Origin of the sequence: Rhodococcus sp. MSC1_016 (assembly GCF_023667485.2) — a bacterium.
GTDB classification, from domain to species: domain Bacteria; phylum Actinomycetota; class Actinomycetes; order Mycobacteriales; family Mycobacteriaceae; genus Rhodococcus_F; species Rhodococcus_F oxybenzonivorans.
In genome coordinates this window covers 3505257-3735942 of record NZ_JAMOZI020000001.1, presented here as the reverse complement: position 1 = coordinate 3735942, position 230686 = coordinate 3505257, and the positions used below count along the sequence as shown (strand labels likewise).

The 230686-nt window shown below is 64.1% G+C and carries 207 protein-coding genes and 6 pseudogenes (2 of these 213 only partly in view); 126 read left to right on the top strand and 87 right to left on the bottom strand.

Going from position 1 to position 230686, the window contains the following annotated elements; genetic code table 11:
- Window positions 1-51: the 3' portion of a helix-turn-helix transcriptional regulator gene (locus L1080_RS17230; RefSeq protein ID WP_159920397.1), read on the top strand. The gene continues 786 nt to the left of window position 1, outside the view; only the last 51 of its 837 coding nucleotides appear in the window; the start codon falls outside the window, past its left edge; the stop codon is at window positions 49-51.
- On the opposite strand, the gene L1080_RS17225 is transcribed toward L1080_RS17230, so the two are convergent.
- Window positions 52-831, bottom strand: a complete 780-nt coding sequence (locus L1080_RS17225; protein WP_159920399.1) for an acyl-[acyl-carrier-protein] thioesterase — start codon at window positions 829-831, stop codon at window positions 52-54.
- A 152-nt stretch (window positions 832-983) separates the two neighbouring features.
- Between L1080_RS17225 and L1080_RS17220 the strand changes: the two genes are divergently transcribed.
- The 6 genes from L1080_RS17220 to L1080_RS17195 all read left to right on the top strand — a co-directional run bounded on the left by L1080_RS17220 (window position 984) and on the right by L1080_RS17195 (window position 8055).
- Window positions 984-2645 (top strand): FAD-dependent oxidoreductase, encoded by a 1662-nt coding sequence (locus tag L1080_RS17220; RefSeq protein ID WP_250772635.1) that lies wholly within the window; start codon window positions 984-986, stop codon window positions 2643-2645.
- Between the two features lie 36 nt (window positions 2646-2681).
- Entirely contained in the window at window positions 2682-3656 is a 975-nt protein-coding gene (locus L1080_RS17215; RefSeq protein ID WP_159920403.1) for an NADPH:quinone oxidoreductase family protein, read from the top strand.
- Between the two features lie 81 nt (window positions 3657-3737).
- The gene (locus L1080_RS17210; protein ID WP_250772633.1) at window positions 3738-4208 is read left to right on the top strand and encodes a MarR family winged helix-turn-helix transcriptional regulator; all 471 of its coding nucleotides are present in this window, start codon (window positions 3738-3740) and stop codon (window positions 4206-4208) included.
- Complete coding sequence (locus tag L1080_RS17205; RefSeq protein WP_250772631.1) at window positions 4205-5734, top strand: DHA2 family efflux MFS transporter permease subunit; 1530 nt, start codon at window positions 4205-4207, stop codon at window positions 5732-5734. Before L1080_RS17210 ends, L1080_RS17205 begins: the two co-directional genes overlap by 4 nt.
- A gap of 158 nt (window positions 5735-5892) precedes the next feature.
- Window positions 5893-6990 carry an LLM class flavin-dependent oxidoreductase gene (locus tag L1080_RS17200; RefSeq protein WP_159920409.1) on the top strand — a complete coding sequence of 366 codons (1098 nt, stop codon included), beginning with the start codon at window positions 5893-5895 and terminating at the stop codon, window positions 6988-6990.
- An 87-nt stretch (window positions 6991-7077) separates the two neighbouring features.
- On the top strand, window positions 7078-8055 hold the full coding sequence (locus L1080_RS17195) for a pirin family protein (protein WP_250772628.1): 978 nt from the start codon (window positions 7078-7080) through the stop codon (window positions 8053-8055).
- 11 nt (window positions 8056-8066) lie between these two features.
- On the opposite strand, the gene L1080_RS17190 is transcribed toward L1080_RS17195, so the two are convergent.
- From L1080_RS17190 to L1080_RS17180, 3 genes are read right to left on the bottom strand one after another with little or no spacing between them, the layout of a single operon-like run.
- Window positions 8067-9011: a serine/threonine dehydratase gene (locus L1080_RS17190; protein WP_250772603.1), complete on the bottom strand. Its 945-nt coding sequence runs from the start codon at window positions 9009-9011 to the stop codon at window positions 8067-8069.
- Between the two features lie 32 nt (window positions 9012-9043).
- Window positions 9044-9472: a PaaI family thioesterase gene (locus L1080_RS17185; protein ID WP_250772595.1), complete on the bottom strand. Its 429-nt coding sequence runs from the start codon at window positions 9470-9472 to the stop codon at window positions 9044-9046.
- A 3-nt stretch (window positions 9473-9475) separates the two neighbouring features.
- A complete protein-coding gene (locus L1080_RS17180; RefSeq protein WP_159920417.1) occupies window positions 9476-10039 on the bottom strand; it encodes a TetR/AcrR family transcriptional regulator in 564 nt (187 codons plus the stop codon).
- Between the two features lie 164 nt (window positions 10040-10203).
- Here L1080_RS17180 and L1080_RS17175 point away from each other — a divergent pair, with 164 nt between their 5' ends.
- Window positions 10204-11355: an adenylate/guanylate cyclase domain-containing protein gene (locus tag L1080_RS17175; RefSeq protein ID WP_159926985.1), complete on the top strand. Its 1152-nt coding sequence runs from the start codon at window positions 10204-10206 to the stop codon at window positions 11353-11355.
- A 12-nt stretch (window positions 11356-11367) separates the two neighbouring features.
- On the opposite strand, the gene L1080_RS17170 is transcribed toward L1080_RS17175, so the two are convergent.
- Window positions 11368-11565, bottom strand: coding sequence for a hypothetical protein (locus L1080_RS17170; RefSeq protein ID WP_159920419.1), 198 nt, complete (start codon window positions 11563-11565; stop codon window positions 11368-11370).
- A 73-nt stretch (window positions 11566-11638) separates the two neighbouring features.
- Window positions 11639-14158, bottom strand: coding sequence for an aminopeptidase N (gene pepN / locus L1080_RS17165; protein WP_250772593.1), 2520 nt, complete (start codon window positions 14156-14158; stop codon window positions 11639-11641).
- Window positions 14159-14248: 90 nt separating this feature from the next.
- Between pepN and L1080_RS17160 the strand changes: the two genes are divergently transcribed.
- Window positions 14249-14800 carry a TetR/AcrR family transcriptional regulator gene (locus L1080_RS17160; protein ID WP_159920423.1) on the top strand — a complete coding sequence of 184 codons (552 nt, stop codon included), beginning with the start codon at window positions 14249-14251 and terminating at the stop codon, window positions 14798-14800.
- A 219-nt stretch (window positions 14801-15019) separates the two neighbouring features.
- Window positions 15020-16615 (top strand): GMC oxidoreductase, encoded by a 1596-nt coding sequence (locus L1080_RS17155; protein ID WP_250772591.1) that lies wholly within the window; start codon window positions 15020-15022, stop codon window positions 16613-16615.
- Window positions 16616-16633: 18 nt separating this feature from the next.
- Here the strand turns inward: L1080_RS17155 and L1080_RS17150 are convergent, their stop codons facing one another.
- From L1080_RS17150 to L1080_RS17140, 3 genes are all read right to left on the bottom strand, one after another.
- Complete coding sequence (locus L1080_RS17150; RefSeq protein WP_250772588.1) at window positions 16634-17485, bottom strand: EamA family transporter; 852 nt, start codon at window positions 17483-17485, stop codon at window positions 16634-16636.
- 61 nt (window positions 17486-17546) lie between these two features.
- Window positions 17547-18347, bottom strand: a complete 801-nt coding sequence (locus L1080_RS17145; RefSeq protein ID WP_159920429.1) for a crotonase/enoyl-CoA hydratase family protein — start codon at window positions 18345-18347, stop codon at window positions 17547-17549.
- A gap of 58 nt (window positions 18348-18405) precedes the next feature.
- The gene (locus L1080_RS17140) at window positions 18406-19248 is read right to left on the bottom strand and encodes an SDR family oxidoreductase (RefSeq protein WP_250772818.1); all 843 of its coding nucleotides are present in this window, start codon (window positions 19246-19248) and stop codon (window positions 18406-18408) included.
- Window positions 19249-19367: 119 nt separating this feature from the next.
- On the opposite strand from L1080_RS17140, the gene L1080_RS17135 reads away from it, so the two are divergent.
- The 14 genes from L1080_RS17135 to tuf all read left to right on the top strand — a co-directional run bounded on the left by L1080_RS17135 (window position 19368) and on the right by tuf (window position 35191).
- Entirely contained in the window at window positions 19368-20159 is a 792-nt protein-coding gene (locus L1080_RS17135) for a TIGR03084 family metal-binding protein (RefSeq protein ID WP_159920431.1), read from the top strand.
- Entirely contained in the window at window positions 20156-21862 is a 1707-nt protein-coding gene (locus tag L1080_RS17130; protein ID WP_250772586.1) for an acyclic terpene utilization AtuA family protein, read from the top strand. The genes L1080_RS17135 and L1080_RS17130 overlap by 4 nt, the downstream gene beginning before the upstream one ends.
- A complete protein-coding gene (locus tag L1080_RS17125) occupies window positions 21859-23007 on the top strand; it encodes an acyl-CoA dehydrogenase family protein (protein WP_250772584.1) in 1149 nt (382 codons plus the stop codon). Before L1080_RS17130 ends, L1080_RS17125 begins: the two co-directional genes overlap by 4 nt.
- Complete coding sequence (locus L1080_RS17120) at window positions 23004-24602, top strand: acyl-CoA carboxylase subunit beta (RefSeq protein WP_250772581.1); 1599 nt, start codon at window positions 23004-23006, stop codon at window positions 24600-24602. Before L1080_RS17125 ends, L1080_RS17120 begins: the two co-directional genes overlap by 4 nt.
- Window positions 24603-24610: 8 nt before the next feature.
- The gene (locus tag L1080_RS17115; protein WP_250772578.1) at window positions 24611-26614 is read left to right on the top strand and encodes an ATP-binding protein; all 2004 of its coding nucleotides are present in this window, start codon (window positions 24611-24613) and stop codon (window positions 26612-26614) included.
- Entirely contained in the window at window positions 26611-27801 is a 1191-nt protein-coding gene (locus tag L1080_RS17110) for an acyl-CoA dehydrogenase family protein (RefSeq protein ID WP_250772575.1), read from the top strand. The genes L1080_RS17115 and L1080_RS17110 overlap by 4 nt, the downstream gene beginning before the upstream one ends.
- On the top strand, window positions 27801-28601 hold the full coding sequence (locus L1080_RS17105; protein ID WP_250772573.1) for an enoyl-CoA hydratase family protein: 801 nt from the start codon (window positions 27801-27803) through the stop codon (window positions 28599-28601). The genes L1080_RS17110 and L1080_RS17105 overlap by 1 nt, the downstream gene beginning before the upstream one ends.
- Before the next feature lie 60 nt (window positions 28602-28661).
- A complete protein-coding gene (locus tag L1080_RS17100; RefSeq protein WP_159920443.1) occupies window positions 28662-29300 on the top strand; it encodes a TetR/AcrR family transcriptional regulator in 639 nt (212 codons plus the stop codon).
- A 39-nt stretch (window positions 29301-29339) separates the two neighbouring features.
- Window positions 29340-29864, top strand: a complete 525-nt coding sequence (locus L1080_RS17095) for a DUF3558 domain-containing protein (protein WP_250772570.1) — start codon at window positions 29340-29342, stop codon at window positions 29862-29864.
- A 29-nt stretch (window positions 29865-29893) separates the two neighbouring features.
- Window positions 29894-30436, top strand: coding sequence for a DUF3558 domain-containing protein (locus tag L1080_RS17090; RefSeq protein ID WP_159920445.1), 543 nt, complete (start codon window positions 29894-29896; stop codon window positions 30434-30436).
- A 365-nt stretch (window positions 30437-30801) separates the two neighbouring features.
- On the top strand, window positions 30802-31176 hold the full coding sequence (gene rpsL / locus L1080_RS17085; RefSeq protein WP_005252198.1) for a 30S ribosomal protein S12: 375 nt from the start codon (window positions 30802-30804) through the stop codon (window positions 31174-31176).
- Window positions 31176-31646 (top strand): 30S ribosomal protein S7, encoded by a 471-nt coding sequence (gene rpsG, locus L1080_RS17080; RefSeq protein ID WP_072738343.1) that lies wholly within the window; start codon window positions 31176-31178, stop codon window positions 31644-31646. The genes rpsL and rpsG overlap by 1 nt, the downstream gene beginning before the upstream one ends.
- Window positions 31647-31808: 162 nt before the next feature.
- Complete coding sequence (fusA, locus tag L1080_RS17075; protein WP_109328039.1) at window positions 31809-33911, top strand: elongation factor G; 2103 nt, start codon at window positions 31809-31811, stop codon at window positions 33909-33911.
- A gap of 89 nt (window positions 33912-34000) precedes the next feature.
- Window positions 34001-35191 carry an elongation factor Tu gene (gene tuf / locus L1080_RS17070; RefSeq protein WP_109328041.1) on the top strand — a complete coding sequence of 397 codons (1191 nt, stop codon included), beginning with the start codon at window positions 34001-34003 and terminating at the stop codon, window positions 35189-35191.
- 106 nt (window positions 35192-35297) lie between these two features.
- On the opposite strand, the gene L1080_RS17065 is transcribed toward tuf, so the two are convergent.
- From L1080_RS17065 to L1080_RS17040, 6 genes are read right to left on the bottom strand one after another with little or no spacing between them, the layout of a single operon-like run.
- Window positions 35298-35570 carry a YciI family protein gene (locus tag L1080_RS17065; RefSeq protein WP_250772568.1) on the bottom strand — a complete coding sequence of 91 codons (273 nt, stop codon included), beginning with the start codon at window positions 35568-35570 and terminating at the stop codon, window positions 35298-35300.
- Between the two features lie 36 nt (window positions 35571-35606).
- Window positions 35607-36185, bottom strand: coding sequence for an Asp23/Gls24 family envelope stress response protein (locus L1080_RS17060; protein WP_159920449.1), 579 nt, complete (start codon window positions 36183-36185; stop codon window positions 35607-35609).
- Entirely contained in the window at window positions 36182-37165 is a 984-nt protein-coding gene (locus L1080_RS17055; RefSeq protein ID WP_374434341.1) for a DUF6286 domain-containing protein, read from the bottom strand. Before L1080_RS17055 ends, L1080_RS17060 begins: the two co-directional genes overlap by 4 nt.
- Entirely contained in the window at window positions 37158-37337 is a 180-nt protein-coding gene (locus tag L1080_RS17050) for a DUF2273 domain-containing protein (RefSeq protein ID WP_109328047.1), read from the bottom strand. Before L1080_RS17050 ends, L1080_RS17055 begins: the two co-directional genes overlap by 8 nt.
- Window positions 37334-37648 (bottom strand): Asp23/Gls24 family envelope stress response protein, encoded by a 315-nt coding sequence (locus L1080_RS17045; RefSeq protein ID WP_250772564.1) that lies wholly within the window; start codon window positions 37646-37648, stop codon window positions 37334-37336. The genes L1080_RS17050 and L1080_RS17045 overlap by 4 nt, the downstream gene beginning before the upstream one ends.
- Window positions 37645-38103, bottom strand: a complete 459-nt coding sequence (locus tag L1080_RS17040; RefSeq protein WP_109328051.1) for an Asp23/Gls24 family envelope stress response protein — start codon at window positions 38101-38103, stop codon at window positions 37645-37647. The genes L1080_RS17045 and L1080_RS17040 overlap by 4 nt, the downstream gene beginning before the upstream one ends.
- Window positions 38104-38287: 184 nt before the next feature.
- On the opposite strand from L1080_RS17040, the gene L1080_RS17035 reads away from it, so the two are divergent.
- Genes L1080_RS17035 through L1080_RS17025 form a run of 3 tightly spaced genes read left to right on the top strand, consistent with a single transcriptional unit; the run spans window position 38288 to window position 39864 of the window.
- Complete coding sequence (locus L1080_RS17035) at window positions 38288-38881, top strand: hypothetical protein (RefSeq protein ID WP_250772562.1); 594 nt, start codon at window positions 38288-38290, stop codon at window positions 38879-38881.
- A complete protein-coding gene (locus L1080_RS17030; RefSeq protein WP_250772559.1) occupies window positions 38878-39396 on the top strand; it encodes a twin-arginine translocation pathway signal in 519 nt (172 codons plus the stop codon). Before L1080_RS17035 ends, L1080_RS17030 begins: the two co-directional genes overlap by 4 nt.
- A gap of 24 nt (window positions 39397-39420) precedes the next feature.
- Window positions 39421-39864 carry a hypothetical protein gene (locus L1080_RS17025; protein ID WP_201453529.1) on the top strand — a complete coding sequence of 148 codons (444 nt, stop codon included), beginning with the start codon at window positions 39421-39423 and terminating at the stop codon, window positions 39862-39864.
- Window positions 39865-39949: 85 nt separating this feature from the next.
- Here the strand turns inward: L1080_RS17025 and L1080_RS17020 are convergent, their stop codons facing one another.
- Complete coding sequence (locus L1080_RS17020) at window positions 39950-41149, bottom strand: DDE-type integrase/transposase/recombinase (RefSeq protein ID WP_459031198.1); 1200 nt, start codon at window positions 41147-41149, stop codon at window positions 39950-39952.
- Between the two features lie 204 nt (window positions 41150-41353).
- Between L1080_RS17020 and L1080_RS17015 the strand changes: the two genes are divergently transcribed.
- The 3 genes from L1080_RS17015 (at window position 41354) to L1080_RS17005 (ending at window position 44059) form a co-directional block, all read left to right on the top strand.
- Window positions 41354-42529, top strand: a complete 1176-nt coding sequence (locus tag L1080_RS17015) for an acyl-CoA dehydrogenase family protein (protein WP_159920455.1) — start codon at window positions 41354-41356, stop codon at window positions 42527-42529.
- A 10-nt stretch (window positions 42530-42539) separates the two neighbouring features.
- On the top strand, window positions 42540-43667 hold the full coding sequence (locus L1080_RS17010; protein ID WP_159920457.1) for an acyl-CoA dehydrogenase family protein: 1128 nt from the start codon (window positions 42540-42542) through the stop codon (window positions 43665-43667).
- Between the two features lie 188 nt (window positions 43668-43855).
- Window positions 43856-44059, top strand: a complete 204-nt coding sequence (locus tag L1080_RS17005; protein ID WP_109328063.1) for a hypothetical protein — start codon at window positions 43856-43858, stop codon at window positions 44057-44059.
- A 7-nt stretch (window positions 44060-44066) separates the two neighbouring features.
- On the opposite strand, the gene L1080_RS17000 is transcribed toward L1080_RS17005, so the two are convergent.
- The 7 genes from L1080_RS17000 to L1080_RS16970 all read right to left on the bottom strand — a co-directional run bounded on the left by L1080_RS17000 (window position 44067) and on the right by L1080_RS16970 (window position 52336).
- Window positions 44067-45227 (bottom strand): VWA domain-containing protein, encoded by a 1161-nt coding sequence (locus L1080_RS17000; RefSeq protein ID WP_250776257.1) that lies wholly within the window; start codon window positions 45225-45227, stop codon window positions 44067-44069.
- Entirely contained in the window at window positions 45224-47392 is a 2169-nt protein-coding gene (locus tag L1080_RS16995) for a DUF5682 family protein (RefSeq protein ID WP_250776255.1), read from the bottom strand. The genes L1080_RS17000 and L1080_RS16995 overlap by 4 nt, the downstream gene beginning before the upstream one ends.
- Window positions 47389-48492 carry an ATP-binding protein gene (locus L1080_RS16990; RefSeq protein ID WP_250776253.1) on the bottom strand — a complete coding sequence of 368 codons (1104 nt, stop codon included), beginning with the start codon at window positions 48490-48492 and terminating at the stop codon, window positions 47389-47391. Before L1080_RS16990 ends, L1080_RS16995 begins: the two co-directional genes overlap by 4 nt.
- On the bottom strand, window positions 48489-49964 hold the full coding sequence (locus tag L1080_RS16985; RefSeq protein WP_250776251.1) for a DUF5691 domain-containing protein: 1476 nt from the start codon (window positions 49962-49964) through the stop codon (window positions 48489-48491). The genes L1080_RS16990 and L1080_RS16985 overlap by 4 nt, the downstream gene beginning before the upstream one ends.
- Window positions 49961-51301, bottom strand: a complete 1341-nt coding sequence (locus L1080_RS16980) for an SWIM zinc finger family protein (protein WP_250776249.1) — start codon at window positions 51299-51301, stop codon at window positions 49961-49963. The genes L1080_RS16985 and L1080_RS16980 overlap by 4 nt, the downstream gene beginning before the upstream one ends.
- 61 nt (window positions 51302-51362) lie before the next feature.
- Window positions 51363-51758 (bottom strand): antibiotic biosynthesis monooxygenase, encoded by a 396-nt coding sequence (locus L1080_RS16975; RefSeq protein WP_159920467.1) that lies wholly within the window; start codon window positions 51756-51758, stop codon window positions 51363-51365.
- 74 nt (window positions 51759-51832) lie between these two features.
- Entirely contained in the window at window positions 51833-52336 is a 504-nt protein-coding gene (locus L1080_RS16970; RefSeq protein ID WP_159920469.1) for a GNAT family N-acetyltransferase, read from the bottom strand.
- Between the two features lie 282 nt (window positions 52337-52618).
- Between L1080_RS16970 and L1080_RS16965 the strand changes: the two genes are divergently transcribed.
- From L1080_RS16965 to L1080_RS16950, 4 genes are all read left to right on the top strand, one after another.
- Window positions 52619-53161, top strand: coding sequence for a MarR family winged helix-turn-helix transcriptional regulator (locus L1080_RS16965; protein WP_250776247.1), 543 nt, complete (start codon window positions 52619-52621; stop codon window positions 53159-53161).
- A complete protein-coding gene (locus L1080_RS16960) occupies window positions 53154-54953 on the top strand; it encodes an AMP-dependent synthetase/ligase (RefSeq protein ID WP_250776245.1) in 1800 nt (599 codons plus the stop codon). The genes L1080_RS16965 and L1080_RS16960 overlap by 8 nt, the downstream gene beginning before the upstream one ends.
- A 17-nt stretch (window positions 54954-54970) precedes the next feature.
- Complete coding sequence (locus tag L1080_RS16955) at window positions 54971-55819, top strand: patatin-like phospholipase family protein (RefSeq protein WP_250776243.1); 849 nt, start codon at window positions 54971-54973, stop codon at window positions 55817-55819.
- Between the two features lie 104 nt (window positions 55820-55923).
- Window positions 55924-56418: a GNAT family N-acetyltransferase gene (locus L1080_RS16950; RefSeq protein WP_250776241.1), complete on the top strand. Its 495-nt coding sequence runs from the start codon at window positions 55924-55926 to the stop codon at window positions 56416-56418.
- Window positions 56419-56421: 3 nt separating this feature from the next.
- Here the strand turns inward: L1080_RS16950 and L1080_RS16945 are convergent, their stop codons facing one another.
- The 9 genes from L1080_RS16945 to L1080_RS16905 all read right to left on the bottom strand — a co-directional run bounded on the left by L1080_RS16945 (window position 56422) and on the right by L1080_RS16905 (window position 65979).
- Entirely contained in the window at window positions 56422-57186 is a 765-nt protein-coding gene (locus L1080_RS16945) for an amino acid ABC transporter ATP-binding protein (RefSeq protein ID WP_284708731.1), read from the bottom strand.
- Complete coding sequence (locus L1080_RS16940; RefSeq protein WP_159920481.1) at window positions 57183-57851, bottom strand: amino acid ABC transporter permease; 669 nt, start codon at window positions 57849-57851, stop codon at window positions 57183-57185. Before L1080_RS16940 ends, L1080_RS16945 begins: the two co-directional genes overlap by 4 nt.
- Window positions 57852-57876: 25 nt before the next feature.
- A complete protein-coding gene (locus L1080_RS16935; RefSeq protein ID WP_250776239.1) occupies window positions 57877-58665 on the bottom strand; it encodes an amino acid ABC transporter substrate-binding protein in 789 nt (262 codons plus the stop codon).
- A gap of 245 nt (window positions 58666-58910) precedes the next feature.
- Window positions 58911-59672, bottom strand: coding sequence for an SDR family NAD(P)-dependent oxidoreductase (locus tag L1080_RS16930; RefSeq protein ID WP_250776237.1), 762 nt, complete (start codon window positions 59670-59672; stop codon window positions 58911-58913).
- Between the two features lie 148 nt (window positions 59673-59820).
- Window positions 59821-61014, bottom strand: coding sequence for a thiolase family protein (locus tag L1080_RS16925; protein WP_250776235.1), 1194 nt, complete (start codon window positions 61012-61014; stop codon window positions 59821-59823).
- Window positions 61015-61239: 225 nt separating this feature from the next.
- Window positions 61240-62355 carry an NDMA-dependent alcohol dehydrogenase gene (locus L1080_RS16920; protein WP_250776263.1) on the bottom strand — a complete coding sequence of 372 codons (1116 nt, stop codon included), beginning with the start codon at window positions 62353-62355 and terminating at the stop codon, window positions 61240-61242.
- A 302-nt stretch (window positions 62356-62657) separates the two neighbouring features.
- Window positions 62658-63779, bottom strand: coding sequence for an LLM class flavin-dependent oxidoreductase (locus L1080_RS16915; RefSeq protein ID WP_250776233.1), 1122 nt, complete (start codon window positions 63777-63779; stop codon window positions 62658-62660).
- 76 nt (window positions 63780-63855) lie between these two features.
- The gene (locus L1080_RS16910; RefSeq protein ID WP_250776231.1) at window positions 63856-64257 is read right to left on the bottom strand and encodes a nuclear transport factor 2 family protein; all 402 of its coding nucleotides are present in this window, start codon (window positions 64255-64257) and stop codon (window positions 63856-63858) included.
- 60 nt (window positions 64258-64317) lie between these two features.
- Window positions 64318-65979: a class I adenylate-forming enzyme family protein gene (locus L1080_RS16905; protein WP_250776229.1), complete on the bottom strand. Its 1662-nt coding sequence runs from the start codon at window positions 65977-65979 to the stop codon at window positions 64318-64320.
- Window positions 65980-66359: 380 nt separating this feature from the next.
- Between L1080_RS16905 and L1080_RS16900 the strand changes: the two genes are divergently transcribed.
- A complete protein-coding gene (locus tag L1080_RS16900; protein ID WP_250776227.1) occupies window positions 66360-69002 on the top strand; it encodes a LuxR C-terminal-related transcriptional regulator in 2643 nt (880 codons plus the stop codon).
- Window positions 69003-69194: 192 nt separating this feature from the next.
- Window positions 69195-69941 (top strand): glucose 1-dehydrogenase, encoded by a 747-nt coding sequence (locus L1080_RS16895; protein WP_250776225.1) that lies wholly within the window; start codon window positions 69195-69197, stop codon window positions 69939-69941.
- Window positions 69942-70045: 104 nt separating this feature from the next.
- Here L1080_RS16895 and L1080_RS16890 read toward each other — a convergent pair.
- Both L1080_RS16890 and L1080_RS16885 read right to left on the bottom strand, forming a co-directional pair.
- Window positions 70046-70316 (bottom strand): annotated as a pseudogene (locus tag L1080_RS16890) (transposase); the annotation flags it as partial.
- 537 nt (window positions 70317-70853) lie between these two features.
- Complete coding sequence (locus L1080_RS16885) at window positions 70854-71165, bottom strand: hypothetical protein (RefSeq protein WP_308202200.1); 312 nt, start codon at window positions 71163-71165, stop codon at window positions 70854-70856.
- Between L1080_RS16885 and L1080_RS16880 the strand changes: the two are divergent.
- Window positions 71061-71273, top strand: a pseudogene (locus tag L1080_RS16880) (protein kinase); the annotation flags it as partial. The gene L1080_RS16885 and the pseudogene L1080_RS16880 overlap by 105 nt on opposite strands.
- A gap of 14 nt (window positions 71274-71287) precedes the next feature.
- A complete protein-coding gene (locus L1080_RS16875) occupies window positions 71288-73993 on the top strand; it encodes a protein kinase domain-containing protein (protein ID WP_308202199.1) in 2706 nt (901 codons plus the stop codon).
- 167 nt (window positions 73994-74160) lie between these two features.
- Here L1080_RS16875 and L1080_RS16870 read toward each other — a convergent pair whose 3' ends face one another.
- Window positions 74161-76119, bottom strand: a complete 1959-nt coding sequence (locus L1080_RS16870; RefSeq protein WP_250776218.1) for an NAD(P)/FAD-dependent oxidoreductase — start codon at window positions 76117-76119, stop codon at window positions 74161-74163.
- Between the two features lie 304 nt (window positions 76120-76423).
- Between L1080_RS16870 and L1080_RS16865 the strand changes: the two genes are divergently transcribed.
- Window positions 76424-77755 (top strand): MFS transporter, encoded by a 1332-nt coding sequence (locus tag L1080_RS16865; RefSeq protein WP_250776216.1) that lies wholly within the window; start codon window positions 76424-76426, stop codon window positions 77753-77755.
- 51 nt (window positions 77756-77806) lie between these two features.
- Here L1080_RS16865 and L1080_RS16860 read toward each other — a convergent pair whose 3' ends face one another.
- Complete coding sequence (locus L1080_RS16860) at window positions 77807-81022, bottom strand: carboxyl transferase domain-containing protein (protein WP_250776213.1); 3216 nt, start codon at window positions 81020-81022, stop codon at window positions 77807-77809.
- 57 nt (window positions 81023-81079) lie between these two features.
- Window positions 81080-82273, bottom strand: coding sequence for a flavin reductase (locus L1080_RS16855; RefSeq protein WP_250776211.1), 1194 nt, complete (start codon window positions 82271-82273; stop codon window positions 81080-81082).
- 510 nt (window positions 82274-82783) lie between these two features.
- Between L1080_RS16855 and L1080_RS16850 the strand changes: the two genes are divergently transcribed.
- The 3 genes from L1080_RS16850 to L1080_RS16840 are packed head-to-tail and all read left to right on the top strand — an operon-like array spanning window position 82784 to window position 84920.
- Window positions 82784-83269, top strand: a complete 486-nt coding sequence (locus L1080_RS16850; protein ID WP_213573008.1) for a nuclear transport factor 2 family protein — start codon at window positions 82784-82786, stop codon at window positions 83267-83269.
- Entirely contained in the window at window positions 83266-84147 is an 882-nt protein-coding gene (locus L1080_RS16845) for an enoyl-CoA hydratase-related protein (RefSeq protein ID WP_250776209.1), read from the top strand. Before L1080_RS16850 ends, L1080_RS16845 begins: the two co-directional genes overlap by 4 nt.
- Entirely contained in the window at window positions 84144-84920 is a 777-nt protein-coding gene (locus tag L1080_RS16840; protein ID WP_250776207.1) for an enoyl-CoA hydratase-related protein, read from the top strand. The genes L1080_RS16845 and L1080_RS16840 overlap by 4 nt, the downstream gene beginning before the upstream one ends.
- A gap of 94 nt (window positions 84921-85014) precedes the next feature.
- Here L1080_RS16840 and L1080_RS16835 read toward each other — a convergent pair whose 3' ends face one another.
- Window positions 85015-85698, bottom strand: a complete 684-nt coding sequence (locus L1080_RS16835; protein WP_244373524.1) for a TetR/AcrR family transcriptional regulator — start codon at window positions 85696-85698, stop codon at window positions 85015-85017.
- Window positions 85699-85993: 295 nt separating this feature from the next.
- Between L1080_RS16835 and L1080_RS16830 the strand changes: the two genes are divergently transcribed.
- The gene (locus tag L1080_RS16830; protein ID WP_250776205.1) at window positions 85994-86707 is read left to right on the top strand and encodes a carboxymuconolactone decarboxylase family protein; all 714 of its coding nucleotides are present in this window, start codon (window positions 85994-85996) and stop codon (window positions 86705-86707) included.
- Between the two features lie 59 nt (window positions 86708-86766).
- Here the strand turns inward: L1080_RS16830 and L1080_RS16825 are convergent, their stop codons facing one another.
- The 9 genes from L1080_RS16825 to L1080_RS16785 form a co-directional block, all read right to left on the bottom strand.
- Window positions 86767-88299 carry a 3,4-dihydroxy-2-butanone-4-phosphate synthase gene (locus L1080_RS16825; protein WP_250776203.1) on the bottom strand — a complete coding sequence of 511 codons (1533 nt, stop codon included), beginning with the start codon at window positions 88297-88299 and terminating at the stop codon, window positions 86767-86769.
- Between the two features lie 374 nt (window positions 88300-88673).
- Complete coding sequence (locus tag L1080_RS16820; RefSeq protein ID WP_317765416.1) at window positions 88674-89837, bottom strand: cytochrome P450; 1164 nt, start codon at window positions 89835-89837, stop codon at window positions 88674-88676.
- A gap of 149 nt (window positions 89838-89986) precedes the next feature.
- Window positions 89987-90727: an SDR family oxidoreductase gene (locus L1080_RS16815; RefSeq protein ID WP_250776199.1), complete on the bottom strand. Its 741-nt coding sequence runs from the start codon at window positions 90725-90727 to the stop codon at window positions 89987-89989.
- Between the two features lie 83 nt (window positions 90728-90810).
- Window positions 90811-91134, bottom strand: a complete 324-nt coding sequence (locus tag L1080_RS16810; RefSeq protein ID WP_250776197.1) for a 2Fe-2S iron-sulfur cluster-binding protein — start codon at window positions 91132-91134, stop codon at window positions 90811-90813.
- Window positions 91135-91148: 14 nt separating this feature from the next.
- Window positions 91149-92615, bottom strand: a complete 1467-nt coding sequence (locus L1080_RS16805) for an NAD(P)/FAD-dependent oxidoreductase (protein WP_250776195.1) — start codon at window positions 92613-92615, stop codon at window positions 91149-91151.
- A 384-nt stretch (window positions 92616-92999) separates the two neighbouring features.
- Window positions 93000-94433 carry a PucR family transcriptional regulator gene (locus L1080_RS16800; protein ID WP_250776193.1) on the bottom strand — a complete coding sequence of 478 codons (1434 nt, stop codon included), beginning with the start codon at window positions 94431-94433 and terminating at the stop codon, window positions 93000-93002.
- Between the two features lie 296 nt (window positions 94434-94729).
- On the bottom strand, window positions 94730-95503 hold the full coding sequence (locus tag L1080_RS16795) for a deoxyribonuclease IV (RefSeq protein ID WP_250776191.1): 774 nt from the start codon (window positions 95501-95503) through the stop codon (window positions 94730-94732).
- 533 nt (window positions 95504-96036) lie between these two features.
- On the bottom strand, window positions 96037-96516 hold the full coding sequence (locus L1080_RS16790; protein WP_250776189.1) for a nucleoside deaminase: 480 nt from the start codon (window positions 96514-96516) through the stop codon (window positions 96037-96039).
- 3 nt (window positions 96517-96519) lie between these two features.
- The gene (locus L1080_RS16785; RefSeq protein ID WP_250776181.1) at window positions 96520-97179 is read right to left on the bottom strand and encodes a TetR/AcrR family transcriptional regulator; all 660 of its coding nucleotides are present in this window, start codon (window positions 97177-97179) and stop codon (window positions 96520-96522) included.
- A gap of 148 nt (window positions 97180-97327) precedes the next feature.
- On the opposite strand from L1080_RS16785, the gene L1080_RS16780 reads away from it, so the two are divergent.
- Both L1080_RS16780 and L1080_RS16775 read left to right on the top strand, forming a co-directional pair.
- Window positions 97328-98851 (top strand): LVIVD repeat-containing protein, encoded by a 1524-nt coding sequence (locus L1080_RS16780; protein ID WP_250776179.1) that lies wholly within the window; start codon window positions 97328-97330, stop codon window positions 98849-98851.
- A complete protein-coding gene (locus L1080_RS16775; protein ID WP_250776177.1) occupies window positions 98848-99462 on the top strand; it encodes a DUF305 domain-containing protein in 615 nt (204 codons plus the stop codon). Before L1080_RS16780 ends, L1080_RS16775 begins: the two co-directional genes overlap by 4 nt.
- Window positions 99463-99524: 62 nt before the next feature.
- Here L1080_RS16775 and L1080_RS16770 read toward each other — a convergent pair whose 3' ends face one another.
- Both L1080_RS16770 and L1080_RS16765 read right to left on the bottom strand, forming a co-directional pair.
- Complete coding sequence (locus tag L1080_RS16770; protein WP_250776174.1) at window positions 99525-100013, bottom strand: FBP domain-containing protein; 489 nt, start codon at window positions 100011-100013, stop codon at window positions 99525-99527.
- Window positions 100014-100170: 157 nt separating this feature from the next.
- Window positions 100171-100812, bottom strand: a complete 642-nt coding sequence (locus L1080_RS16765; RefSeq protein WP_250776172.1) for a hypothetical protein — start codon at window positions 100810-100812, stop codon at window positions 100171-100173.
- Between the two features lie 110 nt (window positions 100813-100922).
- On the opposite strand from L1080_RS16765, the gene L1080_RS16760 reads away from it, so the two are divergent.
- The gene (locus tag L1080_RS16760) at window positions 100923-102140 is read left to right on the top strand and encodes a hypothetical protein (RefSeq protein WP_250776170.1); all 1218 of its coding nucleotides are present in this window, start codon (window positions 100923-100925) and stop codon (window positions 102138-102140) included.
- A 28-nt stretch (window positions 102141-102168) separates the two neighbouring features.
- Here the strand turns inward: L1080_RS16760 and L1080_RS16755 are convergent, their stop codons facing one another.
- Window positions 102169-102462 carry a WhiB family transcriptional regulator gene (locus tag L1080_RS16755; RefSeq protein WP_109328148.1) on the bottom strand — a complete coding sequence of 98 codons (294 nt, stop codon included), beginning with the start codon at window positions 102460-102462 and terminating at the stop codon, window positions 102169-102171.
- Between the two features lie 383 nt (window positions 102463-102845).
- On the opposite strand from L1080_RS16755, the gene L1080_RS16750 reads away from it, so the two are divergent.
- The 3 genes from L1080_RS16750 (at window position 102846) to L1080_RS16740 (ending at window position 105701) form a co-directional block, all read left to right on the top strand.
- Entirely contained in the window at window positions 102846-104093 is a 1248-nt protein-coding gene (locus L1080_RS16750) for an alpha/beta fold hydrolase (protein WP_250776168.1), read from the top strand.
- Window positions 104094-104366: 273 nt separating this feature from the next.
- A complete protein-coding gene (locus tag L1080_RS16745; protein ID WP_250776166.1) occupies window positions 104367-105032 on the top strand; it encodes a helix-turn-helix domain-containing protein in 666 nt (221 codons plus the stop codon).
- A 72-nt stretch (window positions 105033-105104) separates the two neighbouring features.
- Window positions 105105-105701 (top strand): cupin domain-containing protein, encoded by a 597-nt coding sequence (locus tag L1080_RS16740; RefSeq protein WP_308202198.1) that lies wholly within the window; start codon window positions 105105-105107, stop codon window positions 105699-105701.
- A 67-nt stretch (window positions 105702-105768) separates the two neighbouring features.
- On the opposite strand, the gene L1080_RS16735 is transcribed toward L1080_RS16740, so the two are convergent.
- Window positions 105769-107121 (bottom strand): ammonium transporter, encoded by a 1353-nt coding sequence (locus L1080_RS16735; RefSeq protein WP_250776162.1) that lies wholly within the window; start codon window positions 107119-107121, stop codon window positions 105769-105771.
- Window positions 107122-107313: 192 nt separating this feature from the next.
- On the opposite strand from L1080_RS16735, the gene L1080_RS16730 reads away from it, so the two are divergent.
- A complete protein-coding gene (locus tag L1080_RS16730) occupies window positions 107314-107865 on the top strand; it encodes a HutD/Ves family protein (protein WP_250776160.1) in 552 nt (183 codons plus the stop codon).
- 45 nt (window positions 107866-107910) lie between these two features.
- Here the strand turns inward: L1080_RS16730 and L1080_RS16725 are convergent, their stop codons facing one another.
- The 5 genes from L1080_RS16725 to L1080_RS16705 are packed head-to-tail and all read right to left on the bottom strand — an operon-like array spanning window position 107911 to window position 111375.
- Window positions 107911-108486 carry a TetR/AcrR family transcriptional regulator gene (locus L1080_RS16725; protein ID WP_250776152.1) on the bottom strand — a complete coding sequence of 192 codons (576 nt, stop codon included), beginning with the start codon at window positions 108484-108486 and terminating at the stop codon, window positions 107911-107913.
- Window positions 108483-109478: a heme-dependent oxidative N-demethylase family protein gene (locus L1080_RS16720; RefSeq protein WP_250776150.1), complete on the bottom strand. Its 996-nt coding sequence runs from the start codon at window positions 109476-109478 to the stop codon at window positions 108483-108485. The genes L1080_RS16725 and L1080_RS16720 overlap by 4 nt, the downstream gene beginning before the upstream one ends.
- Window positions 109475-110452 (bottom strand): PDR/VanB family oxidoreductase, encoded by a 978-nt coding sequence (locus L1080_RS16715; RefSeq protein ID WP_250776148.1) that lies wholly within the window; start codon window positions 110450-110452, stop codon window positions 109475-109477. Before L1080_RS16715 ends, L1080_RS16720 begins: the two co-directional genes overlap by 4 nt.
- Window positions 110449-110985, bottom strand: coding sequence for a dimethylamine monooxygenase subunit DmmA family protein (locus tag L1080_RS16710; protein ID WP_308202197.1), 537 nt, complete (start codon window positions 110983-110985; stop codon window positions 110449-110451). Before L1080_RS16710 ends, L1080_RS16715 begins: the two co-directional genes overlap by 4 nt.
- A gap of 6 nt (window positions 110986-110991) precedes the next feature.
- Window positions 110992-111375: a cupin domain-containing protein gene (locus L1080_RS16705; RefSeq protein WP_009475598.1), complete on the bottom strand. Its 384-nt coding sequence runs from the start codon at window positions 111373-111375 to the stop codon at window positions 110992-110994.
- A gap of 313 nt (window positions 111376-111688) precedes the next feature.
- Here L1080_RS16705 and L1080_RS16700 point away from each other — a divergent pair, with 313 nt between their 5' ends.
- The 6 genes from L1080_RS16700 (at window position 111689) to L1080_RS16675 (ending at window position 118589) form a co-directional block, all read left to right on the top strand.
- Entirely contained in the window at window positions 111689-112882 is a 1194-nt protein-coding gene (locus tag L1080_RS16700) for an NAD(P)/FAD-dependent oxidoreductase (protein ID WP_250776144.1), read from the top strand.
- A gap of 45 nt (window positions 112883-112927) precedes the next feature.
- Entirely contained in the window at window positions 112928-114289 is a 1362-nt protein-coding gene (gene glnT, locus L1080_RS16695) for a type III glutamate--ammonia ligase (protein ID WP_250776141.1), read from the top strand.
- 24 nt (window positions 114290-114313) lie between these two features.
- A complete protein-coding gene (locus L1080_RS16690; protein WP_250776139.1) occupies window positions 114314-115210 on the top strand; it encodes a class II glutamine amidotransferase in 897 nt (298 codons plus the stop codon).
- The gene (locus L1080_RS16685) at window positions 115198-115896 is read left to right on the top strand and encodes a GltB/FmdC/FwdC-like GXGXG domain-containing protein (protein ID WP_159920543.1); all 699 of its coding nucleotides are present in this window, start codon (window positions 115198-115200) and stop codon (window positions 115894-115896) included. Before L1080_RS16690 ends, L1080_RS16685 begins: the two co-directional genes overlap by 13 nt.
- A 10-nt stretch (window positions 115897-115906) precedes the next feature.
- Window positions 115907-117253 carry an FMN-binding glutamate synthase family protein gene (locus L1080_RS16680; protein ID WP_250776136.1) on the top strand — a complete coding sequence of 449 codons (1347 nt, stop codon included), beginning with the start codon at window positions 115907-115909 and terminating at the stop codon, window positions 117251-117253.
- 103 nt (window positions 117254-117356) lie between these two features.
- Window positions 117357-118589 carry an allantoate amidohydrolase gene (locus tag L1080_RS16675; RefSeq protein WP_250776134.1) on the top strand — a complete coding sequence of 411 codons (1233 nt, stop codon included), beginning with the start codon at window positions 117357-117359 and terminating at the stop codon, window positions 118587-118589.
- A 343-nt stretch (window positions 118590-118932) separates the two neighbouring features.
- Here the strand turns inward: L1080_RS16675 and L1080_RS16670 are convergent, their stop codons facing one another.
- The gene (locus L1080_RS16670; RefSeq protein ID WP_250776132.1) at window positions 118933-119394 is read right to left on the bottom strand and encodes a hypothetical protein; all 462 of its coding nucleotides are present in this window, start codon (window positions 119392-119394) and stop codon (window positions 118933-118935) included.
- A gap of 209 nt (window positions 119395-119603) precedes the next feature.
- Between L1080_RS16670 and L1080_RS16665 the strand changes: the two genes are divergently transcribed.
- From L1080_RS16665 to L1080_RS16655, 3 genes are all read left to right on the top strand, one after another.
- Entirely contained in the window at window positions 119604-120062 is a 459-nt protein-coding gene (locus tag L1080_RS16665; RefSeq protein WP_159920589.1) for a helix-turn-helix domain-containing protein, read from the top strand.
- Window positions 120063-120068: 6 nt separating this feature from the next.
- Window positions 120069-121259: a PIN domain-containing protein gene (locus L1080_RS16660; RefSeq protein WP_250776130.1), complete on the top strand. Its 1191-nt coding sequence runs from the start codon at window positions 120069-120071 to the stop codon at window positions 121257-121259.
- Between the two features lie 346 nt (window positions 121260-121605).
- Window positions 121606-121953: a hypothetical protein gene (locus L1080_RS16655; protein WP_250776261.1), complete on the top strand. Its 348-nt coding sequence runs from the start codon at window positions 121606-121608 to the stop codon at window positions 121951-121953.
- Between the two features lie 190 nt (window positions 121954-122143).
- On the opposite strand, the gene L1080_RS16650 is transcribed toward L1080_RS16655, so the two are convergent.
- Window positions 122144-123235 (bottom strand): anti-sigma-D factor RsdA, encoded by a 1092-nt coding sequence (locus tag L1080_RS16650; RefSeq protein ID WP_250776128.1) that lies wholly within the window; start codon window positions 123233-123235, stop codon window positions 122144-122146.
- 637 nt (window positions 123236-123872) lie between these two features.
- Window positions 123873-124145: a hypothetical protein gene (locus L1080_RS16645; protein WP_250776126.1), complete on the bottom strand. Its 273-nt coding sequence runs from the start codon at window positions 124143-124145 to the stop codon at window positions 123873-123875.
- Window positions 124146-125699: 1554 nt separating this feature from the next.
- Here L1080_RS16645 and L1080_RS16640 point away from each other — a divergent pair.
- Together L1080_RS16640 and L1080_RS16635 are read left to right on the top strand one after the other, a co-directional pair.
- The gene (locus tag L1080_RS16640) at window positions 125700-126383 is read left to right on the top strand and encodes an MspA family porin (RefSeq protein WP_159927006.1); all 684 of its coding nucleotides are present in this window, start codon (window positions 125700-125702) and stop codon (window positions 126381-126383) included.
- A gap of 59 nt (window positions 126384-126442) precedes the next feature.
- Window positions 126443-127126 carry an MspA family porin gene (locus L1080_RS16635; protein ID WP_250776124.1) on the top strand — a complete coding sequence of 228 codons (684 nt, stop codon included), beginning with the start codon at window positions 126443-126445 and terminating at the stop codon, window positions 127124-127126.
- 278 nt (window positions 127127-127404) lie between these two features.
- Here L1080_RS16635 and L1080_RS16630 read toward each other — a convergent pair.
- A pseudogene (locus L1080_RS16630) lies at window positions 127405-127485 on the bottom strand (CoA-transferase); the annotation flags it as partial.
- On the opposite strand from L1080_RS16630, the pseudogene L1080_RS16625 reads away from it, so the two are divergent.
- Window positions 127485-127638: pseudogene (locus tag L1080_RS16625) on the top strand (SDR family NAD(P)-dependent oxidoreductase); the annotation flags it as partial. The pseudogenes L1080_RS16630 and L1080_RS16625 overlap by 1 nt on opposite strands.
- Window positions 127639-127799: 161 nt before the next feature.
- On the opposite strand, the gene L1080_RS16620 reads toward L1080_RS16625, so the two are convergent.
- Both L1080_RS16620 and fgd read right to left on the bottom strand, forming a co-directional pair.
- Window positions 127800-129029 (bottom strand): cytochrome P450, encoded by a 1230-nt coding sequence (locus tag L1080_RS16620; RefSeq protein WP_159920601.1) that lies wholly within the window; start codon window positions 129027-129029, stop codon window positions 127800-127802.
- A gap of 31 nt (window positions 129030-129060) precedes the next feature.
- Window positions 129061-130068: a glucose-6-phosphate dehydrogenase (coenzyme-F420) gene (fgd, locus tag L1080_RS16615; protein ID WP_250776112.1), complete on the bottom strand. Its 1008-nt coding sequence runs from the start codon at window positions 130066-130068 to the stop codon at window positions 129061-129063.
- A gap of 851 nt (window positions 130069-130919) precedes the next feature.
- On the opposite strand from fgd, the gene L1080_RS16610 reads away from it, so the two are divergent.
- The 6 genes from L1080_RS16610 (at window position 130920) to L1080_RS16585 (ending at window position 137697) form a co-directional block, all read left to right on the top strand.
- Window positions 130920-131750 (top strand): mycofactocin-coupled SDR family oxidoreductase, encoded by an 831-nt coding sequence (locus L1080_RS16610; RefSeq protein WP_250776109.1) that lies wholly within the window; start codon window positions 130920-130922, stop codon window positions 131748-131750.
- A 270-nt stretch (window positions 131751-132020) separates the two neighbouring features.
- Window positions 132021-133610, top strand: a complete 1590-nt coding sequence (locus L1080_RS16605) for an ABC transporter substrate-binding protein (protein WP_250776094.1) — start codon at window positions 132021-132023, stop codon at window positions 133608-133610.
- A 27-nt stretch (window positions 133611-133637) separates the two neighbouring features.
- The gene (locus L1080_RS16600; RefSeq protein ID WP_284708725.1) at window positions 133638-134762 is read left to right on the top strand and encodes an ABC transporter permease; all 1125 of its coding nucleotides are present in this window, start codon (window positions 133638-133640) and stop codon (window positions 134760-134762) included.
- Window positions 134763-134883: 121 nt separating this feature from the next.
- Window positions 134884-135687: an ABC transporter permease gene (locus L1080_RS16595; protein WP_250776088.1), complete on the top strand. Its 804-nt coding sequence runs from the start codon at window positions 134884-134886 to the stop codon at window positions 135685-135687.
- 28 nt (window positions 135688-135715) lie between these two features.
- Window positions 135716-136723, top strand: coding sequence for an ABC transporter ATP-binding protein (locus L1080_RS16590; RefSeq protein ID WP_250776075.1), 1008 nt, complete (start codon window positions 135716-135718; stop codon window positions 136721-136723).
- Window positions 136720-137697 carry an ABC transporter ATP-binding protein gene (locus L1080_RS16585; protein ID WP_250776073.1) on the top strand — a complete coding sequence of 326 codons (978 nt, stop codon included), beginning with the start codon at window positions 136720-136722 and terminating at the stop codon, window positions 137695-137697. Before L1080_RS16590 ends, L1080_RS16585 begins: the two co-directional genes overlap by 4 nt.
- 25 nt (window positions 137698-137722) lie before the next feature.
- On the opposite strand, the gene L1080_RS16580 is transcribed toward L1080_RS16585, so the two are convergent.
- The 6 genes from L1080_RS16580 to L1080_RS16555 all read right to left on the bottom strand — a co-directional run bounded on the left by L1080_RS16580 (window position 137723) and on the right by L1080_RS16555 (window position 143236).
- Window positions 137723-138580, bottom strand: a complete 858-nt coding sequence (locus tag L1080_RS16580; protein WP_250776061.1) for an LLM class F420-dependent oxidoreductase — start codon at window positions 138578-138580, stop codon at window positions 137723-137725.
- Between the two features lie 17 nt (window positions 138581-138597).
- Window positions 138598-139080: a nuclear transport factor 2 family protein gene (locus L1080_RS16575; protein ID WP_250776058.1), complete on the bottom strand. Its 483-nt coding sequence runs from the start codon at window positions 139078-139080 to the stop codon at window positions 138598-138600.
- A 50-nt stretch (window positions 139081-139130) separates the two neighbouring features.
- Window positions 139131-140753 (bottom strand): AMP-binding protein, encoded by a 1623-nt coding sequence (locus L1080_RS16570; RefSeq protein ID WP_250776056.1) that lies wholly within the window; start codon window positions 140751-140753, stop codon window positions 139131-139133.
- A gap of 182 nt (window positions 140754-140935) precedes the next feature.
- Window positions 140936-141640 (bottom strand): TetR/AcrR family transcriptional regulator, encoded by a 705-nt coding sequence (locus tag L1080_RS16565; RefSeq protein WP_201453535.1) that lies wholly within the window; start codon window positions 141638-141640, stop codon window positions 140936-140938.
- Between the two features lie 31 nt (window positions 141641-141671).
- A complete protein-coding gene (locus L1080_RS16560) occupies window positions 141672-142088 on the bottom strand; it encodes a Zn-ribbon domain-containing OB-fold protein (RefSeq protein ID WP_250776054.1) in 417 nt (138 codons plus the stop codon).
- Window positions 142085-143236 carry a thiolase C-terminal domain-containing protein gene (locus L1080_RS16555; RefSeq protein ID WP_159920625.1) on the bottom strand — a complete coding sequence of 384 codons (1152 nt, stop codon included), beginning with the start codon at window positions 143234-143236 and terminating at the stop codon, window positions 142085-142087. The genes L1080_RS16560 and L1080_RS16555 overlap by 4 nt, the downstream gene beginning before the upstream one ends.
- A gap of 210 nt (window positions 143237-143446) precedes the next feature.
- Here L1080_RS16555 and L1080_RS16550 point away from each other — a divergent pair, with 210 nt between their 5' ends.
- The 13 genes from L1080_RS16550 to L1080_RS16490 all read left to right on the top strand — a co-directional run bounded on the left by L1080_RS16550 (window position 143447) and on the right by L1080_RS16490 (window position 157432).
- Window positions 143447-144211: a hypothetical protein gene (locus L1080_RS16550; protein ID WP_005260868.1), complete on the top strand. Its 765-nt coding sequence runs from the start codon at window positions 143447-143449 to the stop codon at window positions 144209-144211.
- Window positions 144212-144248: 37 nt separating this feature from the next.
- Window positions 144249-145163 (top strand): LLM class F420-dependent oxidoreductase, encoded by a 915-nt coding sequence (locus L1080_RS16545; RefSeq protein WP_250776051.1) that lies wholly within the window; start codon window positions 144249-144251, stop codon window positions 145161-145163.
- A gap of 87 nt (window positions 145164-145250) precedes the next feature.
- On the top strand, window positions 145251-146336 hold the full coding sequence (locus L1080_RS16540) for an LLM class flavin-dependent oxidoreductase (RefSeq protein ID WP_159920628.1): 1086 nt from the start codon (window positions 145251-145253) through the stop codon (window positions 146334-146336).
- A gap of 38 nt (window positions 146337-146374) precedes the next feature.
- On the top strand, window positions 146375-147937 hold the full coding sequence (locus tag L1080_RS16535; protein WP_250776049.1) for an AMP-binding protein: 1563 nt from the start codon (window positions 146375-146377) through the stop codon (window positions 147935-147937).
- A 5-nt stretch (window positions 147938-147942) separates the two neighbouring features.
- Window positions 147943-149523: a class I adenylate-forming enzyme family protein gene (locus L1080_RS16530; RefSeq protein ID WP_250776047.1), complete on the top strand. Its 1581-nt coding sequence runs from the start codon at window positions 147943-147945 to the stop codon at window positions 149521-149523.
- Window positions 149524-149525: 2 nt separating this feature from the next.
- Window positions 149526-150362 (top strand): SDR family NAD(P)-dependent oxidoreductase, encoded by an 837-nt coding sequence (locus L1080_RS16525; protein WP_250776045.1) that lies wholly within the window; start codon window positions 149526-149528, stop codon window positions 150360-150362.
- 50 nt (window positions 150363-150412) lie between these two features.
- The gene (locus L1080_RS16520) at window positions 150413-151888 is read left to right on the top strand and encodes an aldehyde dehydrogenase family protein (protein ID WP_250776043.1); all 1476 of its coding nucleotides are present in this window, start codon (window positions 150413-150415) and stop codon (window positions 151886-151888) included.
- Window positions 151889-152135: 247 nt separating this feature from the next.
- Window positions 152136-152735 (top strand): TetR/AcrR family transcriptional regulator, encoded by a 600-nt coding sequence (locus tag L1080_RS16515; RefSeq protein ID WP_159920638.1) that lies wholly within the window; start codon window positions 152136-152138, stop codon window positions 152733-152735.
- A gap of 271 nt (window positions 152736-153006) precedes the next feature.
- Window positions 153007-153450 (top strand): hypothetical protein, encoded by a 444-nt coding sequence (locus tag L1080_RS16510; protein WP_250776041.1) that lies wholly within the window; start codon window positions 153007-153009, stop codon window positions 153448-153450.
- A 93-nt stretch (window positions 153451-153543) separates the two neighbouring features.
- Window positions 153544-154725 carry an LLM class flavin-dependent oxidoreductase gene (locus L1080_RS16505; RefSeq protein WP_250776039.1) on the top strand — a complete coding sequence of 394 codons (1182 nt, stop codon included), beginning with the start codon at window positions 153544-153546 and terminating at the stop codon, window positions 154723-154725.
- A complete protein-coding gene (locus L1080_RS16500) occupies window positions 154722-155471 on the top strand; it encodes an SDR family NAD(P)-dependent oxidoreductase (protein ID WP_159920644.1) in 750 nt (249 codons plus the stop codon). The genes L1080_RS16505 and L1080_RS16500 overlap by 4 nt, the downstream gene beginning before the upstream one ends.
- Before the next feature lie 41 nt (window positions 155472-155512).
- Entirely contained in the window at window positions 155513-156496 is a 984-nt protein-coding gene (locus L1080_RS16495) for an alpha/beta hydrolase (RefSeq protein ID WP_250776035.1), read from the top strand.
- Window positions 156497-156502: 6 nt separating this feature from the next.
- Window positions 156503-157432 (top strand): TIGR03621 family F420-dependent LLM class oxidoreductase, encoded by a 930-nt coding sequence (locus tag L1080_RS16490; protein ID WP_159920648.1) that lies wholly within the window; start codon window positions 156503-156505, stop codon window positions 157430-157432.
- 57 nt (window positions 157433-157489) lie between these two features.
- On the opposite strand, the gene L1080_RS16485 is transcribed toward L1080_RS16490, so the two are convergent.
- Window positions 157490-158260, bottom strand: a complete 771-nt coding sequence (locus L1080_RS16485) for an SDR family NAD(P)-dependent oxidoreductase (protein WP_159920650.1) — start codon at window positions 158258-158260, stop codon at window positions 157490-157492.
- 99 nt (window positions 158261-158359) lie between these two features.
- Here L1080_RS16485 and L1080_RS16480 point away from each other — a divergent pair, with 99 nt between their 5' ends.
- From L1080_RS16480 to L1080_RS16470, 3 genes are all read left to right on the top strand, one after another.
- Entirely contained in the window at window positions 158360-159172 is an 813-nt protein-coding gene (locus tag L1080_RS16480) for an SDR family NAD(P)-dependent oxidoreductase (RefSeq protein ID WP_250776032.1), read from the top strand.
- 64 nt (window positions 159173-159236) lie between these two features.
- Window positions 159237-160226: a phosphotriesterase family protein gene (locus tag L1080_RS16475; protein ID WP_159920654.1), complete on the top strand. Its 990-nt coding sequence runs from the start codon at window positions 159237-159239 to the stop codon at window positions 160224-160226.
- A gap of 145 nt (window positions 160227-160371) precedes the next feature.
- The gene (locus L1080_RS16470) at window positions 160372-161871 is read left to right on the top strand and encodes an MFS transporter (protein WP_250776029.1); all 1500 of its coding nucleotides are present in this window, start codon (window positions 160372-160374) and stop codon (window positions 161869-161871) included.
- Between the two features lie 66 nt (window positions 161872-161937).
- Here the strand turns inward: L1080_RS16470 and L1080_RS16465 are convergent, their stop codons facing one another.
- On the bottom strand, window positions 161938-164139 hold the full coding sequence (locus tag L1080_RS16465; RefSeq protein ID WP_250776026.1) for an acetate--CoA ligase family protein: 2202 nt from the start codon (window positions 164137-164139) through the stop codon (window positions 161938-161940).
- 97 nt (window positions 164140-164236) lie between these two features.
- Here L1080_RS16465 and L1080_RS16460 point away from each other — a divergent pair, with 97 nt between their 5' ends.
- A complete protein-coding gene (locus L1080_RS16460) occupies window positions 164237-165184 on the top strand; it encodes a cyclase family protein (RefSeq protein WP_159920660.1) in 948 nt (315 codons plus the stop codon).
- Window positions 165185-165192: 8 nt separating this feature from the next.
- Here L1080_RS16460 and L1080_RS16455 read toward each other — a convergent pair whose 3' ends face one another.
- Window positions 165193-165978 carry an SDR family NAD(P)-dependent oxidoreductase gene (locus L1080_RS16455; RefSeq protein WP_250776024.1) on the bottom strand — a complete coding sequence of 262 codons (786 nt, stop codon included), beginning with the start codon at window positions 165976-165978 and terminating at the stop codon, window positions 165193-165195.
- Between the two features lie 51 nt (window positions 165979-166029).
- Window positions 166030-166773, bottom strand: a complete 744-nt coding sequence (locus L1080_RS16450; RefSeq protein ID WP_159920664.1) for an SDR family NAD(P)-dependent oxidoreductase — start codon at window positions 166771-166773, stop codon at window positions 166030-166032.
- Between L1080_RS16450 and L1080_RS16445 the strand changes: the two genes are divergently transcribed.
- The 10 genes from L1080_RS16445 to L1080_RS16400 all read left to right on the top strand — a co-directional run bounded on the left by L1080_RS16445 (window position 166718) and on the right by L1080_RS16400 (window position 176930).
- Complete coding sequence (locus tag L1080_RS16445) at window positions 166718-167281, top strand: NUDIX domain-containing protein (protein WP_308202196.1); 564 nt, start codon at window positions 166718-166720, stop codon at window positions 167279-167281. The genes L1080_RS16450 and L1080_RS16445 overlap by 56 nt on opposite strands.
- Before the next feature lie 44 nt (window positions 167282-167325).
- Window positions 167326-169464: a hydantoinase/oxoprolinase family protein gene (locus L1080_RS16440; protein WP_250776021.1), complete on the top strand. Its 2139-nt coding sequence runs from the start codon at window positions 167326-167328 to the stop codon at window positions 169462-169464.
- A complete protein-coding gene (locus L1080_RS16435) occupies window positions 169464-171236 on the top strand; it encodes a hydantoinase B/oxoprolinase family protein (RefSeq protein WP_250776017.1) in 1773 nt (590 codons plus the stop codon). The genes L1080_RS16440 and L1080_RS16435 overlap by 1 nt, the downstream gene beginning before the upstream one ends.
- Before the next feature lie 55 nt (window positions 171237-171291).
- Complete coding sequence (locus L1080_RS16430) at window positions 171292-172485, top strand: LLM class flavin-dependent oxidoreductase (RefSeq protein WP_159920672.1); 1194 nt, start codon at window positions 171292-171294, stop codon at window positions 172483-172485.
- Between the two features lie 46 nt (window positions 172486-172531).
- Complete coding sequence (locus L1080_RS16425) at window positions 172532-172888, top strand: VOC family protein (RefSeq protein ID WP_141471424.1); 357 nt, start codon at window positions 172532-172534, stop codon at window positions 172886-172888.
- 105 nt (window positions 172889-172993) lie between these two features.
- The gene (locus L1080_RS16420; protein WP_250776015.1) at window positions 172994-173794 is read left to right on the top strand and encodes an SDR family NAD(P)-dependent oxidoreductase; all 801 of its coding nucleotides are present in this window, start codon (window positions 172994-172996) and stop codon (window positions 173792-173794) included.
- Entirely contained in the window at window positions 173791-174690 is a 900-nt protein-coding gene (locus L1080_RS16415) for an SDR family NAD(P)-dependent oxidoreductase (protein ID WP_250776012.1), read from the top strand. The genes L1080_RS16420 and L1080_RS16415 overlap by 4 nt, the downstream gene beginning before the upstream one ends.
- Window positions 174691-174888: 198 nt before the next feature.
- Window positions 174889-175638: an SDR family NAD(P)-dependent oxidoreductase gene (locus tag L1080_RS16410; RefSeq protein ID WP_250776010.1), complete on the top strand. Its 750-nt coding sequence runs from the start codon at window positions 174889-174891 to the stop codon at window positions 175636-175638.
- A gap of 54 nt (window positions 175639-175692) precedes the next feature.
- Complete coding sequence (locus tag L1080_RS16405; protein ID WP_250776006.1) at window positions 175693-175875, top strand: hypothetical protein; 183 nt, start codon at window positions 175693-175695, stop codon at window positions 175873-175875.
- 2 nt (window positions 175876-175877) lie between these two features.
- Complete coding sequence (locus L1080_RS16400) at window positions 175878-176930, top strand: SDR family NAD(P)-dependent oxidoreductase (RefSeq protein WP_250776003.1); 1053 nt, start codon at window positions 175878-175880, stop codon at window positions 176928-176930.
- Here L1080_RS16400 and fdxA read toward each other — a convergent pair.
- The 3 genes from fdxA to L1080_RS16385 are packed head-to-tail and all read right to left on the bottom strand — an operon-like array spanning window position 176814 to window position 179489.
- The gene (fdxA, locus tag L1080_RS16395; RefSeq protein ID WP_250776001.1) at window positions 176814-177164 is read right to left on the bottom strand and encodes a ferredoxin; all 351 of its coding nucleotides are present in this window, start codon (window positions 177162-177164) and stop codon (window positions 176814-176816) included. The two genes, L1080_RS16400 and fdxA, sit on opposite strands and share 117 nt — an antisense overlap.
- A gap of 16 nt (window positions 177165-177180) precedes the next feature.
- On the bottom strand, window positions 177181-178200 hold the full coding sequence (locus tag L1080_RS16390) for an NAD(P)/FAD-dependent oxidoreductase (protein ID WP_250775999.1): 1020 nt from the start codon (window positions 178198-178200) through the stop codon (window positions 177181-177183).
- Complete coding sequence (locus L1080_RS16385) at window positions 178197-179489, bottom strand: cytochrome P450 (protein ID WP_250775996.1); 1293 nt, start codon at window positions 179487-179489, stop codon at window positions 178197-178199. The genes L1080_RS16390 and L1080_RS16385 overlap by 4 nt, the downstream gene beginning before the upstream one ends.
- A 540-nt stretch (window positions 179490-180029) precedes the next feature.
- Between L1080_RS16385 and L1080_RS16380 the strand changes: the two genes are divergently transcribed.
- Entirely contained in the window at window positions 180030-180299 is a 270-nt protein-coding gene (locus L1080_RS16380; protein WP_236603415.1) for an SDR family NAD(P)-dependent oxidoreductase, read from the top strand.
- Window positions 180300-180663: 364 nt separating this feature from the next.
- Here L1080_RS16380 and L1080_RS16375 read toward each other — a convergent pair whose 3' ends face one another.
- The 4 genes from L1080_RS16375 to L1080_RS16360 all read right to left on the bottom strand — a co-directional run bounded on the left by L1080_RS16375 (window position 180664) and on the right by L1080_RS16360 (window position 184753).
- Window positions 180664-181965, bottom strand: a complete 1302-nt coding sequence (locus tag L1080_RS16375; protein ID WP_159920688.1) for a bifunctional 3,4-dihydroxy-2-butanone-4-phosphate synthase/GTP cyclohydrolase II — start codon at window positions 181963-181965, stop codon at window positions 180664-180666.
- Window positions 181966-182060: 95 nt separating this feature from the next.
- Window positions 182061-182585, bottom strand: a complete 525-nt coding sequence (locus tag L1080_RS16370; RefSeq protein WP_159920690.1) for a flavin reductase family protein — start codon at window positions 182583-182585, stop codon at window positions 182061-182063.
- A 24-nt stretch (window positions 182586-182609) separates the two neighbouring features.
- Window positions 182610-183683, bottom strand: coding sequence for a phenylacetate--CoA ligase family protein (locus L1080_RS16365; RefSeq protein WP_236603416.1), 1074 nt, complete (start codon window positions 183681-183683; stop codon window positions 182610-182612).
- Window positions 183680-184753, bottom strand: coding sequence for an LLM class flavin-dependent oxidoreductase (locus tag L1080_RS16360; protein WP_250775994.1), 1074 nt, complete (start codon window positions 184751-184753; stop codon window positions 183680-183682). The genes L1080_RS16365 and L1080_RS16360 overlap by 4 nt, the downstream gene beginning before the upstream one ends.
- Before the next feature lie 107 nt (window positions 184754-184860).
- Here L1080_RS16360 and L1080_RS16355 point away from each other — a divergent pair, with 107 nt between their 5' ends.
- Entirely contained in the window at window positions 184861-185679 is an 819-nt protein-coding gene (locus L1080_RS16355; RefSeq protein WP_250775992.1) for a MaoC/PaaZ C-terminal domain-containing protein, read from the top strand.
- 39 nt (window positions 185680-185718) lie between these two features.
- On the opposite strand, the gene L1080_RS16350 is transcribed toward L1080_RS16355, so the two are convergent.
- Window positions 185719-186699, bottom strand: a complete 981-nt coding sequence (locus L1080_RS16350) for a thiolase C-terminal domain-containing protein (protein WP_250775989.1) — start codon at window positions 186697-186699, stop codon at window positions 185719-185721.
- Between the two features lie 215 nt (window positions 186700-186914).
- Here L1080_RS16350 and L1080_RS16345 point away from each other — a divergent pair, with 215 nt between their 5' ends.
- The gene (locus tag L1080_RS16345) at window positions 186915-187451 is read left to right on the top strand and encodes a Zn-ribbon domain-containing OB-fold protein (protein ID WP_374435312.1); all 537 of its coding nucleotides are present in this window, start codon (window positions 186915-186917) and stop codon (window positions 187449-187451) included.
- Here the strand turns inward: L1080_RS16345 and L1080_RS16340 are convergent.
- The 4 genes from L1080_RS16340 to L1080_RS16325 form a co-directional block, all read right to left on the bottom strand.
- Window positions 187438-187743, bottom strand: a complete 306-nt coding sequence (locus tag L1080_RS16340) for a WhiB family transcriptional regulator (RefSeq protein ID WP_159927014.1) — start codon at window positions 187741-187743, stop codon at window positions 187438-187440. The two genes, L1080_RS16345 and L1080_RS16340, sit on opposite strands and share 14 nt — an antisense overlap.
- Before the next feature lie 179 nt (window positions 187744-187922).
- Complete coding sequence (lpdA, locus tag L1080_RS16335; RefSeq protein ID WP_159920700.1) at window positions 187923-189326, bottom strand: dihydrolipoyl dehydrogenase; 1404 nt, start codon at window positions 189324-189326, stop codon at window positions 187923-187925.
- Between the two features lie 115 nt (window positions 189327-189441).
- The gene (locus tag L1080_RS16330; RefSeq protein ID WP_250770573.1) at window positions 189442-190929 is read right to left on the bottom strand and encodes an MFS transporter; all 1488 of its coding nucleotides are present in this window, start codon (window positions 190927-190929) and stop codon (window positions 189442-189444) included.
- Window positions 190930-191198: 269 nt separating this feature from the next.
- A complete protein-coding gene (locus L1080_RS16325) occupies window positions 191199-191834 on the bottom strand; it encodes a TetR/AcrR family transcriptional regulator (RefSeq protein ID WP_159920702.1) in 636 nt (211 codons plus the stop codon).
- 260 nt (window positions 191835-192094) lie between these two features.
- Between L1080_RS16325 and L1080_RS16320 the strand changes: the two genes are divergently transcribed.
- The 11 genes and pseudogenes from L1080_RS16320 to L1080_RS16270 all read left to right on the top strand — a co-directional run bounded on the left by L1080_RS16320 (window position 192095) and on the right by L1080_RS16270 (window position 203248).
- On the top strand, window positions 192095-193078 hold the full coding sequence (locus L1080_RS16320; RefSeq protein WP_159920704.1) for a thiamine pyrophosphate-dependent dehydrogenase E1 component subunit alpha: 984 nt from the start codon (window positions 192095-192097) through the stop codon (window positions 193076-193078).
- The gene (locus L1080_RS16315) at window positions 193075-194094 is read left to right on the top strand and encodes an alpha-ketoacid dehydrogenase subunit beta (RefSeq protein ID WP_159920706.1); all 1020 of its coding nucleotides are present in this window, start codon (window positions 193075-193077) and stop codon (window positions 194092-194094) included. The genes L1080_RS16320 and L1080_RS16315 overlap by 4 nt, the downstream gene beginning before the upstream one ends.
- A 27-nt stretch (window positions 194095-194121) precedes the next feature.
- Window positions 194122-195423 (top strand): dihydrolipoamide acetyltransferase family protein, encoded by a 1302-nt coding sequence (locus L1080_RS16310; protein WP_159920708.1) that lies wholly within the window; start codon window positions 194122-194124, stop codon window positions 195421-195423.
- Window positions 195424-195454: 31 nt separating this feature from the next.
- Window positions 195455-196543 (top strand): alcohol dehydrogenase catalytic domain-containing protein, encoded by a 1089-nt coding sequence (locus L1080_RS16305; protein WP_159920710.1) that lies wholly within the window; start codon window positions 195455-195457, stop codon window positions 196541-196543.
- Window positions 196544-196575: 32 nt separating this feature from the next.
- On the top strand, window positions 196576-197613 hold the full coding sequence (locus tag L1080_RS16300; protein WP_250770571.1) for a phosphotransferase family protein: 1038 nt from the start codon (window positions 196576-196578) through the stop codon (window positions 197611-197613).
- Between the two features lie 41 nt (window positions 197614-197654).
- Window positions 197655-198887, top strand: a complete 1233-nt coding sequence (locus tag L1080_RS16295; protein WP_159920714.1) for an acyl-CoA dehydrogenase family protein — start codon at window positions 197655-197657, stop codon at window positions 198885-198887.
- Between the two features lie 17 nt (window positions 198888-198904).
- Window positions 198905-200104: an acetyl-CoA C-acyltransferase gene (locus L1080_RS16290; protein WP_250770568.1), complete on the top strand. Its 1200-nt coding sequence runs from the start codon at window positions 198905-198907 to the stop codon at window positions 200102-200104.
- 55 nt (window positions 200105-200159) lie between these two features.
- Window positions 200160-200928, top strand: a pseudogene (locus tag L1080_RS16285) (SDR family NAD(P)-dependent oxidoreductase).
- A 135-nt stretch (window positions 200929-201063) separates the two neighbouring features.
- Complete coding sequence (locus L1080_RS16280; RefSeq protein WP_374433626.1) at window positions 201064-202011, top strand: phosphotransferase family protein; 948 nt, start codon at window positions 201064-201066, stop codon at window positions 202009-202011.
- 44 nt (window positions 202012-202055) lie between these two features.
- A complete protein-coding gene (gene lipA, locus L1080_RS16275; protein WP_201453538.1) occupies window positions 202056-203018 on the top strand; it encodes a lipoyl synthase in 963 nt (320 codons plus the stop codon).
- Complete coding sequence (locus tag L1080_RS16270) at window positions 203015-203248, top strand: DUF3263 domain-containing protein (protein ID WP_159920722.1); 234 nt, start codon at window positions 203015-203017, stop codon at window positions 203246-203248. The genes lipA and L1080_RS16270 overlap by 4 nt, the downstream gene beginning before the upstream one ends.
- A gap of 186 nt (window positions 203249-203434) precedes the next feature.
- Here L1080_RS16270 and L1080_RS16265 read toward each other — a convergent pair whose 3' ends face one another.
- The gene (locus L1080_RS16265) at window positions 203435-204946 is read right to left on the bottom strand and encodes an MFS transporter (RefSeq protein WP_159920724.1); all 1512 of its coding nucleotides are present in this window, start codon (window positions 204944-204946) and stop codon (window positions 203435-203437) included.
- 105 nt (window positions 204947-205051) lie between these two features.
- Window positions 205052-205645: a TetR/AcrR family transcriptional regulator gene (locus tag L1080_RS16260; protein WP_159920726.1), complete on the bottom strand. Its 594-nt coding sequence runs from the start codon at window positions 205643-205645 to the stop codon at window positions 205052-205054.
- A gap of 173 nt (window positions 205646-205818) precedes the next feature.
- Between L1080_RS16260 and L1080_RS16255 the strand changes: the two genes are divergently transcribed.
- The 9 genes from L1080_RS16255 to L1080_RS16215 all read left to right on the top strand — a co-directional run bounded on the left by L1080_RS16255 (window position 205819) and on the right by L1080_RS16215 (window position 217960).
- Complete coding sequence (locus L1080_RS16255; protein WP_250770565.1) at window positions 205819-206691, top strand: branched-chain amino acid ABC transporter permease; 873 nt, start codon at window positions 205819-205821, stop codon at window positions 206689-206691.
- The gene (locus L1080_RS16250) at window positions 206688-207686 is read left to right on the top strand and encodes a branched-chain amino acid ABC transporter permease (RefSeq protein ID WP_459031149.1); all 999 of its coding nucleotides are present in this window, start codon (window positions 206688-206690) and stop codon (window positions 207684-207686) included. Before L1080_RS16255 ends, L1080_RS16250 begins: the two co-directional genes overlap by 4 nt.
- Window positions 207683-208459 (top strand): ABC transporter ATP-binding protein, encoded by a 777-nt coding sequence (locus tag L1080_RS16245; RefSeq protein ID WP_250770562.1) that lies wholly within the window; start codon window positions 207683-207685, stop codon window positions 208457-208459. Before L1080_RS16250 ends, L1080_RS16245 begins: the two co-directional genes overlap by 4 nt.
- Window positions 208452-209201 (top strand): ABC transporter ATP-binding protein, encoded by a 750-nt coding sequence (locus tag L1080_RS16240; protein WP_250770558.1) that lies wholly within the window; start codon window positions 208452-208454, stop codon window positions 209199-209201. The genes L1080_RS16245 and L1080_RS16240 overlap by 8 nt, the downstream gene beginning before the upstream one ends.
- A 12-nt stretch (window positions 209202-209213) precedes the next feature.
- Window positions 209214-210410: an ABC transporter substrate-binding protein gene (locus L1080_RS16235; protein ID WP_159920732.1), complete on the top strand. Its 1197-nt coding sequence runs from the start codon at window positions 209214-209216 to the stop codon at window positions 210408-210410.
- Between the two features lie 155 nt (window positions 210411-210565).
- Complete coding sequence (locus L1080_RS16230; protein ID WP_250770555.1) at window positions 210566-211783, top strand: acetyl-CoA C-acetyltransferase; 1218 nt, start codon at window positions 210566-210568, stop codon at window positions 211781-211783.
- Window positions 211784-211952: 169 nt separating this feature from the next.
- Window positions 211953-215249 carry a protein kinase domain-containing protein gene (locus L1080_RS16225; protein WP_250770552.1) on the top strand — a complete coding sequence of 1099 codons (3297 nt, stop codon included), beginning with the start codon at window positions 211953-211955 and terminating at the stop codon, window positions 215247-215249.
- Window positions 215250-215618: 369 nt separating this feature from the next.
- A complete protein-coding gene (locus tag L1080_RS16220) occupies window positions 215619-216800 on the top strand; it encodes a thiolase family protein (RefSeq protein WP_250770549.1) in 1182 nt (393 codons plus the stop codon).
- An 11-nt stretch (window positions 216801-216811) separates the two neighbouring features.
- On the top strand, window positions 216812-217960 hold the full coding sequence (locus L1080_RS16215) for an acyl-CoA dehydrogenase family protein (RefSeq protein ID WP_250770546.1): 1149 nt from the start codon (window positions 216812-216814) through the stop codon (window positions 217958-217960).
- Here L1080_RS16215 and L1080_RS16210 read toward each other — a convergent pair.
- Window positions 217941-219419 (bottom strand): flavin-containing monooxygenase, encoded by a 1479-nt coding sequence (locus L1080_RS16210; RefSeq protein WP_250770543.1) that lies wholly within the window; start codon window positions 219417-219419, stop codon window positions 217941-217943. The genes L1080_RS16215 and L1080_RS16210 overlap by 20 nt on opposite strands.
- 165 nt (window positions 219420-219584) lie before the next feature.
- On the opposite strand from L1080_RS16210, the gene L1080_RS16205 reads away from it, so the two are divergent.
- The 8 genes and pseudogenes from L1080_RS16205 to L1080_RS16170 form a co-directional block, all read left to right on the top strand.
- Entirely contained in the window at window positions 219585-220184 is a 600-nt protein-coding gene (locus tag L1080_RS16205; RefSeq protein WP_159920744.1) for a TetR/AcrR family transcriptional regulator, read from the top strand.
- A 152-nt stretch (window positions 220185-220336) separates the two neighbouring features.
- Window positions 220337-221014 (top strand): S1 family peptidase, encoded by a 678-nt coding sequence (locus L1080_RS16200; protein WP_250770540.1) that lies wholly within the window; start codon window positions 220337-220339, stop codon window positions 221012-221014.
- A gap of 27 nt (window positions 221015-221041) precedes the next feature.
- Window positions 221042-221977 (top strand): LysR substrate-binding domain-containing protein, encoded by a 936-nt coding sequence (locus L1080_RS16195; RefSeq protein ID WP_250770537.1) that lies wholly within the window; start codon window positions 221042-221044, stop codon window positions 221975-221977.
- A 131-nt stretch (window positions 221978-222108) separates the two neighbouring features.
- Window positions 222109-223423: pseudogene (locus tag L1080_RS16190) on the top strand (MFS transporter).
- Window position 223424: 1 nt separating this feature from the next.
- A complete protein-coding gene (locus L1080_RS16185; protein ID WP_250770534.1) occupies window positions 223425-225371 on the top strand; it encodes an FAD-dependent monooxygenase in 1947 nt (648 codons plus the stop codon).
- A 188-nt stretch (window positions 225372-225559) separates the two neighbouring features.
- A complete protein-coding gene (locus tag L1080_RS16180; protein ID WP_159920754.1) occupies window positions 225560-226354 on the top strand; it encodes a hypothetical protein in 795 nt (264 codons plus the stop codon).
- A 127-nt stretch (window positions 226355-226481) separates the two neighbouring features.
- Window positions 226482-227255: a TrbL/VirB6 family protein gene (locus L1080_RS16175; protein ID WP_250770531.1), complete on the top strand. Its 774-nt coding sequence runs from the start codon at window positions 226482-226484 to the stop codon at window positions 227253-227255.
- Window positions 227256-227260: 5 nt separating this feature from the next.
- Window positions 227261-230686, top strand: the 5' portion of a protein-coding gene (locus L1080_RS16170) for a cation-translocating P-type ATPase (protein ID WP_250770528.1). 1119 nt of this gene lie beyond the right edge of the window; 3426 of the gene's 4545 nt are visible here — the first part of the coding sequence; the start codon lies at window positions 227261-227263; its stop codon lies off the right edge, out of view.

The window sequence follows — 230686 nt, the reverse complement described above, 5'->3', positions numbered from 1 at the left end:
CGGGCGAAGCTCGATGTGCTGCGGGTGATCGGTATCCAGCAGATGGTCTGATCACACGGAGAGGGGACCAACCTTGGCGACTGCCCGCACGGTGTCGTCGACCAGGAACCACACCGTCAACGACGTGTCGTCGCGGCGCGAGCGAAGAACGATCTTGTCCGTCGACACGATCGGCGACAGGTACTCGAGCACGGCGCGATGCGGGTTGTCGACGAGGCGGCCGCCACCCGGGTGCTCGTGATCGGCCAACAACTCTTCCACCGCTTGCCAGTAGACGGCGTTGTTGACGTGGTCGAACGGGTCGATGTCGGTGCGGCGCAGCCCGAATGGCGTCTCCTCGACGCCTTCCTCGTCGGTCGACGGAGCGTCCTCGACCAACCAGCGCTTCCACTTCAAGCGCGTTTCGTTGGCGGACTCACCGAGTGCATCGATGAACCCGTCCTCGATACGCGTCGGCATCCCGGTTTCGGCGCTGATATGAATCCAGAAACCTTCGGTCTCGATCAGCGCGCCCTTTTCGCCTTCGATCTGCACCCGCATGTTCGTCCATCGGGTGGACAACCCCGAACACCAGCGGCGAAGGTGCACGCGTTCAGGCCACACCGCCGGACGGATGATGTCGATGACCGTCCGGCGGACTATCCACAGGGGGTGGCTCTCGGCGGCGTCGACGGCCTCGAGGTTGTCCAGCCCGGCGTCCTGCAGGTAGCGGGCGATCCCGTCGAGGCGCAGTCGCTTGGCCGCGTCGATGTCCCCGGTGCGTACGGGCCACGAAGTCTCGAAAACTCGGCCGCGATCGGGGAGCACGGCCAGTGGCTGATCGAGTGACAAGGTGCGTTTCCTTCGCTCGTGGACAGTCTCCTGATTCTCGCATTCGGCGGCGAGGGTTGTTCGGAGACGCGTTTCTCAGTACAGTTTCCATAACTGTTACTTCGTGTAACACACACGAACACATGGTCCGAACAGGTGTGAGGAATCCGCAAATGGCATATGTCATCACGCAGGCGTGCTGCAACGACGCGAGCTGTGTCTCCGCTTGCCCCGTGAACTGCATCCATCCGACGCCGGAGGAGCGGGAGTTCGCTCAGACCGAGATGCTCCACATCGACCCCGAGACCTGCATCGACTGCGGGGCGTGCGTCGACGCCTGTCCCGTGGACGCGATCTTCCCGGAAGACAAGCTCCTGGGATCGCTCACCCGCTACAAGGACATCAACGCCGACTACTACACGACCAACCCCATGCCGACGGGGTGGCTTCCGCTCACTCCCGCCACCCCGCCGCGACGGGATCTGGGGAAGCTGCGGGTCGCCGTCGTCGGTGCCGGGCCTGCTGCCTGCTACGCCGCCGGTGAGCTGCTCGAGCGCTCCGACGTCGAGGTCGACATGTTCGAGAAGCTGCCGACGCCGTGGGGCCTCGTCCGCGCCGGGGTCGCGCCGGACCATCCCGGTACCAAGGAGGTGACGCGGATGTTCGAGTGGAGCCTGGACCGCCCGAACTTCGAATTCCACCTCAACGTCGAGGTCGGCAAGCACATCACCCACGACGAGCTCCTCCGGAACCATCACGCGGTCGTCTACGCCGTGGGCGCGTCGAGCGACCGACGGTTGAACATCCCCGGTGAAGACCTGCCCGGAGTGCACGCTGCCACGGAGTTCGTTGCCTGGTACAACGGCCACCCGGACTATGCCGATCGCACGTTCGACCTCTCCGGGAAGCGGGCCGTGATCGTCGGAAACGGCAACGTCGCGCTGGACGTCGCCCGCATCCTCACGATGAACGTGGCGGAGCTGGAACGGACGGACATCGCCGATCACGCACTAGCTGCATTGCGCAACAGCAACATCGAGGAGGTTGTTCTCCTGGGTCGCCGAGGTCCCGCTCAAGCGGCATACAGCAACCCCGAGTTCCTTGCGCTCGGCGATCTCGAGAACGTGGACGTCGTCATCGACGAGGCCGATCTCGATCTCGATGACGGCAGCCGCGCATTGCTCGACGACCCGGCCACTGCGATGAAGGTCCGGCTGGCGCAGGAGTTCGCCGCACGCACTCCGCGGCCCGGACACAAGCGGATCGTGTTCCGGTACCTGACGTCCCCGCTCGACATCACGGGATCCGGTAGGGCCGAGGCGCTGCGCTTCGGTCGCAACGAACTCGTCGTCGACGAGTCCGGCGCCGTCGTCGCCCGGCCCGTCGACGACACCGGCTCGCTCGACACCTCTCTCGTGCTCCGCTCCATCGGCTACCGCGGCAATCCCGTGGGTGGCGTCGCGTTCGACGAGAAACGTGGCGTCATCCCCAACGAACGCGGCCGCGTATCCGACCGCGTGTACGTCACCGGGTGGATCAAGCGCGGTCCCAGCGGTGTCATCGGAACCAACAAGGCGTGCGCCAAGGAGACGGTCGCCGCCCTGCTCGAGGACTTCGAGGCGGGCAAACTTCGCGGCGACGTCGGAACCCGCAAGGACGTCAAGAAGCTCGTCGAGCGCCGGCAGCCGGAGCAGATCGGTTTCACCGGCTGGCGGGCGATCGACAAGGCCGAGACTGCGCGCGCGGAAGGGTCCGGCCGACCCCGGGTGAAGATGACGGACAAGGTCGAAATGGTGGCTGTCGCCCGCAAGCGGAGACGTCTCTTCGCTCGTTGATCACTTCCGGTCCCGGTACGCGTCTAGCATTCGGGAATGCGCGCAGTGGTGGTGACGGAACTGTCCGGGCCGGATGGCATGACGGTGCAGGAGGTGCCCGAACCGCAGGCTGATGGTGCGGTGCTGATCGATGTCCGGGCGAGTGGGGTGTGTTTCCCCGACCTGCTCATCAGCTACGGCAAGTATCAGATTCGGCCCGAGCCGCCGTTCGTTCCCGGGGCGGAAGTGGCCGGGGTTGTCGTGTCGGCGCCGCCGGACTGCGGGCTCGAACCCGGGCGGCGGGTGCTGGCCGTCTCGCACGTCGGCGGATACGCCGAGCGGGTCGCCGTGCCGCCCGCACAGGTGCTGCCGATCCCCGACTCGCTGAGCTTCGAAGCCGCTGCGTCCCTGATCGTCAACTATCAGACGATGGAGTTCGCGCTGCAACGGCGGGCGCAATTACGTTCCGGAGAGACGGTCGTCGTGCTGGGCGCGGCAGGTGGTGTCGGCACGTCGACGATCCAGCTGGCGAAGGCCCACGGCGCGCGGGTGATCGCCGTCGTGCGGCGGGACGGTGCCGGGGACTTCCTGCGGGAATTGGGCGCCGACGAGGTCGTGCAGCTCAGGGAAGGCTGGGGCGAGCATGTTCGCGCCCTGACCGGTGGTGTCGGCGCACAGGTGGTCGTCGATCCGGTCGGTGGTGACGCATTCGACGAAGCGGTGCGCGTGCTGGCCCCGGAAGGGCGGCTGCTGGTCATCGGGTTCGCCGGCGGAGCGATTCCCGAGGTCAAATTGAATCGTGTGCTCTTTCGCAACATCAGCATCGTCGGGGCGGCGTGGGGTGAATTCCTCCGTACCGAACCGGAGGCGCTGGCCGAGGTGCACGCTGCACTCCTCGGGCACATCGAGCGAGGTCTGACGCCGTTGGTGAAGAGCCGATACCGGCTGGCCGACGCCGCCGAGGCGCTGCGCGACCTCGAGGCGGGGCGCGTAATGGGCAAAGCCGTACTCGTGCAGGATCGCGAGCAGTGACGCTGTGATACCCGAGACCGATAATTCGGTTGCGTCATAGTTGCTCTTCGGCAATAGTTGCATGTGCGCTAGCATTTCGGGGTGGCCGACAACTCTCCTGCTCTTCTCTTCGATGCACTCAACGATTTCTTCTCGCAAGTGTTGTGTGTGGGGGAGTCGGAGTCGATGGACGCCCTGATCGAGCTGGACCTCACGTTCTCTCAGGTACGCATGCTTTTCGCGCTTGCGCAGCACGGTGAGCCACTGCCGATCCACGAGGTTGCGGAACGGTTGCGGCTCTCGGTGGCGGCAGCCGGTCGGAACGTCGACCAGCTCGTGAAGCTCGGTCTCGTCGTTCGTCGGGAGGACGACCGTGACCGCCGGGTCAAGCGAGTGTCCTTGTCGGAGGCGGGGCACGAGCTGGCCAACCACCACATCGACTGCAAGCGTGATCAGTTGCGACAGTTCGCATGGCGGATTCCGGAGGCCGAGCGGGCTCGACTGATCGAGGCCCTACAACCGATCCTCGCAGGTAACTTCCTGCGGGAAGACAACCAGGAGACATTCGGATGACATCGCCGAACGCCGCGCCCGCGGTGCCCGACAAGCTCGACGGCACGGTCCTCAAGATCGCGTCGGTGGTGGTGCTCGGCGCCATCATGTCGATCCTCGATGTGACCGTGGTCAGCGTCGCGCTGCCGACATTCGCCACCGAGTTCGACAGCACCTACGCCACCGTTGCGTGGACGATGACCGGGTACACGCTCGCGCTCGCTACCGTCATCCCTCTCACCGGGTGGGCGGCCGACAGGTTCGGCACCAAGCGCCTGTACATGACCGCACTGATCCTGTTCGTGCTCGGCTCGGTGCTGTGTAGTTTCGCCTGGGACATCACGACGCTGATCGGATTCCGCGTGCTTCAAGGTCTCGGCGGCGGCATGTTGATGCCGCTCGGCATGACCATCATGACAAGGGCGGCCGGCCCGGATCGAGTCGGCCGGGTCATGGCGGTGCTCGGTATCCCGATGCTGCTCGGACCCATCGGCGGTCCGATCCTCGGTGGCTGGCTGATCGAGGCGGCCAGCTGGCACTGGATCTTCCTGATCAACCTGCCCATCGGTATCGTCGCGCTCGCGGCGGCGTTCATCATCCTGCCGTCGGACAAGCCTTCGCCGTCGGAGTCCTTCGATTTCCTCGGAATGCTGCTGCTCTCGCCCGGCCTGGCGTTGTTCCTGTTCGGTGTGTCGTCCATTCCCGAGGTCGGCACCGTGGCCTCGGCCCGAGTGCTGGTGTCCGGAGCCATCGGATTGGTGCTCATCATCGCGTTCGTCTTCCATGCGCTTCGCAAGGATCACCCGCTGATCGACCTCCGCCTGTTCAAGAACCGGCAGTTGTCGGTCGCGGTCATCACGACCTCGCTGTTCATTGTCGCGTTCATGGGTGCAGGTCTGCTCTTCCCGAGTTACTTCATCCAGGTCGGGGGACACACCACTCTGGCTGCCGGTCTGCTGATGGCTCCGCAGGGAATCGGCGCGATGCTGACCATGCCGGTCGCCGGTCGGCTCGTCGACAAGATCGGTCCGGGCAAGATCGTGCTCACGGGTCTGCCGCTGATTCTAGTCGGCCTGGGAGTGTTCACCCAGGTCGCAGGGGATTCACCGGCGTGGCTGCTGATGTGTGCGCTGTTCGTGATGGGCCTGGGAATGGGTTGCACCATGATGCCGCTGATGACCGCAGCCATCGTCACCCTGTCCAACGAGCAGGTCGCGCGCGGTTCTTCGCTGATGAACATCGTCCAGCAGACCGCGGGTTCGATCGGTACCGCCGTCATGTCGGTCGTTCTGACGAACCAGCTACTCGATCGGGGTCTCGACAACCAGACCGTGGCGATGCAGCACGTTCCCGAGGTGGCCGCGCAGCAGCCTCCCGGCGCCGTCGACAGCATTCTGAACGCCGCGGCCGACGCCTTCGGTAACACCTTCATGGTGGCGACCGTGCTCATCGCACTGACTCTGATTCCGGCGTTCCTGTTGCCGCGGAAGAAGACGGTGAATCCGGCGCTCGAAGCAGAGGATGTTCCGCAGATCATGATGCACTGACCGGCTGCGCGGAGGATCCGGCGTATCGCGTCGAGGGGCGGCAAGCACTTCTGTGCTTGCCGCCCCTCGCGTTCCCGGCTATCCGGAATACTCCCATGTGGTTGAATGTTGTATCAGATTGATGCACGCGTGACTGTGCGGTTCGGGAGGAACATCTCATGCAGTTCGGAATATTCACCGTCGGCGACGTGACGACCGACCCCACCACCGGCCGCACTCCGTCCGAGCACGAGCGCATCAAGGCGATGACCACCATTGCCACACACGCTGAAGAGGTCGGGCTCGACGTCTTTGCGACCGGCGAGCATCACAATCCGCCTTTCGTCCCGTCGTCCCCGACGACCATGCTGGGGTATCTCGCCGCCAAGACGAAGAAGATCATCCTCTCGACGTCGACAACGCTGATCACGACCAACGACCCGGTGAAGATCGCCGAGGACTACGCCATGCTGTCGCATCTCGCCGACGGACGCGTCGACCTGATGATGGGCCGCGGCAATACGGCTCCGGTCTATCCGTGGTTCGGTCAGGACATCCGCCAGGGAATTCCGCTGGCGCTCGAGCATTACCGGTTGCTGCGTCGACTCTGGGACGAAGAGGTCGTGGACTGGCAGGGACAGTTCCGTACCCCCTTGCAGGGCTTCACCTCGACGCCGCGGCCGCTCGACGGTATTGCGCCGTTCGTGTGGCACGGCTCCATCCGCAGCCCGGAAATCGCGGAGATTGCGGCCTTTCACGGCGACGGATTCTTCGCGAACAACATCTTCTGGCCCAAGGAGCACTACATCGCGCTGATCAATCTGTACCGGGAGCGCTACGAGCATTACGGTCACGGGCGTGCCGATCAGGCGATCGTCGGATTGGGTGGGCAGGTGTTCATGCGAAAGAACGCTCGGGACGCCGTCGACGAGTTCCGACCCTACTTCGACAACGCCCCGGTGTACGGGCACGGCCCCAGCCTCGAAGACTTTACCGAGCAGACGCCGTTGACGGTCGGGACGCCCGAGCAGGTGATCGAGAAGACCCTCACGTTCGCCGACTTCTTCGGCGACTATCAGCGTCAGCTGTTCCTCGTCGATCATGCAGGCCTTCCCCTGAAGACGGTGCTCGAACAGCTGGACCTGCTCGGTGGCGAGGTGGTTCCTGTGCTGCGCAAAGAGTTTGCCGCGCGTCGTCCGGCGCACGTGCCGGAGAATCCACCGACGCACGCGTCGATGAAGGCCGATCGGACGTTGACCGAGGCCACCCCTCTGTAGAACTGATGTGGCGTCTGTCGACGAGACGAGACCCCGAACGTCGTACACGTGGTACCGCGCAGAGCCGACGAAAGGCACGATGGAATCGTGAGCAATGTGGAAGCGAATTCGGTGGAGAAGCGGTGTGAGTCCCGTCCCGGTGGCGAGGGTATCGAGGTGCTGAGCCCGCGCGAGGTTCCGCTGGGCGGCCCTCGCGCCATGCCGGTCCGGCGCACTCTGCCGCAGCGCGAGCGTTCACTGATCGGGGCGTGGTGTTTCGCCGATCACTACGGCCCGGACGATGTCGGACTCACCGGGGGGATGAACGTCCCGCCGCATCCACACACCGGGCTGCAGACAGTGAGCTGGTTGTTCACCGGCGAAATCGAGCACCGCGACAGTATCGGCTCACACGCCATGGTCCGGCCCGGCGAACTGAACCTGATGACGGCCGGGCGGGGCATCGCACACTCGGAGGTGTCGACGCCGGAGACTCGCATTCTGCACGGCGCCCAGCTGTGGGTGGCGTTGCCCGCCTCGGCTCAGGACGCGCCGCCCGCCTTCGACACCTATGCGCCGGAACCGGTGGAGTTGGACGGCGCAACGGTCCGGGTTTTTCTCGGTACCACGGCGGGGTCGACCTCGCCGGTCCACACATTCTCGCCGCTGTTGGGGGCGGAGGTCCTGCTCGATCCGGGTGCCGACGTCACCTTCGACATCGAACCCGGTTTCGAAGTCGGGGTTCTGGTCGACGAAGGTGACGTCCGTCTACGCGGAACCCCGTTGAAGTGGGCGGACCTCGGCTATCAGCCGCCGGGGTCCTCGGTAGTGGCGTTGCGAAATACCGGTGAGACCCGCGCCCGGCTGCTGCTGCTCGGCGGCGAGCCACTCGGCGAGCAGGTGATCATGTGGTGGAACTTCCTCGGTCGCAGCCACGACGACATCGTCGGCTACCGCCGGGACTGGCAGTCGGAAATCCGTGGCGCAGGGTCCGCCGACTACCGGTTCGGAACCGTCGAGGGATACGACGGTTCGGCTTTGCCTGCGCCAGAGCTGCCGAACAGCCGGCTGAAACCCCGCGGCTGATCCCTCGCCCTTCAGTAGCTGGTCAGTGCGGTGTTGGCCCCGCACAGGACGACACACAGCGGTCGATCCGACGGCGGTACGAGTTCGCCGGTGAGGATCGCGGCGAGCGCCGCCGCCGTGCCGTGTTCGACGACGATCCGGAACTCCTCCCACAGGAGCGTTCGCGCGTCGAGCAGTGCGCTGTCGTCCACGACGAGGCTGTCGACGGGCCGCCCAGACACGGTGGCCCACGCGATCGAGCCGATCTGGGTGGCCCCGAGAGAGTCGCCGGCAATGCTGTCGATGTCGATGTCCACGGGACGGCGTGCCGCGACGGCCGTGTGCAGGGTGGCCGCGCCGCGCGGTTCCACACCGATGATGGCGTCGTCGTCGCGGCTACCCGCGACGATGCCCGACAGCAGTCCGCCGCCGCCCACGGCGACCACGTAGGTGACCGGTTCGGGGACGTCGTCCTGGATCTCGAGGGCGATGGTGCCCGCTCCCGCGACGATGTCGGGAAGGTCGTAGGCGTGCAGCGCCAGTGCGTTCGACGACTCGGCGAGCTCTGCGGCGTACGCGGCGGCCTCCGCATAGTGGTCACCCACCGTGCGGACATCCGCCCCCAGCGCCCGCAGTTTCTCGATCTTGATGTCGGGCGCGGTGTTCGGCACCACCACGGTGCATCTCACACCGCGCAGGCGTGACGCCCAGGCTGCGCCGATCGCGGCGTTTCCACCGGAGGCGATGACGACCCCCGCGTCGGCGAGCTGCCCCTCCTCCTCTGCGTGAAGCATGGCGTTGAGACTGCCGCGGACCTTGAACGATCCGCCGTACTGGAGGAATTCGAGCTTGAAGATCACCGGAACGTCACCGTGGGCCGTCGGAACGGTGGCCCGGAAGGTGGGAGTTCGCCGAATCAGCCCGTCGATGCGCTCGCGCGCGTGAACGACGGAAGCATGGTCCACTGTGTCTGCCATGACATCCATCGTGTCATCTCGTGGCGGCGGTGCTACCGCGTCTGCTTGACCGTCGCGGTTCCCTGCGCGGCGGCACAGAGCACCTCTACGCCGTCTTCCTGCACTGCGTAGATGTCGCAGCGGCACAGGGCCTGCCGCCGGGTCGCGGCGTCGGCCCGAGCGTCGGCGCGAAGGATCACTCCCAGCGCCGGACGCAAGTAGGTGATCGTGAATCCGGCGGTCATGATGTTCGCTCCGAGCACGGTGCCGGCCGCGAAGGTGAGCGCATTGTCGGCGGCGTAGGACAGGACGCCGCCGTGCACGAAACCACTCTGCTGCCGTAGATCGTCACGGACGGGAATCTCGAGGGTGGTACGGCCGTCGCCGAACTGCGTCATGCGGGCGCCCATGAGCATGCTGAATGGCTGGGCTTCCAGCACGGCCCGGGCAGAGTCCGGAGTCAAGGCGACATCCACGGTCATGGTTCACTCCTGAGTTCGTAGCGACATCCACGCGGCGCGCGCCAATTCCGGGGCCACGGCGGCGGGTTCGGTGGTCATCGAGCCGGCGAGCCAGTGCCGGGAATACTCCTGCGCAGGTCCGAGCCACAGTGCGTACAGAACATCGAAGCCGAGGCGACGGACCGTGCCGTAATGCTCGTGGACACGCCACCAGTGCGTCACCTGGCGGAAGAATGCGGCGTTCTTGTCGTGCACACGCTGGTCGACGGCAGGGGGACGAGGCGCAGACAGGATCGCAGCCCTGTCCCTGTGTGTGGACACCCACGCGAGGTGGTGTACGACCGCTCCTTCGATTCCGGTCCGGGCGTCCGCGCACTCGGACAGTGCAGTCCAGAACTGATCCTGATAGTCGGTGAGTGCGCGGAGCCAGACCTGTGCGTACAGCTCGGCCTTGTTGGGGAAGTGGTGGTACACCGCACCCACGCTCGCCCCAACCTCCTGCCGGATGTCGGACAGTCGGGTCTCGAGAACTCCGCGGCGTGCGAAGTGTGCTTCCGCCGCATCCAACAACAGACTTTGAATCGGCATGCACCGAATATAGTTCGGTCTCGCCGTCCGTGGGAAGCACTTCCCGTAATCTCCGCGATCAAGGCCGTGATGCCTGCGACGATGAGGACGTGCTCAATTCCGGGGCGAAACGGCGGCTTCCGCGGCGAGTCGGCGTGCGGCTCGTGCCGCGGCCGGGAGGGTTGGTGTCCCCGGCGCCTCGATTACTGCGCCGTCCGGTTCCGCATCGTGTTCAGATCGAGAACTTCGAACGTGCCGGTCTCCTGGAGGGGCTCTCGGGTTCGGACCGTGCTGCCCGGATCGGCGTGCTCGACACGCTGGTCGCGGAGAACGTGACCATCGACGAACTACGGGCTGCGACTCAGGGCAACCGGCTCGCGCACCTGTTGCTCGAGCATGCCTTGTCGCCGAAAGGCACGTACAGCATCGAGGAAATCTCGCAGCTGGCCGGTCTCACCGTCGAGGATGCCCGCCGTTGGTTTCGTGCCATCGGCAGGGGAGCGTCCGAGGACGGGGCGTACTACAACGACGGTGATGTGAGCCTTGCGCGAGGATTGAAGCAGTACCGAGATCTGGGACTCGACGAAGGTGGAATGTTCGCGGCCGCACGCGTCATGGGCCGCAATATCTGGACGTTGGCCGATGCCGCGGAGGCCCTCCTCCAGGACCGTCTCGCGGCAGCGGGTGATCACCCGGAAGTTGCCCTGCAGTATGCGGTGGAGGTGCGCCGCATCGCAGATTTCCAGGCACAGATACTCGCGCACATTCTTGCGACGAGCCTGCGTGAACAACTGCGTTCGGACGCGGTCGGCATCGCCGGTGACTCGAACCTGCACATCCGGGGTTCACAGCAGATCGGGGTGTGTTTCGCCGATCTCGTCGGGTTCACGCTGCTCGGCGAACAGGGCGCGGCGGACGATCTGAGCCGGGTCGCGGAACGGCTCGACCGCCTGGCCACTGACCTGGTGGTCTCGCCTGTGCGATTGGTGAAGACGATCGGGGACGCGGTCATGCTGGTGTCGTGGGATGCCTCCGCGCTCGCGGGCGCCGCACTCGACCTCGTCGATGCCGCCCGTCTGGAAGGATTGCCACCACTTCGGGCCGGCATCGACTGGGGAACCGCAGTGCCGAGCGCGGGCGACTGGTTCGGTCGACCGGTCAACATGGCGTCCCGCGTGGTGGCCGTCGCACCCGCCCACGAGGTGGTGGTCACCGGTGAGTTTTACGACGAACTGGACACCGACGACTTCTGGTGCGAACCGGCCGGCAGCCACAGGCTGAAGGGCATCGATTCGCCTCGGGAACTTTTCGCGATCGGCCGACGATCCGTCGCCTGAGTAACAGTTCTGCTAGAGCTTGTAGGACCCCGCGAAAATCGAGATTCCCGGCTTTCGGCTCTCGACCTTGGTGTCCACGTGCAGGTCGGCGTAACCATCCTTGCCCTCGCGGAGCATCCGGGGACCGACGATTTCCTGCAGGACGTGTTCCTCCGCCGACTCGAACGACGTGTCCGACGGGAGTTCGACCTCGAAACTGTGCTGGTCCACGAGTGTCCTTTCCTGGTACTTCCGCGGGCGAATGCCGGTCCCGTCTCGATGATATGGGCTCCTCGCCCGCGCGTCAGGGTTCGTCCGAGGGCGTGCGCGTCCCGAATCCGGAGTTGAACTCCTGCGCCCGGAGATCGCGCGCGAGATGGTCGCGTTGCTCGACGATCAGTCTTCGTAGAGCGCCCGGTGCGTCGGCGTTCGCTGCGAGCCAGGCGTCGGCCGCGGCGAGGTTCGTGTCCCGGGGGAACAAGCCGGTCACCACCCGGCGTGCCATCTCGATGCTCCGGTCCCGCCAGGTCGGACGCACTGCGGCGAAATAGTCCTCCGCGAACGGTGCGGCGAGGTCACGGCGTGCTCCCGCGAGAAATCCGCTGATGGTGGCGTCGAGGTGATCGTTCGACAGCGAGTGGTCGTGGAAGATGGACGCCCAGGCCTCCGCCTTGACGGCGACTTCCGGACGGGCCGACATCGCACGCAGGTACGCGGTGCGACCGGACCCGGTGTCGTCCCGCTGCCATTCGGCGTGCAGGTCGGTGTCATCGGCATGACCGGTGGCGGCGAGAGCGAGCCACAACGCCCACCGCAGGTCGGGGTCGAGAGACAGTCCGGACGGCGGCGGTGCACTGCCATCGAGAATCGATCGAATATCCGCCGCCCGGCCTCCGTCGGTTGTCGCAACGGCGGCGACAGCGCGCGCCCAGGTGAGCTGGGCACCGGAATCACTGACGAACATTTCGTTCCAGGTGTGCTCGAGCCATCGCCTGCGGGCGTCCGCTCGGGCGGATTCGGGTAGGTAGTGCTCGATCGCGAAGGGCGCATTCGACAGCACCGAGGTCAGGAGAGCCGGGTTGGACTCCGTAGGCGAGAACCGCTGCGCCATGGCAAGATAGCGGGCTGCCTCCAGTTCACTGTCCCGCGTCGCATTCCAGAGGGACGACCAGATCAGCCCGCGTGCCAACGGGTCGCGAACCCGGTCGAGGGAGTTCTCCACCGTGGTCAGCGAGCGAGTGTCGAGGCGCACCTTCGCATACGTCAGATCGGCGTCGTTCGGTAGCACCAGCGGGGCATCTGAGAGGTCGACGGGAGTCCGCGACGTCGTGATGTCGATTTCGGATCGCTCGTTGCACACCAGGTCGCCGGCTTCATCGAAGTCGTACATGCCGATCGCCAGCCGGTGCGGTCGGGGATCGGTCTGCGAAAGAGTCGCGCCGCCCCCGTCATTGCGCTCCAGGGCCAGAGTCGATACTCCGCTGGTCTGCAACCAGGCGGCGGCCCAGCTGGTCAAGTCGCGACCGGATGTGCCGGACAGCTCGGTCAGCAGATCGGCCAAGGTGGTGTTCCCGAAGGCATGGGCGCGGAAGTAGCGGCGAGCGCCCTCGAAGAAGGCGTCCCGACCCACGTAGGCCGCGAGCTGCTTCAGCACACTGGCGCCCTTGGCGTAGGTGATGCCGTCGAAATTGAGCTTCGCGGCTTCGAGGTCGACGATGTCGGCCACGATGGGATGGGTCGTCGGGAGCTGGTCCTGGAGATAAGCCCAGGCCTTGCGCCGGTTGGCGAACGCCACCCACGCCTGTGTCCACCGCGTCGCCTCGGCACTCGCGAGTGACCCCATGTAGTCGGCAAACGACTCCTTGAGCCACAAATCGTCCCACCACACCATGGTGACGAGGTCACCGAACCACATGTGCGCCATCTCGTGGAGGATCGTGTTGGCCCGGCCCTCGTACTGGGCATCGGTCGCCGACCCACGGAACACGTACGCCTCGGTGAAGGTGACGCAGCCCGGATTCTCCATGGCCCCGAGGTTGTACTCGGGCACGAAGACCTGGTCGTACTTACCCCACGGATACGGGAAGTCGAAGGCGTCGGCGAAGAAGTCCAAGCCCTGCTGAGTAATTTCGAAAATGGTGTCGGCGTCCAGATATCGTGCCAGGGATGCCCGGCACAGGACGCTCAGCGGAACTGTGAGGTTTCCTCTCTGCCAGGAGGATTCGACCCTGTGGTACGGACCGGCCACGACCGCGGTGATGTAGGTGGACAGGGGCAAGGTAGCTGCGAAGGTGACGACCTGGCCGTCGCTCACGGTGTCGCGACGGTCGACGTACTGGTTGGAGATCACTTCCCAGCCGCGTGGCGCGGTGACGACGAAGGTGAACGGAGCCTTGAGGTCGGGTTGTTCGAAGCACGGGAAAACCCGGCGGGCGTCGGCCGGCTCGTACTGGGTGTACAGGTACGTCTGTCCGTCGGACGGGTCGACGAACCGGTGCAGACCCTCCCCGCTGCGCGAGTAGTCGCCCTGTGCGACCACGGTCACGACAGAGGATTCCCGTAGTCCGGTCAATGCGATACGTGCACCGTCGTACTGCACATCCACTGCGGTTCCGTCGACGGTCACCGACTCCACCCGGGCACCGATGAAGTCGAGCCAGGTCTCGGGGGAGTGCGAGGTGAATTCCACCGTGGTGGTGGTGCTGAAGGTGTCCACGCCGGGGTCGACGGCGGCGAGTAGGTCGAGCTCCACTCGGTACCGGAGCACCTCGATCGACCGGCTGCGTTCAGCTGTTTCGGCCCGGGACAGGTTCGCGGTACTCACGGCGTCGATACTGCCAGGCGGAGAGGGCTCGCGGAGAGAGACGGTGCGACGGCCGGGCGACCACATGAGGCGGTACCCGATAATGGCCCCATGCGGTCGCGGAGGAAGATCCTGGATGCCACGCTCGAGTTGATCAGAAGTGACGGCTTCGACGGGGTCACCATCGCGGCGGTGGCTCAGGCCGCGGGCGTCACGCGGCAAACCGTCTACTCCATCTTCGGGTCACGCGAGGAACTGGTGTCGCAGGCGATCGCCGGTCTTGCGGTGGAGGTGGTGGGCGGCATCCGTTCCCGCTTGGACGCCACCGACACGCCCTTCGAGCTCGTCGTCGAGCTTGTCGTCGCCAGTCGGGCTGCGGTGCACGCGGACCCGGTCCTCGCGGCACTGCTCCAGGCCGAGCAGGGAAACCCTCTTTTCGACGCGGGAATGATGCGTCGCGCCAAACCCGTTGCACGCGAGTTGCTCTCACCCCTCGTTGATCGCTACCCCGACACGCAGACGTACCTGGACGACATCGTCGAAATTCTGGTCCGCCTGGGACTCTCGGTCATCATGTTCGACGACGAAGCCGTTCACGCCGACGACGACCTGCGCAGGTTTCTCACCCGCTGGCTACTGCCGGCGATGCCCTTCGGCTCGTGACGACCCGGCGCGGTGTGCGCCCCAGGTTCCGCCTCTCGAACAAACGAGTTTCTTGACACATCTTCGATCGAGTGTCTAGTTTTGACCTCGCCTGAGGGATTGCTTCGGGCGCTCTGCCCGCAAAGTGCGTCCGGTTGGCCGGCTCACGCGTGATGTGACCACGTCGACCTGTCTTGTCATCTCGCCGAGTACGTCTTCACCGAGAGCTGGGGGAAAGCTGTGTCTGCACTCAATCGCCGGTCCTTTCTGACGGGCGCGGCCGCCGCGGGAATTGCGTTGGCGAGCCCGCGTGTTGCCCAGGCCGGCGTCGGTCGCGAGGACCGTGGTGCGCGAACCTCGGTCACCCGCGAAAGTCATCGGGTCATCGTCGTCGGATCCGGATTCGGGGGTGGTGTCGCAGCTCTTCGTCTTGCCGGGGCGGGCGTGCCGGTACTCGTGCTCGAACGCGGAATGCGTTGGCCCACAGGGCCCAATGCGGAGACTTTTCCGCGGGCTACAGCTCCGGACAAACGGATCCTCTGGTACGAATCCAGCCCACAGCTCTTCGGCACGCCGGTGGCGATGGAGCCGCACGCAGGTCTCCTCGAGGCGGTGCTCGGTGAGAACATGACCGCACTGTGCGCTGCGGGAGTCGGCGGCGGATCCTTGGTATATCAAGGGATGACGCTGCAGCCGGCCGAGGCCGTCTTCAACACTCATTTCCCGGAGGCGCTCGACTGGGTGAGCATGGACAGGATTCACTATCCGCGGGTCGCTCGCATGCTGAAACTCGCGGTCGCTCCCGACGAACTGGTCGCCAGCCCGAACTACCGAGCTGCAAGGGTATTCGAGCAGAACGTCACGCGTGCCGGTCTTCCCGTGGCGAAAATTCCGATGCCGATCGACTGGAACTACGCGCTCGACGAGGTCCACGGGCGCGTGAAAGCGTCGTATACCAATGGCGACGGCGCTCTCGGCGTGAACAACGGCGGTAAACACTCGGTCGACGTCACGTACATCGCCGCCGCCGAGGCGACCGGGCGCGTGACAGTGGAGATCCTGCACCAGGTCACCGACGTCGAGCGGGCCAAGGATGGCCGATGGATCGTGCACGTCGACCGGATCGACTCGTCCGGCAGAGTCCTCGAGAAGAAGATACTCACGACGACCGCTCTGGTGATGGCCGCCGGCAGTGTGAACACCACCAAGCTGCTGGTGCGGGCGTCGGCGAAGGGACAGATTCCGGACCTACCCGACCAATTGGGCGCCGGTTGGGGTACCAATGCCGACCGAATCTATGTGTGGACAAGCCTCGAAGAGGAATTCGGCGCTCCGCAGGGCGGCCCGGTGGTCTACGGCAGTCTGAACTGGGACGACCCCTCGTCCGCTCACACGGTCATCCAGGCGTCGATACCACCGCTCTCCTTCGACGCCCGCAGCACCATGCTCGTCGGGTACGGCGTCAGTGAGGGCCGTGGCAGCATTGCCTACGACTCGGCGAATGACGGCGCTGTATTGCGTTGGCCGAAGGAAGGTGACGCAGTCATTCAGCAGGGTCATATCGATCCGACCGTGCGAAGAATCGCCGGACCGGGAAGCATACTCACGGATACAAATTCGGGATTCCCCTCCACCTGGCATCCGCTGGGCGGTGCCTGCATGGGCGCGGTGTGCGACCTCGAAGGCCGCGTGCACGGCCAGCGCGGGCTGTACGTGCTCGACGGTGCCCTGATGCCCGGCAACACCGCCGCGTGCAACCCGTCGATGACGATCGCCGCTGTGGCCGAGCGCGCATTGGACCGCATTGTCGCTGCCGACGTCGGGACCCTGATATGAACTGGACGCGGAGAGGAACTACCTGTTACTCAGCACCGACCCGATGCCGGCGGCGACGACGAGCGCGATCGCGGCCAGCGTCTGCAGTCCCAGTACCTGCCCGAGGACGAGAACCCCGGCGAGCGTGGCAGCAGCCGGCTCGAGCGCGATGAGGATGGCGAACACCTTCTTGCTCATCACCTGTAGCGCCCGCAGTTCGAGAGTGTACGGAATGACCGAAGACAGCAGAGCCACCGCGGCGCCCACCGCCAGAGTGCGGGGATCGAACAGTGCTGTCCCGCCTGAAATCACACCGAGAGGCAGCGTGAGCACCGCAGCGACGATGCTGGCACCGGCCAGGCCGTCAGCGCTCGGAACCGTCGCCGCCAAGTGGGAACCGGCGACGATGTAGCCCGCCCACGCCGCCCCCGCAATGAGGGCGAACGCAACACCGACGGCGTCCAGCGCCTCGGTGCCCGTGTCCCGCAATCCGAGGATCACCACTCCCGCGAGAGCCGCCAGCACCCACACGCCGTCGCGGAGTCGCCGCGACAAGACGGCGGCCAGGGTGAGCGGCCCCAGGAACTCGATGGTGACGGTGGTGCCCAACGGTAGCCGCGCCAGCGCCTCGTAGAAGGCCGAATTCATCACTGCGAGAGCAAGTCCCAGGGCGATAATGCCCTCTCGTTGCGGTCGCGTCCACCGATGCCATCGTGGACGGACCAGAATGCCGAGGATCAGTGCGGCGACGGTGAGCCGCAGTGCCACGGCGCCCGACGCGCCCACCGTGTCGAACAAGGTGCTCCCGAAGGCGGCGCCGAACTGGACGGACAACACCGATCCGAGGACCGACAGGACAGGGACGAGCCGGCTGGGGGACGTTCCGGTCACGGGCGCTGTGTCTCCGCCGCAGCGGTGCGGTGAACCTGTCTTACGGCCGGGCGGAACCGATTCACTGCCCCGTGAAGTTCGGTGTCCGGCGATCGAGCATCGCCCCGACCGCTTCGTGGTGGTCGGCGGTGTGGTGCGCGAGCGCTTGCATCGCCGCCGAGAGTTCGAGCAGGCTTTCGAGGCTGTGTTGACGTCCCTCGCGGAGCAACTTCTTGGTCATCCGGAGCACCTGAGGTGGGTTGACCGCCACCCGGTCGGCCAGCGCGCGCGCCGCCGGCAGCAACTGGTCGGGCTCGGTCACCTGGGAGACGAGTCCCCACTCGAGGGCTTTGGCGGCGTCGATCGCGTCACCGGTGAACGCCATCTCGCTGGCGCGCGCCATGCCGATGGCCTGCGGAAGAAACCAGGCGCCCCCGTCGCCGGGAACGAGGCCGACCTTGACGAAACTCTCCGCGAAGACGGCGGCGGTGGAGGCGATCCGCATGTCACACATCAACGAGAGGTCGCAACCGGCACCGATTGCCGGCCCGTTGACGGCGGCGATGGTCGGTACCTCGCAGTGGTACAGGGCGAGCGGGATCCGCTGGATACCGTGGCGGTAGCCCTGCCGGATTTCGGCGGGGGAGCCGCCGAACATTCCTTCGCGGTTCTGCATGTGCTTGACGTTGCCGCCGGAAGAGAACGCCGAACCGGAACCGGTGATGATGGCGGCGCGCACGCTGGGGTCACCGTTGACCTCGGCCACCGCGTTCTCGAGTGCCTCGATCACGTCGGGCTCGGAGATCGGGTTGCGGGCCTCAGGACGATTGAGCGTCCACGTGATGATGTCGCCATCGCGGGTGGTGAGCACAGCGTCGGTCATGTACGGCTCCCTCGGGGTGTGTGCGGCTTTGGGATCAGAGCCAAGTCTTGCATTTTGGCTAGATGCCGGCCCGCCGCACCAACGCGTCGGTGAGGGTCGGCGCGAAGAAGCCCAGAACTCGGAAGAGCTCCCCATATCCCGGAAGCAACTCGACCGGCCGCGTCCGGACGGCGGTGACGAACCATTCGGCCGCCTGCTCCGGGGACAACGCCGCCATCGAGTCGTAGTCCGCGGTCGGGGCGATCATCGGCGTCCGCACCAGAGGCAGGTCGAGGGTGGTCACGGCGATGCCGCGATCGCGAAGTTCGGCACCGAGGCTGCGGCCGAACGCGCCGACCGCCGCCTTCGACGCGTGGTAGGCGGAGAACTTGGGCATCACACCCGCGGGCACGCCCCACGTGGCCACGTTGATGATGTGGCCGTCGCCGCGCTCGAGCATCGACGGAAGCAACGCGAGCGTGAGCCGGGTCGAACCGAAGTAGTTGATCGCCATGGTGCGCTCGTAGTCGTGGAAGCGGTCGAGCGAATCTTCGACCGTCCGCCGTATCGAGCGTCCGGCGTTGTTGACGAGGACGTCGACAGGGCCGATATCGCCGAGCACCCGGGACACCATGTCGTCGATCGAGTCGGGGTCGGTCAGATCGCAGGGAACGGCGTGCGCGTCGCACCCTGCGCGCAGGATGTCGTCGCGGACGGCTTCGAGGGCTTCGGCGCCTCGGGCGACGAGCACGACCTCCGCTCCGAGATGTGCCAGTCGGCGTGCCGCAGCCTCGCCGACACCCGACGAGCCCCCGGTGACCAGGATGCGCTTCCCGGCAACCCGATGTCCCGACTTCGGTACGAGGCGCGTCGCGAGTGTCCGCGGCGAGGGGAGAGGATTCAGTGCCGCCTGGGTGAGCAACTGTCGGATCACGTCCCCAGCGTGGCAGCAGACCGCCCGCAATGCACCCGGCGACACGGCAAGGACAAAAACAATCAATCGTGCTTGCTTTTTTACGGGTCTGGTGTGATGCTGGTCGCATGGCCGAACTGCAGAGGTTCATCGACGACGTGTGTGCCGAGAGCGAAGCGTTGGATGCGCTGGTCGCAGACCTCCCGGACTCCCGATGGGCAGACCCCACACCCGCGGAGGGATGGACGATCGCCCACCAGATCGGGCATCTGCTCTGGACCGATCGAGCCGCTCTGCTGGCGATCACCGACCCCGACGCGTTCACCACGCAGCTGGCGGTCGCCGCGGCAGACCCGGCAGGTTTCGTCGACGCCGGTGCCCGCGAGTTCGCGAGCCTCCCGCCGGCGCAGCTCCTCGAGGACTGGCGGACGACCCGTGCACAGCTCGCCGACGCTCTGGCCGCGGTGCCGCCCGACCAGAAAATCCTGTGGTACGGACCGCCGATGAAGGCGGCGTCCATGGCGACGGCCCGCTTGATGGAGACCTGGGCGCACGGCCAGGACGTGGCCGACGCTCTAGGAGTGACACAGACACCCACGGCGAGGCTGAGAAGCATCGCCCACCTCGGTGTCCGCACCCGCGACTTCGCCTACGCCGTCAACGAGCTTCCTGCGCCGTCCGAGGAATTCCGCGTAGAACTGACCGCGCCCGGTGGTTCGTCTTCGTGGACATGGGGACCCGAGGACGCCGCCCAGAGGGTGACCGGACCGGCAGAAGACTTCTGTCTGCTCGTCACCCAGCGGGCGAATCGGGCAGACCTTGCTCTCGTCGCGACCGGACCGGACGCCGACCAATGGCTCGACATCGCACAGGCTTTCGCGGGTCCCGCCGGCGGGGGACGGGAGGCGGGGTCGCGATGACGGTGCGGATCGGCAACTGTTCCGGCTTTTACGGTGACCGCCTGTCGGCGATGCGCGAGATGCTCGAGGGCGGCGAACTCGACTACCTGACCGGTGACTATCTCGCCGAGCTGACCATGTTGATCCTCGGTCGTGACCGCATGAAGGACCCCGATCGGGGATACGCCAAAACGTTTCTCCGCCAGGCTGAAGACTGCCTCGGACTGGCCCTGGACAAGGGCGTCCGCATCGTCGCCAACGCAGGTGGCCTCAATCCCGCAGGTCTGGCCGCGGCGCTGCGCGCAGTGAACGACACGCTGGGGCTGCAGGCAAAGATCGCTCACGTCGAGGGTGACGACTTGATCGGGCGGGCCGCGGAACTCGGACTGGGCAGTCCGCTGACCGCCAATGCCTACCTCGGAGCGTGGGGGATCGTCGAATGCCTGAACGCCGGGGCCGACGTGGTTGTCACCGGCCGTGTCACCGACGCCTCGGTGATCGTGGGACCGGCGGCTGCGCACTTCGGGTGGCATAGGGGTGATTTCGATCAGCTGGCGGGTGCGGTGGTGGCGGGTCACGTCATCGAGTGCGGCACCCAGGCCACCGGGGGCAACTACGCATTCTTCACCGAGATCGCCGACCTCGACCGGCCCGGGTTTCCGATCGCCGAGATCGACGCGGACGGATCCTCGGTCATCACCAAGCACCCCGGAACGGGTGGGGCGGTGACTGCCGGAACCGTGACCGCGCAGCTGCTGTACGAGATCACGGGCGGCCGGTACGCCGGCCCCGACGTGACGGCCCGGATCGACACCGCCGAGCTGTCCGACGACGGCGCCGATCGTGTCCGCATCAGCGGGGTCACGGGTGAGCCGCCGCCGCCTCAGCTGAAAGTCTCGTTGAACACGCTGGCCGGGTTCCGGAACGAGGCCGTGTTCGTCCTGACCGGCCTCGACATCGAGGCCAAGGCGGCGCTGGTGCGGAGACAACTCGAGAGTGGGCTGACCATCCGTCCGGCCGAACTGGAGTGGTCGCTCGCCCGTACCGACCACCCGGACGCCGATACCGAGGAAGCCGCGAGCGCGCTGCTGCGGTGTGTGGTTCGCGATTCCGACTCCGCCGCGGTGGGTCGCAGCTTCTCCTCGCTCGCAGTCGAACTCGCACTCGCCAGCTATCCCGGCTTCACGCTCACCGCCCCACCCGGGCAGGGGCAGCCCTATGGGGTGTTCACGCCCGGGTACGTGCACGCCAAGGAAGTTCCGCACGTCGCGGTACTGCCGGACGGCGCCCGGGTCGACATCGAGCCGTCTCCCGAGGTGCGTGAACTCGAGGACGTCGACGATCCGGTACTTCCGGGGCCACCGGCCGGTGGCCCGACGACGCGCTGCCCCCTCGGCACCATTGCCGGTGCCCGCAGCGGCGACAAGGGCGGGAACGCCAACGTCGGTGTGTGGGTCCGTACCGACGAACAGTGGCGGTGGCTGGTCCACACCCTGACAGTCGACGAAGTGAAACGACTCCTTCCGGAGGCTGCCGACCTCCCCGTCACGCGGTACGTGCTGCCGAAATTGCGCGCCGTCAACTTCGTCATCGAGGGAATTCTCGGGCAGGGCGTGGCGTCCCAGGCCCGATTCGACCCGCAGGCCAAGGGTCTCGGTGAATGGCTGCGATCGAGGCACGTCGATATTCCGAAAGCACTCCTCCCCGAAGGGACAAGTTCGTGAACGTGTGGGACACACCGGAACGGCAGGAGCTGCGCAAGACCGTGCGCGGTTTCGTCGAGAGACAGATACTTCCGCACCTCGCGGACTGGGAGCGTGACGGTGAGATTCCGCGCGCACTGCACCGTGAGGCAGCCGAACTGGGGCTGATGGGCGCCGGATTCCCGGAGTCCGTCGGCGGCGAGGGCGGGGATCTGGTAGACGCGGTCCTCATCTGCGAGGAGATGCACCAGGCCGGCGCGTCGGGTGGTCTGTTCGCGTCTCTGTTCACCTCGGGCATCGCCCTGCCGCACCTGGTAGCGGCCGGTGACCCGAAGCAGATCGAGAAGTGGGTGCGGCCCACCCTGCGCGGTGACCTCATCGGCTCGCTCGCCATCACGGAACCGGGCGGCGGCTCCGACGTCGGACACCTGCGGACCACCGCGGTGCGCGACGGCGACCACTTCGTCGTCAACGGTTCCAAAACCTTCATCACCTCCGCGTGCCGCGCCGACTTCGTGGTCACCGCGGTACGCACCGGCGGACCCGGTGCCGCCGGTGTGTCCCTCCTCGTGATCGAGAAGGGAACACCCGGTTTCGAGGTGGCCCGCAAGCTCGACAAGATGGGATGGCGCGCCTCCGACACCGCGGAGTTGTCGTTCGTCGACGCGCGTGTGCCGGTCGCGAACCTCGTCGGCGCCGAGAACAGCGGATTCTCACAGATCGCCCAGGCATTTCTCACCGAACGTATCGCGCTTGCAGCCCAAGCGTATTCGAGTGCGCAGCGGTGCCTCGACCTCACGCTGGCGTGGGTCCGCGACCGTGAAACCTTCGGGCGCCCCCTGATCAGCAGGCAGGCAGTGCAGAACACGGTCACGGAAATGGCCCGGAAGATCGATGTGGCCCGGGTGTACACCCGGACTCTGGTCGAGCGGTCGCTCGAGTCGAGCGAGGACTTCATCGCGGAGGTGTGTTTCGCGAAGAACACCGCGGTGGAGTCGGGCGAATGGGTGGCCAACCAGGCTGTTCAGCTGTTCGGCGGGCTCGGTTACATGCGGGAGAGCGAAGTGGAGCGGCAGTACCGCGACATGCGCATCTTGGGAATCGGCGGGGGCACCACGGAGATACTGACCGGCCTTGCCGCCAAGCGATTGGGGTATCAGGCATGACGACGCTGAAGTCGACCCTCGACACCGGCTCGGACGAGTACGCGGCCGCGGCGAAAGCCATGACCGACAAACTCTCCGAGATCGACACCGAACACGCCAGGGCGCTCGCCGGTGGCGGGGAGAAGTACACCGAACGGCACAAGAAACGCGGGAAGCTCCTCGCCCGCGAGCGCATCGAATTGCTGCTGGACCCCGACTCGCCCTTCCTCGAGCTGTGCCCGCTGGCGGCGTGGGGCAGCGAGTTCCCGGTCGGCGCCAGCACCGTGGTCGGGATCGGGGTAGTCGAGGGTGTCGAGTGTCTGATCGTGGCCAACGACCCGACGGTCCGCGGCGGCACGAGCAACCCCTGGACCCTCCGGAAAGTGTTCCGCGCCAACGACATCGCGCGGCAGAACCGGCTCCCGGTAATCTCGCTGGTGGAGTCGGGCGGCGCCGACCTCCCCACCCAGAAGGAAGTGTTCATTCCCGGCGGTCGCATGTTCCGCGACCTCACCCAGCTGTCCGCGGCGGGCATCCCGACCATCGCCCTCGTCTTCGGGAACTCGACCGCCGGTGGCGCGTACATCCCGGGCATGTCCGACCACGTCGTGATGATCAAGGAACGGTCCAAGGTGTTCCTCGCCGGACCGCCCCTCGTGAAGATGGCCACCGGTGAGGAGTCGGACGACGAAACCCTCGGCGGCGCCGAAATGCACGCCCGCAAGTCGGGTCTCGCCGACTACTTCGCCGTCGACGAGCAGGACGCGATCCGGATCGGCCGCAGCATCGTCAAGCGACTGAACTGGACGAAGCAGGGTCCCGCGCCCCGGGCCGACGTCATCGAACCGCTCGCTGACCCCGAGGAACTGCTCGGCATCGTCCCCGCCGACCTCAAGATCCCGTTCGATCCCCGCGAGGTGATCGCCCGCATCGTCGACGGCTCCGACTTCGACGAGTTCAAGCCGATGTACGGATCGTCACTCGTCACCGGCTGGGCCGAACTGCACGGGTATCCGATCGGCATCCTCGCCAACGCGCGCGGTGTTCTCTTCAGCGAGGAGTCGCAGAAGGCCACCCAGTTCATCCAGCTGGCCAACCGCTCGAACACCCCGCTGCTGTTCCTGCACAACACCACCGGATACATGGTGGGTAAGGAGTACGAGGAGGGCGGGATGATCAAGCACGGTTCGATGATGATCAACGCGGTCTCCAACTCCACCGTCCCGCACATCTCGATCCTCCTCGGGGCGTCCTATGGGGCCGGGCACTACGGCATGTGCGGACGCGCATTCGACCCGCGATTCCTGTTCGCCTGGCCCAGTTCCAAGTCGGCCGTCATGGGCGGTGCGCAGTTGGCGGGCGTCATCTCCATTGTCAGCCGGGCGTCGGCCGAAGCGCGCGGCCAGGCCTTCGACGAAGAGGCCGACGCCGGCATGCGGGCCATGATCGAGAACCAGATCGAGGCCGAATCGATCCCGATGTTCCTGTCCGGCCGCCTGTACGACGACGGTGTGATCGATCCCCGCGACACCCGAACCGTGGTGGGAATGTGCCTGTCGGCCATTGCCAACGCCCCGATCGAAGGCGCCGAGAACTTCGGCGTCTTCCGGATGTGAGGCAGCACATGACAACCCTCGACGCCCCACACCTGATCCGGTCCGTCCTCGTCGCCAACCGTGGTGAGATCGCCCGTCGCATCTTCGCCACCTGCCGGCGGGCGGGCATCGGTACCGTCGCCGTGTTTTCCGACGCCGACGCATCGAGCCCGCATGTTGCCGAGGCCGACGCCGCGGTCCGGTTGCCCGGCAACAGCCCCGCCGACACGTACCTGCGCGGCGACCTCGTCGTCGAGGCTGCCCGCCTGGCTGGAGCCGACGCCATTCACCCGGGTTACGGGTTCCTCTCGGAGAATGCCGATTTCGCGCGCGCCGTCCACGACGCGGGACTCACCTGGATCGGGCCACCCTCGCCCGCCATCGAGATGATGGGCTCGAAGGTGGAGTCCAAGAAGCTGATGGCTTCCGCCGGGGTCCCCGTCCTGGCCGAACTCGACCCCGACGCGGTCACCGAGGCCGATCTGCCCGTACTCGTCAAGGCGTCCGCGGGCGGCGGCGGGCGTGGTATGCGCGTCGTACGCGAGCTCGCGGACCTGGCGGAACAATTGGAAGGTGCACGCCGCGAAGCACAGTCGGCCTTCGGTGACCCGACGGTGTTCTGCGAGCGCTACCTGGAAACGGGCAGGCACATCGAAGTGCAGGTGATGGCCGACCGTCATGGAACGGTGTGGGCGGTGGGGGAGCGTGAATGCTCCATCCAGCGTCGTCACCAGAAAGTGATCGAAGAGGCGCCGTCCCCGTTGGTCGAGGCCACACCCGGGATGCGGGAGCGGCTTTTCGAGGCAGCCCGGCTCGCCGCGAAAGCCATCGACTACGAGGGTGCCGGCACGGTCGAATTTCTTGCCGATCAGGTGGGAGAGTTCTTCTTCCTCGAGATGAATACCCGCCTGCAGGTGGAGCATCCGGTCACCGAATGCACCACGGGGCTCGACCTCGTGGAACTGCAACTGCAGGTGGCGTCGGGTGTTCCTCTCGACGCGGAGCATCCCACCGTGTCGGGCCACTCCATCGAGGTTCGGCTGTACGCCGAGGATCCGGCTCTGAACTGGCAACCCCAGAGCGGCACCGTCCACCACTTCGACGTGCCGGGCACGACCACCGAGTTCGACGTTCTGCGCTCGCCCGGCGTCCGCCTCGATTCCGGTGTGGTCGACGGCTCGGTGGTGGGCGTGCACTACGACCCCATGCTCGCGAAGGTGATTTCGTTCGCGGCGACGCGGTCCCAGGCGGCTACCCGGCTGGCGTCGGCCCTCGGCCGTGCGCAGATCCACGGGCTGCGCACCAACCGGGACCTGTTGGTCAATGTCCTCCGGCACCCGGCGTTCCTTGCCGGCGACACGGACACCGCCTTCTTCGCGACCCACGACCTCGAGGTGTTGTCGCGGCCGCTCGCGTCGGCCGACACCCACAGGTTGTCGGCGCTCGCCGCCGCACTGGCGGACGCGGCGCACAACCGCGAGGTCGCGGCGGTGAACGCCACGCTCCCCAGTGGGTGGAGGAACCTGCCGTCCGCTCCGCAAAGCAAGACGTTCACGACAGGTGACCGAGAGATCGAGGTCCGGTACCTGCTCGGCCGGTACGGGCTGAAGGCGGACGGCTTCGACGATGTCACCCTCGTCGCGGCGACCGCACGCAGGGTCGTGCTGGACGTTGCCGGGCTGCGCAGATCGTTCGAGGTGGCGCGCTACGGCGAAGACGTGTTCGTCGACTCCGCGCTCGGGCCGGTGAGCCTGCGCGCAGAGCCGCGATTCACCGATCCGAGCACCGTGGTGGCGGAGGGGTCCCTCCTCGCCCCGATGCCCGGTTCGGTCATCCGCCTCGGCGCCGAGGTCGGCGATTCCGTGACCGTCGGCCAGCCGATCGTGTGGCTCGAGGCGATGAAGATGGAACACACGATCAAGGCACCGGCATCCGGTGTGGTCACCGAACTGTCGGTGACCGTCGGTCAGCAGGTCGACGTGGGAACGGTACTGGCAGTAGTCGAAGCAGCGCAGGCTGAAGGAGAATCATGAGCTTCATCGAGACCGAAGAACAGAAGGAACTCCGTGCCTCCGTGTCGAGGCTCGGGGAGCGCTTCAACTACGTCGATTACGTGCTTCCTCGGGCGCGGCGCGGTGAACCACTGACGGAGTTGTGGAACGAGGCGGGCAAGCTCGGGTTCCTCGGCGTCAACCTCCCCGAGGAATACGGCGGCGGGGGAGCGGGCATCTACGAACTGGCGCTGGTCCAGGAAGAACTTGCCGCGCACGGTGCCGGGCTGCTGCTCGTGGTGGTGTCGCCCGCCATCTGCGGCACCATCATCGGCAAGTACGGCACCGAGGAGCAGAAGCAGAAGTGGCTCCCAGGACTCGCCGACGGGTCGAAGATCATGGCATTCGGCATCACCGAGGCCGATGCGGGTTCGAACTCGCACCAGATCACGACCACCGCGCGGCGGGACCGGTCGAGCGGAGCGAGGGATGATGATCAAGCCGAGGACTGGGTGCTGTCGGGGAACAAGATCTACATTTCCGGGGTCGATCAGGCCGATGCCGTTCTGATCGTCGCGCGGACCGAGGACTCGAAGACCGGCAAGCTGAAGCCTGCGCTGTTCATCGTCCCCACCGACGCCGAGAATTTTGTCAAGACGCCGATGGAGATGGACATCGTCGAGCCCGACCACCAGTTCATGCTGTTCCTCGACAACGTGCGGCTTCCGGCGGACGCACTCGTCGGCGAGGCCGACGCCGCGTTGATGCAATTGTTCGCGGGCCTGAATCCCGAACGCATCCTGGGTGCGGCCATGGCCGTCGGCATGGGACGGTACGCGCTCGACGCGGCCGTGAAGTTTGCGAACGAGCGCACGGTATGGAAGACGCCGATCGGCGCCCACCAGGGGATCTCGCACCCGCTTGCTCAAATAAAGATCGAGCTCGAACTCGCCAAGCTGATGATGCAGAAGGCCGCGGTGCTCTACGACAGCGGCGACGACTTCGGTGCCGCGGAGGCCGCGAATATGGCCAAGTACGCCGCCGCCGAGGCGAGCATCAAAGCCCTCGACCAGGCCATCCAGACGCACGGTGGGGCAGGCCTGACCAAGGAATACGGCCTGGCAGCGATGCTCGGTGCGGCCCGCATCGCCCGGGTGGCGCCGGTCAGCCGGGAAATGGTCCTGAACTTCGTCTCCCAGCACTCGCTCGGGTTGCCGAAGTCGTACTGATGTCGAACGGACAGCACATGACCGAAGTACACGCCGACCGGTACGTCCGCTACGAGGTGAGTCGCGGGTTCGCCACTCTCACCCTGGACTCGCCGCACAACAGGAACGCGATCTCCGGGAGGCTGGTCGAGCAGCTCCTGCAGGGATTGCGGGACGCCGCTGCGGACAACGACGTCCGCGGCGTCGTTCTGACCCACACCGGTGGCACGTTCTGCGCCGGGGCCGATCTCAGTGAGACCGGTGGAGATGTCGGGTCCCGGACCCGTCAGATGGCGGAACTACTGCGCGCCATCGTCGAGCTGCCCAAACCGGTGGTGGCGCGGATCGACGGTCACGTCCGAGCGGGAGGCATGGGTTTGGTAGGTGCCTGCGACATCGCGGTCGCCGGACCTCGGAGCACCTTCGCCCTCACCGAGGTGCGACTGGGGCTCGCCGCCTCGATCATCTCGTTGACCGTCCTTCCCCGCATCGACGCACGCGCGGCAGGCCGGTACTTCCTCACGGGGGAGAAGTTCGGCGCGCACGAGGCCGAGGCGATCGGACTGATCAGTGAGTCGGCGCAGGACCCGGACGACACCGTCGAGGAAATTCTCGATCAGTTACGGCAGGCGTCGCCACAGGGGCTGGCGGAGAGCAAGGCCCTGATCACGAAGGCACTGCTCGCCGATTTCGACCGCTACACCGACGAGCTGACAGCGCAGTCCGCGAGGCTCTTCGAGTCCGAGGAAGCCCGGGAAGGCATGATGGCGTTCCTGCAGAAGCGGCCGCCCACCTGGGCCTCCGGCCCCGTGCGCGGGTGACGAGTCTCAGGACTCGTCAACCGCGCACGGGCGAACAGCGCAACGAGAGGAAGTGACCGCATGACCCGCGAACCGAAGCAGGACCGTAGCCGGGTCACGCGTGAGCATCTGCTCGAGGTCACCATCGACTGCCTCGCCGAACTGGGGTGGGGCGCCACCACCGTCAGCCTGGTAGCGCAACGCGCCGGGGTGTCGCGTGGTGCCACTCAGCACCATTTCCCGACGCGGGAAGATCTGATCACCGCCGCCCTCGAGGTGATGTTCGACGCCCGGATGGAGCAGGCCCGGCGGGAGGCCACCGACCTGCCGTCGGGGGCGGGCCGCACCGAGGCCGTGGTGTCGCGGCTCGTCGACTACTACACGGGCACTCTCTTCAAAGCCGCCCTGCAGGTGTGGACCGCAGCCGCGGCCGACCCAGAGCTGCGGGCGCGGATCGTGCCGCTCGAGGAACGCTTCGGACGGGTCGCCCATCGCACCGCCGTCGAGCATTTCGGCTTTGACGACTCCGACCCGGTGGCACACCGCTTGGTGCAGGCCACTCTCGACCTGGCCCGCGGGCTCGGCCTCGCCGACGTCCTCACCGACGACTCGAAACGCCGCGCCGAGGTGGTACGTCAATGGGCTGCGCAACTCGACGCCGCGCTCCCACGGGGCACTGACGGCGCCGAACGGACACTCGACGCGGTGGCAGTCGACTGAACCGGGCACACCCCGGCCGGATCGGTAGAGTCAGCGTTCATGGGCAGGAAATGGGGAGTGCTCGCCGCGGTCGGTGTCGTGGCTGCCCTGGCCGGCTGCGGGGGCGGCGACGACGCCGGGACCGATACTGCCGCCCCACCCGCCACCGGGCAGGTCACCGAACCGGGACCGTTCTTCGGTCAGTGCGGCTCCGTCACGGATGACGAAGTGTCGACGGCATTCGGTATGCCCTCCTTCACCGGCGTCACCCGCAACTCCGTCGGCTGTGAATGGGAAACCGCGGGAATCGGCGGGCCCAGCGTGACGTTCTCCTGGTACCGCGGCAGTCCGATCGGCCGCGAACGGGCGGGATCGGAACTGATCGGCCGGCCGGCCACCGACATCGACGTCCAGGGAAACCCCGGCTTCATCGCCTCCTCGGAGGGGATCCTGTGCGAACTCGGTGTGGAGTTCGGCGGCGATTTCATTCACTGGTCGGTGATGTATGCCGACGCCCGGCCGGCCGCCGACCCCTGCAAGGTTGCGCGGGACCTCGCCGAACTCAGCGTGTCGAGGGCGAAGTGAGCGGGGGCCAGATGATGAGCGGAGGAGTGATGAGCGGCGGACGTCGCCGCGCGGCAGAGGTTACGGCCGCGATCGTGTCGGTGGCCGGGCTGATCGCGGGATGCGGGTCGTCGATCGACGGTTCGGCCCGACCCGAAGGTGCCTCTGTCACCGGTGACACGGAGAGGTTCACCGCCCTCCTCGAGGAGTGTGACGCAGTCACCGACGAACAGATCGCCGAATCCGTCGCGGCCGACGCCATCGAGCGCGGCTTCTTCGGCGCGATCTGCCGCTGGGATGCCGTCGGCGCCAATGGTCCGGTGAAGATCACCTTCAACTGGTTCGAGACAGGTTCGCTCGACACCGAGAAGGAGACGGGCGAGGAGCTGGGCTACAAGGTGGAGTCGTCGACCATCCAGGGCCGCAGAGCCGTGGTGATGCGGCCACCGAATGATCCCGGAGCCTGCGGGGTGAGCGTGGGATCGCCGTCCTCGGGCGTGGTCGGCTGGTGGGTGCAGTTCACCGCTGCCGCGGCGGATCCGTGTGAGGCGGCGTCCACCCTCGCCGATCTGACGCTCAACCTGAGCAGCTAGTGTGCTGGCACTCGATCCGAAAGCCATTCCTCTCACCTCGCAGCCCTTACCACCGCCCGCCCGCTTTGACCTTCCGGCGCGCCGCCGGGTATCGTTGTGGGTCGTGTCCGGCATGCCCGGGCCGATCTGTGTGCCTAGCGAGGTATTGCCGTGCGCGCGTTCGTGCAGATTTGCTGCATGGAACGAGCATCCGGCTGCCTGTGTGGGGGTATGCGACACACCCGACCGTGGGGTGCGTGCACGTCACGCACCGCCGATCGAGTGCGGGGCAGTAGCTTCCTTGCCCCAACTGCTAGATCCCTAATTTCAGAACAGCCAAGGTTGCTTGTCCAGAGCAGTCTGTTCAACACGAAGAAAGCCGGTAAATGCCAACCATCAATCAGTTGGTCCGCAAGGGCCGCCGCGACAAGACCGCCAAGGTCAAGACGGCAGCTCTGAAGGGCAGCCCGCAGCGTCGTGGCGTGTGCACCCGCGTGTACACCACCACCCCGAAGAAGCCGAACTCGGCGCTCCGTAAGGTCGCGCGTGTGCGCTTGACCAGCTCCGTCGAGGTCACCGCTTACATCCCGGGTGAGGGCCACAACCTGCAGGAGCACTCCATGGTGCTCGTCCGCGGTGGTCGTGTGAAGGACCTCCCCGGTGTGCGCTACAAGATCATCCGCGGCTCCCTCGACACCCAGGGTGTCAAGGGCCGCAAGCAGGCACGCAGCCGCTACGGCGCCAAGAAGGAGAAGAGCTAATGCCACGTAAGGGCCCCGCTCCGAAGCGCCCGCTCATCAACGACCCGGTCTACGGTTCGCCCCTGGTGACGCAGCTCGTCAACAAGATCCTCCTGGACGGCAAGAAGTCCACCGCCGAGCGCATCGTCTACCAGGCGCTCGAGCAGGCACGCGAGAAGACCGGCACCGATCCGGTCGTCACCCTCAAGCGCGCTCTGGACAACGTCAAGCCTGCCCTCGAGGTTCGCAGCCGCCGTGTCGGTGGCGCCACCTACCAGGTGCCGGTCGAGGTCCGTCCGGGCCGTTCCACCACCCTCGCGCTCCGCTGGCTCGTGACCTTCTCGCGGCAGCGCCGTGAGAAGACGATGGTCGAGCGTCTCGCCAATGAGCTCCTCGACGCCAGCAACGGCCTCGGTGCCGCTGTGAAGCGCCGTGAGGACACTCACAAGATGGCTGAAGCCAACAAGGCATTCGCCCACTACCGCTGGTGACGTCACGTCGGAGCAGTCACCTCACCGTGACTGCTCCGGCGTCGTTGCTACGTCGGGCCCTACCCGGGCCCGGCTGATCTACAACTCGAGACAATGGCCCCGCTGGTGGAACACCGGGGAGGCCGACACCCGATACACGAGCTACGAGCGGGGAAGAATCCTGTGGCACAGGAAGTGCTGACCGACCTGAACAAGGTCCGCAACATCGGCATCATGGCGCACATCGATGCCGGCAAGACCACCACCACCGAGCGCATCCTGTTCTACACCGGTGTCAACTACAAGATCGGTGAGACGCACGACGGCGCGTCGACGACGGACTGGATGGAGCAGGAGAAGGAACGCGGCATCACGATCACCTCTGCCGCGGTGACCTGCTTCTGGAACAACAACCAGATCAACATCATCGACACCCCCGGTCACGTCGACTTCACCGTCGAGGTGGAGCGTTCGCTCCGCGTGCTCGACGGCGCTGTGGCCGTGTTCGACGGCAAGGAGGGCGTCGAGCCCCAGTCGGAGCAGGTGTGGCGTCAGGCCGCCAAGTACGACGTTCCGCGCATCTGTTTCGTCAACAAGATGGACAAGATGGGCGCGGACTTCTACTTCACGGTCCAGACCATCATCGACCGTCTCGGTGCCAAGCCCCTCGTCCTGCAGCTGCCGATCGGCGCCGAGGACGACTTCGACGGTGTTGTCGACCTGGTCGAGATGCGGGCCATCACCTGGCGCGGTGTCGTGCCGACCGGTGCCGAGCCCACCATCGAGGAGATCCCCGCGGATCTGGCCGACAAGGCCGCCGAGTACCGCGAGAAGCTGCTCGAGACCGTTGCCGAGTCCGACGAAGCTCTCATGGAGAAGTACTTCGCCGGCGAGGAGCTCTCCGTCGAGGAGATCAAGGCTGCCATCCGCAAGATGACGGTCGCGTCCGAGCTGTACCCGGTGTTGTGTGGTTCCGCGTTCAAGAACAAGGGCGTGCAGCCCATGCTCGACGCGGTCATCGACTACCTGCCGAACCCGCTGGACATCGGTGAGGTTCAGGGCCACGCGCTGGGCAACGAGGAGGAAGTTCTCACTCGTAAGCCGAGCAAGGACGAGCCGTTCTCGGCTCTGGCCTTCAAGATCGCAGCGCACCCGTTCTTCGGCAAGCTGACGTTCGTCCGCGTGTACTCCGGCCGGATCGATCCGGGCGCCCAGGTCATGAACGCGACCAAGGGCAAGAAGGAGCGCATCGGAAAGCTCTTCCAGATGCACGCCAACAAGGAGAACCCGGTCGACGAGGCCGTGGCCGGCCACATCTACGCGATGATCGGTCTGAAGGACACCACCACCGGTGACACCCTCTGCGATCAGAGCAGCCCCATCGTGCTCGAGTCCATGAGCTTCCCGGACCCGGTCATCCAGGTCTCGATCGAGCCCAAGACCAAGTCCGACCAGGAGAAGCTGGGCACCGCGATCCAGAAGCTCGCCGAAGAGGACCCCACGTTCTCCGTCGAGCTCGACGAGGAGACCGGCCAGACCGTCATCGGCGGTATGGGCGAGCTCCACCTCGACATCCTCGTCGACCGTATGCGTCGCGAGTTCAAGGTCGAGGCCAACGTCGGCAAGCCGCAGGTCGCCTACCGCGAGACCATCACCAAGAAGGTCGAGAAGCACGACTACACCCACAAGAAGCAGACGGGTGGATCGGGCCAGTTCGCCAAGGTGATCATCGCGCTGGAACCGTTCGTCGGCGAAGACGGCGCCACCTACGAGTTCGAGAACAAGGTCAGCGGTGGCCGCATCCCGCGCGAGTACATCCCCTCCGTGGATGCAGGCGCGCAGGACGCGATGCAGTACGGCGTCCTGGCCGGTTACCCGCTGGTCAACCTCAAGCTGTCGCTGCTCGACGGTGCATACCACGATGTCGACTCGTCTGAAATGGCCTTCAAGGTTGCCGGTTCGCAGGCACTGAAGGAAGCCGCCCGCAAGGCCGGCCCGGTCATTCTCGAGCCGCTCATGGCTGTCGAGGTCACCACACCCGAGGAATACATGGGTGACGTGATCGGCGACCTGAACTCCCGCCGTGGCCAGATCCAGGCCATGGAGGAACGCAGTGGTGCCCGTGTCGTGAAGGCGCTGGTTCCGCTCTCGGAGATGTTCGGTTACATCGGTGATCTGCGGTCGAAGACCCAGGGCCGGGCGAACTTCTCCATGGTGTTCGATTCCTACGCAGAAGTTCCCGCGAACGTCTCGAAGGAAATCATCGCCAAGGCGACCGGCGAGTAACCTCGGTTAAGCCGGCCGAAAGCACGACCCAGTAATAACAACCGCACTGCTGCATACCGCAAGCATCAATCAGTCCAGGAGGACACACAGTGGCGAAGGCGAAGTTCGAGCGGACGAAGCCGCACGTGAACATCGGCACCATCGGTCACGTCGACCACGGCAAGACCACGCTGACCGCGGCCATCACCAAGGTTCTGCACGACGCGTACCCGGATCTCAACGAGGCCTCGGCCTTCGACGAGATCGACAAGGCTCCTGAGGAGAAGGCTCGCGGTATCACGATCAACATCTCGCATGTTGAGTACCAGACCGAGAAGCGCCACTACGCGCACGTCGACGCTCCCGGTCACGCCGACTACATCAAGAACATGATCACCGGTGCGGCGCAGATGGACGGTGCCATCCTCGTGGTCGCCGCCACCGACGGCCCGATGCCCCAGACGCGTGAGCACGTGCTGCTCGCCCGCCAGGTCGGCGTGCCCTACATCCTCGTCGCTCTCAACAAGGCCGACATGGTCGACGACGAAGAGATCATCGAGCTCGTCGAGATGGAGGTCCGTGAGCTCCTCGCTGCGCAGGAGTTCGACGAGGACGCTCCGGTGGTCAAGGTTTCCGCACTGAAGGCGCTCGAGGGCGACCCGGAGTGGACCAAGAACATCCTCGAGCTCATGGCTGCGGTCGACGAGTCCATCCCGGACCCGGTTCGCGAGACCGAGAAGCCCTTCCTCATGCCCGTCGAGGACGTCTTCACGATCACCGGTCGTGGCACCGTCGTCACCGGTCGTATCGAGCGTGGCGTGATCAACGTCAACGAGGACGTCGAGATCGTCGGCATCAAGGAAACCAAGACCAAGACCACGGTCACGGGTATCGAGATGTTCCGCAAGCTCCTCGACTCGGGCCAGGCCGGTGACAACGTCGGTCTGCTCGTGCGTGGTATCAAGCGCGAAGATGTCGAGCGTGGACAGGTTGTCGTCAAGCCCGGCACCACCACCCCGCACACCGAGTTCGAGGGCCAGGCGTACATCCTGTCCAAGGACGAGGGCGGCCGCCACACGCCGTTCTTCAACAACTACCGTCCGCAGTTCTACTTCCGTACCACGGACGTGACGGGCGTTGTGACGCTGCCCGAGGGCACCGAGATGGTCATGCCCGGTGATAACACCGAGATGTCCGTCAAGCTGATCCAGCCCGTCGCCATGGACGAGGGCCTGCGCTTCGCGATCCGCGAAGGCGGCCGCACCGTCGGCGCCGGCAAGGTCACGAAGATCAACAAGTAGGCACCCGCCTACCTGTGATCGGCTGATCACGCTGCACTACACGCCAGTGGCGCTCATCCTCCGGGATGGGCGCCACTGGCGTTTCTCGTCCGACCTCGTTGGGGTGTCAGCGGAAGCTCAGGGCGTCCCACTCGCGGATTTCTCCCGGCAGCGCGATGCCCTCGAGGACGAAGGGGTCGTTCGCGACGAATTCCTCGGCTCGCGCCCGGCTCGTGAAGATCGCCATCGACCCGTTGGCAACGGGGTCGTCGAACGGACCGATACTCAGCAGACCACCTCGAGCGGAGAACTCGTCGAGGTACGCCAGATGCCGCGGGTACACCTCGGGGATACGCGCTGCACTGTCCGGATCGGTCGCATAGAACACCACATATTCCATGAGCCCGAACGTACCGAGTACGTGCGGGTGCGCGGGTCAGCTCTCGGAATTTTGTGCGGGCTGATCGGCCCGGTCGAGGTGCAGCAGGACCTGGGTGGCCACCTCGTTGTCACCGACCGTCGCCGCAACCCAGGCGGCGATGCGCTCCGATGTGCGGGTGAAGTCGGCGAGGTCGATCGTCGGATCAGCGGTCACGACGACGGACAGGGTGGGTAGTCCACGTTCGTTGACGGCCCGTGCACGGGTCTGCCGCACCCCCGGATACCGCTCGAGCTCACTCGACACCCCGTTGGCGAGAGACCCGAGGTCCACGGTGACGAAGGTTCCGGAGTCTCGATCCGGCACCGCAACGGGCGCAGTGCGTCGCCTGGTGAGATCGAGCGCCAACAGCACCGTTCCGAACAGCACACCCCCGACGACCGCCGCGGCGAGCGCCCACCCCCACCAGTTCTCCTCAGGCAACGAGGTGACACGTGCGCGGTCGTAATGCGACACCCATTCCCGGACGATCGGTACGCCGAGGTCCCAGGCGACGGCGTAGGCGCCCACACCGAAGAGGATGAGGCCGACGACGAGGACGATCAGACGATTGACGGCGGCGGTGCGATGGGTCATGGCTTCACCTGCACTCGGAGTTCGGGGGCGGTACCGAGTAGTGACAGGGTCGGTTCCACCGCTTCGCGGACCGAGATGGCGACGTCACCGGCCGAGAACGCTTCGCTGCGCACCACTCGAACGGTGACGTGCTTGCGGTCGACCGTGGTGTGCGCGGACTGCACGCCGGGAGCGGTGCGTGCGTGGCTGCTGCAATGGCGAGCGAGGTCGGTGGGTCGAAACCAGACGATCGGTGTGTCGCCGACTCGCAGTGGCAGATGTGTGCGTGGTCGGGGTTTGACAGCCGCGACGATGAAGACGACGCCGAGTACTATCGCGCTCACCGCGGCCGGGACTATCCACTCCGACCAGTGCAGTCGTCCCAGCCACTCCACGGTGTTCCGTATCCAGGGTGCATTCGCGAAAGTGCCTCGCATGATGAGCAGTTCGCGCGCCGAGACGAGTGCCAGGCCCAGAGCTGCGACCGCGATGATGATCGCGGCCGGTACCGCGGCCGGTGTGGCCCGCGGTGTGCGCGGTCGGAGCGGGACAATGGGCGCGTCCGGAGCGCGGGAGTCGTCGTCCTGGTAGGCCGTGTCCGGTGAACTGTCCTCGTCCGGCGCTGCCTCTGTTCCGGCGACCACGATGTTCAGTTCACACACCGGCATCCCGGTCAGATCCTCGATGCGGCGGCTCACTTCCGCACGCAGCCGCCGGCTCAGGATGTCGAGACGGCACGGCCAGCGCATCGCGATGTACAGGTTGATGGCGACGGCATCGGCGCCCGTGGACACATCGGCGCGGGGGAGTTCGCGACCGGTGAGCCGGGACAGTCCGCCGGACTGCCTGACCACGCCGGGTACCTGCAGGGCTGTGGCGACGGCGATCTTCACGATGGCGCGCTCTTTGATGACCAACTCGCCGCGCAATCCGGACGCGTCGTAGTCGGCGGCCGCTTCGTCGACACCGGCAGCCGATCCGGAGGGGGAGGGTTCAGCCACGGCCACGGCTTCGGAGGATGGCGCCGAGGTCGAGGTGACCGTCCCGGTGTGCACCGACGGCCATTCCAACCGCGCCGAGAAGTACCGCGAAGACGAATCCGCTGAAGCCGCCGAGGATTCCGGCGATCGCGAGGAGTAACCCGACGACCAACCCTGTGACTGTACTGTTCATTGCGTGTGTCCTGTCTCGGTCAAGAGATCTTCGATGGTCACGTCTACGGGGACGTTCACCAGCGATTCGACGGCGGCCCGTACGTTTTCGGCGGTATCGACGACATTCGCCGGGTAGCGCACGGCTACGTGAACGGCGCACGACGACGGGCCGATGGTCACCCCGGTGACACGACGGCCGGGCAGATAGGTCGCGATTTCCCCGAATTCGCCGCCGTGCAGGGCTGCGACGCCGGGAGTGGCGAGGACGGCGGCGGCGACCCGTTCCGACAAATCTTCGGTGCCGGTGTCCGGCAAGGGCGACCCTGTCACTGCACCCTCGGTTTGAGGTCCGACTCGGCCACGATATCGGGTTCCTCGAGCATGACATCGAAGACGGTGATGTTCACTTCCGTCACCTCGAGCCCGGTCATGCGCTCGACAGCGGCGATGACGTTGCGGCGGATTCCGACGGCGAGTTCGTGTAGTGCGACGCCGTATTCGGCCACGATGCCGATGTCGATGGCGGCCTGCTTTTCCCCGACCTCGACGGCGACCCCTTGGGCGTGATTGACCCGTGCGCCGGGGATCCGGTCACGGAGAGCGCCGACTGCGCGGGCGGTGCCGCCACCCACGTCGTAGACGCCGTTGATCTCGCGAGTGGCGATGCCGGCAATCTTGGCGACCACGGCGTCGGCGATGATGGTCCGCCCCTGGGAGCTGACGAGTTCCGGCGTCGCTCCGGCACCGAACTGCACGCGGCTGCGCGCGCCTGAATCGCTGGTCATCGTGGATCCTTCCGAGTCGCCTGCCTTGTCCTCAACAGTAGTGATACCCGACCGTACGTGTGGCCCGACACAAGCTATGCGTCGACGGGATGTCGCGAGCGCCGGTGGGCGAAAAATATCTGATATTGCCCACGGGTAGCATTCGAGTGATCCAGGTAACAACACGCACTACCGAAGGACATCGATGGCTGACGTGCCCGCCGTGGACAGCGCTTCCCCGGAAAAGCCGACTCCACCGGAGGGGGACACAGCGCAGGCGGCGTCCGGCGGAGAAGCTGTCCGGCCGTCGGCCGGGTGGAGGTCCGGGACGGCAATCGCCGGCGTGCTGTCGGTGGCGGCGCTGTCGCTGGTCGCCCTCAGCGGGTACTTCGGCTACTCGCACTGGCAGGCCGAGCGCGATGCCCGGGAGCAGTCCGAGATTCTGGACGCGGCCCGCCAAGGGGTCGTGAACTTGACAACCATGAACTTCGAGCGCGCCGACGAGGACGTGCAGCGAGTGCTCGACGGCGCGGCGGGAGAGTTCCGCGACGAGTTCGAAGCGCGCTCGAAGGACCTCGTCGCCGTCATGCAGGAAGCGCGGGTCCAGTCCGAAGGTGAGGTGCTGCAGGCCGCGATCGAATCGCAGAGCGGTGATTCCGCCGACGTGATAGTCGCTGTCGCACAGAAGGTCTCGAATGCCGGTGGCGCTGCGGAAGAACCGCGCGGACAGCGGATGCGGGTCACGGTGCAACTCGACGACGGCCGGTACAAGATCGTGAAGGCGGGGTTCGTGCAGTGAAGGCAGAAGAGAAGGTGCGATGGTGGTCGCGGAACCCACGCAGGTTGGTCTCCGTCCTGGCTGCACTCACCGCGGTGGCGGCTGTGCTGGCCGCAATCCTCTACGTGACGACGTATCGACCGGACCAGCGTGTCGATGACGACGTGCGCGCGGCGGTGACCGACACCGCGTCGCAGGGCGCGGTGGCCCTTCTGTCCTACACGCCGGACACCGTGGCGAGCGTCGTCGACACCGCCCGCGGTCGTCTGACAGGAGAGTTCCTCGACTATTACTCGAAGTTCACCACGGAGGTGGTGGTGCCGGCCGCGCAGGAGAGCCAGGTAGCCACCGAGGCGACGGTGGCGGCGGCCGGTCCCGTGGACGTACAGGCCGACACGGCGACAGTGCTCTTGTTCGTGAACCAGACGACGACGAGTGCCGTGGAACCCGAACCGGTCACGACGGCGACGAGTATCAACGTCGAACTCACGCGCTCCGGCGACGACTGGCTGATCTCCGGCTTCGATCCTGTCTAGTCGGCGCGAGTAGCGTGTGCGCGCATGAGCACCCTCCAAGAGGTCGGCGAACGCGCATCGTGGCGCTGCTGGCTGTGTGACGAACCGGTGGATCCCGACATGTCGGTCAACGATCCGCGCGGACCAAGTATCGACAGCGTTGTCACCGCGAAGAAGGCGAAGGCGAAGGGCGGCGCCGAACGCCTGGCGCACCGCGCGTGCAACACCAAGAAGGGCGCGGTCAAGCCGGTCGTGCCGTGGCCGGACCGGTTGTTCGTCGTCGATCCCGCACCGATCATCGGCGTGGTCGAGCAGTTGAGCCGCAAAGGCGGACGTGTCGCGGTGGCGCGCTGCCCGGGAAAGTCGGATGCCGAAGAGGCGTCGGAGTGGCTGCTCGACCGGTTGTCCCGGTTGGCTCCGGACCTGCGGGTGGAGTCGCAGATCGACGCCGCCGGTGGTGCGTATCTGCTGGTCCTTCGCACCGCTTGACCCGTGAGTACTTGTTAACCGTGGCCGGTTTGTGCTGTCTACGTTGATATGAGACACGGGTGTCTACGTAGATGCGAGACAGATTTTAGGCGGGTTGGAGTTGTCCTTGGTAGCGCTTGGTGTGGTCGAGGTGTAGGTGTCCGATCACGTTGCCGTCGGCGGTGTAGGCGGTGACGTGGTCGTCGTCGTGGAGCAGGGTGATGGTATGCCCGGCTCTGCGCCGGCCGACGCTCAGTCGGGTGTGGGAGTCGATGCACACGGTGCCGGCGGAGGAGACGATCAGGGCGTGCACGGTGGCGTCGTGTTGGATCGGAAGTGCTTGTGGCCCACCGAGGAGTGGCGCGTTCTGCCAGGCCTGCAGTGGCGGCATCTTGACCGCACTGTGCGGGCGGTCGGTGTTGTAGAACCGCTGGTAGGTGTCGCAGAGCTGCTGCAGTTCGATCAGAGTGGTCGGTTGGGTGGGGTGAGTGGCCAACCATTGCTTGAAGGTGCGGTGGTGGCGTTCGACCTTCCCGCAGGTCTGTGGGTGGTATGGGGTGGAGTGGATCAGCCGCGCCCCGGCCCGCTTCACGACCCGGGTGAAGCCCGAGGTACCGCCCTTGGTGCGGCGGGAGGTGAACGCGCTGCCGTTGTCGGCGAGTACCAGTGCCGGAACCCCGAAGTCGGTGAACGCGGCGATGATCGCCGCGATCGCCCCGGCGGCGGTCTCGGCGTCCGCGACCCGGGTGGCGACCAGGGTGCGGGTGCAGTCGTCGAGGACCTCGAAGACGGTGGCCTTGGCTCCGGTCGCCAACCGAACTTCGGTGGCGTCGATCTGATAGCAGTCGCGGGGTTTGCGGTAGCAGAACCGGCGGTAGGACGATTTCGGGCGTTTCTTCGGCTCGGGGACGACCAGGTGGTAGCGGGTGAGGATCTTGTTGATCGTGGCCCGGGACGGGATGGTCCAGCCCTGCTCGGACCAGTGTTGTTTCTCGGCGACCGCGTTCAGGTGGTAGGCGATGGTGTCGGCGCCGCGCTCGTGATGGGGCAGGTTGAGGCGAAGCCGCACGATCTCGGCCTCCACCTCCCACGCGGTGGCGTGCGGGCAGGAAGACGGCCGGCGGGACCGGGCGGTCCACCGGCCGTCCTCCTCGATCCGTTTCTTGTGCCGGTAGGCGGTGGCGCGGGAGATCCCGTGGTCGGTGCACCAGCGGGCGAAGTTCCCGTCGAACATGTCGGCGCCGGTGGTCTGCGAGACCACCAGCAGGGCGTGGAGCAGTTCCATGACGGCTTCCGTTCCGGTCATGAACCAAGTCCACGACCAGTCAGGTGCCTCATACCTCAATCGACAGCAGCGTGTCTCACATCTGGGTGGACATCATCTGTCTCACATGTCCCCAGACTCAACAAACCGTGGCCGGTTAACAAGTACTCACGGGCGGGGGAGCCGCACGAGGGAGTAACGTCGGATCCAGAACATGAATCCGACCTCGAGTGCGAAGGAATCCCGATGAATCTGGCTTTGACCGACGAGGAGCTGGCGTTCCGTGACGAGATGCGAACGTTCTTCACCACGCAGATTCCGGCGGAGATCCGTGAGCGGTATGCGCGCGGAGAAGAGGTGGGGAGGGAGGGGTTCGTCGAGTCGCAGCGGATCCTGAATGCCAACGGGCTCGCGACGCCGCATTGGCCGGTGGAGTGGGGCGGCCGGGACTGGACGCCGGTGCAAAAGCACATCTGGTTGGAAGAGTTGCAGTTGGCGTCGGTGCCCGAGCCGCTCGCGTTCAATACCGGCATGGTCGGCCCGGTGATTGCGGCGTTCGGTTCACAGGAGCAGAAGGAAAAGTTCCTGCCGCCGACCGCGAATCTCGACATCTGGTGGTGCCAGGGGTTCTCCGAGCCCGAGGCCGGCTCGGACCTGGCGTCGCTGAAGACCCGCGCAGTCCGTGACGGCGACGAGTATGTGATCAACGGTCAGAAGACGTGGACCACGCTGGCGCAGCACGCGGATTGGATCTTCGTTCTCGCTCGCACCAATCCGGATGCGCCCAAGAAGCAGGCCGGTATCTCGTTCATCCTCGTCGACCTGAGTACGCCTGGGGTGACGGTGCGCCCGATCAAACTCATCGACGGCGGCCACGAAGTCAACGAGGTGTTTTTCGAGGACGTTCGGGTGCCGGCGGAGAATCTCGTGGGCGAAGAGAACCAGGGCTGGAGTTACGCGAAGTTCCTCCTCGGCAACGAGCGCACCGGGGTGACCCGGCTCGGATTTTCCAAGGTGCGTGTGGCGCAGGCGAAGAAACGCGCCGCGGAAATTGCAGTCGGGGACGGCACCTTGCTGGAGGATCCGCTGTTTGCCGCGCGAGTCGCGGAACTCGAGAACGAGATCATCGCGTTGGAGTTGACGCAGTTGCGGGTGGTGGCGAGTTCGGCCGACGGGAAGCCGAATCCGGCGTCGTCGTTGCTGAAGCTGCGGGGGTCCGAGCTGCAACAGGCAACGCTGGAGTTGTTGACCGATGTCGCGGGACCGGACTCGCTGCCCTTCGCGGCCGGTGAGGGGATTGCCTCGCCGCTCTGGGCGCAGCGGACGGCACCGACGTATCTGAACTACCGCAAGGTATCCATCTACAGCGGATCGAGCGAAGTGCAGCGCAGCATCATCGCCTCCTCGATCCTCGGATTGTGAGGGGTGTGTCATGGATTTCGAACTGACCGACGAACAGAAACTGCTGCGTGACACCACCAGGGAACTGCTCGGCCGCAGTTACGACGCGGAGAAGCGTAACGCCGTCACCGACACCGAGCAGGGGTGGAGCCCGCAGGTGTGGAAGCAACTCGCCGAGGTGGGACTACTCGGTTTGAGCTTCGCCGAGGATGACGGCGGAATGGGCGCCGGTCCAGTCGAGGTGGCGTCGGTGATGACCGAGATCGGCCGCCGGCTCGCCCCGGAACCCGTCCTCGACGCGGTGCTCGTTCCGGGCGGGTTGATCGCTGCGGTAGGCAGCACGGAGCAGCGCCGCCGAATCCTGCCGGAGGTGTCGGAGGGCAACCTGTTGCTGGCGTTCGCCGATCGGGAACCGGGGGTGCGGTGGCCCTCCACCCGAGTCTCCACGACCGCGAAGCAGGACGGCGACTCCTGGACGGTGTCGGGGATCAAGAACCCTGTCCTGCACGGGGGAAGCGCGAACACGCTAGTCGTCACGGCGACACTCCCCGGTGGTGGGGTCGGGCTGTTCCTCGTCGACGCCGACGCTCACGGGCTTACCCGCACGGGTTACGCGACTCACGACGGACTGCGCGCCGCGCAGATCGAACTGTCGGATACTCCGGCGGAGCCGCTCGGTGAGGGCGGCGATGCGTCGTCGGCGATCGAGGGCGCGCAGATCCGGGCGCAGGCGGCGTTGTGCGCGGAGGCGGTCGGCGCGATGGAGGAAGCGTTGCGGTTGACGACCGAGTACCTGAAAACCCGCAAGCAGTTCGGTGTCCCGATCGCGAAATTCCAGACCCTGACACACCGGGCGGCGGATATGTATGTGCTGCTGGAACTGGCTCGCAGCATGAGTCTGTACGCGACGATGTCGCTGGCCGACGGAACCGTCGACCCGGTGGTCGCCTCTCGTGCGAAGCTGCAGATCGGGCGTTCGGCCCGCAAGATCGGGCAGGAAGCGATCCAGATGCACGGTGGCATCGGTATGACCGCGGAGTATCCGGTCGGGCACTACGTCAGCAGGCTCACCGCCATCGAACACACCCTCGGCGGCTCCGACGACCATCTCCGCGTCCTCGCGTCGGCGACCACCCAGGGGACCATCAGCATTATTTAAAAGCCCCTGTGAGTACTTATTAACCCGGGCGGTTAATAAGTACTCACAGGGGTTGGTCTCGGCTTGGTATCGAATTACGGCGTTTCCGACGTGTCGCGCGGGTGGTGGTGGTGTGACGCGGATAACGTTCTGCGCGCAACGCCAGAACTCACGGGGGACGTTCGTAATCTCGGTGAAGGAGTATTGCCATGGGGTCCGGTCCAGTCAAAGCGATCATGTGGAGCCTGCTTTTCGTGGGACTCGTCGGTGCGGGAGTCGGGATTTCCGAACTGCACGTTCAGTGGACGGTCGCGTCGCTGATCGTCGCTTCAGTCTCCGGTCTTGTCCTGCTCAGGATTCGCGCCGACGCGCACCCCGAACTGCACAGCGACCGCCGAATGGCCGCCGGCTAGACCCGCGTCACTCCCTTTGAAGACTGTCTGCCCACCTGCGAATGTCGCCGCGTTCCAGTGCGAGCGCCAGCAGTTCCGGGAACTTGTCCGGTGTGCAGGCGAACGCGGGAATCCCGAGAACACTCAGGGCCGCCGCGTTGTCGTGGTCGAACGACGGGGCGCCGTCGTCGGACAGTGCCAGCAGCACGATCACCTGGACCCCGGCAGTCTTCATGGCAGACATCCGCCGCAGCATCTCGCCGCGGATTCCGCCCTCGTACAGGTCCGAGATGAGCACGAACAGCGATTCGGTCGGTCTGTCGATCAGCGACTGGCTGTAGGCGATGGCCCTGTTGATGTCGGTGCCGCCGCCGAGCTGCGTGCCGAAGAGGACGTCCACGGGATCGGACAGTTTGTCTGTCAGATCCACGACCGCAGTGTCGAAGACGACGAGCGAAGTTTTCAATGCGCGCATCGATGCGAGAACGGCGCCGAAGACGGAGGCGTAGACGACGCTCGACGCCATCGACCCCGACTGGTCGATGGCGAGGACGACGTCGCGGTGCACCGACGGTGATCGACGTCCGTACCCGATCATCCGTTCCGGCACTACGGTCTTGTACTCGGGAAGATAGTGGGCGAGGTTGGCGCGGATGGTGCGGTTCCAATCGACGTCGCGGAGCTTCGGATTGGTGGTGCGCGCAGCCCGGTTGATGGCGCCGGTCACCGCGGTCCGTGTTTTCTGCGCGATGCGTTCCTCGATCTGCCGGACCACTGTGTCGACAACCATGCGAGCGGTGGCTTTGCTCGTTTCGGGCATCACCCGATTGAGGCTCAGCAGCGTGCCGACGAGGTGGACGTCGGGTTCGACGGCGTCGAGCAGTTCGGGTTCGAGCAGCAACTCGGTGAGCCCGAGCCGGTCGACGGCGTCCTTCTGCATCACCTGGACGACGGTGCTGGGGAAGTACGTCCGGATGTCGCCGAGCCACCGCGCCACCTTCGGCGCCGAGCTTCCCAGGCCGGCACCTCGTCGACGGCTGCCGGTGTCCTCCTTGTTCGCGTCGTAGAGGGCGGACAGCGCCCCGTCCATCGCGGCATCCGATTTGGAGCCCAGCCCGCCCGTCGACTCCTCGGCGGCGTCACCGAGCAGCAACCGCCACCGTCGTAACCGCTCGACGTCTTCGCTCACGACGGCACTCCCAGAACGTCGGCCACCGTGCGGATCGCGACTGCGGCCCGCCGCGGGTCGATCGGAGCTGCAGCTTCGGTTCGGTTTCCGCCCTGCACTGACTGGCCGATCGCCTGACGTTCCCCGGTGTCGAAGGCGCCGAATGTTCGCCGCAGCAACGGCAGCGTGTCGACGAAGTCCTGATCACCCAGTCCCGATACCCACGTATCGAGCAGGCGGAGCAGTTCCCGATCGTGGACGAGAAGCAGGCCACCGCCGCCGAGGAAGCCGTCCACCCATCCTGCCTTCGCGGACGGTGTGGCGCCGACGGACAGTGCCCGCGACAACCTGGTCGCGGAGTCGGTTTCGCTGATCGCGCCGGCGTCGCGGAGCAGCCGGACCGTCCGGCCGATCACCAGGCCGTTCACATCGCTGCGATCGACGAGCCCGGCGAGAGCGCCCAGCCATCGTTTCGACGCGCGATCCTCGTCGCGGAGCATCACGGCGGCATGGACCCCGTCGATCGCCCGGCGCATTTCGATCGCGCTGTCGTCGTCCAATCCCGACAGCGCCGATCCCAGTCCCGCGCAGATCCGCACCAGGAGGCTGTCGTTGACGCGGGCGAGGGACGAGATGTCGGTGCCGCGGACGTCGCCGTAGCGGAGGGTCCGGGTGAGGGACGGCAGCGCATCCATCAAATGCATCACGTCGTGGTCGAGGGCGGCGGCCGTGTCGAGCGCACGGAGCAGTTCGGGCAGCGCATCGGTGAGGTTCGACAGCAGCGCCTGCTCGAGAAGTGCGGTGAGCTGGGCGAGGGAGACGTCCTCGTCCGACGCTTCGGCCCGCACCTTGGCGGTGGCTGCGGCCTCGACTGTCGTTCCCCAGAGTGATGCCTCGATGATGGCGACGGCGAGTTCCGGCTTCCAGGTCAGTGACCACGTTTCGCGGAACGTCCCGGTGGCGTTGATCTCGCTGTCCGCGGGAACGCCCCACCCGACCCCCAGGAGCTGCAGACGGTGGAGTAATTGGGAGCGCGTGACGTCGATGTCCTTGCGGAGATCGAGGTCGAGTGTCTTCTCCGTGGCCTGTTGCTTGAGGCGGAGCGTTTTTGCCCGTGCACGCAGGTCGGCGTCGAGCGGGACGGTGGGTGTGTCGTCCGGGACGCCGCCGAGTGCCTCACCGACCACGAGTCTCCGGGTGATCAGGTCGAGCAGGACGTCGTTGCCGTCGCACATCACGGCGCGGGTTGCCTCGGTAACCTCGGACAGGCCGGCCAGGGGACGTGAGCGCATGGCGGCCAGGGTGTCTGCCAGGCGTACCGCCTCGATGACGTGCGCGCTCGACACCGGGAGGTCCTCGGCGCGCAGCACGCGGGCCACCTTGGTGAGCCATCGTGGGATCGTTCGGTCGCCGGCGGTGAAGAGGTGGTGGTACCAACCCGGTGAGGTGATGCCCGCTCCGTACCCCGAGGCCGTGGACAGACGCGAATGGGTCCACGGAACCCACGTCAGTGAGGTTTTGATCTTCGGCAGGCCCTTGAGGATTCGCGCATCGGCGGTGGCGGGGCCGAGGGGCCCGGAGAGCGCCGGCGCATGCCAGGCGCCACAGATCACCGCCACGCGCTGAGCGCCGCCCTTGATGGCCTTGCGCAGCGTCTGGCGCATGTAGGCCTCGCGTCTTCTCGTCTCCTCGTCGAGGTCGGTGGCATTGCGCAGAACGGACATCGCTTCGGTGATGGCGTCGAACGAGTCTGCGCCGGTGCCGGATTCGACGACTGCGTCCCACCAGCGTTCAGTGTCATCGTATCCGGCAGCCGCGGCGAGCTGGGCCAACGGGTCTGTGCGATCGGTTTCGGCGGATTCGGCGGCGAGCGTGTGGGCAGCCGGGAGATCACAGAACCGCACGTCGACTCCGTGCTCCGCGGACCACGAGAGTGCCTGCCACTCGGGGGAAAACACTGCGAAAGGCCAGAACGCAGCCGTCCGCGGTTCCCCGGTGGCGTAGGCCAGCAATGCCACCGGCGGTTTCATGGCGTCGGCGGCCGTCAGTGTGATCAGCGGGTCGGCGTCCGCGGGTCCTTCGATCAGGACTGCATCGGGAGTGAACGCTTCGAGTGCGCGTCGCACCGACCGTGCCGATCCGGGCCCGTGATGGCGGATGCCGAAGACACGGACATCGGGACTCACCCGGTGACCTCACGGCAGGCTCGGTAGAAGTCCGACCAGTCCTCGCGTTCACGGACAACCGCTTCGAGATACTCCGTCCACACCACCTTGTCTGCCACCGGATCCTTCAGTACGGATCCGAGGATGCCTGCGGCCACATCGGAGGGCCCCAGCGTGCCGTTGCCGAAGTGCGTGGCGAGCGCCAGTCCGTTGGTCACCACGGAGATGGCCTCCGCGGTCGACAATGTTCCGGACGGCGACTTCAGCTTGGTACGACCGTCCGAGGTGGCGCCGGAGCGTAATTCGCGGAACACGGTGACTACTCGGCGAATCTCGTCGACCGTCGCGGGGATTTTCGGCAGTTCGAGTGAGGCGCCCAATTGCTCGACGCGCCGCGTGACAATGGCGACCTCGTCCTCCTCGCTGGCGGGCAGCGGCAGGACCACCGTGTTGAAGCGCCTGCGGAGTGCGGAGGAGAGGTCGTTCACACCGCGGTCCCGGTCGTTGGCGGTGGCTATCAGGTTGAAACCCTTGGCTGCCTGCACTTCGATGCCCAATTCGGGCACCGGCAGGGTTTTCTCCGAGAGCACGGTGATGAGCGCGTCCTGCACGTCGGCCGGAATCCGGGTGAGCTCCTCGACTCGGACGATCCGGCCGCTCTCCATCGCGGTCATCACCGGGGAGGGGACGAGGGCTCCCGCGGTGGGGCCTTCGGCCAGGAGCCGGGCGTAGTTCCATCCGTACCGGATGGCCTCCTCCGGTGTTCCGGAAGTTCCCTGGATCAGTAGCGTCGACGTTCCGGAAATCGCGGCCGAAAGATGTTCGGACACCCACGTCTTGGCTGTCCCGGGGACACCGAGGAGCAGGAGTGCCCGATCGGTGGCGAGGGTAGCGACTGCGACTTCCATCAACCGGCGGGGGCCGACGTATTTGGGGGTGATCACGGTGCCGTCGTCGAGTTCGCCCCCGAGTAGGTACGTGACGACGGCCCACGGCGACATCTTCCAGGACGGCGGCCGCGGCCGGGTGTCCTGGGCGGCGAGGGTCGCGAGTTCTTCGGCGTAGTCCTGCTCGGCATGGGGACGCAGCAGGTCGGCCTGGCCGGCCACGATCTCGGTCACTCGAGCTCCTTCAGCAGCGTTCGGCGGTGTTCGATGTTGGCGGCGGCCGTCGAGAACGCCTGCTGCCAGCCGGGGTCGCGGGTGCGTTCGGTGGCCGCGTGGAGCAGGGGAACCGCACTGAACGGGAAGTGTGTCTCGGCGCTGCGCAGCGTCGAGTAGTGGCTGTGCCGGGACAATTGTCCGAGCTCCTTGCCTGTCGAGGCGTGCCGCACCGCGATGTCCTCGAATCGGGCGATGATGCGTTGCGCAAGTTCGAGGGGCCACGGGTGCGGGAGATCGTCGAACAGTGCCGCCCCGTCCACGCCCAGCAGGTAGGAGTCGGCGTGGCCGGCGAGTATGTACTCCAGCCGCTCACCGGCGGGAACGAGGGGGACGACGCGCCGCTCGGTTTGCCTGCCCTGTTTGTGCAGGAAGGCGGACGCCCATCGCGGGTTGCGCTGCATCACTGTCGCGTTGACCCAGGCCTCGGTCATCACATCACGCCATTGGTCCTCGATGCGGATGTCCAGGGCCTGGGATGCGGATCCGATCATGTCGTCCCACACCGACAGTGGTGCCGCGGTGACCACTATTCGCAGCCACCAACTCCGAATTCCCTTGTTCTTGAAGTGCACGTTTTCGATGCCGTCACGCCGCGCCGAATCATCGAGCGAACCCGGCATGTTTACCACGAGGCGGGTGCGGAGAGGCTTCTTCTCCACCCGCACCCACGCGCGGGCGCGGGAGGCCATCCGCTGCGCGTACGCCGAGCGGGGAAGTTGGCGCAGCAACTGGACTGCATGCTGGCGAACATCTTTACGCCGGTCGTCGAGTGCGTGCTCGAGGAGGGCGGCGTCCGCGTCGCCGAGCCCGGTGGCCAGTGCTGCGATGAACGCGGCCCGGTGCTCGCCGCGTTCGGTATCCCACGTTCGTCGCAGTTCCGCCGTGGCGGCCGCCGGATTCACCGAGCGCATCGCCGTGAGCCACTGCAGACGTTCCGGATGGGAGCCGCGATGCCACACCTCGAGGCGATCGGCTGTCCGCCGGAGCATCGACCATTCCGGGTTCTGGGCGGCCAGCCACTGTCCGCGTGGTCCGGTGAGTCGGAGAATGTTCTCCCGGTGCGTGTCGTTGCTCCGTGCCGCGGACATCAGGTCGGCGACGAGATGATCCGGCGCCCGGTACCCGCGCTCGACGGCTACGGCGAACCACTCCGTCAGTGTCCACGACTTGGCGGCGAGCAGTTGCATCAGGTGGTCGGCCGCCGCCGGGGGCAGTTGCACTCGGTCGTCCTCGTCGGCGGGCGCAGGCACGACGTGCAGGGAGGCGGTGACCCCGCCGGCTCGATGGGCATTTTCCAGAGCGGCCGCGCCCAGCAGCACTTCGGCAGGATCGCCGGTAATCGATCGCGCCAGTTGCCCCGTGGCGAGGTCCTGCAGTGCGGGAGTGGACCGGGCCGTACCCAGGAGAGCCGTCGACAGAAGCTCGCTCATCGTCTTCTGCCTGCCGTGCGGGTCGAGACGGACGGTGCCGTTGCGGATACGAGCGAGTGGACGACACCGCGGTCGAACACGGACACCGGAGTCAGTGCCTCACTGTTCCAGTCACCGCACACGGTGACCGGGTGGCCGCCGGAGATGCCGAGCAGTGTCCACAGATTTCTCTCGTCACCGGTGACCGGCAACGCTCGCCCTTCGGCGTCGACCAGCAGCCATCCCTCGTCCGTGATCGTCGGCGTGACACCGCCCAGCAACACGGGCCACGAACGAACCCACGGGTCGGCGCCGATGACGTGGGCGAAGGCGTCGAGGGCCGGGTCGATGCCTCCCGCGGGAAGCGTCGTGAACGGCTCTGCCGCACCGTGGCCGGCGCCCCACTGCGCGCGCAACGGCGCGGCGCCGGGATAGAAGTGCAGATCCGCGTCGACGAGGGAACCGAGCGGCGGAACGGCGTTCGCGAAGTTCGGTGTGCCGTGGGCGAAATCGAGCAAGAGTGCCCAACGGCCGTGATCCCGGCCGAGTAACCACACCTTGCGGGTGAAAAGCCGTTTCTCTTCGGTGGTCTGGGAGCCCAGCACCATCCACCGATCACGCACAGCCGGTTCACCACGCACCCTGTCGGTGGAGACCGGGTATCCCACGTGGGCGCGGACCGTCGCCCGCAACGGCTCCGGCAGTTCGGGGAGACGACGATGCGCGACCACGAGTAGATGCAGCTTGGCGTACTCGGCAAGCAATCTCACCGGCCAGTCGGGGCGCAACGCGACAGTGAAGGCGAGCCGACGCAGCGCCGATGCGACGCCGGGAGCCTGTGCGTCGACCATTCGCGCCGCAACGGCATCGAATGCGGCGGGTGACGTGTCCGTGGATCCCAGCCCACCGCGGATCTGATCGGTGAGCCACAGATCGAGTTCGTCGAGGCCCGCGGCCACCCGATCGGCTCGACGTTCGGCAGACTTCCCCTGGGCGGTCGACGGGGGAGCAGGCGGACCGGGCTCGCTTGCCCGCGTGGCCCGTCGTCCCAGCCATTCGCGCGCAAACGGCGGGAAGTCAGCCGCGTCCGGGACCCGCCCCTGCGACCAGAGAAGGAGTAGCCCGAGCGCATGCTTGCAGGGGAATTTCCGGCTCGGACACGAACACGAGAAGGCGGGCCCGTCGAGATCGACCACGGTGCGGTATGGGCTCCTGCCGCTACCCTGGCACAGTCCCCACAGTGCGGTGCCGGTGTGGCCGGTATCCGACCACGACGCCGAGAGCGTGCGTGCGGCAGCGAGAGAGCCGGCATCGGTCGCGACCGATGCGACCTGTCCCTCCGACCAAGGCGACGTCACGTCAGTCACCGTAGGCGAGTAGTCCGACATGCAGGGAAGAGGGTGCGCTCACAGGCACGGTCTAGCTGGGTGTGGGCGTACCGGAGTCGGGCAACCGGTCCGCGGGCCGGGGTGGGTCGAACAATCCCGCGATGCTCGATATCCGGTCGGTGGAATCTTCGACGGCGATGTTCTCGCCGGTCCGCAACCATCCGTTCCGCAGCGAAGACGTCAGCCAATTGTCCAGGGCCGCCTGCGTCTCGAACTTGAGGACGATGACGCACACAGCGGACGTGCTGCTCTCCTTGAGCCATCCGCCGCCGAGGAAACCGGGGAAGAGGCGTGCCAGACCGAGGCCGACCTGAATCCAATCGGCGAATTCTTCTTCGCACCCCTGGCTGACCCGCCGGACGATGGTCGTCGTCACGGACGTGTCGACGACGTCGCCCGTTCGGACGCTGTCGGCGGCGTTCGTCACTGTCGTTACCTCGGATCCTGCTTGTCTATTGGCAAACTACCAGCGGCTCGGGGGCTGCACACTGTCCACTCGCCTCAGAGTTGATAGAACGGCGCGGCGTACCGGAACATTCCCGACAGGGCGGAGTCCCAGGTAGTGAGACGGCGAACCTGGAAATGGGACGACCAGGAAGGCTCGTCCGGTTCGATCCCGAGGGAGGATCCGGCGACGAACCCGAACCGGGGGTAGTACTCGAGGTGGCCCAGCAGTGCTACCAGCGGTTCGTCACGGGAATCAGCGGCGCCGAGGGCGGCATGCATGAGCGCCGAACCGACCCCACCGCGCTGGTGGCCCGGCAGCACACCGAGGGGGCCCAATGCCAGCACCGGCGTCGAAGCAACGGTGGCCCGGGTCAGACACACGTGTCCGATCACCGACTCGTGCCACTCGGCGACGAAGGACAGCGGCGGAATCCACGCCTGGCTCGACCGGAGTCGCTCGACGAGGTCGACCTCGACGGGGGCGTCGCCGTCGAAGGCCTGGCGATGGACCTCGGCGATCGCGGCGACGTCGTGGGCAGTTTCCCGTCGTATGAGCATGTTCGACAGACTGCCGCGAGAATTCTGTCCGTCGCAACGAATTTATGCGGCGGTTTGCTGCTGGCCGATAGCTGGACCCGGAGCCCGTGCACAGAAGGTTCTGAGCGATGCCGGGCAGATACCGCCGCAGCATCGGGAGTCGGCACTGGGCGAAGCGTTCTCCAATTGTGACCCTCGAGGGTTTCCCGCTTTCGGGTTTTTCCGGGTCGGGGATAGCAGTATGAGCACCACGCGTGACTGTGTCGGCCGCCGCGGCGGGTCGAGGAGCGGCAAGGGAAGTGGGTGCGGGTGGCCGAGGCGCGGGAGTCTCGATATAGTTGCAGTGTGCAACACAACGAGGTCGAATCGGGTGAGTCGTCCGCATCGGGCGTCGTGGCTGTCCATGACGAACTCGTCCGGCTCGTCCGCCAGCTCGTCGCCGGCGACGGACCTCCGGCGGGTTCGCCGACATTCGCTCAACATTCGCTGCTCTCGTACATCGCCCGCAATCCCGGGTGCCGGGCCACCCAGATCTCCGAGTCCTTCGGAGTGCACCGCTCCACGGTGTCGCGCCAGCTGCGTGTCTGCATCGACGAGGGGTGGGTGCGGGCCGAGGCCGGACCGCTTCGCAGCGGCCATCCGCTGACCCTCACCGACGCCGGTGTCGCCGTGCTTGCGGGTGCGGATGCCCGACGGGTAGAGGAGGTGCGCGACCGGATGGCGTCCTGGTCGGACCGTGACATCGCCGCGTTCGCCGATCATCTGCGCCGATTCCGCCATGGCGGCGACGACCCTTCGCGGCGCCCCTCGACCTTCGGAAGCAACGGAGACGACACCCGTGCGTGAGTTCACGAGCCCGCCGACCTTCAGCGTCTCCGAGCACGAGAACGCGGTCTTGACGGTGTTCGCACATGCCGAGAGCACGCCCGACCGGGTGATGTACGCCCGACCGGAGGCCAATGGCTGGGTCGACGTGACGGCCAAGGATTTCGCCGCACTCGTCACCGGGGTCGCGAAGGGCCTCATCAGCCATGGTGTCCGACCGGGCGACCGGGTAGCACTGCTGTCGTCCACTCGGTTCGAGTGGTCCTTGCTCGACTACGCCATCTGGGCGACCGGTGCGGCCTCGGTTCCGGTCTACGACTCCTCGTCGCCCGATCAGATCCGGTGGATCATCGAGGACTCCGGGGCGGTGGCTGCCGTGGTGGAGACGCCGGCTCATGCGGCGAGTTTCGAGGGCGACGGCATCCCGTACACGTTGAAGCACATCTTCACCATCGACGAAGATGCGGTGGGCACCCTCATCAAGGACGGACGCTCGGTCGACGACTCCGAGGTGTTCAAGCGAGTCGTCGCGCTGACCGCCGGCGACCTCGCGTCGCTGGTATATACCTCCGGTACCACCGGAAGACCCAAAGGGTGCATTCTCACGCACCGCAACTTCTTGTCGGAGGTGCGGGCCCTCCTCGCTGCGCCGATCGGGGACGTGGCGCGTCCCGGCAACCGTGTCCTCACCTTCCTTCCCCTGGCACACGTCCTCGCCCGGGCGGTGTCCCTGGCGATGTTCGAGGCCGGGGCCACCCAGGCACACTGGTCCGATTTCGGGACGGTCACGGGAGAATTCGAACGTTTTCGCCCGCATACGATCCTCGGTGTTCCACGGGTCTTCGAGAAGGTGCGCGACGGTGCCGCCCGTAAGGCGGCATCCGGTGGTGGCCTGCAGAAGCGGATCTTCGACTTCGCCGAGACGACGGCCGTCGAGTACAGCCGGGCCCAGGACAACGGTGGGCCGGGACCGTTGCTCGCGCTGCGCCGCGCCGTCGCCGACAAGTTGGTCTACGCGAGGCTGCGGGCAGCCTTGGGCGGCGACTGCTGGTGGGCGATCTCGGGAGGCGGAGCGCTCATGCCGAGCCTCGGGCATTTCTTTCGCGGGATGGGCGTACCCGTGTACGAAGGCTACGGACTCACCGAATCCACTGCCGCGCATTGTGTGAACGTTCCCGGGGCGCAGAAGATCGGGACGGTGGGCAGGCCGCTCGGCGGACAGGGTGTGCGCGTCGCCGAGGACGGTGAGATCGAATTGTGCGGTGACGTCGTCTTCGGCGGCTACTGGCGCAACGAGCACGCCACTCGGGAGGCGCTGCACGACGGCTGGTTCCGCACCGGTGATCTGGGCTACCTCGACGACGAAGGCTTTCTCACCATCACCGGACGCAAGAAGGACCTTCTGATCACCGCAGGGGGCAAGAACGTGTCACCGGGGCCCCTCGAGGATCGGCTGCGCTCGCACACACTGGTGTCGCAGGCCGTGGTCGTGGGTGACGGTCGCCCGTTCATCGGTGCGCTGCTCACCGTCGACCCCCAGGAATTCGACAAGTGGAAGGCAGCTCACGGGCGACCTGTCGACGCATCGGTCGCCGATCTGCGCGAAGACGAGGAATTGCGCGCGGAGCTTCAGGATGCCGTCGACGACGCGAATACCACCGTCTCCCACGCCGAGTCGATCAAACGGTTCGTCATCCTCGACCGCGACCTCACCGAGGCGGACGGGGAATTGACGGCCACCTTGAAGATCAAGCGTCCAGTTGTGACCGAACGCTTCGCCGCCGATATCGATGCGCTGTTTCGCCGGACCTGACCGGTTACCGTGGCGACATGACGACCGCATTCGTTCTGTCGGGTGGAGCGAGCCTCGGAGCCATCGAGGTCGGAATGCTGCAAACCCTCATAGGCAGGGGAATTCGCCCCGATCTCATCGTCGGAACTTCTGTGGGAGCGCTCAACGGCGCTTGGCTGGCGGCCGGGTCCTCGGAATCGGATCTACGTGAACTGGCCGATCTGTGGCGCGGGCTGAAGCGGAGCTCGGTGTTCCCGACCGGCCTGTTCACCGGCTTCGTGGGTTTCGTCGGGATCGACAATCATCTGGTCTCCAACCGGGGAATCCGGCGGATCCTCGAAAAGCACCTGCGCTTCGGGCGGATGGAGGACGCTCCGATCCCGCTCCACGTGATCGCCGCCGATGTGCTGACCGGCAAGGACGTTCGGCTGTCGAGCGGTCCCGCTGTCGATGCCGTCCTTGCCAGCGCTGCCATTCCGGGGATTCTCCCGCCGGTAGTCGTCGAGGGTCGCGCGCTGGTGGACGGTGGCGTGGTCAACAACACCCCGATCTCGCATGCCATCGAACTCGGTGCCACGACGGTGTGGGTACTGCCCACCGGATATGCCTGCACGCTGTCCGAGGTTCCCCGCAGCGCACTCGGGATGGCTCTGCTCGGGGTGACGCTCGCGATTAATCAACGCCTCGCACTCGACATCGAACGTTATGAGGGCGCCGCCGACATCAAGGTCGTGCCACCCCTCTGCCCACTGGACACCAGCCCCGCAGATTTCGGCGACGCGGACGAGTTGATACGGCGGGCCCGCGAGCAGACTGCGCAATGGCTCGACGAGGCCCCCGTCGAGGTCGGGCAGGCAGACCTGCTTCTGCCACACATGCACAGATAGAGCTTCAGCGGCTACGCGGACACTGTAATCCCGGTCACATCACCGCAGATCGACACGGGCGCAGCGGTGATTTGATTTCACCGTGGGGTCGCTACTGTGAGTGCATGGCGGTCACGGTGGAGCGGGCAGTGCTGGATCAGGCGGAAGACATCGTCCAGATGCACTGGGACGCAGAGGATTGGCTTGCCGAGCAGCAGATCGACCCGCCGTGCCGCGGTGATGTGTCGCTCGCCGATGTGCGTGAGCAGATCGAGGCCGGAGAATGGCGCGTCGCGCGCTCCGGTGGAATCGTGGCGGGCGCCCTGCGCGTGCTGCGCGCAGATCCCGACATCTGGGTCGACGACGAGGTTCCCGCTACCTACGTCGCGCGGGTGATGACGGATCGCCGCCATGCGAGCCCAGGGTTGGGAGCGCAACTGTTGCGGTGGGTGGACGAGCACGCCCGGAGTGAGGCCGTGTCCGTCGTCCGACTCGAGTGCGTGGAAACCAACAGCCGACTGCGCACGTACTACGAGGAGCAGGGTTTCTTCCTGGTGGGCCGCCGCGACTTCGAGGTCGAATGGCCCAGCGTCGTGCTGTTGGAGAAGGCCGTTCGCTGATGATCAGAGCGGATCGAGGATGCGGTGCAGGAATTGCCGTAGCCGCTGCCCGGTCGGGTTCGTCAGTAGGTCCTTCGCCGTACCGCGTTCGAGAACGACGCCGCCGTCGATGAACAGCACCTGATCGGCCACCTGCTGCGCGAACCGGATTTCGTGAGTCACGATCACCATGGTCCAGCCCTCGGTCGCAAGATCACGGATCACGCGGAGGACCTCGCCGACGAGTTCGGGGTCGAGTGCGGACGTCGGTTCGTCGAACAACATCAGTTTGGGCTTCAGTGCGAGTGCTCGAGCGATGCCGACGCGCTGTTGCTGGCCACCCGAGAGTTGATACGGGTACTGATCCGCCTTGTCCGCCAGCCCCACCTGAGTGAGCAGTGCGAGGGCGTCGGCGCGCGCTTCCTCTCTCGGCCGCTTCTGGACGACCACCGGACCCTCGGTGACGTTCTGAAGCACCGTCTTGTGCGGAAACAGGTTGTGGGCCTGGAACACCATGCCGCTCTGTGCCCGGAACCGAGCCAAGGTGGACCGGTCCACCTGGGCAGCGAAGTCGACCGACACCTCACCGATCGAGATCACGCCGGCGTCCGCGCGGTCCAGCGCATTGAGTGTTCGCAACACCGTGGTCTTTCCCGAACCGGACGGGCCGATGATCACGGTGACGGTGCCGGGCAGAACCTCGAAGCTGATGTCGCGCAGCACTCGATGTTCACCGAACGATTTCTCGACGCCGGAAACGTTGAGCAGTGGGGTGCGAGTGTCGGTCATCTGGCCACATACCTGTCGAGTCGGGCCTCGAGTCGGCCCTGAACGGCCGAGAGGACGATGCAGATCGCCCAGTAGTACAGCGCCGCGACACCGTACAGGGCGAAGAAGTCGAACGTGGGTGCGGCGGCGAGTTGCGCGACGCGGAAAAGTTCGGTGACGAGGATCGTCGAGGCCAGGGAGGTGTCCTTGACCAGCGAGATGAGCGTGTTGGACAGCGGCGGAACGGCGACGCGGGCCGCCTGCGGTAGAACGATCCGCTGCAACGTCGTGGTGTATCCCATGCCGATGGTCTGGGCGGCTTCCCACTGACCTTTCGGGATGGACAGGATCGCCGAACGAATGACTTCCGCGGCGTAACCCCCGACGTTGAGGCTGAACGCGATCACCGCCGCCGGGAACGGTTCGAGCGTCACCCCGAATTGCGGCAACGCGTAGAAGACGATGAACAGCTGCACCAGCAACGGTGTGCCCCGGATGATCGAGATGTAGAAGCGGGCCGCGATCGACAACGGCGTGATCGAGGAAATTCTGGCCAGCGCGACGAGCAGGGCAATGACCAAACCGATGGTGAAGCTGACGAGGGTCAGCGGAATCGTCATGGTGAGTGTGGCCTTCAGCATCGGCCACAGGTTGTCCAGGATCAGTTGGATCGTTGCGTCGTCCACTCCGGCGCTCCTCGTGCGTGCCGGCTCAGTTACTCGGCGCGGACACGTCGGTGCCGAAGTACTTGTCCGAGATCTTCGCCAGTGTGCCGTCGGCGCGCAGGTCGGCGAGTGCCTTGTCGATGTCGGACATCAGACCACTGTCCTTCCGGGCGGCGAAGGCCTGTTCGCTCGTGTCGCCGGTCTCGGCCGCGATCTTCACGCCCGCGTCATTCGTCTGCTTCTGATACTCCGCGACGGCGAGGTTGTCGTTGACGGTGGCGTCCACTCGTCCGTCCTTCAAAAGTGTGATCGCTTGTACGAAGCCCTCCACGGACTCGACGTTTGCCCCGGCGTCCCTTGCGACCTGGGCCCAGTTGCTGGTCGCGGATTGTGCTGCGGTCTTTCCGTTCAGATCGTCGAGTCCGGTGATCGAGTTGTCGTCGGCGCGGGTCACGATCACACCCTCCGACACCGTGTACGGCGTCGACAGGTCGTACTTCTGGGTGCGCTCGTCGTTCACGGTGACCTGGTTGGCGACCAGGTCGTACCGCTTCGCCTCGAGGCCGGCGAAGATGGAGTCCCACGGGGTCTGGGTGAACTCGACGGACACACCGAGTTTGTCACCGACGGCGCGGATGACCTCGACGTCATAGCCGGTGAGCTGGCCGTCGGGGCCCTGATAGCTGAACGGGGTGTAGGTGCCCTCGGTGCCTACCTTGAGGACGCCCGCCTCGCGCACCTGGTCGATGACCGGGCCGGAGTCGGAATTGCTGCATCCTGCCAGGGACAGGGCGGTCACAGCGGCGATCAGGATGGCCGTAAGTGTGCGTCGCACGGTGTTCCTCCTCGTTCGGCGGATCAGCTCACCGTACTGGTCGAGTGCGGTTCGGAGAGGATCTTCCGCGTACGACCTCGGCGAGCAGTTCCGGGTCGCTGGTTCCGTCGGCCCAGGCGTGGCAGGTATGGAGGCAGAAGCCGGCACCGAAGTGCCGATCTCCTCACGGCGGTCCGGCCGTCGGCAGCCAGTTATCACGTTGACCTCGAAGTCCGACTACGCCGCCCAAGCGATAGAGCCGCTGTCTACTTCGGTGCCATGCGGATGGCCCCATCGAGGCGGATGGTTTCACCGTTGAGCATGGCGTTGTCGACGATATGAGCCGCGAGAGCCGCGTACTCGGTGGCTCGGCCGAGGCGAGATGGGTGTGGAACTTGCTTGCCGAGTGAGGTTTGCGCATCCTCGGGAAGTCCGGCCAGCATCGGCGTTTCGAAGATTCCGGGTGCGATGGTGACTACTCGGATGAGATGGCGCGCAAGTTCGCGGGCAATCGGTAAGGTCATTGCCGCGACTCCACCTTTCGATGCCGCGTACGCCGGCTGACCGATCTGACCGTCGAATGCTGCTACGGATGCGGTGTCGATGATGACGCCACGCTCGCCGTCCACCGGCTCGGTCTGCGCAATCCTCTCGGCTGCAAGTCGAAGCACGTTGAAAGTTCCGATCAAGTTTATGCGAATTACCTGCTCAAAATCTGAGAGCGGAAGGGGTCCGCTCTTTCCGAGAACCTTGCCTGGCGTTCCCACGCCGGCGCAATTGACTACCACCCGCAAATCACCGAGGGATGCGGCGAAGTCGATCGCCGACTGGACGTCACCAGACGAGGTGACGTCGGCGGCCACGAAGTAGGCGCGCTTGCCCATCTCTTTCGCAGCGACGTCTCCTCCGGAGGATGGCAGATCCAGCAATACGACGTGTGCTCCACGCTCGTGCAAGGTGCGGGCGGTGGCATTGCCGAGGCCGGATGCTCCACCGGCGACGACGGCAACGGCTTCGGTGATGTTCATTGGTTCTCCTCTGTTCTGGACAACTGACGCATTGCCGACCGTGAATAGTTGTGGCCGTGTATGGCGAAGAATTGGACGGCCAATGCCGCTGCTTGCCTTCTGGATCGAGGGTCTTGGCCACCGGTGGAAACACTGTTGGGTGTCGGGGTCAGATGCGTTCGATGATGGTGGCGTTTGCCAGCCCACCGCCTTCACACATGGTCTGCAGGCCGTAGCGTCCGCCGGTGGTTTCGAGCTGGTTGACCAGTGTGCCGAGGAGGCGGGTGCCCGAGGAGCCGAGCGCGTGGCCGAGGGCGATGGCACCGCCGCGCGGGTTCAGCTTGGCCGGGTCGGCACCGAACTCGTGCGCCCAGGCCAGCGGCACCGGCGCGAAGGCCTCGTTGACCTCGTAGGCGTCGATGTCGTCGATGCTCAGCCCCGACTTCGCGAGGATCTTCTTCGTCGCCGGGATCGGGGCGGTGAGCATGAACACCGGGTCGTCGCCGGCAACGGAGAACGAGTGGAACCGCGCCCGCGGCGTCAGCCCCATCTGCGAGGCCATTTTCTCGCTCATGATCAGCGCCGCGGATGCGCCGTCGGTCAGCGGCGACGAGTTACCCGGGGTGATGTGCCACTGCGCCTCGGGGAACCGGGCCGCGTACTTTTCGGAGTAGAAGGACGACTTCAACCCGGACAGCCCCTCCGCGGTGGTCGAGGCGCGCATGGTCTCGTCGACGAGGTGCGTCACCGTCTCACCGGCCGCGTTGGTCACCTCGATCGGCAGGATTTCCTTGTCGAACAGCCCCTTCGCGGCGGCGTCGGCGGCACGCTGATGCGACTGCGCCGAGAAGGCGTCGAGGGTGTCGCGGTCGAACTTCCACTTCGCGGCGATCAGTTCGGCCGAGATGCCCTGGTTGACCAGGCCCTCGGGGTAACGAACGGCGATACCGGGACCGGAGGTGTCCTGCCCGAGTGTCGTACTGCCCAACGGAATCCGCGACATCGACTCCACCCCGGCGGCGATCACAATGTCGTAGGCGCCGGCGATAACGCCCTGCGCCGCGAAGTGCGCCGCCTGCTGACTCGAACCACACTGCCGGTCGATCGTGGTAGCCGGGACCGAATCCGGGAAGCCGGCCGACAGCACCGCGGTACGCGAAATGTTCACCGCCTGCTCACCGACTTGAGAAACGCAGCCGCCGATCACGTCGTCGACCTGCGCGGGGTCGATGCCGTTGCGCTCGACCAGGGTGCGCAGCACGTGCGCGAGGAGTTCGACCGGGTGGGTGCCGGACAGCGCGCCGCCCGGCTTGCCCTTACCGGAGGCGAGGCGGACGACGTCCACGATGACAGCGTCGGTCATATTGAGCCCTTCGAAAAGTTATGCGAGTTTCCTACGCGGGGGTGCAGTGTCGCAATCAGGAGTCGGCGATCGCATTCGTGCAGAGGGTTTTTGGACATCTTATGAAGTCGTTATTCGACGATGACTGCCGAAACCGACCCGGATACAGTTGTCGACGTGCCCGGGTTGGTTCCGGCATGCATGCCGCTCGAGGTCTGCGTCGCTGTAGCTAGCGGCATCGGAGGATCAGTAGATGATGACGCCGCGGATGTTGAGGCCAGCGTGCATGTCGGCGTACCCCTGATCGAGTTCGTCGAGGGAGTAGGTGCGAGTGATGATTTCGTCGAGTTTGAGTTGGCCGGCCTTATACATGTCCAGCATCTTGGTGACGTCCCACATCGGGGATACTCCGCCGAACATCGATCCCTGAATTCGCTTCTGATAGAGCGTCAGCTCGAAAGGAGAAATCGGCAGTCCGATGTGCGACGAGTCGCCAAGCGCAGTGAGTACGACGGTGCCGCGCTTCGCGACGGAATCGAAGGCTTCGGTGATGTGTTCGGGCTCGAGGGTGCCGACGGTGACGATGGTTGCCGCCGCGCCTTGCCCGTTGGTCAAGTTTCGGGCGATCTCGGTCGCCTCGGTCATGTCGGCGGCGGTGTGTGTTGCGCCGATCTCGAGTGCCTTCGATCGCTTGAATTCCACCGGGTCAACTGCAATGACGTTGGTAGCACCGCCGTGACGGGCTCCTTGCAAGGCGAAGGCGCCGATGCCACCGATGCCCATGACGATCACGGTGTCTCCGGGGACCGGCTGTGCCATGTTGAAACCGGATCCCCACCCGGTGTTGACGCCGCACCCCACTAAGCAGGCCTTGTCGAGGGGGATGGCTTTGTCGATCTTGACTGCGGATACCACGCCTACTGTGGTGTATTCGGAGAACGTAGAAACACCACACCACTGACCGACCGGTTTACCGTCGAGGGACATCCGCCAGCTCTGGGGGTCATCGAATCGGGAGCCGAGCATCAAGTGCTGTGCGAGGTCGCAGAGGTTGCCGTGGCCTGTTGCGCACATCTTGCAGCGTCCGCACTGCGGTAAACAGGAAAGTACGACATGGTCGCCGACCTCCCAGCCGGGAGTATGCGGGCCGACCATCTCCACAACGCCGGCTCCCTCGTGTCCGACACACATCGGAAAGTGGCCGATGCCCATGTGTCCCGCGGCGATGCTGGCCTCGGTGTGGCAGAGACCGGATGCTGCCATCTTGATAAGTAGTTCGCCCTGCCGAGGCTCGTCCAGATCCAGTTCGACGATCTCGAACTTACCTGGCTGTTCGCGCAGGATCGCTCCGCGGGTTTTGATCGTTGCCATGCTGATGCCTGCTCCTATATGTCTCGACGTGTGTTCACGAAATTCGAGTGCGGTGTCAGAGGCGACGCCTGGTAGCCGTCCTAGCGCGAGATGTGAATGCCGTTGATCGAGTAGAAGCGGTTACCGCAACGAGCCGAATTCCTGACTCCCGCATCCTGGCGAACTGGCTATACCGCCACGCTCCGATCGGCCGTTGCGTTCGTGGCTCGAAATCGAGTGAGTGGTCTGGAGACCAGCTTCCGGGGGCCTGATCCGGTGCGCGGAGCAGGCCCCCGGAAGCTGGTTCGACTTTGTTATCCGGCGGAGACGGCGGGCTGCGGAAGGGAAATCCTCGGCGCGACTTCGCTCTGGATCATCGCGAGAGAATTGAACCAGGGGGCGGGATCGTCGGAGTAGTCGTGGGATTCGATCTGCAGCGTGCCCCATCCGCCGCTGGCCTCGAACAACGTATTGATCTTGTCTACCACGGTGTCCGGCGAGCCCACACAGAACACGTTGTCGACAACCCATTCGAGATCGACATCGGCCCTGTCCGCTCCGGCGTCCTTGATGAATCCGTCCATCATGCCGAAGCGCCACCAGATCGGAATGAGGTAGCGCTCGAAGCAGTATCCGATAGGCCCTTCCATCACAAGCCGCTTGGCCTCCTTGTCCGTGTCAGCGACGAACACCGTCTGGGACACGTGATAGCGCGAACGATCAGTGACGTGCCCATTGGCCTCCGCGGCGGTGGAGTAGATGTCCCAGTGCATCTTCAGGGCGTCCAGCCCGGAGAAGATCGACATCGGTCGGAATCCGCGCTCGCCCGCGAACTGCATCGACGGTGACTTGGCGCTGAATCCGGTCACGGCGATTTCCGGTGCACCACCCCACGGACTGAGGTCGGCCAGCTTGTGCTGATCGTCGCCCTCGTCGCCGTGCTTCTCTTCCGGGTAGCCGGCGTTCCAGAAACGTCCTTCATAGAAGAAGGGTTCGCGTTTCCAGATTTTCTCCATGATGTCGAGGGACTCGCGGACCATCTCGTTGGTGAACTGGGTGTCTTGACCGTTCTTGATGCCATGAATGTACGAGGCGTCCGGATAGGCGCCGGCACCCACGCCGAGGAAGTACCGGCCCTCGAGGATCTGCGACAGCCAGCCCACCATGATCGCGAGCTTCGCCGGATTGTGGTGGGGAAGGATGTGAGCCATCGGCGCAAACTTGATCCGCTCGGTCTCGCGTGCGGCTGCTGCGATGATCAACTCTGGGTTGGGGATATTTTCCCAACGCTGTGATGCGTGCTCGGAGAACATGATCGAGTCGAAGCCGATCTTGTCGGTCTCGATGGCCTGCTTTACGCACCAGTCGAACGTCTGGCGCGCGGTCCGCTCGGGGCGCATGTACGGGTGAACGATGAGTCCTGTTTCCATTGCCATTGTTCTGTCCTTTCATCGGGTGAGGGTGTTCCTGGGCGAGGACTTTGTGGCCACGCGCCTCGCCGGGCGGGTCGGTTCAGGAATAGAAGATGTCGTAAGCGTGTTTGGTGTCCATGTACTCCTTGACGTGGATAATTTTTCCGTCAGCGACTTCGAATAAGAAGTGATATTGGTTTTTGTAGACGCGGCCATTGTTGAGTTCTGCATAGGACTCCGCCTCGACGGCAACTCGGTCACCCTGAGCGACGGCACCTGTAGTTGTAATCTGCAGTGCGCCTTCTCTATAGATGCTCGTTACACCGCGGAGGAGTTCACCAAGTCGCTTCTTGTCGTAGTTGCCCGACATTCCCTCGATCTGCCCTGACACCCAGTAAGTCGCATCGGGGTGGAGGCAATCCAGGATGGCATCCACGTCTCCTGTCGAGAACACCTTGGCGAAATTATTCGCAATTTCTATGTTTTGTTCCGGGGTTGTCACGTACTTCTCCAGACATGATTCGGAATGGTCGTACTGTGGATGAATAACTACGGAGCAGGATTAGAGCGCGCCGACGCCGGTTTCTATTTCCGCGAGGCGCTCGACGAGTGCGCGCTTGTTGATCTTGGTCGCGGACATCGGCCAGTCATCGGGTTGGACGACGTGCACCGCGCGGGGGACCTTGTACCGCGCGATCCTGCCTTGGCAGAACTCGATCAGTTCATCGGGCTCGACGGTGTGGCCTGCGCGAATCTCGATGAATGCGACGGGAACCTCGTCGAGACGCTCGTCGGGTCGGCCGATCACGGCCGCGGCCTTGACGGCCGGATGCTCACACAGGAAGGCTTCGACCTCGATGGCCGCAACGTTCTCGCCGCCGACCTTGAGCATGTCCTTCAGCCTGCCGTGGAACACGAGGCAGTCCGTCTCGGTCCGGCTGTACAAATCGCCGGTGTGGAACCACCCATCCGCGTCGATCGCAGCTGCTGTCTTGATCGGATCCTTGTAATAGCCCTCCGTGACGCAGTATCCGCGCACGAGCATTTCGCCCGGGGTGCCCTGAGGTTGTTCGGCGCCGGTGTCGGGATCGACGATGCGCAGCTCGATTCCAGGGGCAGCCTTGCCCTGGGTTCCCGAGCGGTCGGCGATGGTGTCGGATCGCTCGCTGAGCGCGTAGATGCCAGCGGTTTCGGTCATCCCGCACGCGGCCACGAGTTCTGCGGTGGGGAAGGTTTGCTGAACCTGCTCGATCAGCACGCGAGGTCCTATCAAGAATAGATAGCGAAGTGAGTCGAGCGCTGATGCGTCGAACGAGGGGTGGTCGAGCAACGACTGCATCATCGCGGGGAACCACGGCCAACCAGTGGTTGGACGCTCGCGCTCCATCAGCATCAGGGCGCGACCGGGTTCGAAATAGACGTCGGTGACATAAGTGCCTCCGGCACCCATCGCTCCGATCAGTGGCGAGAGTGCGGCGATGTGGAACAGCGGTCCACCTGCCCAGCTGATGTGGCGATCGTTCGTCACGAGCCGTTTGCCGGCGCGCTCGACTGGTCCGCGGGTCAAAGCCTCATGGGTAAGGATGCAGCCTTTGGGGTTCGCAGTTGTGCCTGAGGTGTACAGGATTGCTGCGGCGTCGCGAATTCTGACTCGCCGCCGAATCTGATCGACATCCGAGGGGGGAACGGTCTCCTCCAACCGATCAAGCGTCGAGCGGCCGATGAACCCTCGGTTGTTGCTCTCACCGCGGAGGAGTACCGCCTGCCGCAGCAGGGGTGCCTCCGGAAGGTGCAGGTCCCGGTCCGTGGCGGCCTCGGCCAATGATGGAAGAGCGTCGCGCATGACATCGACGAAGTCGACATAAGCGTCATCCGCGGACACCGTCAACAGTGCGGCCAAGTCCGCGTTTCGGATGATGTACCCGAGCTCACTGGCCTTGTGTCGGGCATTGAGCGGAACGATCACACCGCCGATCAGCGCCGCGCCGAAGAAGCCCTCGATGAACTCGATTCCGTTCGGGGCGAGCAGGCCGACGTGGTCGCCCCGACGTACCCCGAGGGCGATGAGTCCCCGCGCAACGTGTGTAGCCCGTTCGAGCACGTCTGCGTAGGTGTATCGGCTGTCCGGGAAAACGATCAAGTCCCGGTCAGGATGGCTCCGGGCCCCGCGGACCAGGAGATCTGCAACCGGTAGCACCTCGCACCAGTCACCATTGTCAACCATGTCGTTCCTCGCTCGATCGTGAACACCAGGGGAGTTCCATCGGATGCCGGCGGAGTGTCCTCCATCCGCCGGGCGCTGAGCCGCCGACTAACGGAACAGCTCCTCATCGGAACTCCGCGTCGGTGTGGTGCCCATCACTCTGCCGACTCCGCGGCGTGTATGGAACCCGTTCCTCTACGCGATCCACTACGCATCTAGTCGGGCTCGTACGAGAGCTATCTTCGTGCAGGTCAGAGCCGGTTTCGCGGCTGGTCTGCGCGTCATGGCCGGCGTCGTGTCACATGCTGTCAGATCTTGACCCCGTAGTTGCACAGTGTCACGATGGCGCAGTGGACGGGGTTCCCTGACTCCACGCCGCGCGGGGTACCCAGGAAGGCATCGTGAACGCCGACGAATGGCGCGAAATACGCGAACTGCACGCGAAGGGCGCAACGATCAAGGGCATTGCCGAGAGTCTCGGTATGTCGCGGAACACTGTTCGTCGCGCACTTGCTTATGACGAGCCGCCCACAGACCACCGTCCCCGGAAGGGGTCGGTCGCCGACGCCTTCGAACCGGCGATTCGGACTCTGCTGGCCGAAGACCCGGACATCAGCATCGCCGACATTCACCGTGCTATTGGTTGGGACAGATCACGGAACACCCTTGCCAAGTTGGTGCGCCACATTCGGTCGGAATCGTCGAACCAGCCACCAGAAGTCGCTCCGTATCCCCAGTACGGCAGCAGTATTCCGACCTTCTCGACGGGGTTCGTCGGTCGAGACGGGGAATTGTTCGCCCTCCGGCGGCTCCTGGGTACTACACGCCTGATTACGATTACCGGTCCTGGCGGCATCGGAAAGACCCGCCTCGCTGTTCAGACAGCCACCGACTTCCGGAGGGCATTCGCGGACGGCGTGCGCTTCATTGAACTGGCGTCTTTGAAGACATCGGGGCTTCTTGCTCAGGAGGTCCTCGACGGACTGGGGATCGGTCAACCCGACCTGCCTGGGCGTCCGCTCGAGGAGGTCTTGGTTCACTACCTCAGGCACAAGCAGATGTTGATCATTCTCGACAACTGTGAGCACATCGTCGATTCCTGTGCGGACCTTGTCGCCTACCTACTTCGCCACACGACGCAGGTTAGTATCATCGCCACCAGTCGTGAACGTCTCGCTGTCCCAGCCGAGCACGTTTTCACGTTGGCACCACTCTCGACGACACGCTCCGACGATTCCGGATCCGTCGGCGCCGCCCTCCAGCTATTCGAAAGCCGAGCGGCAGCAGTGCTTGCGGGCTTTTCCATCACCGATCGCAATCGCGACACTGTCCGTCGAATATGTAGCCAGCTGGACGGTATTCCGCTGTCGATCGAACTCGCCTGCGCACGATTGAGCGTGCTTTCGGTCCAAGACCTCGAGCAGCGGCTCGATCGACGGCTGGAGCTGCTGACAACCGGAAATCGGTCCGGACCCGAACGGCATCGCACCTTGCAGGCCACGGTCGATTGGAGTTATGAGCTCTGTACATCGGCCCAGCAAAAGCTATGGGCGCGCTTGTCCGTCTTCGTCGACGAGTTCGACCTACCGATGGCCGAACAGGTGTGTAGCGACGACGAGTTACCCGCGCAATTGATCCTCGACGGCATCTCCGCACTCGTGGGGAAATCGCTGTTGCAACGCGAGCAGAGGGGTGATTCGGCCCGATTCCGCATGCTTGAAACGATCCGCGAATACGGAGCCGGGAAGCTCAGTCCGACCGAAGCCGACGCACTACAACTGAGGCACCTCGAGTCGTGCTCAACGCTTGTTAGGTCCTCCGTCGAGTCCTGGGCGAGCTCCGGACAGCAGCGGGCAGGTGAATTGCTGCGAAGCAACCGGGCCAATCTGCGCAAGGCCTTGCACACCGCGCTATCGGCGGGAAGCGACAAGATGCTTTCCACCGCCACCGAACTCGTCTCAACGGCCTGGTTCCTCTGGTCCTCTGGATTTTCGGTGCGTGAGCATCGGATGTGGTTGATGCGTATCGCCGAGAGAGATACCGCTCCCACAGCTCGCCGAGGCCGGCTGCTGGCGACCCTGGGACTGGTCCAGACAATGCAAGGCGATCGGTCGGCGGCGTCAGAGGTTCTCGACGAATCGATCCGACTCGCCTCGGCGTGCGGTGACGACGCGACCATAGCCTTCGCAACGCAGACCAAAGGACTGAAGGACTACCTGGACGGTGACTTCGAGTCGGCCGAACCGCTCTTCAAAGACGCTCTGAACAGGTATGAGGAACTGCCCGAGAACATCGATCTGCTGTGGGCACTCCATATTGAAATGGGGATGTTTTACTGCTCCACCCTGGACACTGTGCGCGCGCTCGAGCATTTCGAGTTTGTACGTGCGCACTCTGAACTCGCGGGGGAGCGATGGATGCTGTCCTATGCCGTTTATGGCCTCGGTCTCGCTGCCTTGGCGGATGAACGATACGATGAGGCACTGCGCCGTGCGATGGAAAGCCTCGCCCTGAAAAGGGAGTTTCTCGACGACGTGGTCGGCACGTCTCTGGTAACTGACCTGCTCAGCTGGGCGGAGGCGGCCGCAGGGTCGAAAGAACGTTCGGCGGTCCTTCTCGGCGCGGCGTCGCGAATGTGGGAGTCGTTCGGCATGCAACTTTATGGATCCCGGCATTGGGTGGAGCGGCGCGCCGAGTTCGAGTCGACCGCCCGCACCGGCCTCGGGGATGAGCGGTTCGCACAATGTCGCCGCCGTGGGGCGGAGATGTCGATACCGGAGATGGTCCGTTTTGCCCTGAAAGAGGAAGTGCCTATCGAGCACAGATCTTCGGGGTCGTCAGCTGCCGCACTGCTGTCACCGCGCGAACTCGAAGTCGCCCGGCTTATTGCGGATGGACTGTCGAACAAAGAGATCGCGGCGCGGATGGTCCTGTCTCCCCGCACGGTCGAGGGCCATGTCGTGAGGATCCTCCGCAAGCTTGGAATGACTGGCCGCCACCAGGTAGCGACAGCCTTCGTCGGCAACGCACATGTAGTCGGCTAACCGCGTTCTAGGCATCTATGGGCGGATGTTTACATTTACGTTGACGTTGACAGGGCGGTTATCTTCTGCGACGCTCGTCACATTCGCATTGCCTGAGCTGACTTCGCCTATCTCCGGTAGTTATCAGCCAGCTCGATTGCAGCCACGAATCGAAGTCCTGAAGTCGCACACTCTCGCAGAAGGAATCAACCTATGGACAGACTGGACGGCAAAGTCGCACTCGTCACCGGGGCGGCTCGCGGAATGGGGGCGTCCCACGCCCGGAGATTCGTCGAGGAGGGCGCCAAGGTCATCTTGACGGACTTGTCTGATGCCGCTGGCAAAGAGTTGGCCGAAGATCTTGGGGAAAATGCCCTTTTCCTTCATCACGATGTCACTGATCCGCAGTCGTGGACCGAGGTGGTCGAACACAGCGTCCGTGCCTTTGGTGACATCACGGTCCTCGTCAACAACGCGGGTATTCTCGGACCCGTTACACAGACCGCAGAACTGAGTGAGGCCGACTATCGGACTGTGTGCGCGATCAATCAAGACGGGGTCTTCTACGGGATGAAGTCGGTCCTACCGTCCATGGAACACGCAGGAATCGGCGCCATCGTCAACATCTCGTCCATCGCCGGAATCGCGGCCAACTACGGATTTCCCAGCCTCGCCTACGTTGCGAGCAAATTCGCGGTACGCGGCATGACGAAGGCAACCGCGATCGAGTATGGGCCGAAGAATATCAGGGTCAATTCCGTCCATCCGGGTTTTATCCAGACACCGATGATGGTGGAAGCTACCGATGAATCGGGCGGTGACGCGCTCGGACTGATCCCTTTGGGAAGAATCGCCGATCCGAACGAGGTGTCCAATCTCGTGCTCTTCCTTGCTTCGGACGAATCCTCGTACATCACCGGTGCCGAACACCTTATCGACGCCGGCATGCTCGCCCAATAGGTTCGGCTCGTCCGCCGGGGGCAAATTGCGTACGCCGGCCAGCCCCTCGAGAGCCGATCGGAAACTGACGCGCAATCGGGGCGGGGAGGCCATGTGGAACGGACGGCGCAGCGGACCGCATCCGGGCAGGACCGGGTCACGAACGACCCGATCCAACCGGCCGCGTCCGAGGTGACGTGGGTGATCCTCGCACCGTTCGGGCCCGCGCAGGTCGAAGAACCCGGACAGGGTGGCCGCCCACACCAGCCGGCCGGAGTCGTGGTCGACGCCGACCGTCAGACACTTGTGGCCCTTCTTGTACGAGATCTCGTCGATCCCGATCGGCCGCAGCCCGGCCAGCGGGTCCCAGGCCGCTGTCCGGGCGCGCCACCGCCGCGGCCGTGTCGTCGAAAGCAATGCCGTCGATCACCGTCTTCTCGAACACCCAACTCCATATCCTGGCCTCGCGCATGCCGTTCCCGCACGCGTAGCCGACTGACCCTGGACTGACCAGAATGACACTGGGACAACGTCGTGCGCCCTCACCCTCGACGAACTCCACCCTCGATTACAGCAGTAGAGCCGCAATCGGCGCAGGGCTACCGCGCCATCGGGGTGACCGCTAGGAGATCACCCTGATGCCATACGGTGGGCGATCAGGGAGCATGCTCCGCCGGAACCCGCTGAACGGGGGGTGGGGACTCTCCCCGGTGCTCGTAATGAGTGTTCGGAATGTACCGGCCGCCGCACTTGGTCCAGGACCGCGGTAGGGCCCGTTGACAGGGGTGAATCCGGGAGCTGAACCTCGTAATCTGGAAGTAGACGTGGGAGGTGATCGCATGGGATGTGTTGCACGATCGTGCAAGGGTGTTCGTACGTCGTGCCCGGTCCCGAAGTCTCTGTCGGTACCCATTGTGATCAGCGTCGACAGCGCTAGATCCTTCGTGACCCGTCGACGCATCCGAAGAGCGCTGAGCGATGAGAGCAATAGGTGCAGGGATGGTCGCGGGCGACCCATTTGCTACGCAACGTGACCTGCCCGTTGATCTCACCACGGAGCTGACTGCGGCCGGGTTCGAACATCCTGTGGAGATCGGTAAGGGTGGCTTCGGTGTCGTGTACAAGTGTGCACAGCCAGACCTGGACCGCGTAGTCGCTGTGAAGGTCCTCACGGCTGACCTGGACGAGATCAATCGTGCCCGTTTCTTCCGTGAACAACGGGCGATGGGCCGTTTGACGGGTCACCCGAATATCGTCAGCATCCTGCATGTCGGAACGACCGGCAGTGGCCGCCCGTATCTGGTGATGCCGTACTACTCGAGGGACTCGCTCGAGATGCGGGTGCGGCGGGAAGGGCCGATGACTCAATCCGAAGCGCTTCGTGTCGGGGTGAAGATCGCGGGTGCGTTGGAAACGCGCACCGCGCGGGCATCCTTCATCGAGATGTCAAGCCCGGGAACATCCTCCTTACCGACTACGGTGAGCCGGTGCTCACCGATTTCGGCATCGCCCATATTGCGGGCGGGTTTCACACCGCTACCGGTACGGTCACCGGATCGCCGGCATATACCGCGCCCGAGGTGCTCGGGGGCGGTACACCGAGCGCTGCCTCGGATATTTACGGCCTCGGAGCCACGCTTTTCTGCGCTGTCACCGGGCACGCCGCGTTCGAGCGCCGCAGCGGAGAGCAGGTGGTGGCTCAGTTCCTCCGGATCACCACACAGGCTGCTCCCGACCCCCGCGAGCATGGTGTCGATTCGGACGTCAGTTCGGTTATCGAGAGCGCTATGGCCGCAAATCCGCGCGATCGTCCGGCCACTGCAGCTGAGTTCGGCGAACAGCTGCGGCAGGTGCAGCTTCGCGAGGGGTTCCCCGTCGACGACATGGCGTTGCCGGGTGAGCCGGACAATGTGCGGCGACCCCAGCCGGGACCTACTTCGCGGATGCCCGCACGGAAAATCCCCCTGGAAACGACTAGTTTCGTGGGTCGGCGGCGCGAACTGGACGAAACGAAGCGGATGCTGTCGGACGCACGACTGGTGACGCTGACGGGTATCGGTGGCGTCGGGAAAACCCGCCTCGCGTTGCGGTTGGCCGCGGACCTGAATGGTCAGTTCCGAGACGGTGCCGTCTTGGTCGAACTGGGCGAGTTGCAAGACCAATCGCTATTGGTGAGCGCGGTGGCCGCCGCGGTGGGGATCCGGGATCATTCCTCCCGGTTCCTTGTGGACGTGATCATCGAGCAGCTCATTCCCAAGAACATGCTGCTTGTGCTCGACAACTGTGAGCATCTCGTCGACGCAGTCGCGGTACTGACTGAGACGCTCATACGCACGTGCGGAGAGCTGAAGATCGTGGCGACGAGTCGCGAGCCGCTGGGTATCGGCGGTGAGGCAGTTCTGCGCGTTCCGCCGCTGACGGTCCCTGATGCAGAGACTGATTCACTCGCGTCGACGCCGAGTGAATACGACGGTGTGATGCTGTTCATGGAGCGGGCCACGGCGGCAGTTCCGGGGTTCGAGTTAACCGATGATAATCGGCCGACCATCACTCGAATCTGTCAACGACTCGAAGGTCTGCCACTGCCGATCGAGTTGGCTGCGGCCCGACTGCGGGCGCTGTCTTTGGATCAAGTCCTCCAACGTCTCACGGACAGATACAGACTGCTGACCGTGGGCAGTCGTGGTGCACCGACACGGCAACAGACACTGCGCCTATCGGTCGACTGGAGTTATGACCTGTGCACCCCCCGCGAACGGCAGGTGTGGGCTCGGGTTTCGGTATTCGCCGGAGTGTTCGAACTGGATGACGCGAATGGGATCTGCGGCCTGGGGATGTCACCGGAAGACCTACTCGATGCGTTGGCATCGTTAGTCGACAAGTCGATCCTGATTCGCGAGGAATGGGGCACCACAGTGTGCTTCAGGATGCTCGAGACGCTCCGTGAATATGGCCGCGAGAAGGCGGAAGAGACAGCCGAATTCGCGGACCTGCGTCGGCGTCACCACGACTGGTATCAGCGGCTGGTAGTCGAAGCCGAGGCAGAGTGGATCAGTGCACACCAACTGGAGTGGATCACTCGTCTCGAACGTGAAAACTCGAATTTGCGAGAGGCGTTGGAATTCAGCTTGGCCAGGGATGACGATGCTGCGATCGAATCCAGCCTGACCATGACGGCGACGCTGCTGCTGTTCTGGCTCACCCGTGGCCGGTTCAACGAAGGACGCAACTGGCTCGGTCGTGCACTCGCGCGCAAGACCCAGGATTCGACGGCCGAACGTGTCAAGGCCTTGTATGCCGCGAGCGTTCTCGCCGAAATACAGGGCGATCTCTCTGTCGCAGCTGACTTCGTCGCGGAGGGAGAAGCACTGGTCGCGCAGATGCCTGGCGACAAGGTGACTCATGCGCGGATTGCCCATGCCGATGGGCTCTACGCGATCTACAGTGGCGATCTTCCTCGCGCATGCTCGCGTTTGGAAGAAGCCCTCAGAGTGTTCAAGGAGGAAAAGAATTCCGCCTTGCACGTCTGGACTCTCATGATGCTCGGATTGGCGTACCAGCTGAACGGTGACGCTCCTCGGGCTATCGCTTGCCATGAGCAAGTACTCACGATCACGAAATCCCGCGGTGAGTCGGTATATCGATCTTACTCATTGTGGGCGAGGGGAGTCGCGGCAGTTCAGCAGGATGACTTCGACGGTGCAGAGCCGCACCTCGAGCAATGTTTGCGGCTGACTCGACGGGTGGACGAGCCGCTCACTGCTGCTGTCTGTTTGGAAGCTTTGTCATGGATCGCATGCCGACGACAGACGTACGAGCGGGCGGCCGTACTCATGGGGGCGGCCGAGGCGATGGGTCGCGCCGTGGGTAGTTCCGCAGTCTTGTTCCACAACCTGACCGTCTACCACGACGAGTACCAGGCGTTGACCCGCGAAGCACTCGGTCCGAATAGGTACCACGAAGCGCATCAGTACGGTGCTTTGCTGGGGTTCGATCCCGCAGTCGCCTACGCCCTCGAGGAGCCGTCCGTTGATCACAGCGCGGATGCTGATCACAGCGAAGACCCGAACTGAGCGGTCAACTGAGGCTGACAATTTCCAGGCGGGCTTCACTGGGATGCCCGGTGGTCGACATCGGTACACCTCAATGCCGGCGCCGGTGTGATTGTTTTCAACACCGGCACCGGCTTCGGGGGTGAGTCGCGCGCGGCGGACTTCAGTCCCTCACTGGTGTTCGACCATCATCTGACTGTGTAGTTCTCCAGGTCGGGCCGTCGCGTCATCTCCCAGTACTCGACGTTGAGGAACGGCATGACGAAGACGACTCGTCCGCGTGAGTTGCGGTAGTAGGTTGACATCCCACGGTGGGTCCAGACGGTGCGGGCATGGGTAGTGTCGACGAGCTCGTTGTACTGTTCGGTTGCATCGGTTCGTGCGTCGATGGCGGCGATGTTCTGTTCGAACATTTCGGTCAGTAGGCCCCGGATGTACCGCATTTGAACTTCCATGAAGAACATGAAGCTGCCGCTACCGGGGAAGGAGTTCGGGCCGCCGAGCATGAAGAAGTTGGGGAACTGGGGAACCGAGACGCCCAGGTACGCCCGTGGGTCGTCATCATTCCATGCTTCTCGCAGGGACAGTCCATCGACTCCGCGCACATCGAGCGAGGAGACGAAGCGGGCAGCCTCGAATCCCGTGGCCCAGACGATGATGTCGGCGTCGATCTCGGCTCCGGATGCGCTGACGAGTCCCGTCTCGGTCACGGCGGCGACCGATTCGTTGACGAGGTCGACGTTGTCCCGACGCAGGGCCTCGTACCAACCGTTGTCGAGCAGGATGCGCTTGCCGAACGGGGGGTAGTCGGGCATCACCTTGTCGAGGAGGTCGGTACGGTCGCCGACCTGCGCAGTGATGTACCGCGTGAAGTACTCACGGTGCGCATCATTCCGAGCGTTGACAGACCGCTCGGGGTGTTCCCACTCGGGATCGACGCGCAGGGACTCGATGACCTTGTCGCCGAACTGCCAGAACAGTCGAATCCAGTACCAGCTGTGATAGAGGGAGCACGACTGCAACAGTCGCCGAAGTTCCGTGGGGATGGGCATCCGGAACTTCTCGAAGGGTGCCACCCATTGTGGTGAGCGCTGAAAGACCGTCAGGTGCTCGACCCGATCCGCGATGGCGGGAGTGATCTGCATCGAGCTGGCGCCGGTGCCGACGATGGCGACCCGCTTGCCTTCGACCTCGAGTCCTTCGGGCCAGTTGGCCGAGTGGAAACTCGTTCCGCGGAAGCTCTCCATGCCGGGGAGATTCGGTGTTACCGGCCGATTGAGAACACCGACAGCACTGATGACGACATTGGAGCGCAGGGTCTCGATCGATCCGTCAGCGTTTCGTACCTCAACGTGCCACCCTCGTGACGTCTCGTCATAGGTCGCGGCGAGAACTTCGGTGCTGTACCGGACTCGTTCGTTGCCGCCGACCTCCTTGAGAACGCGCCCAAAGTACTCCTGAAGTTCGTTGCGTAGTTCGAAGTGGGTGTTCCAGTCGTTCTTGGCGAACGAGAAGGAATACAGGTGGCTGGGGGTGTCGACGCCGGCGCCGGGGTACGTGTTCTGCCACCAGTTGCCGCCGGCTTCCGGTTGCTTTTCGAGAATTATGTAATCGATGCCCATGTCTTCGAGCTGATGAGCTGCTGCGATGCCGGCGACACCCGTGCCGATCACGATGACGTTGAATCCGACGGGTGGTTCGACGGGGGGGAGTGCGAGCTCGGGGGCGTTCGGCGCTGCGCGCCGCGCCAGCTCCAGCGACAACATCGGACCGTACTGGTCTGCGACTGGCTCACCCATGCAGACGCTGATCATCCGGACTGTCTGTTCGGCTGTCGGTGCCTCGATCGCGGGCTTGACTCCAGCCTGGAAGTCCAGGATTGCCTGCACTGCCGCCTGGCGAATTTCCTCCTGGATCTCCTCGGTGAGTCCTCCGGAGTCGTGGTCGCCGAGACCCTTGCCGCGTGTGGGGCGGTAGGGCTGCTCGAGCCACTTCTCGTGTCCGGTCATTTGGTAGACCACCATGAGCAGAGCGGGGACATTCGCGATGGACACCGCAGTCCGTACCTCGGACTCACTGAGGCGGTCCGGGTTGAACTGACTCGACTCGGTCGCGGTTGCGGATGTGACCGGACTGGCTGTCTGCATATCTGACTACCTCTCGCGGGGGCCGAACGTTGTAGCGGCAGAGAATCAAGCGATGACGACTTGTTCAACGTTCGCGTTGATTATTCGTTGTTGCCATGGTCGCAGCCGGTCGCTCACTTTGTCAACGTGTGAGTTGAAAATCGAGGGAATGCAGCGCGGGACACGATCGGGCAATTGATCTACATCGACGTTGACAGGAAACGGTGGATGTGCGAGCCTCATTCCTGGCTGTGCCGTGTATCACACACCAGTGTCAGCCGATCCCACTAGGTGGTTCGCTGGCTCTCACCAGAACGGAATCGCAATGACTCACGCCATTACCTCGGACTCCTCTGCCGAGAGGGTGCTCGATCTGCGTGCCTCCCGGAAGGCGCTGATCGCCGGGTCCCTCGGCAACCTCGTCGAATGGTACGAATTCGCTATCTACGCATATATGGCACCGATTTTCGCGCCACTCTTCTTTCCTTCCGGCAATCCGACGACGGCGATCCTGTCGACGTTCCTCATCTTCGCGCTGGCGTTCTTCCTGCGTCCTGTCGGCGCAGTCGTCTTTGGTCGTTTGACCGATCGAATCGGACGCCGGCCCGTACTGGCGATGATCATCGGGCTGATGGCCGCGGCCACCACGGGTATAGGACTCCTGCCCACGCACGCCCACATCGGGATGCTGGCGCCGATCTTGCTCACTCTCTGCCGTGTCGGCCAAGGCTTGTCGGCCGGCGGTGAGATGGGCGGCGCCGTTTCACTGATGGTGGAGTCCGCACCGTCGAACAAACGCGGCGTGTACGGGTCCTGGTCTTTCGTAGGAACCACATTGGGATTCGTTTTCGGTGGTGGGGTGGCAACAGTGCTGGCGATTGCCCTTTCCGACGCTCAGTTGGCGTCGTGGGGATGGCGAGTCGGCTTCCTGCTCGCCGCCCCAATGGGTGTCGTCATCCTCTATCTGCGGATGCGCGTCGACGAGACACCGCACTTCAAGCACATGACTATCGAACGCGCAGCGCATGACTCGTCGTCGGAGGTTTCGTCGGCACCGCAAGGACGCTCGTTGATCTACTTTCTCGTCACGATGGGTGCCGTCGTCGTCTACAACGCGGTCGGAAACACCTTCATGGTCGGGATGCCGGCGTTCTTGTCGAAAAGCTTCGAGATGTCCTTCGAACGCTCCTACCTGCTCGCGCTGATCACCGGGCTCATCGCGGCAATCTCCATGCCGATCTTCGGTGCCATGTCCGATCGAGTGGGGCGTCGTCCTGTCCTACTGGGGGGTTCAGTGGCCGTTGTGGTGCTTTCCTATCCCCTTTATGCCATGCTCAACTTCGGTTTCGCGGGTGGTCTGACCGCGCTTGCGCTCGCTGGGGTGCTTATCGGTGCAGTGGGGGGACCGATGCCGGCCTTCCTTTCCGAACGCTTCCGCACACGAAACCGAGCCACCGGAATTTCCGTCACCTACGCGCTCTCGGTGGCCTTGTTCGGAGGCACAGCGCCGTACATCATCACCTGGATGGCCTCGGCGACCGGTGATCCGTTGTCCGCGGCATACTACACACTCGGCTGCGCCGTGATCAGCGTGATCGCTCTGCTCACGATTCGCGGTGTCGATCGGGACCAGCATCGCGCGGCGCTCGAAGACTGAGGGTGAGCGGGCGCCCGTCTCCCGCGGGGGGCGGGCGCTTCCGCTGCTGTATCACCATGTATCGAGATGCCACCGAACCCGCTCAACGGGTTTGCTCTTTGCGCGGTCGAAGGTCTCGACGATCCACGCTCTGGTGTCGGCCGGATCGATGACATCGTCGATCTCGAACACCGATGCTGCGTTCGTGGCACGCCCCTGGGCCTCGTAGTCGGCCAATAGAGTCTGGAATGTCTGCTCGCGTTCGTGCGGGTCGTCGATGGCGTCGAGTTCTCGGCGGAACCCGAGCCGCACTGCCCCTTCGGGCCCCATAGCGCCGAGCTCTCCAGTCGGCCAGGCGAGCATCGCGTCCGGGACTCGAAAGTTTCCACCGGCCATGGCCTGCCCTCCGAGTCCGTACGATTTGCGGATTACAATCGCGCACAAAGGAACAGCCAGATTGGGCCCGGTGACAAGCAGCCGGCTGACGTGCCGCACCTTAGCCGTCTCTTCTGCTTCGGGGCCTACCATGAATCCGGGGGTGTCGCAGAGGGACACAATCGGCAGTGCATAGGTATCGCAGAGCCGAAGGAAGCGCGCCATCTTGTCGGCCCCGTCGCTGTCGATCGCGCCGCCGCGGTGACGTCCGTCGTTCGCGACGATGCCCACCGGTCGACCCTCCACCCGAGCCAGGCACGTGACCATTCCTCGCCCGAATTCCTTTCGAAGCTCGAGTACCGACTCCTCATCGGTCAGGGTGTGGATGAGCGCATGAATATCGAACACCCGCGATCGTCGCTCGGGTACGGCGTTGCGCAGTCGACGTTGATCGGCGCAGGACCACTGACGGGCAGAGCCCTGGAAGTAGCCGAGGTATTTCTTGGTCGCGGCCACGGCCGCAACCTCGTCATCGACGAGAATGTCGACGACCCCATTGGCCGCCTGGACCGGGGCGGGACCGATCGCCTCCGGCGCGAACGCCCCCAGCCCACCTCCCTCGATCATGGCCGGTCCACCCATCCCGATGTTCGCGTCGCCCGTTGCGATGATGACGTCACAGGCACCGAGCAGTGCCGCGTTGCCCGCGAAACAACGGCCGGCCGCAATGCCCACCGTCGGAACGTGTCCGTTGAGCCGACCCAACGCGACGAACGTCGCCAAGTCCATCCCGGTTGCCTTGGCCTGGTTGTCGGTGTCCCCGGGACGGCCGCCGCCCCCTTCGGCGAAGATGACCACCGGGGTGCCCCGTCGCCGGGCGAGTTCGAACATCCGCTCGGCCTTTTTGTGGTTCTGCAGTCCCTGGGTTCCCGCCAGCACGGTGTAGTCGTACGCGAGGGCGGCGACCTGGGTGTTCTGTGCGTCGGATTCGGCCGCGCTCACCCGGCCGAATCCGGCGACGAGGCCGTCGGCGGGTGTATTGGCTTCGAGGTCGTCCAGCGTCCGCCTTCGACGTTGCGCCGCGATGACAAGCGGGCCGTATTCACGAAAGGAGCTCGGGTCGAAAAGGTCCGCGAGGTTCTCGCGGGCGGTCCGTTTCCCGGCCAGGTGCCTTTTTGCGCTGGCTTCTGGGCGGGCGGCGTCCCGACCGGCCTCGTGGCGATCTCTGATTTCGGCGACATCGGAACGGAGGTCGTCCAAATCGGGCAGTCCTCGAGTGGCGATTGTGGTGGCCGGGGGCTGGTCGTCGAAGGCGACAGCCGCAAGCGTTGCGACCCGGGCTCCCTCGGCGACAAAGTCGCCGACCTGCACGGTCACCTTCTCCAGCCGTCCGGCGGCCGGGGCGATTATCTCGTGCTCCATTTTCATGGCCTCGAGAATCGCAACCGGTTCCCCTCGCTCTACCCACTGCCCGGATTCGCCGGCGATCGAAACCACCGTTCCGGCCGACGGTGCGAATAGGTCGGTCGCCTGGCTGTCTTCCGCCGGCACCGGTACGCGCGAAGATCTGAGCAGGTAGTCGTCGACGAAGCTCGTCGTCATCGCACCGCCCGGAATCGCAGGGTCGGCCAGCACCGACCGCAGCAGCGGCAAGTTGGTGGGCACCCCCTCGATGACGATATGACGTAGCTGGGTCTCGAGGTGAGCGAGAACCTGCGCCAAGGTCGCGCCCAGTCGGTGAACGATGATCTTGGCCAGGAGCGGATCGTAGTCATTGGTTGCCTGCATACCGGCGTAGCCGTGGCTTTCCACCCGAATGCCGGATCCGGCCGGGAGGTCGAATCGCGTGATCTTCTGTGTGGGGGCGACCGCGGGCTCGAGGGTGACTCGCGCTTCGACAGCGATCCCGCGGGGGTTTCCGATGGCCTCCTGGGAAAGGCCCTGGTCCTTCAACGACACCCCCTCCGCTATGGCAATCTGGGCTGCGACCAGGTCCACGCCCGTGATTTCTTCGGTGACACCGTGCTCGACCTGCAGCCGTGGATTTCCTTCGATGAAGTAGTAGAAGTCGGGGGAGTCGGCATCGACAAGGAATTCGAATGTGCAGACACCTCGGAAGTGTGTGGCCCGCGCGAGATCGAGTGCGGAGCGTAGAAGAGCCGACCGCGTCGCGTCCGGCAAATCCGAAGCAGGCGCGATCTCAATGAGCTTCTGATGGCGGCGCTGAATCGTACAGTCGCGGTCCCAGAGGTGTATCGGGTCGCCGACACCGTCGCCGAGCACCTGAACTTCGATGTGCCGCGCCCGGGGAAGATAGCGCTCGACATAGACTTCTGATTGCCCGAAACCACGCAGCGCCTCGGATCCACAACGAATGAGCGCTTGCCCGATGTCGGCGGAGTCTGTCACGACCCGCATTCCGCGGCCGCCGCCCCCAGCGAGAGCCTTCACCATGACCGGGCCGCCCGAGTGCGCTTCCATGAAGGCCAGCGCTTCCGGAAGACCCGTTGCACCGTTTGTTGCAGGAAGGACAGGAACTCCGATCTCTTCGGCCAGAGCCCTCGTCGCCGACTTGTCACCGAAGAGCCGGAGGGTCTCGGCGTCGGGTCCCACGAAAGTGATACCTGCGCGTGCACAGGCGTCTGCCAGTTCCGGATTTTCGCTCGCGAATCCGTATCCCGGATGGAGCATGGTGCAACCAGACGTGATGGCTGCGTTGACCATTTGATCGATGTCGAGGTAGGCAGCCGAGCCGCAACTCGACAGCGGACGCACCTCGTCGGCCGCTCGGACGTGGGTTGCTTCGGAGTCGTCGACGCTGTGAACCGCGACGGTGCGAAGTCCGGCTCTGCGGGCGGTGCGGATAACTCTCAAAGCGACTTCGCCGCGGTTGGCGATGAGTAAGCCCGGCAATCGCTTTCCCTTCGTTGTCAACTGGGTCGGCCGGAACCGTCCCGTCCTCGGGGATGGTCAGGTCACGGTGGGCGTGCATCCGCCCAGCTTCGCGGTGACCCTGTCGGCCGCCGTCATCAATCGATTCCGATACTGTTCGACCGTCGCGCCGGACAGTTGGCGGGGGAGTTGGTACAGGCTCAGCAGCAGCACCGGTTGGGCGTCTTTGCCAAATACCGGAGCGCTGATGATCCGGACGTCATAGGTGGCAGCAGGGTCGATTTCGGCGGGTTCGTATCCCTCCAAGCTGAGGGCGCGGGCGGCCTCGGTGACGTCAGACGCCAGATCGCCGGTGGCACCGGTAAGCGGCAGACGCGCAACGGCCCCTTCGAACCGCACTTGTGCGTCGCTGCGAAGCACGAGTGACCAGCCGCGGTCGCGGACACGGGATACCGCCTGCGCAAGCAAGGCACGATCGAGAGCCTCGCCGCCGCGTCCGATCCACTTGTCGCGTTCGCGTCCCTCGGACCATGCCATCAGTGGGAGGGCGAGTGGGGGTACGAAGGGCATTCGCTGCCCGAGGCGGGTGTGTGGTGACGTCGGCAGAGTGCTCGCCATGCTGCTGCCGACCAGGACCAGCTGATCCCGAATCGCGACCGAGGCGCAGCATTCGACTCCCAGTTCGCGGGCGACCGCGTCCATTTCCGAACGTGCCTGATCGACGATGCTCAGGGGGCGCAGCAGGTCAGCCTCACCGGGCGCGGTAAGGGAGGTCGACGAGAAGCAGCCGTAGCCACCTTGGAAGAAGATGAGCGGTGAGGCGGCATCATCGACCTCGAGCGATGTAACCCGACCGATCACCAAAAAATGGTCACCGGCGTCGTGGATTGTTTCGATTGTGCAGTCGATCCAGGCGATGCAGTCGTGGATACGCGGATTGTCGCGATTGGTCGGCGTCCAGGAGATCGACGCAAACTTGTCTGATCCCTTCATTGCCAGACTTCGGCAGACGTCCTGTTGGCCGGCGCCGAGCACGTTGACGCAGAAGCGACCGGATTCCCGGATCTTCGGGAAGGTGCTGGAATTTTTGTCGGGGAGGAACGCGACCAGCGCGGGATCCAGCGATACCGATGTGAAGGAGCCGACGGCCATGCCGACTGGACCTCCCGCGGAATCAGTGGAGGTGATCGCCACGACGCCGGTCGGGAAGTGGCCGAGCACAGTCCGGAAATGTCCCGGGTCGATCACTGTGTTGGTGTCGGTGAGTGTCATCGGGTTGTCCTTCTCGGCTCAGGACCCAAAGGCCTGATCGGTATGTGTGCTTGCGTCGAGTCTGGTATCGCGGGTAGGGGTCGGCCGCTGTGCTGCCATGCCCGTCCTCGAGCTCCGAGCGCTTTCGGATCACCCCGGTCTGCTCGAGGTGGAACTGCATGAAGTCTCCGTCTCGGTCGGGTATGTGACGTGCGTCGCTCTGAGGACGATCGTCGCATCGACCTACGTGTCATGTCAACTCTGATGTTGACAAACTTCTACAAGCATGTTGATAGCAGATGGAGCGTGTGCGTGACACCGGAAGCCTCGTGAAGTGCTCAGATATTGATCCTGGGACACGGGATGGGCGATGCATCGGCAGCAAGTGCGTCTACACAAGCGTTGAAAATCGGTGTAGCTTGTTGGTAGTTTCTCGTCCAGAGGCGCCTCAGCGCAGCTTCACCGCCAGTACACGCCTGGCACCGAGGAATCCGCACTCAGCACATCGCCACATCACATCGGAGGAAGATCATGACTACCAGTGCACTGTCGAGTCGAGAACTGACCGAACTCGTCGAGGCCCAGAAAGTCGAACGAGTGTTGTACGACTACGCGTACTACCTCGATATGAACCAGCCCGACGATCTCGCGGCCCTGTTCACGTCGGACTGCTACGTCGCGTATGGACCCGACTTCGGCGCCGAGGGACGCGACGCCTATCGAAAGACCCTCGACGGAATCGGCACCTTCTTCACCGCCACCAGTCATCATGTCTCCAACGTCGTTGTCGACTTCGACGAGGAAATGCGCACTGCGACCGTCCGTTCGGTGCTGTATGCGTGGCATCAGTACACCAAGGAAGGCAAGCCGGACGGCCACTTCTTCGGCCAGTACCACGATGTTCTGGTGCGCGACGACGAGCACGGCTGGCGTTTCACCCGCCGTGAACTGCGCGCGGCGGGCGTCGTCGACTTCCACGTCAAGAAGCAGATCCCGATCGGACGTGCCTCGGCATGACCACGCCGACCACTACCGCCACAGTAGACACCGAGTACCAGTACTTGCGTGTCGAGCACCGCGGGCCGATCAGCTGGATCGTCCTTGACCGCCCGGACAAAGCGAATGCCCTGTCGAATGCGCTCCTCGAAGAGTTCAGCGACGCCCTCGAGCGTCTCGCCACCACCGGCGGTCCCGTCGTCGGGATCCGCGGCGAAGGAAAGGGCTTCTCCGCCGGCTACGACATCGACCAGGTCGGCGAATATACCACCACCAAGGACCCGGTGTCGGATCGAGAACGGCTCGCGCGCAACGTCAATCGCTACCTCGCGATCTGGGATCACCCTAAACCGGTGATCGCGGCGGTCCACGGTTACTGCATCGCGGGCGCTACGCAGATGTGTGTATTCACCGATCTCACGATCGTGGCGCATGATGCGCGCATCGGTGAACCGGCTGTGCCGCTCGGTGGGGGATACATAGCCCCGCTGTGGGCGCCGCTGGTCGGACCCAAGCGGGCGAAGGAACTCGCGTTCATCGCCGGCAACTCGATCGACGGTGACACCGCGGTCGAATGGGGGTGGGCCAACCGAGCCGTTCCGGCAGACACAGTCGTCGAGACTGTCGAACGCCTCGCCGCCCAAATAGCCCGGGTTCCCTCCGACCTCTTGCGCATCAAGAAACTGTCGGTCAACCGCGCTATGGAGGCCATGGGCGTACGCACTGCCGCACAGGGTGGCGCAGAAATGGACGCGCTTTTACATCTATCGCCCTCGGTGGCGCAGGTTCGTGCCTTCATTGCCGAGGTCGGCCTGAAAGCGGCCATTGCCTCGTACCGTGCGCCGGTCGATGCCCCTCTCTCCACTTCGTCAGTACCATCCGGAAAGGCAACCTCATGAGCAGCGGAGTCACGTTCACCCGCGATGGCCACATCGCACGCGTCACACTCGATCGCCCGAAGGCGTTGAACTCGATCAATGCCGAGATGGACCAGGCGTTGTACGAGGCGTGGACCGAAATCAACGCCGACCCGGACCTGTGGGTGGCCGTCCTGTCGGCTTCCGGGGAGAAGGCGTTCTGTGCCGGCGCCGACGTGAGCGGCAGCACGGAAGGCGACGGTCGCAGGATGGCCCTCGGCGGTGGACTCACCGGCGTCGGAGGTCCGTTGCTGAAGCTGCGCAAACCGCTCGTTGCCGCCGTCCAGGGGTACGCCGTCGGTGGCGGATTCGAGCTGGCGATGTGCGCGGATATCATTGTGGCGGCGGACAACGCCCAGTTCGGTATCCCGGAAACGAAGGTCGGAATCATCGGCGAGGCAGGCATCATGCACCGCGCGATTCGGCAACTCCCGCATCACATCGCCATGGCGATGATTCTCACCGGGGACCGCATCACTGCCGTCGACGCCGAACGGTACGGACTCGTCAACGAAGTCGTCGCACCCGAGCAACTCGGTAAGGCCGCCGACCAGTGGGCAGAGCGTATTGCGGCCGCATCCCCGCTCGCCGTGCAGGCGGCCAAGGATGCCGTGCTCTCCCGATTGGACTGGCCCCTGGACATCGCGTTGGCGACCCGCTACGAACCCATCGAAGCGTATGCGGCCAGTGCCGACCGGCTCGAGGGGCGAGCGGCGTTCGCCGAGAAGCGAAAGCCGCAGTGGACCGGCCGGTAGACGAGGAACAGTTGTGGACGTGCCGCGGGCCGCGATGTAGGTCGCGTGCTCACGGCACCCCACACGCTCGGGAACAGCGAAAGGCTGGACGGATTTAAGCAGGCTTGGCCAGTGCGCCCTGGAAGAACAGCGCGCAGAACGCGTCAATGGTCTGTCTTGCGTCAACCCTGTGCGAGCCAGGCTTGAGCCACCGATGGGTCCAGTTGATCATCCCGAACAACGCTTTCGCCATCAGCGCAGTAGGAACATCTTCACGGAAGGTTCCCTCTGCCACCCCCTGCTCGAGGACGCCGGCGACGATTGCCTCGAAACGCTTCGTCTTACGGAGCATGTCCTTGGCCCAAGGAGTCGACTGGAACTCGAGCTTCGCCATGTCCTCCTGGATATAGAGGTAGATATAGGGATAGTTGTTCTCGTACGAGAGCATCAGTAATTCGACGAGTCGACGGAGCTTCTCAGGGGCGTCGGCGTCGATCTCCGCGATCTCTGTTCCAGCAGAAACGTTATCGTCGAGAACGCCGATCACAACGTCCTGAAATAGGGCCTGGAACAATTCCTTCTTGCTGGCGAAGTAGTAGTAGATCGACGCCCGATCGGTTCCGAAACGCTCCGCAATGTCGTTCAACGTGGCGGCGTCGTAGCCCTTTTCCTGGAACACATCAGCTGCCGTCTGGAGGAGTTCACGGCGTTTCGCCTGGTAGCTGGGGCTGCTGTCGTTCTGCGCGCTACGGCGGCGCCGGCTCATTCCGCTGCTTCTCGTCACTGGTGTTCTGGCCACGTAGGGGATGGTACGCGGCGGAAGGCGGGAAATCCATCAACGTTGATGTAAATCTACTTCAACGTTGATTGACACGATGTTCGCGATCGCATAGCGTCGGAAGGCGGAAAAACACGAGTTCTGCGGCCTCACTCGGGAAGCCGCTGTACCGACTCATGAGCGAGGCCGACATGACGAATACCGAGCACGGGGAACGGATCACGTCCGTCGGTGGTTCCGTGGTGTGCGGTACTCGCCGTAGTCCCGATGAAGCCGCCGTTATCGTCCGATTGCTGCACACGGAAGCTGTCCCGCGGTGACCGAGTCCGAGGGTCCGCCCGACTCTGCGCGGCCGTCGGTACCGTCCATCCGCGATGAAGTTTCGCTCGATCACCTGCGCGCCGTCGCCGACGTGTACCTCAACGACGTCGGCGACGGGGAACCGTTGGACCCGCTGACCCGCGCGCTAGTCGAACTCGCGGTCCGCGCGTCCGTCACCACTCTGGACATCGTGGGTGCCGAACGCTACATGCAGGAGGCGCTCGACCTGGGAGCGACCGCGGACCAAGTCCACGAGGTACTCATGCTGGTGTCGGGGCTCGGAGTGCACACCCTCTTCGCAACCGCCGAACACCTCCACGCTCTCACCTCGGAACGGCACAACGAGCAGGCGGATTCAGCGCTCGATGCCGACCAGCGTCACCTCTGGGAGCGATACGTAGGAAGCGACCCCTACCGTCAGCGCCTAGAGGATGAGCTACCCGGTTTCCTTGCTGCGCTGATACGGATCTCTCCCGAAGGATTCGCTGCATTCTGCGAGTATTGCGGTCTCCCATGGAAGACGAAAAACGTGCGCGCCGTCACCAAGGAACTTATCGCCCTGGCGGTGGATGCAACGCCGACCCACCGTTTCCTTCCCGGCATGAAGCTGCACCTGCGCAATGCGATCGAACTCGGCGCCGGCCGCATCGCGATACTGGAGGTCCTCCTGATCGCATCCCATGCGCCACCGCACAGGGGAGTGCGCTGACCGTAACTACGAGGTCTGTCGCTGATCGGTTCTTGGGTCTCCGTCAGGGATGCGCTCAGTTATCCGGCGGTGGGATACGTGTCGGACAGAAGCTCCTTAGTGCGCCGAACATCGTCCTCGAGCGCGGCAATGAGGTCTTCTTTCGAGGCGAAAGTGGCTTGGCCGCGAATCCAGTGTTCGAGATGCACGGTGACTTCGAGGTCATAAAGATTCTCATCGAAATCGAGTAGATGTGCCTCCAGCAATCGCGTCCCCACACGGCCGTAGAATGTCGAACGTCGACCGATCGAGACTGCGGCGGGGATCGACCTGCCATCGGGAAGCGCGCAGTGACCTGCCCACACGCCATCCACCAGGTGAGCCTCGGAAGAGGGACTCCCGGCTTCGGTGTCGAGTTCGAGATTCGCGGTGGGGAAACCCAGTTCACGACCCCGCTGGTCACCATGTCGCACCAGCCCGGCGACGGTGTGTGCGGTGCTTGTCGTGGTGCAGGTCCGTGCCTTCACGGTCGAACCCGCATCAGCGTGGGACAGTACCGACGCCTCGATTCCCATGATCTCCAGGGTCCCGCGAAGATCGGCCGGCGGGTCCAGCAGCTGCAATGACGAAATCCCGAGCTCTCGGATTACCTGTGCGATGTCCGCATTCCGGTCAATGCGTCTGCGGTCCTGCTGCTCTGAGGTGAGGGTGTACGAATCGAGGTCGTTCGTGTTGCGTTCGATCAGTACTACACCGTCACCATGTGCGGCTATCCGCGCGAACATTGCCTGACGGTCAGGGTCTGTGGAGTCGGCATGCGGTGCGAAGTCTGATTCGCGGTGAACGTGGATCCATGGCGCGTCCGCACTCTGGGGTCGACCGATTCGGTAGGCGATGTAGTCGGTGCCGGTCACCTCACTCCGAAATCCGGAGGTGAGCAGCTCGCCGTAAGGGCTTTCCCGAGTGATGGTGAAGGTGCATCGGACGTGCAGTTCGGATACCCGGCGATAGATGACAACGTCGTCCGCAGACAACCATGTCAATTGTTGTGCCTGGGCAAAATCACGGGTTTCGTCCTCGTTCGCGATGCGGGTGGGATCTTTCTCCGAGACGAGCGCAGCAAAGGCCCCGACCGGGCGTAGACCGGCCGCACGAGCGAGGTCCGTTACGACTTCCGCTGGACCGCGGGTCTCGAGTACTCCGTTCTCGCGCGCCCGGGCCGGTACGACATGGCCGGGGCGGGTGAAGTCGCCAGTCGCGCTGTCGGGGTCGGCGAGCATTGCGAGGGTGCGTGCCCGGTCGGCGGCAGAAATCCCCGTACCCACCCCGGCGATCGCATCCACCGAGACGGTGTACCAGTCGCTGGCCTGGTCCGGGATCGTCCCCACCATCGGTGGCAACCCGAGACGTTCGCAGACACGCCGAGTGACGGCCGCACAGACGAAACCGGAGCTATGGCGGACCATCGATGCGAGCGCGGCAGGAGACGCCTTCTCCGCTGCCAGGAGCAGGTAGCCATCGGGATCGCCGCCCGCACTGCCCGCGAGCGCAACGGTCCGGCCAGCGGCGAGGTCGGATAGAGCTTGCTGGACTCGGGTCACCGAATTACTCATGCGTGCATCTCCAATCTTGGGGGCGAACGGACGTCGGAGTCCTGCCTCGGTCACGTTCTCGAGAGGCGGCGTTTCCCCTGTGACCAGAATCGCAGCTGCGCCTCGACTTGTCAACGTCAACGTAGATGTGCGCATCGAGTGGGATTCTCCTCGGTGATCGAGCGGTTCGATGTCGAGTCATGGCGACGGGCAGACACATGCGGAACGACGCGCCCGCGGCGAGGGAGTGGCCTCACGGCGAATATGGGGAGACCCTTGATAGCCGTGAGGACACTCCCTTCGGCGGCATTCGCTACGGATGCCACCTACGGTGCACTGCCCTCGTTCGTCAGAGGCGTTGATCGGCCCGAATGCCGACCGCGGCGTGTCGCCGATTAATCAGTAGTCCACTGCAATGGAACCGATGTCATGGAGCTCACGATTCCTGACTGGAAGCCCACTCGCGATGGGTCGGCAACCTCGAACTCGGGAATCTGCCCCAACCACTCCTCCAAGGTCGTTTGAATCTCGACACGCGCCAAATGAGCGCCCGCACAGTGGTGTACGCCGTGGCCGAAGGTAATGTGGTCGATCTCTTCCCGGCCGAAGTCGACATCCATCGGGCACTTGTTCTTGCGGTCGTCGAGACCGTAGAGCATGGTCGGCAACGCCACCATGTCACCCGCTTTCAGATCCACTCCGTCGATGGTGATGTCCTTCTTGATCAGGCGGGCATCGGATACCAATCCGAAGCGCCGCAACAACTCCTCGGTGGCGGTCGGTATCAGCTGGGGATCAGCGACAAGGGCGCGCCGCTCCTCAGGATGCGTGGCCAGGAAGTGCATCGTGAAGCTCAAGAAGTTCACCACGGTGTCCAGCCCTGCCAGCAGAAGAAGGCCGCAGATTTTCAGTGCCTCGTCCTTGGTGATCGGTCGACCGTTGACCTGGCTTTGCACGACGGTGCTGATCGCGTCATCGCCCGGATTCTCCGTACGAGCGTCGATGAAGGGTGACAGGTACTCGAAGAAGAGATCGATTGCCTCGCTCATACTCATCGAGCCGTCAGGCCTGGTCATTTGATCCCCGATGTACTTCAGCTTCGGGGCATCGCTCAGCGGAAGGTCCACGATCATGAGAAAGATCTTGATCGGGAAGACCTCCGCGTACTCCTTGGTGAAGTCGCAACTGCCGGTGGTGCGGATGTCCCCAATCAGTGCCCGTGCGGTCTCCCTGATGTCGTCGCCGATGCGGTCGATGGTATGGGGTCCGACGCTCGCGTTGAGAATGCGCCGATACGGTCGCTGCTCGGGCGGATCCATCGATGTGGGAATGAAACTGTATTGTTCGCCCGCCTCGCGGGGCAGGAAGGGGCATTCGCTCGAAAAGTGCTCGAAGTCCGTGAACATTTGCTGGATCAGTGAGCCGCGCGTTGCAATCCAGTGCCCACCGTTGTGGGGAGTCCACACGAGATCGCGCGTGCCGGGATCCTGCAGGTGCTTCCATGCCTCCTGGGCGCCTTGGTCGATGTGGGGCGGGTTGAACATGTCGAAATCAACCACCCGTTCCGACGGAACATTCGCCGGCAAGTTACTTGCGGGGGTTGGGACGATCGTTTCAGGTGCTGTTCCCATTATTCGCTCACTTCCGCTATAGCTTGTTGGTGATGTGGGATTGTTCGGTCTCTGTTGCTGTCCACCTTCGGGTGGTGCTATTTCGAGCTGAGCGGCCCCATGCCCGCCAGTTCCCCTCCATCGATGAGGAATTCGGCTCCAGTAACGAAGCTCGATTCGTTGCTGGCGAGGTAGATGATCAGTTGTGAAACCTCCTCGACGTTGCCCATGCGTTTCATCGGGTTGAAGTCCGCCACATCCAAGTCGGCGTTCATCGGCGTCGACACGGTCCCGGGATGGACGGAGTTCGACCGAACGCCGTGCTGGGCCAATTCGAGCGCGACCGATTTGGTCAGACCACGCACGGCGAACTTGGAGGCCGTGTAGCCGTGAAGTTCGGCGATGCCTTGGAAGCCGGCGGTCGACGATATATTGATGATGGACGACGGCGCAGACGAAATCAGCGTCGGCGTGGCGGCTTTGATGCCCAGGAACGGTCCGGTCTGATTCACGGCAATGATGTCGTCCCATTCCTTGATGGAATAGTCGGTCAGCGACCCCATATTGACGATGCCGGCGTTGTTCACAAGGACGTTCAGCTTGCCGAATGTCCTCACAGACAGGTCGACAGCGTTCTGCCAATCGGCGTAATCGGTAACGTCGAGTCGCGTGTAGACCGCCTTGTCCGATCCCAGTTCCTTTGCCAGACTTTCGCCCTCGTCATCAAGAATGTCGCCGATGACGACGTTCCCGCCCTCGGCGACGATCATACGAGCGTGGGAAGCGCCCATACCTCGTGCGCCACCCGAGATGAGTGCGACCTTGTCCTGCATTCTCATGTGAGCTCCTTCGTCTGTCTGTCGACGTGTGCGGCACTAGGTGCCGCTGATCAGTACTGTCTGGTTTGCGTCTGGTAGGTCAACTACCACTGGGTCGGGGCGACTTCGACGGTGATTCCGTCGAGGTGGTCGTGCATCGCGATCTGGCAGCTCAATCGGCTGTTGTCCTGCACGGGGGAGGAGGCGCATTCGAGCATCTCTTGCTCGTTGGAATCCATGGGAGTGAGCTTGTCGAGGAACGTCTGTTCCACGTAGACGTGGCAGGTTGCGCAGGCGCCGCTGCCACCGCAGTCACCCACGATCGAACGGATGCCGTGCCCGACTGCCGCTTGCATGAGAGTGGTTCCGGACGCGACGCTCAGTTCGTCGTAATTCCCGTCAGGGGAGATGAAGGTTGCTTTTGGCATGGTGGGTAAACCTCCTAGGTTCTGGCTGTGGAACTTGCAATTGACGGTTGTGTCGAAGTGACGAGATCCCGGAGCGAAACGTCACTCGCTGCGAGCAGGTCCGCGGTCACAGGAATTCGCTCCGAGATGAGTCTCTTTGAGACGTTGAAATCGGCAGGTCGGTTGATTGTGTCCACCGCAAGCACTCGGTCACCCACTACGTAGAAGGCGCTGAAGGAACGGTCTTCGGGCCTTCCGCGTAACACCAAGCGGTCGTACCCTTCCGACAGGCCGACCATCTTCAGACTGAGGTCGTACTGATCGGACCAGAACCATGGAGCGCCAGTCGGGCGTGTCGGCTTGTCGCACAGTACGGCAGCGGCGTTGCGCGCCTGTTCGAGTGCGTTGGGGACCGACTCGACACGGACAAAGCGGTCGTACAAATGGCTGTACTGGCGAACACAATCTCCTACAGCCATGATGTGGGGATCGGCTGTGCGAAGGTCGTCGTCGACCACGATGCCGTTATCGACCTCGAGGCCTGCTGCTGCGGCCAATTCGCTGTTCGGTATCAGCCCGATACCAACGACGACCAGATCGGCGGCGAGTCGTGTGCCATCCGAGCAGCGAACTGTTTCGATGCGGCCGTCTCCTCGAGTCTCCAGCCCTTCTACCATGCAGTTGGTAAGGATATTGACCCCCGCCTCACGGTGAACGGCTTCGTAATATTCGGAGATCGGCTGTGCAGTAACGCGAGCAAGTACTCGGGACGCAGCCTCCAGCACGGTGACGGTCATGCCGATCCGGACGGCGGCCGCGGCCACCTCCAAGCCGATGTATCCGGCGCCGATGATAACGACGCTCCGTTGGGGGCGAAGTTCATCTCGAAGCGCGTCTGCATCAGTCCTTGTGCGGAGATAGTGGAGATTCGAGAGCTTCTGGGGAAGCGCGTCTGCGACCGGTAGCGTCCGCGGTCGGCCTCCCGTTGCAAGAATCAGTTCGTCGTAGCCGATCTCGGTACCGTCGGACATTGCGACCTTGCGATGCTTGCGGTCGATCGCCTGAGCGCGATGACCTGCGTGCAGGGTGATCGCACTGCGCTCATATGCCACGTCGCCACGCAGGTGCAATGATTCTGCGGTGATTTCACCCTTGAGGTATGTCTTCGAGAGGGGTGGTCGATGGTATGGCTGAAACCTCTCGTCACCCAGCAGGGTGATCGGTCCCTGCCATCCGGAGGTGCGTGCGGCAAATGCCGCTTCGGTACCACCGCAGCCATTGCCTATGACAAGCAGGTGTCGGTTCGACATCTGGAGGTCCCCTTCTCTGTTTTCTTTCGCGAACGAACCGGTCACGCGGGCGTCCGGGCTGTTGCCGGACGGTGAGCTACCCGTGAAGCGTTCTGTGCGCTGCTTTTGCAGCGGTAGCGTTGCTGGCATGTCGAATGAGGAAATCTTTCGTCTCCGAAAGGTCCTGGCCGCCTCCCGGCCCTGCGTCCACACATGTCGTCGCATTTCGCGTCGGCAGGATTGAAGTTGTTACTTAGACGCTAAGAGGGTGCCGGCGGCATATCACCGTGCTGCCCGCACACAGATTTGGTGCAGTTTTGTGCGCCCCATCACATTCGGTAACGGCTGTGTGGGTAGTCATAATCTGGGCTGCGTCCGACACTCACCGGCGTCGGCTGCATCGGTGCGCGACAGACCTCAGTTGCAGACTGGACGTGACCAAGGTGTCCGGCATGAGCGTGCGCGTTCAATCGACGAACCGGCACCGAGCGTGCGCAGGCGATCTCTTCCTCGCATAGCAGTACAGGAACCAGAGACGCCCGTCGCCGGTCGTCCGTCGTGTTCGATTGCCTCTCGGTGCCGGCTATAGGCCAGTAATCAGGATGTCCCGGCTTTGTCCGGGTCCGGAGCGAGCACCGCCCCGCCGAGCCAGAAGCACAACTCTAGAGCGTTCTCGAGTTCCAGCCGTCTTTCGCGCACGTTCCGGCCGAGCTGATCTTCGATTTTGTGGATCCTGTAGACGACGGAGTTCCGGTGCATGTGCAACTCAGTGGCGGTGGCGGCATAACTCCCACCGGCGCGAAGGAATTCACGCAGTGTAGTGCGTAGATCCTCGGCCGCCGGGTCATCAGCGGCCAACGGACCCAAAACGTCGGCGACCCAGGCGCGAGTCGCGCTGAGGTCGCTGCACATCAGCGCGACCGCGCCGATATCGGCAATGGAGATGATTCGTGGGGTCGGGACGCGCGAGGCCTGGGCAACAGTTCGAGCTTGATTGGCCTGCGAGTGAGTGCGGACGAACCCGGCGACGCCCTTCTGAGGTGTACCCACCGCCACCGAAACTGGCTGGTCCCAATTCGCTGTGATCGAAGCAAATTTCTCGAGGTCGAGGTTGTCTTGTTGTCCGAGCGGTAGCCAAGCCCATCCGGTGTGTTCGTCGCGCGGCTCGAACAGCGGGTGGCCAGAGATGCCTAGGTGCCCGGCGAGTGCAATGACCGCTCCTTCATGATGACTCAGTTCGTCATCGGGCCTTTCGCTCCGAACTGTCCACACGATCACCCCGATGTGGTATTGGTTGAGGCGGTAGCCGAGTGCTGCCTCGGCCGAGCCTATATCGATCGCTTGGTTGCCCAGTATGTCCTTGATACGTGCTGAGCGGGAGGCGCTTCGCCGAAGCCGCCATGCATCTCGCTCAGCCTCATACGTCGTCAACAAATTCTGGGCAATCAGGTTGACGTGGGCAGATACCAGTGTGGTGATCTCCAATGCCGCCTGTGCGGTTACGGCCGCGTCGGCACTGCGGACCGCCAGCTCCCGAAGGCACCATCGAACAACACTGTCCTGGTACAGGCGGTAGGCGTGCTCCAGTGCGGTGATCGGAATCTCGCGTTGGGCGAGTAGTCGGGCAAGTTCATTCGCAGGTTCGGACGGATCAACCTGATCGATCTCGATTTCGTGTCGAAGTATTCGCATGGTGATAGCGAAGTTGTGTGCGGCACCAGCGTTCAATTGTTCGACAATGGGCTCGTCGGCGGTGAATTCAGCGATCTCGGAGGTGAGTCGGGCGACGATCTCGTCCGCGATTTCCAAGAGGCTTCTGTCCGCGGCCCTTGTGATGGCGAGGATCACTTCGTGGACACCGATGCCCGAATATGCCACCCACTCGCCGACGCCGTCAGCTCTCTTCATCCGCAAACTCATTTCTCGAACGTGTGACAAGAATACTGACCGCCAGGCACCGAGGTTCGTCGATGGGCACCCACGTCGTGCTGGGGCGCGCCCCAGCGATTGCGATGGCTGCGGCTCGGCCATGATCTCGACCGACACAGTATCTGTTGACCGAGTCGTCCGCCGATGGCTTTGCATCATATGCATACCCGCCGGTTCAACCCGCACGAAGCTGCGACTCACCCAGATACGTTGGGAAGTACCAACCGGTTGACTGTATACGTGGCCAGTTCCGTGTGCAGTGATGCCGAGGTAACCCTGCTGTGGATCCACAGCAGGCGGTGTTGGAAGTCTGACAACTTCGGCCCGAACACGCGAACGTGGGAGAATGGGCCCTTGCGCGCAACCCCCCCGGCTCGTCCCGCGGTTAGCCATACCGTTTAGTGCCCGACCGTCTCCCGGAGAAAAGCCAGATCCTCGGCGAGTCCTTCACCCGGCGTTTCGAGGACCACGGGTGCGCCTGCCGTGCGGACGACCTCGGCGAGCAGTTCCGGGTCGATGGTTCCGTCGGCCAGGTTGGCGTGCCGGTCCCGCGCGGAGTTGAACTCGTCCCGCGAGTTGTTGAGGTGCACGAGGTCGATGCGTCCGGTGATGGCCTTGATGCGCTCGACCACACCCACCAGGTCTTCACCGCCGGCCCAGGCGTGGCAGGTGTCGAGGCAGAAGCCGGCACCGAAGTCGCCGACCTCCTGCCACAACCGGTCGATCGCGTCGAAGCGGCGGGCCATCGCGAAGTCGCCACCTGCCGTGTTCTCGATAAGGATCGGTACCGGGAAACCACCCTTGTCAGCTTGGCGCTCGAAGAGTTTGCGCCAGTTGACGATCCCTTCGTTGACGTCCTCACCGTCGCGGACGTGGCCACCGTGCACCACCAGCCCGAATGCGCCGATGTCTGCGGCGGCCTGAGCCTGCTGCGCCACGGCGTTGCGTGAGGGCATGCGGAGCCGGTTGTTGAGGCTCGCCACGTTGATCACGTAGGAGGAGTGGACGACGACGTCGATGGGACTGTCGCGGATCTCGTCGGTCCGCGGGTGCGTGGGCGGTTTGTTCCACTTCTGGGGGTCGGTGAGGAACATCTGGATGATGTCGGCCCCCAGTCGTTCGCCGTATCCGATCGGATCGTCGTCCTGGCGGACATGTGCTCCTATGCGCATGCACTCAGGGTAGGGGGTGGGTGTCGGGTGTGGGGCGCAACACCTGGCCGGGATGCGGGTCGATTCGGGATGCACGGACCCGGACACGCCGACACCCCTCGCTCCGTGTGCGGGGCGAGGGGCTCTGTGTCGGCTGGTCTTTGTCAGGCGGGCGGCGGTGGTGGCGGCGGCGGTGGAGGGGGTGGCTGCGACGGTCCGCCGGGCGTCGATGTGCAGAATTGGCAGCTGTCTCCGAGGTCCTTGGGTAGTGGCTTCGGATTCGGCTGATGGCAGTTGATCTTGCAGGGAGGCGCGGCGGAAGCCACAGCCGCCGGACCCACCATCCCGATCGACAACGCAGCGGCGGCTCCTACGAGCGCTGCGATCACGCGGGTTCGGGGTGAACGACTCTTCGACATCTGGTGTTCCTTCTCGGAGGCAGCGAGGGTGTCAGCTCGGCGTTTCTGACGTGATTCCATCTTGTGCGAGCGTGCTCGGTACTGATACCGACCCCGGGGTGAGGATCAGGCCACCCTGCGCAGAGCAGGCCTCCCTCAGTCGGCGACCCCGATGTCCTCGTTCCACAGTTCCGGCTGGGTCTCGATGAACTCGGTCATCAAGTCGATGCAGTGCTGATCGCGGAGAACCGTCACATCGACCCCGTGCTCCCGGAGCCATTCGTGCCCTCCGGTGAAGGTGACGCTCTCGCCGATGACGACAGCCCCGATGTTGAACTGGCGGATCAGTCCACTGCAGTACCAGCAGGGCGACAGCGTCGTCACCATGACGGTCGAGCGATAGTCACGCTGACGTCCGGCGGCCCGGAAGGCATCTGTTTCACCGTGCACCGAGGGGTCGTCGTGTTGGACGCGACGGTTGCGGCCACTGCCGAGGAGGTCTCCGTTTCCGGCGAAGAGGGCGGCGCCGATCGGGATGCCGCCTTCCCGGGCGCCCAGTTCCGCTTGGGCAACCGCGGTCGCGAGCAATTTTTCCGGATCGAGGGTGAGCCGGGTGGGCTTCGGCGACGTCGACATCCGTCAGCGCTCCGCTGTTCCGGAACTCTGCAGTATCGCTATCGCCGCCCGCGTCATCATCGGAGCAAGCGACGGAAGACTGTGCCCGTCACGCGCGCGCAGATTCGTGCGCAACAGTTCGTCGAAGCCCCCGACAAGTAGCCGCAGAAGGTCGTCGGGCAGGTGGGGGAGCGTGCGATCTTGCTGACGGGCGAGCTGATGAAGTCCGCGCATTCGATCGAGAAGACTGTCGAACATCGCCTCGCGGGCCTGCCGAAGCTCCGGGGTGGCGAACGTCTGCACAGTGAGGGCATACGCTGCGCCGGGTTGTGCGGCCAGGACTTCGAGGTAGCGCTGAATGTGGGCGCGCAGCTGTAGCTGCCAGGGCAGCGAGGTGTCTGTGGCCGCGTCGAGTTCTTCCGCCATGATCCGGGTCGCGAGCGCGCACACGGCGACGAAGCACTCACCCTTGTTCGCATAGAACTCGTAGAACGTGCGTCGGGACACGCGCGCGGAGGCGATGATGTCTGCCACTGTTGCTGCCGCGTAGCCCTTTTCGGCCAGCACGTCCAGGGCGGCGAAGTCGATGCGGTACCGCTGGGAGGCCGCTACCGCCGTCGGGTCGAGGCGATGGCGGCCTGCGGGAAGTGGCTCAATGGCTGTGGATCCTGCCGACTCGCGCATGATGTCAGGGTAGACGTGCACCGAGCCTGTTCGGCGTCGCCACACGTGCGGCACCGTTTCGGCGCCGGTGCCGGTGCGCGAATCGAAGAATTGAACTGTTTTCCAGAAACGCCGGTGTTTCTGGTGTGAAATACCTAGCATGTCGCGCATGGGTTCACACCGCTCGCACCGAGGTCGCCGGGTTGCCGCGTTAGCTGGAGTCCTCGCTGTCTGGCTCGTTGCCGCGCCCGCGGTCGCAGACCCGGTGACGGATTTCCTTTCCGTCCAACGCACAGCGGTCGATCGCGCCGAGTGCGGACCGGGGTCGGATCAGGAATCGGGGATGCAAGGGCAGGTGCCGCTCGCGGACCGCCGGAGTGGACGCAGCCAGCAACCGTACTCGTGCAACCTCGGACTGGTCGGCCAACTCCAGGGTCAAGGGGCGGGAATCGTCAGCGCCGCGTATGGCAACTGCGTGTATGTGGGATCGAATATTCCCACCCGGCTCGACCGCCCCGGCCCTGGCGTCCAGGTAGTGGATGTATCCGATCCGGCCCGCCCGCGGCACACCGGGACCCTCATCGAACCGCCGATGCAGGCAGGCACCTGGGAGTCGCTCAAGGTCGATCCGGGGCGCGGTCTCCTCGCGGGCACGGGCGTCGGACTACTGACCGGCATCGGTGGATTCTCGATCTACGATGTATCCCAGGACTGCACGCGCCCGCGGCTCCTCAATCCGGGGACGGGAACGCAGCTGTCGCTCCCGCTGCCGATCACGACGCACGAGGGCGGCTTCTCGCCGGACGGCCGAACATATTGGGCTGCAGGCACTGCCGGCGGCCAGTTGTCGGCTATCGACGTCAGTAACCCGGTCGAACCCCGCGTGGTCTGGACGGGCCTGACCGGTGTGTCGAACCACGGCTTCGGGATCACGCCTGATGGAAACCGCATGTATATCTCGACGCTGGCGGGCATCACCGTGCTGGACATCAGCGCCGTCCAGCGCCGCGCTCTCTTTCCCGTGGTGCCGCATGTGGGCCGCAGACTGTGGTCGGACGGTCAGCTGACGCAACACACCATCCCCGTCACTGTGGACGGCGCACCAGTCATCTTCACCGTGGATGAAGGCGGATCCGGTGGCGTGAAGGTGATCGACTCGTCCGATGATGCGAATCTGCGCTTGATCAACACGATCAAACTCGAGGTGAACCTGCCGCAGAACATGGACGTGTGGGCCCAGGACAACGGCGGCAACGGTGCCTTCGGTTACGACGCGCACTACTGCAGTGTGGATCGGCCCGTGGACCCCACCGCGCTGGCTTGCGGCTGGATCCAATCCGGTATTCGCGTCTTCGACGTCCGCGACCTGCAGGACATCAAGGAGATCGCGTACTTCGTCCCGCCGGGGCAACCGGACAAGGCCGGCCGGCTCGAGAACTCGACGCATGCGACCCTGGGATCGATAGTCGGCCTTCCGCTGATCGGATCGATCGCGGTTGCGCGGGCCGCGCTGGAGGGCGATATCAATGGAGCGGGCGCGGTCGGGCCGGGCACCCGGCCGATCGGAATCGACATGTCCAGCGATTGGTGCATGTCGCCTCCGGAGTTTCGCGGCGACCAACTCTGGGTGACGTGCATGGACAACGGCTTCCTGGCGCTGCAGTTCCAGAACGGTGTGTACCCGCTGACATGAAACGTCTTGCTCTCGCGGCCGTAGGCGTCGCGTGTGTCCTTCTCGGCGTGGTCGTCGGGGCGTGGTGGCAGCACCAGCCCGACCCGCCGCGCGCCGCCACTGTGTCGCTCGAACCCCTGGAAGTGGGCTTCGCGCAGGACATGTCGAGTCATCACCTGCAGGCGATCGAACTGTGTCACGCCCTGGCGTCTCCGCGTGAGCCCATGATCGATGCACTGTGCACGCAGATCACCTCCGCCCAGAATCAGGAGATCGGTGTGCTCAGCGGCTGGCTCATGTTGCTCGACCAACCGCAGACTTCCCCGCAACCGATGGCATGGATGGGAACCGGCCATCACCACTCCGGCGCCCACATGCCCGGAATGGCGAGCTGGACCGAGATGGACGAGCTTCGTCGGCTCACGGGACCCCCGGCCGAGACGGCGTTCCTTCAGCTCATGATCCGCCACCATCGTGGTGGCCTCGGCATGGCCTCCCACGCCGCCCAGCACGCCACCACGCGCGCGGTGGCGCAGCTGGCGACATCGATGATCAAAGAGCAGAGCGAGGAGATCGGCGTCATGGAGCCGCTGCTGGCAGCCCGCGGTGGGGAGCAGCTTCCGTACCCGTAGCGCTGGATGAGCCGTGCCCGAGTGGCCCGATGGGACACAGGTTCGGTCCGACTGCGCCGATGTCAGTCGTAGACGCGGGCGATAAAGGCGTTCACGTTGTCGCGGACGCGCACGATTCTCTCTTCTGGGGCGAGATCGTCCCGGTACTGCCTGCCGAGTGCTGGGCTCTTCTTCCTGCGTGCGTATAGCGAACACGCGAGATCAGCACACATATAGGTGCCGATCGAGTTGCCCCGGCGACCGGATTCTCCGGCCTTGTGTGCGGCCATGAGGGAGACGCCACCATTGGCATGTGTGGTCATGCAGATCGTGCACATCTGCGCCCGCCGAGACCCACCGGATTCGTAACGCAGAGCGACACCGACTAGCCGATCCTCCTGTGGCACGACGACATAGCACCGGCCAGGAGACGAGGGGTCACGCCATCCGAGGAAGTCGAGGTCGCCCCAGGGTCTGTCATCCAAATCTCGGGGGACGGGCAGCCGCTTGGCATCACCCTTGGAGCAGTTGATGAACGACAACCTGATGTCGCGTTCAGTGATGGGTTCCATGACGACGAAGCACTCCGTTGGTTGTTTCTGGTGGACAAAGCGAAGCGACCCTACGGACTGCGATCGCATCGAGCAACGGAATTACGAGGCGCGCCGTTGCTGCAGTGGCGACGAGCGCGGCGCTACGTCCACGCAATTCGACGAACCTCCGGAACTCTCACCACATGCGGAACATGCTGTCGGACAGGGTGAATCCGTGCCCGACGTCGCTCGTGCAGGTAACGCCCGTCGTCTCTTCGACGTGGCAGGTCAGATCGTTCACGCGTAGCGACCTGCCGTACGGGAGAACGGTGGCCGGCGAACCGCCCAGCGGGTAGTACCGCGGATCACCCGCACTGATGAACTGACCCGAGCGGGAACCGGTCACTTCGACGGCGTTGGGCGGCACCCGGATGTCGGGGGCGCCGGATCCGGGAACCTTCGGAGCCGACTCCGGCATCTGGCCGTGACAACCCGCCGTCGGGAGGTCGCCGCCGGTCAGGATCGCGCAGTGGAACTTGGTACTGGGCGTCGTGAAGTAGAAGCTCCCCGCCGCGGTACCCGCGTAACGCTGCGGATCGACTTCCCGGGTTCTCGTGGGTGCGCTCGTCCCAGCACTGGGAACCACGCTCGGAGTTGACGGGGCCGCACTCCGCATCGAAGTAGGGGGCGTCGACGTGGTCTTTTTCAGCGGGGTAGTGGCGGAAAAGGTGGTCGACGGGGCGGCCGCGGTATCGGCGGATCCGCTCACCGAGCCTGCGCACCCGGTCATCAGCAACGCCGTGGTGAGCAGCAGCACTGCGCGGACCGAGAGACTCATGCGGAGAGCTTAGGACTGCCCCCCGGCCGAAGCGGTCGCGGCGCGTCCGTCGACTTTCTGGGACAGTAGTGGGGAGCGATCTGCCCAGAAGCCGGTATCCAGGAGGTCCGATGTCGGAGAGCGGCCAGTCCCCGTACGGCGAGATCCCGCCGATGATCGACACCGACGAGGAGCGTAGGGCTCGGATTTCTTTCGAGGTTCGGCGTTGGTGTGAGCGAGCCACTATTTCGAGAACGCACCCGCCGTTGTCCGATCAGGCTGCCGTGCTGATCGCTGCCGGACACCTCGATGCGGCCACCCGGCAGGTGCTCGCGAACCGCCGTCGCACCGGCAGGACGATCCCATCGATCGGTGGGTTCGGTCACTTGCGTCTTCTGACGGACGAATACCACCAGGTCGTCCATCGTTGCGACACCCTGCGCCCCGGGCCGGCGCAACTGCTCTTCAAGTACCGCGCCACTGAACTCGCCAGGAAGTTGCAGGCATATCGGTCGGCAGTGGTGATGTCGACAGCGCATTACGGTAACGGTGTGCGGGCGATGCGCCGTGATCGGCGGGAGGGCGTGCATCTCGACCTCGAGCAACGTGATGCGCTCTTCCGTGCTCTGCAGCGGACGCCGACACCGTTGACCGGAAGCGCCTTCGAGCGGGCTGCGAAAATTGCGCGAGGTACCGCTGCGGAGCGGATCGGCCAGGCGTCGCAGAACACCGTGATGGCGGCGGCCGGAAGAAGGGTGGCCGACGCGCTCGGCCGCGGCGTCGACCTCGACGAAGACACCTTCGCCGACGGTTACGACACGCTCCTCTACCTCGCCGGAATGCTGTACGACAGGATCGACGGGTCCCCGGTGTGGCGCTCCGAGCACTTCGCTGTCCAGCGGCACCAACTCGACCTCGCCGACGAGCTGACGCAAATCGCTGTCGACACCGTGGCGTTGCGCGGCATTCGCTTCGAGCTCGACGACGCACTGCGCGTCACCCACTCCGACAGTGGTCGCCGGCAGATTCAACTCCGGCAGGCTGCACTGACGCCGGTGTGGGACCAGCTGGTGGACCGCGTTGCGGCGCTGGCACGCATCGGCGACCTGCTCTCCCGAGCCGAAGTGCAGTTGCGCTCCGTGCTGGCCGTCAACCGAGCGATGAGCCTGGACAGTCGAATCGACGACCTCATCTCCCGCTCAGGCGACCGGGAACTATCGGCCGTGAACACCCACCACGTGGGGGATCAGTTCGACGGAGTGGAAGAACTGATGCTCACCTACCAGTCGGCGCTGTACGGCGACATCGCTGAACTGACGGCGTGGTCGGGGAGCCCGGAGCGCAAATAGAGCCGCTAACCTAGGGCCGAGGTCGCGATCATATGGCGATGTCGCCTCGCCGGTGTTCGATGGCGGCTTGCCGCTCGGATTCGGACATTCCTCCCCACACTCCGAAGGGCTCCTCGACAGCCAGCGCATGCTCTCGGCACTGGACGATGACCGGGCAGCGGTTGCACAGCTGCTTGGCTCGCAGCTCACGCTGCTTCCGGATGCGCCCGCGCTGTCCGTCCGGGTGGAAGAACAGCGACGAGTCGACGCCACGGCACAAGCCATGCACCTGCCACTCCCACACGTCCGACAGTGGCTTGGGAAGGTCCGTATATGAAGGCATGTGAACTCCTCGATCGTGACGTGACGTAGGTGGCGGCGTTCTCGCCACCCGACGCTCACCCAGCCCGCACTGCTGGAGCGCGGTGAACATGTGAGGAAACCTGTACCCAGAAACGCGATGTGTCACGCACGCGTCAGAAAACTTTCACGGAGCGGCGTCGGGTGTTGCGTCTCGGCCGTCCGTGCCGTCACCGCGTTTCGAGCACGACCATGAGGCCGACGGTGGCCTCGCCCGCCGAGATGAAGAGTGGTCGCACGGTCTCGATATCTCTCGGCACAAGCCGCTACGGAAAGCTCCTCATGTTCAACTTCCGATCAACCGGGTAATCGGCTGCCCACGACGCCGGGGAACACACGCCGCGGCAGTTAAAGAAGGAAGAGCACATGGGCGAAGGGCACCCGATCGATCCAGCCAGCATGCTGGCCACCCACTTTCCGCGCGACCTCACCGATACGGTGATGAGCGACGAGTCGGCCACTGTGGTCCTCGACATCGCTGGTCACGGTCACTGGACCGTGTCGATCGACAGTGGTGTCGCGGACCTGCGCAGTGCAGACGGACCTCGCAAGCCCACGTGCACTATCCGGACCGACGCAGACACGCTCGCCGACGTCCTGATCGGCCGGCGCAGCGGGGTCGACGCGTTTCTGGACGGCGACCTCGTCACACGCGGAAGCCTTGCGACGGTGCTTCAGATCGGCGGGGCGTTCGCGCCGGACGTCGAGTTGTCGACGCGACCGCAGTCGCGGGAAGTCGACGCAGGTGGCGTGCGCACGGCCTACCTGGAGGCGGGCCGAGCCGACGCGCCTCCAGTCGTTCTCCTCCACGGCCTCGGTGCCACCAATGCATCCATGCTTCCGGTGCTGGCCGACCTGGCCGAGGACCACCGCGTCATCGCGCCCGACACCCCCGGGTTCGGTGCGTCGGAAGCACCGTGCTGGACCTACACCGCCCACCAGCTGTACTCCTGGCTTCGCGCTTTCCTCGATGCGGTCGATGCCCGCGGCGCCGTCGTCGTCGGCAACTCTCTCGGTGGCCGCCTCGCACTCGAGTTGGCCATGCACGATCCCGAGGCGGTCGCCAAGCTGGTCCTGCTCTGTCCGTCACCGGCGTTCCGCCGATTCCGGCAGTTGGTACCACTCGTCAAGTTGCTGCCCGTGGATGTGGCGCGCCTACCCGCGGCCCCCGTGCCGCGCCCTGTCGTGATGGCGGGCGTGAAGGCGATGTTCGCCGACCCGAACCGAGTGCCACAGAGCTGGTTCGACGCTGCCGTCGACGAATTCGAGATTGCCATGAGCTCCGGTGCACACCGTCGCGCTGCGCTGTCGGCCTTGTTCAACATCTACACCGAGGAAGCCTTCGGCGATACCGGGTTCTGGGGACGACTCCCCAACCTTCGGACACCGGCGTTGTTCCTGTGGGGAAGCGAGGACCGGCTCGTTCCGGCCAGCTTCGCTCGCCACGTCAGCGAGGCGATGCCTACCGCGGAATCAGTGGTGATTCCTCATTGCGGGCACGTTCCTCAGCTGGAGCTGCCCGCTCTGACGATGCAACTGGTCCGCGAATTCCTGAGCTCGGAACGCACTCCGAGCGCGCAGGCGTCGACCGAGTATGACTTGGCTCTGGGCTGAGCTCGGGAGCACTCCCGCATCAACACCAGTGGCCGGGTGTATCGCGCATCCGCTGACCGATCATGCGGTAGGCATGGCAACCGGCGAGATCGGCAAGTATGAGGGAGCACCTTAAAAACCGCATGCCCCACCACGGCGGGTGACATGCTTGGCCACGCGCTTGTGCCACATGGGTTTCGCCGTCGCCAACGGGTGATCTTGGCGGTCCAGCCGGCGAAGTGCCGGACGTTCCGGCAGTTTCCTGACAGTAAACAACGCTGCTAGGATGCGGAGGTGACGACTCGACCGGAGACCGGGATTCACCGCGACACGGGTGATCCTGCGCCCGTCGAGCGTGAGGTGCCGTCCGATACGCCGACCGGCCCTGATCTCGAGAAGGTGATCGGCAAGCAGGTGCGCGCCCTCCGCAAGGCCAGTGGGCTTTCCGTGGGGGACATGGCGGCAAAAGTCGGAATCTCCAAGGCGATGTTGTCGAAGATCGAGAACTCGCAGACGTCATGCAGTCTGTCGACGTTGGCGCGGCTGGCGGCGGGACTGGACGTACCCGTGACATCACTGTTCCGGGGTGCGGACACTGCCCGCGACGCCGTGTACGTCGAGGCGGGGCACGGTGCGGTCATCGTCGGGCGTGGGACCCGGGTGGGGCATCACTACGAGCTTCTCGGCGCACTGCGCGGGCAGCACAAGCGACTCGAGCCGGTGCTGGTCACGCTCACCGACGCCAGCGAGACGTTTCCGTTGTTCCAGCACGCAGGGACCGAGCTGCTCTACATGCTCGAGGGCGTCATGGTGTATGGGCACGGTGAGGCCGAGTACACGCTGCGGCCGGGGGATTCGCTGCTCCTCGACGGTGAAGGTTTGCACGGCCCCAACGATCTCGTGCGGTTGCCGATCCGATTTCTCGCGGTCACCGCATATCCCGACCACCACGAGGACTGACGGCGGTCATCGGGATTTCTACCTTCCTCCGCCTCCGCGCCGGGCGTAGAGTGGCGGTTGGTTCGAAAGGTCGTGGTTACGGTGTTAGCGACAGTTCAGATAGCGTCCGACGACGGGTCCGCGCTGCCCTTCGATCGTCTGGAGCCGGTTTACCTGGCCACCGCGGGCGCGATCGGGCTCTACTACTTCGACTACGGCACCGATGCGCGGATGAGCTCGGACGAGCTCGGCGACTTCTACCTCGTTCAGATTCCGCTGTCGGGTACAGCCCGAATTACCTCTGGCGCTGAGGAGTTCGATTCGACGATGTCGGTCGCGTCGATTCTGCAGCCGGGGCGCCCGGCGACCATGCAGTGGCATGAAGGGCAATCTCAGCTGATCATCCGTCTGGCGCGCCGAAATCTCGAGGAGCACTTGCAGGAAATCCTGGGGAGCCCACTCGCTGAACCGCTGATATTCGAGACGCAGATGGAACTCGGAAGCCCCGCAATCCGCGGCTGGCGTGAGGCGGTCGAGCTGCTGGAGCGCGAGGTGGCGAATCATGATCCGATTACTGCAGATTCGGCCGCCATGGAGGAATTCGACACGATCTTGCTGAGTCAGTTCCTGTCCGCTCAGCCGAACAACTACAGCGCGATGCTGCGGAGTCTGGCTCAGAGTTTGACCTAGCTGATCACACGGTGGCCTGCCCCGCGGAGTGCCGCGGGGCAGGCCACCGGCTGTGTCGAGACCGGAATCAGGCCTTGGCGGGGTCCGCCGCCCTGGTCGTGATTGCCTCCGCACTGAGCACCGCGTCGGTGCCGTGTTTCGGGGCGCCGGTCAGTCCGACGGCATCGAGGACGTAGGCCGTCTCACCGTGTACGGACACGTCGAGGCCGTCGTATTCGCTGTCCTGGTCGGCGCGGATGCCCATGAACTTCTTCAGCGCCGCGGCGATCACCAGCGTGACGATGAAGCAGTAGCCGACAACGGCTGCCACGGCGACACATTGGCGCCACAGCACGTCGACACCGCCGCCGTAGAAGAGTCCCGCGGCGCCGCTGGGTGCGGCCGGATCTGCGAGGAATCCGATCAAAACGGTGCCGAGGATGCCGCCGACGAGGTGCACGCCGACGACGTCGAGCGCATCGTCGTAGCCGAGCCGGTACTTCCAGGACACCGCGAAGCAGCAGACCGCACCGGCAGCGCCTCCGACGACCAGAGCGCCGAGCGGTGATACAGCGCCACAGGCCGGTGTGATGGCGACCAGTGCTGCGATCAGACCTGACGCGGCGCCCAGCGACGTGGCGTGGCCTTCACGCAGTTTCTCGACGGCCAGCCAGGCGCAGATGCCCGCGCACGCCGCGGCGACGGTGTTGAGAATGACGACGGACGCGCTGTTTCCGGCGGAGAGCGCCGAGCCGCCGTTGAATCCGAACCAGCCGAAGAACAGGATGCCGGCACCGAGCATGGTCAGGGGAAGGCTGTGCGGGCGCGGCGAGACGGGGAACGTCTTGCGGGCCCCGAGGACCAGGACGACGGCGAGAGCAGCCACGCCGGCGTTGATGTGCACGGCGGTGCCGCCGGCGAAGTCGATGGCGCCGAGGGTGTTGGCGATCCATCCGCCGATCACCGATCCGTCGGCGGAGTCGAACGCGAACACCCAGTGGGCGACGGGGAAGTAGACGAACGTTGCCCACAGTCCGGCGAACAGCATCCAGGCGCCGAATCTCATCCGGTCGGCGAGCGCACCCGAGATGAGTGCCACGGTGATGCCGGCGAACAACAGCTGGAAGCCTGAGATCAGCGCGGGCGGCAGTCCGGGTTCGGCCGGCGCCTCCAGCAGCGCGCTGGAGCCGAAGAACTCGAGGGGGTCGCCGAGGAGGCCGAGACCGCCGAGGGAGTTGCCGAGAACGGCGGAGTAGCCGAACACGATCCACAGCACCCCGACGACGGCGAACGCGCCGAACGTCATCATGGCCATGTTGAGCGTGTTGCGCACGCTGACCATTCCGCCGTAGAACATGGCCAGACCCGGCACCATGAGGCTCACTGCCGTGAAGGCCGCCAGAATCCAGGCGGTGTCGGCCGCAGCGACTGCTTCGTTCATAGTCGTCCACCTTGATCGAGGATGGCAGGACAGTCTAGGCGTCCGCCGTTGGGAATCAATGTCTATTGACAGTGAACCAAATCGGAGATTGCGAAAATAGTGCGCCGCGTGACGAATGCGTTAAGGATTGTTGTACCGTGTTGTCTAGAAACAAAGTATCGTGACAGTGGACCATCTCGGTGAGGGGAATCTGTGGCCGCAGTGCGCGAGGCCCGCATCATCCGGCGAGCGGATCACCGGACCACGCCGTGGGCCAACGGCGCGGGCACCACCGCGGAGATCGCCGCCGGTGCCGCGTCCCGGTGGCGGTTCAGTGTCGCGACGCTCGAGGCGAATTCGACGTTCTCATCGTTTCCCGGGGTGGATCGGATCTTCACGGTGATCGGCGACCATCCCGCGTCACTCGACTTCGGCGACGGCCCCACCCTGATTCCGCGCCTCAGTCCGACGGCCTTCGTCGGCGAGCGCAGCCCCGACTGCGTGACGGAAGGGCCGACCGAGGCGTTCAACGTCATGGTCGACAGGTCCACCACGGCGGCCTCCGTGGACATCGTCGACATCGGAGCGGCGCACGACGTCACCGCTGACGGGCGGCTTGCCGTCCTCGTCCTGGTCCTCGATGGGCGGCTGGCGACGGACCTCGGTCCCGTCCAACCGGGCGACTGTCTCCTCGTCGAGCAAGGGTCGGTGCGGCTGTCCGGGCAGGCGTCGGTCGTGGTGGCGGAGGTCCTCGCCTGCACGTGAGTGGCAAAGCGTACCGGGGCACACTTTGCTACTCACGTGCAGGGACTACCTCGCGCTCGAGAGGATTCGGCGCAGGCGCTCGATCGCGCGTTCGGTTGCGGGGCGGTCCTTCGCGATCAGCTGGTGCATGATGAATCCCTCGATCGCCGAGTACACCAGCAGGGTCAGGTCTTCGTCGGCGGTGATGCCCAGGCGGGTCAGCGCCTGCGACGTCGCCTCGATGTACGTGGCGTACAGGAGTTTTACGTGTGGGTCGAGGCGTGGCGTGCGTCGGGACTCGAGCATCAGCTCGTACTGGAAGACCTGGAGGTCGGGGTCCCGGGCGACGAGGTCGGTGAGGTGTTCGACGAAGTGGTCGAGGGACGATCCGGCGGCGATGTCGGCGAAGACGCTTGCACTCTTGTCCAGCGCGTAGCGGAGCGCGGCGTCGAGGAGGGCGTCCGTCGACCCGGCGCTGCGCAGGACGGCGTCGTCCGAGACGCCGGCCTCACGGGCGACGGCCTGCGTCGTCAGCCCGCGCAAGCCGTCGCGGGCGATCACGGAGACCGTCGCGAGAACGAGGTCGAGGGCCACCTGATCGCTGTGGGGCGCCGCCCGTCGCCGCCCGTCGGCCAGCGTCACGGTTCCACATTCCCGTGGTTCAGCAGCCATCTCATGCCGGGTTCCCGGGTGCGACTGATGCCCTTGTATTCGGCCATGTCCACCGGAAGGTCCTCGAGCACCCGGTACAGTCGCTCGCCCCATTCCGGAACGGTCGCGATATCGCGGAAGGGAAGCAGATACGTCCGGATCAGGAACATGACGGCGCCGGAGTGGGCGAGCCGGATCAGATGCTGCACTTCGGTTCTCAGGAACAGGCGGTCCCCGACGTCGTCGAGCGGGCCGTCGGCGAGGGTGCGCCGGTCCTTCCCCCACTCGGGGTAGGTCTCGGTCGACGTGTCGAGTTTGCCGTCGACGGTCAGCGTCCAGTTGGTGCGTCGGTAACTCTGGCCGGGCTCGAGCCGCATCAGGAAGTTGTGTGCGCGGATGATGATCTTCTCGCTGTGGACGCGCGGGACGGGGCCGTGGATCTCGAGGAAGCTCATGCCTACGTCGAATCCGAAGGACCAGTCCGCCGCGAACGTCACCAGTCCGGCGTCGCCCCACAGTTCGCCCTCACGCTGATCGAGCAGCACGACGTCCTCCTGGATCTGGCCGCAGATGTACACCAGCGGCGGCGCCGGCAACGTGTCGAGGTCGCCGAACACGAAGGTGTGCTCGATGCTGAGGAGGTCGTTCTTCCAGTACCACCCGTCCCCGCGCCGTGCGAGTGTCATGGTGTCGGGGTATTCGTCGGCGAGGGTGCGCATCAGCGTGAGCATCGCGTCCCAGGCGGCGGGAACCATGTGGGGCAGGCACTGGTGCCGCGACGGATCCGTGGCCAGAATGCGCTCACGTTCGGCGAGTTCCCGGTGGTAGTGGGCGTCGATGGCGATGCGGGTGTCACCCCAGCTGCCGGCCACGGTGTCGGTGGAGTGTCCGGCGGGCTCGACGTTGGTGCTGTAGCGGTACTGATCGCGGGGAAAGGGGAAGGGAAAGCGCGTGATGTCAGCACGCGAGTCGGTGGTTGTCACAGATCCAGCTCCAATCGGTCTCCTGCGGAACGTGATACGCACGGCATCATTGAATCTCCGGCGGCCTTCTCCTCGTCGGTGAGGAACAGGTCGCGGTGCTCGATCTCGCCGCCGCGAACCGACAGCCGGCATTCGCCGCATACCCCCTGCCGGCAGAGGTTCGGGACGTTGATTCCCTTGTCCAGCAACGCCTCGAGGAGGCTGGTGCCCGAGGGCACGGGAACGATCATTCCGGTGCGCCCGAGCGTGGCGGCGAAGGGCGTCCCGTCGGGCAGCGGACCCGCCCCGAACGCCTCCGAGTGCACGCGCCCCGGCGGCCAGCCGCAGTCGCGGGCCCACTCGGCCACCGCCGCGATCATCGGCGCGGGACCGCACGTGTAGACGTGGGTGCCGAGTGGCTGGTTGGCCAGTGTGGGGATGAGGCGGTCGGCGAGTTCTCCGGGCGTCGAGACGGTGATCATCCGGTCGCCGCACAGCGCCGCCAATTCGTCGGCGTGCGCCCCCGACTGACCGCGGAAGGAGTAGATCACTTCGAACGAGCGACCCCATTCGAGGGCGGCCCGGACGTGCGACAGGATCGGCGTGACGCCGATTCCACCCGCGACCAGCAGGTGGTGCCGCGCAGTGAGTACGGGCGCGAACGCACTCCGCGGACGGCTCGCCCGGATAGTCTGTCCCGGCTGAAGGTCGTGGACCCAGCGCGAACCCCCGTGGCCGTTCTCGTCGAGCCGGACCGAGATCGCATAGTGGTCCGGCTCGATCGAGGGGCCGGTGAGCGAGTAGGAATTGTGCCGACCCTCGGCCCAATTGACGGCGATGTGGCTGCCGGGGGTGAACGACGGCAGGGTGCGGTCCGCCGGGTCCACGAGCACGATGTGCCGGATGCCCGGGCACAGCAACCGTGCCTCGCGCACCGTCAGAGTGAGCCCTCCGGTGATGCTCTCGCCCGCAACTGTTTCGAGGGCCGTGGTCATGGCAGTTCCTCCGAATCGGCTCGATATCCCAAATAGGCGCTGTGGCGCCGGGAGTAGTGGTAGTAGACGGTGAGTTCGGCGGAACAACCCCCGCACCGTGTCCGGCCGCCCACAGGCACCGGCACGGAGGGCGACGTGGTGTGGCAGTGCGCGCAGAACACGTCGCGCACCGAGGCGTCAGGGTGGACGATCGCGGCGATCTCGGCGGGCAGCGCGCCCGCGGAGATCAGCCGAGCACGCACTGCCCCGACCATGTGCTCGGGGCCTGCGACGACGAACCGCCACCCGATGCGCGCCTCGGTCAGCAGTTCGTCGAGCCCGCCGAACCCGGATCCGACCCCGGCGTCGACGATCACCGTGCGAGTGGGAACGGGCGCCACGCGCTCGGACAGCGCGCGGAGGACCTGCGCGCCGACCGTGCGGTCCGAGACCAATACGTAGCGGGTGACGAGAGCGCCCGCTGCGAGGTCGTCGACGGCCGAGTAATCGGATCGCCACCGGGGGACGCTGGTCGACCTCATCGAAACCGCCATCGCGGATCAGGGAGCGAAGGAACGGTGGCCGACGAAGTAGGCCAACGCGCGGTCGGGGGTGGTGAAGCGGATGCGCGAGCCCTTGGGGAAGAAGATCGCGTCCTTCGCCTTCGCCACCTCGACCTGGCCGGTGTCGAGGTTCTCGAGGGTGAACTCCCCTTCGAGGACGACCTTCATCTCGTCGTAGGCATAGTAGTAGTCGAGCGGGGCGTCGGTGCGCTGGAGTTCGAAGTAGCCGGCCGACATCTCCGAGCCGTCCGGGTTGGCGAAGACGTCGTCGATGTATCCCTTGGTGCCCGGGTACTCCGAGACCGGCATCTGAGGCAGGTTCTCGTGGAATCCGGCGGTGACGCGGAACGGGACGGCGGTGGGCTTGTCGGTGGTGGTCATGGGTTCTCCCTGAAGGCGTGGTGATGGGATCGGTAAGCTCCTCGACGTGAAACGAGAAGTAACACTAGGAAACCACAGGACATATTTCGCCGACGTAAATTAAGGCAGGGTCGCTGAAGACATGCACTTCGACGCCGGAATACTTCTTGAAAGAGTTTATTAGCGGGGAGATCTGGTGATCCACCGACAACGTTGCCGTAACGCGATGGACATATTCGACGTGTTTCCTGGTGAACAACACAAATTCCTGCGGTGAAACGATCCGCTACTCGAGCCATAGCGTCCGATAATCCGGCCGAATGAAGGAAGCAACGTGACACAGACAGCAAAGTTCGTGATCGTCGGTGGAGGACTCGAAGGTCTCGCCATCGCCTGGTCGCTCGCGGACCGCGGAGAGACGGATGTGCTGGTCCTCGAGCGTGACACCTTGTGCTCGGGGATGACCGGCAAGTCCAGTGGCGTCGTCCGGTGCCACTACGGGACGCCGTCGCTGGCGGCGATGTCGTGGTACGGCGTCGACATCTTCGCCAGGGCCACCGAGATCTTCGGCGACGACATGGCGTTCCGGCAGTGCGGATACGTCGTCGGCGTCGGCGAAAACAACATCGACCCGCTGAAGGCGAACGTCGCGATGATGCAGGGCCTCGGCATCGACGTCGACTACATCGGCCACGACACGATGGCCGAACTGTGGCCGGGGCTGCACCTCGACGACTTCGCCGCTTTCGCCTACGAGCCTCTCGGTGGCCGTGGTGAGGCGTACATGGCGGGGATGGCGTACGGTGCGTCGGCCCGCAAGCTGGGCGTCACAATCCGGCAGAGCACGCCGGTGGCGTCGCTGCTGCAGAACGCGAGCGGCCGCGTCTACGGGGTTACGCTTGCGAACGGCGACGAGGTGCATGCCGAGCAAGTGATCCTCGCGACCGGCCCGTGGGCACCCGAACTCGGTGCCGGTGTCGGCGTCGACATCCCGGTGAAAGCCCAACGGGCGCAGCTCGTGCTGATCGATCAGGGTGTTCCGACGCCGGAGGTGCCGGTGTTGTCGGACCTCGCCGGACTGCAGTACATCTGCCGGGAGCCGAACGGTGAACTGCTGGTCGGCAACAGCGACCATGCCGCGCCCGAATACATCGACCCCGACAAGTACAGCAACCGCGCGGACGATTCCACCATCGAGAAGAACATCATGAAATTGGGAAACCGGCTGCCGGACATGCCCGACCCGCGGATCACGTCGTCCTACGTCGGCGCGTACGACGTGACGCCCGACTACAACCCGATCATCGGACCCGCACCGGTCGACGGACTGTTCCTCGCCACCGGGTTCTCCGGTCACGGTTTCAAGATCTCACCGGCGGTCGGCCGCCTTGTCGCCGACATGCTCCTCGACGACGGAAAGACGACCCTCCCGAACGTCGAGCCGTCCGACTTCAGGCACTCACGCTTCGAGGAGGGTGACCTCCTGTTCAGCCTGCACCCCTACGAGGGCGCCGGCGAGATGCGCTGAACCACAGACCCCCTCACCCCTAGACCACCAGTTCAGGAGCTACCCATGGCTGTCGACACTGCTGACGCGTTCACCGCGCAGAACATCGTGACAACCCCACCGCAGACCTTGTCCGAGGTGGCCCGGGCCACCGGAACCACCTTCATCCTCGCCCTGTTCGTCACCCTGTCCGGCAAACCGTGCGCCAAACTGGTGCCGATCGAGGCCGTCGAGCAGCTTCAGGACGACGGCGTGGGCTTCGCCGGCTACGCGGCCGGGCACATGGGGCAGGAGCCCAAGGACTCCGATCTCGTTGCCATACCCGATGTCTCGTCGTTCACGCCGATCCCGTTCGTGAAGCCCGGACTGGCGATCGTGCACTGCGACCCGCACGTCGAGGGCAAGCCCTGGCCGTATGCGCCGCGGGTGATCCTGAAGGAGACGCTGAAGAAGGCGTCCGATCTCGGCCTGTCCGTCAACGTCGGCGCGGAGATCGAGTACTTCCTCGTCCACCGCACCGGCGACGGCGCTCTCACCACCGCGGACACCGCCGACGTCAGCCGGCAGCCGTGTTACGACGCCCGCGACGTCACCCGGATGTACGACCATCTGACCGAGGTGTCGCAGGCGATGAACGCGCTCGGGTGGGGCAATTACGCCAACGACCACGAGGACGGCAACGGGCAGTTCGAGCAGAACTTCGACTACGCCGACGCCATGACTACCGCCGACCGGGTGATCACCGCAAGGTATCTGCTGTCGGTGATCGCCGAGAAGCGCGGAATGAAGGCCACATTCATGCCCAAACCCTTCTCCGACCGCACCGGGTCGGGCATGCACCTGCACCTGTCACTGTGGAACGACGCCGGTTCGGTGTTCCCGGACGGCGACGACCCCAAGGGGCTGGGACTGTCGAGGACGGCGTACGCGTTCATCGCGGGGATTCTCGAGCATGCGTGTGCGCTGCAGGGTGTTATCGCGCCGACCGTCAACTCCTACAAGCGCACCGGGGCCACCTCGACGAGCAGCGGCGCCACCTGGTCGCCTCGCTACGCCACCTACGGTGGCAACGACCGCACCCACTACCTCCGGGTTCCGGACAAGAACCGGGTGGAACTGCGCGGCGGCGACGGCTCGGCCAACCCCTACCTGGCCGCGGCCACCGCCATCGCCGCCGGCCTGGACGGCATCGAACGCGAGCTCGACCCCGGCACTCCCGGCTCCGGCGACAGTCCCAGTGACATGCTGCCGATGACACTGCTGCACGCGATGGACGCCCTGGAATCGGATCCGGTGGTGACGGGCGCACTGGACGTCGCCGGTCCCGGGGTCGCCCAATACTTCGCGACACTCAAGCGCGAGGAGTTCTTCGCCTGGCACAACACCGTCTCCCCGTGGGAGCTCGACCACTACCTGACAGCGTTCTGAACGACCTCCCGAAAGGAGACATCCATGTGTGGAATCGTCGGACTTCACCTGCGTGAGCCGTCCCTCTACCCACAACTCGGCACCCTGCTCACCGACATGCTCGGTCAGATGTGTGACCGCGGACCCGATTCCGCAGGCATGGCCATTTACGGGGACCCGGCCTGGTCGCCGGTCGGTGAATCGACGGTCTCACTGCTCGACTGCCCCATTCCCGCAGCGGAACTCGCCGCCACGCTGTCGGCGTCACTCGACACGACCGTCACCGGAATCGACCTGTCCCCGACGACGATCCTGCACGGTGTTGTCGGCGCAGCGGATCTCGCGGCGGCCGTGCGCAGCGTGGCGCCGTCGGCACGGATCATCGGGTTCGGTGACGACCTGACCGTCCTCAAGGGCGTCGGGAACCCCATCGACCTGGCGAACCGGTTCGGGCTGCCGTCGGCGAGCGGCTGGCAGGGTGTTGCGCACACCCGCATGGCCACCGAATCCGCGGTGACCGCCGAGGGTTCGCACCCGTTCTCCGTCGGCCCCGACCAGTGCCTGGTGCACAACGGGTCGTTCTCGAATCACATGAGCATCAAGCACCAGCTCGAACGTGACGGCGTCGCGTTCGACAGCGCCAACGACACCGAGGTCGGGGCGCGGTTCGTCGCCAAGCAACTCGCCGAGGGTGTCGACCTGGAGAAGGCGCTGCTGATGCTCAACGAGACATTCGACGGCTTCTACACCCTCCTCGTCTCGACCGCCGACTCGTTCGCCGTGGTCCGCGACGCCATCTCCTGCAAGCCCGCCGTCATCGCCGAGACCGACCACTGGGTCGCGATGGCCTCCGAATACCGCGCCCTGGCGAACCTGCCCGGCGTCGACAACGCCCGAATCTTCGAGCCCGAACCGGAAGAGGTGTACGTATGGCACCGGTAGCCACCACCGAAGCGACTGTCCTGAACCTCGAGACGTCGAGTACCCGTGCCATCAACGAGCGGCTCACCTCGCCCGAAGCACCGAAGGCGGTGACCGTCACCGGCCCGCAGGGTGCGCACGCGCTGGCCTGCGGCCTCGACTCCGACATCGACGTCACCATCGACGGGCACGTCGGCTACTACTGCGCCGGCATGAACCAGCACGCGACCGTGACGGTCAACGGCAACGCCGGCGTCGGGGTCGGGGAAAACATGATGTCGGGGACCGTGCACGTCAAGGGTGATGCGTCGCAGTCCGCGGGCGCCACCGCCCACGGCGGCCTCCTCGTGATCGACGGCAATGCCGCTGCCCGCTGCGGGATTTCGATGAAGGGCGTCGACATCGTCGTCGGCGGCAACATCGGCCACATGTCCGCGTTCATGGGTCAGGCCGGACGTCTCGTCGTCCTCGGCGACGCCGGCGAAGCGCTCGGCGACTCGCTGTACGAGGCCCGCATCTACGTGCGCGGCACCGTCGCCTCCCTCGGCGCCGACTGCATCAAGAAGGAGATGCGCGAGGAGCACCGGACGGAACTGCGGGAGCTGCTCGATCGGGCAGGTTTCGACGCGGACCCGTCCGAGTTCACCCGCTACGGCTCCGCCCGCAAGCTCTACAACTTCCACGTCGACAACGCCAGCGCCTACTAGGAGAACCCTCATGAACACCCCGAACCCGGCCCTGCGCGAATCGGCGACGTTCGACCGCGGCGTCATCTCCGAGATCCAGCGGGCAGCCGAGACCGGCATCTACGACATCCGCGGCTGGGGCGCCAAGCGCCAGCTGCCGCACTTCGACGACCTGCTGTTCCTCGGCGCCTCGATGTCGCGGTACCCGCTCGAGGGCTACCGCGAGAAGTGCGACACCGACGTCGTGCTCGGCGACCGCAACGCCAAGTTCCCGCTGCACCTCGACATTCCGATCACCATCGCCGGCATGAGCTTCGGCGCACTGTCCGGGCAGGCGAAGGAGGCCCTCGGCCGCGGCGCCAGCGAGGTCGGCACCTCCACCACCACCGGCGACGGCGGCATGACCCCCGAGGAACGGGGGCAGTCGAAGAACCTCGTCTACCAGTACCTGCCGTCGCGGTACGGGATGAACCCGGACGATCTGCGTAAGGCCGACGCCATCGAGATCGTCCTCGGCCAGGGTGCCAAGCCCGGCGGCGGCGGCATGCTGCTGGGGCAGAAGATCACCGAACGCGTCGCCGGGATGCGCACCCTCCCGATGGGCGTCGACCAGCGGTCGGCGTGCAGGCACCCCGACTGGACCGGCCCCGACGACCTCGCCATCAAAATCATCGAACTCCGCGAGATCACCAACTGGGAAAAGCCCATCTACATCAAGGTCGGCGCCACCCGCACCTACTACGACGTGAAACTCGCCGTGAAGGCCGGCGCCGACGTCGTCGTGGTCGACGGCATGCAGGGCGGCACCGCCGCCACCCAGGACGTGTTCATCGAACACGTCGGCATCCCCACCCTCGCCGCGATTCCGCAGGCGGTCCAGGCGCTGCAGGAACTGAGGGTGCACCGGAGCGGGGCGAGCGGAGCGACGGCGGGTAGATCCGTTCAGCTCATTGTGTCGGGCGGAATTCGCAGCGGCGCGGACGTCGCGAAGGCCATGGCGCTCGGGGCGGACGCTGTCGCGATCGGCACCGCCGCCCTGATCGCGCTGGGCGACAACAGCCCCCGCTACGCGAAGCAGTACGAGCAACTCGGCTCCGCTGCCGGGTTCTACGACGACTTCCAGGCCGGCAAGGACCCCGCCGGTATCACCACCCAAGACCCGGAACTGTCGAAGAACCTCGACCCCGTCGAGGGCGGACGGCGGCTCGCGAACTACCTGCGGGTGCTCACCATGGAGGCACAGACCCTCGCCCGTGCCTGCGGCAAATCCCACCTGCGCAACCTCGAACCCGAGGACCTCGTCGCCCTCACCGTCGAGGCGTCGGCGATGGCCCGCGTACCCCTCGCCGGCACCACCTGGATCCCCGGCGCCCTGTAGGCGGCTCCGCCGCCCGTGCGCCTTTTTGGTAGCTGGGACAACCAAAAAGGCGCACGGGCGCGAAGCGCCTGCCCGCTGAAACTATGAGTAGAGGACCGAGAACATGACTTCCTTCGATTCGCTGTGGGCGAGCATCCTCGATGTGGGACAGCACAAGTCGACCAGGGGATACCGAAGATTCGCGTGGAACGACGCCGACATGACGCTGCGCGAATGGTTCGCCGACTGCGCGCAGGCTCGCGGCATGAGCGTCGAGGAAGATCGCAACGGCAACCTCTGGGCGTGGTGGATGCCGAAGGGGTGGGAAGGAGACCCCCGCGATGCGTTCGTCACCGGATCGCACCTCGATTCGGTGCCCGACGGCGGCGCCTACGACGGACCCCTCGGGGTGGTGTCCGCGTTCGCTGCCATCGACATCGTCCGCGACCGGGGCATCGAACCGACCCGACCCATCGCGGTCACTGCCTTCTCCGACGAAGAGGGTGCCCGCTTCGGAGTCGCCTGTGTCGGCTCACAATTGTCCACCGGCGCACTGGCACCCGAACGTGCCCTCGCATTACGCGACAACGACGGCATCAGCCTCGGTGAAGCATTGGTCGGCGTCGGCCGCGACCCCCGCCATCTCGGCGAGGACCCCGACCTCGTCGACCGCGTCGGCGTATACGTCGAGTTGCACGTCGAGCAGGGACGCGCCCTCGACCTGATCGACAGCCCCATCGCCGTGGCCTCGTCGATCTGGCCGCACGGCCGGTGGCAGTTCGTCTTCACGGGGGAGGCCAACCACGCCGGCGCCACCCGCCTCGTTGACCGCCGCGACCCGATGCTCGCCTTCGCCTCCTCCGTCCACACCGCCCGCACTGCCGCGACTCTGCACGAGGCGGTCGCGACGTTCGGGAAGGTGCAAGTACTTCCCAACGGTGCCAACGCCATTCCGTCGGAGGTGCGGGCGTGGCTCGACGCCCGGGCCGCCGACGAGGAAACATTGTCCAAGCTGGTCCAGCAAATCACCGCGGAGGCGCAGGCCTACGCGGCCGCCGACGGTATCGGTCTCGACGTGGACGCCGAATCCGTCACACCGATCGTCGAGTTCCCGCACTCGACCCGGGAACGACTCCGCCACTCACTCGCGCACCTCGGCGACATTCCCGTCCTGCCGACCGCGGCCGGACACGACGCCGGGATCCTGTCCGCAAAGGTGCCCACGGCGATGATGTTCGTCCGCAACCCCACCGGCGTGTCCCACTCGCCCGCCGAGTTCGCCGAACCCGACGACTGCAACCGCGGCGCCCAAGCCCTCGCAGATGTGATGGCGGACTGGGTGAGCGGGCAACAGTAGACATATCAGGGGCAGCGCCGATCCCTTCAGCGCTTCGCCGACCGCGGTGACGGTGGTTGTCGTGGTCTCTATCGCGCTGTCCGGTATCGGCCTGTTTCATGAGGACGCGGGACGGTGAGTTCTTCACCGGACAGGTCGGCGCCGGGCAGTTCGACGGACTTGGCGGTCGGTGTCCTCGACGTCCACGACGGGGTTCGGCGTCGAAAGGAAAACGTGACGTCCCTCGTCCGGGAAGGTTGGTCCCGTCAACCGCATCCGCCGCTGGAAGGCTGTCCGTCTCGGTTCGCGTTCGCCGACGGTTCTGGGCTGCCCTCGGATACGTCTGTGCCGATAACCTGCTGGACTACTTCTCGTTGTGGTGGGTGTCATTCCATGCGCGGAGGAGGTCGTTACAGAGGGTGGTCTTGAGGTTGCGCAGGTGGCCCAGGTCTGATGGTCGCGGGGTCATCGCGGCATGGAGGAGATGGAGGAACCTGTTGCGTTGTACGCCGAATCTGATGAACAGGTTCTCGGCGTCGGCGCCGCCGTAGGGGGCCCATTCGATGGCGAAGGCAACGAGCGCCCGGTCCGTGGGGCTGATGGAGTGCACGCTGGTCAGGAGATCGCAGGCGTGCAGGGATTGTCGTAGCCAGTCGAGCTCGGGAGAGCCGGTGGGAACGCCGCGGGCGGCGCGCCGTCGCCGGGCCGAGCGGTTGCCGGTTGGGCTGCGCTCGGGGCGAGCCAGGCAAGGGGCGCCGGTGTCTGCAGCGGACGGGTTGAGCGTTGCCGGTGATGTCCTTGGCGATGGGGCGGGGTTTTCAAGCATGGGTGCCTCGAGCGTGTGAAGAATTGATCGGGTCTTTCTATAGTTCTTCATTACCGACCGATTCGGACCGGCCGTTCGGCGGGGTGGGGTGCCTGTCCAGGTGCCCCCGTGGAGCTCGGCGGGGGATTGGCCGGGCTCGGTATGGTGCGGGGCCAGTCCTGGCGGTGGCGGTTGATTGCGTGTTCGTTTTTTTCGTTTTATGGTGGGCTATGGCCGCTCTGATGAACCGCACGGTGTTGCCGCCGCCCACCGACGATCGGGATCGTCTCGCCGCGCTGAAGGATGTTCTCGCTGGTTCTGCAGAAGTATCGATCTCGACTCCGGAAGGGTCGGTGCCCCTGCCGGACAGTGTCCGAGGGTTACTCGTCGACGCGGTCACTGCGTTGGGTCGGGGGCAGGCGGTGACGGTGGAGCCGCATCGCACGGTGCTGACGACGCAGGAGGCCGCGGAGCTGTTGGGCGTCACCCGGCCAACGTTGGTGCGGTTGTTGGAGGCGGGGAAGATCCCGTACACCTCACCTGGTCGGCATCGGCGGGTGGAGTTGGCGGATGTGCTGGAGTTCCAGCAGGGTGAACGGGCGCGTCGTGGCCAGGTACTCGAGGAGATGGCCCGCGAAGAAACCGCGGATTCCGGCGATGCCGCTGACGGCTTCATCTCGACCCGCTGATCCGAGATGGCTGCCTTCCGGGTGGTTCTCGACGCGTGCGTCATGCTTCCCCAGACGCTGAATGATCTGCTGCTCACCCTTGCCGATGCCGAGTTGTTCCGTCCGGTCTGGACGCCGGATCTACTCGACGAGGTCGAACGGAATCTGTCCGGCGAGCGGTTCGGGAATTCACCCGAACAGGCGGCGCGGCGAGTGCAGCAGATGCGCAGGGCGTTCTCCTTCGCGGAGGAGGAATCACGCGGATATCGGGAGCTGATTCCCCCGATGGCCAACGAGCCGAAGGACCGGCACGTTCTGGCTGCGGCGGTACGATCCGGCGCGGCATTGATCGTGACCGCCAATCTGAAGGACTTCCCGCGTGCGGTGCTCGACCCGTTCGACGTCGAGGTCGTCCATCCCGACGAATTCCTCTGCGATCAACTCGATTTGGACCCGGAAGCGGTGTTCGAGTGCATACACGTGCTGATCGCCCGCAACACGCTTCCGCCGCGCACGGTGGGGGAGTTCCTCGAGTTACTCGCGCGGCTGACCCCGCGGTTCGTCGACGCCGTCCGGGCACTGCTTGCCGCCCCGGACGAAGCCTCCGCCGCCGGTGCGGAACCGGTGGCGTCGTCTCTTCCAGAGCTGACCGACGAGCAGATCGACTCCCTGCCGCCCGAGGTGCGGCAGACGTACCGGCAGCTTCGTGCGATGGATCCAGCCGAGCGGGTGCGGTTCCTCGGGCATGCCGAGCTGGTGAGTGCGGCGTGGGCGTTCTTGACTCCGGTGTGTGTGGACGGGGATCTGCTGTCGGTGTGGCCGAATGTGGATCCCGAATTCCGGATGGTACTTGCCTGGAACTGGGTGCAGGACAATCGTCGCGATATCGATGCGGACGGTTGGGATGGTGAGGCGGTTGCGGCCGCCCTCGCCGAACCAGAGCCGGATCATCCGTTGTGGGTACACTTCGAGCGCGTACACGTGCGGTCGTTCCGGGCGATGCTGCCGGATCCGGCGACATGGGGAATCGGCACTGGCACAAGGCTGGTCGCCCCGAAAGTCGAAGTGCTCTATGTGCACGACACCTCGACACCGGAGGGTGGCGGGTGGCGGCCGAACGACCCCCGCCTTATGTACCCGGTCCTCATGCATCTTGTCGACGGGCGATGGCTGGTGCGAAACCTGGGGTCTGAGGAGGACCCGGTCACCTGGGGCTGAGTCGACGGTCTCTCCGGCGAATACCCGCACGGGGACAAAGTCCGATTCAGCGCGCACCGGGCCACCGATCACGGTTCGAAGATCCGCACCCACGCCGGAGCGGTGTTCTTCTAGGCACTCGACGAACTTGCCCGCGCTGCGAAGTCCGTGGGCGGGTCGTGTGGGTCGCGGTGAAACGGGTGCGGGGTGTGTCATGGAGAACGCCGGAGCATCACGGCTGCCGCAATCAGGCGGCGATCCGGGCGATAAGCACTCGGCGCGAGCGCTCTGCGAAAGAGATCGGATATCGACAACGGGACTTAAGGCCCTAGCCACAAAGTATTTCGTCGTGCTTACGATTCCGAGTGTGACACTCAGCTCCCTGTCCTTGGCCCTTCTGCGTGTGAACTATCGACTGGCGCGGCTTCCGCTTCAGTTGGTTGAAGACGTGGCGGTGGCTCGGCTCGACGAACAGGCGCCGATACGGCTTGCGTACGAGCAGATCCTGATCGAGTGTGACCGTGCTGCGGCGTACTTGCTCAGCGATCGGAAAGCGGCCAACCGGGCGACCGAGCTGACGCGGCGGACCGCGTCGGTGCGCCTGTTGATTGCCCGTGAACATCACCGCGTTCAGCACCGTGGTGTGGTGTTGCTCGATGAGCAGCGCGAGCGGTTTCATCAACGTCGTCAGCAGGGCGTGGGTTCGTTGACATGACGTGTGTCGTTTCGCCGTTCCGGTGGGTCGGCGATATCGACCGGTGAGCCGACGGCCGCCCAGGTGGGTCGTAGGGAAGTTGCGCGCATCATCGGCTCGCGCCGGCCGCGCGGACCTTCCCCCTTTCGTCCGGTGTGAGGCAACCGCGAACGCTTGCGAAGCCGAAGAGCGCCGCGCGGCCGCGGTGTCCTCAGCTGGTCGGGACTGGCGGCGGGAGCGGCGCTGGAGAAAGCTCCTGCGGCGGGGGCTGCTGGGTGGGTGGTTGGGTAATCGGGTTGTCCGACGGTGGGGGTGGCTGCATGGTCGGGTTCTCCGACGGTGGGGGTGGTTGCGTCGTCGGGTCGTCCGGCGGCACAGGCGCGGGCAGCTGCGGAGGCGGGACCATCGTGATGGTGGGTTCAGGGCTGGGGGACTGCCATGTCTCGGGTGGAAGCGTGAGCGTCGTCATGAGGAGCGGCGGCGCTGACGTGGGTGGTGGTCCGGGAAGCTGCAGATCTGGGGGCGGGGTTTCCGGCAGTTGCTCGACTCCGGGCGCCGTCGTGGAACCCGGTGCTTCCAGCACGGTAGCCGGCAGTTCGGTGGTCGTCGTCGGCGCTTCGGTGGTGGCGGTACCGGCCGTTGTGGTCGTCGGCGGCGGGGTGGTGGGAGCGATCTTCTCGAGTTCTGCGGCCAGCTTCGCCCGCCATGCGTCGAGTTCGTTGCGGGTGTCGGCGTCGCGGACCCCGCCGGCACGGTCGGCGGCGCCCTCGAGCAGGTTCTTCGCCGCCTCCGCGTCGCCCGCGGCGATCAGCCGCTCGGCTTCCTGCAGCTGGGAGGTGGTGTCGATCTGCGCGACGGTCGAATCGGCCTGCTGGCTGAACACCACCGATTTGACGCTCCAGAGTGGATCGCCGGGTGCGGCGTTGTACGAGAAGATGGTGACGCCACCGATGACGATCGCGATCGCGGCGGCAGCGCCGGCGATGGGTCGCAACAGGCGGAGCGTGCCGCGGGCGGCGCTCCGTGCGGAACGAGCGTCGGAGGCGTCGATCGCCGCGATCACGTCGTCGAGCAGCGGACCGGTTGGCATCGGCGTCGCGACGATGTCGGCGCGCCAGTTGGTCAGCAGCAACGCGAGTTGGTCCTGTTCCGACGAATCCGATGCGACGGGATCGCCACTGGCGATCGCGTCGATCAGCGCGTCGTCGCGGCGTACTGCCGCGACGTCCACCGGTGCGTCGTCGTCTGGGAGATCGGCATCGGGATTGCCGTTGTGGGTGATGCCCCTAGCCAAATCTCTCACCTACCCTCGTCACCTGCGATGGCTCGGTGTTGAGCCATGCCGCCAGCTTCCGTGGTACTCCCCATGGCCGGGTCCTGGCTGACACCGCGGTTGACTGCGTCATCTGTTATTTCGGTGACGGGCTCCGACTTGTTACCGCATGTCAGCGAAGAAAGATCAATCGGAGCGCTCCACGTCGGTCGTGGGTTTCCGGGGGTCCGGACGCAGTTTGTTGCCGCACGAGCACACCCGTCCTACTCGGGCCGACCCCGGCGCACTCGGGCGGTCCTGAGGCCCTGGGCCGAGGTCGACGTTTTCAAGCATCGCTCCTTCGGGGTGAACGATCCTCCAAGGGGAATTATCCCCCGGCAGCCGGTAGTTGGCGAGGCCCGGCGGTGGCCGCACGTCATGCGCTTCCGCAAGCGCGGTCGCGTCGTCCAGCGTGGACAGTTCGGCGGCTGTGGCGGCGGCGGACCGTGCGCCGCTGGTGGTGGCGGTGACGCCTCGGCAGCGACGGGGCGGCCCGGTGTGGTGACCTTCGGGGCGCAGCACTTGGTTCGAACCGATTCACGACCATTCGCCGAGGAGAGGTGGGGTGGACCTTCGGCGGACTTTCCAGCGAGTTGGACCGTCGGGACTCCGTCGGCGGCGGCCGCGGTCATTCACGCCTTTTCAGCCGTGAGGTGTGTCGTTTCGCCACGTCGAGGTCGGCGTCAGCAGTTCCGAGGGTGTCCTGGGCGGCGCGGAGGGCATCGACGGCGCTCTCCAACACCTCCGGCGCCGTGGCCGGGGCGCCGAGGTCGTCCACCGCGAGCGCGGTCGCATCGAGGTCTGCGTAGGTGCGCTCGAGGTCGAGGAGGGCTCGGCGTAGGCCGTGTAGCGCATCCCGCACTGCGGTGACCTGCTCGTCAAGGTCAGCGGGCGTGCTCATTCGATCACGCCCCAGAGCACCGCGGCGGCGTTGTCGAGGCGCTGCACGTCGCCCAGTGTGCCCAACTGCTTGCACACGTCGGCTGTCTGCTGGCCAAGGTCGGTCATGCGATTGCTTCGTCTGTTGTGCATGACTACAGCATGTCGTGCCGGACGGCCCGTCCGATAGCACTTGGCGCGCAACGAGCGTCTGATGTGCCGCTCGGCGGGCAGGAATTGGCTTCGGCACCTCGAGAGGGGCGGGCACTGTGCGAGCCCCGCTTCTAGCCGGACCGGTAGACGTTCATGCGCATCTCGACCTCGGCAGGATCGGGGTCCAACGGTCACCCGGAGACGCCGAGGTGCCGTACTGGTCGGCCCGCTCGCCGTTGCAAGGCACCCGGCGGGAAGGAACTCGCCGTACTCCTCCTCCCACACATCGAGGGACTGTTCCCCTCCGGAACCGCCCAAATCCCATCGGCGAACAACAACTGCGTAACCAAGCAGTCCACACCGTCGAACCCGGGCGAGGATGAGACGCTCCAGAACAGCCGGCAAATCAATCAAGCACACCACGAAGGAGACAGCCCGCGATTGTCGCTCGGATCAGGCCCTGGAATCGCTCGGAAGAACAAGTTCAAGCCAACGTACGACGTTGTCCGCGTTCCACCCTCGGCCGCGTCCGCCATCGCAGTCGACCTCGACTGTGATTCGATACGTGAACATAAGTGGATCGTGTGATTGTGTCAAGCGATCCACCAGTTTGTTTCGGGTCGGTGGGTAAGCGGAGACCGTGCGTGGATCGGTTCCGAAGCGATTTCTGCACCTCGGTGATCGCTGCGTCTCCCGATTGGCCACCGATTGAACTGGTGCGATGCGGTCACGAGGATGCGACGAGCCCGCTTTGGCGAGATATACAGTATTTTTAGTAGACAAGGTGCCTCTTGCAAAGACTCGCGGTCTAGTTTACGGTCTGTGACCGGTAGCACAGTCGAACTATGCAAGGAACGATTCGAGGACGAGGCGGTCGCCGTCTGCGGCTAGACCTGGTCTCAACGAACTCCGTTCGGACTGTAAAGCGACGACTGGCGAGGGTGGCCGTAAAGAGAGGTGATGATCAGGACGGCGAGTAAGGCAATCAAGAACGGCGCTTGTTGTCGGGTTCCTATGTTCATGCGTCTCGGGCGACGCATTCAGGCGCAGGTAAATTGTCCTCCACTCTCGTCGGCGTGTAGAAAAGATCTCCCACGACTCAAAACTCGGTTATATCGGCGGTTTTCGTAAGACTGCGCATATTGGCCACGCGCAACTCGATGTTGTGCGCGGGTGCGGTAGTCGTTGGGCTTCGGTCGGACCATCAGTGCGATCGCCATGCCGGGCGTCGGCTAACCGCAGAGCGTGAGAGTTTCGAAACGGCATCGCTTATGCATGCGGTGTCTCGATCATCGCCGAGGTGGGATCGCCGAGATCTTGTTCTCGCAAGTGCCTTTCGTGGAGGAGAAATCGATCTCATATCCAGCTCGGCCCACGCGGGCCTCGCTAATTAGCTTCAACCCCGAACGAGGAGAATCAAGTGTTGATCAACGAACGTAAGCCTGGCTTCCGACGCAATGCGCGAATTGCAGGTCTGGGTGCTGCCGCCGCTCTTGCACTCTGCGTGATGGCCAATGGCGCAGCGAGTGCGGATACGCTCATACCGCTGCCCGACGGGTCGAAGGCTGGGCCGAATGCGACGGTGACGCGGACAGCAGAGAGTGCATTGGTTTCGCCGTCGTTGGCCGCCAACGGTGCCGGCCGCACCGCGTGGGTGTCGGGCACGGTGACGGCAGATGTCAAGGGCATCAAGGAGGTCACCGAAGCTCCCACCGCAAACGGGACTCCGAATACAGCCGGAACATACAATGGTTCGAACGGATCGACCACGCACGGAGTTTCACGAGTGTCGACCGGATATATCGTGGGTTGCCAGGTTGACGTAACGGGCCTGTCGGCCAACCCATCACTCAGCCTGGGGATGGACTCACTAGCAACGTCCATGGGTCTGACGGTTCCGCTGAATTCTGGTGAAGTCAAATATGTTCCGGTAACCGCCAAGGACATCTTGAAGGATGGTGTGTACACGTTGCAGTACCACGACGCCGAGCTGCAGGTGCAGAACTGTGGCGGTTTCGCGCAGGCACGCGCCTACACGGTCATGGAGATCGTCGGCAACGACTACTCGAAGACGGTGCTGTATGGAGCCCCGTTCAGCATTGGCTGATCCTGCATTTCCTATTCGCCCTTCTCGCACGTGCGAGTTTTGATCCCTGAAAGAGACCAATGACCAATAATCGTAAAAATAGTGTGCGGTTCGCTGTTGTCGGCGCCGCTGCCGTCGCCACCTTGGGATTCTTCTCCGTCGGTGCCGCCAACGCCGACACATTCGTTCCACTGCCAGGGGGATCGGCGACGGAGACACTGGCCGACGGCACTGTGGTGACAGTGAATTTGACGGACGAGAGCGCGAATGTTTCGCCGTCACTGGGCTCAACTCCGCTACACCGAAACGTCTGGGTGTCCGGTAAGGCATCGGTCAACCTCCAGGGCAATCCTGCGAAGACTGCCTACATCTATCCGGGGTACATCTTGGCGTGTCAGGTCGACTTCGGGGCCGGCGTCGGCGGCAACGCGGGAGCGTCAGTGACTCCCAGCCAACTGGCCACCGGAACCGCCTCGATTCCAGTCTCAGGCGGCGCGAACGGAGGTGTCACGCTCGGACCGGGTCAGGCCGTCGACACAGCGATCCTCGACATCGAGATGCCTGATGCATATGGATCAGAGATTCACTGGGGAGCACACTACTTCCAGGGTGGCGCGGGCTCGGTCGGCTGGTCTGATGTGTCCCTCGGCGTCAACGGCTGCGCTGGTTATGCCCAGGCCCGCTCGTACGTCAAGGTTGAGGTGGAGACGGACAATGTAAAGAGCACGGTCACGTTGTGGGGACAGCCGTTCAGTATCGGATAGAGCGACAGCCGATCGGAAAGTTGTAACGCCTAAGCCGAAATGGCATTGAACGTTCCGATTCGGCAGAGTCGCAAAGTGACTCATCAATGCTGCCTATGTGGCCCGCGCCCCGTTTGCGGCTGAAGGTCTCTTCTTTCGGTCGCAGCGGGGTGCAGTGGCTTATAGCGTGGACGTCGCTACACTGCGAACAGGCCTACAAGCGGCTCGGGCCGTCCGGGCATTCATTGGGTGGCGTACCGAGCAAGGTGGATCCGACGAGTCATCCCGGTGTGAGGCCGGCCCACTCCGGACACGATGTCGACCGTGTCGCAGAACACCCGGGACGAATGCTTGCCCACCCAGTAGCTCGTGGGGAGATTATGTTGCCGGATGTTGGCGCGGTGAGGCGAAAGCAGGCCGTGCCGTGAACGCCAGGATCATCAACACCAGTTCCGTTGCCGGACTGCAGGAGTCGATTGGGAAGGGCAACTACGGCGGCGGCGAAAACGGGTATCGCGGAGCTGACCATGCAGCCGAAGGGATCGGCCCCGTCGTCGCCGGCCTGCTCGCCAAGGCCGAAATCGCGGTCCCGGTCTACGGCGCCTGATCCTGATGTGCGAACGGGACGCTCGTTGCGATAGACCCAACGAGCGTCCCGTTCGTCCTGATGCCGCCCGGACCGGGAGGGCGTGGACTAGATGAGCCGTAGTCGGATTCTTTCGGGGCCCTGAGTTGCCGCCGAGGACCCGGAGAAGGTCGACGATTCGACGAGGTGCATGTCAGGAAACCGAGTCGCCAACACTTGCAGCGCTTCGGTCATTTCGGCCCGTGCCAGTGCGTGGCCGAGACACAAACGGTGGCCGCGCCCAAAGGTGAGATGCTTTGCTGCGTTCGCCCGGGTTGGATCAAATACATCGGGGTCGGGGAACATCGCAGGATCGCGGTTCGCAGCAAAGATATTGAGCGCGATCGGAGTGCCTGGGGAGAAGTGGATGCCGTCGACAACCAGGTCCTGGGTCACCGTCCGCAAGATGGTGTGCAGGGACGGCTGTAGGCGCATCGATTCGTCGATCGCAGCTGTTGCCAGGTCCGGGTTCTCGACGAGCGCATCCCATTGCCCCCGGTTCTGCATGAGAAGCGCCACGGCGGAACCGAACTGCAGCCTGGTGGTGTCATGTCCCGCGAAGAGAAGGTTGACAAGAGCGCCGAACATCTCTCCCTCGGAGAGACGCTCCTCGTTACCAGCGTCGGATTCCGCTTCGATAATCGCCGTCACGAAGTCGTCAGCAGGTTTCGCACGGCGAAGAGTAACTAGATCACGGAAGTACTCGTACAGACCGCGCAATGCGCGATCGATTTCGCCCATGAATGGGTCGATGGGGTAATGGGAGAGTCGTGCAAGACTGACAGTCCACTCCTTGAAAAGTGGAATATCCGCAACGGGCACGCCGAGTAGTCGGCAGACGACTTCGATGGGATATATATCGTTGAAGTCAGTGACGAGGTCCAGCTCACCACTGAGGGCGTGAGCGTCCAGCAGCTCCTCGGCGCAAGCACGCATGACCGGACGGAGGCGCCTCACTCGCGACGCCGAGAACGCCAGTTGCAGTACGCGCCGAATGGGATCGTGGCGAACCCACGGTATCAGCGGGAGCATGCCTTCGGATGCATACTGGAGGATCAGGTCCGAAGCGTCCTGCTGTCGGTAGTACTCGCTGCCGGGTCCGTCGAGGTGTTCTTTGTCCAGGGTAAGTTGGGAACAGGCTCCGTATGACAGGACTTCATAGCCGCGTACGGATCTGGCCAGCCATATCTGCTCCCGTGCGGCGCGCACTACCGACGCTGGATCAGTCTGGTATTCGCGGCCTTCATAGTCGAGATACGGAAGCCCCAGGTCTTCCAGCGTGCGTATCTGTGTCGTCATTGCGCTATCCTTTCTGGCCTGAGATGAAGTTCTATGCCAGCGCCCGCAGGCGTGGCGCAAGGTCACGCTCGAAGAGCTGCAGAAAGCGCTTCTGGTCATGTCCAGGCGCATGGAATACCAGGTGATTGAGTCCGGCATCGACGTACTGCCGGATCTGCTCGACCGCGTAGTCGGGGTCCGACGCAACGATCCACCGCTTGGTGACCTGTTCGATGGGCAGGGCATCAGCTGCCGCTTCCATCTCGATCGGATCATCGATGCTGTGCTTCTGCTCTGCAGTCAGCGATAGGGGTGCCCAGAACCGGGTATTCTCGCGTGCAAGCGCCGGATCGGTGTCGTAAGAGAGCTTGATCTCGATCATCCGATCGATCGAATCGGACGCGCGATCCGCCTTCTGCGCCCCTTCCGCCACGGCCGGCAGCAGCTTTTCGGTATAAAGATCCATCCCTTTGCCTGATGTGCAGATAAACCCTTCCCCGGCTCGGCCTGCATACCGCGCTACCAAGGGTCCGCCGGCCGCGATGTACACGGGGATGCCCCCTTTGGGAACGTCGTAAATCGATGCTCCCTTCGCCCTGTAGTAGACGCCGTTGAAGTCGACACGCTCCCCAGTCCACAGGGCTCGCATCAGGTCAACCGACTCGCGGAGGCGGGCGAACCGCTCTTTGAATTCCGGCCAGTCATCTTGAAATCCGGTGGCGATCTCGTTGAGCGCTTCACCTGTGCCCACGCCGAGCATGATCCGGTCGGGGTAGAGGCAGCCCATGGTCGCGAAGGCCTGCGCGATCACGGCGGGGTTGTATCGAAAGGTAGGGGTCAGAACCGAAGTACCCAGCTGGACTCGCTTCGTGCGCTCGCCAACCGCGGTCATCCAGGCGATAGAGAAGGGCGCATGTCCGCCGGTATGGCGCCACGGCTGGAAATGGTCGGAGACGGTGACACTGTCCAGGCCGTGGTCTTCGGCCGCCACACCCAACTCGACCAGTTCTCTGGGTCCAAACTGCTCTGCAGATGCTTTGAGGCCAAGCTTCAGGTCCATGTTTCTCCTTAGGTCACCAATCGGCGGGGCATTGCATCATCACGCATTCGCACCGTGCACCGGGTTGGGCACGCCGCTTCAGCGCACCCAGTTTCGGGGTCACTCGACGCAGGTTGTGACGTGCGACATACGCTAACACGGCGATGACCAAGCGCATGCTTGGGTGATGGCTGGGAACTTGGAAGCGGCCGGGGTGCGAGGGCGCTCATGCTCAACCCTGCAGGAGGAGGTGCGCAACAGTGCGTCTCCGTGTGCACTTTGCCCACCTCGGTCACGTCTGCGCGCGGGTCGATACCTGCGCCGTCGGGCTGGGGTCTCGAGCCGTCGGCGCGCGAAGATCGCGGGCTAGCGCTACCTGAATGCTTTGGCAAGTGAAACCCCCTGCCGAATAGTCGAGTTCGGGGCATCAGGGGTCCTGACGTGGGCTGTCGGTCGTGCGGCGGTCCGACTGTGGTCTCGTCTCGCGGGATCATCAGGGCGACCTCCAGTACGCCCACAATCTCGAAGCCTGGGATGCTGATCTCGGGAGTGGAAGTCGGACCCTAACAGGCCGGAAGGTCTGAGGAGGCGAATCGAAATGGCTCCGAGGTTCCGCTTGACAGTTGTGACATGCCTCATAAAGATGGATGTAGCAAGCGCATGCTTGGGCATCGCGCAAGCACGCCAAGTAGGAGTACTAAGACCCCACGCTTCCTGAGAAGTCATCGCGTGCCAGTGGCACCAGGCATGCGTGAACCCGACGGGTGATCGCACCCTGTGTCCGCACATGTCCATCCACGCACGTCGCGAAGTGAGAGAACGGCATCGACCGATCCGGTCGACACCGACATAGCGAGAAAGGAATATTCACCATGGGACGGGTAGCTGGCAAGGTCGCGTTCATCACCGGAGCCGCACGTGGTCAGGGCAGATCCCACGCGTTGCGGCTGGCGGAGGAGGGCGCGGACATCATTGCACTGGACATTCTCGAAGACGTGGAGACCGTGCCCTACGAAAGTGCCTCCCCTGAAGATCTCGACGAGACAGTCGCCCTGGTGGAGAAGACCGGCCGGCGGATAGTTGCACAGAAGGTCGACGTTCGCGATCAAGCAGCCGTGTCCGAGGCTGTTCGCCAAGGAGTCGCTGAGCTCGGCCGTTTGGACGTCGTTGTGGCCAACGCAGGGATCTTCGGAACTCCGGCGAAAATCTGGGAAATGACCGACGAGTTGTGGCAGACCACCATCGACGTCAATCTGACGGGAGTCTTCCACACCGTGAAGGCGACGGTCCCGTACCTCTTAGAGCAAGCCGAGGGCGGCTCGATCATCACCAGTTCCGCAGCCGGCCTCAAAGGCGTACCGAACTACGGAAGCTACTCCGCGTCCAAACACGGTGTACTCGGCCTCGCACGTTCACTCGCCATGGAACTCGCCGAGCACAATATCCGAGTCAATACCGTGCATCCCGGAAATGTCGACACCAAGATGATCATCAACGACACCACCTTCAAGGTCTTCGCGCCGGACAAAGAGCATCCCACGAAGGATGATGTCCGAGAAAGCTTCATGTCGACTCTGATGATGCCGATTCCCTGGCTGGATGCGACCGATATCTCGAATGCCGTGCTGTGGCTCGCATCGGACGAGTCGCGCTACGTGACCGGTGTGGCCCTGCCCGTCGACGCTGGAATGTCGGCGAAGTAGCAACACCGACTTCAGGTGTCGGGGTTCCGGCTCGCGGCCGCGCCTGCTCACCCTCGTGCGGCGACCTTGTGAAGTCGACCGTTGGCGCCCGTGCTCCACGGGACCGACCGCACGGCTGACCTGGGCTTCACCGACCAACTATTACTCGAAGGCCGTCGCGAATTTTCAGCCTGTCATTCACGCAGGTTGGACCTCTTCCAGTCGACGACTTCGCAAACTAACGTTTCCGTTCCGTTTTGGCGCATTCGCGCACCACTGAGGAGGACTTGCATGAGACTGCGGAAAGCCGTCGTTACGGCGTCAGCGCTTGTGATGTTGTTGAGCGCAGCCGGATGTGGTGGTTCCGGTGGTGACGAGGCTACGGCGGCAACTGGCACGTGCACCCCCGAGCGAATCGGTGGATCGGTTACGCAAGGAACGCTGCTGTCGCCGCGTGGACTCGACCCCGTAGGTCAACCCGGTGCTGCCGGTAGCGGAGGCACAGAAATCCAGGCACTATTCGACAGCCTGATCACGTACAACGCCGAAACGCAAACGTACGAACCGCAGGTCGCGCAAGCTTTGGACTCCAACGCAGAGCACACCGTGTGGACGATGAAGCTCCGTGACGGGGTGAAGTTCGGCAACGGTGACGCTCTCACAGCCGACGATGTCAAGCGAAGTATCGAGCGCCACCAATCGCCGAGCAATACCCAAGTGTCTCGTGGCGAAGCGCTGACGATCGCCTCTATGGACGTCGTCGACCCGCAGACGATTCGCTTCACACTCGACGGCCCATATCCGAGCTTCCCACACGTTCTCGCGACCGACGTCGGCATGGTGACCAATCCACGAATCGTCGACGCGATGGGGCCTGATCAGTTCGCACTCAACCCCCAAGGTGCGGGAGTCGGTCCTTACGAGCTTGTGCGGTACACGCCAGGTGAGGAGATCGTCATGGCCGCGAAGAGCGACTATTGGGGCGGGCCTGTGTGTATCGGGACGCTGAGGTTCATCAGCATCTCGGGCGCCGATGCCACCTTGGATGCACTCCGTACTGGTGAGCTCGACGTCGCTCTTCTCCGTGAACCTCCCGCAATTGATGAAGCGCGAGCGGAGGGAATGGAAAGCTTGCCCACCCTTTACAACTATGGCGAGGGCGTCGTTATGAACTCGGCGTCGAACCGGCCCACCGCCGACGTTCGGCTTCGCAAAGCGATCACTGCGGCAATAGATCCCGAGGCCATCAACAACCGCGTCTTCAATGGCACGGCATTGGCCACCTCGGCGCTGATTCAGGAGTCGACTCCTGGTCTGTATTCCGGGGAGGAGGGGCCCGCGTACGACCCCGACGCGGCCAAGCGGCTCGTCGACGAGGTCAAGAGTTCAGGGTGGAACGGGTCCATTCGACTGCTGGCGGATAACAGTCCAATCCGGGTCAATGAAGCGATTGCAGTCAAGGCTCTTCTCGAGAACGTGGGCATTGCGGTCGAGTTGAACACCGACATGTCCTTGGCGGAGGTTTTGGGAAGGGTTGCTTCCGACCGTGACTACGACCTTGTCATTTGGGGGCCCAACTACACCAATGAGGGCCTGTGGGCTCTGATGAATCGTCAGCTGAACAGTCAGAGCAAATCCAATTACTACGGATACGCCGACGATCGGATGGATGCAGCGTTGGCAGACCTCCGTGCCGCGGACACGGTCGACAAGCAGAAGGAAATCGTCGGCCGCATGCAGACAATCCTCAATGACTCTCCGGTTATTGCCAATTTCGCCGCCTACGAGGAAGACAACATTCATTCCCATAGCGTCGGTGGACTGCTCCTGACACGGGGGAGCGTGCTCCGTTACGACAAGGCTTTCGTCACAGGTTCATAGGAGTCACGCGACTGGAGGAGGTCTGTCATGTTCCACAGGGTTGCCACTGTGCTCCTGAGAATTATTCCTGTCCTGATCGTTGTAAGCGTGAGTACGGCGGTTCTGATCGAACTCGTTCCTGGAGACCCGGCAGTTGCCGTCGTCGGCGCCGAAGGGACCCCTGAGCAGTACGCCGCAGTTCGGGAAAACCTCGGTCTCGATCGCCCGTGGTTCGCGCGCTACCTGGACTGGCTGAATGGACTTCTACACGGAGACCTGGGTAAGACGCTGGTGCCACCCATCCAGGATGTCTCGACCCTGATCGCTACGCGTCTTCCCGTGACGTTGGAGATCGCTGTGTTGTCGGTTCTTCTTGCGCTGGCGATTTCGATACCGGTAGGAACATGGTCGGCATACCGGTACGGTCGTGCATTCGATCGGGTTGCGTCGGGGCTGTCCTTTGCGTTGATCTCGGTACCGAGCTTCCTGCTGGCGCTGATCCTGATCTATTTCGCGGTCTTTCGTCCCGAGGCGGTGAAGGGGCTCATACTTGCGGCCTGTGTGATCGCTACCGTTGTTCTGGCAGCGACGACGGTCGGCAGGCGGGGTGCACAATTGACCGCACAGGGACGCCGCGGCATCCGGATATTCGCACTGGGCGTGTTCGTGGTCGGTTTCGTCCTTGCGGTCTTCTTACCGGACTTTCCACGACAAGGGTTCGCTCGGATCGGTGAAGACGGTCTGGCCGAGAATCTCCGCACAATTTTCCTCCCGGTTCTCGTGCTGGGGCTCGCCGAAAGCGCTCAGCTCACGCGCCTGCTCCGCAGCGACATGGCGACCACTCTCAATGACGACTTCGTACTGGCGTCGCGCGCACAAGGGATGCCAGTACGGCACATTCTGGTCAAGGAGGCGCTCCGACCGTCGACCTTCTCATTGGTCACTGTCGCCGGCATCAGTTTCGGCAGGTTGCTCGGCGGCACAGTCATCGTCGAGACGATCTTCCGCCTCCCGGGCATGGGCACATTGATCGTCGAAAGCGTGGCGAAAAAGGAGTTCATGGTGTTGCAGGCCGCAGTGCTCGTCGTTGCCGCCCTCTACGTGCTTGTGAATGCCCTGGTCGACATTTCGTACCTGTACCTGGATCCGAGGACCCGCCATGTCCGTGTCTGAACGCATAGAAGAGCCGACCCGAGATGACGAACGATACTCGGCCGTTACGACACTTTCTCCGGTGCATCCGGAACGTCGCAGTCCATCTATCAAAGTCTGGGTTCGACATCTTGGACTGTGGTTGAGCGTCGGATGGCTCGCTGTGGAGGTCATCGTCGCTCTCCTCGCAGACTTCCTCCCACTCGCCGAGGGCCGAAACCCGTCGTTGACCTTGGATGCTCCGATCCTTCAGCCCCCTCAAATCCTCTCTGGACATCCGCTCGGCACCGACCGCCAAGGACTGGACATCTTGAGTGGGGTGATCTACGGAGCGCGCACCTCCCTGGTCGTCGGCTTCGGAGCCGTACTCCTTGGAGTAGTGGTCGGCGGCGTCCTCGGTCTGACCGCGGGGTACTACCGGGGCAAGGTGGACGCTGCGCTCAATTTCCTCAACGATGCGCTACTCGCCTTTCCTCCGTTGATTCTCCTGCTCGCGCTCTCTTCGGTTGTTCGACCGAACATGAAGAACGTCACGCTGGTTCTCGGAGTGCTCGCTATCCCGGCGTTCTTCCGCCTGACGCGTGCCAACACGATGGCCTACTCCCAGAGGAATTTCGTACTCGCGGCGCGGGCGCTCGGTGCGCGGAGTTCACGGATTCTTGCACGCGAATTGACCCCGAACGTCTTGGCTTCGACCCTTGCGTACGCGTTCGTCGTCGTCGCCGTTCTCATCGTTGCCGAGTCCTCTTTGAGTTTCCTCGGATTGAGTATCCAGCGGCCCGAACCGACATGGGGCAACATGATCGCCTCCGGCCAGAACGACCTCGAGAAACATCCCCATTTGGTGTTCGTGCCTGGCGTTGTCCTTTTTCTGACAGTGCTCTCGCTCAACCGAATCGGCGACTGGGCGCAGCGACGTTGGGACCCACGATCACGGAAACTCTAGATTCCTGCGACGAGTGCGGAGAGCGGCTATGAGTAGAAATGCGCTACTGGAAGTGCGAGATCTGACGACCCGGTTCGACACCCCGAAGGGTTCTGTGTGCGCTGTGAACGGAGTGTCTTTCGCTCTCGAGAGGGGTGCGGCTCTCGGCATCGTGGGTGAGTCCGGTTCAGGAAAGTCAGTGCTCGTGCGGACCATCATGAATCTGCTTCCCCAGAATGCCTCTGTGTCATCCGAGTCGCGGGTGTTCTATGACGGTTGTGATGTCGCAACCATGACACCGGAGGAGAAGCGACACCTGTGGGGTCCACGAATCAGCATGATCTTCCAGGACCCTATGACTGCGCTCAACCCCGTTCGAAAAATCGGCGCTCAAATCGCAGACCCACAGCGTTACCACCTACACCGAACGAAGCGGCAGGCTTGGGATAATGCGGCTGACCTACTCGCCCAGGTGGGGATTTCGGATCCGCGGCGAAGACTGGATCAGTATCCGCACGAGCTTTCAGGCGGCATGCGGCAACGTGTCATGATCGCAATTGCAATTGGTTGTGAGCCGGATCTGCTCATTGCAGACGAGCCGACCACGGCACTGGACGTGACCGTTCAACGGCAGATCCTGGACTTGCTGACCGAGATCCAACGGGATCGGGACATGGGAATGCTCCTTATTACTCATGATCTGGGCGTGGTCGCTCAGCACACAGGCCACGTTGCCGTCATGTACGCCGGCAGTTTCGTCGAATCAGCGCCAACCGGCACACTCTTCCGGAACATGCGGCATCGCTATACCTCCGCGTTGTTCCGATCCACCCCCCACGCCGGGACGGTGCCACATTCCAGGTTGCATTCGATCGCGGGACGTCCACCCGACCTGGTGAATCCGCCATCAGGCTGCCGATTCGCTCCTCGCTGCGAGCACACCGTTAACGACTGCGTAGTTCCACCGTCCTACCTCTCGGTGGGTGACGCTCATCGTCTGGCATGCCACAACCCAAACACAACACAGGTTCCCCGCGATGAAGGAATTGTGCGATGACGACTACAGAAACGTCTCCTACACCGACTGCGGAGGTTTTACTGGAGGTCAGCGGGCTCGAAGTTGACTTCCGGTCCGGACGATCGGACGTCGTGCGCGCTGTCGCAGGGGTCAGCTTCGACGTCCGCCGTGGCGAGACCCTCGGAATCGTCGGAGAGTCCGGGTGCGGAAAGTCGACGACGGCGCGAGCGATTCTCCAACTACCGAGGCCGACCGGAGGGACTGTCCGCTTCGACGGCCGTGACCTCACCACATTGTCGGACAAGGAGATGCGATCTGTACGACGACGGCTCCAGGTGATCCTGCAGGATCCGATCGCGTCACTCAACCCGCGCCGGAAAGTGCGCGACATAGTCGCCGAGGGCCTCGCCATCTGGGGATTAGCAGACAGGGACGAGCGGGTGCACCGCGCGATGGAAGCAGTCGGGCTTGATCCGGACGCGACCGGTGACAGGCTGCCAGGGGAGTTCTCAGGCGGACAGTGCCAGCGCATCAGCATCGCGCGGGCCCTCGCACTCGAACCCGAGATGATCATCTGTGATGAACCGGTATCGGCGCTCGATGTCTCGGTCCAAGCTCAGATCGTGAACCTCCTCGAGGATCTCAAGGATCAATATGGACTCACTCTCATCTTCGTCTCCCACGATTTGAGTGTCATACGCATTGTCAGCGACCGAGTCATGGTCATGTATCTCGGCAAGGTGTGCGAGATCGGACCGGCAGCCGAACTATTCGCCGATCCCAAACATCCCTATACAAAGATGCTCCTTGACGCTCTGCCAGTTCCCGACCCCGAGGTCACGACCGAAGCGGCTGCACCGGTCGGAGAGATGCCGTCGGTAATCTCACCGCCATCCGGCTGCCGATTCCGTACAAGGTGCCTCCGTGCCACCACGTACTGCGCGGAAGTGGAGCCACTAGCCACCGAGATCGGTGAACACCGATACGTGTCGTGTCACTTTCCGTTGAGCTGACAGTCGCCTGCCGACTGCTTTCCACCTACCCAAGCAATGCCCTGAGATGCTGCAGCGTTTCCAGAGTGGCGTCCTTGGCTGCAGTCGGCAGCCAGAACACGACTCGGTCCACCCCCATGTTCCGGTACCTGTCGAGCGCGTTCGTGTGTGGGCAGGCGTTGAACAAGGTGACCGAGGGGCGAGGCCGGCCAGCTGCGTCGGCTCGCCGCCGCAACTCGCCGACCCGCCAACCAAGTTCAGCTTCAAACTCCTCAACCTCCCCCGAGAGGGGATCGCCCACCTGATCGGTCCCTTCCCGGAACGGCATCCACCCGTCACCGTAGGAGATGACTCGCTTCAGTACTGTCGGGCCGCCACCTCCGACAAGTACGGGCGGACGGGGGCGCTGTACGGGCTTCGGCCACGACCACATGGGCGCGAAGTGCACATGCTGTCCCTGGTACGACGCTTCCTTCTGCTGCCAGATCGCGCTCATGGCTTCGACCCGCTCACGAATCAAACTGAACCTAGTTGACGGTTCCGTACCGTGGTTGCGCATCTCCTCGTCATTCCAGCCGGCGCCCACACCCAGGATTACGCGCCCGGCCGACAGTTGGTCGATGGACGCGATCTGTTTCGCCAGGATGATCGGGTCACGCTGGGCTACCAGGCACACTGCGGTGCCGACCTTGATTCGGGTCGTCGCCGCGGCGGCCGCTGTCATGGCAACGACCGGATCCATCGTTGTTCGGTAATACTCCGGGACATCGTGGCCTGAGTAGCCCGCAGCGCCGTCTCCGATCGGGACGTGCGTGTGATCCGGGAAGAATACCGACTCGAACCCGAACTGCTCGGCACTTGCCGCGAAATCGGTCGGAGTGATCGAGTCTGCGGAGGGAAACATTTGGACACCTGCGTGCATCACACGTCCTCCCATCGTTGCGGTCGAGTATCGTCGCGGATGTTCATCGGTTCGAGGAGGTGATGTGCCATGTCGCCGAACAGGTCGTTCCCCACTCGACGCTCACTGAAACGCCAGACGTCTCCCACCTTGACGAACCGATCGAGATAGTCGCCTGCAGTAATGGGATTGAGTGGTACCCCTGGCGGGTTCTGGACGACGAGCACGTAGGAGTGCGCACGAATCATGTCGGGACCGTCATCCTCGATGATGAGGTTCGTAGCGATGTGATGTGTCCTAGGGGTGCCGTTCGGGTAAATCCTGACGTAGCGTGCCCATAAGTCCGCCACAGCTCGCGCGTCGCGTCGAATGGCGAGACTTCCATCGATGTAGATGTCGGCGTGTGCGAATAGTTCCCCCATTTCAGGCAGCCGCCCAGCATCGAGCAGATAGGGGTACCGGTAGATCAGTTTCTGAATCTGTCGGTAGTCATCGAATTTCACGTGATCTCCTCGTCGCGGCCATATGTCGATGCGGGGCAGGCCCTTGCAGCTCAGACCGAGGTTCTCAGCTGATCGATACGCTCCCGCAGTGACGCCTTGGCGATCTTGCCGTTCGCCGTGACTGGGAGTGCTTCCAGAACGAGGACACGACGCGGGGCCTTGTAGTTCGACATGTTCGCTCGGGCCCATGCGACGATCTCCTCCTCAGTCGGATTCTCGCCTGCATGTGGAACTACAAACGCCCAGACGACCTCACCGAGAGCATCATCCGGCGCGCCGATCACTGCGGCTTGAGCGAGCTTCGGGTTGTGTAGGAGGAGGCTCTCGATCTCTGCCGGGTAGGCGTTGAAACCACCGACGATCAACATCTCCTTTGTCCGCCCGACAATCCGCAGATTGCCTTCATCGTCGAGTGAACCGACATCGCCGGTACTGAGCCAGCCATCCGAGGTGAATGCGTCGGAGGTGAGTTGCGGGGCGTCCCAGTACCCCTGCATCACTCCGTAGCCGCGAATCTGGATCTCGCCCTGCTCACCGGTGCGGGCCGGTGCGCCGTCGCTGTCCACCAGGCGGATCTCCATTCCGGAAACTACTCGGCCGGCCGAGCCCGCAACCACGGCCGTCGGGTCGCCCGGCCGGGTCATCGTCACCACCGAGCCTTCGATCAGGCCGTACGCGTTAGTGATTCGCTCGAACCCGAGTCGGTCCTGCAGTGCGATCACGAGTTCGTCCGGAACGCTCGCAGCGCCGACGATTGCCCAGCGGAGCGACGAGGTATCCCGTTGATCGAGTTCGGGATCCGAGAGAATTCGGCTGAAGAGGTTCGGCGGGCCTGCAAGAGTCGTCAGGCCGAGGTTCTCGACCATGTCGAGCGCTCGATCCGGATCGAAGACGGCGACAGGCACCATCGTCGCCAGGCGTTCGACGCACGCGATCATCCCGGCATTGATTCCGAAGCCATGCGCGAAGGGGCTGACCACCGCGAGTCGGTCACCTTTGCCGAGCCCACAGACTTCGGCCCAATCCCAGTAGGCTCGAAGTATCTGGCCACCGTTGAGCATGACGCCCTTCGGTTGGCCCGTCGTACCGGACGTCATGAGGATTTCGAAGATGTCGGTGGGTTCGACCGCCAGAGCACGCTTCTCCGCGGCCTCGAGCGCAACCGTGTCGTGCAGATCGAGGAACGCCTCCCACGAAAACGTGCCGGGAAGGTTCCTGTCACCCTGGAGCAACACGAGTGTATGCAGGTCGGCGAGATCGGCGAAGGGGGCGTCGGAGCTAGGGCCGCCCACGGCCGTAGCGAGTTGATCGACATACGAGGCACCGAGGAACTCGTCGATTGCGACGAGCACCCGGCATCCGGTTCGACGGAGAACTTCTGCGGTCTCGATCCCCTTTCCCCGCGTGCTGAGAGGAACGACCACAGCGCCGCAGTCCCAGATTCCGAAGGCGGTGACCACCCACTGCCAGCAGTTCGGTGCCCACACCGCGATTCGATCGCCTGCGACGACGCCTCGGGAGATGAGAGCTCGCGCGACCTGGGATGCCTGAGTTCGAATATCGGAAAGGCTGAGCGTGGTGTCCCCATCGACGACGGCAACACACTGAGGATGGGCGGTTGCACGCTGGCGGAGCATTCGGGGGAGGGTTCCCCACTCGGGGATTTCGTTCATGAGACGGTGTTCCCTTCGACTAAAACAAGCAATCGCTTGGTTAAGCATCAACCTTCTCACACCGTCAGGCTTGAGGGAAGTTCTTGCGTTGACGCAAATGCCGAAGGCCGCCACTCGACTGCAGTGACGGCCTTCGGTGCGACAGCCGGTTGGACACGCGGCTACGTTCAGGGTGTTCGTTGTCAGCCCGAGAACAAGGGCCGGTCTGGATTCGTCCAAGCGCTGCTAGGCTTCTCGAGGCCGCTCATTACCAATTTCAGGTACTGGTCGGCCAATTGATCCGCCGACAGGCGTCCGGATGGTGTAAACCATCGCACGGCGACCCATAAGGAGTCGCGCAGGAATCGGTATGTGATCGCGGTATCGAGGTCCTCTCGGAAGACCCCGGATGCCACTCCGTCGTCGAGAACCTTGGTCCAGATCCGCCTGACTTCGGCCTCGGACTCGGCGACGTACGCAAAGCGTGGAAATTGATTGAGATACCCGCGTTCGTTCTGGATTACCGTGATGGCGGCGCGGTGATCATCGAGCGAATTGAAAGCCGCCCTCACGAGGTGGCGGAGTGCGACCGCAGGTTCCGAATCCTTCTTGACGATCTCCTCGTACGTCGCCATGAGGCTGGTGAAGTACGCGGACAAGATCTCGTCGACGATCGCCTCTTTCGACTCGAAGTGGTGGTAGAGGCTCCCCGAGAGAACCCCCGCTGCGTCACCGATTTGGCGTACGGTCGTCGAGCGAAAGCCCTGCTCAGCGAAGAGGTCGGCCGCGATGTCCAGCAAAGCCTGGCGCCGCTGGGAGCTGGCTTCTCCCTGCTCCGTCCGTCGCCGTGTTCCGCGTCGCGGAATTGTCGCGGGTGCAGGCAGGGTGGTTCGCGATTTGGGTGCCATAGGTACAGTATGCATTACTTTCACCCAAGCGCTAGTTTGCTTGGTTCGCTGGTTTCCAGCGAATCAGTGTGGATGGGTCGCCGTCCCTCGGGGCGGACGAGGTGAACTCAGCGACCACTTCGAGGCCGACTGTCAAGTCGGATCCGTGTGTGTCTCGGGTCCAGCCGCCGGGCAGGAGTAGATTTTCGCCCGCGTCGAGTCGGACGAGCACCACCACGAACGGCACGGCGGTACCGGGGGAGAAGGCCCGATGCGTGACCGTCCACGTCACCACGGTTCCTGTGCCCTCGGTCGTGAACCATTCCCAGTCGAAGGAGCCGCACACGTTGCACAGAGCTCGGGGCGCCCATCGAAGTACGCCGCACGTGCACTGTTGGACCTGCAGTTGCTGTCGCTCCAAAGCCTGCCACCAGGTGGTCGAGTCGCGATCGCCGTACGAACCGGTCATCGGACACCTCTCAGAATCAGGGCCGAGGTGACACCGGAGACATAGCCGGGCTGGCCGGTGCACAGGGCGGTTCGAGCGTGTTCGACCTGGCGCGGTCCAGCCTCTCCACGCAGTTGCAGCACTGCTTCGGCGACATGATTGAGACCGTGCGCGTAGCCCTCGGACAAGTGTCCTCCGTGTGTGTTGACGGGCAGGCTCCCGCCGAAGGTCGTCTCGCCGGCGGCCACAAAAGCTGCTGCCTCGTTGCGCGGCGCGAGTTGGTAGTCCTCGAGCTGCATCAGTACCAGCGGTGTGAATGCGTCGTAGAGTTCGGCGATGTCGATGTCTTCCGGGCTGATACCTGCGCGTGCGTAGAGTCGTGGCGCCATCTCGCGGGCGGCGCTGGTCGAGAAGTCCGTTCTGCTGCCGGAGTAGAGGCTGTGGCCGCCGCCGGTGGAGGCGGCGCTGACCAGGACGGGGGTTCGACGCAGGTCGTGGGCCCTGGCCGCGGATGTTACGACAACAGCCACCGCGGTGTCCGTCTCGAGGCAGCAGTCGAACAAACGCAGCGGGTCACTGACCAGGGGAGAATTCAGGTACTGGTCCATCGTCAACGGTGTCGTCATCATCGCCAGGGGATTCAGCAATGCGTGCGACCTCTGGTTGATCGCGACGCGGCCGAGGTCTTCGGAGGTTGCGCCCGACCTCGTCAGGTACGAGCGTGCCACGAGCGCGAACTGTTGCGGTGGCGCGAGAAGTCCGTACGGGACCTGGTATTGAAACTCGACCAACGTCGGTGCGGAGCGGCCGGTGCCGCCCATCCGGAACTCGGAGCGGGCGTTCAATGCTCGCCAGACCACTACGACCTCGGCCTGGCCGCTGGTGACTGCCATGGCAGCGGCACCGACGGCGGCGGCCGACATGCTGCCTCCACCGACGAGGTCGAGGAGGACGTGGGGGTCGTCGACTCCGAGGCTATGGGCTACCGCAGACGCTGGGACGGCGTCGCCCACACTGTGGGTAATCAAGCCGTCGACATCGCCGAGTTCGAGGCCGGCGTCGTCGAGCGCCGCTGTGATGGCCCGAAGTCCCAGTTCGAGCGTGCTCACGCCCGAGTTCTTGTAGAACGGCGTCCGGCCGACGCCGGCAATCGCACTCTGATCACGCACTGTGGTTGCCTCGGGTATTTGTGCGGATGCTTCCCGTTTCACTCATCGTCACGTTAGACTCCATTTGAACTAGCGCTTGGTTTTTATGCAAGGCTAGGTTCGCAGGCGGGAGCTGTCAAAGGTTACTCGTCGGCATTGACCCCGCATGGGGTGGACTCGTACATTAATATTTGAGCAAGCAGTTGCTTGTTTTCGATGAAGGGACGAAGAGTGGCACGCGGCATCTATCTCCTCGAAGAGGTTTACTTCCACCCGATGAACTCCACGAACCCGCGGGAGTATCTTCAGTGGCTGGTCAACTACAAGAAGGAAGACGAACAGCGGACGGACTCCGATGCGGAGCTGACGCAGGGTTTGTCGGTCCGATCACGGGCGATCGACCTGGTCGGCGCGTTCTACGCGATCGGAATCACCGGACACGAACAGTTCAAGGCCGTCACATTGTGGGATTGCCACGGCGGGTGGGACGGTGGCTGGCGCCAGCAGCTGGACATCTACAACGGTGTGAAGCCGGAACTGTTCCTGTCCAGTATCGACAACCTTCGCCACAAGGCTTTCTCCCGCCCCATGGGTGCGGTGCGCGGCACGCCTGATCTGCAGGAACTGCGAGCGGAGCAGTACACGGCGCCATTTTTCCTGCACGAGATCGCTCAGGTTCGCCCCGGGGCAGCGCAGGACTATCTCGCTGCCGTGCGCGAGGAGCGGGCTCCGATTCTCGCCGACCACGGCCATCGACTCGTCGGGCTGTACGAGGTCATGCTCTCCGACACTGAGGTGGTTACCTTCTGGGGAACGGACATCGACAGTCATCTCGAGACGCAGCGCGCATACGACGCCGCAGTCGGACTCGATGCCGAAGCGACCGCAGACCCCAGGCTCGTCGAGTGGCGCAAGAGTGCACGACAGTATCTCGATGGGCCCTGGCGTGAGACGTTGCTGGCGCCGTTCCCAGGATCCGTTCTCGCCCCGAAGTAGGCCATCCCATTTCTGTGGTGAATGAAAGAAGGATCTGATGCGCTTCGTACTCGGTCTCCCGACCGATCAGGTCGACAGGCCCTCGGAGTTCCTCACCGCTGACGCCGTCGCTGACGTCGCGAGCGCTGCCGAGGAAGCGGGGTTCGATGCGGTGTCCGTCACCGACCACCCGTTCCCGCAAGACAAGTGGCTGTCACGGGGAGGTCACCAAGCCCTCGACCCGATGGTCGCACTCTCCTTTGCGGCCGCACGCACCACCCGGGTCCGGCTCCTGACGAATGTGTTCGTGCTCCCGTATCACAATCCGTTCCTTACGGCACGAGCGGTGGCGAGCCTCGATGTACTGTCCGGGGGGCGGGTCATCTTCGGAGCAGCGGTGGGATACCTCAGATCCGAGTTCGCCGCGTTGGGTTTGGCCTACGACGATCGAGGCGAGCGCACCGATCAAGCGCTGCGATTGATCAAGATGGCGTGGTCGGGGGAGTCGGTCACCGTCGAGGATCCTCCGTACTCGGTGGTCGAACACACGATGCGGCCCGCGCCTTTGCAGTCCCCGCATCCCCCGATCTGGTTCGGCGGGAACAGTAAACGCGCGATTCGTCGGGTCGTCGAGTTCGGACAAGGGTGGATGCCCATGCCGCAACCTGCCTCAGCAGCGAAGCTGACGAGAACGCCGGGACTGGAGACGATCGACGAACTGGCCGACCGTATTCAGTATCTCCGGTCCAGCGCTCTCGACGCCGGAAGGGGCCGCCCGGACGTGTGCTTTGTCCCGTTCGGGATGCGTATGACCGACAGCCCGGACCTCGACACGTTCGACCAGCTGAGCGAGGACGTCGGAACATATGCCGAGGCCGGTGTCGATTGGCTTTCAGTCCCCTTCGCGGGTACGGACCGAGACTCGCTGCTGAAGTCGATCGAAGAGTTCGGTGCACGTGTGATCGATCGATAAGTCCGTCGCGTTGTTCCTGCCCACATGAATTGTTGAGCGCCATCCTGGCGGCACTACGCCACGGCAGCGCAAGAAAGGTTGTCCACCATGAATGCTCCTGTCGAGCACCGACCGATGAAGTTTTCTGCCTTCCTGCTCTTTCACCGCGCCGATCAGAGGAACAGCATCAAGGAGGTGTACGACTACAACCTCCGGGTGGCCGACCTACTCGAAGAACTCGGGTTCGATGGAGTCTGGGTGTCCGAGCACCATTTCCGGGACTATGGAACCGTCCCCAGCATCTTCACCATGCTCGGCTACCTCGCGGCTCGAACCGAGAGGCTCCGCCTCGGCACCGGCGTGGTCGTGCTGCCCCTGCATAACCCGATCCATGTGGCCGAGCAGGCTGCCCAGCTGGACCTGCTGTCGAACGGACGACTCGATCTCGGCCTTGGCCGTGGATATCAGAGTATCGAATTCGATGGCTTCGGGATGAGTCTGGCGGAAGCCCGTGATCGCTTCGACGAGGGACTCGAAGTGATCACAGGACTGTGGACGAAGGACCCGTTCAAGCACGAAGGCCAGTTCTACCGCAGTGGCGAGGTTTCCCTCACACCCAAGCCGATTCAGAATCCGCACCCGCCGATCTACGTCGCGGCGGTAAGCCCCGAAACAGTTGAGCGGTACGCCCGGCGCGGGTTGCCGATCCTCGCGGATCCTGCGGCGCCGTTCAAGAAGATCCACAACGCAGCCGAGACGTGGCATCGGATCGCGGCGGAGTCCGGATATGACACCTCGGACACCGACCTCGTCGTGTCGCGGTCGGTGTGGCTCGCGCCGACCGTCGAACAGGCGAGGAAGGATCAAGCTGCGTTCGAGGCATCCTTCGATCGGTCGCGCATCTTCAACGAGAAGAGTGCCCCGATCGATTCGAAGACCGGTGAGGTCGCGAAGGGTTTCGAGTTCTGGGAAGGCCGCTACCTGAAGGGCGGCGAGGTCGGCAACGACTTCCGCTGGGAGCAACTCGAAGTCATCGGGGATCCCAAGCGGGTCATCGGCCAGGTCGCGATGTTGCAGGAATTCGGCTTCAACCACCTGATGTGCGATTTCGGCAGCACCCGGCACATGCCGTTTGACGAGATGGCGAAGGCGATCACGTTCTTCGCGAAGGAAGTCATTCCCGCGTTCCGCTGACACTGCCGTGCACCATCCACCCCTGTGAAAGGCGCCTCGTGTATTCAGAGCTGTCCCTCGCCGACATCGTTCGGGAAAACCGCCGTGGCCGCGGTGACATGGTGGCCATCGTCGACGGCGACGAGCGGATTACCTACGCCGAGTTCGATGAACGGACGGACCGACTGGCGAACGCCCTGACAGGCGAAGGAGTGCATCCCGGTGACCGCGTGTTGTGGATCGGAGCTAACTCTCACCGTGTCTTCGAGTTGCTCATTGCGGCAGGCAAAGTGGGTGCCATCCTGTGCCCGGCGAACTGGCGGCAAAGTGCGGACGAGCTCCGTTTCGTCATCGACGATCTCCAGCCGAAACTGATCCTCTCGGAACCGAAGATAGTTGGAAACCTCCACGACAGTCTGGGTGACGACCGTACCCCGTGGGTGCGTTGCAGCGACGACTCCGCCGACGAGTACCGGCGGTGGTCGGCGTCCTTTCCATCGACTCCGGCACCCTCATCGGAGTCGATCCACGCCGAGGATCCCGTCCTGCTTCTGTACACCGCAGCGTTCGACGGACGCCCGAACGGTGCACTCATCTCCCACCGAGCGCTGATCAGTCACTCTTTGGTCGTCGCTGTCCAACGCCAGATCACAGAGGGGTTCGTCTTCCTCGGCAGTGGTCCGCTCTTCCACATCGGCACCTGGATGTTCGCGGTGGCTACATTCGTGTGCGGTGGGACGAACGTCGTCCTCCCCCAGTTCGATCCCCGACGGGCATGCGAACTGATCGAGCGGGAGCGTTGCCAGGGAGCCATGCTGTTTCCCGCGATGATCGATCAGTTGGTTGCCGCCAACGGGGACGATCGATACGACCTGTCGAGTCTGCACTTCGGTCCGGCAGGCTCGACCTGGAATCACATGATTACCCTCGATCGGAGCCCGTGGGGCCGATCCAATGCCGGATACGGACAGACGGAAGTCGGCGGAATGCTGACCTACCACGCTCTCGGCATCGACGGGCTGGGTACTCACGGACGCTCGAGTCCACTCATGCAGGTGCGCATCGTCGATGCCGACGGACGAGATGTGTCGACCGGCGACGTCGGTGAGATCGCGACCCGCGGAATGCACCTGTTCAACGGATATTTCAACCGTCCTGATCTCAACGCCGCTCGATTCCGAGACGGCTGGTACCACACTGGTGACCTCGGAAGAAGGGAATCCGACGGCACCCTGTCATTTGTCGGCCCCAAACTCCGCATGATCAAATCCGGAGGCGAGAACATCTATCCGGCCGAGGTGGAACGCGCCCTACTCGGGCATCCCGACGTCGATTCAGCTGCAGTCATCGGCCGGCCGGACAGCATCTGGGGCCAATCAGTGGTCGCGATCGTGGTGCGGAACGCGTCGGCTTCGGTGACCGAGCAGGAGCTGATCGCGCACGTGCGCAACCAGGTCGCGTCGTACAAGAAGCCGAAGTCGGTGGTCTTCGTCGAGACGATCCCGAGGCGCGGATTCGTACCCGACTACGACCTCCTGGACGTACAGCACGGAGGTGGCGGATACCCCGGCAGTGAACCGACTCCGGAAACCACAGCAGCTACTAGCGAGATGACGAGGTGAAATCGATGAATGGGACGCCCTACTCGAATTTCGGCTACGCGATCCTGTCCGCACAGCGCAATCGAGCACCTCATATGCCGGCATTGGCGTACTGCGGCCGAGAGCGACTCACCTACGCCGAGCTGGACGGCCGGGTCAACCGAACCGCCAACGCGCTCCTCGCGGCCGGCATACGTCCCGGAGAACGTGTAGCGACACTGCTCGACTCCACACTCTCGGTCGCTGAGATCTACCTGGCGCAGACGAAAATCGGATCCGTTCTCTGTGCCCTCAACCCGTACTGGACTCTCGACACGCTCGAGCAGATCGTCACCAAGATCGAGGCCACCACCTTCGTCTACGATGCGAAGTTCGACCAGGTCATCGACCAGTTGCGGCCCATGCTCCAACACGTCCGCACCTGGATCCGAACCGGCGCCGCACCGGACAGCCACGACACGGTCGACCTCAACCAATTGACGATGGAGGCTCCCGAAACCGAACCACCGCTCGGTGCGGGGGGAGATGATCTGCTCGCCTTGTTCTTCACCTCGGGTACGACAGGATTGCCGAAGGCCGTGCAGTACACGCACGCCTCGGGAATCGCCATCGCTCAAGGCTTGTGGGCAGATATTCCTGTACTGAGGCAGGCGGCGCTGGGAACCGGCCCGATCATCTGGGGGGTTGGCTTCATTGCCGTCGCCGCGCCAGCCTTGGCGGCCGGAATCACACTCGTACTCGAGGACAACTTCGGACCGGAACAGTTCCTCAAAACTGTGCCGCGGGAGAGCATCACCCATATCAGCGTGACACCGAGCTTCTTCGTTGAGCTGTTGTCTACTGCGGATCACGAAGCGGTCGACCTCAGCTCCCTGCGTGTGGCGATGCTCGGCGGCGAACCGCTGTTGACGTCATTGAAGGAACGGATCTCCCGGCGTCTCCCGAACCTGGAGCTGTACGGGTACTACGGTCAGACCGAGGCGCCGTACAGCGTGATCGGCCGTCGCGACGACGGGAGCGTCCCGGACGGAGTGGTCGGGTGGGCCCGATTCGGCGGTGCCGTCAGGGTGGTCGATACGACCGGCGCGCCCGTGATCGACACGGTGGGGGAGGTCCAGATCAGTGGACCCCACGTGTCGGCCGGCTACTACGGGCAACCCGACGCCACGAATGAGGCGCTCAGGGACGGATGGTTCGTCGGAGGCGACATTGGTTCGCTCGACGAGCACGGTCGGCTGACGGTTCTCGGGCGGCGAACCGACGCTATCGAGCGAGGCGGCGTTCTCACTCTCCCCGCGCAGATCGAAGACATAGCATCCCGGGTGGACGGGGTAGCTGAAGCCGGTGCTGTCGGGCTTCCTGTTCAGGATTCGGATCCGCAGATACTGCTGGTGCTGGCACCGAAGCAGGGATGTGAGCTCGACCGGGAGGAAATCGCCGATCGCCTCGCCGCTGCACTGGCGCCCGCTTCGAGGCCGGACCACATCGAAGTGGTGGACAGCTTGCCGCACGCCAATGACGGCTCCGGTGGCAAGGGCAAACTTCTGCGACGAGTGCTTGTCGAACAGTTCGGGCATCTCGTTGATTCCTCGGTAGTGAAAGGCTGAAAATGGGTTTCCTCGAAGGTCAGGTCGTTGTCGTCACGGGTGGCGCGCGAGGCCAAGGGCGCTCACACGCCGTCGCGGCCGCGCGTCAGGGGGCTGACGTCGTCTTACTCGATCGTTGTACAGACGTACCGTGCATCGGTTACCCGCAGGCCGACGAGACGGACCTCCGGGACACCGAAACACTCGTCCGTGAGTGTGGAACTCGTGCGCTCGGCCTGGTGTGTGACGTCGCCGACCGCGAGCAGACACTCTCCGCGGTGGACAAGGTCGTCGACATGTTCGGGCGCATCGACGTCCTGATAGCAAACGCCGGGGTCTACGGCGGCGGGTCGATCCAGGACGCCGACTTCGACGTCTGGAACGAAGTGCTCGGAAGCAACCTCACCGGCGTCTTCCACAGCATGCGGGCAGTGAGTCCCCAGATGATCACTCAGGGATACGGGCGCATCGTCGTGACGACCTCCAATCAAGGCAGAACCGCGGTTCCGGGGTCAGTCCCCTACGTCGCTTCCAAATGGGGAGCGATCGGGCTGGTCAAAGCCGCGGCGCAAGATCTGGCGCAGTTCGGGATCACCGTCAACGGTGTGGCCCCAGGCAACACCTCGACCAAGATGGTGCATAACGAGGCTCTGTACCGCGCAATGCGCCCGGATCTCGCAAATCCGTCCTGGGACGATGTCGAGCCTGCGCTGCGCCTGCACCATGTGCAGCCGATCGCCCTGCTCGAGCCGCATGAGATCACCGCAGCAGTGATGTTCCTGATCGGCCCGGACACCCCACACATCACCGGCAGCATCATCGACGTCAACGCCGGCACCGCCGCACGGACAACCGCGTAGCGGGTTCCGCTCGCTGACCCACTGTGCTTACCGCCCCGAAGGGACACGACATGACGATCCACGACGATTCGATCGATTATTTGCAGCTGATCGACGGCGAACTCCGGCCGTCGCACAACGGCCAGTGGATCGACAGCGTGAATCCGGCGACAAGTCAGGTCTGGGCACGAATCCCCGCCGGCGGTGCGGGTGACGTCGACGACGCGGTACGCGCAGCGAAGTCGGCGCTCGACTCCTGGCGCGCCCTCCCGGCTGCAGCCCGTGCCGCCTTGCTTCGGTCCTGGGCAGCAACCGTCCGCGACAATCTCGATACGCTGTGGCGTCTGGACGCCACCGACAACGGACGAGCGCGCCGAGAGGCGGAACCGGCCATTGCGGGCGCCGCGTCGCAGATCGAGTTCCACGCCGGGCTCGCCGAGACCATCACCGGCGACACGGTCCTCGTGTCGGACTCCGCGACGACCTACTCGGTACGTGAACCATTCGGTGTGGTCGGTCTGATCATCCCGTGGAATGCGCCGTTGGCGATGTTCCTGGCGAAGGTTTCCGCGGCGATCGCCGCAGGCAACACGATCGTCGTCAAACCTCCTGAGCGGGCGTCGGTCTCGGTGCTCGTCGCTGCGCAGCTTCTCGAGAAGGCGGGGATTCCCCGTGGCGTGGTGAATGTGGTGACCGGGGAAGGTTCCAGTGCCGGTGAGGCACTGGTGAGGCATCCAGATGTCCGTAAGATCAGTTTTACCGGTTCGACCGCGACTGGGCGACGAATCACCGAGAACTCGGTGGCCAACATCAAATCCCTCGCACTTGAACTCGGCGGGAAGTCGCCGAACATCGTTTTCGCGGACGCCGACCTCGAGCATGCGGCCGATGTGGTCGCGGCAGGAATCTACACCGCCAGCGCAGGGCAGGCCTGCATCGCAGGATCGCGAATCCTCGTAGAGCAAGCGATCTTCGACGATTTCGTGGAGCGACTGCGCTCGAGAGCCTCCGCGATGGTACTGGGGAACCCCCTGGACTCCCAGACCGACATGGGCCCCCTTGCGTTCGACGGCCAGTACGACAAGGTCCGCGAATACCTGCAGATCGGACGGCAAGAGGGAGCGACGCTTGCGTTCGGCGGGCGTTGCGGAAACGAGTTGTTTCCGCCCGAAAGTCCACTGCGCGACGGATACTTCGTCGAACCCACGCTCTTTCTCACTGAGGATCCGCAACTTCGGGTGTGCCAGGAGGAGATCTTCGGGCCGGTCGCTGTGGCCATGCCATTCGCGGACGAAGCCGACGCCCTCCGGTTGGCCAACGACAGCGGATACGGTCTCGCTGCCGGCGTCTGGACCCAGAACCTCTCGCGCGCGCTCCGGTTTACTCGCCGACTCGAGGCGGGCACCGTGTGGGTCAATACGTATCGCCGACTGCATTGGGCGCTTCCGTTCGGCGGACAGAAGGAGAGCGGGACGGGCACGTCGAACGGGCCCACTACGTTGGACGAATGGCTCGAGCACAAGAGTGTGTGGATCGAGCACGGGTAGCATCGGACTTCGGCGACCGTGTATGACAGAGTTCCCCCGCGAAGAATCCGAGACATCGATATCCGTGTCGCGGACCGACTGGGTCTCGAACTGATGGGTCGAAGGTTGGGCTGAATCGGTCCTTCACGTCTCTACCTGAGCGGGCTCGCGATCCTGGACGGCCGCCCTGCATCGTCACCTGCGTAGTGAGGGGTGCCCGTGAACTACAGTTGCAGGTCGAACGGTATCTGGAAGACGGGACTATGCGATGACCAAGGCTGCGCGCGGGAACATGCGCGACCTCCAGAAGGAGCTGACGAAAACTCGGCTGAAGGAGGCCGCTATCGCCTGCTTCGTGGAGAACGGTTACCTCGCGACTGCGGTCACGGACATCACCCGCACGGCCGGGGCTACACGTGCCACCTTCTACCTGCATTACAAGACCAAAGCTGAAGTCGTGGATGCGCTCCTCGACGAGCTCGATGTCGTGTACGCGGAGCCGTTCTCACAATTTGCGGGCGTCCTGGCGGAACCCAGCACGGACGCCTTCCGCGCCTGGCTTCGCGAGATCGTGAAGATCTGGCAAACGACCCGCGACATCTCGATAGTCGTGTACGAGGCCGCCGGTGTCGAGCGGGAGATAGGGGACCGTCGGGCCCGCAGTTTCGACTTCGAGACGGACAGGATTGCGAAGGCCTTGTCGGCCACTGGGCGGTGGACGCCGAAGCAGGCTCGGATCCGTGCTCTGCTGATCTTCTCCCAGCTTGGCAGCCTGTTCATGCAGTGGTCAGCGCCTGATTCCGACGTGGACGTCGAGGAGGCGGTCGACGTGCTGGCCGCGATGTGGATGGCCGCGCTCGACCGCTGAGAATTTCACTAGACTCACTGCCTCTTGACTAGACGCTGTGATCAGGGTTACATGGGCGTACCCCACTTCTCGGAGGATTCGCCTGATGTTGGTTTCTGCAGATTTCGCTCCCCGGCTTTCTCGCGGTTGTAGTCTCGACGGCCGGGGGGCTGCACGGACGTCGCCGCGATTGGCCCATCACGGCGAAGTGCGGGCAGTCCGCGGCAATGCCCGCCTGTGTGCGTATGCCTTTCGGGATGCAGGCGCGCCGGGAGTCGAGGGGGGCCGTCCGATGCTGGACGCGGCCCTGCACTCCATCTTCGACATCGCGTCCGCCCGCCCCGCCGGCGGCGGTGATTTGCGACTTTCGTCCCATGGCATCGTCTTCCTGGTCGAAGCGGGAGATCGTCCCGTCGGCATCGAGGGTATGAAGAGCCTTCTCGCCGAGGTCGGTCAGCGCGAGGTCTTGCGGAGCGCGGCTGTGGGCATCGTCGTAATCGGAGGTTCCGCTGCTGCCTCTGCTACCGACCTCGACTTTCTCGCGCGCGCCGTTCGCGCTTGCGGTGGATATGTCGTGGGCTCTGGCGTCGCCATCACGAAACGCGACGGAGGCACCGTTGCCCGCCCCGGTGGCACCGTCGAATTCGAAGACGTCACACTTGCGTCGAGCGTCAGCCTCCTCGGTCGCAGAGTGGCTACCCTCGCGGCGTCCGGCCGTGCCCTCCGCGCCGCCTGACCTGCAGTCTGAATCACCCCGTCCAGCCAGAGCCGATCTGTGTCGTCAACCTGCGAGCAATCGCTTGGCCAAACCTTACGAAAGGATTCACGCATGAAGTTTTCCATGATTTTCGAGGCGCAGATCGCCGATCCGACGCCCGCGAAAGAGCGCCAGACCTACCTTGATTCGATCGAACAAGCCGTCTATGCCGAGGAGATGGGCTTCGACGGAGTCTGGGCGGTCGAGCATCACGGTCTCGAGCACTATTCGCACATGTCCGCCCCTGAACTGTTCCTTGCAACAGTGGCGGCAAAAACGTCACGTATCCGGATCGGACACGGTGCGGTCTGCATGCCGTTCAACTTCAACTACCCGACTCGGGTGGCCGAACGGGCCGCCATGCTCGACGTCCTCTCGAACGGCCGGCTCAATCTGGGCGCGGCCCGGGGCGGCACCCTGCAGGAAGCGGCGATGTGCAACGTGAACCCTGCGGAAACCGCTGCACAGGTGGAGGAGGCGCTCCGGATCATCTCAGCGGCATGGCGGTCACCGGACTTCGAATACCACGGCGAGCTCCTCGACATCAAAGCACCGGAGGGCAACTCCCCCCTCCGTGTGCTCCCTCGTCCTGTCCAGACCCCGCATCCGCCGTTGTTCCTCGCCAGCACGAAGCCAGACACCGTTGTGCATTCCGCCGAGCTAGGAGTGGGTGCGCTCGTGTTCGGCTTCGGCGGACTCGACAGCATCAAGATGCAGCACCAGCTCTACTGGGACCGGGTGAAGAGCCGAACAGGCGAGAAGTTCGTTTCGGATGTCACCAACGACCACTTCGTCGCACTGTGTCCGACCATCGTCCTCGACGACGAGCAGCAAGCGAAGGAGATCGGGGCCCGCGGCCAGCGCTTCTTCGGTGAGTCCATCGGCTACTGGCATCTCGGCGGCGCGAAGCCGCCCACCGGCGCGACCGTCGACGAGGACAACATCGCGTACATGCGTGCCAAGGCCGCTGCCGAGGAGGCTGCCTTCGACCGCGGTGACCGACCCCAATACTCCGAACGATCGCTCGCCGCAGCCAATTTCAACATCGATCATGCCTACGGGACGGTCGACACCGCGATCAAGTATGTCGAGGAACTCGAGAAGGTCGGAGTCGACGAAGTCCTCTGCCTGATCCAGATGGGTACCGTCCCGCAGGACGTGTGTATGGCCACCATCAAGGCTTGGGGAGAGCACGTCATTCCGCATTTTCGACTGCCGATGGCAGATCGGCAGCGGACCGCAGCCACGGTATGAGCCGGCTCGCCGGAAAGACCGCTCTCGTCACAGGCGGGGCACAGGGGCAAGGCGCTGCCGAAGCGAGGGCGTTCGCCCGTGAGGGAGCCCGGGTCGTCATCGCCGATGTGAACAGTGAACTCGGACTCGCTACAGCCGCGGAGATCGATGGAGATGTCCGGTATATGCACCTGGATGTCGCCGATACCGACTCCTGGAAGCAGGCCGTCGCCGCGATCGACGAAAGCTACGGCGGCTTGAATGTGCTCGTCAACAATGCCGCACGATACTGGGCCCGCCCGATACTCGAGGAGAGCGACGACGCACTCGACACGATCATCGCGGTGAACCTCAAGGGCGCATTCCTCGGTATTCGCGCTGTCGCTCCACTCATGATCGCGTCCGGTGGAGGATCGATCATCAATGTCTCGTCAACGGCTGGAGTGGCGGGACACGCCGGACATGCGGCATACGGCATGACCAAGTGGGGAATCCGCGGCCTGACACGGGTCGCGGCCGCGGAGTTGTCACCGTCTCGGATCCGCGTAAACTGCTTGGTACCGGGCGCCATCACCGGTCCCATGCTGGGAGTGAACATTCCACGCTCCGAACAACGTAATCCAGACCGGTGGACCGCATTACCGTTACGCCGACCGGGTGAGCCCGAGGAGATCGCGGAAGGCGCAGTATTTCTCGCTTCCGATGAATCCTCGTATGTGACCGGCACGGACCTGGTGCTCGATGGCGGCGCGACGGGAACGGGATAACGAGTCGAACTGTCGAGCCCATCATGAATACAGGAGGTCACGTGGACACAGAGTTCGAAGACGTGGTGGCACACTTCCCGCAGCTGCAATTCGAAGATCCCGCCGCGCAGCGCGCGGCATTCGAAGCAATGCGGACAACCGCGCCACCGCCGAGGCTGCCCGAAGACGTGGAGATACACGACACCTGCAGCATTCCACTCGCTGATGGACACCGCGTTCCGGTCCGGATCCACGTGCCCCGTGACCTCGCGCACGACGCACCGACATTGGTGTGGATACACGGCGGCGGGTATGTGGTCGGCACCGCCGACGAAGATGACGCCTTATGCGCCCGAATAGCATCCGACGTCGGCATCGGCGTGGTATCGGTCGAGTACCGCTTGGCTCCCGAGTATCCGTTCCCACACGGACTCGACGACTGCCATGCTGTTGCTGCCGCACTCACCGACGCCAACCGTGATGCGTCTTTCGCGGTCCTCGGCACCGGCCGGGTAGTGATCGGTGGCGGAAGTGCCGGCGCCGGACTGGCGGCGGCGGTCGCGCTACGGCTGCGCGACGAGGGCCGACGAGCGCTCGCGGGGCAGATATTGCTGTACCCGTTCATTGACTCGACTCTGAAGTCGCCCTCGATGTCGTCCCTCGCAGAGAGCGCGATCTTCAACGCCCACGATGCAGAGGTGTGCTGGCAGCACTATCTGGGCGAGCAACGATTCAAGCCGCCTGCGTATGGTTCTCCCACTGCGGCCACCGACCTGAACGGTCTCCCTCCGGCCTATGTCGTGGCGGCGGGTGCCGATTGTCTGCACGACGAGGCGGTGGATTACGCGTTGAGGATGCGAGCGGCCGGGGTAAGCGTCGAGTTGCACTCGATCGCCGATGTGCCGCACGGTTTTACCGGTGTGGCGCCGTGGACGTCCGCGAGTCGGCGAGCCATTGCAGGTGTCATCGATGCGATCCGGCGGTTCAGCGGAGGACAAGAGATTTCACCACCAAAACCTGCCCTGGCGGCAGCAAGCGAGAAATGAAGGACAATGCCACAAGACAAAGCGACGAAAAAATTCATGTTCGGTGTCGTTGTGCGGAAGGCGGACTCCGGAAAGGCGTGGGCTGAGCGCGCACGCCTGGTCGAACAGTCCGGATTCACGACGCTGCTGATGCCGGATCACTTCGTGGGTCCTCGGTTCGCGCCGATCGCGGCGTTGTCGGCGGCAGCCGCTGCCACTTCGACACTGCGAATCGGCACGCTGGTGTTCTCGAACGACTATCGGCACCCCGTCGTGCTAGGGAAGGAACTGGCAACCCTCGACGTGCTGTCGGACGGCCGGCTCGACGTCGGCCTCGGCACCGGATGGATGCGTGAGGATTATGACCGGGCTGGCTTGAGCTTCGATCCACCGAAGGTGCGGTTCGACAGATTCGTCGAATCCCTCGAAGTCCTGCGTGGCGTGTGGGGCGAGGGGGCATTCTCGTATCAAGGGCAGTACTACCAGATCGACGAGCTGGTACAGGAACCCAAACCGGTGCAGAAGCCGTACCCCAAGTTCCTTTTCCCGGGCGGCGGACCCAAGATGCTGAAGCTGGCAGGCCGGTACGCGGACTACGTCAATTTGACGTTGCGCGTTCGGGCTGACGGAACCGCACCGGACGCAAAAGACGGCGGTCTGGAATCCTTCCTCGGGAAGATCGAGACGATCCGGGAGTCCGCTGGTGCGCGGTTCGACGACATCGCGATCGGCACCAGCATCCAGGAAGTCGGTATTCCTCAGAGCAAGGAGAGCTGGAGTGCCGTCGATCTCTCACAGCAGGAGGAGACTCCGCAAATCCTACGTGGAGATGTCAGTGAGATGGTCGACAAGCTTCGGTACTGGCGTGATACGCACGGCCTCAACTTCTTTGTGCTCCACAACGACAAGGACCTGGAAACGTTCATTCCGGTAGTCGAAAAGCTCGCCGGTGAGTAGATGACGAATGAGGGGCGGGCCCGTCGAACGGACCCGCCCCTCGATTTCCGAGGTACCTCAGACTCCATACCCGCCATCGACATCGAGGGTCTGACCGGAGATGAAGTCGGCGCGATCGGACGCGAGGAAGGCGACTGCCTCGGCGATGTCTTCCGCGTCACCGAAGCGGCGCAGCGGAATGTTGCGCCGGGTGATGTCGAGCGCACTCTCGTCGAGATCGCCTGACTCGATCAACCGTGCGGCCATCCCGTCGGTGAGCATTCCCGGCCCGACACAGTTCGCGCGCAGGCCGAATCGGCCCTCCTCCGCGGCCAGCGCTCGGACTACGGCTTCCACGGCTCCCTTCGGGCCCGAGGACAGTCCGTCGCGGACCGGGAATCGTCGGGTGGCGGCTGTCGTGACCGCCACGATGCTGCCACGCGATTCACGAAGGAGAGGCAGCGCTGGGTGCACGAGATTGAAGAACGCGGCCGCGTCGCTCTCGAGTTGTGCGCGGAACTGATGAGGTGTGACCTTACTCAGGTGGGTCATCGGTACGTGGGGTCCGGCGGCATACACGACCGTGTGGATCCCTCCGAATGCGTCACGCACACTAGTTGTGAGTTCGGCTGCCTCCTCGACGCTGGCGAGGTCGACCCGTGCGAACTCGACCTTGGCGCCCAGTGCGCTGAGTTCGGACGCCAAACTCGCTGCGCCCTCTTGGTTGCCGCGGTAGGTGAAGAAGATCTGGCTACCTCGCTCGGCGAGTACCCGGCTGACCGCGCGCCCGATGCCGCCGGTCCCGCCCGCAATAAGTGCTGCGCCAGGTCGTTTCTCGAAGTCGAGCATGCGCTCGCCCCTTTCCTGCTGGATTGTCCCGCAACTATACCAAGCAATCGCTTGCTCTAGTACCGTGAATGCGTCAGTTTCGTACAGAAGGGATCACAGATGGTCAATTGGGATGGCAAGGTAGCGATCGTCACGGGCGCTGCGCAGGGCGTCGGCCGAACGGTGTCACTGCGGCTCGCCGAGATGGGTGCTTCCGTGGTGATCAATGACATCCAGGACGACAAGCTGGATGCGGTCGCGGAGGAGATCACGGCAAGTGGGGGAGTCGCGCGTGCGGTTCGTGCGGATGTCGGAATCCAAGCGGATGTCGAAAAACTCGTAGCGGAGACAGAAACGGCGTTCGGGCGGATCGACACTCTCGTGAACAACGCCGTCGCCTATGGAGGCGTCGAGAAGAGTGACCTGAACGTCGAGGTCACTCCAGACAACGCCTGGGAGCGAACGTTCGCGGTCAACTTCTACGGTGCTGTGTGGGCAACTCGCTTTGCCATCCCGATCATGCAACGTGGGGGTGGAGGCGTGATCGTCAACGTCGGGTCCACCTCCGGATTCAGCGGGGATACAGTCCACGTCGCCTACGCGGCGTCGATGGCGGCCAAGTACTCGCTGACCCGGTCGGTGGCGACATCGCACGGAAAAAGGGGTATCCGCGTCAACGCCGTCGCGAGCGGGCTGATCCTGAGCCCGACCGCACGGCAGAACCTGTCCCCGGAAAAACTCGAGGCCTACAACGCCAACCTGCTGGTTGACGACTTCGGCGAAACCGAGGATCTGGCATCGGTAATCACATTCCTGGCGGGGCCGGAATCGAAGTACATCACCGGGCAGACGATCATTGTCGACGGCGGATTTCAGGCGCATCAACCGTGGCATGCGCAGAACCACATCGTTCATCCGCAGGCACCGATCTGATGCCCGCAGGTGCGCTCGCCGTCATATCCGTCACCCCCCAGCCGAAACAGCAATGGAGATCTGTATGAAGTCGCAACCTACCGTGCCGACCGCCACCGGTGACGTTCCGGTGTCCGCGCTCGGCAGAACGCTGATGCACGAGCACATCTTCGTCACCAGCCCGGAAGTCCAGCAGAACTGGCCCGACTACCCCGAACAGTGGGACGAAGAGACACAGATAGCCGAAGCCGTACAGCGGCTCGCGGCGCTCGAGGCCGAAGGATTCGACACGCTGGTCGACCTCACCGTGATTGGTCTCGGGAGATACGTTCCCAGGGTCGCGCGGGTAGCCGAGCAGTCGAACATCAACATCGTGGTCGCGACGGGGGCGTACGTCTTGAGTGAACTCCCCGTGTACTTCCACTACCGAGGTCCAGGCACCGCCGCCGGCGGCCCCGACCGCCTTGCCGAATTCTTCATCCGTGACATCACCGAAGGAATAACCGGGACCGGTGTCCGTGCGGCGATACTGAAATGCGTCACCGACGAGGCCGGACTGACGAAGGACGTGGACCGAGTTCTGCGCTCGGTTGCACATGCACATCGCGAAACTGGTGTGCCGATTACAACGCACACCCATTCCGGGCTGCGCCGAGGCCTGGATCAGCAGAAGGTATTCAAGGAGGAAGGCGTCGATCTGTCCCGGGTCGTGATCGGACACTCGGGTGACACCGACGACTTCGACTACCTCGAAGAACTCGCGGACGCGGGGTCATATCTGGGTATGGACCGATTCGGTCTCAACACGGTGCCATTCGACAAGCGAGTGGAGATCGTCGCGGAAATGTGTCGGCGCGGGTACGCCGACCGGATGGTCCTGTCGCACGACACATCCTGCTTTTCCGACATGTCCGATCCGGTGCGGCGCCGAGAGATGAATCCGCAATGGCGATGGACCCACATCCCCCAGGATGTCGTTCCGGCCCTGCTCGACAGAGGCGTCAGCCAGGACCAGATCGATGTGATGCTCATCGAGAACCCCGCCCGGATCTTCGCCAATCAGGGCGGCTACTGAGGAAACTCTCCGTTTGAGCAGTCCGATTCGGAAGTTGGACTCTTGCCAAGCATGCGCTTGGTCAATTACTGTGACGCCACGCCAGTAGTGGCGTGTATCACATCATCACCACATCAACCTTCCGGATCGGACAGGGAGCACGTGCATGACAACAAACCCACCCTCTGCCAACCCACTCGAGGAATCCGAGTACACACCGCCCGTCGGCGAAAAGGGCAAGATCTGGACGCCTCGTTGGATCGGCGCGCTCGTCGTCGTCGTCATGCTCGGGGAGTTGGCAACGTTTTCGTACAGCTTGGTCGGGACCGCGCTCCCGGGTATCGGCTTGCACTTCCAGACAACTGATCTGGGCTGGACGATCACCATCGCGAACCTTGTGACCGCAGTTGCCGTCGCAATGATCGGAAAGCTCGCCGACCTACGCGGCAAGCGAAACCTGCTTGTCATTGTCACCTCCCTGTCGGCGGCTGGCGGTGTCATCTCAGCGGTGGCCCCGACCTACGAGGTCTTTCTCGTCGGGCGGGGGCTGCAGGGACTTCTCTACGTGACACCCGCGCTGGCGTACTCCCTCATCCGCGACGTGTTCCCGAAGAAACTGATCGCCTTCGCGATCACAGTGACCTTCACCGGTGCCGGTGCGCTACTCATCATTTCGCCCTTCGTCGCGGGGTGGCTCATCGACGGGTACGGCCCACTGTCGATCTTCTGGTGCATTGCCGCATTCCAGGTGATCTGCATCATCGGGGTATTGCTGCTACTTCCGGAGTCGCCGCTGCGGGTGAAGTCTCGACTCGACTGGGTTGGTGCGATCCTGCTCGGAGCCGGTGGTGCGCTGCTCGTGTACGGGCTTGGCAATGCCGGCACCTGGGGGTGGACATCGACGAGCTTCTTCGGATTCATGGTCGCGGGACTGGCGTGCTTTGCCGCATGGATCTGGTGGGACAGTTCGTTTCCCGAGCCGATCGTCGAGATCTCGTTGCTCCGCACCCGACCCATGTGGACGACGCTCATACTCAACGCTGCTGTGTACGGGCCGGCGGCGATCGTCGTGTCACTCGTACCCATCATCGTCCAGATGCCACGCGATCCGGGAGGAGAGATCGGCTTCGCCTCGGATGCATTCGGAGTGGCCGCCTACATGGCGCCACACGGGGCGGCGATGGTCATCTGTGGCTTCATCTGTGGAGCGAAGGCTGCACGTTGGGGAATTCGCTACCCGATGATGGCGGGATGTGGTGCGCTCGCGGTCGGCAGCATCGGACTGGCGTTCCTGCACTCCGAAACCTGGCAGGTGCTGTTGTGGTTGCTCTTCTGTGGAGTCGGCATGGGCGCTACTTTCGGTGGGTTGCCCAACCTGGTGGTGCAGTCTGCGCCGCCCGAGAAGCAGGGCATTACGTCGTCGATCATGCTGTCGGCGCAGAACTTGTCGAGTGCCATTGCGGTTCAGCTCGCCTTCGCGATGCTGGCGATGCATACCTTTACGACCGAACTGGGAACCTTCTTCGACTCCGACGGATATCGCCTGGCATTCCTCGTCTCGGCCGGGTTCGCCCTCGTCGGACTTGCGATCCTCAAGATCATGCCGCACGGTCGTGCGAGCGACGTTCGGGAGGTCAAGACCGCGTCCGACGTGATCGCGCACTGACACGACACTAGATACACAGAAGCGCCGGGCCCTGAGGCCCGGCGCTTCTGTGTATGTTCGGGGCGATCAGGCGCCGTTGCCTCGCCGGGCATCGAAGTCCTGCGCCGAGGCGATCGCGCTCGCGGCTTCACTGAAGCTCCGGTACATCGGGAGACCGCTGTCCGATGCGAAGATGTCGAGAAGTTCGACATCCACAGCCGGGCATACCTCGGTGTTCCGAACCACGACAGCGACGCGGACGGGCAGTTCGGCGTCGACGAGTGACTGCAGTGTGTTGATCAGTGGGCGAATGCCCGCGGTGCCGTAGTTGTAATAGGCCGCAGCGTTGAAATGCACGAGCACGTCTTGGTAGTGCTGACCGTCCCGGGTGAAGACCGGAGTGAGTGCGTCGACCAGAATTGACGTGGGGGAGGCGGGTCCCACGGGAACCTCCAGTGGGTTGGCAACACTCGTTCCGGCGCCGTAACCAAGGTCGCGGAGGCGCGTGCGGAGTTCGTCGCGCAGTGGAGTCAGTTCGAGTCCGGCGCGGTCGCAGGTGTCGGTTGCGAGGACGGAGGCGCCGCCTCCCAACCCGATCACCAGGACACCGTCAGCGTCGGTGCTCGGCCTGTGATCGATATAGTGCTGAAGATAGGTCAGGCAGGACAGGAAGTCTTCGAGCGAACGCACCTGAACAGCTCCCGTCGATCGGGAAACGGCTGCCCACACCTTTTCGTTGCTGGCCATCGATCCGGTGTGTGAACTCACGGCTACAGAGCCCTGCGCACTCGAGCCGCCGCGCAAAATCACGACTGGCTTCTTCCCTGAGGCCCGCCGGAGCGCACCGAGCAGTGCTGCGCCGTCACGCGTGCCTTCCAAGTAGATTCCGATTATCCGGGTCTCGGGGTCGTCGACGAGCCAGTCGACAAGCTCGCCCTGGGTCACGTCGATCGCGTTCCCGATGCTGACGAGTTTCGAGAACCGGATACCCCGTCGTGAACCCACGGTGATCATGTCGCCGGACAGACCGCCGCTCTGTGACACCACGGAGACCACCCCTGGTTCGGAAGGTGCACCGAGGGTGAAGGTCTGACGCCCGCGGGGGGCGAACACACCCAGGCAGTTGGGTCCGAGAATGCGAGTCGCTGTACCGGAAGCGGCTTGCCCGAGTTCGGCTTGCAATATGGCGCCGGCTGAACCCATTTCCGCGAATCCCCCGGTCACGACGTGTACGAAGCCGACGCCGGAAGCGGCCGCGTCGGCGACCACTTTCGGAGCCGCCGCTGCCGGTACCGCCACGACCAGGTAGTCGACTGGGTACGGAACATCGCTTATCGAGGAGTATGCGGGGACCCCGTCGATACTGGAGGCGTCCGGGTGAAGAGCGCAGAGGCTGTCGGTCCAGCCGGCCTGTCGATAGGCGGCGAGGAAACGGTTCCCGAAGGTGGATCGACTGCTCGAGGCACCGGCTATCGCGATTCCGCGTGGGGCGAACAGACGGGTGAAGTCAGTGGGATGCTCGGGCGTGGCAGCCGGTATGTCGGTGGTCGATTCCACGATCAGGCGAGCATCCAACGCTTGGACGCCGCTGGCGGTTACGACGATCGGATTGCATTCGAACTCCGCAAGCGTGTCGCCGAGGTGTTCGACCAGGCTTCCCTCGCCGGCGATCGACAGCAAGAACTCGATGAGAGCGTCTCGGTTGCCGGCTTCGCGTCCTCGGGCGCCGTGTAGTAGCGGTGCCCCGGGGAAGCTGTCTACCAATTCTGCAGCGTCCGCCCGCGACAAGGGGGCGACGCGCAGCGCCGAGAGGTCGAGCATTTCGGTTGCGACACCGCCGAGTCCGAGCAACACCACGTGCCCGAAGGTTGCGTCGCGCACGACCCCGGCGATCAATTCGATTCCACCGGGATGTTGCTGTTCGACAAGGTATCCGCTAGGTGTGAGACCCTGACGGTCTAGAGATGCCGCCATGTCGGCGACCGCTGCTGGAATTTCGCGTGCGGTCAGCCCGAGGACGACGGCGCCGACGTCGCTCTTGTGCACGAGTCCGGGACCCCAGGCTTTGAGCACGAGCGGACCGGACAGTCCGGACACGGCATCCGCGGCTTGTGCGACGTTGGTGAAGGTTCTGCTCACCGGAACATCGACACCGTATTCGCCGAGTAGGGTTTTGACCTCGTGCTCGGGTACGACGCGCCGCCTGGCGGCGGTGTCATCAGTATCCGCTCGCGGTGTTTCCTCCGCTTCTGGCTCGGAGGACAGGGCTGAACTGGTGTTCGGAGGCATGGGAGATCCCTCTTTCAAATTGCGTTTAAGCAAGCGATTGCTTGGTACTATACGCTGGTGTCGATCCTTCGGTAAGGCAACTGAGAGGGCGAAAAGGATGCCAGAGCAAGTCCATGTCGACGCAGTGTCGGAATTCGGAAACTGGGGGCGGTGGGGAACGGACGACGAGCGGGGCGCTGCGAACCTTCTGACTCCGTCCACAGTGCTCGCGGCGTTCACGACAGTACGCGAGGGCACGACCTTGTCGCTCGCCCTTCCCATCCAGGGTGCCACGTCGGGGCCTGGCGCATCTCGCGTCCCGCACCTCACCGGGCGACCGCTGCCACAGCATTTCATGTCGATGGATGGCGGAGACTACGCGGCGGGCATCGGACGGATCAAGGGGGAGATGTCGGTCGCGGACGACGCGTTGATCGTATCGCCGCACGGCACGACAACCCACATCGACGCACTGGCGCATATGTGGCGCAACGACATGTTGTTCAACGGCCACTCGGCAAACCGGGTGCGTAGCTACGGCGCGACTCGGTGCGGTATCGAAAAACTCGGACCGCTCATCACCCGTGGCGTGATGCTGGACGTTGCCAGGCACCTCGGGGTACCTCATTTGTCGGCTTCGACGCGCATCGACGATCAGTTGCTCGCGGACACGGCAGAGTCTGCCGGTGTAGAAGTCCGGGCCGGGGATGTGGTCCTCGTCCGGACCGGATGGGCCACGGTTTTCGCGCAGGACCCCGAGAAGTACAACGACGAGCAGCCAGGGTTGTGTCACAGCGGAGGCAAGTGGCTGGTGGAACGTGACGTCGTGGCAATAGGCTCCGACAACATCGCGGTCGGCGCACTCGATCCCGGTGGTGTCTTCCATGGATCCGTCGACGAGGATATTCACATGCTGACGCTGTGGGAGCACGGCGTATCACTCATCGAAATGCTGTGGCTGGAAGAGCTTTCGCATACGGAGAGGGCGGAGTTCCTCTTCGTTGCCGCGCCGCTGCCGATCGTGGGAGGCACTGCGAGTCCGATCAATCCGATTGTGGTTCTCTGAGCTGCGGGTCAGCCGAAATGCCGCAGAAGGCCGCCTTCGGCACGCAAGGCCGCGCCGTTGGTTGCCGAGGCCTCGCGGGAACAGGCGTAGACGACCATGCTCGCCACTTCGTCGACCGTTGCGAGGCGGGCCAACAAAGTGCTCGGCCTTATTGACGTCGCACAGTGGCGATCCGCGTCCTCTCGCGGTATCCCGTGTTCGACGGCATAGTCATCGAGAAAGGTGTCGGCGCCGCTCGACGCAGTCGGCCCCGGCAGCACGCTGTTCACCGTGACACCCGTGCCCACCGTCAGTTCCGCGAGACCGCGGGCGAGCGCGATCTCCGCGGCCTTGGTCACGCCGTAGTGAATCATCTCCAACGGAATGTTCATGCCCGCCTCGGATGCCACAAGGACGATTCGGCCCCAATTCTGCTCGAGCATGCCGGGCAGATAGGAACGGGCTAGACGCACCGCCGCCAGCACGTTCATCTCGTAATGACGGATCCAGTCGTCGTCCGTCGTCTCGAGAAAGTGCTTCCAGTCGAACACGGCAGCATTGCCGACAATGATGTCGAAGGATTGGTATGCGCTGGCGATCGCGTCGCATCCCTGTGCGGTCGTCACGTCCGCAGCAACCGCAGAGAAGCTGCCGGCGGAAGCCAACTGGTCGAGGGCCTGCTCTACTGCGGTCGCAGTGCGGCCGTTGACGACCACATGCGCGCCGCAGTCGGCAAGACCCCGTGCTATCGCCAACCCGATTCCTCTCGTCGAGCCCGTGACGAGTGCGGTCTTGCCGGAGAGGTCGATCTTCATCCTGGAATTCCTTCTGACCGGATCGATGTGGGAAGTGAGGTGCCGGCGGTGTCACATCATCGTGATCCCACCGTTGACGCTGAAGGTCTGGCCGGTGACGTACCCGGAGTCGACGGTGCAGAGAAACTCGATCGCCGCCGCGACCTCGTCGGAGGATCCCATGCGGCGCATCGGTATGGCGCCGATCAGTTTGTCCATCAGCGCTGGGTTGTTCTCCCTAACCGATTGCAGCATGGCCGTATCGATCAGCCCTGGGCATACAACATTGCTGGTGATACCGTCCCGGGCCGTTTCCCGTGCCAGGGTTTTCGAGAAACCGAGCAGACCGGCCTTGGTCGCCGAGTAGATGCCCTCGCCGCCGCCTCCCGCTCGCGCGCTGTCGGTGGCGACGAACACGACGCGGCCCCACCCACGTTTGGTCATCTCGGGGACGATCGCGTGGCAGAGTTGCATGGGAGCGCGCAGATTCACTTGCCACAGCATGTCCCATGCCGAGGGATCGCTGTCGACGAACCGCTCGACTCTGGTGAGGCCGGCATTGTTTACGAGGATGTCGACCTCGCGTAGTGCCGCGTCGCGGCGGAGGGCGAGCGCGATGGAGGTAGTGTCCGCGAGGTCCATTTCGACGGCGGTTCCCCGATCGATCGAGCCCGCAACGGATTCGGCTGCGTCGAGGTTGCGATCGAGAACGAGAACTGTCGCACCGCGACGGGAGAGGCGCCGGGAGATTTCGGCACCGATGCCGGCGCCACCGCCGGTTACCAGCGCTACCTTGCCTGTGAGGTCGGTCTGCATGAATCCCGAAGATACACTACTGAGCAAGCGCTTGGGTAAGTGTATAGTGATCCGGAACACCGAAAGGGGTAGACCGTTGAGCCGATGCCTCGAGCGTTCCGGTCGCAGTGCCGTCGCCATGCTTCTGCAGAACGATGGCGAGCTGTGCCTGTTGCGGAGAAGTTCCCTCGTTGCGAGCGACCGGGGTAGGTGGCACTGTGTCACGGGCTACCTCGACTCGCGAGACGACCCGGCCGCACACGTGTTGATCGAGTTGGGCGAGGAGACCGGCCTGTCTCGCATCGACCTTGCCGACCTGGTAGAGGGGCCGGTGTTACGCCTCTCCGGCGGCGACGGGGTGTGGACGGTGCACGTCTTCGTGGCGACCACGCTTCATCGGCGGATTCGGCTCAACTGGGAACACGAGGACGTGTGCTGGACACCGTGGAGTCGAGCGGGGGAAGGCGGCAGGGAACTCGTGTCATGGCTTCCCGCTCTGGTCGCCGAATCTCTGCTCAACTGCACGTGACAAACTTATAGACAAGCGCTTGCTCAAGTAGTTAGGGTGACTTCATGTCAGCAGATCCGCACCACTCGTCGAATGGTTATGCCCTCGGCATCGACGTCGGCGGCACCTTCACCGACGTCGTCCTCGCCGGACCGACGGGCCAAGAGTCGGTTGCCAAGACGCTCAGTACGCACGGCGACCCCACTGAAGGAATCGTCAGAGGTGTGCAGGCCGCCCTCGCTACGGCGGGGGTGGCCCCGGCCGCGGTAGATCGGGTGGTACATGCGACCACCCTTGCCACCAACGCGATTCTGGAGCAGAAGGGTGTCCGGGTCGCGCACATCGGTACGCGCGGGTTTCGTAACCTCCTGCCGCTGGGCCGCTACGCGCGGGTTGAGGAGGATCGTTTCGACACGTTCTTCGACCCGCCGTTGTCGCCCATCCCTGCTTCCGACTGTTTCGACGTGCTCGAGCGCCTCGACAGCGCCGGCGAGGCCATCATTCCCTTGGACGAGTCGTCCGTGCGCGCAGTGGCAGAGGAGATCCGGGATCGCGGTATCCAGTCCGTCTCGATCGCATTACTGCACTCATACGTCAATCCCGCCCACGAACTGCGCACCGCGGAGATCGTGCGTGAGTATCTCCCAGCAGACGCGACGGTAGTGACATCAGCCGAGGTGTGGCCCGAGCTTCGGGAGTACGAACGCACCACGACGACGCTGATGTCTGCGTACGTGGGCCCGGTGATGGTGTCGTATCTACGAAAGCTCGAGCAACGGCTGCGTGATGCCGGAATCGAGGCACGCGTGCAGGTTATGGAATCCGGCGGAGGAGTCATGTCCGCGGAGCTCGCCGGTCGGCGCGCTGTAGCGACCATCGAATCAGGTCCGGCTGCCGGAGTGCTCGCCGCCCGCGCGGCCGGTCTGTCGGCAGGTCACCCTGATGTGATCTCGTTCGATATGGGTGGCACGACGGCGAAGGCGTCGGTGGTTCGCAATGGCGCTCCGGCCATCACCACTGAGTTCCACGTCGGTGGCAAGGGGAGCTTCGGCGGACGCCGGGCGGGTACCGGGGTGCCTATCAAGACGCCGGCGATCGACCTTGCCGAAGTGGGCGCCGGTGGTGGCAGCATCGCCTGGGTCGACCACGGGCAAGCGTTGCGGGTCGGACCCCATTCGGCCGGCTCCGAACCGGGCCCGGCATGTTATGGCCGCGGTGGTCAGGACCCGACGGTGACCGACGCGAACCTCGTCCTGGGTTACCTGGATCCGATCGGGTTTGCTGGTGGAACCATGGGACTCGAACCCGAGAACTCGGCCGATGTCATCCGTGAGCGTGTCGCGGAACCTCTCGGCGTGGGTCTCGAAGCCGCCGCAAATGCCATTCATGAGATCGCCAATGCGACGATGGCAGCAGCCGTCCGGGTGGTCACCGTCCAGCGTGGTTTAGATCCTCGAAACTTTGCGGTTGTCGCGTTCGGCGGTGCAGGTCCGATGCATGCAGCGCGCGTGGCCGAAGAATTCGACATCAGCACAGTGATCATCCCCCCGTCGTGCGGCGTCGGTTCTGCAGTCGGACTCCTGGGCACGGACCTGAGCACCGACCGGGTACTTACCCGACTGTGCCATGAGAACGACATCGACGGGGCGTCGGTCGACGACACCTTCACCCAGCTCGCGGAGATCGCGGCCGGTGATCTCGGCGTGGAGCTCGCCGCACCGTCTACCCGAGTCGAGCGATCTGTCGACGTGCGGTTGGCCGGTCAAGCGCACGAACTGACCGTCCGAATCAGTGACGGAGGTGAAGGTAGGCACTGGGACGACTCATCGCTCCCGGCCCTGCGTGAGAGCTTCGCCGAAAAGTACAAGGAGGCCTATGGAATCGACGGTTCAGGCCCCATCGAATTGGTGAGCTACCGAGTCCGGGTGACTCACGTAGTCCCGAAAGTACCGCTAGGTCGTCGCGCGACATCCGATGCTCGAGGTCAGGGGCCGGCACGGAAACGGCGCGTCTGGTTCCGTGAATTCGGTGAGTACCGGGAAACCCCCGTGTATGAACGCGAAGGAATCGTCGGTGCCCACCCGGTACCGGGACCTCTCGTCATCGCAGACGGTGAATCGACCATCGTGGTCCCGCCGGCATGGAACGCCCAGGTCGACAGTGAGTTCAATGTAATTCTGTCGCGCGCTTCGGAGGAGAAGTAATGACGCACGTTCTGGCCGACGGTTCGGCCCAGACTCTCGACGACAGCGGTTCGAGCACAGCGCAACTGACTTCCGAGGTGCTCCGCAATGCACTGGTGGTCGCAGCGGAGGAGGCGAGCATCGTCGTCGTGCGGTCCGCCTTCTCGACATTCGTCGTAGAGGGTTCCGACGCATCAGCTGCGATCCTGGACAAGGACGGTCGGCTTATCGCGCATTCGATGGCCACGACCCTGATGAACAGCATGGCGCTGTCGGTGGCGGTGCCGTTCCTACTCGCGGACATCCCGCTCGACACGATGCGGCCCGGAGATGTGTTCGCCACCAATGACGCCTACAAAGGCGGGGTTCACACGAACGATATCCTCATCTTCAAGCCGATCTTCGTCGAAGGAACGGTGGAGTACTTCACCGCGACGTTGATCCACGTCTCGGATATCGGAGGTGCGTCCGCCGGCGGAATGGCATCCTTGGCGACCGAGATCTTCGCGGAGGGACTCCAACTACCTCCGGTCCGCATCGCCACCGCGGAGGGGTTGGAAGAGCCGATCATGCGGATCCTCGCCTTGAACAGCCGCACGCCTGACAAGGTGCAGGGCGATGTCCGTGCACTCATAGCGGGCGTGTCGACTGCCGCGAAACGCGTCGAGGAACTTATCGAGGAATACGGAATTCAGGGGTTCGCGAATGGGGTGAACGACTACCTCGAGTACACCGAGATTCTTACCCGAGCCGCGATCGAGGACTTGCCCGCCGGAACTTACCGCTCCGACTACACCATCGATGACGACGGCGTCACCAGCCTGCGCGGTCATCGTGTACAGGTTGCGGTGACGATCGGTGACCGCGACATTTCGCTGGACTTCGAGGGAACCGACCGCCAGGTCGCCGCCGCAGTGAACTCGAGCATCTCCCAATCGCTTGCCGCAGCTGTCTTCGCGTTCAGGTGCTTCGTCGACCCGACGATCCCGATGAACGACGGATGCCTGCGGGTCCTGAATGTGAATCTGCCCGAGGGGTCGCTGCTCAATGCCCAGTCACCCTATCCATGCGGTGGGCGTTTCCTTCCGGCATACGCGGCAATGGAAGCGGTACTTCAGGCACTATCCGACGCAGTCCCTGAACGTGCCATCGCAGCATCGGGAATCCTGCAACCCTTCTCGATCGCCGCGAAAACGGCACCGTATTGGGTCCATCTCGCCTACGAGTTCGGTGGAGTGGGAGCCCGGTTCGGCAAAGACGGCCCGGATGCCACCGGCATCCACTTCGGTCTCGGGCGTAACTCGGTCCCGCAGGTCGAGCCCGTGGAAGTGCGCTGCCCCCTCATCGTGGAGGAGGTCGAGTACATCGCGGACTCCGGCGGGCCGGGACGTTGGCGCGGCGGTCTCGGAACACGCACCGTGTTCCGGCTGCTCGCCGACGCCTACGTCACCACACGTGGGGACCGGCTCGAAACCGGTCCCCGAGGCCGGGACGGCGGAAAGCCCGGAGTGACCGGTGCATTCAAGAAGCGCGTACCCCACGGAGAGACCGTCGTCCTCAACTCGAAGGTCAATAACGAACTCTTCCTCGCGGGCGAGGCATTCATCGTCGAGACGAGCGGCGGCGGTGGAATCGGAGATCCATTCGAACGCCCCGTGGAGTCCGTGTCCGAGGACGTCGAAGCCGCACGAATCACCGTCGAGGGAGCATGGCGTGACTACGGTGTGGTCGTCACCGCGAAGGGCGATGTCGACCACGCGGCGACCGAGGCACGAAGGGCAAGCCGGTCATGACTGGATCACAGGCCCCCGATTGGACAACCCGCGTAACCAAAGGAAGTGATCGATCGTGACCAGCCATGAGCGCACGAGGATGAAGTTCGGCGTCTTCCTCGGACCCGAGCACAAGCCGTCGAACAATCCCACCTGGGACCTCGAGCGTGACTTGCAATTCGTCGAACACCTCGACAAGCTCGGGTTCGACGAAGCCTTCGTCGGCGAACATCATTCGAGTGGCTGGGAGATCATCTCCAGCCCCGAGCTCTTCATCGCGGCCGCCGCGCAACGAACCCGGCACATCAAGCTGGGTACCGGAGTGATCTCGCTTCCCTACCACCATCCGCTGATGGTCGCCGAGCGCATGACACTGCTGGATCATCTCACCCGGGGCCGGCTCATCATGGGAGTTGGGCCGGGCGCACTTCCATCCGATGCGGCCATGATGGGGCTGGAATACTCGTCGCTCCGGGAGCGAATGGAAGAGTCGCTCGAAGCGATTCTCGCTCTGTTCACTTCCGACGGCTGCATCGATCGTAAGACCGAGTGGTTCGAACTCCGTCAGGCGCAGCTGCAGATGCTGCCCTACACCCGCCCCCACCCGGAGTTGGCTGTCACAGCGGTCATCTCGCCGGCGGGGGCGATGTTGGCCGGACGATTCGGGCTGCCGATGCTGGCCCTCGCCGCCGCAACCGACGCCGGCAGTCGCGTACTCGCCGAACACTGGGACATCTACTCGGAACAGCGGGCGCTGCACGGGCACGGACCGGGAGACCGTCGGGACTGGCGGCTCGTGAGCGTCATTCACGTGGCCCCCACACGAGAGGAAGCCGAGCGGCAGGTTTCATACGCCATGGAAGACGCCGGCCGCTACCTGTTCCGCGACGCGAGTTTCCTGAAGGCAATCTATGACTCGTCGGGTCTGGACGAGGGAGCACCGATCCTCGACGTGTTCCGCGCGTCCAATCTCGGTGTGGTCGGGACTCCACAAGATGCAATCGAGCATATCGAGCGCATGCAGGAAATGTCCGGCGGTTACGGCACTCACCTCATCCGGGTACTCGACTGGGCCTCGCCCCAGGACACCCTGAACTCGTACGAGTTGTTCGCTCGCGAAGTCGTGCCCCACTTCCAGGATTCGAATCGGCGTCGAATCGAGAACTGGAACACCTTTCACAACTCTGAAGGCGACTTCCAGGTCGCGCTCGGTGCCGCGAACGCGCGCGCCCGCAAACGCTACGAGGACACCAAGTCGAATCGTCTGTAAGCACCGACATCCAAGGGCCCTCTCGAAGAAATTGGAGAACCACACCATGACCCAGCAGGTTTCCGTCGGGAATGTGTTGTATCCCGTCGACGACGTCGACTCCGCGGTGAAGTTCTACGGATCCGTTCTGTCACTTCCAACAAAATTCCAAGACGGCTCACGATTCGCTGCACTGGACGGTGGCAAGGTCACCGTCGCGATCGCCGGACGCGAGGAGGACGTCACTGACGGTCGCGTCGCCGCGTCCTTCAAGGTATCCGACGTCGCGTCCGCCGTAGACGCGGCAGTTGCCGCCGGAGCCACGGTAGTTCGCGATCCTGAGGACGGGCCGCATGAGACTCGTGCGGTCGTGCTGGACCCCTGGGGCAACGCAGTCGTGCTCTACGCACCCCTGAAGGCGTGAGGGACGACATTTCCGGTCCATTCGGCGGGTAGGTCGCTGAAGTTGGTCGTCGACGGCCGCTATACCGCGCAGTAAACGCGCTTTGCATGGAAAGGACGGCGAGCGATGTCGAGTGCCGCACTCGGATTGGAGGGCCGCACTGCGCTTGTCACCGGCGCTGGAAGTGGTATCGGCCGCGCGACGGCGATCGAACTTGCCAACGCAGGCGCCGCGGTGGGTTGTGCGGATGTCGACCAGCAATCATGCCGAAGCTGCGCCGAGGAGATCACGGAACAGGGAGGCACGGCATTCTCTTACTCCTTGGACGTGCGCTCTGTAGCCGACTTCGAGTCCGTAGTGTCTAATCTGCTCCTCCGGACGGGGCGGATCGATGCCCTGGCGAACGTAGCCGGTGCGATCACCGTCCGCGGACCCGTCCTGTCCATGCGCGACGACGAGTTCGACGAAGGTCTCACACTCAACCTGAAGAGCTTCGTGTACGGTTGTCGCGCAGTCGGCACCGCGATGATCAGCGGTGGCGGTGGAAGCATCATCAATGTCTCGTCCGGAACTGTGGATGGCCACGCGCCCGACCTCGGGGCGTACAGCATCCCGAAAGCGGGTGTCCTGCAGCTCACCCGGACACTCGCGATGGAGCTCGGCGGTGATGGTGTGCGGGTGAACACCGTCTCGCCGGGGTACATTTCGACGTCGATGACCGCCGCGCATTATCGGAATGCAGACGGCACGCTGAACGATGAGCAGCAGAACGCAGTCGACAGTGAGCACAGTGCCTCGATCCCGCTGGGCCGACCGGGTCGGGCGAGGGAGGTCGCCACCGCCGTCACCTTCCTGGCCTCGGATGCTGCTTCATATATCACCGGCCAGATCATCCGGGTCAACGGCGGACTGGTGATGCCGCTGTGACGGTGAAGTTCGACCTTCCGCCGGTTCCTGACTTCGTCTTTCCAGGGTTCGCGGACAGTTGCGCGGTCGTCATCGGTGGAGCGAGCGGCGGGGTCGGTTCGGCGATGGTCCAGCTCCTCCTGCAGGCCGGCTCGTCTGTCATCATGGTCGACCACGACGAAGAGCGTTCGGGACACCTCGCAGCAGCCTTGGGCGACGAGGTGCGTCTGCATTCGGTGCTGACGGACATCACCACAGAGAACGGGATTCGCGACCTCGCATCAGCTCTCGATCGAGCTGATCGACCGGTCAGGCACCTCGTCAATGTCGTCGGCGGCGTGTCCGGCGACGATATCGGACACTTCCTTCATCTCGGATCGGACCAGTGGACTCGCGCTCTCGCGATCAACGTGACCTACGCACTGCGAACCAGCCAGACCGTTGCCCGGCGCATGGTAGACGGGAAGCGCGGTTCGATCGTCAACCTGTCCGTCGCCGACGCCGATCGATCGATGCCGTGGTTTGCGTTCTACGGAGCAACACGATCGGCTCTGGACTCCCTCACGCGCACGATGGCCGTTGAGCTCGGCCCCTTCGGAGTCCGAGCAAACACCGTGTCGTGGGGGCTGATCAAATCACCGAGGATGCACCCGGCAAGCACATCCGAGGGGAATCGGGAACGCGGCATCATTCCGCTGGGCCGGCGGGGACTGGTTGCCGATGTCGCCTCTGCCGCGATGTTCATGTTGTCGGACCTGTCCCTGTATGTCACGGGACAAAACCTGGCGGTCGACGGAGGATTGTCGCAGTGTGGGCCGCACTACGAGCACACCGAGAACATCCCTGTGTTCCTGGAATCCGAACCTGCGCGCGAGGCGCTTGCGGGAGGGTGGAACAGCATCGTGTGCCCCGACTAGCAACGGTGGAGGATTCGGATAGTCGGCAGCGTTATCGACCGCGGCGGCGACCTCTCGAATCCGCGCATCGATCGGTGCCATCTGCCCACAGGTGGCTGATTGCGCACGCTCGGGGCATCTCCTGTGACGTGACTGAACAAGTAAGCGCGAGGGTGGAGGACTCCATCCATAGCTGCAGCTGGAAGGAAGGGGCTCGCCGTGACCGGTCGGGTACTGAACAAGGTTGTGATCATTACTGGTGGATCGTCGGGATTGGGCCGAGCAACGGCCGAATTAATGATCGCAGAGGGAGCGAGGGTGGTGATCGCCGACATCGATGGCGACCGCGGTGAGGCGGTCGCCGCCGAGATCGGCGCCAATTTCCTACAGGTCGACGTGAGTCGTCCGGAGTCGGTGGATGCACTCGTGAACTTCACCCGCGACAAATACGGGCGGGTCGACGTGATGTGCAACAACGCAGGAGTTTCCGCCAACCACTCTCTGGTCGAGACGAGCGACGACGAGTTCGATCGGACGGTTTCGGTCAACTTCGGCGGTGTCTTCTACGGAACGCGCGCGGCAGGCCGGTTGATGGCGAAGCAAGGACACGGGGTCATCGTGAACGTTGCGTCGAACGGTGGGATGTCGCCCACAGCGGGGATGGCTGTATATAGCGGAACGAAGGCTGCCGTGGTGGCGATGTCGAAAGCGTGCGCACTGGAGCTTGCGGGCGCTGGTGTTCGGGTGAATACGATCTCACCCGGGGCGATGCTGACTGCGATGGTTCCCGACATCGACGGAATCAAGCAGGTCCTCGACAAGCTCCAACCCATCGGATACGCAGCCCGACCCTCTGAGATCGCGGCCGGGATCCTGTTTCTCGCGTCGGACGAGGCCGGTTACGTGACCGGTCACGATCTGGTTGTCGATGGTGGGGCGACAGCAGGGCGTCCTGCAGTGGCAATATAGTCGGGGACGGCAACCCGTCGGTGGTGTTTCGTGCGCTAGCCGGAATCAAAGCCCGTGAACAAGCTCTTCCACTGCGAGGGTCCCGAACAATTCAACGCCGACCGTGAAGTTCCCTGCCCCCGCCGCGAACATACCGATTCCACACATCACCTACTGGTGTGCAGGCGTACGCGGCAGTCCCTACTGTCCGCTCACGAGTTCATCCGGGTCAACAGCGGACTGGTGATGCCGTTGTGACGGTGAAGTTCGAACTCCCGCCGGTTCCCGAGTATGTATTTCCAGGATTCGGGGACAGTTGCGCGGTCGTCATCGGTGGAGCGAGTGGCGGGGTCGGTTCGGCGATGGTCCAGCTCCTCCTGCGTGCCGGTTCGTCTGTCATCGTGGTCGACCATGACGAAGAGCGTTCGGGGCACCTCGCAGCGGCCTTGGGCCACGATGTGCATCTGCTTCCGGTGCTGACGGACATCACCACAGAGAGCGGGATCCGCGACCTCGAGTCAGCTCTCGATCGAGCTGATCGACCGGTCAGGCACCTCGTCAATGTCGTCGGCGGCGTGTCCGGCGACGATATCGGACACTTCCTTCATCTCGGATCGGACCAGTGGACTCGCGCTCTCGCGATCAACGTGACCTACGCACTGCGAACCAGCCAGACCGTTGCCCGGCGCGTGGTAGACGGGAAACGCGGTTCGATCGTCAGTCTGTCCGTCTCCGACGCCGATCGATCTATGCCGTGGTTTGCGTTCTACGGGGCAACACGATCGGCCCTGGACTCCCTCACGCGCACGATGGCTGTTGAGCTCGGGCCCTTCGGAGTCCGAGCTAACACGGTGTCGTGGGGGCTGATCGCATCGCCGAGGATGCACCCGTCCCGCACGTCCGAGGGGAATCGGGAACGCGACATCATTCCGCTGGGCCGGCGGGGACTGGTTGCCGATGTCGCCTCTGCCGCGATGTTCGTGTTGTCGGATCTGTCCCTGTATGTCACTGGTCAAGATCTGGCGGTCGACGGAGGACTGTTATTGTGTGGGCCGCACTACGAGCACACCGAGAACATCCCGGTGTTCCTGGAATCTGCACCTGCGCGCGACGCGCTTGCGGGAGAGTGGAACAGCATCGTGCCCCGACGGCCGGCGACGGCGCTGATCCCGGCGGTGAGACCAGCGCCCACGTCGTCATTGCGGGCTAGTCGCGCTTCGGTAGTCGGCGACCAGCGGAGTATCTACCCCGACGTCTCCGAACTGGAGGGCCCCACCGGGGTTGCCGATCGGTTCCTCACGCCCGGGCAATAGCTCGGCGAAGAATCGGCGAGAATCGTCGATGAACGTTTGGTCGTTCGGGGGTACTTGCTTATCGACGGTGATCGCGTCCACCGGACACGCCGGCTCGCATGCACCGCAATCGATGCACTCGTTCGGATTGATGTAGAGCTTGCGGTCGCCGACGTAGATGCAGTCTACGGGGCACTCTTCGACACACGATTGGTCTCTGGTGTCGATGCATTTCGAGTTGATGACGTACGGCATCGGTTGATTCCTTTCCTCACACGTTCACACGCTGCGGTTCGGTAGTGGCAGGATCCTGGTCCGTGCTGTGTCCGGGGAAGACGGTCGCGGCTGGATCAATAGAGGCAGCAGCGTTATTGACCGCAGTGGCGACCTCGCCGAACCCCACTGAGATCAACCGGACCTTGCCGGGATACTCGGTGAGGTCCCCGGCCGCGTAGATCCCGTCGGCACTGGTTTGCATGCGTGTGTCGACGACTACGTGTCTGTTGTCCCGAAGGTCGACGGACCACGATCGAACCGGTCCGAGATCCGCCGTGAAGCCGAGCGCGGCAATGACTCGTTGGGCCGGCCGGATATGCGAGACGGACCCCTGGACCACCTCGACCTGCTCGACGCAATGAATCCCGCTGATCCCGGTCACCTGCGCGTTGGTGAGCACCTCGATTGAGCTGTTCCGCAGGGCTGTCACGGTGGCGGAATGTGCCCGGAATGTGTCTCGTCGATGCACGAGGGTCACGCTTCGGGCGGAGCCCTCCAATGCCAGTGCCCAATCACATGCGCTGTCACCCCCACCCACGACGACAACGTCGGTATCGATCATCTCGGAGAGGTTGCGGACGAAGTAGGTCAATCCGCGGCCAAGGTGCCCGTCGCCCGCCGGGAGCGGTCTTGGCTTGAAGGTTCCGATGCCGCACGTCAACACGACGGCTCGCGCTCGAATTTCGGTATTGGCCGATGTCGTGACCTGGAATCTGTGGCCCGTCGGGTCGTGTACCGGTTGCAGATGTTCTGCACGTTGATCGAGGAGGTAGATGGGGTGGTAGCGGTCCGCCTGCTTCCTCAATCCGTCCACGAGCTCGCGCCCGAGGACGGCGGGAAACCCGGCAACGTCGTAGATAGGTTTCTCGGGGTACATCGCCGTAATTTGTCCGCCCACCTCGGGCAGCGAGTCGATGACGGCCACGGTGAGTCCGCGGACACCGGCATAGTAGGCGCCGTACAGTCCGGTAGGTCCCGCTCCGAGAATCGCGAGGTCTACGTCGATTGGGGTCATTTCGATATGTCCCACGCGACGGGCAGTGAATCCATTGCACGTTGGACAACGCTGACGCGGTAGGTGGGGGGTGCGCTGTCGGCAAGACGTAGCGTCGGGACGTGTTCGGTGAGGACGTCCAGTACCACTCGGAGCTCCAGGCGGGCAAGGGGCGCGCCGAGGCAATGGTGGATTCCCACACCGAATCCTATGTTCTCGGCGGCATTCGGACGATCGAGGACGTACTCATCCGGGTTTTCGAACATCGTCTCGTCGTGATTGGCCGAGTCCTGGAGCAGGAACAAGCGGGCGCCCTTCGGAATTGTGACGCCTCCGATCTCCACGTCCGCGTTGGCGAATCGGAAGCCGCCGATCCCGGCCGAGTCGAGGCGTATGGATTCCTCGACAGCGTTCGGGCGAAGTGCCGAATCTCTGACGACGGTGTCCCATGCCCCCGGTGTTACCATCAGTCGGTAGACGAGGCTCGCGATCTGATTGCCCGTTGTGTCGTTGCCTCCTAAGCTGATTGCGGTCATGATCTCGACGATCTCACGATCGGTGAGATCCGCAGTACCGTCGGCGACAGCGGCGAGGGTTTCGCTCATGAAGTCGTCCTGTGGTCGCGCGCGTCTCTTCGCCAGCAATTGGTACATGTACTCGACATACTCGATATAGCCTTCGGCGCGTACTCGCTGCTCCCGCACAGACATCGGCGTGAAGAACAACCCGAACCAGTCGTCGACCCACTGTTGCACCTTCTCGGTGTCCTCGGAGGGAATGCCGAGGAAGCGGGCCGTGATGCGGGCGGGCAGAAGACTGGCGAACTCGGACACGAAGTCCGCCTGTCCGCGGGGAAGTAGCTCTTCAATCATCTCGGTTGCGAGTGCCCGTACGTCGGGTTCAAGCCGAGCCATGGAGCGCACCGAGAACGACCGCGCAACGCTCCGCCGGAGACGAGTGTGGAGGGGCTGGTCGACGCTGGCGAGAAACGTCTCCAGTGTGGCGTTGTGCTCGGTGAGGAGGCGTTCGACGTGGGGATCGATCCGCGCCGCCGCGGCGAGGCTGCCGACCGAGCTGAAGGACTGGTGATCGAGGAACACGTTGCGGATGTCGGAGTAGCGGCTGAGGACGTGCGAGTCGAGCTGCGCGCTGGCGAACACCGGCTGTTGACTGCGGAGCCGCCGGTAGAAGTCAAAGGGGCTGCTGACGTGCCGTGGCGAGGAAACATCGAAGTCGTCGGCGTCGAATGCGTATGGGCATCCCGCACTTTCGTGAGGATGGGGTTCGGTCTCGGTCGGCTGATTGCTCACGTTCGGTTCTCCTCGAGTGTCCGTAGAGGGGTTCGAGCTCAACGGACCGTGTGCGTGCTCCTGGGGGCACGCGGGCATCCGTCGCCGCGATCGGTTGAGATGTAGCAAATGCTAGGTCAATTACTTCGTCACAGCAAGAGGAATTTGAGAGGTGGGTCACACGAGGCTGACTGAATCGTGATTTGCGAACGTGGTCGCTCCCCACCCCGACCCAACGACGCGCGTTCGAACTCCTCGATACCGCCATCCCCTGGCGGTCAGGTAGCCAGAACAACCACAACCGAAACCAACGAACCCCCAGCTCAACTGGGGGTTCTCTCGTCCGCCTGACCGTAACTTCGGACTAAAAGGAAGGGCCCCCCATGACCGGTCAGTTGGTGAACGAGATCGTAATCATTACCGGCGGATCGTCGGGATTAGGCCGAGCAACAGCTGAATTGATGTTGCAGAGAGAGCGCGAGTCGGCATCGCAGGGGCATGAATGGCGAGTGAGCGGAGAAGGTAGCGGCGGAGATCGGTGCCACTTTCGTTCTGGTCGACGTGAGCCGTCCGGAGTCGGTGGATGCACTCGTGAACTCCACCCGAGACAGATACGGACGGATAGACGTGATGTGCAACAACGCGGGAGTGCTCGCCAACCGCTCACGGGTCGAGACGAGCGACGACGAGTTCCATCGGACGGTTTCGGTCAACTTCGGCGGTGTCTTCTACGGAACGCGCGCGGCAGGCCGGTTGATGGCGAAGCAAGGACACGGGGTCATCGTGAACGTTGCGTCGAACGGTGGGATGTCGCCCACCGCGGGGATGTGATCCTGTTTCTCGCGTCGGACGAGGCCGGATACGTCACGGTCACGATCTGGTCGTCGATGGTGGGGCGACAGCAGGGCGTCCTGCAGTGGCAATATAGTCGGGGACGGCAACCCGTCGGGGGTGTTTCGTCGCTAGCCGGAAATCAGAGCCGTGAACATTGCAGATCTGCGCTGCACACGGCTGCTCTGAGCGCCCGTCCCAACTCAGTCGACACCTGTGGTGATACGCTGAGCCACAGCGACACTCGACTGGTCACCGGTCCAAGTCCCGGCTCGGGTTTGTAGATTCCGCACATCACCTACGAGCGTGCCGGCGTGCGCGGGAGTCCCTACTGTTCGCGCACGAGTACGGCGGTGGTGGCCTGTCACCCTGCGAACTCCGCAACCTCCGCGATCGGCATGATGGAGTGCCCCAATCTAGTTTCTTTGGTGCGTAGATAGTCGATGTTGTGGCGGTTGACATGTGGAGGTCGGGTCACACGTGCTGTTACTTCGACGCCGTACCTCGACAAGGCGCTGATCTTGTCGGGATTGTTGGTGATCAACCGCGCGCGTGTCACGCCGAGGTCCCTGAGAATGGCGGCCGCAGCAGCATAGTCCCGTGAGTCGACGGGCAGACCTAGTTCGAGGTTCGCATCGACTGTGTCGTAACCGTTCTCTTGGAGCGCGTAGGCAGCCAGTTTCGCCCCCAGCCCCACGCCGCGTCCTTCGTGGCCGCGAAGATACACGAGGACCCCAGTACCTTCAGCTGCGATCAATTCGAGAGAGTCCTGGAGTTGGGGACCGCAGTCGCACCTGAGTGATCCGAGAATATCGCCAGTCAGGCATTCGCTGTGTATGCGAACAAGCGGTGACGCTGTCGCCGAGGAGTCGGCTAGGTGCGGTGTTCCGGCGACCAACGCGAGGTGCTCCACGCCGTCGTGCGCTGCGAAAGCATGCCCGGTGAAGGCGCCGAAGGCCGTCGGGATTCGGGCTTCCGAAACGCGTGTGACAATTGACTCTCGTTTCCGTCGATGCTCGATGATGTCGCGCACGCAGATGATTCTCAGATCGTGTTGATGTGCAAACTCGAAGAGTGATGCACGACGGGACATCTCACCATCGTCGTCCACGAGTTCACAAAGGACACCCAGAGACTCGAGTCCAGCCATTCGGCATAGGTCAACGGTTGCCTCCGTGTGCCCTGGACGCTCCAGTACGCCTCCCGGCCGGGCCAGGAGCGGCATCACGTGACCCGGCCGAGTGAGAGCATCAGGGAGAGTCTGAGGGCTGGCAAGCGCACGAGTAGTCACCGCGCGGTCTGCTGCAGAGATACCTGTCGTGACGCCGTCACGTGCATCGACCGACACGCCGAACGCGGTTCTGAGGATTTCGCTGTTGCCGTCGGGCGGAACCATCAGTGGCAGGCCAAGCGTCGCTGCACGTGCTTCGGTCATCGCGACACAGACAAACCCGGATGTGTGGCGGACGATGAAAGCCATCTTCTCGGTTGTGACGTGCTCAGCCGCCATCACCAGATCGCCCTCGTTCTCCCGGTTCTCGTCGTCGAGGACGACGACGATTTCACCGCGTGCAATGGCGTCTAGAGCCGCTGGCACGGTATCGAACCGTTCATGTGTCACCGCAGTGTCGTGCTGTCCGTCAACCGGTGAAATGTGTGTTGTCATGGTGCCTCCGACAATGCAGGGGTTCGTGGACTCGACGAGGAGTGCGTGGACGGGAGAGGGGGATTCGCGTTCGGCTCCGGCGGCGTGGTGCGGATTCAGTCGGCGAAGTGCAGTCGTCCGTACTTACCCCGGTGAAAAAGAAGGGGTGACCGTCCGTCGGCATAGAGGTGCTGGACCCGCGACACCACGATCACGTGGTCACCCGCGACATGTTCGGCTTCGACACGAGCCTCGATCCAGGCCACAGCGTTCTCGACGACCGGTGCACCCGACGGTGAGGGCCGCCACGCCAGTCCGGCGAACTTGTCACCGCCTTTGACCGCAAGTTGGCGGCCGACGTGTTCCTGATCCTCCGCGAGGATATTGATCACGAAGGTTTCGGCGCGCTTGATGGCCGGCCATGAACTGCTCGTGTGGGCGACGCAGAAAGCCACGAGAGGCGGATCCAGGGAAACCGAGGTGAAGGAGTTTGCTGCCAATCCGGCGCCTTCCCCGGATTCCGGATCCAGAGCCGTGATCGCGATGACACCGGTAGCGAAGTGACCGAGTACCGATCGCATCGCTGCGGCATCAACCTCGGGAAGACCGGTGACGTGTTGCAGTGGTGATGTCGCGCTCATTTCAACCTCCGAGAGTTGTTCGACTTACAGATGGTGCCCGCGCTCGTCCCTGATCGAGGGCGGAGCGGAATCCTCGCGTACGTGAGGGTCGATTTCGACCTGCACGGATATCGGGGTCATTGCGCTGATGGCTTGCTCGATCCGTGCGTGCCACATGCCGTTCTTCACAAGGCTCTCGCGGTTGAAGGAGACGAAGACCGTCGCCGAGTCCAGCGTTCCCTGCCGTGCTACGCGCAGTTCCCAGTGTGCGATGCCGTCGATGCCGCGAAGTGCCTTCGTGAGCGCGGTGAAGGAGATCCATCGGCCGCGGATGAGGAGAAGGTCACCGTAGGTATGTGTGGGCATGGTGAGGGATTCACCGTCCCTGCTGCTCAGATACCCAGTGCGCACGCCGATGTGCGCGAGGCTCGAGTGCCACGGGTACCTCACTACGATTTCTGCGAGTTCACCGTTTGCCGACGTTTCCGCGGGTGTGGCGAGTTCGAGTAAGCCTTCGTGTGTCGGGGTGAGCGCAGTGGCGTTCTGGGTTTTGTGTGCCATCGGGATCCCGCTGAGGGGGTCGGTGAACAACTCGACGGTGTGGGCACCGAATTCACGCCCCAAGTGTTCGATCTTCTTCGGATCAGCGATCTCACCGGTCAGTACGATCAGTCGGAGTTCCAGGTCCAAGGGCTCGACCAGGAATTCGAGGTGAAGCCGTGCGAGGAAATCCGAGACTCCGGTGGCCGTTCCCACCAGAACGTTGGCGCGCATGTTCTCGACTGTGCGCAGCAACCGCATTCGTCCGCGAGGTCCGGTGCTCGCCGCTGCCGCCGCCACTTCCGCGGCCGCCTCTGCGACCAGGGTTCCCCCGAGCTCACCGTCATTGTTGAGTGAGACGACAACGCGATCGGTGGCTTTGACGCCCGCGTCGGTGAGTGTTTTTGCGGTCAACGCGACCGCGGCCGCACGATCCTCGGCTGAGAGTGGGAACGCTGCAGTAGCAGTTGAATCGACGTGCAAGAGTCCCTTGGCCTTAGCCGCCGTGATTCCTGCTGTGGAGAGGTTTCCTCTGCTGATCGGCTCGGGAAGCGTCTCGACGGTTTGGGTGTCTGTCATCGGATCTCCACAACATCGGAAGCGAACAGCTTGATCGAGCTCAGGACATGCTCGTTGTCGAGGCCGCCGACCTGGAACTGCCCGATCAAGTCGGTGACGCCGGCTTCCTCGAGCCGCTGCACAGCCTTGCGGGACCCCTCGACATCGTCGATCACAATCATCAGGTTGTCGCGAAGCGTCTCGATGGCCTCGTCCTGAGATTGACCGGCGGCGAGAGCCCCGAGGACACGGTGGCTCGCGTGCCGGGCGTCGTAATAGTCGGGTGGCGCAACCAGGTTGACCTGGCGACGGATGTACCACATCACCGCGTCGGCGGCATTGGCATGCGCCTCATCGGTCGTGGGCGCGACGTGCCACGGAATCATCAGTGCGATCTTGCGCGTCTCCGGGTCGAAACCGTGCCGGGCCAACTCGGCCTTGTACTTCGCGATGTCCTCGGCGACGTCGTCGATGCCCTTGAGCATGGTCATGCCGAGGAGGTTGTAGCCTCGCCGTGCAGCCTGCAGGTAGCCGTCGAGGCTCGTCGATGCCACCCACACAGGCGGGTGCGGTTCCTGCAAGGGGCGCGGGTATACCCCCACGTCGGGGACGCTCCAGTACTCGTGTTCCGCGCAGTAAGGTTCGCCGTCGGCCTCCCAGATCCCGAGCACGGTGTCGAGGTTTTCCTCCCACAGCGTGCGGGACTGCTCGAAGGGGCGCTGAAAGGCCTGGTACTCGAGCGGGGACGCTCCACGGCCGGTGCCGAACTCGATGCGTCCTCCCGAGATGATGTCCATGGTCGCTACGCGCTCGGCGGTGCGAATCGGGTGTGAGAACGGGAGAAGAACGACGCCGAGCCCGAGCCGAATCTGTTTGGTGACCCGTGCAAGTGCGCTCAAAACGATATCGGGAGCCGAGGAGTGCGAGAACCCACGAGTGAAGTGGTGCTCGACCATCCAGGCCGTGCTGTAACCGAGCCCATCGGCGAGAGTGACCTGCTCGATGAGATTCTCGAACGCCTGCTGCTCGACCTCTTTGGTCCGCCCACGTACCTCGAGTTCATATCCGAGGCCTGCCCGCAGCTTTGCCATGCCAACTCCTGTCAGTAGTACCAAGCGATCGCTTGGGTTTGCCTCTGTTCGACCTTGACTTCGCTAGCGTAACCCAAGCGCTTGCTCAAATGCTATACGCTTACATCATGCAGATCACGGATTGGGTCGGATACGAGCTGGGAACCAGAGTGGTGCGGTACTGCGAAGAGGATGCGATCCTGTACGCCCTCGCAGTCGGTGCGCGCGCAGACGAGTTACCCCTGGTTTTCGAGCGTGACCTCAAGGTCCTGCCGACGTTTGCCCTCACGCTGGGACTGTGGGTTGCGGATGCGGCGTCGGCGGCCGGTGCCTTCGTGCCGGCACAAGCTCTACACGGGTCTCAGTCCCTGACGATGCGCGGACCCCTCCCGCCCGCCAGCGAATTCGAGGTCACCGGCCATGTCGAAGCGGTCCGCGACACGGGACGATCCGCGATCCTGGACATAGTGTGCGACAGTGCCTATTTCTCCGCCACCTACTCGATTATCCTGCCTGGACAGGGCGGTTTCTCGCCGTCCACTCCGCGAGTGAAGGCAAAGCCGGAGGACGGCAACCGGGCGGTGGTGCACGAATCGCGAATCATCGAGCTGTCGTCGGAGCAGGCCGTCCTCTACAGGCTTACCGGCGATCGCCATTTGATACACGTCGACCCGGCAGCGGCGCAAGCTGCCGGGTTCGATCGTCCCATTCTTCACGGTCTGTGCACGCTCGGCGTGGTGGCAAGGTCCCTCGCCGAGCCGCTGGGAGCGAAGCCGTGGGAGCTCAGGAGGATCGAGGCTCGATTTGCCGCACCCGTGTTCCCTGGCAGCACCCTTGTCGTGGCAGCGGAGCAGCCACCGGTCGGAGACTCTGGTGCCGGCCTCGAGTACTCCGCTTCTGTCGACGGCCGTTGTGTCCTTGCCGACGGACGAGTTTCCTACTCCTGAATTTGTGGGGAAAGTCAGCCATCTCCGGTGATGTGTCGACTAGGGGCTCTCGAGAATAGTGGCACTTCCATAGCTTCCTCCGAAGCCTGTGCACAAGGCGACATGCGGTGATTCGACCTGAGACGACGCAGTTCCCCGCAGTTGTCGTACGGCTTCCAGCACATTGTTGAGGCCGTGCACGTACCCTTCCGAGAGCAATCCACCATGAGGGTTGACCGGCAGCGAACCGCTCGGAAGGGTGCTGCCCGAGCGCACAAGTTCCCCGCTCTCTCCGACGCCACAGAAGCCGAGGTCTTCGAGCTGCTGAAGGACGATGGGGGAGTAAGCGTCGTAGAGCATCGCCACATCGACATCGACGGGGCGAAGGCCGGATAGCTTCCACAACTTGCGAGCCACAAATCGTGAAAAGATGGCGGAGAGATCATCCGCCTTGTCCATGCTCGACGAACCAACGCCACCGCCCCGCACCACGGTGGCGATGCGGGGACTGTTCGGTCTCACGGAGTCGGCGATATCCACCCTACTGACAATCAGTGCAGCACCGGCGTCGGTTTCCTGGCAGCAGTCTGCACGGCGTAATGGGGTCGACACGAGCGGACTGGCGAGGTATTCGTCCCAGGTGATGGGGGCGCGCACCAGTGCGCGCGGGTTCGACGCGGCCAACTGCCTCGATTGGCAGACTACCGAGGCGAGATCCTCCTCGGTGGCGCCCGAGTCGTGCATCCAGCGGGTGGCCGCCAACGCAAACAGATTGACAGGCCCCGCCATCCCGAATGGGATGGTGAACTGCGTTTCGCCGCCGGCAACCCGAATCGATGCCTGGCCCATGCGCTTTCCGGATCGGCCGTTCAAAGCGCGGAAAACGAGCACGTTTGTTGCTGTGCCGGAGTGAATCAACATTGCGGCATCGCCGAGGATTGACGCCGACTGCGTCCCACCGCCGTAGACTTCATTCGTCCAGATCTCGGGTGGCAGGCCGAGATGCTCTGCCACGGAATTTACCGGTGCGGAGTCGGCCATGTGGTAGCACAGGACTCCATCGATATCGGAGACGTCGAGGCCTGCATCCTGAATGGCGGAGCGACTCGCTGCCAGTGCCAGTTGGAGGGGACTGACCCCACTGCGGCGGGATATGTCCGTCATACCGATTCCACTTACGGCCGTTGCCCCGGCGAATGTTTGCCGCGTCATTTTCTCCCCTTGTTAACCAAGCGCTTGCTTGAAAGGATAGTCTTATGTGGACCCGTATAGCACCGGAACCTAGCGAACTCGCCCGTCCGTTCTGGGAAGGTTGCAATGAAAGACGTCTCCGAATTCAGCGGTGCCGTACGTGCGGAACCTTCATCCATCACCCCGAGCCCGAATGCACGCGGTGCGGTGGAACGGACCTCACCTTCGACGAAGTGAGCGGAAGCGGACGCATCGAAACCTTCACGGTGGTCCATCGGAGCTTCGTCCCAGGCTACCAGGACGTGACGCCCTACGTTGTCGGCTGGATTGCCCTTCCGGAGCAAAGCAGCCTCAGGGTTTTCAGTGAAATTATGGGTGACTGCGTCACCTCTCGCGTAGTGATCGACGCTCCGGTAGAGGTTCGGTTCGAAGAGGTCGAAGGGTTCGGGGCCGTCCCCGTGTTCGAGTTGACTCAGCAGAAATGGCGGACGTCTCTCACCTCCGCAGAGACGAGGGATCCGGACTGTCGTGCGGTCTCTCGTGAAAGTGCCGACTGCAGCCCGATGCTGGATTCGTCCGATATGACGGTCAGCCCGCGATGAGCGGACTGTCGTGGCTTTCGCGCATAATCGCAGACCGGCGGCGGTACCCCTTACGATCATCCTCCGACATACCACCCCACGTGCCGTAGTGCTCTCCGGCCTCGATGGCGTGTGTCCTGCATCGAACTTGGACTGGGCATCGTGCGCAGACCTGTTTCGCTGCCTTCGCCCGGGCTGAACGCTCGCGGCCCCGTTCGTTATCCGGGTGGAAGAAGAGCGCGGCATTCGCTCCGCGGCACTGGGCCTGTAGTTGCCACTCCCAAGCTTCGGCAGTCGGGGCGGGAAGCTTCATCGGAATTGGTGCGGGCATGATCGTCCTGTTCATCTCTCGTGCTCAGCTCACGGGGCACGACTTGCGAAGCGACAGTAAAGCAAGCGATTGCTTGGTATCCTACAACGACAACGATGACTTTGTCCGCAACGACGAAAAGCCCGCACAGGATCTGTGCGGGCCTCGTGTCGTGTCGAGGATCAGAAGTTGATCATGTGCCCGGCGAGGCCGTGGATGGCCTCCTGCAGGGCTTCGCTGAGGGTGGGGTGGGTGTGCACGTTGCGGGCCAGCTCGTTGACGGTGAGATCCCACTTCTGCGCGAGGGTCAGCTCGGGCAGCAACTCGGAGACGTCGGGGCCGATGAGGTGGCCGCCGAGCAGCTCGCCGTACTTGGTGTCGGAGATCAGCTTGACGAAGCCGGTGGAGTCACCGAGGCCGTGCGCCTTGCCGTTGGCGGCGAACGGGAAGTTCGCCACCTTGATGTCGTAGCCCTCGTCCTTCGCCTGCTGCTCGGTGAGACCGAAGCTGGCCACCTGCGGCTGGCAGAACGTGGCGCGCGGCATCATCCGGTAGTCCTCGATCGGCAGCGTCTCGGCGCCGGCGATCGTCTCGGCCGCCACCACACCCTGCGCCTCGGCCACGTGGGCGAGCTGCAGCTTCATCGTCACGTCACCGATCGCGTAGATGTGCGGCACCGACGTCGCCATCGTGTCGGTGATCCCGATGGCACCGCGATCGGTGAGCTGGACACCGGTCTTCTCGAGGCCGAAGCCCTCCACGCGGGGAGCGAAGCCGACCGACTGCATCACCTTGTCGACCACGACGGTCTCGATCTCGCCGCTCTTGTTGTCCTTGATCGAGACGGTGACCTTGCTGCCGTCGTCGTCGATGCTCTGCACCGCCGCGCCGGTTCTGACCTTGACGCCGAGCTTTTTGTACTGCTTCTCGATTTCCTTGGAGATGTCCGCGTCTTCGTTGGGCAGCGCCCGGTCGAGGAACTCGACGATGGTCACGTCCACGCCGTAGTTCTTCAGGACGTACCCGAACTCCATGCCGATCGCCCCGGCCCCGACGATGAGGATCGATCCCGGCAGATCCCGGGTCATGATCTGCTCTTCGTAGGTGACGACGTTCTCGCTCAGCGAGGTACCCGGCAGCAACTTGGTGGTCGAACCGGTCGCGATGATGGCGTTGTCGAACGTCACCGTCTCGGTGCCACCCTTGGTCAGTGCCACCTCGATGGTGTTGGCGTCGGTGAAGGTGCCCTTGCCGTCGTACTCGGGAATCTTGTTCTTCTTCATCAAGAAGTGGATGCCCTTGACGCGCCCCTCCGCGACCTTGCGGCTGCGGTCGTAGGCGGCGCCGAAGTCGAAGGACGCTTCACCGGTGATGCCGAACAGCTTGGCCTCTTTCGTGAAGAGATGCGCAAGCTCGGCGTTACGGAGAAGAGCCTTCGAGGGGATGCAGCCCACGTTCAGGCACACACCACCCCAATACTTCTGCTCGATGATGGCGGTACTCAATCCCAGCTGTGCCGCGCGGATAGCAGCGACGTACCCACCGGGACCGGCTCCGAGGACAACGACGTCATAGTGTGAGGTCACGGGTGATCTGATCCTGCAACTCTTGTTCGGATTTCGTGGATGAAACAATGAGAATACGACGACGCCGGTCGTGCGGAAGCTCGCCGGAGTTCCGCACGACCGTGGGTCGACCGCCTCAGGTCAGCGCTTCCGTGGATTGCGGTGTGCGACCGTGAGGCATGAGTAGCGTTGCGACGAGGCCGATTACCGCGAGCGCGGCCGCAAGGATGTACACCGTTGTGAAGCCGCTGCCACCGTAGATTGGCGATCCGTCGATCACCGTGGCGACATTGAGGGCCAATATCGCGAATCCGATCTGCACTGCAACAGCGCTTCCCAACGATCCGACCACGTTGACGGTGCTGGCGGTAACTGCCTGAAGTCGCACCGGTGTCGCGGCGATGACGAGGTTGGGAATTGCCGCGCTGATCAGACCTCCGCCGAATGCGTAGATGAGGTAGCCGGCAAGGATGGGGACGAACTCCTTGTGCGAAAACGCGAGGACCAGGGAACCAGCAGCCATCAAGGCGAATCCGATCCAGTTCGGCAGGCGCGCGCCACGACGTTCGGCGAGATACCCGACGAGGAGACCCATCAACACAGAGGCGACACCTGCAGGGGTGGTGATCCGAGCCATGAAACCGGCGGTCTCGCCGAGTCCGTATGTCAGCCCGAGTGCGATGGGGGTTTGCACGATGAACGACAGCAGGACGAACTGCAAGGCAATGACAGCTTGGCCGGTGAACTGGGTGATCAAGGTGGTGACGATGGGGCGGCCGCGCAGGACCGACAGGTCGATCAGCGGGTGGTCGGACCGCTTGGCTTGCTGAATCCACACGATGAACACCGCTATTGCAAGTGCGCCACACGACAGGGTTTTCCACGACGTCCAACCCCATGTGCCTCCCTCGCCGATTCCGAACAGAACGACAGCGATGGTTGCGCCGAGCAGTAAGCCGCCGGTCCAGTCGATTCGGGTGGGGACACGGATCGGGGACTCGGGGACGACGAGGAGGACCAGGGCGCCGATGATCAGGGGGAAGATTGCGAGCGCGAAGAAGACGCCCTGGTAGCCGAAGTTGTCGATGAGCAGTCCGGCGAAGATCGGTCCGGTGATTGTGGTGACGCCGATGCCGGCTGTTGCCAGACTGACGGCAACGGCGAGCATTCGCTTCGGGAAGATGTCACGCATCAGCGAGTAGACGATGGGGACGATGGCAAGGCCGAAGCCTTCGACAGCGCGCCCGATCAACACGATGGGGAATGTCGGGGCAAGAGCGACGATCAGTGACCCGACTGCCATACATCCGGTCGTGATGAGCAGCCACTTCTTCTTGCCGTCGCGGTCGGCAAGCTTACCCACGAGCGGGGCGCTGATCGCACCGGTCAGTGTGAATAGTGTTGATACCCAGGCTATATCGGGCGTCTGGAACGTTGCTGCCATGTTCGGCAGGGCTGGCGTGACCAGATTGAATGCGTAGGCAACTTCTTCCGAGAGAAGTACCAGGATGACGAGCACGCCGATCCATCCAGCAGTCGATCTGTGTCCGACGCCTTCAGGTGGCAACATCGTGTCATTATCGAGCGTCTCCTGCGACGCACCGTCCGTGGGTGTAGCGGTCATTTGCTTCCTGCATTTCTCTGACGGGAAAGGTGGGACGCTGATGCGCGGGGGAGTGCGCAGCGGTCGAGGGATCAGCGTCGCTCGAGCTTGTGATGTGAGGCACAGTAAAATGGAGCGACCGATTCTGTCAAGTGATCCACTAAACAGACCGTGCGGGACCCTCTGTCGTCTCGCAGTGGTGCGCAGCTAAGGGGAATGCAGGAGCAGGTCGCGCTTCCCGCGCTCTCGACCAGCCGCCAGTTCGTACGAAGAGCCGGCAGGCGAACGGCTCAGGCCCTACCGTCGCTCATCAGGGCCTCCAGCCCGCCGGCCACGAAGTCGACAAGCACGTCGAACTTCTCATCCGACAGGGCGCGTGATTGGGCACCGCTGGCGTCGGACCATCGGGCGGCCATCACGATGAGGGTGTTGACCGTCAGGGACCAGTTGAGTTCGAGGCTGTTGTCGTCTGCGTGCGGGTATGCGCGTTCGAGCAACTTGCGAAGCAACTTCGCGGTGTCGTCTTCGACCGGAAACAGGCGCGGGTCGTTCGCCAAGCTCAGTTGGCCGCAGATGGTCAGCCACCGCACTCCCTTGTCGGGATCTTCTCCGAGGTACTTCCGATATGGGACTGCGAGGAGATTGACGATCTGCTTGGCATTTGGTGTTGCCCCCGAGTCGACCATGGCCGTCGTGAGCGCGTGAATGTGAGCGAGCACGTCGGCGCCGGCGTCGATCAGGACAGCATCGAGGATCGCATCCTTGGATCCGAAGTGATAGTGAGCCGACGCCGCTCCGAGCCCCGCTTCGGCGTTGATGGCCCGGATGGACACTTTCTCGACGCCCTCTGAGGCAAACAGTTTGGTCGCCGCGTCGATGAGTGCACGCCGGGTTGCTGCCCCATCGCGAGGGCTGGTTCGAGGCACGGTTTCGCCTTTCGTTGGGTGAGCGAGGTGATCATATCGCGTGATACACATGACGGTATTGCCGCAGTTCGCGCGCATTTTTTGGTATGCGCGAGTGGCGGCCGCGGTGATCACAAGAAATTCCGCACTTGATTGAATCACTCGATCCACTTACTCTGTTCTGTGACTGCAGACACAGGCGTCCTTGGGCGTGATGTGTCGAGACAACACGAGGTGCCAGCAATCCGGTATCTCTCACGAACTACGCAAAGGAGGCCACGATGGCGTCGCCGCACAGCCAGCACCGGCCGGAAGCTTCGGTATCACCGTCGGTGAGCACGGAATTGCTGCTGGAAATGTTCACCGTCATCGCCCGAGCCCGCGCCGTCGAGGACGCGGTATCCGTGCACATTCGGGACCACGGCTTCGCGGGATTCTGGCATCCAGGCAAGGGCCAGGAAGGAGCCGTGGCGGGCGCTGTCGCGGCGATGGCACCCGACGACTACCTCTTCTACCAAGGCCGAGGAGCGACGTGGCCGCTCGCAAAGGGAATGGGTCTCGCACCGATCATCGGCGATCTCCTCGGCAAGACGACCGGCTCGACCGGCGGTAAAGGCGCCGGCGTGCCCCACTGGGCCGATCCGGCCCTCGGAATCATGGGCGAAGGCGCAACACTGGGATCGGTTTATCCGGTAGCGGCCGGCGCGGCCCTCTCGGCGCAGATGCGCGGAACCGATCAGATCGCCCTCGCGGACTTCGGTGACGGGACAGCCGCGCGCGGCACCTTCCACGAGAGCCTGCTCGAAGCCGCGCGATGGCGCCTGCCCTTGGTCTACTTCTGCGAGAACAACGGGATCTCCGTGTCGACCACTTTCGAGTCCGTGAGCCCGACCAAGACGATCGCCGAGCGCGCATCCGCATACGGCATCCCGGGAGTCCGCGTAGACGGCCATGATGCCGTCGAGGTCTATCTTGCCGTCAAGGACGCGATCGACAGGGCTCGGGCCGGCAACGGGCCCTCCCTGATCGAAGCTGTAGTCACCCGCGTCGGGGGCCATTGGGAAGGAGACGCCCAGAAGTATCGGCCTGCCGACTTCCTCACCACCTACACGGATCCGCTCGAAGTCATGCGTAAACGTATCGACTCGGCCACGGCCGATCGAATCATCGCAGACGCGAAGTCCGAGGTGGCGCAAGCGCTACTCGAAGCCGAAGCCGCTCCGCTGCCTGATCCCTCCGTCATTCTCAAGGACGTGTTCGCATGACCACCACTACACCCGCACCCGCCAACGCTCCCGGATCTACGACCGTTCTCAGCTACGAGGCCGCACAGGGCGCCGCAATCGCTGAAGAGATGCGGCGTGACGACTCGGTTTTCCTCATGGGGCAGGACATTGCTTCCGGAGGCTTTTTCGGGGGCACCCGTGGCCTCGTCGAAGAGTTCGGGCTCGGCCGGATCCGGAACACCGGAATCACCGAAGCGTTCATGGTCGGCGCGGCCGCCGGAGCAGCGATGACCGGCATGCGGCCGATCGTCCAGCTTGGATTCGCAGATTTCAGCTTGATCGCCGGCGACGAAATTTTCCAGAAGCTCGGAAAGTGGCGGCACATGCACGGTGGTCAGTTCGAGCTGCCCGCCGTCATCATCATGCCGATCGGGCCGAGCGGCGGTGCGGGCCCTGAACATTCGGGATCCATGGAAATGCTGCCGATGCACTTTCCGGGCCTGAAGGCAGTGGTACCGTCCAACCCCGCAAACGCGAAGGCGCTCCTCAAGGCGGCGATCCGCGACCCCAACCCGGTGCTCTACTACCCGAGCAAGCAGCTCAACTTCAAGCGCGGTGAGGTGTTCACCGATCCGGAGTACGTGTTGCCCCTGGGCAAGGCCACCATCGCCCGCGAGGGATCCACGGTCAGCGTCATCAGCTACGGCTGCATGGTGCCTCGGGCACTGGAAGCTGCGACCGTACTGGCATCGGAAGGAATTGAGCTCGAGGTCGTCGACCTCCAGACGTTGGTGCCTCTCGACCGCGAGACGATCATCAACTCTGTTGTCAAGACAGGTCGGGCGATGATCGTGCACGAAGCCCCCCGAACGGCTGGTCCGGGTGCCGAGATCGCGGCGCTGATCCAGGAGCGGTGCTTCTACTGGCTCGAAGCACCGATTGCGCGGCTCGGTTCAGTCGACGCACCGATTCCCGCGAGCCGATTCCTCGAGGATCACTGCTTCCCGAGTGTCTCCGACATCGTCGAGACGGCCCGACACTTAGTCCGCGACTGACCTTTCGAAAACGAGGACGTTCTCACTATGCTCGAACTTACCGATATCCACATGCCCCACATGGGTTCCGTGGAATTCGCCCTACTGACCGAATGGTTGATCAAGCCGGGCGAGGAAGTCAACGAAGGCGATGCCTTGTGTGAGGTATCGACCGACAAGGTCGACACCGAAGTGGAGTCACCCCAATCGGGTATCTTGATCAGCTACGTCGCAGCGGTTGAGCAAGAAGTTCCGGTGGGCGACGTCATCGCACGATTCGCCCCGGTCGGCAGTGACCCGGACCAGGTGGCCCGCGCGATCGCGGCCGCGAGCGGCGAACAAGGTGGCGATGTCGCAGTTGCGCCGTCGCCGGCCGCCTCACCTTCGCCGGCGACAGCGGCGGCCCCGGTGACCGGCTCACAGGGCACCCCGGCGGTGGTATTCGAAGAATCGAAGCCCCCGACCGACTCCCTCGTTCTCGCTGCATCATGGTTCTCACCGGTCAACCGGCCGCCTGCAGGGGCACGCCGAGGCGTCCTGGCAGCAGCTCAGGATGACCGGTCCGCAGGTGAACTCGCAAGCAAGAGTGGATTTCTCCAGTCGCAAAAATCAGTACTTACAGTGCCTGCAGGATATGAGGACGTCGCGTACTCGGCAACGGAGCACACCAGGCTGCGGCGCGCGATCGCCAAGAATCTCACGGAATCGTGGAACACCGCACCCCAGCTCACCGCTCAGGTCGATGTCGACTTCTCCGCGGTCGGTGTTGCCCGCGCCAAGCTGAATCGTGATCGAGCCGCGCGCGGCGAAGCCAAGCTCAGCTACCTTCCCTTCATTGCCACTGCCCTCTGCCGGGCAATTGCTGAGCACCCTGTCGTCAACGCCACCTTCACGGATACCCACCTTCTGCAATGGCAGACAGTCAACCTGGGCATCGCCGTAGACACGCCGGACGGCCTTCTGGTGCCGGTTATTCGTGACGCGCAGTCCTTGTCACTTGCTGAGCTGGCCGATGCCATTGCCAGGACGAGCGCCGCTCTCGCGAACGGCGCAGGACGACCGGAAGATCTCGCCGGCGGAACGATCACCATCAGCAACTCCGGCAGCGTCGGCGGGGTCGTGTCGACCCCCATTCTCACGAAGCCTCAGGTTGCCTCGCTCGGTGTGCCGGCAATCGTCCGCACACCCGTCGCACGCAGAAGCGCGGACGGCACCTCCGAGCTATTGACCATTCGCCCGATCGCTCGCCTGGGGCTGACCTTCGACCACCGTGCCTTTGACGGTGCCGAGGCATTGCGTGCCCTGATCAGTGTCCAGAAGACGCTCGAGAACTGGCCTTCGGAGGGCTGATGGTTAACAGTGACGTGGTAGGAGTGGACCGATGAAGGCTGTCGTTCTTCGGCAGGGGACCATCATCGCGACTGACGTCGCAGAACCGGTAGCCGGCCCCGGCCAGCTTCTCGTCGAGCCCCTCGCGGCAGGTGTGTGTGGCAGCGACTTGTCGGCATGGCAGCACACTGACGACTTTCTCGCAGCACATCTCGAGGCCGACGTTCTCGGAGAAGTGTTCGATCCGCTCCGCGACGTCGTACTGGGCCACGAATTCACAGCCCGGATACTCGAGCTCGGCCCCGACGTCACCGGCTACGAAGTCGGCGACCTCATCGTCGCTCTCCCGTGGATTGTGACGGCCGATGGCACGACCCACACGGTGGGCTACTGCGATACCTCTCCGGGAGCTCTCGCCGAAAGAACAGTGGTTCAAGCGGGCGGGCATCTGAAGATCCCGGAGGGCATCGATCCCGTCACGGCGGCTGTGACCGAGCCGCTCGCCACAGGCGTCAACGCGGTGCTGCGCTCTGGAATTCGGCCAGGGGCGGCTGCAGTGGTGACTGGCTGCGGTCCGGTTGGGCTCGGATCGGTCATCGAACTCGCGGTGCGTGGAATACACCCGATCGTTGCATCGGATCCGTCTGCTCGGCGCCGAGAGCTTGCGCTCGCCTATGGCGCCGATGTGGCAGTCGACCCATTGCAGATGGACCCGATGGAGGCGCTGAGAAACGAAATCGCCCCCGCGACCGAGACGTTCGTTTTCGAAGCCTCCGGCGCCAAGGACATTCTCCGACAGCTGATGACCTCCGCACCGAAGTACACGCGGATCATGATCGTCGGCTCGGCGATGCGCCCGGAGACAATCCGCCCAGTCACCGGAATTCTGAAGAATGTCTCGCTCGAGTTCGTCGGTGGGCCCGGACGAGGCGAACAGACCTACGAAGCGTTCGAGCGGACGTTCGACCACGTCGTCACCGGACGGTTCGACCCGTCTCTGATGGTGACCGGGTACGCCAGCCTCGATGCGGTTCACGATGTGTTCGCGGCGCTGAGGCCGACCGCGGGCACGATCGACCACGTGAAGATCCTCGTTCGGAACGAGCTTCCCGCCGGCACGGGCATCGTTCCCAACCCCTGAACACTTCTACTTGTCACGATATTGAGGAACCTATGAACCAGGTCGATGAGATCGCGCGATCCGCGCCCTTCAATCTCGCCCACGTGCGGAGCAAGCTCGAGGAACTTTTCGAACTGGATTCCTCCGACGAACTCGCCGTACGTCTCCTCGCCGGTGGGCGATCGAACTTGACGTTCGAGCTCGCCAGCCCGAACCGGAAGTGGATTCTGCGCCGGCCACCGATCGGGCACCGCCTCGAAACGGCACACGATATGCAGCGTGAGGTCGCCGTGCAGCGGGCACTGGCCAACAGCCCTGTCCCGGTTCCTCGCATCGTGTACGCCGACGATGCCGCACCGGATGCGGGGGGAAGCTTCTACATCATGGACAAGATCGAGGGCGAGGTCCTTCGAACGGACAGCGACTTCAATGAGGTCGAGCCGGCCCACCGCGCGGCACTGTCCTACCAGTACATCGACTGCCTCTCGGCGCTGCACACTCGCGACTACGACTCGCTCGGCCTGACCACGTTCGGCCGGCCGGCGGGCTTTCTCGAGCGGCAGGTGCGACGCTGGCGGAAGCAACTCGCCGCGTCGAAATTTCGAGAGCTGCCGGTGCTCGAAGAGCTGGGAAGGCGGCTCGGCGAGCGGCTGCCGCAGCAGTCCGAGGCGTCGATCGTCCACGGTGACTTCCGTTTCGACAACATGATTGCGCGGATCGGTGAGCAGCCGACGATCGCCGCCGTGCTCGACTGGGAGATGTCCACTCTCGGTGACCCCCTCACCGATCTCGGCCTGGTGCACCTGTTCTGGTCGGGATGGGAGGGCATCACCAACCCCATTGCCGGCACCCCGTCGACACACACCGGATACCCCTCCTTCGACGACCTCGTCGAGCGCTACGCACGGACTACCGGATTCGATGTCAGCGAGTTGAGCTGGTACTCGAGCTTCGCTTTCTACAAGATGGCCGTCATCTTGGAGGGCATCCACCTTCGCTTCGTCAACGGCGAGACGGTGGGGGATGGGTTCGACGACATCGGTTCGATGGTTCAGCCGCTCGCGGAGCGGGGCTTCGCGGCCCTTCCCTGACCTACCGCCCCCGACCGCGAATACAAGGACTTAGGACTGACATGGAGTTCACCTTCGACTCGACCACCCAGCAGATGTGCGATCGGGTCTCGGCATTCATGGAAGAGTTCGTCTTCCCCGCCGAAAAGCACTTCCACGACGATCCCGCCGCCGGGGACCGGCAGTGGGAACGACCGGCGATCATGGCGGACCTGAAGAAGGAAGCCAAAGCGCGGGGCCTGTGGAACTTGTTCCTCCCACATGATCCGCGGGGCGCCGGACTGTCGAACCTCCAGTACGCCCCGATCGCCGAACTGACGGGGTGGAGTCCGGAGGTGGCTCCGGAAGCATTCAACTGCAATCCCCCCGACACCGGAAACATGGAACTGCTCAGCCTGTTCGGCACCGACGAGCAGCAGCAACGGTGGCTCGAGCCCCTACTCGACGGCACCATCCGATCTGCCTATTGCATGACCGAGCCCGACGTCTCATCATCGGATCCGTCGAATCTGACCACGACCATCACTGACGAGGGCGATCACTGGAAGATCGACGGCCGAAAGTGGTGGTCGACCGGAGCCATGAGCAGTGACTGTCAGCTTCTGGTCGTGATGGGCGTGTCCGACCCGGACGCGGATCCTCGCTCGCAACACAGTCTGGTACTCGTGCCCCGAGACACGCCGGGCGTGACCTTCGTTCGGGGACTGTCGATGTTCGGCTTCACGCACGGGGCCCACGGTGGGCATGCGGAAGTCCAGTTCGAGGACGTTCGTGTTCCCAAGAAGAACCTGCTCGGTGAACGAGGGCGCGGACAGGCACTCGCGCAGGCCCGCCTCGGTCCCGGCCGGATTCACCACTGCATGCGCATGATCGGAATGGCCGAGCGGGCCATCGAGTTGATGTGCCGCAGAGCGAACGAGCGGACCGCGTTCGGCAAACGACTCGCTGACCAGGGAATCATTCAGCATTGGATCGCGGAGTCACGCGTCAAGATCGATCAGCTTCGGCTGTTCGTTCTCCGAACTGCGTGGCTGATCGACACCGTGGGTGCACGGGAGGCGCGAACCGAGATCTCCGCGATCAAAGTCGCGGCCCCCGACGCGGTCGGCTGGGTCCTCGACAAGGCGATCCAAGTCCACGGTGCCGGTGGGATGACACAGGATCATCCGTTGGCGATGCTCTGGGCCCAGGCCCGCACCATGCGCTTCATCGATGGTGCCGACGAGGTTCACCGCATGGTGCTGGCCACCCGCGAACTTCGCAAGCACGCCATCCAGTCCGAACAACCAGCCTGATACCGAGGAGATCCGTAGTGTCCGCAAGTGTCATCGTCGCCGGTGCTCGCACCCCGATCGGGAAACTTGGTGGAGCTCTGAGCCCACTCACGGCAGTGGAACTCGGTTCACGTGCCATCGCCGCTGCTGTCCAGCGCGCCGGGGTCGCCGCTAACAACGTCGACAGCGTCATCATGGGCACCGTGGTGCAAGCTGGGGTGGGCCCGAACCCCGCGAGGCAATCCGCAGTGGCCGCGGGGCTACCGATGACCGTGCCCGCGACCACCGTGAACAACCTGTGCCTTTCGGGGTTGCAAGCCATCATTTCTGCCGACCACCTGATCCGTTCGGGAGACGCTGATGTCGTCGTTGCCGGCGGTATGGAATCGATGTCCAACGCCCCCTACCTCGCGCGGGGCGCGCGCCAAGGCTACCGCTATGGCCCGCACTCTCTCGAAGATGCCTTGGATCGCGACGCGTTGACCTGTGCGTTCGATCAAACGTCCATGGGCGCGGCGACAGAGCGGTACCAAGCGGCGGAATCGTTCACCCGAGTCGAGCTCGATGCCTTTGCTGCACAGTCACACCGGCGTGCCGCAGCGGCGACGGCGAATTCCACCTTCGCAGCTGAGATCGTCCCCGTCGAAATTTCATCACGGCGGGGAAACACTACGATCACAGCCGACGAAGGGATTCGGCCGGACACCACGCTGGAGTCACTCGCACGCCTGAGTCCGGCCTTCGCCTCGGACGGCACCACAACGGCAGGATCCTCATCTCAATTATCTGATGGCGCTTGCGCATTGGTCATCATGCGAAAAGAGGTAGCTCAGGCGCGAAAAATCGAGTGGCTGGCCGAGATCAGGTCACACGCGCTGGTCGCGGGCCCAGACACCTCGCTGCTACACCAGCCTTCGAACGCCATCGCCGAAGCGATCCGACGAAGCAAGACAATCGCCCTGACAGACATCGACCTCATTGAAGTCAACGAGGCATTCGCAAGCGTCGCGATCGCATCCATGCGCGACCTCGGAATCACCGATGAGGTTGTCAACGTCAATGGTGGTGCGATCGCACTCGGTCATCCAGTCGGCATGTCCGGCGCCAGAGTGACCCTCACTCTCATGCATGCACTTCGGCGCCGAGGAGGCGGTCTAGGAGCTGCCGCGCTGTGCGGAGGCGGTGGGCAGGGAATCGCCATAATCCTCGAGTCACCACGCAGCGCAGCACCGAATTAGCACCGGCTGAACGTAAAGAACGCACCCTCCACATTTTCCGAGCAGGAGAAGCACTGTGAATATCGTAGATTCCGCCGCACTGGTCACGGGAGCAGCGTCGGGCCTCGGTGCCGCCACCGCCAAGCGCCTCGTCGACGCCGGAGCCACCGTCTTCGGACTGGACCTGCAGCAGTCCATCGAGCGGGCAGGCGACACCCGTCCCGGACGGTGTGACCCTCCTCGCCAACGACGTCACCAGCGGCGACGAGGTCCAGGCCGCAGTCGAGAAGATCGTCGAATCGGGTCTGCCGCTGCGCATCGTGGTCAACTGTGCCGGTGTCGGCTGGGCGGGCCGCATCCTGTCGAAGAAGGGCCCCCACGACCTCGAGCTGTTCCGCACCGTCATCACCGTCAACCTGCTCGGCACGTTCAACGTCATGAGACTGGCCGCCGACGCCATCTCCAAGACCGACACCGTCGACGAGTCCGGGCAGCGCGGCGTCATCATCAACACCGCGTCCGTCGCCGCGTTCGAGGGCCAGATCGGCCAGATCGCGTACTCCGCGTCCAAGGGTGGCGTGCACGGCATGACCGTCCCCGCCGCCCGCGACCTCGCGCAGTTCGGCGTCCGCGTCAACACCATCGCCCCCGGCATCATCGACACCCCGATGCTCGCCGGCGTCACCGACGAGTACCGCAAGGGACTCGAGGCCGGGGTCCCGTTCCCCTCACGCCTCGGCCAGCCCGCCGAATACGCGCAGCTCGCTCAGATGATCGTCGAACACGACTACCTCAACGGTGAGACCTTCCGCATGGACGGTGCCCTTCGCATGTCGCCGCGCTAATTCCGTCAAGACATTACTCATTATGGAAAGGCAGCATCCGTGAGAAGACCGGTCGCAAGCGCTGTGTACCCGGATGCCGACCTGCAAGAGATTCGGCGCCGTCTGATCGAGTCAGGTGATCTTGACGAATGTGCCATGCTCAGCCTGCGAAGCACGATGGATTCTCGGCTCGGTCGGGGTTACTCGGTAGATGGTGGAGGACAGCACTGGGTCCTCCACCGCGCTGACGACGATCGCGACGGCATCGAGACAGAGCTCAGAGTGCAAGTAACGCTCGGTGACGCGGAGGTTGTACCTGTACCGGAGATCGTTCAGCGTGATACAGGAGCATCTCGTTACTACCTTGCTCGGAGAGTCGCCGGGACAGTACTTCGAACGGACATTGAGCTCGATGCGGTTCCAGTACACCTGCGGAAAGCCCTTGGGTATCAATTCATCGACTCATTGACCTCGGTTCATGGTGTCGACCTAGACGCGACCGGCCTTGATCGACTCTGCGCTGACGAAGCGAGTCTGGAGGTTCACCTTGCGCAGGTGCACGAAAGCCTCGAGAGAGCTGGGATCACTGCGCGCCCCGATCTCCGGGAACTGTTCGACTCCCTCGCAGCGACTATCCCAAAATCTGGCCGATCCGTCCTTCGCCATGGCGACTACCAACTCCGCAATGTCGTCTGGCAGCTCGCCGACGCCGTTCGTGTTTCCGCCGTTCTGGATTGGAGACATGCGACGGTGGGCGACCCGTTCGTCGACCTCGGTGTCGCGCAGGTCTTCTGGTCAGGCCTACATGGCGTGAGCAATCGGCTCTTCGGGTGCCCCAGTGCTCACCGCGGATATCCTTCGTTCGACCAGCTTATCGAGCGATATAGCGAACGAAGCGGTCTACGGACTGGTTCCACCGAAATGTCGTGGTACTACGCTTTCGGATTCCTCGTGGTGGCCGCTCGAATCTGCGGCTCCGGCAGGCCATCACCACCCAGCGGCACAGTCGGTCACGCGGGGGTAGAAGCAGTGATCACACCATTGGTGACACGGGGAATCGCAGCAATCGAGGGAAACATTCTCTCCACTGCGAGCTGTAGGTAAAGCACGCCGGGCATGAGGAAGTACAGGTTGACGCGATGAACGCAATGAATCAAAGGCCAAGCGCGGATGGTCGGAAACTGCTCCGCATCGAGGTACGGAATGCGGAGACCCCGATCGAACGCAAGCCGAACTGGATCAAGACGCGAGCGAAGATGGGCCCGGAATACTCCGAGCTCAAGAGCCTCGTCAAACGAGAGGGCCTGCACACCGTCTGCGAAGAAGCCGGCTGCCCCAACATCTACGAATGCTGGGAAGACCGCGAGGCCACCTTCCTCATCGGCGGCGAGCAATGCACCCGGCGCTGCGACTTCTGCCAGATCGACACCGGCAAACCCGACGACCTCGACCGCGACGAACCCCGCCGCGTCGCCGAGTCCGTGCAGGCCATGGGCCTGCGCTACTCGACCATCACCGGCGTCGCCCGCGACGACCTCCCCGACGGCGGCGCCTGGCTCTACGCCGAAACCGTGCGCCTGATCCACCAACTCAATCCCGGCACCGGCGTCGAACTACTGATCCCGGATTTCAACGCCAAACCCGAGCAACTCGCCGAGGTGTTCTCCACCCGCCCCGAGGTCCTCGCCCACAACGTCGAAACCGTGCCCCGCATCTTCAAGCGCATCCGCCCCGCCTTCCGCTACCAGCGCAGCCTCGACGTGATCACCGCCGCCCGCGAAGACGGACTCGTCACCAAGTCGAACCTGATCCTGGGGATGGGCGAAACCCCCGACGAGGTCACCCAGGCGTTGCACGACCTGCACGACGCCGGCTGCGACATCATCACCATCACCCAGTACCTGCGTCCCTCGCCGCGGCATCACCCCGTCGAGCGGTGGGTCAAGCCCGAGGAATTCGTGGCGCACTCCACCACCGCCGAAGAGATCGGCTTCGCCGGCGTGATGGCCGGACCGCTGGTCCGCTCCTCCTACCGGGCCGGCCGACTCTACGCACAGGCGAAAGCAATTCATTCAAGGCTCATTTCGACAGTCAGGGAGGCCTCCCAATGATGAACGATTCCATCATCGAAGACGCCCGGATCCTCGAATACGCCCGTCGGTGGCTCCCCTACGGGGGAGGAAACAGCGGGGATCTTCTGGTCGAGTTCGGGATGACGCCCGCATGCTACGTGGCTAGACTCGGCAAGATTCTCGACGGATTGGCGGCACGCCACCTGGAACCCCACGTCCGCACCCAGCTGCGTGAATTCGTTACGAACCACGCACACCGCGCACGCTGACGAGAATACCTGCTCACGGCACCCAGGAAAGCCTGCGTGGACTACCACGCAGGGGCTGCGTGAAGCGACAGGGGCTGGAAGGCCGTGCGGTCCCGGCGACAACCACACGGCCTTCCGTCTCATTCTGTTTGCACGATCCTCAACGCAACAATTCTCTCCACGCAGTGGATCGTGCTGACGCTGTGGTCAGTGCACCGTTGTCGAACCCTCCACCACCCGACCGCGTCTGACGCCGACCGATATTGCAGCGCCGAGCAGCGAGATGATCGCACCGACCCACATGGTTGTGTGCATGCCGTGCATAAACGTCGTCTCCGTCGCGTTGTGCAGGGCTGCGAGTATCTCGGGAGTGACGTGTGTGGGCAGAGGAGTGGCACCTTGCGCCACGGAACGCACGGCTTCACCCGACAGTTCTTCGGAGATTGTGGATGGAATGCCATTGTCGTCCATGGCGGGTCCGAATTTGGCCCCGACTGCGGATGCCATCACCGCGCCGAGGACTGCCGTTCCCAGGATGCCGCCGATCTGGAGCGATGTTTGGTGCACCCCGGCCGCGGGGCCGGCATCAGTGACGTCGGCGTTGCCGAGGATGGCTTGCACAGATGAGGTCATGACCAGTCCGACTCCGAGTCCGAGGACCGTGAAGGGAATGGCAAGCGCTAGGTACCCAGTGCGCGGTTCCACGCCTGTGAAGAGCGCAAATCCTAGTGCGCTGAACACCATTCCCGCGAATAGCGGAGGGCGGGGGCCGTAGTTCTTGATGACCCAACCGCAGCTGCTGGACGCGACGACATTCGCGATGCTCATCGGCAAGATATGCAGGCCGGCGGCCATCGGTGAGTCTCCGTTGATCTGCTGCAGAAACAGGAGCACGAAGAATAGTGAACCCACCAGGGAGAAGAAGGAGATGACGGTCAGAAGGACACCGAGGGATATGGAGCGATCGGCGAACAACCGCATCGGTATAAGCGGATCGACAGCTCGACGTTCGGCGAAGACGAATGCGACTCCCGAGACGATGCCCGCAAGCAATAGTCCGATGACCAGCCAGTTGGTCCAGCCGATTTCGGGCGCCTGGATCAGGCCGTAAGTGATCGGCAGCAGCGCTGCCGCGAGTAGCGCGGTACCCGCCAGGTCGAAGGGAGTGGAGTCGCCGCCGGTCGAGTTCCGAGCGGGAAGCACCTTCAACCCGACAGCGAGAGAGACCACCGCGATGGGAACATTGATGAGAAACGCCCACCGCCAACTTGTGTGCTCGATGAGCAAACCGCCAATGAGGGGGCCTGCAGCGGAGGAAGCGCCGATCAACGACGCAAATAACGCTAGAGCTTTCGGCAGAGATTCCGGGGGGAAAAGTGCGCGAAGGAGGGCGAGCGCGTTGGTGACGATCAAGGCGCCGAATAGTCCTTGTCCCAGCCGTGACGTGATCACCATTCCGACGCTCTGTGACAACGCAATTCCCGCGGATGTGATTCCGAATCCCACAATGCCGGTCAGGAATACGGAGCGTCGGCCGAAACGATCGCCGAGTTTTCCGGAGAGGACCAGAGTTGCTGCCATGGCCAGTAGGTAGATGTTGGTGATCCACTGCAGGCCCGACAGGCTGGCACCGAGGTCGAGTGCGAGAACGGGGTTCGCGACCGCTGTAATGGTGCCGTCGAGTGAGACGATCAGGACTCCGAGTGCGATCGCAACCATGGCGATCCATGGGTTCGATCGCGCAGACAGCTCGGAGACGGTTGGCGATGGGAGCTTACTTCCCGTGGTAGTCACGCGGGGCGTTTCCTTCTGAGGGTGGTTGGTTCAGCGCACGTGTGGGGGTTCGCCCGCAGACTGCAGTGCCGGCAGCAGGGAGGCGATGCACGTGTCGAGGGTGTTGATCAACATTGGGACGGTGCCGGAAGACCGGCGCCACGTCGTGACCGCGACTCGCGAGGCGCCGGCGAAGGCCGCAACGACCAATCGCGGTCCGAGGTCACCGCTGGACCGGAACACCGGCCGTGTTTCCAAGGCCGCGACCAGGAGTTCTTCCTGGTTGTAGCCGCGCTGGAGGTTCGCCGCCATCAGTCCTGGGTGGGACTCGACGAAAGCCTGCAGTGCGAGGTAAGTCTCGGATTGGCCGGATGATTCCAGCCATGCCCAGGCTTCGGCCAACGCATGCCGAAGACTTTCCAGAGGTGCTTCGTCGTGGGGTCGGGCTTGGACGATCTGCAGGAAGCGGTTGTCCAGGTCTGCGAGAAGCGCCAGTGCCAGGCCTTCCTTTGTGTGGAAGTAGCGATAGGTGGTGCGGGGCGACACGTTTGCCGCTGCGGCGACCTGCTCGACCGTGATCGCATCGAAGCCGTCCTGCAGGAATAGTTCGACGGCGGTCTGGGCGAGGACTTCCCGCGTTCTCATCGCGTTTCGAGCACGCTGTCCGGTTGAAGGCACGAGTAAAATACTGGCAGTCACTGCCAAAAAGAGCAAGTCGGCGAGGTTGACGGACGGGTCTATAGCGGTCGATGCGTTGACATTGAGAAACGCAGCACCTACATTGGACCAACCAAGCACTTGTTCAAGTAAGGAGTGAGGTGGATACTCTCGTCGCGCTGTCATTCAGCGCCGCCGCGTACGGCGCGGTCCTTGCCTTGGCCGCACTGGGATTCCTAGTCCTGTACAAGGCGACCGGCGTAGTCAACTTCGCTCACGGGGACCTGATTACCTTGAGCGGTTACATCGCGCTCTGGTTCATTACCGACCTCAACTCGACTCCCGTTGTCGGATACGTGCTCGCGGTTGGCATCATGTTCCTTATCGGTATGGGCCTCGAGCGACTGGCGTATGCCCCTCTGCGACGCCGACCACATCTCACCGTCCTGATCGCCACTCTGGCTGCAGCCCTGGTGATCCGTGCGTTCATCTCACTATGGCAGGGCAGCACGCCGCAGCGACTGCCCTCCCCAGCGGACGGCCAGGTCGTAACGGTGTTGGGTGCACCCATTGCCGGCCAACGGATCCTCATCCTCGTCGTGGCGCTACTGTGCATCGCAGCAGTGATGTACGTATTCGGCTACAGCAGTTTCGGTCGTCAGCTGAGGGCCCTGGCGAGCGACCCTGAGACCGCGGAAATGTATGGAGTCCGCACCGGCCGAATCAGCCTTGTCGCGTGGGGCTTGTCTGCGGGGCTTGCGGCGCTGGCCGGGATATTGGTAGCGCCCCTGTCGAGTCTCGACCTGAATTTCGGGTTTACGATCATGCTGGCGGCGTTCGCGGCGGCTGTTCTCGGCGGCTTCGGCAACTTGTGGGGCGTGCTCCTCGGGTCGTTGCTCATCGGGACGATCCAGTACCTCATCGGCGGCTATGTCCTTCAGGACTACGCTTCGATCCTGCCGTACATTGCGATGCTTGCCATTCTCGGGCTGCGACCTCAGGGTCTTCTCGGTCGAACGGTGGTGCGCTTGTGACGACAGATCGATTGATGCGAGTGGCAAGCAGCGTGCGTCAGCGAGGCCAGTACACAACTCTTGCCGTGGTGATGCTGCTGATACTGGCTGTGTCACAAGCTGTCACAACGGGGAGTTCGACCAATCTTGTGAACTTGTGGCTCGTGTACTCGATTGCTGCGCTGGGCTTCTACTGGATCTTCGCGTTGGGGGGAAGGTTCGCGTTCTCCCAGACATTCATGATGGCACTGGGTGGATACACCACCGCCTTCTTCGACCGTAACGGCGTTGGGTTTCTCGGGTGCGTGCTGGGCGCGATGGTCGTGACAGCGGTGGCCGCCTTCGCGGTGGGAGTAGTTCTCTGGCGTGCCGAGCATTTCTACTTCGCGCTCGGCACACTGGCCGTCACTGAAATCGGGGTAGTGCTGTTCGGCAAGACATCGTCGTTCACCGGTACGAATGGGAACATCACGGGAATCGGCTATCCGGTCGTCTTCGGGCAGGAACTGAGAACCGACGGCCAGGTGTTCTGGCTGCTTGCGTCAGTGTTGGCGCTGCTGCTTCTCCTCGCTGTGTGGGTCAAACGATCCCCGCTTACCCGTGACCTCACAGCAGTTCGTGATATGCCCACGGTATCAAAAACCCTTGGTGTGCCCGTTGATGCGCTGCGCATGACGACCTTCGTTGCTGGTTCTGCCGTGGGTGGACTCGCAGGAGCATTGATCACGCACTGGCAAGGATTCATCGGAGTCGATTCGTTCGGTCTGAACCTCGGAATCGGGTTGTTCCTCATGGTCATCCTCGGGGGACTGGCGTCGCATTGGGGGGTCCTCATCGGTGCGGCCTTTTACGTGGCCGTCCCCGAGTTGCTCGCCGGACTCGAGCAGTACATGTCCATCCTCTACGGAGTCCTGCTTCTGGTCGTCATCCTAGTCTTCCCGAGCGGGCTCATCGGAATCGTCGACTCCCTCAAATCTCACCGTGTGCGGATCATCAGCAGATCGGTCGAATCATGACTGCGAAAACCACGGAGCTGAATGCGCGTAATCTGTCCGTCCGCTTCGGTGGCGTGGTCGCCGTCGACGATGTGTCGTTCGAGGTTGCCCAGAACGAGATCGTAGGCCTGGTTGGGCCAAACGGCAGTGGCAAGACCACCCTGTTGAATGCTCTCAGCGGAGTGGTCCGAGCTGGCGGTCGCCTGAGTGTCGCAGGTAACGAGATCACCCTTGGGCACCCGGTACAAGCCCGGCGCGCGAAGTTGATACGGGTGTTCCAATCTCCGCAACTGTGCCCAGAACTGAGCTGTCTGGACAACGTGATGCTCGGAGCCGACGACACCAACGGTCGGTCCCTCTTTGCCGCATGGTTCCACCGGTCACGGATGTGGCGCGCCGAAACAAGCCGCATGAACGATGCCCTTCACCACCTTGCCCGTGTCGGGCTCGCTGGATCCGAGGATCGAGCCGCGCGCGAGCTCACCTACGGTGAGCAGCGACTACTGGAATTGGCACGCGCACTTGCTGCCGGTCCCCGTGTGCTCATGCTCGACGAACCGAGCGCCGGGCTCAACGACGCAGAGACTCTGACTCTGCGCGATCTTCTGATGCAGATCAGGCAGGAGGGTACGACCATCATCGTCGTCGACCACAAGATCGACTTCATCGATGCCCTCTGTGACCGAGTGCTGGTACTCGAGATCGGCCGGCTTATCGCACAGGGCAGTCCAGCTGAAGTATGGGCCGACAGCCGGGTCATCGACGCGTATCTTGGGGCGGCGCCAGATGCTTGAAATCTCGAACCTCAATATTCACTACACGGCCACACACGCAATCCGCGGTGTCGACCTGAGCATCGCGGAGAACGAAGTGGTTTGCCTGCTCGGACCGAACGGTGCAGGAAAATCCTCGTTGCTGCGCAGCATCTCGCAACTGGTTCCGTACGACGGAACCATCGAGTTCGATGGTGAGACGATCGATAATCGGCCCCCGGCGTTCCTCAGCCGCGTCGGACTGATCCACGTACCGGAGGGGCGACACGTCTTCCCCACGCTTTCGGTGCACGAGAACCTGCAGATCGGTGCCCATGCGCGGGGGAGACCGGCGCTGTACAGCTACGACGACGTCTATGACCTCTTTCCCGCGTTGACCCGCATGCGGAAGCGGCAAGGTTTTGCACTGTCGGGGGGCGAACAACAGATGGTCGCATTGGGACGCGCCCTCGTTGCGGCTCCTCGCCTGCTTCTTCTCGACGAACCATCCTTGGGCCTGGCGCCGTCGGTTGTAGCGACCGTCTACCGGGCATTGCGGGAAATTGCCGGTCGGACCACGATTCTGGTTGTCGAGCAGAACACCTCCGATGCCTTGGCATTGGCGCGGCGAGGGTACGTCCTAGCCGAAGGTCGCGTCGTGATGAACGGTGAGTCCAGCGCGCTGACTGATCGAAAAGCTGTTCTCGCCAGCTACCTAGGACAAACAGACATAGACGTCGGCGATGTTGGTGAGGACCGATTGCCGCCGATGACCGAGAAGTAGGAAGAGCTGCCAATGAATGCAGATAGAGTCCGCCGAATCACCCGATGCAGTTGGATGCTCGCACCCGCCGTTGCTGTGACCATGGCTATGGTCTCGTGCAGCGCCGAAACCTCGGACGCCGGAAGCTCGGATCAGGCCTCCATCGTGGGTCTCATCGAGATCAAGGGAGACTCACCGAACGCGCTCAACGACTACAACAACGGCGCCCAGATGGCAGTCGACGACGTCAACGCATCGGGCGGCGTACTGGGAAAACCTCTAAAATATGAACGGATTCCCGCATCCGTCACGGACCCCCAAGCTGCCCGAACTGCCTACCTCAAGGCGGTCGACGAGAACCCGAGTGCCATTATCGGGTTCCCCGGCGGCGGATCACTGGAGGCCCTCACACGTGATGTCGATGCGGCTGCAATCCCTATGGTTCACATCAGCAGCGACGGCAAACTCGCTCGCGGGGCGGAGTCGGGAAGCGAATGGCTCTTTTCCATCAATCCCGATGACACCGCGCGAGCTACCAACGCAGTTGCTCTTGCCCGCAAACTCGGCGGAAAGCGAATCGGAATCGTCGCCACAGACGAAACATTCGGCCGCGTCTCGACAACGAACTCGATCGATGCCATTGAAGCGGCGGGCCTGGAACTCGGCACCGTCCGCTACGTGCCGCCGACAGCCACAGACCTCACAGGAACAATCCTCGATATGCGTGACTCGGATGTCATCCTCTCCTGGACCTTCCCCAATGTCCTGGCACTGCAACTCAATCAAATGAACCAGAACGGAATTCAGACCCCCGTAATTTCTGGTAACTCCGGTCCGCTCGTCGTGGCCGGCAACCTCGTGGACGACACCGCACGACGCCCGCTGAACGCGGTCACACCATGTGCGCCATCGATTGGAGACAGCGCAATCGGACGGACGTTCGCGTCCGGGTACCAGGCCAGGTACGGCATGACCCCCACAGCGTCCGCAACCCAGGTGTACGACGCTGTTCGCCTACTCGCCGCGGCAATGGAGGAGGCGGGAACGGTCTCCAACCACGAAGCCATCGCCGAGAGTTTGCGAAGCATCGAGTGGGACCAAGGTGCCTGCGCGAGTGTGTACAAATCCGATGACGCCCAGTTCCTTGGCCACCAGATGGTCGCCGAAGCGTTTGCCGGTGACGGATCGATCATCGACCGCTACGAGGTGGCCCCCGCCAGTGAACGTTGATCCGGCGTTCGACCATGAGGGCCTAGCGCTGAGCTGATCCTGCGCACTTGCAGCGGACCGCGCTCCTCAGCGCAAACACGCCACACGCTCGTCGAGTCAAACGTCCGCAGTAGTCCGACTGAGTTCTGACCCTGTAGTTGACAAAGGAGTTATTGATGCCCGAGGCAGTAATCGTCTCTGCAGTACGTTCACCGATCGGTCGGGCCATGAAGGGCTCACTGAAGTCGATCCGCCCGGATGATCTGACGACGCAGATGGTTGCCGCGGCGCTGGCGAAGGTCCCCGAGCTCGATCCCACCGAGATCGACGACCTGCTCCTCGGGTGCGGTCAGCCGGCCGGGCAGTCCGGGTTCAACATCGCCCGGGTCGTCGCCGTGCAGCTGGGCTACGACTTCCTGCCCGGTGTGACCGTCAACCGGTACTGTTCGTCCTCGCTGCAGACCACCCGCATGGCGCTGCACGCGATCAAGGCCGGCGAGGGCGACGTCTTCATCTCGGGCGGTGTCGAGTCGGTGTCGAGCTTCGTCACCGGCAACGCCGACGGCCTGCCCAACACGAAGAACCCCAAGTTCGCCGACGCCGAGGCCCGGACCGGCAAGCTCGCCGAGGGCGGCGTCGCCTGGACCGATCCGCGTGAGGACGACCTGCTGCCCGACGTCTACATCGCGATGGGTCAGACCGCCGAGAACGTGGCATCCGCCACCGGCATCAGCCGTGAGGAGCAGGACCGCTGGGGTGTCCGGTCGCAGAACCGTGCGGAGGAGGCCATCAGAAACGGGTTCTTCGAGCGGGAGATCACTCCGGTCACCCTTCCCGACGGCACCGTCGTCAGCACCGACGACGGCCCGCGCGCCGGCACCACCTACGAGGCCGTCAGCCAGCTCAAGCCGGTGTTCCGGCCGGACGGCACCGTGACCGCCGGTAACGCGTGCCCGCTCAACGACGGCGCCGCCGCGCTGGTGATCATGTCCGACACCAAGGCCAAGGAGTTGGGCCTGACTCCGCTGGCCCGGATCGTGTCGACCGGTGTGTCGGGTCTGTCGCCCGAGATCATGGGTCTCGGGCCGATCGAGGCCGTGAAGAAGGCGCTCGCGCTGGCCGGGAAGAGTGTCTCGGACATCGACCTGTTCGAGATCAACGAGGCCTTCGCGGTCCAGGTCCTCGGTTCGGCCCGTGAGCTGAAGATCGACGAGGACAAGCTGAACATCTCCGGTGGTGCCATCGCCCTGGGTCACCCGTTCGGCATGACCGGTGCTCGCATCACCAACACCCTGCTCAACAACCTGCGTGAGCAGGACAAGACGTTCGGCGTCGAGACCATGTGCGTCGGCGGCGGGCAGGGCATGGCCATGGTCCTCGAACGCCTGAGCTGAGGCGGCTCCGCCGCCCGTGCGCCTTTGTGGTAGCTGGAGCAACCACAAAGGCGCACGGGCGCGAAGCGCGAGGTCACCACTTCCAAACAGCACAGACAAACCTCGGTCGAGTGCGGTGCAGTCATCTCTTGCGCGATATCGTGAGACTGCAGCGTTAGAGGTGAAGTGGATGAACGATCCGCGCGAGACACAGCGCGACGTGACCGTAACTGTCGCGTCGGAGCTCGAGGTTGTCGGATTCGAAGACGGGCAGGAGATCGGCCGCGGCGGATTCGGCGTCGTTTACCGCTGCGTGCAGCCGGCCCTCGACCGGACCGTCGCCGTGAAGGTCTTGACGGCCGACTTCGACGAAGAAAACCGTGCCCGCTTCCTCCGTGAGCAGCGCGCCATGGGCCGACTGACAGGTCATCCGAACATCGTCAGTATCCTCCAAGTCGGCACTACCGCCAGTGGTCGTCCGTACATCGTGATGCCCTACCATCCGCAGGAGTCACTGGAAGCCGCAATCCGAAGTCATGGCGCCCTCAACCTTGCGGAAGCACTGCGTCTCGGCGTGAAGATGGCGGGCGCCCTCGAAACTGCCCACCACCTTCACATACTTCACCGCGACGTGAAACCGGCCAACATCCTGCTCACCGACTACGGTGAGCCAGCGCTGACGGACTTCGGAATCGCTCGAATCTCGGGGGGCTTCGAAACGGCAACCGGCACGGTCACGGCGTCGCCCGCCTTCACTGCACCGGAAGTCTTACGCGGAGACCCGCCCACCCTCGCCTCGGACATCTACAGTCTCGGAGCGACCCTCTTCTGCGCGATCACCGGGCACGCAGCATTCGAACGCCACAGTGGAGAACAGGTCGTCGCGCAGTTCCTGAGAATCACAACCCAGCCTGTGCCGGACCTGCGCGAGCACGGTATTCCGGATGCCGTTTGCGCGGTCATCGAACGTGCAATGGCAAGTGATCCCACGCACCGCCCGCAATCAGCTGCGGCATTCGGCGAAGGGATCCGAGACCTGCAGCATCAACTGGGCTACCCAATCGACGACATGGCTCTGCAAGGGAAACCCGAGGCCGCGAAGAACAGCAAGACACCCGATAACCAAGATGCCGGGGACCACAAGAAGCCACACCCTCGGACGCCGTCACGGCATGCGAACGGGAATTTGCCACTGGAGCTCACGAGCTTCGTCGGTCGGCGCAAAGAACTGGCCGAAGTAAAGAAGCTGCTCTCGACAGCGCGTCTAGTCACCTTGGCCGGGATCGGGGGCGTAGGCAAAACCCGGCTTGCATTACGAGCTGCCGCCGAGGCGCGACGCGCATTTGCCGACGGCGTATGGCTGGTCGAACTCGGGGAACTGCGAGATGAGTCGTTACTCGCTGATGTGGTGGCCAACGCGTTGGAACTGAGGGACCAGTCCACACGCCCCGTGCAAGACCTACTGATCGATTTCGTTGCCGCACGGAGACTTTTACTCATCCTCGATAACTGTGAGCAAGTCGTGGATGCGGCAGCTACCCTCGTCGAGACGCTGCTGCGCGCATGCCCGGGACTGCACGTACTCGCTACCAGCCGGGAGATCCTCGACATCAGTGGTGAAGCTGTGCTCCGAGTCCCTCCCCTTACCGTTCCCAACGCACAGCACGACCCGCCGCTGCGTGGACTGCCCCGCTACGACGCGGTGACCTTATTTGCCCAGCGCGCGGCAGCCGCCGACTCGACCTTCGAATTGACCGAAGACAATCGGATCGCGGTCGCCAAAATCTGTCAGCACCTCGATGGGTTGCCCCTGCCTCTCGAGCTGGCCGCCGCACGTCTCCGTGCCATGTCAGTGGACCAAGTACTGGAGCGCCTGACAGACAAGTACGAGATACTGTCGAGATCGGGCAGAGACGTGCCGACGCGCCAGCAGACGCTACGATTATGCGTTGATTGGAGCTATGAACTCTGCTCACCTCGCGAACAAGTGGCGTGGGCACGACTATCAGTGTTCGCCGGCTCATTCGAACTCGATGCGGCAGAACAAATCTGCGGACACATCGCCGAGTCCAATGCACTGATCGATACAATCGCCTCGCTGGTCGACAAGTCGATTCTCATATCTGAGACCCTCGCCTCGGTGGTCAGATTTCGATTGCTCGAAACACTACGCGACTACGGACGCGAGAAGCTGCACGCTGCAGGCGAATACACGGAATTGTCGGTCAGGCACTGCGATTGGTACCGTCAGCTGGCAATCGACGCAGAAACGGACTGGATCAGTCCACGACAAGTCGGTTGGATCTCCCGACTCGACCGAGAACGCCCCAATCTGCGCGCAGCAATGGAATTCAGTCTGTCCGACGCCGGTGACCCCGACGTAGGACTCAGGATCGCCACCGCCCTGTTCATGTTCTGGTCATCGGGCGGCCTCTTCAACGAAGGCCGACACTGGCTGGACCGCCTACTTGCACACCAAACTGGACTACCGACGGCGGACCGCGTCAAGGCGCTGTACGCAAACAGCGTACTCGCCGAAGTGCAGGGTGACCTGCCGGCGAGCAACGCGCTTATCGAAGAGGGCCAGGCCATGGCCAACCAGCTGACAGACCCCATGGCGCACGCACTCATTGCACACGCCGAGGGACTCCTCGCACTATTCAACGGCGATCAAGACCGCGCTTGCTCATTGCTCGAACGTGCGGTGCCAGCATTCGGTGACCAGGTAGAACTCACGCTTCAGGTCGGCGCTACTTACACACTCGGATGGGCATACGAACTGCGCGGTGATTCCCGACGAGCGATCGAGTGTTACGAACGAGTTCTCGCGACCACCACATCGCATGGTGAATCCGTCTACAGGTCCTACGCGCTATGGGCACTAGGCGTGGCGGTGTGGCGGCATGGCGAAAGCGCAAGAGCCACGAGCCTACTCGAAGAGGGGTTGCAACTAGCCCACGAGGTAGACGACCCACTCACTGCCGCAACTTGCCTGGAAGCGCTCGCATGGATTGCCGAAAGCAACCGCGACCCCGGACGAGCTGTCACACTCATGGCGGCCGCAGAATCGCTAGTTCAATCGGTTGGAAGCTCGACTGTCATTTTTCCCAACTTGAGCCACTATCACGACAATTGCGTAAGTATGGCCCGCCGTGACCTGGGTGAGCGAAGTTTCAATTCCGCCAACCAGGAAGGTAGAAATCTCGACTTCGCCGCTGCGGTAGCATACGCGCTCGGAAAGCGTCCTCCTCAGCATGAGCCAACCACTTCGGCAGTCGCACTGACGAAGCGGGAGCGGCAAGTTGCTGGCCTGGTTGCGCAAGGTATGACGAACAAAGCTATAGCCGAAAAGCTGGTCATTTCGCAGCGCACGGCCCAGGGGCACGTCGAGCACGTACTTGCCAAACTCGGCTTCACTTCGCGCGCTCAAATCGCCGCCTGGGTGGTGGAACAGGGGCAGGATCGAACGGAGCACCCCACCGTATAGAAATCGGGAGTCTGTCGCAGGAGGTCAGCAGGAGGCGGGGCAAGTCGCGGGCCCCGACTCGGCACTGGACGAATGGGACGCCCTGCACCTGCGCCCCGTGCCGGGCGATCGTTGCCTGTGGCGCCTAGCGATGGGTGAACTCCGGCGTGCGCTTCTCCGAGCGCTCCCGCATGCTTGCCGCGCAAACGACGCGCTGGGCGTTGCCGGTGGTCAGCCAGTATAAAGGCGACGAAGTTCGTCGACGCGGTGGGTTCGCCGTGCTCGCCGCGGAGGGGAATCCCACAGGTCACTCGACACCCGTTTCGAGGGGCGCGCTACTTTGATGTCCTACTATCTCCCCGGACCGGGAGCAAGACGGAAGGGCATCTAATGAATTCTTCTGAACCGATCGTGGTAATCGACGGCGCGCGGACGCCGGTCGGCAGCTTCGGTGGCACGCTCGCCGGCGTGCCCGCGCACGAGCTGGGTGCGACCGCGGCGCGGGCAGCGCTGGGGCGGGCCGGGGTCGCCGGTGAGGACATCGACGAGGTGGTCATGGGCTGCATCGGTCAGGTGGGCCCGGACGCCTACAACGCCCGCCGGGTCGCTCTCGCAGCAGGCCTACCCGAGAGCACCCCCGCCTACACGGTCAACCGCCTCTGCGGCAGCGGCCTCCAAGCGGTGTGGTCGGCGGCGCAGCAGATGCGCTGGGGTGGGGTGAACTTCGCCCTCGCCGGCGGCGACGAGAGCATGTCCCGGATGCCGTTCTACGATTTCGGCGCCCGGTCGGGGTACAAGCTCGGTGACCGCTCGCTCGTCGACGGCACCGTCGCGATCCTCACCGACCCGTTCGGTGGTGTCCACATGGGCCGCACCGCCGAGGCCGTCGCACGCAAGTACGACGTGAGCCGGCAGCAGCAGGACGAGTTCGCCGTCGAGTCCCAGCGCCGCGCCGCCTCCGAGGCCGCGAAGGCCGCGTTCGCCGAGGAGATCGCACCCGTCGAGATCGGGGGCCGCCGCCCGAAGACGATCGACGTCGACGAGCACCCCAAACCCGGCACCACCCTCGAAACCCTCGCGAAGCTGCGTCCGGCGTTCGAGGAGGGCGGCTCGGTGACCGCCGGCAACGCGTCCGGTATCAACGACGGAGCCGCGGCCCTGGTGCTGGCCACCCAGTCCGCCGCCCGCGAGAAGGGCCTGACCGGGCTCGTCACGCTCGAGGCCGTCGCGACCGCGGCGATGGACCCGGGCCTGATGGGGTACGCCCCCGTTCTGGCGCTCCAGAAGCTGTTCGAGCAGACCGGCACCACCCCGGGCGACATCGACGTGATCGAGCTGAACGAGGCGTTCGCCTCGCAGGCGGTCGCGGTGATCCGGGACGCCAAGCTCGACCCGGAAAAGACCAACCCGTACGGCGGTGCGATCGCGCTCGGGCATCCGGTCGGCGCCACTGGCGCCATCCTGAGCCTGCGGGTCGCCAAGGACCTGGTCCGCCGTGACCTCGAACTCGGCATCGTCACCATGTGCATCGGCGGCGGCCAGGCCCTCGCCGCGCTGTTCCGTCGAGTCTGAGGCGTACGGACATGAAGAAGCACGTCCCGTCGTGGCACGACGACGAAGTAGGGGCCTTGTCCGAGCTCGCGACCGGGTTCTTCGAACGTGAGGTGGTCGCGCACAACGACAAGTGGGACGCGCAACATCGCATCGACCGATCTGTGTGGCACACTGCCGGTCAGCTCGGACTGTTGTGCTGTTCCGTGCCCGAGGAATACGGCGGCGGTGGGGGCACGTTCGCCCACGACCTTGCCGTGTTCGAGGCCCAGGGCTACGCCGGTGACCTGGCGTTCGGCATCTCGGTGCACTCCGGCATCGTCGCGCACTACCTCGTCGAGTACGGTTCGGAAGCGCAGAAGAAGGCGTGGCTGCCGGGCATGGCGACCGGGGAAATCCTCGGTGCGATCGGCATGACGGAGCCGGGCGCCGGTTCCGACCTGAAGGCGATCAAAACCACGGCCATCCGTGACGGCGACGACTATGTGATCAACGGTTCGAAGACGTTTATCACCAACGGTGCGTCCGCCGACATGATCGTCCTCGCCGTCAAGACCGATCCGAAGGCCGGCGCCAAGGGTGTGTCGCTGGTGATCGTCGATCTGCGGGACTGTCCCGGCTTCACCGTCGGACGCGTCCTCGACAAGGTGGGCCAGCACGGTGCCGACACGTCGGAGTTGTCCTTCACCGATGTGCGGATACCCGTCGACAATTTGCTCGGTGAGTCCGAGGGGCAGGGCTTCGGGCAGTTGATGGCCCAGTTGGTGCAGGAACGGTTGATCATCGGGGCGCAGGCCTCGGGTGCGATGAAGCGTGCGGTCGAAGACACCGTGGCGTACACGAAGTCGCGGCAGGCGTTCGGTCACAGCTTGTTCGAGTTCCAGAACACTGCGTTCGAGCTTGCCGAATGCCAGACCATCGCGCGCACCTGCCAGGTGTTTCTCGACCACTGCATCGAGGCGCATCTGCGTGGTGAACTCGACCCGTCCGAGGCGGCAATGGTCAAGTACTGGCTCACCGAGAAACAGTGCGAGGTGATCGACCGCTGCGTTCAATTGCACGGTGGCTACGGTTACATGCGCGAGTATCTCATCGCCCGCATGTACGAGGACGCCCGCGTCCAGAAGATCTACGCGGGCGCCAACGAGGTGATGAAGGGCATCATCGCGAAGTCGCTGTAACCGCAGGTTCGCACGTCACCTCGTACGCCGCCTCGTCGAAACGGCCGAGGCGGCGACGCATTCGATCGGTCGACCACGGCCAGTTGAAGCTGTTGCGCCCGTTGACGTCCAGGAAGTAGCTCTGGCATCCACCCGCGTTGTAGACGGTGGTGGCCAGAGCCTTTTGCACCTGCGCGTTGAAGGCGTCCTGCACCTCTCGGCGCGGTTCCCACCGGCTCCACCCCCTGCTGCGGGCGTGTGTGAGCGCCTGCAGCACGTAGTCGAGTTGCGCCTCGAGGATCATGAATGCCGAGGTGTGGCCGGTGCCCAGCGCGGGTCCCAGCAGGACGAAGGCGTTGGGGAAGCCCGCGACGGTGGTGCCCAGATACGCCTGAGGGCTGCCCTTCCAGTGATCGTCGAGGCTGCGGCCCTCGCCGTCGAAAACCCGCGCCCCGATCGGCATGTCGAGAATGTGGAAGCCGGTGCCGAAGACGATGGCGTCCACCTCCCGTTCCTCGCCGTCGGTGCCCACCACCACGTTCCCACGCACCGACGCAACGGCATTGGCATGCACCTCCACGTTCGGCTGCGTCAGCGCCGGATAGTACGTGTTCGACATCAGCAGGCGCTTGCACCCGAGCGTGTAATCGGGCGTCAGGGACGCTCGGAGTTCGCGATCACGCACCTGGGCCAGCAACTGTGCCTTACCGATCTGCTGTACCACCTTCAGAATCCACGGGTGCCGGAACCCGAGTCCGAGCGACTCCATAATGGTGTACTCGACCCGCCGCAACGCCCGAATCGCGCCGGGAACCCGGCGCAGGACGGCGCGCTCGACGCCGCGCAGTGCGACATCGGGTTTGGGTAGAACCCACTGCGCCGTCCGCTGGTAAAGGTGCAGTTCCGCCACGTGCGGTTGGATCGCGGGAACGAACTGCACCGCGGACGCCCCGGTTCCGACGACGGCGACGCGTCGACCGGTGAGGTCGAAGTCGTGGTTCCAGCGGGACGAGTGGAAGACCTCACCGGGAAAGGTGTCGAGTCCGGGGACGTCGGGGACGAGCGGTTCGTTCCACGGTCCCGCCGCGGCGATGATTGCGTCGGACGTAAAGGTTCCGGCGGTGGTGTCGACCGTCCATCGCCGGGTGTCCTCGTTCCACTGAGCGCGCTGCACTTCGGTTCCGAACTGCACGTGTCCTGGAATTCCGTGGTGGCCGGCCGTCCGCTCGATGTAGCGGCAAATCTCCTCCTGCCCGGCGAACAGGCGAGACCATTCCCTGTTGGGGGCAAAGGAATAGGAGTACAGAGCGGAGGGTACGTCACACGCGCAGCCCGGGTAGGTGTTGTCGCGCCAGGTCCCGCCGAGCGCGTCGCCCTTCTCGAGAATCACGAAATTCTCGATGCCGTTCTGTTTCAGCCGGATCGCCGCTCCGATGCCGGATATGCCGGCGCCGATGACGAGGATGTCGTAGTGCGTCATGCGCGCACTCCCTTCGCGAGTTGAGTTCGAGTGCCACCGACGACCACCAAGCCGCTACTGAGATGTGTGTCACTGGACGTCATACACAGAACCTAGCAGATTTCAGATACCGACGGTATATGAAAAGTTGGATTAATCTCGAAGGCCGCCGAAGAAAGGGTGCACATGGGGCGTTTGACCAGGTCGGAGAGTCAGGCACAGACACGTGCGCACCTCGTGTCCACAGCACGGGACCTCTTTCTGGCCGACGGCTACGCGGGAACGTCGCTCGAAAAGGTCGCCGACGCGGCCGGCTACTCGAAGGGCGCGGTCTACTCCAATTTCAAGAACAAGAAGGAGTTGTGCCTCGAGGTCCTCGGTTTGATCCACGCGACGAAAGGTGCCGAAATCGCGGCTGCGCTCGGCCACGGCGACACCGCGGAAGACCGGCTCGGCGCATTCGAGTCCTGGGCGGAGAACACTCTCGGTGACGTGGGATGGACGATGCTCGAGTTCGAACTGATCGTGCTCTCCCGGCACGATCCGGAGCTGCGCGAGGCGCTCACCGCAACACTCGGCGCCGCGCGCGACATCGCGGTGAACCTCTTGACGTCGTTCACGGAGTCGCTCGGGGTCACGCTGCCGATGCCGGCCGAGGACGCGGCGAGCAGCATCCTCGGTCTCGGCGTGGGCCTGGGCATTCAGCGCGCGATCGATCCGACGATCTCCGCCCGCGTCGTCACCGACAGCCTGCGGGTGTTGCTGGCCACGAGCTCCCCGATGTGAGTGAGACAGTGCGTCCCCGGCGCACTGTCTCGGAGCTGAACGCCTGTGGTGCAAGGATGCTCGCCGCCGATCGACGCGCCGTCCGGGGCGACGTCGGTTAGGCTGGCCGCGGAGCTTCGGGACCACGCGTCGGCAGGCGGACAGGACTGACCATGAAGAAAGCGCTTCTCCTCCTCACCGGGCTGCTGGCTGTCGCCTTCGTGAGTACGCCTGCAGCGCATGCCGACCCGGGTGTCCATGTCGGACCGGGCACCGCATACACGACGAATCCCGACGTCGACGGCTTCTGCACCATCGCGGCCGTCGGAAATGACGACGCCGGCCGTCTCGTCGCCCTGACGATCGGGCACTGCCATCAGCAGGCCGGCACCCCCATCTACAAGATCGGAGAGGCGGACCGCGGACCGATCGGGTGGGAGACCGACATCTGGTCGACGAATCCCGCCGGAACGTTCCATGCGGTGGATTACGCGGTCCTCGAATTGAATCCGGCGGTCGTCGCGCCGAGTAGGTACGGCGAGGGCAGTGACGTCGTCGTGAATAGTGTCGGCGACGCGGAACCCTGGAACATCGCCTGTAAATACGGCCCTACCACCGGCAAGACGTGCGGTGCCCTAGCTGCCTTCGCGGGAATTCACCTGCAGAACTGGGCCCTCATGGGTCCGGGTGATTCGGGTGGGCCGCTCGTCGTGGGCGACAAGCTGGTCGGAATCAGCGCCGGGCTCGACGCCGCCCCGGAGGCGCCGTTCATCTACGGGAAGATCGGTCCCATCCTGGCGGACATCGACGCACAGCAGAGCTTCGGAGCAGGCTTCAGACCTGTTCGCTGACCGGCGGCGCACGTTACCGTGTCGTTCATGCCCCGGACCGACAACGTTCCCGCGTACACGATGCGCCAGCTGGCGGCGTTCGTGGCTGTCGCGGAAACGGGCACCATCAGCGGTGCTGCCGAGCGGTTGCATCTGTCGCAGTCCGCGCTGTCCGCGGCCGTCACCGACCTCGAAAAAGCACTGAAGGCCCAATTGTGCGTCCGCCGCCGCGCCCGCGGAGTGCAGTTGACGCCGACGGGCGAAGCGGTGCTGTCCCGGGCACGCACCCTGTTGCAGCAGGCGGGCGAATTGCAGGCCGACGCGTCGGGTGCGGGAGGTGTGGTGGCCGGCCCCATTGCGGTCGGGTGCTATCCGGCGCTCGGGCCGACGATTCTCCCCGCCATGCTCTACTCGTTCACCGCCGAGTATCCGAGGGCTTCCGTCGAGTTCCGGGAAGACACGCAGAACCGGCTCCGCACCGAACTCGAAGGCGGCGAACTCGACGTCGCCATCGTGTACGACCTCGAGCTGTCGCCCGAGTGGCGCACCGTTCCCCTGATGACCCGTGAGCCGATGGTGGTGCTCGGGGCCGAACACCCGCTTGCAGGCGTCGACGGACCGGTGCGACTGGCGGACTTGGCTGAGCACCCGATGGTCCTGCTGGACGCGCCGCCGAGCACCCATCACGCGATGGACGTCTGTCGGGGCGCCGGGTTCGCCCCGCGCGTGGCCTACCGCACCGCCAACTTCGAAACGGCCCGTGCCTTCGTGGGGCGTGGGCTTGGATGGACGCTGCTGCTCCAGCGACCCCGGGTGGACGTGACCTATGAAGGCCTGCCCGTTGTGGTGAAACCGATCGCCGAACCGAAGCCGCCGTCGGTGACCGTGGTGGTCGCCTGGCATCAGGGGGCGACGCTGAGCCGGGCAGCGCGAGCATTCATCCGGTTCGTTTCCACCAATGCCGGCGACGCCGATCCCGCCTGAGCTGGGCCTCTTCCACCTTCCGCGGATTTTCCGCACATGAACCGGGAATAGTCCCGCTTTTCAAGGCTTGTGAGGCGCGTCATTGTTTTTCTAGCGCGATGAGTGTGCGCGGCAGACGGGAAGGCAGATTCATGACGGCAATCACCGAGGCGGCACCGACGGTGTCTCCCAAGGAAGCTCGCAGGGCGGTCCTGTCGAGTTTCGTCGGCACCGCAATCGAGTGGTACGACTTCTTCATCTACGGCACTGCCGCCGCCCTGGTGATCGGACCCCAGTTCTTTTCCCGGCGCCTCGACGTTCGCCGGCACACTGGCCGCGTTCGCCACGTTTGCCGTGGGTTTCATCGCCCGGCCGATCGGTGGCGTCGTCATGGGCCACTTCGGTGACCGGATCGGCCGCAAGTCCATGCTGGTGTTGTCGCTGACGATGATGGGCGCCGCGACCGTCGGCATCGGGTTGCTGCCCAACTTCGAGGCGATCGGTGTGGCCGCCCCCATCCTGCTGGTGGTGTTGCGGTTCGTCCAGGGCATCGGCGTCGGCGGCGAGTGGGGCGGGGCCGTCCTCATGGCCACCGAGAACGCGCCTGCCGGCAAGCGCGGACTGTATGGCGCCGCGCCGCAGATGGGCGTACCCGCCGGGGTGATCATGGCCAACGTCGTGTTCCTCGCCGTCACTCAGCTCTTGCCGGACGATTCGTTCCAGACATGGGGGTGGCGGTTGCCGTTCCTGATGAGCGCGGTACTGGTCGGAGTCGCGATGTGGATCCGCCTGGGCGTGCTCGAGAGTCCCGCCTTCACCGAGGTGAAGAAGACCGACGCCGTCGTCAAGATGCCGATCGTCGAGGTTCTGACCAAGAATTGGCGGACCGTCCTGCTGGCGGCCGGCACGTTCATCGCGACCAACGGCATCGCCTACGTCTTCATGGTCTACGTCCTCACCTACGGCACCACAGAACTCGGCTTCAGCCGCGGAACGATGCTCACCTTGTTGATCGTGGCGTGCCCCGTGTGGATGGCGGGAATGGCGATCTCGGCCGCAAAATCCGACACCTTCGGTCGTAGGCGCGTCTACACCTGGAGTTCGGTGGCGCTCGTCGTCATGGCGGCGGTGTTCTTCCCGCTGATCGACACGGCATCGATTCCGGTGATGCTGCTCGCCATGGTCGTGATGGCCGCGGTTCTGGGCACCACCGCGGGCCCGCAGTCGGCATTGTTCGCCGAACTGTTCCCCGCGCACATCCGGTACAGCGGGGCGTCGCTCGGCTACCAGATCGGCGCGATCCTGGGCGGCGGGCTGGCGCCGTTCATGGCGACGTGGCTGTTCCAGGTGTTCGAGAACTCGATGGCCGTCACCGCGTACTTCGTCGTCATCGCGGTCGTCAGTCTCGTCGCCATTCTGCTGTTGCCGGAGACGAACGACGTTCGCGACGAAGAGAAGGTTTCCTGACATGTCCACTTATTTCCAACCCCCGAAGTACCCGGCGACCGACTTCACGTCGATGACCTCGGGTGACGAGCCGCTGCCCGTCGTCGTGGTAGGCGCCGGGCCGGTGGGCATGGGCGTCGCGCTCGGACTCGCGCAGCGCGGAATCGCGGTAACGGTCCTCGAGTCTGCCGACCAGGTGTCGTTCGGCAGCCGCGCCATCTGCATCTCCCGGCACAGCCTCGAGGTGGCGGCCCGACTCGGCGTCGGACCCGAACTCGAGAAGATCGTTCTTCCATGGGTCGGCGGTCGCAGCTACTACCGCGACCAGGAGGTGCTGCACTTCCAGATGCCGCACAGCGAGCACGATGTGCGGGGACCGATGGTCAACGTCTCGCAGTCCGAGATCGAGCAGATCATGACCGAGGCTTTGCTCGCGCATCCGCTGATCACGCTGCACTGGTCGGCGCGGGTAGTGGGCGTCGCGCGGGCGGGCAGGGAAGTGACGCTCGACATCGATACCGCCTTCGGCGCGCGGACGCTCCGTGCCTGCTGGGTCGTCGCCGCGGACGGTGGCCGAAGTCGGATGCGCGAGTTGGCAGAACTTCGGTTGCAGGGCAACAGCTATGAGGGAAGCTACGTGATCGCCGACATCCACTGGGAGTCGAAGCTGCCTGCCGAGCGGATGGTGTGGTTCGATCCGCCGAGCAATCCCGGGTCCACGATCATCATGCACCAGCAGCCGCGGGACATCTGGCGCATCGACTACCAGCTCGATGCTTCGGACGACGCCGAACTCGAAACCCAGGAACACCGGATCCGCGACCGCATCACCCGGCACCTCGAGTGGCTCGAGAACGACGTGCCGTGGACCCTCGAATGGCACGGTTTCTACCGAGCGCACGCGCTCGCATTGGAGAGTTTCACGCACGACCGGATTCTGTTCGCAGGTGACGCCGCCCATTTGGTGCCGATCTTCGGTGTGCGCGGGTTGAACTCCGGAATGGAAGACGCGGAGACCCTGGCCTGGCAGCTTGCCGCCGTCGTGCACGGACCCGCCGACGAGGTGCTGCTGCAAGCGTATTCGACGGAACGCCGGGGGGCGTGGCAGCAGAACATCGACAACGCCGGCAAGTCGACACTCATCATGTCGCCGGGGAGTCACGGCTACCGGACCACCCGCGACGCAGTGCTGGCGCTGGCAACCACGCGTCCGGAGTTCGCTCACCTGATCAACCCGCGACAGTCCAGCGCCACGCACGCACACCTGTCGCCGTTGACCTGGCCGGTGGCCCCGGGCACGACCGGAGTGCTGCCCGGCGACCCGATGGAGGATCGGCGGGTGCGCGTCGTCACGACGAGCGGCACGGTGGAGTCGTCACTGAACGAGGTGCGCGGAACGGGATTCGCCGTGCTCGGCTTCGGACTCGACGCCGCAGCAGCAGACGTGACCGCGGCTCACGCCGCCGCCCTCGCCATGGCGCTGTCGCCCGAATCGGTGCGGGCGATCGTGGTTCCTCCCGCCGGTGTCGAGGTGGACCCGGCCACCGACCTGACGGTGCTCGACGACGGTGACGGTGTGCTCTCGCGGGCACTCGGCGCGTCCGACGGGGAGTTGTTCGTCATCCGCCCGGACGGGCTCGTCCTGTGCCGAATCCGCGATGTGTCGCTGCTCGGGCAGATCCACGAGCACCTGCGGTCCGCAACCGCGCCGACCTCCGGTGTCGTCCCCGCTCATACCGAGGCCGGTGCGACACCGGAGGAACTGGTACGCGAGAACGTGTGGATGGGACTGTCGGAGGCACTCGACCAGGCGGACGAGACGGACCGGGAAGGTTTCCTCACCCGGCTCGCGATGCTGCTCGGATCGCAATCGGGCCGACGCGAGTTCGAGGAAGCGCTCGCTGCCGCATCGGCTGTGAGCAGCAAAGCACGTCACAGTGCGTCGAAACACTCCGTGGTGGACGCTTAGCCCGGCGCGCCGGCGTCGGCGTGGTTCGCCGAGGCGCGGGATGCGGCTCGCGCGCTCGGGTGATACCGCTGGGCGGGTAGTTGCACGTATGGTGAGGGAAGAACGCCGAGTCGTGCTGTGCAAACCCGTCGCCACACCTCTCTCCACCTGCGTACGGGACGCAGCATCACGGATGGACACGTACACAAGTGGAAGACACCGCCAGCCGGGGAATCCAGGCCTTCATCGCCGACGTCACGGAACGGGGCGGCAAAGCAGTCCGGCTCACCCATTCGCGGCGCAATCCTGTTCAGGTCTGGGGTGACGACGGCCAGAGTCGCATCGTTCGGGTGCGGTCCAAGCTCAGCGGCGACTGGCAGGCCCGCAAGCAGGACGAGTCGCTCGACGACGACGACACCGGCTCGCAGTTCTGGGTGTTCGTCGACCTGGCGAGCGAACCTCACGAGTTCTTCGTGGTTCCGTCCGCCGAGGTCGCCGACGACATCCGCGCCGAGGTGGACCTGTGGATGATGGACACCCCCGGCCGCACGCGAACCGGACACCACGCCATTCCACTGAGTCGCGTCGCGCACGGACGCGGTCGCTGGGATTTGCTGGGACTGTCGGGGGCGAAAGACCCGAGCCTGTACAGCGACGCTCAGCGGGCGAAGACCGCGGAGGTGCTGCACGCCGACGCGCTGGCCCGCACGAATGCCCGGAAGAAGCCCGCCAAAGCGGCCGCTCTGTTGGACGAGGTGATCGATACCCGACTCGAGGTGGTCGCCGACTTCGAGGGGTACCGGTTGGTGGGGCGCTTCGACTCCGATACACACAGCCTCGAAATCGTGCGCGGTCCGATGCAGGGCCGCCGCTTTCCCGACCCCACCACCGCGGCCAGTGCGGTTGCCAGTCATATCAGCGGTGACGTGGAGACGCACGACGGGTGGAGTTTCTGGCGCACCGAGCAGGGTGAGCGAATTGACTTGAGGCAGAACAGCATCTGAGTATCGGCCAGGTATTGCGAAACCTGGCTCGCCGGTCTGCGGGATTGAGAATACCCTGGGGTGGGTAACGCAGTGTGTGATGCCGCCGCGTCGCGGTGGTCTGTGGACACAGCCGAGGGGAGCCGATATGGACATCGTCGACGGCACTGTACGTGCCGTGACCGGGGTCGCGACCGCCACGACGAGTGCTGTCGGTGCGGTCGGCGGTGCCGCGATCGGTAGCGTCGTCGGCGGTCTGTGCGGCATCGCGACCGGGGCTGTGCGCGGCGCCGCGAGTGGGGCCCGAAGCGGGTTCGACAGCGGCAGCCATTCGACGTCGACGGCGGTAGCGACGTTGGCGGCGGTAGGTGCGATCGGTCTCGTCGAGTGGCCGGTGGTCGTCGCTGTCGGGGGAACGGCGTTGGCGCTGCGGCAGATCAACGCCGCCCGTTCCCGCGTTCGGACAAATTCGGAATCCGTCACCTCGTCACCGCCGCAGAGGGATGTGCCGGCCGCGAACCCTGCTCCAGCCTCCGGCGCTGCTCCTACCTCCGGCGCTGCTTCTGCTTCGAACCCTGCGGCGACGTCGGTCGTTGCGCCCTCTCCCGGGGCCGCCCCGGCACCGGAGAAGGCGGCTCCTGCCGAGAAGGCCCCGGCAAAGACGGCGGCTGCGGCAAAGACGGCGGCTGCGGCAAAGACGGCGGCTGCGGAAACAAAGATGCCGGCCGGCACACCGGCCGCCGCGAAGAAGGCCCCCGCAAAGAAACCTCCCGTCAAGGACGCTTCCGCCAAGAAAGCCCCCGCAAAGAAGTCGGTCCCGGCGAAGAAGGCGATTGCCCGCAAGACCCCGGCGAAAGCGTTACCGCCCGCGAGGTCGCGTGCAGGGTCGGCGTCGGCCTCACGATCGACGCGCGCGAAGTAGGCGACGTGGGTTTACGTCGATATCTCGCCGCCGCCGCGTCCGTACCGGTACGCAGCGTCGGTTTCGGGGTGGGTGTGGTGACGCACAGCAGCGCCGTCGCGGCCGATCTGATGACGACCACCGCTCGGGTCGCGACGTCGATCGCCGCCGAGGCGGTGGGCGGAACGCCGGCACGCCGCACCAGCGCCGGGCGTGGCCGGGTCTGGATAGAGGTTCGAGGACTCGACAGTCCCCGCGGCGACGACGTGGCCGCCGAGGTACTCGACGCGGTCCGCGCCACTACCGGCGTTCAGAGCGTGCAGCTCAACCGCCCGTTGTCCCGGCTGATCGTGTCCCACGGCGAGGGTGGCCCGTCGGTCGAGGAGCTGAGCGCCATCGTGTCCACCGCCGAGAAGCGGGCGCGAACCGGCGACGATCGCGACCATCCGTCGGAACTGCCGGGCGACGATGTGACGCTCGCCGAGAGCTGTCTCGCTCTGGCGGCGGTCACCACCGGCCTGGCGGTGGCCGTCGCGGGCCGCGCCCTGCGTCTTCCCCAGGTGCCGGGTTCGGCATTGACCACGGTGGTCACGGCCGTGAACTATCAGCCGCGACTGCGAAAGATCGTCGAAGACCGGTTGGGGCCGGATGCGGCGGAACTCGTCCTGGCCACCGCCCAGGCACTCAGCGATGTCATTCGCCAGGCGCCGTCGTCCCTCGCTGTGGACGTGGGTTTGCGGTCGGCGCTCACCGCCGAAGCGTGGTCTGCCCGGCAGGCCTGGCACCGCCGGGAGCCTCAGCTGGCGGCGAACGCTGCCGATCACACCGCCCCGCATCAGCAACCACCCGACCGCACATCCGGTCCCGTCGAACGGCATGCCGACCGCGCGGCTATTGCGCAGCTGGTCGGCGCGGCCACCGTCGGTGTCGCGACACGCAGTGCCGCCGGGGCAGGGGACGCCGTGCTGGTCGCAGCCCCCAAGGCGACCCGCACCGCCCGCGAGACATTCGCGGCCACGTTGGGACGTGGTCTGGCGGACCGCCACGGCGCGTTGACGTTGCGCCCCGGCGCGCTCCGGTGCCTCGACCGGGTAGATACGGTCGTGATGGATCCGTCGATTCTGCAGACGGCGGAGCTGCGTGTCAGTCGCATCCGCGGAGTGCGCGACGCCGATCGCACCAAGGTATGGGAAGCCGCGCGATCGGCCGTCGACCGCGAAGAGCTCGGGCCTGGCTGGCACCTGCTGGCCGACCTGCCGGGTGATCTCGACGCTGCAGGCGAGCACGAGGACGCGGCCGTGTTCGTCACACCGGCTCATCACCCGCTCGCGGCCGCGGTGCTCGCGCAGGCACGCACCTCCGGAGTCGCGGTGGTCTCCGTGGACACGGAGTCGCTCGGGAGTCTCCGTTCGGCATTCGACGATCTCCATCCCAGCAGTGGCGCGGGCGAGTTCCGCGGTTCACCCGACCGCGATCTTCGCGACGCGGTCGTTCATCTGCAGGCCGAGGGTGCGACTGTTGCAGTGGTGGCAGCGGGGGCGCCCAGCGCGCTGGCGTCCGCTGATGTCGGCATCGGAGTCCTGGTGGACGGTGCGGCCCCGCCGTGGCCGGCGGACGTGCTCGTCGACGATCTGGCCGGGGTGTGGCGAATTTTCCGAGCACTGCCCGACGCGCGGACCGCGAGCCGCCGCGGCGTCGAGATCGCCACGGCCGCATCGGTGCTCGGCGCACTCCTGATGCTTCCCGGTGTGCGCGGCCGGGGCCCGGGGCCGATCACGGCCGGTGCTGCGGCCGGCCTGTGGACGGGACACTCGCTGGCGCGGCGCGTGATCAAGGCGTCCGTTCCGCCGTCGGCCCCCGTGCATGCCTGGCACGAGATGCCTGTCGAGGAGGTGCGGCGACTCCTTCCTACTCAGGAAGGCGACGGCGATATCGGTGCGCGCCCTCGTGCGCTCGACTGGGCGCTGGCACCGCTCGAATGGGGTAGCAGTCTCGCGGCCTGGCCGGTGGCGCTCGTCTGGGACTTCGGCCGCGCGATGCGCACCGAACTGTCGGATCCGCTGACACCCATTCTCGCGACCGGTTCGGCGGCGAGCGCTCTGCTGGGTTCGCCGATCGACGCTGTGCTCGTGGGATCCGTGCTGACCGGGAACGCGGCATTGTCCGCCGTGCAGCGACTGCATGCGGAACGACTGCTGAGCCGGCTCCTCGCTGCGGGTGATCCGCCTGCACATCGGGTGAGCGGATCCCCGCAGGAGGGCGTCAGCGAGCGCGTCGAGGCCTCGCGGTTGCGAGTCGGTGACGTGATCGAGATCGGTCCGGGAGAGGTCGTTCCCGCGGACGGCCGGCTGATCGAGGTGTCCGGTGTCGAGGTCGACGAATCCTCCCTCACCGGGGAGTCGCTGCCGGTGCCGAAACAGACGTCGCCGACTCCCGGTGCACCGCTGAGCGAGCGCTCCTGCATGGTGTTCGGCGGTAGCACCGTCCTCACCGGAACGGCCACCGCGGTCGTCACGGCCGTGGGGGAGGCGACGGAGGCGGGACGTGCCGGGGCGATCAGTCCCACCGGTGCATCGCACGTCGGCTTGCAGGCTCAGCTGCGCAGCCTCACCGACCGGGTGCTGCCGGTCAGCGTCGGGGGCGGGGCGCTCGTCACCGCGGTCGGCTTCCTCCGCGGAACGGGACTGCGTCAGGCGGTCACCAGCGGCGTCGCGGTCGCGGTCGCGGCGGTTCCCGAGGGGCTGCCGTTGGTCGCCACTCTCGCGCAGCAGGCGGCGGCGCGCCGGTTGACCAAGTCGAATGCTCTTGTGCGAGCGCCGCGCTCGGTGGAGGCACTCGGCCGCGTCGACGTCGTGTGCTTCGACAAGACGGGGACGCTGAGCGAGAACCGGCTCCGTGTCATCAGAGTTGTGCCCGAGCCTGCCGTCGACCACGACGAGTTGCTGATGTGCGCTGCGCGTAGTGCCGTGACGCCCGACGGACGTCCGGCCGACCATGCCACCGACGTCGCCATCGCGGAGGCCGCCCAGCAGCTCGACTGCGGCGACGAGGCGCAGTGGTCGTACCTCCCGTTTCGATCGGGACGACCCTATTCGGCGGCACTGTCCGGCACACACCTGTGTCTCAAGGGTGCACCGGAGACGGTTCTGGCCGCATGCCCCGATATCGACGACGACGAAGTGCAATCCCGGGTTCTCGCGATGGCCGCGGACGGGCTTCGGGTGATCGCCGTCGCGCGGCGCACCGTCACCGCGTTCCAGGCCCGGCGCGCTGCCGACGACGGTGCGGTGTTCGAGAAACTCTGCAGCAGTGGGCTCGAACTCGTCGGATTTCTGGGGATCGCGGACACACCGCGTCCGGAGGCTGCCGGGCTGCTGCCGGAACTGGAACGCCAGCAGGTCGGGGTGCGGCTCCTCACCGGCGACCATCCCGTCACTGCCACCGCCATCGCA

Coding starts and splice junctions, on each gene's coding strand:
- L1080_RS17220 (WP_250772635.1), top strand. CDS start 984: ATGGCATATGTCATCACGCAGGCGTGCTGCAACGACGCGAGCTGTGTC.
- L1080_RS17215 (WP_159920403.1), top strand. CDS start 2,682: ATGCGCGCAGTGGTGGTGACGGAACTGTCCGGGCCGGATGGCATGACG.
- L1080_RS17205 (WP_250772631.1), top strand. CDS start 4,205: ATGACATCGCCGAACGCCGCGCCCGCGGTGCCCGACAAGCTCGACGGC.
- L1080_RS17200 (WP_159920409.1), top strand. CDS start 5,893: ATGCAGTTCGGAATATTCACCGTCGGCGACGTGACGACCGACCCCACC.
- L1080_RS17190 (WP_250772603.1), bottom strand. CDS start 9,011: ATGGCAGACACAGTGGACCATGCTTCCGTCGTTCACGCGCGCGAGCGC.
- L1080_RS17185 (WP_250772595.1), bottom strand. CDS start 9,472: ATGACCGTGGATGTCGCCTTGACTCCGGACTCTGCCCGGGCCGTGCTG.
- L1080_RS17180 (WP_159920417.1), bottom strand. CDS start 10,039: ATGCCGATTCAAAGTCTGTTGTTGGATGCGGCGGAAGCACACTTCGCA.
- L1080_RS17160 (WP_159920423.1), top strand. CDS start 14,249: ATGCGGTCGCGGAGGAAGATCCTGGATGCCACGCTCGAGTTGATCAGA.
- L1080_RS17145 (WP_159920429.1), bottom strand. CDS start 18,347: ATGACCGACGCTGTGCTCACCACCCGCGATGGCGACATCATCACGTGG.
- L1080_RS17135 (WP_159920431.1), top strand. CDS start 19,368: ATGGCCGAACTGCAGAGGTTCATCGACGACGTGTGTGCCGAGAGCGAA.
- L1080_RS17130 (WP_250772586.1), top strand. CDS start 20,156: ATGACGGTGCGGATCGGCAACTGTTCCGGCTTTTACGGTGACCGCCTG.
- L1080_RS17120 (WP_250772581.1), top strand. CDS start 23,004: ATGACGACGCTGAAGTCGACCCTCGACACCGGCTCGGACGAGTACGCG.
- L1080_RS17115 (WP_250772578.1), top strand. CDS start 24,611: ATGACAACCCTCGACGCCCCACACCTGATCCGGTCCGTCCTCGTCGCC.
- L1080_RS17110 (WP_250772575.1), top strand. CDS start 26,611: ATGAGCTTCATCGAGACCGAAGAACAGAAGGAACTCCGTGCCTCCGTG.
- L1080_RS17105 (WP_250772573.1), top strand. CDS start 27,801: ATGTCGAACGGACAGCACATGACCGAAGTACACGCCGACCGGTACGTC.
- L1080_RS17100 (WP_159920443.1), top strand. CDS start 28,662: ATGACCCGCGAACCGAAGCAGGACCGTAGCCGGGTCACGCGTGAGCAT.
- L1080_RS17095 (WP_250772570.1), top strand. CDS start 29,340: ATGGGCAGGAAATGGGGAGTGCTCGCCGCGGTCGGTGTCGTGGCTGCC.
- L1080_RS17090 (WP_159920445.1), top strand. CDS start 29,894: ATGAGCGGCGGACGTCGCCGCGCGGCAGAGGTTACGGCCGCGATCGTG.
- rpsL (WP_005252198.1), top strand. CDS start 30,802: ATGCCAACCATCAATCAGTTGGTCCGCAAGGGCCGCCGCGACAAGACC.
- rpsG (WP_072738343.1), top strand. CDS start 31,176: ATGCCACGTAAGGGCCCCGCTCCGAAGCGCCCGCTCATCAACGACCCG.
- L1080_RS17065 (WP_250772568.1), bottom strand. CDS start 35,570: ATGGAATATGTGGTGTTCTATGCGACCGATCCGGACAGTGCAGCGCGT.
- L1080_RS17060 (WP_159920449.1), bottom strand. CDS start 36,185: ATGACCCATCGCACCGCCGCCGTCAATCGTCTGATCGTCCTCGTCGTC.
- L1080_RS17050 (WP_109328047.1), bottom strand. CDS start 37,337: ATGAACAGTACAGTCACAGGGTTGGTCGTCGGGTTACTCCTCGCGATC.
- L1080_RS17040 (WP_109328051.1), bottom strand. CDS start 38,103: ATGACCAGCGATTCAGGCGCGCGCAGCCGCGTGCAGTTCGGTGCCGGA.
- L1080_RS17035 (WP_250772562.1), top strand. CDS start 38,288: ATGGCTGACGTGCCCGCCGTGGACAGCGCTTCCCCGGAAAAGCCGACT.
- L1080_RS17025 (WP_201453529.1), top strand. CDS start 39,421: ATGAGCACCCTCCAAGAGGTCGGCGAACGCGCATCGTGGCGCTGCTGG.
- L1080_RS17020 (WP_459031198.1), bottom strand. CDS start 41,149: ATGACCGGAACGGAAGCCGTCATGGAACTGCTCCACGCCCTGCTGGTG.
- L1080_RS17015 (WP_159920455.1), top strand. CDS start 41,354: ATGAATCTGGCTTTGACCGACGAGGAGCTGGCGTTCCGTGACGAGATG.
- L1080_RS17010 (WP_159920457.1), top strand. CDS start 42,540: ATGGATTTCGAACTGACCGACGAACAGAAACTGCTGCGTGACACCACC.
- L1080_RS17005 (WP_109328063.1), top strand. CDS start 43,856: ATGGGGTCCGGTCCAGTCAAAGCGATCATGTGGAGCCTGCTTTTCGTG.
- L1080_RS16985 (WP_250776251.1), bottom strand. CDS start 49,964: ATGAGCGAGCTTCTGTCGACGGCTCTCCTGGGTACGGCCCGGTCCACT.
- L1080_RS16970 (WP_159920469.1), bottom strand. CDS start 52,336: ATGCTCATACGACGGGAAACTGCCCACGACGTCGCCGCGATCGCCGAG.
- L1080_RS16955 (WP_250776243.1), top strand. CDS start 54,971: ATGACGACCGCATTCGTTCTGTCGGGTGGAGCGAGCCTCGGAGCCATC.
- L1080_RS16950 (WP_250776241.1), top strand. CDS start 55,924: ATGGCGGTCACGGTGGAGCGGGCAGTGCTGGATCAGGCGGAAGACATC.
- L1080_RS16945 (WP_284708731.1), bottom strand. CDS start 57,186: ATGACCGACACTCGCACCCCACTGCTCAACGTTTCCGGCGTCGAGAAA.
- L1080_RS16930 (WP_250776237.1), bottom strand. CDS start 59,672: ATGAACATCACCGAAGCCGTTGCCGTCGTCGCCGGTGGAGCATCCGGC.
- L1080_RS16925 (WP_250776235.1), bottom strand. CDS start 61,014: ATGACCGACGCTGTCATCGTGGACGTCGTCCGCCTCGCCTCCGGTAAG.
- L1080_RS16915 (WP_250776233.1), bottom strand. CDS start 63,779: ATGGCAATGGAAACAGGACTCATCGTTCACCCGTACATGCGCCCCGAG.
- L1080_RS16905 (WP_250776229.1), bottom strand. CDS start 65,979: ATGGTTGACAATGGTGACTGGTGCGAGGTGCTACCGGTTGCAGATCTC.
- L1080_RS16895 (WP_250776225.1), top strand. CDS start 69,195: ATGGACAGACTGGACGGCAAAGTCGCACTCGTCACCGGGGCGGCTCGC.
- L1080_RS16870 (WP_250776218.1), bottom strand. CDS start 76,119: ATGCAGACAGCCAGTCCGGTCACATCCGCAACCGCGACCGAGTCGAGT.
- L1080_RS16865 (WP_250776216.1), top strand. CDS start 76,424: ATGACTCACGCCATTACCTCGGACTCCTCTGCCGAGAGGGTGCTCGAT.
- L1080_RS16855 (WP_250776211.1), bottom strand. CDS start 82,273: ATGACACTCACCGACACCAACACAGTGATCGACCCGGGACATTTCCGG.
- L1080_RS16850 (WP_213573008.1), top strand. CDS start 82,784: ATGACTACCAGTGCACTGTCGAGTCGAGAACTGACCGAACTCGTCGAG.
- L1080_RS16845 (WP_250776209.1), top strand. CDS start 83,266: ATGACCACGCCGACCACTACCGCCACAGTAGACACCGAGTACCAGTAC.
- L1080_RS16840 (WP_250776207.1), top strand. CDS start 84,144: ATGAGCAGCGGAGTCACGTTCACCCGCGATGGCCACATCGCACGCGTC.
- L1080_RS16825 (WP_250776203.1), bottom strand. CDS start 88,299: ATGAGTAATTCGGTGACCCGAGTCCAGCAAGCTCTATCCGACCTCGCC.
- L1080_RS16815 (WP_250776199.1), bottom strand. CDS start 90,727: ATGAGAATGCAGGACAAGGTCGCACTCATCTCGGGTGGCGCACGAGGT.
- L1080_RS16810 (WP_250776197.1), bottom strand. CDS start 91,134: ATGCCAAAAGCAACCTTCATCTCCCCTGACGGGAATTACGACGAACTG.
- L1080_RS16800 (WP_250776193.1), bottom strand. CDS start 94,433: ATGGCCGAGCCGCAGCCATCGCAATCGCTGGGGCGCGCCCCAGCACGA.
- L1080_RS16795 (WP_250776191.1), bottom strand. CDS start 95,503: ATGCGCATAGGAGCACATGTCCGCCAGGACGACGATCCGATCGGATAC.
- L1080_RS16790 (WP_250776189.1), bottom strand. CDS start 96,516: ATGTCGACGTCGCCGAAGCCCACCCGGCTCACCCTCGATCCGGAAAAA.
- L1080_RS16785 (WP_250776181.1), bottom strand. CDS start 97,179: ATGCGCGAGTCGGCAGGATCCACAGCCATTGAGCCACTTCCCGCAGGC.
- L1080_RS16780 (WP_250776179.1), top strand. CDS start 97,328: ATGGGTTCACACCGCTCGCACCGAGGTCGCCGGGTTGCCGCGTTAGCT.
- L1080_RS16775 (WP_250776177.1), top strand. CDS start 98,848: ATGAAACGTCTTGCTCTCGCGGCCGTAGGCGTCGCGTGTGTCCTTCTC.
- L1080_RS16770 (WP_250776174.1), bottom strand. CDS start 100,013: ATGGAACCCATCACTGAACGCGACATCAGGTTGTCGTTCATCAACTGC.
- L1080_RS16765 (WP_250776172.1), bottom strand. CDS start 100,812: ATGAGTCTCTCGGTCCGCGCAGTGCTGCTGCTCACCACGGCGTTGCTG.
- L1080_RS16760 (WP_250776170.1), top strand. CDS start 100,923: ATGTCGGAGAGCGGCCAGTCCCCGTACGGCGAGATCCCGCCGATGATC.
- L1080_RS16755 (WP_109328148.1), bottom strand. CDS start 102,462: ATGCCTTCATATACGGACCTTCCCAAGCCACTGTCGGACGTGTGGGAG.
- L1080_RS16750 (WP_250776168.1), top strand. CDS start 102,846: ATGGGCGAAGGGCACCCGATCGATCCAGCCAGCATGCTGGCCACCCAC.
- L1080_RS16735 (WP_250776162.1), bottom strand. CDS start 107,121: ATGAACGAAGCAGTCGCTGCGGCCGACACCGCCTGGATTCTGGCGGCC.
- L1080_RS16715 (WP_250776148.1), bottom strand. CDS start 110,452: ATGACCACGGCCCTCGAAACAGTTGCGGGCGAGAGCATCACCGGAGGG.
- L1080_RS16710 (WP_308202197.1), bottom strand. CDS start 110,985: ATGGCGGTTTCGATGAGGTCGACCAGCGTCCCCCGGTGGCGATCCGAT.
- L1080_RS16705 (WP_009475598.1), bottom strand. CDS start 111,375: ATGACCACCACCGACAAGCCCACCGCCGTCCCGTTCCGCGTCACCGCC.
- glnT (WP_250776141.1), top strand. CDS start 112,928: ATGGCTGTCGACACTGCTGACGCGTTCACCGCGCAGAACATCGTGACA.
- L1080_RS16690 (WP_250776139.1), top strand. CDS start 114,314: ATGTGTGGAATCGTCGGACTTCACCTGCGTGAGCCGTCCCTCTACCCA.
- L1080_RS16685 (WP_159920543.1), top strand. CDS start 115,198: ATGGCACCGGTAGCCACCACCGAAGCGACTGTCCTGAACCTCGAGACG.
- L1080_RS16680 (WP_250776136.1), top strand. CDS start 115,907: ATGAACACCCCGAACCCGGCCCTGCGCGAATCGGCGACGTTCGACCGC.
- L1080_RS16675 (WP_250776134.1), top strand. CDS start 117,357: ATGACTTCCTTCGATTCGCTGTGGGCGAGCATCCTCGATGTGGGACAG.
- L1080_RS16670 (WP_250776132.1), bottom strand. CDS start 119,394: ATGCTTGAAAACCCCGCCCCATCGCCAAGGACATCACCGGCAACGCTC.
- L1080_RS16665 (WP_159920589.1), top strand. CDS start 119,604: ATGGCCGCTCTGATGAACCGCACGGTGTTGCCGCCGCCCACCGACGAT.
- L1080_RS16660 (WP_250776130.1), top strand. CDS start 120,069: ATGGCTGCCTTCCGGGTGGTTCTCGACGCGTGCGTCATGCTTCCCCAG.
- L1080_RS16645 (WP_250776126.1), bottom strand. CDS start 124,145: ATGAGCACGCCCGCTGACCTTGACGAGCAGGTCACCGCAGTGCGGGAT.
- L1080_RS16635 (WP_250776124.1), top strand. CDS start 126,443: ATGACCAATAATCGTAAAAATAGTGTGCGGTTCGCTGTTGTCGGCGCC.
- L1080_RS16620 (WP_159920601.1), bottom strand. CDS start 129,029: ATGACGACACAGATACGCACGCTGGAAGACCTGGGGCTTCCGTATCTC.
- fgd (WP_250776112.1), bottom strand. CDS start 130,068: ATGGACCTGAAGCTTGGCCTCAAAGCATCTGCAGAGCAGTTTGGACCC.
- L1080_RS16610 (WP_250776109.1), top strand. CDS start 130,920: ATGGGACGGGTAGCTGGCAAGGTCGCGTTCATCACCGGAGCCGCACGT.
- L1080_RS16605 (WP_250776094.1), top strand. CDS start 132,021: ATGAGACTGCGGAAAGCCGTCGTTACGGCGTCAGCGCTTGTGATGTTG.
- L1080_RS16600 (WP_284708725.1), top strand. CDS start 133,638: ATGTTCCACAGGGTTGCCACTGTGCTCCTGAGAATTATTCCTGTCCTG.
- L1080_RS16590 (WP_250776075.1), top strand. CDS start 135,716: ATGAGTAGAAATGCGCTACTGGAAGTGCGAGATCTGACGACCCGGTTC.
- L1080_RS16585 (WP_250776073.1), top strand. CDS start 136,720: ATGACGACTACAGAAACGTCTCCTACACCGACTGCGGAGGTTTTACTG.
- L1080_RS16580 (WP_250776061.1), bottom strand. CDS start 138,580: ATGTTTCCCTCCGCAGACTCGATCACTCCGACCGATTTCGCGGCAAGT.
- L1080_RS16570 (WP_250776056.1), bottom strand. CDS start 140,753: ATGAACGAAATCCCCGAGTGGGGAACCCTCCCCCGAATGCTCCGCCAG.
- L1080_RS16565 (WP_201453535.1), bottom strand. CDS start 141,640: ATGGCACCCAAATCGCGAACCACCCTGCCTGCACCCGCGACAATTCCG.
- L1080_RS16560 (WP_250776054.1), bottom strand. CDS start 142,088: ATGACCGGTTCGTACGGCGATCGCGACTCGACCACCTGGTGGCAGGCT.
- L1080_RS16545 (WP_250776051.1), top strand. CDS start 144,249: ATGCGCTTCGTACTCGGTCTCCCGACCGATCAGGTCGACAGGCCCTCG.
- L1080_RS16540 (WP_159920628.1), top strand. CDS start 145,251: ATGAATGCTCCTGTCGAGCACCGACCGATGAAGTTTTCTGCCTTCCTG.
- L1080_RS16530 (WP_250776047.1), top strand. CDS start 147,943: ATGAATGGGACGCCCTACTCGAATTTCGGCTACGCGATCCTGTCCGCA.
- L1080_RS16525 (WP_250776045.1), top strand. CDS start 149,526: ATGGGTTTCCTCGAAGGTCAGGTCGTTGTCGTCACGGGTGGCGCGCGA.
- L1080_RS16520 (WP_250776043.1), top strand. CDS start 150,413: ATGACGATCCACGACGATTCGATCGATTATTTGCAGCTGATCGACGGC.
- L1080_RS16515 (WP_159920638.1), top strand. CDS start 152,136: ATGACCAAGGCTGCGCGCGGGAACATGCGCGACCTCCAGAAGGAGCTG.
- L1080_RS16510 (WP_250776041.1), top strand. CDS start 153,007: ATGCTGGACGCGGCCCTGCACTCCATCTTCGACATCGCGTCCGCCCGC.
- L1080_RS16505 (WP_250776039.1), top strand. CDS start 153,544: ATGAAGTTTTCCATGATTTTCGAGGCGCAGATCGCCGATCCGACGCCC.
- L1080_RS16500 (WP_159920644.1), top strand. CDS start 154,722: ATGAGCCGGCTCGCCGGAAAGACCGCTCTCGTCACAGGCGGGGCACAG.
- L1080_RS16490 (WP_159920648.1), top strand. CDS start 156,503: ATGCCACAAGACAAAGCGACGAAAAAATTCATGTTCGGTGTCGTTGTG.
- L1080_RS16485 (WP_159920650.1), bottom strand. CDS start 158,260: ATGCTCGACTTCGAGAAACGACCTGGCGCAGCACTTATTGCGGGCGGG.
- L1080_RS16480 (WP_250776032.1), top strand. CDS start 158,360: ATGGTCAATTGGGATGGCAAGGTAGCGATCGTCACGGGCGCTGCGCAG.
- L1080_RS16475 (WP_159920654.1), top strand. CDS start 159,237: ATGAAGTCGCAACCTACCGTGCCGACCGCCACCGGTGACGTTCCGGTG.
- L1080_RS16470 (WP_250776029.1), top strand. CDS start 160,372: ATGACAACAAACCCACCCTCTGCCAACCCACTCGAGGAATCCGAGTAC.
- L1080_RS16465 (WP_250776026.1), bottom strand. CDS start 164,139: ATGCCTCCGAACACCAGTTCAGCCCTGTCCTCCGAGCCAGAAGCGGAG.
- L1080_RS16460 (WP_159920660.1), top strand. CDS start 164,237: ATGCCAGAGCAAGTCCATGTCGACGCAGTGTCGGAATTCGGAAACTGG.
- L1080_RS16455 (WP_250776024.1), bottom strand. CDS start 165,978: ATGAAGATCGACCTCTCCGGCAAGACCGCACTCGTCACGGGCTCGACG.
- L1080_RS16445 (WP_308202196.1), top strand. CDS start 166,718: ATGCCGGCGCCACCGCCGGTTACCAGCGCTACCTTGCCTGTGAGGTCG.
- L1080_RS16450 (WP_159920664.1), bottom strand. CDS start 166,773: ATGCAGACCGACCTCACAGGCAAGGTAGCGCTGGTAACCGGCGGTGGC.
- L1080_RS16440 (WP_250776021.1), top strand. CDS start 167,326: ATGTCAGCAGATCCGCACCACTCGTCGAATGGTTATGCCCTCGGCATC.
- L1080_RS16435 (WP_250776017.1), top strand. CDS start 169,464: ATGACGCACGTTCTGGCCGACGGTTCGGCCCAGACTCTCGACGACAGC.
- L1080_RS16425 (WP_141471424.1), top strand. CDS start 172,532: ATGACCCAGCAGGTTTCCGTCGGGAATGTGTTGTATCCCGTCGACGAC.
- L1080_RS16420 (WP_250776015.1), top strand. CDS start 172,994: ATGTCGAGTGCCGCACTCGGATTGGAGGGCCGCACTGCGCTTGTCACC.
- fdxA (WP_250776001.1), bottom strand. CDS start 177,164: ATGCCGTACGTCATCAACTCGAAATGCATCGACACCAGAGACCAATCG.
- L1080_RS16390 (WP_250775999.1), bottom strand. CDS start 178,200: ATGACCCCAATCGACGTAGACCTCGCGATTCTCGGAGCGGGACCTACC.
- L1080_RS16375 (WP_159920688.1), bottom strand. CDS start 181,965: ATGACAACACACATTTCACCGGTTGACGGACAGCACGACACTGCGGTG.
- L1080_RS16370 (WP_159920690.1), bottom strand. CDS start 182,585: ATGAGCGCGACATCACCACTGCAACACGTCACCGGTCTTCCCGAGGTT.
- L1080_RS16365 (WP_236603416.1), bottom strand. CDS start 183,683: ATGACAGACACCCAAACCGTCGAGACGCTTCCCGAGCCGATCAGCAGA.
- L1080_RS16360 (WP_250775994.1), bottom strand. CDS start 184,753: ATGGCAAAGCTGCGGGCAGGCCTCGGATATGAACTCGAGGTACGTGGG.
- L1080_RS16355 (WP_250775992.1), top strand. CDS start 184,861: ATGCAGATCACGGATTGGGTCGGATACGAGCTGGGAACCAGAGTGGTG.
- L1080_RS16350 (WP_250775989.1), bottom strand. CDS start 186,699: ATGGCCGACTCCGCACCGGTAAATTCCGTGGCAGAGCATCTCGGCCTG.
- L1080_RS16345 (WP_374435312.1), top strand. CDS start 186,915: ATGTGGACCCGTATAGCACCGGAACCTAGCGAACTCGCCCGTCCGTTC.
- L1080_RS16340 (WP_159927014.1), bottom strand. CDS start 187,743: ATGAAGCTTCCCGCCCCGACTGCCGAAGCTTGGGAGTGGCAACTACAG.
- L1080_RS16330 (WP_250770573.1), bottom strand. CDS start 190,929: ATGACCGCTACACCCACGGACGGTGCGTCGCAGGAGACGCTCGATAAT.
- L1080_RS16320 (WP_159920704.1), top strand. CDS start 192,095: ATGGCGTCGCCGCACAGCCAGCACCGGCCGGAAGCTTCGGTATCACCG.
- L1080_RS16315 (WP_159920706.1), top strand. CDS start 193,075: ATGACCACCACTACACCCGCACCCGCCAACGCTCCCGGATCTACGACC.
- L1080_RS16310 (WP_159920708.1), top strand. CDS start 194,122: ATGCTCGAACTTACCGATATCCACATGCCCCACATGGGTTCCGTGGAA.
- L1080_RS16305 (WP_159920710.1), top strand. CDS start 195,455: ATGAAGGCTGTCGTTCTTCGGCAGGGGACCATCATCGCGACTGACGTC.
- L1080_RS16300 (WP_250770571.1), top strand. CDS start 196,576: ATGAACCAGGTCGATGAGATCGCGCGATCCGCGCCCTTCAATCTCGCC.
- L1080_RS16295 (WP_159920714.1), top strand. CDS start 197,655: ATGGAGTTCACCTTCGACTCGACCACCCAGCAGATGTGCGATCGGGTC.
- L1080_RS16280 (WP_374433626.1), top strand. CDS start 201,064: ATGCTCAGCCTGCGAAGCACGATGGATTCTCGGCTCGGTCGGGGTTAC.
- lipA (WP_201453538.1), top strand. CDS start 202,056: ATGAATCAAAGGCCAAGCGCGGATGGTCGGAAACTGCTCCGCATCGAG.
- L1080_RS16270 (WP_159920722.1), top strand. CDS start 203,015: ATGATGAACGATTCCATCATCGAAGACGCCCGGATCCTCGAATACGCC.
- L1080_RS16265 (WP_159920724.1), bottom strand. CDS start 204,946: ATGGTTGCGATCGCACTCGGAGTCCTGATCGTCTCACTCGACGGCACC.
- L1080_RS16260 (WP_159920726.1), bottom strand. CDS start 205,645: ATGAGAACGCGGGAAGTCCTCGCCCAGACCGCCGTCGAACTATTCCTG.
- L1080_RS16245 (WP_250770562.1), top strand. CDS start 207,683: ATGACTGCGAAAACCACGGAGCTGAATGCGCGTAATCTGTCCGTCCGC.
- L1080_RS16240 (WP_250770558.1), top strand. CDS start 208,452: ATGCTTGAAATCTCGAACCTCAATATTCACTACACGGCCACACACGCA.
- L1080_RS16235 (WP_159920732.1), top strand. CDS start 209,214: ATGAATGCAGATAGAGTCCGCCGAATCACCCGATGCAGTTGGATGCTC.
- L1080_RS16230 (WP_250770555.1), top strand. CDS start 210,566: ATGCCCGAGGCAGTAATCGTCTCTGCAGTACGTTCACCGATCGGTCGG.
- L1080_RS16225 (WP_250770552.1), top strand. CDS start 211,953: ATGAACGATCCGCGCGAGACACAGCGCGACGTGACCGTAACTGTCGCG.
- L1080_RS16220 (WP_250770549.1), top strand. CDS start 215,619: ATGAATTCTTCTGAACCGATCGTGGTAATCGACGGCGCGCGGACGCCG.
- L1080_RS16215 (WP_250770546.1), top strand. CDS start 216,812: ATGAAGAAGCACGTCCCGTCGTGGCACGACGACGAAGTAGGGGCCTTG.
- L1080_RS16210 (WP_250770543.1), bottom strand. CDS start 219,419: ATGACGCACTACGACATCCTCGTCATCGGCGCCGGCATATCCGGCATC.
- L1080_RS16205 (WP_159920744.1), top strand. CDS start 219,585: ATGGGGCGTTTGACCAGGTCGGAGAGTCAGGCACAGACACGTGCGCAC.
- L1080_RS16200 (WP_250770540.1), top strand. CDS start 220,337: ATGAAGAAAGCGCTTCTCCTCCTCACCGGGCTGCTGGCTGTCGCCTTC.
- L1080_RS16195 (WP_250770537.1), top strand. CDS start 221,042: ATGCCCCGGACCGACAACGTTCCCGCGTACACGATGCGCCAGCTGGCG.
- L1080_RS16185 (WP_250770534.1), top strand. CDS start 223,425: ATGTCCACTTATTTCCAACCCCCGAAGTACCCGGCGACCGACTTCACG.
- L1080_RS16175 (WP_250770531.1), top strand. CDS start 226,482: ATGGACATCGTCGACGGCACTGTACGTGCCGTGACCGGGGTCGCGACC.